This is a genomic window from Flavobacterium sp. ALJ2 (genome assembly GCF_015594725.1).
In the GTDB taxonomy this organism is placed as follows: domain Bacteria; phylum Bacteroidota; class Bacteroidia; order Flavobacteriales; family Flavobacteriaceae; genus Flavobacterium.
Genome location: NZ_JADNRC010000001.1, coordinates 173,014 through 403,699, shown reverse-complemented (window position 1 = coordinate 403,699; position 230,686 = coordinate 173,014). Strand labels below are relative to the sequence as shown.

Genomic DNA, 230,686 nt, shown 5'->3' with positions numbered 1-230,686 from the left:
TCCGTAAACTTCCTCCGTTAATCTCAACTACTTGCAATCCGAAATTTTCGAAAGCATCAAACAACAAACGGTTCATAATTTTATTGGCATTACCCAAACCTTTATGAATATCCATCCCCGAATGACCCCCTTTTAATCCTTTTACAGTAATAATATGTCCAACTGAACCTTCCGGAACATCTTCTTCATTATAGGTTCTTGTAGCCGTTACATCAATTCCTCCTGCGCAACCAATATCAATTTCATCATCTTCTTCAGTATCCAGATTCAATAAAATCTGTCCTTGAAGAATTCCTCCTTTTAAATTTAACGCTCCTGTCATTCCTGTTTCTTCGTCGATTGTAAACAACGCTTCTATCGCTGGATGCGGAATGTCTTTACTTTCTAAAATTGCCATTATTGTTGCAACTCCAAGTCCATTGTCTGCACCAAGTGTCGTTCCACGAGCACGAACCCAATCCCCATCAACATACATGTCTATTCCCTGTGTATCAAAATCAAAAACCGTGTCGGCATTTTTTTGATGTACCATATCCAAGTGTCCTTGTAAAACAATGGCTTTGCGATTTTCCATTCCTGGAGTGGCTGGTTTACGAATAATTACATTACGAATTTCATCCTCAAAAGTTTCTAATCCTAAACTAGTACCGAAGTTTTTCATAAACTCAATAACACGCTCTTCTTTTTTAGATGGACGCGGTACTGCATTTAAATCGGCAAACTTATTCCAAAGTGCTTTTGGTTCTAAATTTCTTATTTCTTGACTCATTTATGTTTTGTTTGAAGTTTAACATTTTACAACTTCAAAGTTACAAAGTTTAAATTCTTTTCCGATACAATTGATATTGTATTTATATTTACCTATCCAAAATTTACACTGTGAAACGAAAATACATTCTTCCCTTATTATTACTATTGCAAATCATCATCTTAAAGATTATTCCGTTTTTTCCTGAATTTATCGAAAAATACTATAGTAACGGATTATACTTAAGAATTGCTTCTTTTTCAAGAATTGTACTCGGATGGATTCCATTTTCTATAGGTGATTGTATATATTCCATTTTGATAGTATTATTTTTAAGATGGCTTTGGACAGAACGAAAATCATGGAAATTGTTATGGAAAGACAATCTCTTGACCTGCCTAAGTTATCTCTCGATATTCTATTTTCTATTTCATTTTCTATGGGCTTTTAATTATTACCGAGAGCCTTTATTTGAAAAAATGAAAATTAAAAAAGATTATTCTGATGCTGATTTAATAGCTTTCACTCAAAAGCTAATCACAAAAACCAACTCCATTCAATCACAAATAGCTAAAAATGATAGCCTCAAAGTTGTATTTCCTTATTCGCAGGAGCAGGTCTTTAAAATGAATTTAAACGGTTATGCTAATCTTGCAGCTGAACATCCTTATTTTACCTATTCACATTTAAGCGTAAAGAAATCTCTTTTTAGCTTACCACTTTCTTATATGGGATTTGGCGGTTATTTAAATCCATTTACTAATGAAGCCCAAGTAAATGGTCTTGGTCCGATGTATAGCTTTCCTATGACCACAAATCACGAAATGGCTCATCAAATGGGTTATGCAAGTGAAAATGAATGCAATTTTATAGGTTTTTTGGCTTCAGTAAAAAACAACAATTTATATATCCAATATTCTGGTTATAGTTTAGCTTTGCGCTATTGTTTAAGACTTTTACAAGTAAAAGATGAGAAATTATTCAATCAAATAATAAAAACTGTTCATCCAGGAATTCTAAAAAACTACAAAGAGAGTCAAGATTTCTGGAAGCAATACGAAACTTTTATTGAAAATGGTTTTCATATTTTTTATGACAACTTTTTAAAAATGAACCAACAAAAAGACGGCATGGAAAGCTATAGTAAATTTGTTGATTTAATGGTGAATTACTACAAGGAGAAAGAACTATAGATCATATATTTTCTTTTTGAAGCAAAAAAATGTAACAAAATCGACCTTATTAAGACTTATACAATTATGAGCGATAATTTAGAACATTCATTTGTTGTGCAATTACAGGCAAACCAGAATATAATCCACAAAATTTGTAGATTATATACTGCTAACCAAGATGCTCATAAGGATTTGTTTCAGGAAATTACCATTCAGTTATGGAAAGCATATCCGAAATTTAGAGGTGACAGCAAATTTTCTACTTGGACCTATCGAGTCGCACTAAACACTGCTATTACATTATATCGAAAAACAAAACGTTCGATAGCAACTGTAGAGTTTGAAAATCACCAACATTTTATAAAAGAAGTTGATTACAACTATGAAGAAGAAGAACAGATTAAGTTAATGTACAAAGCCGTTTACCAACTAAACGACATCGAGAAAGCATTAGTTTTTATGTATCTGGAAGATAAAGATTACCAAGAAATTGCCGAAACTTTGGGGATTAGTGAAGTTAATGCACGAGTGAAAATGAATAGAATTAAAGGGAAACTTAAAAAAATATTAAATCCTTAGAAAAACATGAAAGAGCTGGATTTACTCAAAAAAGATTGGAATAAAACTGCAGATACTTTTCAACAAGTATCCGAGATAGAGATTTATAATATGATTCATAAAAAATCGTCATCGATTGTAAAATGGATCTTAGTTATAAGTCTTCTAGAAATATTATTTTGGACTGCATCGAATTACATAATTAGTATTGATGATTTTTTAAAACAAATTAATCATCCTGAATACATACTATATCTTGAAGTAATAACATACTTTAATTATGTAGTAGTACTAATTTTTGTGTATTTTTTCTACAAAAATTATACTACTATATCGACTACAAAATCGACAAAATTATTAATGAGCAGTATATTAAGAACCCGAAAAACGGTTCAATACTATGTTTGGTATAATTTAGCAATGGTAGTTCTAAGCTCTATTATAAGCTTTTTCATTGCTTTCTCTAGCCCTGAAATGAACTACCTCAAAGAAAAAATTGCGACCAACGGTACAGTAATGCTAATGGTAATATGTATTTTACTTCTAGTTACTCTTATATCCTTAGGTTTAGTATGGTGCTTCTATAGACTTATATACGGCTCACTACTCCGAAGATTGTATGCCAATTATAAAGAACTTAAAAAGATTGATTTATAACCACAATGCCCTAAGCAACTGATATACAATAACTCAAAGACTAACAAATACTTTAAAACTAAAAAGGGAGCTGTAAATTATATTTTACAGCTCCCTTTTTTATGAAAATCATTATCTAGAAAATCAATAATCCCATCTACGCATTTTATTCAATTCTTCTTCTACTTTTAGTTCTTCTGACGGAATAACTTTTAAAAATGAAGGATGCTGTTCGATGGCATATTCTACTTTTTCAACAATTTCATCAATTGTATCATTATCATAATCAATAACAAGCGGTTCTTTGATAATAAATGATTGTAGAATTCCTTTCTTTTTCATTCGTAATCCTTTTTTATCAAAAGAACGTCGGAAACCATCAATTACAATTGGAACAACAATAGGTCTATGCTCCTTAATAATATGCGCTGTCCCTTTACGAACTGGCTTAAATGACTTAGTTGTTCCTTGCGGAAACGTAATCACCCACCCATCATTAAGAGCAATTTTAATGTTTTCGGTATCATTAGGATTTACATCTCTTTTTTCAGCAACATCAACACCTTTAGCTCTCCAAGTACGCTCCACACTTATTGCTCCAACATAAGATAAAATTCTTGGTAGCAGACCTGCTCTCATTGTCTCTTTGGCAGCAACATAGTAAATATTCATCTTAGGTTGCCATAAGTAACCTACATTTTTTATATTATCCTCTCTCCCACTTAAACTTGCATTAAAAACATGAAACATAGCCACAACATCAGCAAAGTATGTCTGGTGATTAGATATAAAAAGAACATTAGTATTTGGTAAACTTCTTATAATTTCTGAGCCATCAATTTGCAATTCGTTAAAACCTCGATAACGTCTATGTGTAATCACTCCAAAAACTCGAATTAACCATTTTTTTATAAATAGTATATGACCAAAAGGATTTCTCTTAAACAATCCCATAAATTTATGTGTTATTTTTAAAATTAGAATGACAAACTTACGAAATTTATTTTTGTAGTTCCTATTAGCTACTACTCTAACCTTACAAACAATAACATTCTGATTATCAGTTGCAATATCACTTTTATTTATTTTTCAAAAACTCTCTTGCTAAATAATCAACCCTAAAAAGGGTTGTAAATTTAACTGATTTAATCTAAAAAAAGGCTCCTTAAAAATTAAATAAAAAAACCTTGTTTAATTATTTGTCAAAACTGTGTAAACGATTCTTCTAAAAACAGTAATGTAAAATTAATAATATCTTTTCTTTAACTAATTAATTTACAAAACTCTCTTTAAGAACCTCTTTTAACTCACTCAAGATCATAGCTGTTGCTCCCCATACGATATGGTTTTCTATTTTAAAAGCCGGAACAGAAATGTTTTCTGCATACGAAGTTGATAAAATCGTTTCAACAACAATTTCATCATCCAAAAAAACGGAAAGTGGCAACTCTATAATATCAGCAACTTCTCTTGGATCTGGTCGGAAATTAATTTCTTCTTTACAAACCCCTAAAAAAGGATGTACTATAAAATTACTTGGCGGAATATAAGTTGGCGTAAATGCTTTTAGAATTTGAATTTTATCAGGTAAAACGCCTACTTCTTCATGTGTTTCACGCAAAGCTGTATAAGCATAACTCTCATCATCATGCTCATATTTACCTCCTGGAAATGCAATTTGCGAAGAATGCACTCCATTATAGGCATTGCGTACGATTAAAGCCAAATGGGTAATGTCGTTTTTTGGATATAACAACATCATAACCGCAGCAACTCTGGGAGAATTAACTTTAATATCTATATTTTTCATGACTTCCATTCGTTCTAATGGAACCATTTTAAAGTGTGCTGCTTCAGCGGGGAGCTTTGCCTCTATTAGATTAGGAACAAAATGCAAAAAATATTGAAAATCCATAATCAAAGTCTATTTTTGTATTCTCAAAATAATATATAAATATACTTTAGAAAATAGTATCTCACAAATTTTCTAGAGTTTAAGCTAATAAAAATGTATAGTAAAGAAGAATCACAGAAAATGAAGAGAGAATTTTGGGTGGCTTTTGCCGAGAAATATCCTCGAAAATGGATACTCTACGATACCAAAATTAAGGATTTCTCTTTTAAATTTTATGTCGATAATAAAAAAGTACAGGTTTTAATAGACATCGAACATCGTAGTGACGACAAACGAAATGCTTACTTTGAAAAACTGGAGGCTTTAAAAAATATTCTAGAAGAAGAATTTATCAAAGATCTCGTTTTTGAAAAAGAATATACTTTAGAAAGTGGCAAAACTATCAGCCGTATTTGGGTAGAAAAACTAGGTATTGGTTTTAGTAATCGTAAATATTGGGATGAAATATTCGACTTTTACTTTGAAAAAATGAATGCTTTGGAGCTATTTTATCTGGAATATGATGAGTTTATCAAAGATATTGAGTAGTTTTTTTTAGATCGTGAGGTTCTGTTACTAAGATTATAAACTTTCTACCTACCGATTCAAAGGTTTCACAAATTGTAGCAATATAATTCCATAAAAAACAACCCCGACAGATTTTAACTTGTCGGGGGTATTTATTTTATTCCTAATCTCTTTAAATAGTAAAAATATTATACACAATGATTCGGTCATTATAGTTTATGTATAATTGCTTTCTGTTATCCTGCTTTTTTCTTGTTATAATCGATAATTTAGTATCGTTTCCTTTTAAATCTTTACAAATAAAAGAATACACAATATCTGTGTCATTTTCTTCTCTGGCTATATAATCTGAAATTTGATATACTTGTATCTCTTGCGAATTAACTACAATTCGGTTTTTATCTGTATCTAAAACAACCAAAATATTAACTAATTCCAGATCCGACCACTTACCCCATTTCCCCCTTTCATTTTTCTCTAAAACGCTATAACCAGAAGCCCCAAACTTATAACTCTGACTATAAGCTTGCTGCAATCCAAGCCCTAAAAAAAACAATACTATATATATTTTTATTTGATTCATTTATTTAAAAATCTAAATTTAATGTTTTCTTACGAGCCCTTTCAAAATCCGAAATCATTTCATGAATAATTTCAGCAGCTGGTTTAATATCATGAATAAGTCCTGCTATTTGTCCGATTTCTAATTCTCCTTCTTCCAAATCTCCTTCAAACATACCGCGTTTTGCTCTTGCTCTTCCTAAAAGCTCGACAAGTTCCTCTTTTGTTGGACATTTTTCATACAATGCCTGAACATCTTGATAAAATTTATTCTTAATTAATCGTACTGGAGCCAATTCTTTCAATGTCAGCTGCGTATCCCCTTCTTTTACATTAACAATAGTTTGTTTAAAATTATCATGTGCAGAAGATTCTGTTGAGGCTGCAAAACGACTGCCCACCTGAACTCCATCTGCACCTAAAACCATTGCTGCAAGCATTCCTTTTCCTGTTGCAATTCCTCCTGCTGCAATAAGCGGAATGGTAATTTTTTCACGAACCATCGGAATCAGTGTGAAAGTGGTTGTTTCGTCACGACCATTATGCCCCCCTGCTTCAAAACCTTCAGCTACAATAGCATCTACACCCGCTTCTTGAGCTTTTAAAGCAAAAACAGTACTACTCACCACATGTACAACCGTAATCCCTTTTTCTTTCAAGAATAATGTCCACGTTTTAGGGTTTCCTGCCGATGTAAATACAATTCTCACTCCTTCATCAACAATGATCTTCATAATCTCTTCGATATTAGGATATAGCATTGGTACATTGACTCCAAAAGGCTTTGAAGTTGCTTTTTTACATTTCTGAATGTGTTCTCGTAATACTTCTGGGTACATCGAGCCTGCTCCTATTATTCCTAAACCTCCAGCATTACTTACTGCGCTTGCGAGTTTGTAGCCACTATTCCAAATCATTCCTGCTTGAATTATTGGATACTTTATATTAAAAAGGGTTGTTATTTTATTCATGTACTACTGCCAATTATTGTTTTATGATTTTCCCTGTTTTGTACAGGTTATTCGCCTCTAAAGTATAAAAATAAATCCCAGAATGTAACGATTGTAACGAAACTATCGAACTCTGATTGGTAATTTGTCTTTCAACTACCTTTTGTCCAAGCAAAGAATACACTGTTAGAAAGGCTTCATTACTATCTTTTGATAAAGTAAAATATATATCCGAATTTGTTGGATTAGGATATACTAAAAAATCTAATTTCTCAATCGAATCAACATTTAAAGCGGTATTCAATGCCAGACTGAAATTGGGAATCCCATAACCGTATTGAGGATTTGGGGATTCATATCTATCTGATGATTGTAAAACCAATTGTCGAATCTCCTGATTTGTTTTATTTGGGAAAGCCTGCCATAAACAAGCAATTGCTCCAGCCATTATTGGACATGAAAAAGACGTTCCATTTATAGTACTAATATTCCCCGAAACATCTGATATTACCGCTGCTGTTCCTTGCGCCATAACATCTGGTTTGATCCTTTGATCATAACTAGGTCCAATAGAACTAAAAGAAGATAACGATTTGGTAGCCGTAACTGATCCTACAGTAATTACAGACACCGCATCAGCAGGTCCCCCAATATGTTTTTCAGAAGTATTTCCTTCATTACCTGCAGATGCAACCACAATCATTCCTCTGCTAAAAGCTATTTCTGCTCCTCGCGAAATATAATTAGTTGTACCATTCATATCGTTATAACTGTGGCTATAATTTGGATTATCATAACCAAAATATCCCAAAGAAGTAGTAATAATATCCGCTCCTAGCCTATCTGCCTCTTCTGCAGCTTCAACCCAAAGCGATTCTTCAACAGGATTCTCTGAAGTATCATCTTCAGTAATAAACAAATAATAGGAAGCATCGGGAGCAGTACCAACTAAAGCATTTTCTTTATACCCTCCCATAGTCGATAAAACCTCGGTACCATGAGAAACGCCTGCGTAAAAATCCGAATTTCTTAAAACGTAATTATATCCACCTAAAATTTTATTATTATCCCTTAAACGCTGAAAAGTACTTGCTGTATTAACACCTGGGAAACCAGCATCGAGAACGGCAATTATTTTGTCTGAACCTGTATAATTTTGTTGGTGTAGAATTTGCCCATTAAGCATTTGGATCTGATTTGCCGAATTACCATAGGCATAATTCACGGCTGTTTGTAGTTTTTTATCTGTTGCTTTTACCTTATCCGAAGCTGTTTTTTTTCCCGTAAGGTTCAATGATTTATTTGCAAAATCAACTTTAGAAACGAATGAGAATAGTTTGAGAGCATTAATATCCGCTTGTGTTCCCCGAATATGAAGTGTATTTAACCATTTGGATTGTGCCATAACCGTTATTCCTGTACTTACTTTTATCTGGTTAACATAAGCCGTTTCAATCGGAATATCTTTAAAATCCAAAGCAATATTCTGATTGATTCTTCTATCCAAAGCTCTTTGCGAAAGCATCAATAGCGGATTGTCATAATAGGCTTGAGAATTGGGTTTGGCATTAAAATAAACCCATGCTTCTTCTTGCGAGAATGCCGCAGATGAAACCAATAAAAGAAGAAATAGGATATATCTTTTCATAGGCTACTTTTTGGGTTAAGGTAAAAACCTTCCGTAAAAAAGTACTAATCTAAGAAATTACTCCCGAACCAACTAATTCATTATCTAAATACCAAGCTGCAAATTGTCCTTCAGTTATAGCCGATTGTGGCTCATCGAAATGAATGTACATTCCGCCTTCAAATTGATGTAAGGTTGCTTTTTGCAATGGCTGACGGTAACGAATTCTTGCCATTACTTCCATTTGTTCTCCATTTTTTAAAGCCAAATCGGTACGAATCCAGTGTACTTCTGATTTTTCTATAAATAATGCTTTTTTAAACAAACCTGGATGCTGACTCGTTAAACCGGTATAAATTGTATTTGTTTCTACATCGGTTGCTATGATAAATAATGGATCTGTTGTTCCACCTACATTAAGTCCTTTCCGTTGTCCAATAGTAAAATAATGTGCCCCTTGATGTTTTCCAACTACTTTACCCATTATTGGAGTATAAGGTAGTCTTTGTGATTCAAATTCTAATTCTTTTTCAAGTGATAAATCCCCTAATTTTTCTGAATTGTATATTGGATCATTTTTGTCTATTTGTACAATTAAACCATCTTTTGGTTGCAATTTTTGTTGTAAAAACTCTGGCAAACGTACTTTTCCGATGAAACATAATCCTTGTGAATCTTTCTTTTCAGCAGTAACCAAATCCATTTCGGCTGCAATTTCGCGCACTTCTGGTTTTGTTAATCCTCCTATAGGAAACAATGATTTAGACAATTGCTCTTGCGACAATTGACATAAAAAGTAAGATTGATCTTTATTAGTATCGGCTCCGGCAATAAGTTGGTATACTTTTTCGCCATTTACCTCGATTTCTGCTTTTTGACAATAATGCCCCGTTGCTACATAATCAGCTCCAAGACTTAATGCAATTTTCATGAAAACATCAAACTTAATCTCACGATTACACAACACATCTGGGTTTGGTGTACGCCCTTTTTCATATTCATTGAACATATAGTCAACGATTTTTTCTTTATATTCTTCGCTTAAATCAACAGTTTGAAAAGGGATTCCAAGTTTTTCGGCTACCAATAATGCATCATTACTATCTTCTAACCAAGGGCATTCGTTAGAAATAGTAACTGAATCATCATGCCAGTTCTTCATAAAAAGACCAATAACCTCATATCCTTGTTGTTGCAACAAATAAGCGGCAACACTTGAATCAACACCTCCAGAAAGCCCTACTACAACACGTTTCATATATTCGGAATCTAAAAAAAATTATTTTGCAAAGTTAATCCTTAATTGCAGATAATAACCATTGTTTTCATTAGTTTATACAATCAAGGGGTAGATAAAAGTTATTATAGTTTTTGATGCTATTTATTCCTCCAAAATAACAACAACACAAATCTATTGAACATCTATTAGTTGAAGTTCACCTGAATATTTAATGTTGTTTTATTTTTTCTTCTTTTCAACCTTAGTAGCGGTTTCATTTGTGTTTTTTGGGTCACTCATATTGACTTCTTTTACTAGTTTTCCTTTTTCAAAAAACTGCCAATTACCCGATTTTTTGCCATTTACAAATATCCCTTTTGAAGCAACAACTCCATTCGAATTATTAAAAACAGCTTCTCCGTTTAACTCGTTATTTTTATAATTTAATTGCTCTAAAACAGTTCCGTTTTCGGCATATCGTTTATAATAACCTTCTTTTATATCGTTTTTATAATTCATTTCTTCAGCAATCTTCCCATTTGGATAAAAAACAGATCGCAAGCCATTTAGCTTTCCTTTACTATACTTCTCAATTGTCATTACAGTTGGTGAAGCCTGATGATAATATTTCCATTCCCCTTCAAAAAGCTTATTGATCACTTTTCCTTCACTTACTTTATTCTTCGCTTGATCATAAAAAATAGTATAAGCACTACCATCGTTGGCACTAAAATCTCTTGTTGCAATTATACTAGCAGCTCTGGTATCATCATAAAACTTAAAGATACCTGTTTCCTTACCATGACTAAAAGTTCCTTCGTAACGGGGTCTTTTTGATTCTTCATAAATCCCTTTCCAAAGTCCATCTTTTTTTCCATCCGCGTCGAGCTTATTCAAGTTTGCTTGAGCATTTATAAAAAAAGCATTCAACAAAAGCAATCCGAGTATTATTCTTTTACAAATCATTTTATCTTCTATTTAAAACCTTAACGAAATAGTGTATTATAAATTATACATATATAAAAAAATCCCGATAAATCGAGATTTTTTTATTTTCAATGTTTATGTTATTTTTTTCCTTTGGCAGCTTTAGCAGCTTCTTGTTGCTCCATAACTTCTTGTAAACGTCTTTGGAACTTACCTTGTTTTTTAGGCTCTTTTAATTTATTTTCTTGGATTTGAGCGTGGATTTTATCACTATCTACAATGTAGTTTTTAATTACAAACATAATTCCGATTGTAATTAAGTTAGAGATAAAGTTATATAAACTCAAACCTGCTCCGTAAGAGTTGAAGAATATCAACATCATAAGTGGAGAAACATAAATCATGATTTTCATCATCTTAGCCATATCCGGCATACCTTCTTGTTGTGGAGCTGCCATTTGTTGGTCACCAGATGTCATTTTCATATAAAAGAAAATCGCAATTGCTGCCAATATCGGGAACAAACTAATATGGTCTCCATATAAAGGAATGTGGAATGGTAATTTTGCTATAGCATCAAATGAAGATAAATCATCTGCCCAAAGGAAGCTTTTTTGTCTTAACTCAAAAGCTGATGGGAAAAACTGGAACGAAGCATACATAAACGGAAGTTGTATCAAGGCTGGTATACAACCCGCCATTGGGTTTACTCCAGCTTTATTATACAGCTTCATTGTTTCTTGCTGTTTCTTCATTGGGTCTTTCTTGAATTTTTCGCCCAACTCAGTAATTTCAGGTCGCAATACTTTCATTTTTGCCTGTGACAAGAATGATTTATAGGTTATTGGTGACATTGCTATTTTTATCAAAATTGTAAAAACAATAATAGCAATACCATAAGAAATATAAGAGCTTAAGAATCCAAATAATGGAATGAAGATAAATTTATTAATCCATCCGAAGATACCCCAACCCAAAGGAATGATTCTCTCTAAATTTGCATCATATGATTTTAAAGTTTTATAATCAGATGGCCCAAAATACCAACTCATTTTATAATCAATCTCTCCATTTGAAAATGCTAATGGTACATTTGCTTTAAAATCTTTTGTAAATGTTGTATCAACTTTCTCATCTTTAACTAAGTTATGAGAATGTAATCTTGATTTTTCAAAAGGAGTTTTTGTCAATAAAATTGTAGAGAAGAAATGTTGTTTAAAAGCAACAAAACTTACTTTTTCTGGCGTTTCTTCTTTGTTCTCTCCTTGACCTACGTAGCTAGTTTTTCCGTCATTATATTCATAATATATCTCTGCATAACGGTTTTCATATGAAACACTTTTTTCGTTTCTATACGTTTTTAAATCCCACTCTAAATCCAAAGGTTTAGATGTATTCAAAACTTTATTTAATCCTTGTGAACGAAGATCAAAACCAATCATATAATCATTTGGCTTTAATACATATTTATATTCCAAAAATTCATTTGGACCTGCTTTTAAACGCATAGACAATACTTGATCCTCACCATTTTTAGTCAATGTTGGCTCAAAAAATAAATCTTTTGTATTTAAAGTACGATTATCATTAGTAACCAATTGAATATTTAAATTAGCATTGTTGTTTTTTATCAACTCTACTAATTCACCTGATCCTTTTTTAAATTTTTCATATTTCTTTAAAATAGCTTCTACTATATACCCTCCTTTATTGGCGATTTTTAGTTTTACTACATCATTTTCGATAGTTGTATAAGCATCTTTAGCAGAAGGAAGTGTAGCTGAATAAGCAAATCCACCTAATGTTTTTTGCAACTTTGCTAATTGCAATGTATCTCCAGGAGTTGTTGCAACTGGCAAAACCGCAGTTTTAGCAGTAGCCTCTTTAGCTTGAGCTTCTTGTTTTGCAACTAATTCTTTCTTGGCTTTTTCTGCAGCTATAGTAGCTTCAGAAGGCTTGTTTTGATACATTATCCAAATCAAAATACCAAAAATCAATATAAAACCAATAACCGAATTGAGATCAAATTTTTTTTCTTCCATTGTAATTTTTATTCTAAATTTTATGTTTGCGTTTCTTCTCTTTTTAGAAACTTATACAAATACGTATTATTTTTTGTGAGCTGTTACTGCAGCAGCTACAAAATTCACAAAAATTGGGTGCGGATTCGCAACTGTACTTTTGTATTCTGGATGGTATTGTACTCCAATAAAAAATGGGTGATCTTTTAATTCTACAATTTCTACCAATCCTGTATCTGGATTTACTCCTGAGGCAATTAATCCTGCTTTTTGCAATTCATCTACGTACTGACTGTTATACTCATAACGATGTCTGTGACGCTCAGAAATAGTTGTTTTACCGTAAATTTTATGTGCCAATGAGTCTGGTGTAATATCACATTTCCATGCTCCAAGACGCATTGTTCCTCCTTTATCGGTTATTGTTTTTTGCTCTTCCATCAAATTCACAACTGGATGAGCGGTATTCTCATTCATTTCTGTTGAATTTGCATCTGCATATCCTAAAATATTACGAGAATATTCGATTACTGACATTTGCATTCCAAGACAAATTCCGAAAAATGGAACTTTATTTTCACGTGCATAACGCACAGCTTCAATTTTTCCTTCTATTCCTCTTTCTCCAAATCCTGGAGCAACAAGAATTCCGTCTAAACCTTTCAATTTGTCTTCTATATTATCAGCATCAATAAACTCTGAATGTATAGAAACTACATTTACTTTAGTTTCATTTGAAGCTCCTGCATGTATAAATGCTTCTAAAATTGATTTGTAGCAATCTTGCATTTCTACATATTTACCTATCAAACCAATATTAATTGTATGCTTTGGATTTTTTAATCTTTTTAAGAATGTATTCCAGTTTTTTAAATCTGGAGCTGCTTTCTTAGGCAAATCCAATTTCTTTAAAGCAACTACATCTAATCCTTCTTCTAGCATTAAATTAGGTACTTCGTATATTGTAGATGCATCGATTGACTGTATTACAGCTTCTCTCTTAACATTACAGAACAAAGCTAGTTTGTTACGTAATTCATCTGAAAGTTCGTGCTCTGTTCTACAAACTAAGATATCAGCTTTTATACCGCTTTCCATCAACGTTTTTACAGAGTGTTGTGTTGGTTTTGTTTTTAACTCTCCTGCAGCAGCCAAATAAGGCACTAATGTTAAGTGAATTACAATTCCGTTATTTTCACCCAATTCCCATACTAACTGACGAACTGACTCTATATAAGGTAATGATTCTATGTCTCCTACTGTTCCACCTATTTCAGTAATAACAATGTCGTAATCACCAGATTTACCTAGCAATTGCATTCTATCTTTGATTTCGTTGGTAATATGAGGTACTACCTGTACTGTTTTTCCAAGAAATTCTCCTCTTCTCTCTTTTTCAATAACCGAAAGATATACTCTACCTGTAGTTACATTATTAGCCTGAGATGTAGGAACGTTAAGAAAACGCTCATAATGTCCTAAATCCAAATCAGTTTCTGCACCATCATCAGTCACATAACATTCTCCGTGCTCATACGGGTTCAATGTCCCCGGATCTACATTTATATATGGGTCAAATTTCTGAATAGTTGTGCGATAACCTCTTGCTTGTAACAATTTTGCTAAAGATGCTGCGATAATCCCTTTTCCTAGTGAAGAAGTCACACCGCCAGTAACAAATATATATTTCGTTTGATTCATTCTGCTGTTGTTTGTATTTTAGTTGTGTAAAAAACTTGGCAAAAGTACAAATTTAATTGGACATTTTGTCAATTAGATAATTAGATAATTTTCATTTTTTTTAAACAGACCCTTTAGTTGTTTCCGTAATTCACAATTTTTCTTTTCAAAGCGACTCCTTTTTAATCAATCTACTTATTCTATCTTAAATTTTATATTACAACTAAGTTATAAAATGAAAAAACAAAAAATATAGAACTGCAAATGATATCAAAAGTCAATAACAACTTAAAATTAGAGAAATTAATTATTTTATTAATAACCAAACGAGCTACTAATTGAATTAGAAAAAATAAAAATATTTTTAAACTGTAGGTATTATAAATAATTGCCTGCTTGAAGTTAAAATTCAGAATTTGAAAAAAGGCTCTTGTTAAGCCACGGCTTTTACAATAGCTTATTGGCATGCCTTCACAAGAAGAGCGCACTCCAAAATTCAAAAAGGCTGACAAATAGGAATAAAAAAAGATAAACATAATTAATATAATAAAAATTAAGTTTATCTTTTTGTAAGAATCTATTCCGTAAGAAGTTTTTGTTTCCAAAGAATATATATTATTTCTCCCCTTCTATTTTAACTGTATCTGTTGTTATTTCTACACTGTTTTTTAAAGAATCTTGTAGTTTTTTTGTTTCAACATTTATAGAATCTAAAGTTTTACCGATCTCTTCTTTATGAGACACAGCTGCAGAACCAATACTTCCTACAAAAACTAACACCCATATAATAACAAAAGCCGTTGCAACTATTCCTAGTATCAAGCCTGCTTTTGGCATCGTAGTGGGAGCATTTTCATTTTTTGCTTGCGATAAGCCAATTGCTCCAAAAATAATAGCTAACACTCCAAAAAGTATTGCAATTAAACCGAAACAAGGTATAAACGCAGCTATAGTAGCTAGTATCCCTAATACAAAAGCTGCAATACCCATTCCTTGACCTGCATTCGATGTAGGTAGATTATTTTCCATATATTTTATATCTTAATTATTACAAAAATAAAGAAACACATACATAAACCTTATAAATTGATCATAAGTTATTAACAAATAAATAGCTATTAGACTTACTTAGATTTTTAGACTTGACTTTATCTCTTTAAACTTATTTAGATTATAAATCCCAAAGTGAAATACCAAAATCGCAGTTTTTACTAATCCCATATCATTAATAATCCGAGAATAAAACCATAAATTAAAGAAAAAACAACGGCAAGTAGTAATGCTATAACTCCTACAACAAAGCTGACTTTTGATAATGTAGTTGAAGCATTATTACTTTTTGCCTGAGACATTCCTATTGCTGCAAAAATTATTGCTAAAATTCCACCAATTATAGCTAGTACATCGATGCAGGGTATAAAAGCAACCATCATAGACACTATTCCCATTACCAACGCTGCAATACTCATGTTTTGCCCCGCCTTTGATTGTTGAAAATTATTCTCCATACCTTTTTTACTGATTTATTATTTTAAAGGCTTTGGATATTGTTTTTTGATATTTCTAATCAACTCTTCTAAACCGTTAAGTTTTAATTCGTAAACCAATTGTAATTGCAATCCTAATTCACCTTTTGGAAACCCCTTATTACTATACCAAACTACGTAATATTCTGGTAAATCAATAAGAAAACGCCCTTCGTACTTCCCGAAGGGCATTTTTGTATGTGCCAATTTTATAAGTTCTTTTTTATTTTGTTCCATATTTTAAATAAAAAGAAGCAAGAAAAAAGAGTACAGAATGAATCTTTTTTCTTGCTTTTAATTTAGTACAAAGCTATTTTATTTTTATGGATATTACAGCTTTTATGTATGATTTACAATATTTCGTCTCAGTTCACCACTACTGTAAACTGGCACTGAACACTGTAACCTAAAAGTGCCATCTTACGAAAGCTTCCATTGCAGCATAACGTGACAATCCCAATTCGTTGTATATTTGTGCTGTTTCAGCATTTCTGTCTTCGGCTCTTTGCCAGAATTCTCTAGCATCTGATCCTTGGAACACAACGCCATCTTTTTGAGATTGATGTTTGAAGATTCCGTGTCTTTTTGCTAATACTTGATCAGGGCTCATTGGTACTGCCATTTCTATTTCGTCAATTCCCCATTCTTGCCAAGCTCCTCTGTACAACCAAACCCAACAGTCTTTCATATACTCTTTTGTTTTTAGTTGTTTTACTGCTTCAAAAATTGCATCCAAACATACTTTGTGCGTTCCGTGTGGATCGGCTAAATCGCCTGCTGCATATATTTGATGTGGCTTGATTTTATCGATTAAATCCATTGTTAATTGAATATCTTCTTTTCCAATTGGTTTTTTCTCGATTGTTCCTGTTTCATAAAATGGAAGTTCCATAAAATGAATCTGCTCGTCTGGTAAACCTACAAAGTGGCTAGTTGAACGTGCTTCTCCTTTTCTGATTAATCCTTTTATGTAACGAACTTCTGGAATATCAATCTCGCTATTCTTTTTGTTTGTTAAGAATGTTACTGCTTTTTGATAAATATTTTCTGCTTCGGCACTTTTGATTCCAAATTTCTCGTTGTAATCTATTACGAATCTTGCAAAACGTAAGGCTTCATCATCAGCTACTGCAATATTTCCTGAGGTTTGATATGCTACGTGTACTTCATGCCCTTGTTCTTGCAAACGCATGAATGTTCCTCCCATACTAATGATATCATCATCTGGATGTGGGCTAAATATCAATACTCTTTTTCTTGCTGGCTCAGCTCTTTCTGGTCTTTTGGTATCATCCGCATTTGGTTTTCCTCCTGGCCATCCTGTAATTGTATTTTGTAGTTTATTGAATATCTTAATATTGATATCGTAAGCTAGTCCTAAATCGGCCAATAAATCGCTCATTCCGTTTTCGATATAATCAGCATCGGTTAGCATTAGGATTGGTTTTTTCAAATCTAAGGCTAATCCTAAAACAGCTTTTCGGGTTAGCTTATCTGTCCAAACTATTTTTTCTACTAACCATGGTCTATTTATCCTTGTTAGTTTTGACGATGCTTCTTTATCTAAAACAAAAACAACATTGTCATGCTCTTGTAAAAATGACGCAGGAATTCTATTCGTAACTTCTCCTTCTACAGATTTTTTTACAACCTCTGCTTTTCCTTCTCCCCAAGCTAATAATATAACTTGTTTGGCTTCCATTATCTTTTTTACTCCAAGTGTGATTGCTGTTCTTGGTGTATTGTTTAATCCAAAAAAATCTTTACTTGCTGCAACTCTTGTTATATGATCTAATGCTACTAATCTTGTTTTTGAGTTTTGCAATGAACCTGATTCATTAAACCCGATGTGTCCATTGGCTCCAATTCCAAGTACCTGCAAATCGATTCCTCCCAAAGCTTCGATTCTAGTTTCATAATCTGCACAATAATCTGCTATTTGTTCTTTTGATAATTGTCCGTCTGGAATATGATAATTTTCAGGCGAAATATCTACTTGATCCATTAACAATTCTTTCATGAATCGCACGTAGCTATTTACTGAATCTGGTTCCATTGGATAGTATTCGTCAAGATTAAAAGTAATTACGTTTTTAAAACTTAATCCTTCTTCTTTGTGTAAACGTACTAACTCAGCATACAATCCTTTTGGCGAAGACCCTGTTGCTAATCCTAATACACATGATTCATTTTTTTCTTGTTTTGACTTGATAAGTGCTGCTATTTGCTGTGCAACTGCTTTGGATGCTTCGGTTGAATTTTCAAAAACTACCGTGTCAATGTTTTCGAATCGTTTTTCGAAACCTGTCGCTTTATCTATAGAACTTTTTAACATTATTCGCTTCTTTTTATATTTACTTTATTTATTTATCCTATTTTTATTTGCTAGACCAACTTCTGTATTTATGTCCTTTAAATGCAAAAAATATAATCATTAAGTAGCATGGAACCAACATTAAATATGCTATTTGATTTCCGCTTTTTGCCGTTTTAGCAACTCCATTGGTAAGATTAGCAACATTAATACTCTCTGCCCAAGCTCCATAAATTAATGGAAAGATTGCTCCTCCTATTATACCCATAATTAATATTGCGCTTCCAATTTTAGTATATCCTTTTAAATCTGCAAGTGCCATTGGCCATATTGCAGGCCAGCAAAGCGCATTTGCAAGCCCCATTAAAGCTACTAAAATAACAACTAATGGTAAGGCTGGAATTCCCAAAAACTGAACCGTTATATCCGGAGATATAACAACTATTAAAATTACTAAAATTAATCCTAAAATTCCAGATGCTTTTAATGCAGTTACTTGAGAAAGATATTTTGGTATCAGTGTAATTCCTAAAACATATCCTACTACCATCGCTGACATAGTAAATGAGGTTAATTTTAAATAAAAATTACCATCTTTACCATACACTCCAAGTTCTTTTCCGAATCCTCCAATTGAATCTCCTGCTAAAACTTCGGCAGCCAAATATAACATTAAAGTTATTACTCCTAAAACTAATTGTGGGTGTTTGAAAGCATTTTTTATTTGTTTGAAAATACTTAAATTCGATACATCCCCTTCTTCATCCAAATCAATTTCTGGCAGTGGAGACAACTTAACTAAAAGTGCCAAAACCAAAATAACCAATCCCATATAAAGATATGGTGTTTGTAATTGTAATGTCAGCAAATTTAAAGCTTCTGTTTTAGAAACCTCGTCTAAAAGTGCAATTTTATCTGCTGTATATTCCTGCATATTTGACAACACCAAAGCCGTCAGAGCTAATGGCGCTATAAATCCTGCAAATTTATTTGCAATTCCTAAAACACTAATTCTTGCTGCAGCACTTTCTCTCGGACCAATAACGACTACATAAGGATTTGCAGCAGTTTGCAAAATTGCCAAACCTGTTCCCATGGTGAATAATGCCAATAAAAAGAATACGAAAGTTCTGGTTGCGGCTGCTGGATAAAACATAAAGGCTCCTAAAGCAATAACAATTAAGCCTAGTGAAATCCCGTTTTTATATCCTACTTTCTCAATAACCCAAGATGATGGAATTGCCATAACAAAATAAGCAATATAAAAAGCAAATGTTACAAAATAAGCCTGAGAAGCTGTTAGCTCACAGGCTAACTCAAAAAAAGGAATTAAAGGGCCGTTAAGCCAGGTGACAAATCCTAGAATAAAAAATAATGCGGTTAAAATAACCATTGGGATAATTGTACTCCTCTGGTCTATACGTATTGCACTTTCAATCTTTGACATAGTTGTTTTTTGGTTGATGATTAATTAATTAGTTGTTTTTTTCAATCTAAAATAGCACCAACACTTTCATAATTTTTGCAAATCAATCACAGGTTAATGCGATTTTTTTGCAATACTACGACAAAAGTAGTTCAATAAGTCCTTCTTATTCCTAAATTAGATATGAATTTTTTGTTAATTTTTATGATTCCCAGTTTAATTCTGGGTAATATCTTTTGAGATATTCCTTCACTTCTGCAATATCCTCTTTAGCAGTTAAATCTGGAACATGTTCTGAAAAAGGGATTCCTAAAGCGGTATTTAGATTGTCTTTTATTGTATTTAAAAGCACTGTAGGCAATTCTTTTTCATCTCTCTCTGGGTGAACTGGGCAATTTTTTAAATAAGGATACAACATTGCTCCATCAAATTTAAAAGCATTCATACTTACTCTTAATTTTCCTTCAGAATCTTTGTAATTTTCTAAATCATCAGCGGTTGGTTTTTCCAGAATATCTAGTAAATGGTTATTTTTATCTAGCTTGGCAATTGCAAAACGCGAAATTCTTTCGGATGGAAAATCCAATGCATCACGGTCGTAACCAATAAAAGCATTTGGACTATTGGTTTCTCTTAGCGCAAGTAGTGCTGCTGTAGAATATAAATTATCACTATTACAAACTGAATAACTTTGGGAATTCATCGCTGAATATTGTTCTACAGCTTGAAATAACGCATCGGCTGTACCAAATGGCTTCACTCTGTTTTCTGGAATATATTGAACTGCAAATGAAATGTTTAATCCATGAAAATTATTATTTTTATCTTGGTTTCCGTAGAATTCTTTAAACAATTCTCCCTGCTCTCCTATAATAATAATGATGTTTTTATATCCTGCTTTTTTTGCATTTAATAAAAGATAATCTAACAAAGGTCTTCCGTTTGGACCAACTCCTATTAAGCCTTTACTTCTTTCATTTGCCTGAGTAATTTCCTCTTGTGTTAAATTGTTCAATACAACTTCTTTTTTCATTCGAGATGATGCGCCGCCTGCTAAAATAATTAAATTGTCATGCATGATTTGTTCTTTAAATTTTAATATTATTCTATTATTCTCGCTCCTGGATCAACGGTTACTGCATAGGCTTCTTTTGCTCCAGCAGCCAATATCGCTGCCACAACTGCATCTTGTTTTTTAGGATCTGCAATTACAACAATACTTCCTCCTCCTCCCGAACCAACAATCTTGGCTCCATAAGCTCCTGCACGCAATGCTGCATTAATCATATCGTCGATTTTTGGCACTGTTATTTTTAATAAATCTCTTAAAACAGCATGATGCATGTTCATTAATTCACCTATTCTTACCAAATCAAGCGTTGGTTTACCAAATTCTTTTAAAGCTTCTTTTGTATATTGATAGTTCTTTATAGCTGCTTCAAAAAACGGAATCAATCTATCTGGCAAATAATTACGATATTTATCTACATCTTCTAATTCAGTTTTATGTAAATCAAAATCTTTAAAATTCTGTTTTATAATATCAATAGCTAATAATGCATTGCCTTTTAATTCGCCTATTAACCCTATTGTTTCCTTCGGAACTCCCGAAACTCCTGTAATTAATCCTTTCAATTCTGTGCCAATTATGTTGTATGAGAACGGAACGCTTGTATTAATATGAACAATATTTCCTACTCCTATACTAAAATGATCCATCATCCCTCCTGGTTCTCCATGCTCCAATACTTCCGAAGCATATCCCATTTGCGCTATAAATTCTGGAGTAACCTCACAATTAACACCATAAGCGGTTATTAAAAAGTTTATCCATGCCATTAATAATGCCGATGAACTTGAAGTTCCTGAATTAATAGGAATATCTCCTTTTATAGTAATATCATATCCAACAGTAGGGATACAACCGTATCTTCTTAAAACTCGTAATGAAGAAGCGAAGTAATCCCGTGGCTCTAATTCTACAAAAATTGCATTGATATCGATGATTCTAACTTCATTAATATCCTTCATATCTAGTTTAAAAACCGAAGTCTCATTTTGTACTGCTATTAATTGTATGTTTTTATTTATTGCACAAGCTATAACAGGTAATCCTAAATAATCTTGATGATCTCCAAAAAGGCAAGTTCGCCCTGGTGCCAATGATATAATTTTCTTCACTTTTAAAATATATTAAAACAATGTAATTCAATTCATTACATTGTAATTAGTTCATGAAATAAGTTTTTATTTTAGTTTTAACTTTACGAAACTAGATATTAAATTTTAATTAACCTAAGAAAAAACAAAAAATGTGCTCGAACACACTTTGTTTTTAAATTCGGAAATTAAAATACAGAAATCACTATTATTATTACATCAGCGATTTTAAAATAAATAAGGTGAATTAACAAAATCAGCTGACTCAAAAAAAAATAAAACCTGTTGTATATAGCCTCTATGATGAGTTAATTTATCCAATTTCTATTTCTATAATCAATTTTTTAATAATTATCCTATTTTAGATATACTCTTTGTTCTAAAAAAAATTGAATTGGCTCCTACTTTAGTTTAATACGATTAAGCTAAAAAAAATTTGACTGAAGATTAACGACTGTAGCTTTCAGATTTGCTATTAGCAAATAGCAAGATTATCTATTCTTTAGATTTTACACATATAAATCAGTAATCGTTTTATCGATTTTTCCACAATCTAATATCATTGAACTAAAGAATAGGAAGCAATGCAATTACCTAATATATCCTTTAACTATAATTCATGAAAATGATATTTAACGCATAGAATTTATAGGTTTAAAATCCAAAGTCAAGATGATTCTATAAAATTATATTTTTCGTATAGCCTATGCAATTTATGTTGAGTGAAACATTTTTTTTAGCCTTCGCTAGTTATGAATTCTATACATATAAGAAGAATTACATTCAACGGTTCTCTAATAATACATTAAAATAATTTTAACAAAAAATTACAACAGGAAATTTCAACAAATACAGCTTCGGAATTATACAATCAATTAGAGCAATTAAAAGGGAGTATTTACAGCTATTTTTTAACATAAAAACAATAGAAAAAACATTTCCAGTCCTCAGTTTTAAATTAAACCTACTCTATCATTTAACCCTAAATTATGCGAAGTCAGCATCTTTTAAACATTAATCACATACTTATCATAAAAATATTGTCAAAATAAATAATACTTTTTTTGATAAAAAATACAAATTTTATGATTAAAAAAACACTTTTGACAACAAAAAATGTGCTCGAGAACACAAATAACATGTGTTCGAGCACATTTTTTACGTTTTTACTTGTTTAATAAAAATAAAATGAATATTTTCGTTATGCTTTAAAGAATCAAACTCTTTTTTGTTAAAAATTTAAGGTTATTTAAATAAGATAAATCAATACGTTTTTAGACTAAAAAACTAAGTCCTTAGATATTTTTTATTAGTTAATGCATAAAATTATTATCCCCTTTTAAGGAATCCTCATCCTTAAATGACCACAATAAAATGAATACCTGTTTTGCATAAAAATTAAATTAATAACAAAAAAACATTTAAAGAGTATGAAACTATTAAACCAAAAAAAACCAAGGGATTTTCAGACAATCAAGCTGTCGTCTCATAAAGAAATTAAACTAATACTTCTTTCGTCATTAGCTTTTACATTTCAAGCTTCGGCAGCTTTATCCATAAATCATACATCAAACAAAGACAATATTGCATTGTTTTTTGAAAAAACTGTAAAAGGTAAAGTAACCGATCAAAACGGTCTTCCTTTAGCTGGTGTAAATATCATTGTAAAAGGCACCTCAACTGGTGTACAAACGGATACTGAGGGAAACTTTGCAATTACTGTGCCCGATAATGCTACTAAACTTATTGCAACTTACATTGGTATGGAGGATCAGGAAGTGACTATAAGTAATGCTCCTCTAAAAATCATCTTGAAAGAAGTAGGTCAAAAACTTGACGAAGTAGTTGTAGGATATGGAAAACAGAAAAAGAAAGATCTTACTGGCTCTGTAAGTTCTATAAGCAAGGACAACCTGAATTTAGGTGGTACTATTAGTAATGTTGGTCAAGCCCTTCAAGGACGCGCCTCTGGGGTTCAAGTGCAACAAAATAGTTATGCGCCCGGAAGTACCCCTTCAGTAGTAATTAGAGGTGGAAACTCACTAAATACTTCTAACGCACCTTTATATGTAGTGGATGGTTTTATTACAAACAGCGGTGCATCAATTAGTCCGAATGATATCGAAAATATTCAGATTCTAAAAGACGCTTCTTCAACAGCTATATACGGTGCACGAGGAGGAAATGGAGTAATTATTATTACTACCAAAAAAGGAAAATTGGGAAAAATGCAAGTTGAAGCTGAAATCTCTGATGGTTTTCAGAATATAATTAAGCAACCTTCCTTAATTACTGGTCAACAATATGCAGATGTTCAAAATGCTATTGCCATAGAAAACGGCAGACCTCCTGTTTTTCCTTCTAGTTTCCCTATCGCAAATACCAATTGGTTTAAGGCTGCAACCCGTCCAGGAGAGGTAATTAACAGAACAATTACCTTTAGCGGAAGCGATAAAACATCTAAATTTTTTCTTTCGGGTAATTATTTAAAACAAACGGGGGCTTTAAAAAATACCGATTTTGACAGATATACGGTAAGAATGGGGGGTGAGAAAAGATTTAATGAAAAACTAAATATAGGCACGAATGTTTATGGTGCTGTAAGTGAAGGAAGTAATAGTGATTTTAGTGATAATATTTTATCTCCTTTGTACTCTTTGCAAACGGCTCCTCCTACTATCCCTATTTATAATCCAGATGGATCTTATTATAAGTATCAAGGAAAAGATAATGCTTTGGCACTTTTATTAGAACCTACAAATCATACCATTAACAGATTGGTAAACGGAAGTATGTTCTTAGACTATGAAATCGTTAAAAACTTAACGTACCATTTTGGAGCTGGAGCCGAGTGGCAAGAAAATATACAAGGAAAATATACTCCTAGTACACTTGTTGCCGGAGCTGCTCTTAAAGGCACAGGATCCGAAGAAAACAAAACCTATTTTAGATGGAGTACAGAGCAATATTTGACGTATAAGTTTGCCATAAAAGAACATGCTATAACGGCAATGATTGGAACTTCTAATCAAAAAGATACTTACGAACGTATGAAAGCGTCTGGTTCTGGATTTTCTAATGACTTGCTAACGTATTACAATCTTCAAGGTGCTTCTGTTTATTTGAAGCCAGAAACTGAAAAAACAGAGACTAAACTTACTTCTTATTTTAGCAGATTAAACTATTCGTTTAACGATAAATATTTAGTTTCTTTTACCATAAGAAAAGATGGTTCTTCTCGTTTTGGTCCAAATAATAAATTTGGAATATTCCCATCTGGAGCTATTGCATGGAAACTTTCTAACGAATCTTTTATACAAAAATTAAATACTTTTTCGGAGCTTAAATTTAGAGCCAGTTACGGTATTACTGGAAATGATGGTATTGGAGATTATGCTTATATGAACCGATTGACTTCTTGGGGAGTAACTATTGCTCCCGGTGACTTTGTAGGGGGTACAGAGCCTAATAACTTAGCAAATCCTGACTTAAAGTGGGAACAAACTGCTCAAACCAATTTAGGTTTGGATATGGGATTTTTTAATGATAAACTTAGTGTTACTATCGATGTGTACAAGAAAAGAACAAGCGATGCGCTCTTGAATGTTCCAGTTGGTGGATGGTGGGGATTTAATGTCCAAAGAATTAATTCGGGTGTTATTGATAATAAAGGAGTTGAATTAGGCATAAGTAGTACAAATTATAGAACAAATAACTTTTCTTGGACAACTTCTTTAAATCTTGCTTACAATAAACAAGAGGTAGTATCCCTTGCTGATAATGTTACTATCATAAGCAACAATACATCTAATCCAAGCGGCACCGTTTCTGGTCAGGAATTTACACGATTGGAACCAGGAAAAGAGATGAGTGTGTTATATGGCTATAAATATGCGGGCGTTATAAAAACGGGAGAAGTATATGCTCCTCAACCTTTATCTAAGCCTGGAGATCCAAAATATGATGATATCGACGGAGATGGAGTTATTACTGCCAAGGACAGAACGTATTTAGGAAATTCTACACCACATTATGTTGCAGGATTTAACAACGATTTTAAATTTGGAAATTTTGATTTGAATATCTTCTTTCAAGGAGCTTTTGATTACTCTGTGTATAATATGACTGCCATGGTAGGAGAATCATCTACAGGTACAGATATTTTAAATCGCTGGGTAGCTGGCTCAAATGAAAATACAGATATCCCGAGAGATGGCTATTACAAAAGCAAATATGGTAGTTATGTAAACTCAAAATTTGTTGAAGAAGCTTCATACATCCGTTTAAAAAATATTTCTATTGGATATTCTATTCCTGAGAGTGTATTAAAACAAGTAAAATTTATAGATACTATTCGCTTGTATCTTATAGGTCAGAATTTAGCAACCATCACTAAATATTCTGGAAATGATCCTGAGGTAAATGGTCATTTTAATCCTGATAATGCCACACAACAAAACATGGGCGGAGGAATAGATTTTAATTCATTCCCAGCTTCCAGAACGATTATCATGGGTGTTAAAATCACAATTCACTAATCTACAAGCTTTTTTAGTAACATTAAATTTATTAAAATGAAAAAACATACACTATTATTACTTTTACTTACTGCGGGAGCACAATTTTCGTGCAATCAAGATCTTGACCCTACGGTATATAGTAATCTAACTAATACCAACGGATATCAAACTAAATCTGATGCTATAGCTGCCATTAATTCTATTTATGGCAGGCTAAAAGGCCCTAGCGTTGGTGATAACTATTCCTATTGGGCTACACGACATTTTGCACTAACAGATATCGCTACAGATATAGGTCATTGCCAGTTTGGTGGTGATCCAGGGCAGTTATCATTAGGAACTTGGAATTCAAGTAATGGATTACTTCTGGAAGATTGGAATGCAATGTATAAGTTAATTGCCAATGCCAACTTTGCTATCTTCAACATTACTCCAATGACAGGAATTACAGATTCTGAAAAAAGGCAATTCATAGCCGAAGCTAAGTTTCTAAGAGCTTCTGCCTATATGGATTTAACGGATGCTTGGGGACCTGTAGTGTTAATTACAGACGCTAACTTAAAAAATGCCAATTATCTCGACCAAACACCTCCATCATCTGTTGAAGAAATTGATGCTTTTATCATAAAAGAACTTACAGAAGTTGCCGCTGCGCTACCCATTAATTATAAATCGAATGGAATTTATGGTACCGATGATGTGGGGCGTGCTACCAAAGGTGCTGCATTTACTTTACTTGCAAAATTATATTTACGCAGTCATAATTGGCAAAAAGTTGTAGAGCTTACCGGACAGGTAATGGGTCTTAATGAATACAGCCTTTATCCATCTTACTTAGGATTATTTAAAGAAAGTAATAAATGGTGTAGTGAGAATATTTTCTCTTCTCTAAGTGATGCAAATACAAATGGGACTGAATTATTAAACCATTTTGGACCAATAGATCATCCTGTTATTCAAAACAGATGGCAGTATTATACCGTAAACTGGGATTTTTATAACACTTTTGGCGACGAAGATGATAGAAAAAAATGCTTCTTTCCAGAATATATGGGTGTCGATAAATTACTGCACAAGCAAGCTCCTTCATTGGGCGCTCAACCTCCAAAAGGAGAATTCTATATGCCTGATGTATCGACCAGAAAATACGCCGATGATGAAACGACAACCTATTACGATGGTCATAGTGTAAATATATTGCGTTATGCTGATGTGTTGCTAAGCAGAGCCGAAGCATTAAATGAAATTAATGGTCCTAATAGCGAAACGATAGATCTTATTAATCAAGTTAAAGGAAGATCCCATGCCAAATTATTGATTATGACCGATTACAATCAAGCAACCTTAAGAGACGCTATTTTGCAAGAAAGAGGATGGGAACTTTTTTATGAAGGAAAACGCCGTCAGGATTTAATACGAATGAACAAATATGATATTCTAGTAAATGCATACCATCTTAGAGTAGGTGAACCAGCACAAATCAAGATGCCTCAAAACAAATATTACACCTATCCGCAAAGTCAGGTTAATCTTAACCCTCACTTAAATAATGGTGATAGACAATAAGAAACACCAAATCAAGAATAGGTAACTTTAATGCTGCCTATTCTTGATTATTTATATAGCTGTTCAATAAAAGAAAATTTTTCAGATGGTTAAAAAAATAATATTAAAATGGAGCTTTATTTTAGTCCTTCTTGCAATGGCAAGCTGTGCTAAAAATCAGGGTGATGTGATTAAAAATATTACAATTGGGACTCATGGCAACAACGAATTGAAGATTCAAATCGATGTTACTACTAGTGACGATGTAAGGGTATTTGCTGAATATTGGTCTGATAAAAATGGAATAAAAAATAAAACAACCTCTCCAATTTCAAAAACTGGCCTCGCTCATACGTTGGTACTTTGCAATATTGCTTCTGAAACCAATTACAGTTATCAGTTAGTTACCATACAAGGTGAAACTAAAAACACGAGTAAAGTGTACAATTTTAAATCTCGGAAATTACCCGAATGGTTGCAAAACCAATTCAAAGCCAATTCTCCGAAACCAGAACTTTTACCCGAAAAGTTCAAAAAAGGGTTTATGCTTTTAGCAAAAAGAGAAACGCCAGGAGTCGCATACATTGTAGATTACAAAGGAAATTTAAGATGGTATCATACCGTTGATGGAACAGGGTTTAAGGTTACTCATTTTACCAAAGAGCAATCTATCATTGCTATTTTGGGTACCAATGATGAACCTACAAGTTACGGAAGTGAGATTCTGGAAATTAATTTACAAGGCGATACCTTAACACACATTAAAAAAGGACAAGGCGATTTTAAACAAGTCATCCACCATGAAATTATAAAAAAATCGACCAATGAAATAGTTACACTATTTGTTGATGAAAGAATAACCGATTTAACTGCTATAGGAGGAAAAAAGAAAGATACCATTAATGGAGATGGAATTCTTATTTTGGATAAAAAAGGAAAACAACTCTGGAAATGGAGTGTTTTTGACAACTTGGATCCAATGAAAGATAAAGCATTATTGAAAACCAAAAAAGATTGGATGCATGCCAATAGCCTTAATTATGACAAAGACGGCAACTTCCTTATCTCTTTTTATAACAACGGACAAATTTGGAAAGTTGATGCTAAAACGGGAAAAGTAATCTGGAAATTAGGAAAAGGCGGTACTTTCTCTATCTCCCAAGATAGTAAATTCTCGCAAGCACACGCAGCTCACATAAACCAAGACGGAAGTTTGATGTTTTTTGATAACGGTGTAGATAAAAAACAATCTTCAGTTTTTGCCTTAAAACTAAATGAAAAAAATAATACGGTAAAGCTGGATTTTCAGATAAAATTACCAATGGATATTTATAATGATCGAATGGGAAGCGCATATATGATTGATAAAGACGCTATATTATGTTGTTGTTCAAAAAGGCATATAACGGTTTTAACCAATAAAAAAGGAGTATTACTTTGGGCTTTAGAGTCTGAAATCCCTCCTTATCGTGTGGAGTTTATTCCAGAGGAAAATGCGAAACCATTTCTTTTAAATTAAAGAAATATTGATTTTCCTGCAAAGTTTTAAAAACCTTGCAGGTATATGATAGTCAAAAGGAAATACCTAACAGTTTTTTAAAAACCTGTCAGGATAAAATTTTTAAACATGAAAAAAATAATTCTTATTGGTATATTTTTAGCATTGCCGATTATTGTTCTCAATTCTTGCAATACATCTTCTGCTAAATCAATAGCTATGGAATCTCCTAATAAGGATTCCTATATTACTATTGACACCTCCAAAATTCCAAATGACAAATTTGGTGAATCGGTGCGTTATGGAAAGGAATTGATGTTAAGAACATCCTATTACATTGGTCCAAATGGGATTAATGGAAAATATTTGGGAAATAAAATGAATTGTACCAATTGCCATCAAGATGCTGGTACCAAACCATATTCCCTAAACCTGATGTCTTCTCATGATAACTATCCACAATACCGCGGACGAGAAAATAAAGTACTCACGTTGGCAGAACGTATTAATAATTGCATCATGCGACCTCATTCGGGGAAACCACTTCCGCTTGACGGGAAAGAAATGGTTGCTTTTTTATCTTATTTTAAATGGATTAGCACATTTGTACCTAAAGACAGTTTATTTAAAGGAGCCAAGAACATGGAAATATTTTTTCCAGATGTAGCTGCAAGCTCTGCAAGAGGCAAAGTTCTTTTTACCGAAAACTGTGTAAGATGCCACGGTGAAGATGGTCAAGGCCAATACAATGCAGATAAATCAGGCTACACCTATCCTCCTCTTTGGGGAAAATACGGATATCAACCTGGATCAAGCATGCACCGAATTATTAAACAAGCCCAATGGTTAAAAGGTAATATGCCTTATGATAAGGTCGCTATTGGAAAACCTCATCTTACCGATGCACAAGCACTAGATATTGCTGCTTATGTAAATGACGATGCCATTCATACGAGACCAAACCCTAAAACATTTGATTATCCCAACGAAATGAGTAAACCTATTGATTATGCACATGGCCCTTTTGGAGATACTTTTACGGAACAACAGCATAAATATGGTCCATATAAACCTATTATTGCTTACTGGAAAAAAAACAATTTAAAAGCCGTTTACTAAAATTATAAATACGCATACTTTTTTTAACTTGAACACACAAAATGAAACAACATCTAAAAAACAGACAAATTTTGAGTCGAATATTGATTATGTGTCTTTACATTTTCAGCATGCCAATGACTGCACAACAAATAAAATACACCGATGGAAAAGACAGCTGGAATCCTGATTTATTAGGAAATCATCGCGCTGTGGTTGAATTTACGGGAAGAGATAATATTGCTAAAACCACCATCGAATGGCGTAGAAGAGATGAAAAACCAGAACTAAAAAGAATCATCGTACAAGATGGTAAAACTGGTGCAACAATTCTCAATATAAAAACCGATGCTATCACTAGAGAAAGCGGTACTATTTTCTTTGAACCTATATCAGGTAAGGGAACATATTACATTTATTATATGCCTTATATTGATGAAGGCGACGCCAATTATCTTAAAGGTCTTTATGCAAAACCCGAAAATAAAGCAGATGCGCAATGGGTATCAAAAATCAAAACAAATTTGGCCGACAATTGCACATTAACAGAAATTCAAAGTATAAATGCTTTCAATAGTTTTTACCCAATGGATGTAATTGCAACTGCGGCAGAAACTACAGCTATCATTGCAAAAAATAGCGGTAGTTCATTTCTGGTTTTTCCAGAAGATAGAATTTATTCTATTCGAATGAAAAATGATTTACCACAAAGATGGATTCAAAAAGGAACTCAAAACACTTTTTCGGACACAGCTTTAAAAGGAGAATATTTAGCCTTTCAATTAGGTATTTATGCTATACAGGATTTAAAAAATGTGAAGGTTACATTCACGGATTTAAAAAACAGTAATGGAGACATCATTTCGGCAAAAAATATTGGTTGCATTAATACCGATGGAGTAAAATACGATGGGGCTGTTTTTACTAATACAGTTTCTGTTCCAAAAGGAAAAGTACAGGCAATGTGGTGCGGAATCGATATTCCTCAAACTGCTGCTGCAGGAACTTACACAGGAAAAGCTACTGTTACTGCCGATGGAAAACCAAAGGAAATTACACTTCAAATAAAAGTAACGAATGAAGTCACTAAAAATGGAGGAATTGATAATCTAGAGAAAATGACACGTTTAAAATGGTTAAATTCAACTCTGGCACAAGAAAACACTGTTATTGCACCTTATACTCCTCTAGCGGTAAAAGATTCGGAAATCTCTTTATTGGGCAGAAAATTAGTTTTAGCTACAAATGGTTTTCCTGCTCAGATTCAAACTTTTTTTACACCAGAAATGACCTCTATTGGTACAAAAGTTAATAACATTCTTTCTTCTCCAGTAGAATTTCATTTTGTAGATGCTGCTGGAAAAGAATCTTTAAAATGGAAAAACACAGGAATTAAATTCTTGAAAAAAGAAGTCGGAACTGTTTCTTGGGAAAGTACTTCGACATCGCAATCGCTACAAATGGATGTAAACGGAGCTTTAGAATTTGACGGATTTTTATCTTATACCGTAAAAATTACAGCTCTTGAAGAGGCTACTTTTAATGATATTAATATTCATTTACCATTCGAACCTTCATCGGCAAAATACATGATGGGATTAGGTCAAAAAGGGGGTGATCGTCCAGCAACTTTTGACTGGAAATGGGATGTAGCACATAAAAATCAAGATGGTGCATGGATTGGAAGTGTAAATTCTGGATTACAATTTTCTTTGAGAGATGAAAAATACAGCCGACCTTTAAATACCAATTTCTATTTACAAAAACCTTTATTATTACCCACTTCATGGGGTAACGATAACAAAGGAGGAATTACGATAACTCCAAATCAAAAATCAATTTTGGTAAATGCATATAGCGGAGCTCGAAGCATGAAAAAAGGAGATGTCTTGTATTACAACTTTAATTTATTGATTACGCCTTTCCACACAATTGATACCGATTTTCAATGGAACACTAAATTTTACCATAAATACAGTAGCATTGACACTATTGTTAAAACAAGTGCAACAGTAATTAATATACATCATGCAAATGAGATAAATCCTTATATCAATTACCCTTTTATCGAATTTAAAAAGATGAAAAGTTATATCGATGAAGCGCATGAAAAAGGATTGAAAGTAAAAATTTATAATACAGTAAGAGAAGTTTCGAATAAAGCCTATGAAACGTTTGCATTGAAAAGTCTGGGGCATGAAATTTATTCTCCAGGAAAAGGAGGCGGATTCTCTTGGTTACAAGAACATGTAGGCGACGATTATATTCCTGCATGGTTTGTTCCCGGAATTAAAGATGCTGCAATCGTAAACAGTGGCATGAACCGTTGGCATAATTATTACGTAGAAGGAATGAATTGGTTGACCCAAAATGTAGGTATTGATGGTGTTTATCTTGATGATGTAGCGTTTGACAGAATTACAATGAAACGTATTAAAAGAGTACTTACCAAAGATGGTCACCCTGGAATTATCGATTTACACAGTGCCAACCAGTACAATAAAAGTGATGGTTTTAACAATAGTGCCAATTTATACATGGAACACTTTCCTTATGTAAACAAACTATGGTTTGGAGAATATTTTGACTACGAAAAAAATCAACCTGACTTTTTCCTGACAGAAGTAAGCGGAATCCCTTTTGGCTTAATGGGTGAAATGTTGCAAGACGGAGGCAATGCATGGAGAGGAATGGTCTATGGAATGACAAACAGAATGCCTTGGAGCGGAAATGCCGACCCTAGAGCTATCTGGAAATTATGGGATACGTTTGGTATAAAAGGTTCTAAAATGATTGGATATTGGAGCGAAAACTGTCCGGTAAAAACATCCAACGATAAAGTTCTGGCTACAGTTTATAAAAAGAACGGTTCTGCATTAATTTCTATCGCAAGTTGGGCAGATACTGATGTGAAAGTGAAACTTATCATCGATTGGAAAAAACTAGGAATCAATCCTGCTAAAGCTACAATAGTGGCTCCTGAGATTCTTAATTTCCAACCTTCGAAAACTTTCTCTGCAACAGATGAAATAACTGTAGAAAAAGGAAAAGGATGGTTGCTTATTGTTAAGTAATTAAGTTCGCATTTATAAGCTCCAGCGGAACGATATATCTATTTCCATTTTGATAACCAAAAATATGTCACTCCAATAGGATTCATCTAAAAATGAATTTTAATTTCTGTAAATATAACGTCCTGCTGGGACTTCATACTATTTAAAAAATCAAAAATAGCTCCATTATGAAACTTAGACTATCAATATCAATTTTGCTCTTTGGAAGCCTGTTTGTCAATGCACAGAATAAACCAACCATTAAGGAATACAAAAAAGTTTTTACAACATATCCTTTTTCAGATCCGGATCCTATTCCTAAACCAGACACAAAAATTTATCCTTACTACCGTTTTGATGGTTTTACCAATAAACCGATACAAAAAGAATGGAAAGTAATTGAGCTTGAAAACGATTATATCAAATTAATGATTCTGCCAGAAGTGGGTGGAAAGGTTTGGTCTGCAATAGAAAAATCAACAGGAAAAGACTTTGTCTATAACAATCACGTCATCAAATTTAGAGATATTGCCATGCGTGGTCCATGGACAAGCGGTGGCGTCGAGGGCAATTATGGTATTATGGGTCATACTCCAAATTGTGCTACTCCTGTTGACTATACCACTATAACCCGAGCAGACGGAAGTGTTAGTTGTATCATTGGAGTTTTGGATTTACTCACGCGGACTTCTTGGAAATTAGACATCAATTTGCCTAAAGATAAAGCCTATTTTACGACTAGTTCTTTTTGGTTTAATTCAACCGAGTTTGAACAACCTTATTATACCTGGATGAATACGGGAATTAAGGCAGCTGGGGATTTACAGTTTATTTATCCTGGTAAAGATTATATTGGTCATAATGGCGAAAACTTTCCATGGCCTATTGACAAAGAAAAGGGTAAAGATTTATCGTTTTACAAAAACAACAATTTTGGTGGTTACAAATCCTATCATGTCTTTGGTAAATACAATGACTTCTTTGGTGGATATTGGCATGACGAAGATTTTGGAATGGGAAGATATGGCAATTATGATGATAAACCCGGTAAAAAAATATGGATTTGGGGATTATCACAACAAGGCATGATTTGGGAAAAATTATTAACCGATACCGATGGTCAATACGTAGAGGTGCAAAGTGGGAGATTGTTTAATCAAGCAAGTGAAAACAGTATATATACGCCTTTTAAACAACGTTCATTCGCACCTTACCAAACTGATTCCTGGACAGAATATTGGTTTCCTGTAAAACAAACAAAGGGTTTTGTAAAAGCCAATAATTACGGCGCTGTAAATGTAAAAAACGAGAATGGCTGGTTGAAAATCTATTTTTCTCCACTACAAAAATTAAATGAAAAACTGGAAATTTTTGATAATGATAAAAAAATATATTCAAAAAATATCTCCGTTAATACATTGGAAGTATTCAAAGATTCGATTCAAGTTGCTGTTAATGAAAATAAATTAAGACTAACTATTGGAGACAATAAACTAGTTTGGAATTCGGCACCCGAAGATGGAAACCTAAAACGTCCGATGGAAATGCCTAAAGATTTTGATAACAATTCAGTTTACGGATTATACCTGCAAGGAAAAAACTATATCGCTTTTAAAGATTATATAAAAGCAACCGAATACCTAACTGCTTGTTTGAAAAAAGACCCTAACTATGCTCCTGCTCTATCCGACTTAGCATCATTGCAAATTAGAGGATTACAATATAAAGAAGCAGTTGAATCAGCTAGCAAAGCTTTGGCAATAAACACTTATGATCCTGCGGCAAACTATTATTATGGACTTGCCAACTTACATTTAGGAAATACTATCGATGCCAAAGATGGATTTGATATTGCAGCTTCAAGCGTTGAATATCGCAGCTCTGCTTATACAGCATTGAGTACCATTTATTTTTCTGAAAATGAACAAACAAAAGCGATCGAATATGCCGAAAAAAGTTTGCTAAATAATCAATACAATTTAGAAGGGCTACAAGTGCTGGCAGTACTATATCGCTTGCAAAACAATACAGATAAAGCAACCGAAATATTAAATAAGATAAATACCATTGATCCTTTAAATCATTTTCTTGGTTTTGAGAAATTCCTTTGGGAGAATTCAGATTCATCAAAAGGGCTTTTCACATCACTTATACGAAACGAAATGCCGGAACAAACCTATTTAGAATTAGGAATATGGTACCAACAATTGGGACGTAAAGACGAAGCTTTAAAAGTTTTTTCTCTTGCGGTTCCAAATCCTGAAATTCTGTATTGGATAGCATTTTTAAAAAACAAACCCGTTGATTTAAGTAAGATTCAACCAGGAATTAGTTTTCCTTTCCGTGGAGAAACTGCCATTATTCTAGAGAAATTAATAACAACAAATGAGCAATGGCAATTAAAATATCATCTGGCTTTAATCGAATGGAATCGTAATAATATTTCGAAAGCAAAAACATTATTCACAGAATGTGGTTCTAAACCTGCGGACCCTGCCTTTTATGCTGCCAAAGCTTCATTGTTCAAAGATGATTCTAAACTAGTGATTTCAAGTCTTCAACAAGCTATTAAATTAGATAACCAAGGATGGAGATACCATAAACTATTGGCCGAACATTATATCATGCAAAAACAATATGAAAAAGCATTATCCATTACGGAGCCATTTTATAAAAAACATAAAGAAAATTATTTAATGGGCATGTTGTACGCAAAAACACTATTACTTAATAAGAAATATGTAGTAGCAGATGCTTTTTTAACCAAACTAGAAATTCTTCCTTTTGAAGGAGCTACTGCAGGAAGACAATTGTATCATGAAGCTAAACTGATGCAAGCTGTAACAGAAATGAAAAATAAGCAATATAAAAAAGCATTACAATTTATTACCGAGGCAAAGCTGTGGCCAGAAAATCTAGGTGTAGGAAAACCGTATGATGAGGATATAGATGAGAGACTTGAAAATTGGTTGAATTATCAATGCTATACAAGTCTCGGAGATAATGAAACAGCGATGAAATCTTTACTAAAAATCACTGCTTTTAATCCTAAAATTGATAATACGGTTATGAATTTCTTACCGGCAAACCAACTCGTTTCGGCTTGGGCTATTGAGAAAACTTCTTCTGCAAAAAAAGCCGAAGAATGGTTGCAAAATCAAGCTAGTTTATATCCAGCGAATAAAATTGTTCAGTGGTGTTTGCTAGTTTATACTAAAAAACAAACTACTAATTTAACCGAAGATGAAAAAGACGGCGAAGTTCGAATTATAGAAAAACTTTAAAGACAAAAACAACTGAACGACAGCACAATTAACTGTAATTCTAAACCAAATAATTATGAAGATATTTTTTTTAAAATGCACCCTTATTAGCATTGTCTTATTGACATTCCAAAAAACTGTTGCACAAAACATTGACCAAAATAAAGATGAATTATCCATTTATAGAGTTACGCCACTAAAAGTCAATGATTTAGTACACACAAAACTAGAAGTCTCTTTTGATTATGGGAAGCGCTATTTATACGGAAAAGAATGGCTTACTTTAAAGCCTCACTTTTACGAAACCGATTCACTTACGCTAGATGCTAAAGGAATGGATTTTAAAGAAATTGCTATAATTAATGGTAAAATAAAAACTCCTCTAAAATACAACTATGACAATGAGCAGCTTTTTATTACGTTAAATAGGAAGTATAAAAGCACCGAAAATTATACTGTTTTCATTGATTATACAGCAAAGCCTGATCAACTAAAAACAAAAGGAAGTAATGCTATTAAAGATGCTAAAGGATTGTATTTTATAAATCCTGATGGCAAAGATGATAAACCAATCCAAATATGGACACAAGGCGAAACAGAAGCATCATCGGCTTGGTTTCCTACTATCGATAAACCAAATCAGAAAACAACTTCTGAAATTGCAATGACTGTTGAAACAAAATATACTTCTCTATCCAATGGGAAATTAACTTCGCAAAAAGCCAATAAAAACGGCACTCGTACAGATACCTGGAAAATGGACTTACCGCATTCTCCTTATTTGTTTATGATCGCTGTAGGAGATTTTAAAATATACAAAGACTCTTATAACGGAAAAGAAGTTAGCTATTATCTGGAACCAAAGTACGCACCATATGCTAAACAAATTTTTGGAAAAACACCAGATATGATGAACTTTTATAGCAAGATGTTAGATGTAGAATATCCTTGGGTTAAATATGCACAAGTTGTAGCCAGAGATTATGTTTCAGGTGCAATGGAAAACACATCTGCTACTTTACATGGCGAATATGTACAGAAAACTGAAAGAGAATTACTGGATGACAATCAGGAAAGTACAATTGCTCATGAACTTTTTCACCAGTGGTTTGGAGATTATGTAACGGCCGAATCCTGGTCGAACTTAACAATGAATGAATCATTTGCTACTTTGGGAGAAGTTCTTTGGCACGGACATGATGCTGGACAAGAAGGAGAAGACAGATCTCGTTATGAAAAATTGCAAAACACTTTACGTTCTTCCAAAAATGGAATAAGTCCGCCTCTAGCCCGTTTTTATTACAAGAACAAAGAAGATGTGTTTGATAATGTTACCTACTCAAAAGGTTCTATAATATTATATGCGATAAAAAATAAAATGGGCGATGCAGCATTTTATAAATCGTTAAACCGTTATCTAACAACCAACGCTTTTAAATCTGGAGAAAGTCATCAGTTACGTTTGGCAATGGAAGAAGTAACCGGTAAAGACTGGAGTCCCTATTTTAACCAATGGTATTACCAAGGAGGAAATCCTATTTTAAATATTGAATATGGGTACTCCAACGGAAAAGCTACAATTGCAGTAAAGCAAACTCAGGATGCTTCAATACAAACCTTTAGCCTACCGCTAAAAGTAGATTTTTATGTAAACGGAACTAAAATAAGAAAGGATATTTTAATTGATAAAAGAGAACAAAATTTTAGTTTTGATATTCCATCTCAACCCACTTTTATAGATTTTGACCCCGATAAAATTTTAGTTGGTCAAGTTATCGACAACAAAAAAATAGCTGATTATCTATATCAATATAAAAATGTCCCAACGTATTATAACAGAATTGAAGCTATAAAATTTGCTGCAAAAGATAAAAGTCATGAGGGCCAACTTATACTATTGGCAGGTTTAGAGGATCAACAAGATGATTTAAGAACCATTAGTATTAAAGCAATTGATTTAAGCGACAAGCAAATAAAAGACGCAGCATTAAAAAACTTGCTTAACATCGCTAAAAATGATAGAAAAACAACTAGTAGAGCTGCTGCAATTATAAAACTAGCATCTACAGGAGATCCTGTTTATAAAGAGCTAATGAGCGAAAGCATTAAAAATCAATCTTATAATGTAATTGCTGCTGGTATAATCGGATTAACGAAGTTTTCTCCTGATGAAGCAGATAAAGCTCTAGCATCATTAGACGAAGACACAACCAACCATATTAAACCGTTAATAAAAAAATTGAATAACCAAAAATAGGAAATCATAACTATATCCCATAAACTAGAGTAACGAGTTGGATGTAATTCATGCAATATGTATTCAAAATTTAAATATAACATTTGTGCTCAAGCAGCAGCTCCTACTAAGTTTTTAAAAGAAAACGAACTCGAAAAATTATTAAGATAATTTGGCGAATTGGAATAAGAATAACTATTTTTATAAACCTTTGAAATATTAGAAACATTAACCATAACTATCGTTAATTTAAAACTAAAATACTTCATTGCTATTAAAAATTGCCCGCTGTTTTATAACTTGCTCACCATTAACATAAATACTTGATTAGCTATATTTAGTAACAAAAAATGCCGCTAGTAATACTACATGATTTGATATTAATCTTGTAGCTATAAAAAATAAAATTATACGTACAAGATTTACAAAACCCTGTACGAATGGAATCTCTGTTACAATCAATATTTTATTTGTTGCCTTCAGGCTGCAAAAGATTACTCTAAAAATAAATACAAAGTTTTTATATATTTGCCCTCTATGAATAAAAAACATACAATTAAAGATATTGCCAAATTAGCAGGAGTTTCGAAAGGTACTGTTGACAGAGTATTGCACAAAAGAGGAAAAGTTTCTCCCTTGGCGCTTGAGAAAGTAAATGAAGTTTTAAATGTAATTAATTACGAACCTAATCTTATTGCCAGAAACCTAAAAAACAATAAGATTTATCATATTTGCATACTCCTACCTGATCCTAAAATTGACCCATATTGGCTTCCTTGTATTAAAGGAATAAATGATGCCATAAAAGAATTTAAAGCATACAACATACTTGTTGAAACATTTTATTTTAATCCCGAAAAAACAAAATCGTTTACAACTATTAATGAAACTATTATAGAAAAAGCACCAGATGCTATTTTATTGGCTCCATTATTCCATAAAGAAACATTAGAAGCAATAAAAAAATATGATTCTTTAAACATTATAGTTAACACTTTTAACAATCAAGTAGAATCTACACTAATCAAGAATTTTGTTGGACAAGATTTATTTAGAAGTGGTCGCGTAGCTGCCAAATTATTAAATACTATTCTTGACAAAGGACACATTGCCATTATACATATTGACGAGACTTATAAGAATGCAATTCACATGCAGGAAAAAGAAAGAGGTTTCAGAAATTACTTTAATGAGAAAGAAAGCCCTGACTATAGGATTACAACATTAAAATTAAAAAGTCCGAATGTTGAAATTAATCTAAAAAACTTCATTATTGAGAATCCTGATTTATCTGGAGTTTTCATTACCACATCTAAAGCCTATCAAATAGCCAAAACGATTAGTGAAGTTAAGGATAAAAAAATTCGAATAATTGGTTACGATTTAATTGATGAAAATGTGAATAATCTAAATCTAGGTGTAATTGATTTCTTAATTCATCAAAACCAAAAAAGACAAGCTTATCTTGGGATAACATATCTTGTAGAGCATTTCCTTTTTCACAAAGAAACCCCAGCAGTTACACTCCTGCCTATCGATATTATTAACTCAGAAAATGCTGATTTTTATCTAGAATAATCTAGTCTTTCAAAGTTAAGATTCCAAACGCTGATGAGACATGAAAATTAGGTGTTTCGGTAACGGGATTCACCCAAGTGATCCAAGTGGGTTCATAATTAGAACCATCAGTTTTAGAATACTTAGCTCTGAAAATTCCAGTTTCGATTTGGTTGTTATTAATTAAATTAAACTGCTTCAAGGATCCAATACTTATTGCCCCTTCTACTACAAAAGAGTTACTGTTTACAGATGATTTAACAAATAAATCATCTTTTGGCCATGACCAATCAAAATTAAAATTCTTATCTGGATACGCTATAAAATCCATTACTCTGGCTTTAGTATCAATCTCCATACAATAATACGGATTAAGTGAACTGTCTGGTCTAAAAAACAACTCTACTCTATCTGAATTATTGATGCTATCAATACTATCATCTTTCTCTTCTATATGAATTTCAGCATCATATACGGTAAAACAAAAAAATAATTGCACTGAATCCCATAAGGCTTTGAACTCGGTTCGTGAAATCATTTTAGGATCCCAAGGCGAACAAAAATCATCTAAGACAACTGCCGTTTTCCATAAATCAGAATCTCCCTTTCCTGAAATAATCAACTGGTTTGTAGCTATTGAATTTACGTCGTAATTCTTTATTTCCTGATTCATATTATTCTTCAATTATAATTTTGATACAATTATTACAGAAATACAAATATAATGTGTTCGAACACATTTTACAATACTTTTCTTTGTTTAATAAAATATAATCGATAGTTTCGTTTTCTATTTATCTCTAAATAACAACCATTTAAACTATAAATAACCAAAATTTTATCTTTTATGAAAGAAGAAAAAAACTCCCGCCGTTCCTTCTTAACAAAAACTATAGTAGGTATTTCGGGATCTGTTATAGCAACTGGCTTACCTTTATCGGCTTTAGCATCAAATACAAATATCGAAGCATTAGACTCTAATCATGATTTTTTAACAAAGCCTTATCTTCAAGCTCCTACCAATGATGGTATCACCATAATGTGGCTCACTAACCAACTTTGTTTAAATTGGGTCGAATATGGAGAAACCGAAAATTTAGGAACCAAAGCCCAACAATGTGCTCACGGTATGATGAATACTAATTCTAAGATTAATACTGTAACACTCACAAATCTTAAACCTAATACCAAATATTATTATAAAGTTTTCTCCAAACAAATTCTAGATTTTCAACCTTATAAAATCACTTTTGGAGACATTATTAACAGCAAAACATATCACTTTAACACACTCGACCCAAAAACAAAAGAAGTAAGCTGGCTGGTTCTAAATGATATTCATGACCATCCAGAATCTTTTAGCGAACTCATACAACTCAACCAAAACAAGCCATATGATTTTGTTTTCCTTAACGGAGACATGTTTGACTATCAAACGGATGAAAACCAAATTATCAATCACTTACTCAATCCTTGCAACATATTTTCGACAGAAAAACCCTTTATGTTTGTGAGAGGAAATCATGAAACCAGAGGGAAATACTCTAGAAATCTATTAGATTATTATTGCAATTACAACAAGAAGGAATATTACACTTTCCAGATGGGTCCCGTTTTTACAATTGTCTTAGATACTGGCGAAGACAAGAAAGACTCTCACCCTGTATATGGTGGAACTGTTAACTATGATTCTTATCGCGAAGAACAAGCCGTTTGGTTAGAGAAACAAATGAAATCTAAAGCCTTTAAGAACGCTCCTTTTCGCGTAGTGATGATGCATATTCCACATTATCACTCTGATGAAGAACATGGAACAACTGAATGCCGAAGATTATTTGGTCCTTTATTCGAAAAATATAAAATCGACTTGTTTGTTGCAGGACATACTCACGAATACGGAATGTTTGAACCTAACAAAGATCACTCCTATCATTTTGTTATTGGTGGCGGTCCAAAAACAGGAACTAGAACTTTAATACGAATTGATGCCAATCCTAAAGTTTTAAACTTACTAATGCTTAATGATTCTGGAACAGAAATAGGTTTGTTTACACTTAATACTAAAAGGTAAAATTCTCTATTTTAAAATCGCTTTTTATTTCTAATATCCCCATTTGATTTTATAAAATTAGCACAAATTTAAGTAATCACCCCCTTCAAATAACTTCCAATATTTGAAGGGATTCATGAGCCTCAATTCAACCCAAAAAAACATTAAAACTTCAATTTAAAAGGCCGTTATTGGTACTATATTATTGTTTTATTAACAGTCCTATTTTAAATACATCTACTATTCAATTGAAATGTTTTATATAAAATTCATAACTTTTTTAGTAATATTTTTATTTATTTCCTCATCTAATAATAATTACCTGCAAAATTCCTGTTTTTCCATGAACGCTAGACTTCCTTTTTTTTAATAATAAACTAGAATTTTATTACTAAAAAAACATTTTCAATAAAAAAAATGTGCTCGAGAACACAAATATTGTGTGTTCGAGCACATTTTTTGTGTTTTTCCTTGTTTAATAAAAATTTAATATATAGTTTCGTCATATCTAAAAAAAATAAAGCACAATTTATGTTAAAAAAACGCGACTGAATAAATAAGAAAAAACATATGTTTTCAGATTTTAAAATTGAGTTTTTCAGCTAATTAATATTAGAAAAGCATAGCATAAATATTTCATTTAAGGAGCTTCCTTAAATCAATTATAATAAAAATGAATACCAGTTAACACAACAAAAAAATTATTAACCAAACCCATTTTTAAGAGTATGAATTTATTAATTAAACAAAAACCTAGAAGTTTTCGGTTAAGCACCCCTTCTAGAAAGAAAATTAAATTGACAATTCTTTCATTGTTTGCTTTGACTTTTCAAATTTCAACAGCTACTTCATCAAAAGAAGTAAATACAAATAGAGTTGATTTATCATTAGTGCAAAAAATTGTTAAGGGCAAAGTAACTGATGCCTCTGGACTACCTCTTCCTGGAGTAAATGTCTTAATTAAAGGAACTAGCATTGGAGTACAAACAGATTACAATGGTGAATTTGCCATTGAGGTAGCAGATACCCAGACTATATTGGTTATTTCTTATATGGGAATGCAAGAACAAGAAGTAACGATTGGAAAAGGGCCTATCGTTGTTGCTTTAAAAGAAGCTGGAGAAGTAATGGACGAAGTAGTTATCGTTGGTTACAGCAAAATTAAAAAAGAGAGCCTTACTGGAGCTTTACAAACCTTAGACAATAAAAAACTTACTGATATTACCACTCCATCTGTAGAGAATTTATTAGCTGGTAAAGCAACTGGAGTTTATGTAAGTTCAGGAAACGGACAGCCTGGAGATGCTGGTAAAATCGTTATTCGTGGAAAAACTACAGTTAACGGAAGCACTGACCCTTTATGGGTTATCGATGGTGTGATTGTAGGAAGTAGCTCTGGAAATATGAATCCAGCCGATATCGAAACCTTGACAGTACTTAAAGATGCTGCATCTACCGCTGTGTATGGATCTCAAGGGGCAAACGGGGTTATCATTGTTACTACAAAGAGTGGAAAATCTGGTAAGGCAACCATTAATGCCTCTATAAAAACTGCTGCAACAACTGTAAACACAGGAAATTTTGATATTATGAATGGTCAGGAATTATATGATTTGTATGATTCTTTTCCTAACAAACAAGATTTTAGTAATGCTTGGTGGTGGACTCCTGAATTAAGAAATAAAAATTACGACTGGTGGAAAAATGCTACAAAAACTGGTATTGCAAGAGATTTTAACTTATCAATTAACGGTGGTAGTGATGTATTCAAAAGCTATGTCTCTCTTGGTATATATGACGAAACTGGTGCTATAAAAGGATATGATTATACCCGTTATAACTTACTTCTTAAATTTAGCTATAAAGTAAACAATTGGCTAACAATACGCCCTCAAGCAAATATCACACGTACAGAAACTGAAGACAAACAGCATTCTGTAGGTGCTATGTATGGTAATATGCCTTGGGATAACCCATATCTTCCTGATGGAACTTTGGTAGGTAACCAACCAAATCCTACTTGGGTAAATACAACTGGTTCTAACTATTTGTATGACTTACAATGGAATTATGGAGAATCTGAACGATACAGTGTTAGAACTAATTTAGACTTTGATGCTAAAATTAATAGTTGGTTATCATTCACTTCTACAAATAACTATACATTCTCAAATTACAACTCAATGACCTACATAGATCCAAGATCTTCTGAGGGGTTATCAGTAAAAGGAAGAATTACAGATGAAACTACTAGTAATAATCGTTTTTATACCAGTCAATTATTCAAATTCAACAAATCATTTGGAGCACATGCTGTAAACGCAATTGCAGGATACGAATGGAATGAATATAATGGCAAAAGCACTGAAGGAGTTTCAACAGGAATACCTCCTGGGTTTATTGTTGCAGATGCAGCTACTGTTCCCGAAAAAGTTAAAGGAAACAGATCGCAATGGGCTGTTCAATCTTTGTTTACCAACATTAATTACACTTATGATGAGCGATACATGGCACAATTTTCTATACGCCGTGATGGGGCTTCTAATTTTGGAGAAAATGCAAGATATGGTAATTTCTTTTCTATTAGTGGTGGTTGGAACATTCATAAAGAAAAGTTCTTTAAGGCTGATTTCATCAATAACTTAAAACTTAGAGCAAGTTATGGTTCAGTAGGAAACAGACCAAATGGTTTATACCTGCACTTACCTTTATACTCTGTATCTTCTGGTTATAATGAGAACCCAGGTGCTCTTATTTCTCAAATAGGAAACCCTGATTTAAGCTGGGAAAAAACATTTACAACTGGTGTTGGTTTAGACATTAGCCTTTTAAACAGAATTAATATAACATTAGACTATTACGACAAAGATACTTCTGGTTTATTATACGAGGTACCTTTACCTGGAGTAATCGGAGTAACCAGTATCTGGAGAAATGTTGGTTCTGTAAACAACAAAGGTTTTGAGGCATCTGTAAATGTAGATATTATTAAAAATGAAAACTGGAGATGGAATGTAGATGCCAATATTGGTTTAAACAAAAACAAAGTAACCAGTCTTTACGGAACAAAACAACAGATTATTGTAGGTGACGGAACTGGTATTTCTGGTTCAGCAAACAAACTATTAACACCTGGTAAAGATGTTGATACTTGGTATCTTACAGAGTGGGCTGGTGTAAATCCTGATAATGGAAAACCAGAATGGTTTACAACCAATGCAGCTGGGGAACGTGTTAAAACGTCTGACTATGGTGAAGCTTCAAAAAATCAAATTGCTATCGATGCCTATACTCCATCTTATTACGGAGGATTTTCTACTAGTTTAAATTATAAAAATTTCGATTTTGGAGCAACATTCAGTTATTCTGTAGGTGGTAAAATTTATAACTATGCTCGTGCAGAATTTGATTCGGATGGAGCTTATACCGATCGTAACCAAATGAATCTTCAAAAAGGATGGAGCCGTTGGGAAAAACCAGGCGATATTGCTACACACCCACAAGCTTCTTACAATAATAATAGTAACTCAAATAAAGCATCATCTCGTTTCTTAGAAGATGGATCATACTTAAAAATGAGAAGTGTATCATTTGGATATAATTTATCTATTGAACGTTTGAATATTTCTAACCTAAGAATATTTGTATCAGGGGAAAACTTGTTTACAATAACAAATTTCTCAGGTGTTGATCCTGAGATACCTCCATTTGAAAGAGGTGGTGTAAGAACAATAACAGGAGTTTCAACCTCTGTATATCCTCAAACACGCAGATTTGTATTAGGTTTTAATCTTACTCTTTAAAAAACAAAACCATGAAAAAAATATTCATATTATTTATTACTCTTAGTTTTCTATCTTCATGTGAACTGGAGCGAGAACCATTTGGCTCATATACAAAAGATAAAATCATGCAGGATAAAGAAGCTGCTGTCGAAGTACTTCTTAACGGGTGTTATGCTCAGCTTAAAGGCTGGTCGGATGTAATGCATCGTGTAGGTGAATATCCAGGAGATAACATCATGATTAGAGGAACCTCTACAGATGCATTCTACACCTTTATTTCTTATCAGCATAGCCCAGTTAATGATAGATTATCTACTTTCTGGAATAATAGTTATAAAGTGATTTCACAATCAAGTGACTTGATGAAAATGATTTCTGAAGGAGAAAGTCCAAAAATGGATCAACAATTAGGAGAAGCTTATTACTTAAGAGGAATGGTTTATTTTTATTTAGTTAAAACGTATGGTAGACCTTATGCACAATCTCCAGAAACTAATTTGGGTGTGCCAATTGTTAACGGATTACCTGAAGATATTGCCAACATCAACCTACCAGATAGAGCTACTGTAAAAGCAACTTATGAGCAAGCAATTAGCGATCTTAAAAAAGGGGAAGCCTTAATGAATGAAAGCAGAACTGCAGCTTATGCAACCAAAGAAGCTGCGCAAGCAATGCTTTCCAGAGTATATTTATACATGAGTGGAACTTATGAATCACCTAATCAACAATACGCTGATTTATCTATTGAGTATGCAAATAAAGTAATTAATAGCGGTCGTTATAATTTACTTAGCAGAGCCGATTTTATGAAATATAACACTTTTGCACCTGATGCAAGCGGACAAACAGAAACTATTTTTGCTGTTAAACGTGTCGCTTCAGAGTACTCAGGTTTTGATCATTATTATGGTATTGGTGGTATGTACGCTAATATACAAGGACAAGGTTGGGGAGAAATGTATGCAAGTGCAAAATACTTAGATCTTTTACGTAAATCTGGTCTAAAGAAAGATGCAAGATGGGCTTTTATCGATCCTCAATATGCATTGGATGCTGCTAACAATAAAACAGAAGCTTTCCGCTTCATTGTAGATGCTTTTAATGCTGCAGGAGCACAAACTGGCTATAACTATATACAACAACCTCTTAAGACAAATTCTAACGGTTCATATTATATAACAATCGCAAATACAGATTACAATCTTACCGTAGTAAATGCTGCCGAAAATAACTATTCGATAAATTATGCTGGAAAAACGTATGTAGGAGAAAAAGATTATATGATGTTGTTAAATCGTGTATATCCTATGTACTACGTTACAAAATGTTCTTTACAAGACAATAGCTCTCACCTACACTCGCCTATTATTTCAAGATTAGCCGAAATGTATTTGAATATGGCTGAAGCGTATGCTAAAAAAGGAGATTATCAAAATGCGCTTAAAAATTTAAATATCGTTAGAGAAAGATCAATTATAGGAGGCGGATATACTTCTTTAACTAGTACAAATGCAGTACAACTTATTGATGAAGAACGTCAGCTGGAACTTGCTTTTGAAGCACAACGTGGATATGATGTATACAGAAACGGACAAACAATGACGCGCCGTTACCCTGGACCTCATACACCAATGGTAGATTATCCAGCAACAAGTCCAAGAGTAGTGCAATATATTCCTCAATCGGAAATAAATGCATATCCTGGAACTTTAACTCAAAATCCATAAGTAGGATTTTGAAAAAACTAATTTTGAGTTTTATGGTTAGTTAGTAAATAAGGCTCTCTTTAGAATTCCTCCTTAGATAATTAAGGAGGATTCTGGAGAAGTTAAACGCAAAAACAATAATAGCTAAAATCAGGCTAAATGAAATATTATAAAATTATTTTTTCTTTCCTTACATTGTTATTTATAGGTACAAATGTATTGGCACAAGATTCTAAAAACGAAATTCATTTGCCTCTTGGCGGAAATGCTTTTAGTTCTTACAATCTTGAAAGTAATAACACTATAACCGATAACGGAATAGAAAACTGGACCAATCCTAAAGAATACTTCACTGTTTATTTTAGGGTTTCAACTCCAGGATTGATTAAAATATCAACAGATGAATTTGTAGATGTTCAAGGGAAATCTACAGTAGAATTTGGCATTAACAAAGAATTTAAAAAAATCGAATTTGACGAAGACAACAAAAGACCAATTGTAATAAACGAATGGAAAATTATTGACACAGGATATGTTGCTTTAAAAATAAAAGGGATTAGTAAAACACAAAGTAACTTCCCTTCTATTTCTAAATTAATCATTAGCGGGTCAGCACTCCAAGGAAAAACTGCTTTTGTACCTAATAATGATGACAACTTTTTTCATTGGGGACGAAGAGGTCCTTCAGTTCATTTAAATTATGAAGTACCCGAAAAAGTAAACGTTCAATGGTATTATAACGAAATTACCGTTCCTGTAAACGAAGACAAAATAGGTTCTTATTATATGGCAAACGGCTTTGGCGAAGGTTATTTTGGAATTCAAGTAAATTCCGAAACTGAGCGTCGCGTATTGTTTTCTGTCTGGAGCCCTTTTGTTACAGATGATCCAAAAAGCATTCCTGAATCACATAAAATTAAAATGCTTAAAAAAGGAGAAAATGTACAAACTGGTGAATTTGGAAACGAAGGATCTGGTGGGCAAAGTTATTTAAGATACAACTGGAAAGCTGGAAGCACCTATAAATTCCTGCTTAACGGAGTTCCTCAAAATGATAACTCAACCACATACACCGCATACTTTTATGCACCAGAATTAAACAAATGGATGCTAATTGCAAGTTTTAACCGTCCGAAAACCAATACTTACTTAAAAAGATTTCATTCTTTCCTAGAGAATTTCGTACCACAACAAGGAAATAAATCTCGTAAAGTTTTATTTAATAATCAATGGTATTGCGATGATAAAGGCATTTGGACCGAAATAGATTCAGCTATTTTTACAGTAGATAATACAGGAAGAAAAGGATATCGAATGGATTATTCTGGTGGCGTCGAAAAAGGACACTTCTTTTTAAAAGATGGTGGTTTCTTTAACAAATACACTAAAGCCAAAACTAAATTTACAAAACCATTAAAGCATAATAAGCCAAGTATAAATTTTAGTACTTTGCCATAAAAAAACACTAAGACAATCCCAAAATAGATTGCCCACAATTTTAAATTAAAATTAATTCAACATGAAAACTAGTATCTTTAAATTTATTCTGATATCCTGCCTCTTCTTAGGATATGCGACTTCTTCAGCCCAAATGATTAAGACACCTACCCCTGCTCGTGCCAAAGGACAAAAAGATGTTTTACGTTTAGCCACAGCACCAATTCCAAACGTTCGTGTTGCTTTTATCGGACTCGGAATGCGCGGTCCGGGAGCAGTAGAACGTATGACACATATTCCTGGAGTAGAGATTGTTGCATTATGCGACATGACACAAGAGAACACTGCAAAAGCAAATGAAATACTAACAAAACAAGGGCTTCCTAAAGCACAGGAGTTTTATGGAGATGAAAATGCTTGGAAAAAAGTTACAGCGTTACCAAATGTAGACCTAGTATATATTGCAACCGATTGGAAACATCATGCTAATATTGGTGCTCAAGCTATGAAAGATGGTAAACACGTAGCAATAGAAGTTCCGGGTGCAATGACTATGAAAGAAATTTGGGATCTTATAGATACTTCCGAAAAAACGCGTAAACACTGTATGATGCTAGAAAACTGTGTGTATGATTTCTTCGAACTTACTACATTAAACATGGCTCAACAAGGTTTATTTGGAGAGATACTTCATGCTGAAGGCTCTTATATTCACGGTCTTCAACCATTTTGGGGAGAATACTGGAATAACTGGCGTATGGATTACAATAAAAAACACCGTGGAGATATTTATGCAACGCATGGTATGGGGCCAGCTTGTCAAGCATTAAACATTCACCGTGGTGACAAGATGAACTACCTAGTTTCTATGGATACAAAAGCAGTAGGAAACCCAGCTTACATTAAAGAAAAATCAGGTGTCGACGTTAAAGATTTCAGAAACGGAGACCATACCATGACTATGATTCGTACAGAAAATGGCAAAACAATCCAAATTCAACATGATGTAACATCTCCACGTCCGTACAGCCGTATGTATCAACTTAGTGGAACTAAAGGATTTGCTAATAAATATCCAGTAGAAGGGTATGCATTAGATGCTAAATCAATTAGCTCAGATATTAAACCAGATCATGAAAACCTAAGTGCACACAAATTCATGCCAGAAGATGTCAAAAAAGCATTAATGGAAAAATACAAGCACCCAATTGTAGTAGGAATCGAAGAAAAAGCAAAACAAGTAGGTGGGCACGGTGGAATGGATTTCATCATGGATTACCGTTTGATTCACTGTTTACAAAACGGATTACCTCTTGATATGGATGTATACGATCTTGCTGAATGGTCTTGCTTAGGTCCATTAACAGAAATTTCATTGGATAACAATTCAAGTCCAGTAGAAATTCCAGATTTCACACGTGGTGGTTGGAACAAATTAAAAGGTTTAGAATTTTCTAAATAAAATAAAATTTTGAAGTTAGTTAAATTGCATCAAGAGGGCACCATCATAAAGTGCCCTCTTTTTGTTATACACAATAAATTATAATCTTTAATTAAATTAAAAATGAAAAAAGTTTATTTAGCCTTCCTCTTTTCTTTCATTACACTCTCTCCTTTATTAGCACAGCAAAAACAAACTTTTGCTATAAGCGATGGAAACTTTTTACTAAATAACAAACCAGTACAAATACATTCGGGAGAGATGCATTATTCTCGGATTCCACAACCTTATTGGCGCCATCGTCTAAAAATGATGAAAGCAATGGGATTAAATGCAGTTGCTACTTATGTATTCTGGAACTATCATGAAACATCTCCCGGAGTTTGGGACTTTAAAACAGGAAATAAAAACTTAGCCGAGTATATAAAAATAGCGCAAGAAGAAGGCTTGTTTGTAATCTTACGCCCAGGACCTTATGTATGTGCCGAATGGGAATTTGGCGGTTATCCGTGGTTCTTACAAAATGTTCCTAATATGGTAATTCGTGGTTACAACAACGAATATTTGGCTGCGACCAAAGCCTATTTTACCGAATTGTACAATCAGGTTAAGGATTTGCAAATTACCAAAGGCGGACCAATAATCATGGTACAAGGCGAGAACGAATTTGGTTCTTATGTTGCTCAACGCAAAGATATTCCTTTAGAAGAGCATAAAAAATATAGTGCAGCCGTATTTCAACAATTAAAAGATATTGGTTTTGAAGTTCCTTTCTTTACATCTGATGGGAGTTGGTTATTTGAAGGTGGTGCATTACCTGGTGCATTACCAACTGCAAATGGCGAAAGTGATATCACAAAATTAAAGGCAGTAGTTAATCAATTTAATAATAACCAAGGTCCTTATATGGTCGCTGAATTTTATCCTGGCTGGTTGGATCATTGGGCAGAACCATTCCCTACTCAAAAGCCAGAACAAACCGTACGTCAGACCAAAAAATATCTAGATAATCAAGTTTCTTTTAATTATTATATGGTACACGGAGGAACAAATTTCGGTTTTACTTCGGGGGCTAATTATGATAAAGAACACGACATTCAGCCCGATATGACTTCGTATGATTACGATGCACCAATTAGCGAAGCAGGTTGGGCAACACCAAAATACAATGCTTTAAGAGAATTATTAAAAACAAATGAAACTCCTGCTATTCCTGCTCAAATAACAGTAATTACCATTCCTAATATAAAACTAACAAAAGCAGTAGATTTAGCTGATTTAAAGTCTAAAATCGCTCCTGTAATAGAAGATAATCCACAAACATTTGAACAATTAAATCAAGGTGATGGTTATGTTTGGTACAGTAAGAAATTTACTCAGCCTATTAGCGGAAAATTACAACTGAATGGATTACGCGATTATGCAATAATATATGTAAATGGAAAAAAAGTAGCCGAATTAAATCGTTATTATAAAAAATACGATTGCGAAATCGAAATCCCATTTAATGCAACATTAGATATTGTTGTAGAAAATATGGGACGCATTAATTATGGTTCACAAATCAATGCTAATAATAAAGGAATTATAAGTCCTGTTATTATAAATGGCGAAACTATTACAGGTGATTGGGAAATGTATAAATTGCCAATGACTATAGAACCTGATTTAACGCTTTATAAAAATTCAGCAAAAGCCAACCGACCTACTTTATACCAAGGTACTTTTAACCTTAGCAAAACCGGAGATACATTTCTAGATATGCGTGATTGGGGAAAAGGAATTGTATTTATAAACGGAATCAATATTGGTCGTTATTGGAGTGTTGGCCCACAACAAACATTGTACTTACCGGGATGTTGGCTTAAAAAAGGCAAAAATAATATTGTGATTTTTGAGCAAAAAAATGAAGTAATACAAAAAGAAGTAAAAACCATCCTCACTCCTATTCTTGAAGATTTAAGACCGGAGAAGGGACAATAAAACAAAAAAGCCATCGAAGAATATTCTTCGATGGCTTTTTAAATTATAAAATTAAATCATAACCTCAATATAATATACTATTTTGAATTTAGACAAAACAGTAATATATTGATTTTATTCATTTTAATTAAAAGCTTACCCCTTTTAACTTTATGACTTTTAAATATGCAACTTATTTACTTCCAGTTAAAAGTAATTCTCTTTTCGATTTCAGGATGTAAACTGAGGAAAACCGGACAAGTCATTGCAGCTCTTTCTAAGATCGTTTTACTTTTTTCATCGTCTGTTCCTTTCATCTCAAAAACAATCTCGATTGCTCCTATTCTTCTCGGCTCAGCACTCATGACTTTAGTAACATCAGCAGTAGAGTTAGTAATATTAAGATTCATATCACGGGCTTTAATTCCCATAATAGTCATCATGCAACTTGCTAAAGCATTTGCAACAGTATCAGTTGGAGAAAAAGCTTCCCCTTTTCCGTTGTTATCTAATGGTGCATCAGATATGATTTCATTTCCTGATTGCACATGTATTGATTTAGTTCTTAAATCCCCTAAATAGGTTACTTTTGATGTCATTAGTTCGCTTCTTTTATTGTTAAATCACTATCGTAATACAAGATATAAACACCTCTATTGGCATATCCTCCATCTTCTTTTTTATAAAATTGAAATTTATTATCTATTTGTTCCGTTGCGATTTCATTTGCAGTTTCCTCATAAGTTTTCCCTTGAGACAATCGCATCATAGTATCAAAAGTAACATCAAAACCTCTGGTAGCATATGTATTTGGATTAATTTTGTTTTTGATTCTATACTCTTTTTCAAAAATAAGTGCTTCTGGAGATTCATTCTCACGAGATACTGATGGATACATTAATTTCAACTTAGTTAGACTTTCAAACCTAACTTCGTCTGTGTCCAATGTACTATTTGGTTCTAGAATTACCAACTGTACCTGATATGTAGACATAGAACTTAATAACACTTTAATTGTAGCATTAACCATGGCAGTATTTGCAGTTTCCATTACTACATAATTCATTCTATTAGGTACAAACTGAATCTTTAAACCTGCTGGATTAAAATCTCCTGCTTCAGTAACTGGTGCAAAAATTACTCCTTTTTGATTTTGCTGAATATATTGTCTTATAGATTCTTTTTTCTTATCAACTACTGCAATTATGTTACCTCCTTTAGAACGCATATAATCAAACATTACATTTTTTAAAAGATCATTAGATGGAATTGTCTGATATAAATTATCAAAAGGATTCCCTTGATCTTTAGACAAAGGAGAAATTACTGGTACGTTATTTTCTTTTAATAAGCTCGCTGTTGTCTCGGCATTACTTTGATAAAATGGTCCGATAACTGCATTAGTTTCTTGCAATCTGTTATTTTGAATAATAGCAGCTACATTTGATCCGTTTTTGGTTTCCTGCGAATCAAAAATCGAAACATCTATTGGTAACCCAAGAACTTTAGCTGAATCTATTGCCATTAGTGCTCCTGAATAGAAATCCAAAGTCATACTTAAAAACTTATCTTTCTTCAAACGATTAGCAGTGCCTGTTGTGTCATTTTGAATTTTAGATAAATTAAAAGGCAATAATAATGCTATTTTTTTACGATCATTAGATCCTCTTTTTTTAGATAAAGTAACAATCTCTTTTACTTCTTCTTTAATTTCTGGTCTCGTTTCCGTTTTAATTTCTGCTGTAGACATAATCCCGGCTGGAACTTTTAAAATCATCCCTTCCTGAACTCCTCCTGATAAAATAGGGTTCAATTTTATTAATTCATCTTGTGACAAACCAAATGTTCTAGACAAACTATATAATGTTTCTTTTGGTTTTACCTGATAATCCACATATGATACTTTCTTAGAAGTTTCTATTACTGGAGTTTTTACTTCATTTTTAGCAGCAGTAGTTGTAGTCGCTATAGTTTTTGGAGCGGTACCTTTTATAGTTAAACGGTATCCTTCTGGTAAATTAGAAATAACTTCTGGATTACGTTTTTCTAGTTCCTCAATTGTGATTCTGTATTGTTTTGCAATCGAATATTTAGTTTCTTTTGCCAAAACATCATGGTAAACATATTGATCTTGTTTAGCAGGAATTAATTTTGTAGCTAGTATTGTTTTTGAATCTTTTGTTGTTCCTTTAGCACTATTATTACCTGAAGGAATAACAAGAGTTTGCCCTATTTGCAAACCATCTTTCTCAAGAAATGGATTGGCTTTCTTTAGAGCTTCATCTGAAATATTATACTTTTTTTCAATACCAAAAAGCGTTTCTTTGGCTACTACATCATGTGTAATTGTACCATTTGATTTTTTAGGAGTAACTGTAGTTGCTGTAGATTTTTCTGAACTAGTTGCTTTTCCTGAGTTGTTTGGAATTAACAAAACGCTATCCAACTTCAAACCTCTTTGAGCGTCTGGGTTAAGTTTATAAATATCATAAGGAGTCACCTTATATTTTTGAGCAATCTGGTTAATTGTCTCTCCCTTGGTAACAGTATGTTTACTAATTTTATCCTGCGAAAAAACAGAATAAGACATCAAAAAAACAGTTGTAATTAGTATTGAAATGTATTTCATAATAAGATAAAAAATTTTAAACAAGATAGTATTTCTATATAAAATAAGATTCCACAAGCTTGTTAATTATTTGCTAATGTATAATTCTAATTTATCAATACTCCAATTTTTACAAAGTGGTGTATTTTCTTTTTGTTTGTATTTATATCAAGCTTTTTCTATATTTTCAAAACTCTCAACATAAACATAATACGACTGACTTTTTACGTTATAGAAAAAACTGGCATTAAAATCACCTGAGCCAATTAGTTTCATAATAAACAGATCTCTAAGCACAGCGTGTAAAGATACCTAAAATCAAATAATATACATTAGGAACTACTTTTAGGTTATCAAAAATTCAACCTTACCTTCTTCATTATTATAAAGAGGATCTTCTTTTATTTTTTGTTTAATTTTATAATACTAAATTTTCCCTAAAGAAAGACTTTCTGTTTTCGGCTAATTAATTTTTAAGCTGAGAAGATAGTTCCTTTGTTTTGGCAATACTTTCGTAAGATTGTTTTTCTAATCGTTTGGATTCTTTCTCCTTTATTAGAGAATGTACGGAAATCTAAATAGTCTGACTATCCTCTAATCTGCTTTACTATTCGGGGTTTAACTTGTAAATCTCTTCTAAGAAAACATTATATTTCTGGGCAATAAAATAAGTCGTTTTACCTTTTTGAATTTTGTGTTCAATAATTGATTCTTGTGCAGCTATTTTTTTAAACGACAAAATGAAGACAATAGAAATCATCAAAAGTTCTCTCATAAATAGTAGGTTCAAAAAATTAAGGCATTACAAATGTAATGCCTTAATTTTTAAATAATACTTATTCCCACTCAATTGTTGCAGGTGGTTTTGAGCTGATATCGTAAACTACACGATTCACCCCTTTTACTTTATTTATAATATCATTAGAAACTTTCATTAAGAAATCATAAGGTAAATGTACCCAGTCAGCAGTCATACCATCAGTAGATTCTACAGCTCTAAGCGCTACTACTTTTTCGTAAGTACGCTCATCACCCATTACTCCAACGCTATTTACAGGAAGCAAAATTGCCCCTGCTTGCCATACTTTGTCGTACAATCCCCAAGATTTTAATCCGTCAATAAATACGGCATCAACATCTTGTAAAATTTGTACTTTCTCAGGAGTAATATCTCCAAGAATTCTAATTGATAATCCTGGTCCCGGAAAAGGATGTCTTCCTAATAACTCTGGATCTATTCCTAAAGAGGCACCTACTCTACGTACTTCATCTTTAAAAAGCATACGAAGTGGCTCTACAATTTTCAATTTCATATAATCTGGTAATCCACCTACATTATGGTGTGACTTAATAGTTGCAGAAGGTCCTTTTACAGAAACCGACTCAATAACATCAGGATAAATAGTTCCTTGCGCCAACCATTTTACATCTTCAATAAGATGTGATTCATCATCAAAAACTTCTATAAATACACGCCCAATAGTTTTACGTTTGGTTTCTGGATCACTAATTCCTGCCAATTGAGACAAAAAACGATCTCCAGCATCTACTCCTTTTACGTTCAATCCCATTCCTTTGTATTGATCCAATACGTTTTGGAATTCGTTTTTACGAAGTAAACCGTTATTTACAAATATACAGTATAGGTTTTTACCAATTGCTTGGTGTAATAATACAGCTGCTACAGTCGAATCTACTCCACCAGACAATCCCAAAACTACTTTATCATTACCTAATTTATCCTTTAATTCTCCCACCATTTCTTCTACAAAAGCATTTGGTGTAAAAGTTTGAGGAACTTCAGCAATTTTCACTAAAAAGTTCTCCAACATTTTTGAACCATCTGTAGAATGGAAAACCTCAGGGTGATATTGGATACCATAAGTAGTTTCCCCTTCTATTTTGTAAGCAGCAAATTCTACGTCGTGCGTACTTGCTAGTTTTACTCCATTTGTAGGCAAAGCTTTGATACTATCACTATGACTCATCCAAACTTGACTATTTTCAGAAACTCCTTCTAAGAAAACTTCGTCCTCTTTAATATAAGTTAAATTGGCTCTACCATATTCTCTAGTGTTTGAAGCAGCTACTTCTCCTCCGCTAAAATGGGCTAGGTATTGTGCTCCGTAACAAACTGCCAACATTGGTAGTTTACCACGAATTTGAGATAAATCAGGATGTGGAGCATCTTCTGCACGAACAGAAAAGGGGCTTCCTCCTAAAATTACTGCTTTATAACTTGATAAATCACTCGGAAAATGATTATAAGGGAAGATTTCGCAGAATATATTTAATTCGCGAACTCTACGCGCAATAAGCTGAGTATATTGCGATCCGAAATCTAAAATAAGTACGTTGTGTTGCATGCGCAAAAATACTTTTTATATTCCGAATTGAAAAATTGAATTTTAATTTTTTTTTAAGCTCAAATCCTCTAGTCTTCTAATGCACTGATTATCTATCTTTTTTTGAGTAAAAAAAGATAGATACCTATATAATACTGAGTCTTTGCAACTTTGAACCTCTGTTGCTCTGAACCTTAAAGAAACCTAATCTTCCTTAGTAACAACTACTGACGCTTTAAAACCTGCTGCAAGATTATTCCAATAATCGTGAACAATCACATTTTTACGATCATCCAATATTTGTATTTCGGCAGTATTACCTCCAAGAGTACCTATATTCAGCGCTTCAAATTCCATTTTATTAAAGCCCTTATCCAAAATAATTTTAATATCTCTATAATTACTATCTAAAAATATTTCAGATTGAATAACCTTATCATTTGATGTTACTTTTACCAAATCCCCATCAATGGCTCCAAAATCTCTAAGTCTAATAATAAAGTACTCCGCTTTAGTTTTAAAATCACCAAATGAAATATTTTGTTTAAGCAAAGCCCCTCTCCCTTCTTTTAATCCTTGATCTTTTAGTGTTTTATCTAAATCTTTTTCCATTCCCGGTATGAATCTGTCTCCTGGATTTGCAAATTCATTCGAAGGAATCATTGAAAAACTATCTTTTTTACCTATTTGATACGAAGAATTTAATTGCGATTGTACAGGAGCGATACTTGTACTATTAAAAACATTTGGTGCCTTTATACCAGGTATTTCCATTGGTGGAATAATTGTTCCGGGTGGCGGAGTCTTCTTAGGTTTAATACCAAAATTCGTTGGAGGAATTGGTTTAAACTTAGGTGCAAATTCTACTTGAGCTGATGCAGAAAGAGTGGTAATTAATAGTATAAAAAATAAAAGCTGTTTCATTCGGATATAATATTATGGAATCAATTTTTAGATTTTTTTAAAATCATAGAGATATAGCAAAAATAGCATAATTAAATTGTGCGCTACAACTTTAAGAGATTTATAACAATATATTAGGCTAATTTTTGGAAACAAAAAACCTGCAAAAATCTAAATAAAAAAAATCCAAACAGCTTTTACACTAATTTGGATTTTAAAATTCCATCTGTTAAATTTTCAATAAAAAAATCTATTGCTTTTCAATTACTGCAGTAAGAGTTGTAAGATCAATTGTTTTTGTCTTATTAAATTCCAAATAGGTAAAATCAGCCTTTGTAATACCTGCATCAATGTAATCAAGACCCCCAACATCTTGAAATATTGTACCATCCGTAGCTTTTACAGTAAACCTAATATTAAAATTTCCCTGATTATAATTATTGTATGAAGTATTTGTAATGTTTTTTATATCGTAAGATATCCTCACACTGTCATCGTTTAATTTTGTTTCAGTAATTGTTAAAGCAAAATCAGCTGGATTAAAGGTATTGCTAGTTGGTCCTACATGATCATCATCACTGCTACTTGAGCTACAATTTACCAATAAGATTGACATACTCAACAAAAGGACTAGACTAAAGGTTGATTTTAAAAAAGATAATTTTCTCATAATTATAAAATATTATTGTTATTATTTTCTTCATCATATTTTAACAGCCCTAAAGAATAGGCAGTATTACATGTTATTCTACTTACAAATATAGAGTATATTCTATAATTCAAAAAACCATTTGTAAGATTTACTTTAAAAATAAATAATTATAAATATATCTTACAATATTTAATAAAAAATAATAATTTTTTTATGATTATAAAACATCATTGTTATTTTTATCATCTTAATGAATAAATTATACATTACCTCACTTACAACTATAGAACATATACTATATTAAAAAAAAACTGTAAGATTAACCTTAAAACAGATACTAATTAGGATTATATTTTACTATCATTATTTTAAAATAAATATGACTGTCCTTAATACGCACCAAAAAAAACAGAATTCACAGATTAACAAAGATTTTATCCCGTCCCGATCCCGAAGTTTCGGGATCGGGACTATTAAAGAAATCTGCGAAAATCTTTCGAATCTGTAGCAAATTTTATTGCTCAGGTATTAGCAACGGAGAATCATATAAAAAACATACTATTTTGATAATTAATAACTTATTCATAACTTCAATGTTTTAATTTACCTTTATTAAAAGCTCAAAAAAATGGATTATATCGACTATTATAAAACATTAGGAATTACGAAATCTGCCACTGAAGCCGAAATCAAAAAAGCATATCGAAAATTAGCTCGTAAATACCATCCCGATTTAAATCCGAATGATAAAGAAGCTGAAACAAAATTCAAAGAAATAAACGAAGCAAATGAAGTTTTAAGCAATCCCGAAAATCGAAAAAAATACGATAAATACGGTAAAGACTGGAAACATGCTGAGGAATTTGAAAAAGCAGGATATAATCCTAACCAGCAACAATCTTCCAGACAACAACAAAGTGGTCAGGATTATTCTGGTTTTGGCGGAGGTGATTTTTCAGGAAGTGATTTTTCTGAATTTTTCAATTCTATGTACGGCTCTGGTGGAAGAAGTTCCAAAAGTCAGGCTAAATACAGGGGACAAGATTTTAATGCCGAATTGCAATTAGATCTGGCTTCGGCTTATACTACTCACAAACAAAATCTAACCGTTAATGGCAAGAATATCCGAATTACAATTCCTGCTGGTGTAGAAAACGGACAAATTATAAAGATTCCCGAACATGGTGGACCAGGAGCCAATGGTGGACCTAACGGCGATTTATATATTACGTTTGTAATTGCAAACGATTCTGATTTTAAAAGAGAAGGGAACAATCTGTATGCCGATGTTGACCTTGATTTATATACAGCAATTTTAGGAGGTGAAGTTCTTGTAAATACGTTTGACGGAAAAGTTAAAGTTAAAGTTCCTGCTGAAACTCAACCCGGAACCAAAGTTAAATTAAAAGGAAAAGGATTTCCTATATATAAAAAAGACAATCAGTTTGGGGATTTATACATTACTTATACTATAAAAACACCAACCAAATTATCTCAAAAAGAAAAAGAATTATTCAAAGAATTATCTAAAATAAGAAATCATGAATAGCAAAAACCTAATCCAAATAAAACAATTTTGTCTATATCACGAAATTGAGGATACCTTTATATCTAATCTAAATAATTATGGCTTAATAGAAATTATCATTCTTGAAGAAGAAAAATATCTACAGCCAGAACAATTACCTTCTATTGAAAAAATGATACGATTGCATTATGATCTCAAAATTAACTTAGAGGGAATTGATGCTATTAGCCATTTATTAAATAAAATCGAAGTCCTACAAAAAAACCTAACTGCTACACAAAATAAACTTCGCCTTTTTGAACAACATCAAATTGAGTAATTATATTATAACGTCTTTAAAAAAACCAGATTGTAGCAGATATTTTAAAACATTACTCAATACCAAAAAACTGTAATACAAACAAATAAAATATTTTATAATACAAAAACACACATAATCAAAATAGGTATTTATACGTAACAGCTATATTTTTAAATCAGTTATTTTTGGGTTATGTCTTTTTTAAAAATTTTAGCCAAAACCTTCCTAAAAAAATGTTGCATGAAAATAAATATTATTCCAGCAATTGATGTTAAATTAAATAATAATGTTTTAAAAAACAATCCTCTTATCACAATTCCTACTGGATTAAAACCTGCATATGATTTTACAAAAGGAGATACAGTATCTGCAATTTCTGTAAAATTAAATAATGGTAAAATTAAATTGTCATCATCAATTGCCAAAGTATCTTTTAGTATTGATCTTAAAACTCAAAGTCAATCTAAGAAAGTAATTTATATTCTTGTTCCCAGCAATGATATTCCTTATTTTGTTTGTGATATGAACCTTCCTTTTTTACTTCCAAATGGAAAATACACAAGAGCTGATAAACTACTTCCAGGGCAAAAGATTGTTGACAAAAACGGAAAGCCCCTACTAATAGAAGACCTTTCGATAAAGAATCATAAAGGTGGTCTACATCATATTTCAACAAATTCTAAATGGGACAACTCTCCTAATGGCCACTTATTACTTGCAAATGGCATTGTAGTAGGTGATTTTACATTACAAGTCTATTTTGATCAGATACCACTTGAAATGATACAATAAAACACCTATAAACTAACTCTCCTTTTATTTTTCAAAACTACATCTACATTTAAAACTATGCCTTGGAATATTCTTGAAAACCTATGGAACCGCACCTTAAATCCAAATAAGGTTGTTAATACTGATGGAAATTTAACTTGGAACAAAGAAATTGAAATACTATACCGATTAGGTATTAGCATAGAAGATACATTACAATATTTATATTTTGAAAAGCCCGATTTTGAAACTTTTAAAATTTGGGTAAATAAAAACAAAAAGGATACTCCTCTAGGAACCGAAGAGCTTACACAAAATGTGCTATCTAATGATGATCTCGAATTTTGGAATACAAATGGATATGTTATTATAAAAAATGCTATCCCAAAAGAAGATTGTGAGGATACACAACATGCTATTTGGAATTTCTTACAAATGGATCCAGAGATAAAAGAATCTTGGTATAAAAGCCATCAGGAACAAAAAGGACTAATGGTTAATTTTTCGGACCACGAAACATTAAATAGAAATAGGTTTTCTCCAAGAATAAAAAAGGCTTACGAACAACTATACAATACTACCGAGATACATAAAACAATCGACAAAGTAAGTTTTAATCCACCAGAAACTAACGACTCTTATTTTTTAGGTGGCTCGCTACATTGGGATGTTAGCCTAGACCAGCCAATTAGTTTTGGATTGCAAGGACTACTCTATCTAACTGATTGTGGTGCTCAAGACGGTGCTTTTCATTGTGTTCCTGGGTTTCATAAAAAAATAGATGCTTGGTTAAATAGCCTTAAATCAGATATAAACCCTAGAGAAGAAATACTCAAAATAACGCAACCTATACCTATAACCGCAAATGCTGGCGACTTTATAATATGGCAAAACACATTACCTCATTGTGCAAGTCCAAATAAAGGGACAACTCCAAGAATGGTACAGTACCTGACTTATTTTCCTAATGATTATAATTCTAACGAAAAATGGATATAAATTATAACCCTACCCTATAAAAACACTTTCATATTTGTGTTTAAAAATAGTTAATTAATTAGTCTGTAAATCTTATTTTACACGTATCTCGCATGAGGGATGGCAACAAAAAGCCCACAGCCTGACGAAGGAAGTGCGAGGACTTGTAGTGAACAGCCCGACCCGTAGGGGCATGCCCTACTATTTAAATTTTATCACAAAAACTGATTATTTACAAAGAATTATTTAGCACTATTTTACATTCTTTCTTGTCCATTTTTCATAAATTGCAACATATTAATCTAACTATGAATTACTTCTAAAAACCACTAAAAGCAATTCAAAAACACACAAAACAACCTTAGAATGAAAAGAGAAAATATCCTGACAGGATCACCTTGGGAAGACAAAATGGGCTATTGTCGTGCTGTTCGCATTGGTAATATAGTAGAAGTTTCGGGAACTGTTGCTATTGTTGATGGCGAAAAAGTTAAAGCCGATGATGCATATGCACAAACGTTGAATATCCTGGAAAGAGTAGAAAAAGTATTAGAGGACTTAGGAATTGGAATGAAAGACGTAATTAGAACACGTATTTTTACCACCGATATTTCGACTTTTGAATCTGTAGCAGGAGCACATGCTGCTTTTTTTAAAGACATAAAACCTACAACTGGTTTTTACGAGATTAGTAAACTTATAGCTCCGGAATACTTAGTAGAAATAGAGTTTACTGCTGTAATTGTAGAATAAAAATCAGCATTTTAATTATAACCATCAAACAAGAATTACACAAACCACCACTAATTCTGTTCCTTAAATTAATTTCACAAACTAAGTTAGATTTTAAAATTTGTGTGAATTCGTGCAATTTGTGTTCAAAACTGATTTATTATATTTGTACTCAAACAAATATTGTTACCCCTTTTTAATGAATTTAAAAACAAAAATACTTCTCGCTCTCAAATGGCTTTTCATTTGTATTTTGATAGGTGTTTTATCGGGCTCAGCTTCCGCATTTTTTTTAATTACTTTAGAGTTTGTTACCCAATACAGGATCCATCATGACTGGATTATTTGGCTCTTACCTATTGGTGGATTACTTGTAGGCTTTAGTTATTACTACTTAGGCAAAGATGTCGTAAAGGGTAATAATCTATTACTTGAAGAATACGAAAATCCTAAACAAGTTATTCCGTTAAAAATGGCTCCTTTAGTCTATTTTGGAACTATAATCACGCATTTATTTGGAGGTTCGGCTGGTCGCGAAGGCACTGCTGTACAAATGGGCGGCGCAATCGCTGACCAATTTACCCGAATCTTTAAACTCGATGATTCCGAAAGAAAAACCTTGATTATTTTAGGAATCAGTGCCGGTTTTGCTTCTGTTTTTGGAACACCATTAGCAGGGGCTATTTTTGCTCTTGAGGTCGTATATTTTAGTAAAATTAACTTAAAAAGCATTTTATTGTCTTTTATCGTGGCTTATGCAGCCTATTTTACTGTCGCTATTTGGCAGGTAAAACACACTCATTATAGTATTCCGCTTATTCCAGATATCACTTCAATAAACTTGTTTTATACTCTAATTTGTGGCGTATTATTTGGGTTTGCTGCTTTATTGTTCTCTAGAAGCACTCATTTTTGGAGCTCTTTATTTTCTAGAACTATTAAATATCCTCCTTTTCGTCCTTTTGTTGGCGGAATCATTCTATCAACTGCTATTGCTGGTTTTGGATTTTCAAAATTCTCAGGATTAGGCGTTCCAGTAATTATTGATTCATTTACAATTACTAATGCTTGGTATGATTTCTTGCTCAAAATTCTTTTTACTGGATTTACTTTAGGTGCAGGTTTTAAAGGCGGAGAAGTTACTCCATTATTTTTTGTAGGTGCTACTTTTGGTAGTGCTCTCTCGCTCATAATCCCTATGCCAATTGCTCTTCTTGCCGGAATGGGTTTTGTAGCCGTATTTTCTGGAGCAACCCATACTCCTATTGCTTGTACCGTTATGGGAATAGAACTCTTTGGTATTGAAAGCGGAGTTTTTATTGCCATTGCATGTATTATTGCCTACTTATCCTCAGGTTCTGTGGGGATTTACAAATCTCAAATTGTAAAAGGCCCTAAGTATGCTTTGTATCAAAAGTGGTTTTAGTTTAGTTTTTAGTTCCAGTACTCTTTTTTAGTATAAGTGAAGTATCAATTTTTAGCAAAAAGTAAATGAGAGTAAAAAACTGACACCTGCACTAAAAATCTAGAAGATATAAAAGCATGTTAATGTCTAAAATGTTTTCAAGTTTACAGTAAAAAAATGTAAATTCGCACACATGAAAATACAAGACATTCAAGCCATAAAGTTGTTATTAGCAACTCCAAAAAAAATTGCCATAATTCCACACCGAGGTCCCGATGGAGATGCCATGGGTTCAACCTTAGCTTTATACCACTTTTTATTAAAAAATAATCATGAGCCAATTGTAATTGCTCCAAATGATTTTCCTGATTTTCTTGCTTGGTTACCAGGTTCAGAAACTGTAAAAGTATTCGAAAAAGATATTGATAACTGCACTAAAATTCTCGAAGAAGCAGAACTAATTTTTACGCTAGATTTTAATGCTTTACATCGCACAGGCGAAATGGAACATACTTTAGCAAAGCTAAAAGGAACATTCATTATGATTGATCATCACCAAAAACCCGATGATTACTCTGCTTACACCTATTCTGATACTTCGTTTGGATCTACTTGTGAAATGGTTTATAATTTTATTTCATTCTTAGACAAAAAAGAAGATTTAGATAAAACTATTGCGACTTGCATTTATACAGGAATATTAACCGATTCAGGTTCTTTTCGTTTTCCTGGAACAACAGGAAACACACACCGTATTATTGCAGAACTTATTGATTTAGGTGTCGAAAACACTCAGATTCCAATTTTGCTTTTTGATAATAGTTCATACAGCCGTTTGCAATTACTTGGAAGAGCATTACAAAATATGAAAATTTTAGCTGAACATAAAACGTCATATACCTCATTAACTCAAGCCGAATTAGATGAATTTAATTATATAAAAGGAGATACTGAAGGAATCGTAAATTACGGTCTAAGTATGAAAGGCATTGTTTTTACAGCTATATTTATTGAAAACAAAGAGGAGAAAATTATTAAAATCTCTTTCCGTTCACAAGGAGGTTTCGATGTAAATGAATTTGCTAGAGCTCATTTTAATGGTGGAGGCCACAGCAATGCTGCAGGAGGAAAATCACTAGATTCGATGGAAGAAACTTTGAAAAAATTTGAAGATTTAGTAACTAAACTAAAAATATAACAACCATGAACTATCCCAAAATATTTGCTTCAGCTATTGTTCTAGCAGTTTTAGTTTCAAGCTGTAAACAACATGAAGATACCAGAAGACCCGTTTCTATTTCTTCAGGCACATTCATGAAAAAATCTATAGAACGAAATAAAAAACTTGTAGCTACAGAAGAACAACAGATTAAGGCTGTTATCAAAAACAATCCTAAAATAAAATATATTGCTTCTGCAAAAGGATACTGGTATGCTTACGAAAACCAAAACATTACAGATACAATAACTCCAAAAAAAGGAGATGTTGCTTTTTTCGACTATGAAATAAAAGACCTAAAAGGAAATATCATTTATAGCGAAATGGAGTTAAGACCTCAAACTTATTTTGTAGATAAACAAGAAATCATGATGGGATTACGTGATGGCATCAAATTAATGCACAAAAATGAAACTGTAACTTTCTTATTCCCATCCCATATGGCTTATGGTTATCATGGTGATGAAAAACGAATTGGAACTAATCAGTCATTAATATGTACTGTTACTTTACACAATTTTGTTCCAGAAACTGCCTATAGAAAACAAATGGAAGCAAGAGCATCAAAAACCGAAGTACCTAAACCTACAACACCTGCAATAAAGAAAGACTCATTAAATTAATAAAAAACAATTAATCTTTTAAAAATGAAAAAAAGCCTCATATTATTATTACTTGCAATTACAACACTTTATTCTTGTAAAGACGAGCATAGCAATTTACCTGATGGTTTATATGCCGAAATTGAAACCAACAAAGGAAACATCATTGTTGAATTAAATTATCAAAAAGCACCTATAACTGTAGCCAATTTTGTAACGCTTGCAGAAGGTAAAAATGAATTTATTGCCAATCCAGAATTAAAAAAGAAACCTTTTTTTGACGGATTAAAATTTCATAGAGTTATTGAAGATTTTATGATTCAAACTGGAGATCCATTAGGAACTGGCTCTGGAGATACTGGATATAAATTTAAAGATGAAATTAATGATTTAAAATTTGACAAAGGAGGCGTTTTGGCAATGGCTAATAATGGACCAGCTACAAATAGCAGTCAGTTTTTTATTACTCATGTTGAAACTCCTTGGTTAGAGGGTAAACACACTATTTTTGGTCACGTTGTAAACAAAGGAATAGAAATTGTAAACCAAATTAAACAAGATGATTACATCAAAAAAGTAACTATTATCAGAAACGGTGCAGCAGCTAAGAAATTTGATGCTATAAAAGTATTTCATGATTATTTTTCTGCAGAAGCAAAACAAAAAAGTGAATTTGAATCTAAATTCAAAGCTGTTCGTGATGAAAAAATAGCTTACTACGCTGATTTAAAATCAAAAGCAACAAAAACAAGTTCTGGATTAGAATTTGTAATTACTGAAAAAAATAAAGGCAAAAAACCCACTGCTGGAGCACAAGTATTTATAAATTATGCCGGTTTCCTAGAAGACGGAACGTTATTTGATACTTGTATCGAAAGTGTGGCGAAAACTTTTGGAAAATTTGATGCTGCTAGAGCCGAAGCAAGACAATACAATCCAATCCCTTTTCAAGCAGGTAGCAAAGAAGGTATGATTCCTGGTTTTATCGAAGGTATCGAACAACTTTCTATTGGAGATAAAGCAGTACTTTTCATTCCTTCGCACTTAGCTTATGGACAAGCTGGTGCCGGAGGTGTAATACCTCCAAATGCAAATATTATATTTGAAGTACAGTTGTTAGACAAAATGCCACAACAATAAATTTATATTAAAAATTAACCGATTTTAAATTAGAATCAGATGAAATTAAAAATTCTATTTTTATTTTGCTTAGGTGTACTTAACCTACAAGCACAGACAAAAAAGCCTGCTTCAGGCAAGAAAACAGCAATTACAAAAGTTGAAACAAAACCTTCAATTAATGAAGGAATTTTTGCTACGATTACAACAAAAAAAGGAAACATTGTATTGCAACTTGAATACATAAAAACGCCTATTACTGTAGCAAATTTTATATCATTGGCAGAAGGAACAAATCCTTATGTAACTGTTGACAAATTAAAAGGAAAACCATTTTTTGATGGATTAAAATTTCACAGAGTTATCAATGACTTTATGATTCAGGGTGGAGATCCTGACGGAAATGGTTCTGGAGGCCCTGGGTATGCATTTAAAGATGAGTTTGTATCTAGCCTTAGATTTGATAAAGGCGGTATCCTTGCAATGGCAAATTCTGGCCCAACTACCAACGGAAGCCAATTCTTTATTACTCATAAAGATACTCCTTGGTTAAATGATAAGCACACTATATTTGGTCACGTTGTAGAAGGAATGAATGTTGTTAATCTTATTCTTCAGGATGATGTAATGCTTACTGTAAAGATTACTCGTAAGGGAGCTATGGCAAAGAAATTTGATGCACCTAAAGTATTTGCTTCTTATTACGAAAATAAAGCCGAAGAAGCTAAAAAGCAAGCTTTACTCGATGCTGAAAAAGCAAAACAAGCACAAGCTGAAGCTCTTGAACAAGATCGTCTATACAAAGAAAAATATGCTACTGTAATTACAGCTAAAAAAGCCTATTTTGATACTGCAAAAGCTACTGCAACAACTACTCCTTCTGGTCTAGCTTATAAAATAGTTCAAAAAGGAACTGGAGTAAAGCCAGCAGATGGTTCAACTTTCTATTTTCATTATGCGGGTTATTTTGAAGACGGAACGCTTTTTGACAGTAGTTTTGAAGAAGTTGCTAAAACTTACGGAAAACATGATGTAAATCGTGCTGCACAAGGAGGATATCAAGCATTTCCTTTTCAGGCAGGTAAAAAAGATGGTATGATTCCTGGATTTATCGAAGGATTGGATCTTATGTCTTATGGAGAGAAAGCAATATTCTTTCTTCCATCAAAACTAGCATATGGAGAAAGAGGTGCAGGTGGAGTAATTCCTCCAAATGCAACCCTTATTTTTGAATTGGAAATCTATAAAGATCAACCAACTCCAAAACAATAATTTTCTTAAATTATATATCATAAAAAAACCGATAGTTTGTAACTATCGGTTTTTTTTATGCGCTGTATTCCTTGGCTGGCGCGAGCGTCTCGCTCGTGATTACTTTTTTTAGCAAGTTTCAAATAAATAAAAAATTGTCTATTTCGCTTTACTGGTTAGGTAAACAACACAAAATTTCATTTGGCACTTAGCCCGAACGGCAAGTCAACGAAGAGAGGAGGTAAAAACATTAGTCGCTCTATACATAGACCCTTCGTCAGGAAAATAAACATAAAACAACCTACGGTATGATTAGCCCGTCAAATTACATTACCTTTGTTGAAATTTCCGATCACTGGAAGAATTTAAACTCAAAAAACTTGGGTAGCCGATTCCACACGCAGACAAAGCACCCGAATTCAAATAGAACGCTACTTATATAAAGACCTTATCCCATTCTTAGGCGCATTGCCCTCAGCTTAATCCAACAATCTTGTTTGGTTACGCCAGCAGTCATTATTTCTATAATTTTCCATTTTGAACAGGTATTTCACCATAAGTTAACGTAATATTAATATTATCTTGTGCCGTTACTATATAGGGATCATCTGGAAAAATAGTACAAACGTTTTCAATACTCTGTGGCCATTGAGGAACTTTACATGTTTTCATGGCAATAATTCGTCCATAAACTAACATTTTTATAAACGGGTAATACATATAGTATTGAAAACTTGCACCAACAAAATTCAACTTGATCCTTTTGTTACTAAAGGCAACACTTTCCTTTTTACCATCGATATCATTACAAAATAATAACGTTGCGGTGGTAGCATCTCCTGGTTTATATTTTTTCTGTTTATCAAAAAAACACTCTTGTGGCCCATTTTCCATATAACGACGAATAAATTCCCAGTGTGATAGAGCATAGTTCTGAAATCCAGCAGTAACAGCTAAAGGAAATGTTTCTTTTACTGTTTCACCATCTTCGGCTAAAACATATCCATGAATTTCCCAGTCTCCAGTCCCCTTATCTTTAGCTAAACAAAAAAATAATTGATCCCATGAAGCCTCCAGAACCGTTCCATTTGAACGAAAGACATAAACCATTCTATTGTGACGGTTAAATCGTATAGGATAATGAGTCCATTTAAAACACTCACAGAATACGAGCCATGTGCTGATTATGGGAATAACGGAAGACATTGATGTAACAATGATGAACGTCATTTTTATATTTGCCTCTCTAATTGTTCCAATAGCTGCTATTATTTTATAAAATAGAAGTAACATTAAGATTATATAGGTTAAATAACCCATAAATATTGCTATACTCGTTAATTTTCCTTTCCATATATAATATTTATTTACTGTTTCTAAATAAGTAGAATTCATTTTAATAACCCCTAAGGCATGATTAGGAGTTATGTCTAAAGGCAATTTTATATTTAACTGTTGTTGTATTTCATTTTTTGTCAAAATACGATTAACCTTATATTTACTAACTAAGTCCAACCATGACATCTTTACTTCATCTATTATCCGAAAATAATTTATAAAATTCTTTTTCATTTTTATGTGTAATTTCAATTATAAATTACAAACATAAAGATTATTACAATGTATTGAGTACTTAATATTAATATTTTTTCTTATTTAGTACTACTGCTCTTATAAAACGTAATCCTTCCTCCATTAATGATGTCACTGTGTTTTATAACAGGGCTTGTAAGTAGTTTTCTGTTTAAAAACACTTTACGAACAAACACATTTTTATCAGATTGGTTTACTGTAGCTACTTCAAATGTTTTCCCGTTTTCAAGATTAAAAACAGCATTTGCTACCAATGGACTTCCTAAGCTATAATCTTCTGATCCTGGTGCAACTGGGTAGAATCCTAAACTGCTAAAAATATACCAAGCACTCATTTGTCCAAAATCATCATTTCCTCCTAATCCGTCAGGCCTATTTTTATACATTCTTTTTAAGATAATTCTTATTTTATCTTGTGCTTTCCATGGTGATTTTGTCCAATTGTATAAATAAACCACATGATGTGAAGGTTCGTTTCCGTTCGCATAATTACCGATTATCCCTTCTTTGGTGATATCTTCAGTGTTTTCAAAATATTTATCTGGTAAATGTATCGAAAAGAGTGAATATAATCTTCTCGTAAAAACAGCTTTCTCAAGCATCATTTTTATCATTCCGGCAGGATCTTGTGGCACATATAAACTGTAGTTCCAAGAATTTCCTTCGATAAATCCTTGTCCGTGCGTATCTAACGGATCAAACTCTTTCTTGAATGTTCTATCATCGAGTTTAGGTCACATAAAACCTGTCTGGGCATCATATACATTTTTATAGTTTGTAGCTCTTTTAGAAAACTCATTATAGACAGCTTCTTTTCCTAGTTTTTTTGCAGCTATTCTTTTATTTTTTAGTTGGAAACTTCCAATCAAATTCATCTTTATTATTAATGATTGCTCCAATTTCAAATTTTACTACTTCTTCAAATTCTGTTTGAAAGATTATCCAGTTTTCTTCGTTGAAATAATTCTCGAAAGTATCAAACTCCTCTTGCGTAAATTTTGTAATTTCTTTGGTTGCCAAATCTTTTTTTACATCGGCAATTTTTCTTCCTATAATTTTAAAACCAAAAATTTCTAAATCTGGACTTGATGCCACAACATAACCCAATTTTAAAGCTTCCTCCTGATAGAATGTCAATCTCATTTTATGCTTATTGTAAGCAAAAATAACATTATCATCTTCGTCTTTATAATTTCTATCTGGTTTACCATAGATAGCTGTAACATCATTCTGTTTCATACCGAACAACAACTTATCTATTCCGTTTTTAGGATTTATTTTCATATGTCTCTTTTTATTTATTTAAAAGGCAAATTTCGCAAAGTTTTTTCACAACTATCCTTTTATTATTTATTAATTTTATTTTAAATAAATAATCTTCCATCTGATAAGTCGAAATATTAAATTCTAAACTTTCTCTTTTATCATTCTTTTCTTTTGGGTCTGCTCCAAAACTCATCAATTCTTTAAAAACACTTCTTAATTGTTTAATTAAAATTTTATTTTCGAAATCATCTGTTCCGTATAAAACTTGTCGGACATCCATTAATGCTCTGTTCAGACAATTGTTTCCATAACTATCAATTGCGTTTGGATTTGCATTCCTCCTTAACATTTCTTGTAATAATTCGAATGCCTTATCAAATCTATCGGTATCTTTTTCAAGTTTTATTGAATTAAAAATTGTTGCCCTAATACAATCATGTAATACCGGTGATTTCCATTCATTAATTTCTGATTTTTCAATAAAGTTGACATCAATACCCTTCTCAATTAAGTATTTAGCAATATCAAAGTTACCCGTTTTAAACGAAACCTGTAACCCAGATTGCCCATCATCTTTTTTGGGAGGTGAAAAATTACAAACGTTTAAATATTCTTTATCAGCTGAAACAAGCTCTACTACTTTTGCTAAATCATTCTGTCGAATTGCCTAAAAATAAATTTTCATATCTTCCTTTTTCATTTTTATGCATTATAAAATGAAAATCAAAAAGTTATTTCATCTAAAGACACACTAAAGACTAAAATTGAGGCTATTTGCTATTTAAATAATCATGAAGGCTATCTAGTAAAATGGTTAGCCACGAATTTCTCTAATTTCTTTTGCGTGCTTTGCGGTTAATTTTCTCGCTACAGATTTAAAACCTTTGCGGTTAACCTTCTTAACGAATTATACCAACAACTTATTTATAGCTTTTTCCTTAGATCTTCTTTTACCTCATCGAACCATTCTTCACGTAGAATACTTAAAATGATTGAGTCTCGACGTACATCACTCCCAAAAGTTGGCATATGATTACGTAAAACTCCTTCGACTTTACAACCTATACTTTTCATGGCTGCAATGCTTCGCTGGTTATTATTATCCGCACGGAATTCTACGCGCTCCATTCCCATGGTTTCAAAAACAAATTGCAACAATAAGTATTTACAATGCTTATTTAATCCTGTTCCTCTAAATGCTGAACCGTACCAAGTATATCCTAATTGCAATGTTTTGAACGAAAGTTGCATATCGTAAAAACGCGTGCTTCCTGCGTATTTTCCTGATTTTTTATCGAAGACTATAAAAGGAAATTCGGTTTTATTATCTCTTGCTTTTAATGCAATAGCTATATAATTCTCTAGATTTTCTTTCCCGTTGGCACGAATTAACGAATACTCCCAAGTATTGGGCTCGTTGATAGAAATTTCTAATAAGTTTTCGACATCTGTTTTTTGCAAAGGGCGCAACAAAACTAAATCGTCTTCAAGTACTATATTTTCAGAGAAATTGAAATCCATTTTATTAAAAACCTGCTTTATTTTTTATTTAAAAAAGTTTTACTCATTCATATCATCATAACGTTCTGGAACTTGTGGATCATAGAGTGGACATTTAAATTCTTCTAATACATTTACCAGAATGTCCATTGCTTTTCCTTCGGTTCCATAACAATCGATTCTGACACTTTGTGCTGTAGTTATTACCTGAAAAGCTCCTTTTCCTTCATTATTTTTCCAGCTGTTGTCATCTACTTTCTCCCATTTAGAAAACAATGAACTAATCCTGTTTAGGATTACGCCAACAGGAAGCGGCTCTAAACCTTCAACTTCTTGCTCTTCGATAAGTGCTTCGTATACTTCGTGGTGGTTTAAATAAAACCCCTCTGAATATTTCCAAAAAATTAATTCGTACATGATAAAATGATTTTTAGCCCCGATAATAGCGACATTCTTTTGTGTCGGGGTTCGCCACAAAAGATATAGCAGATAGCGAGCCCCGATAGCTATCGGGATAGCTCCTGAAAAGCTAATTATTAATAACTAAGTTCTGTCGTAATCTTCGGTATAAAAAACCTTTGTTCCGATAGCTATCGGAACTTTGAGCCTTTGAACCTTAAAAAAAATTAATATTCGAATGTACCGTACTCGCTAGTAATTGTCAGTTTCTTATTGTCTGCAGCTTCTACTCTACCTACGATTTGCGCATCGACATTGAATGATTTTGAAATAGCGATTATGTCTTCTGCAAGTTCTTCTGGAACGTATAGTTCCATACGGTGACCGCAATTAAATACTTGATACATTTCTTTCCAATCGGTTTTAGATTGCTCTTGAATAAGCTGGAACAATGGTGGAACTGGAAATAAATTGTCTTTTATGATGTGTAAATTCTGTACGAAATGAAGGATTTTTGTTTGTGCTCCTCCACTACAATGCACCATTCCGTGAATTTCGTCTGGCGTATATTTATCTAATATTTTTTTGATAATTGGTGCGTAAGTTCTCGTTGGCGAAAGCACCAATTGTCCTGCATCTATTGGGCTATTTTCGACCGCATCGGTCAATTTCACTTGTCCTGAATAAATTAATTCTTCGGGAACTGCGGCGTCAAAACTTTCTGGATATTTGGTTGCTAAATATTTACCGAATACATCATGACGTGCTGATGTTAATCCGTTGCTTCCCATTCCTCCATTATAGCTCTTCTCGTATGTTGACTGACCAAATGAAGCCAATCCTACAATTACATCGTCTGCTTTAATATTTGCATTATCTACTACTTTTGAACGTTTCATACGTGCTGTCACTGTAGAATCTACAATTATTGTACGTACGATATCACCAACATCGGCAGTTTCTCCTCCTGTTGAATGGATAGTCACCCCAAAAGTATCTAGTTCTTTTATCAATTCTTCGGTTCCATTGATGATTGCTGAAATGACTTCAGCTGGAATTAGATTTTTATTTCTTCCGATTGTTGATGAAAGCAAGATATTATCTGTTGCTCCTACACATAGTAAATCATCTATGTTCATGATTAATGCATCTTGTGCAATTCCTTTCCATACTGATATATCGCCTGTTTCTTTCCAATACATATAGGCCAAAGACGATTTTGTACCTGCACCATCGGCATGCATAATAAGACAGTACTCTTGGTCTTGGGTTAAGTAGTCTGGAACAATTTTACAAAATGCTTGTGGAAACAGCCCTTTATCAATATTTTTTATGGCGTTGTGTACGTCTTCTTTAGATGCCGAAACCCCTCTTTGTGCGTACCTTTTGCTAGAATCTGAACTCATGAAATTAGTTTGTGTTGTTGATGTGGTACAAAGATAACCAGTTTTTTTAATTGTTTCGTTTTATGGCTATATGAAACATAAAAAAATCCGATAAGTTTGAGAGTCTCATCGGATTTTTAGAAAAAAAGTGATTGGAAATCTAGATTCATACCACGATTACTTCCATTCGGGCATTGATGCGTTTTGAAATAATGTGGTTCTTGATGATGTAGAACCACTTGTATTATTGACACTTACTTTTTGTACATTTTGAGCCGATATCCCGTCATTGGATGTATTTACAAATATAACTTCGGCCTCATTTGGTGAAAATTTCACATCTAAATCGTTAAAACCATTTTGCTTTTGAGTTGTTAACTCTGCTGCTGTGTTTGTTGAACGGGTATACATGAAAATTCGAGAGTCTAATCTTCGGTATGTGGTATTTTCAAACCCTGAAACGTCTCTTGTGAAAATTACTTTCTGATTATCTACCGATATATTTAACCCACTTGTTGCTCCGCTTAAACCTGTTTGTACTGTATATAAAACTGTTCCTGACATATCTATTACATAAATTTCTACATTATATCCTGATCTGTCATTTACTTTTAATGCAATTTGGCTGCCATCTTGGCTCCAATCGCACTCCGATATAAATTTTCCGTTTGGCGTTTGAAACAATTGAACAAGCCCTCCTCCATCTGAATCTATACGATATAACTTATCAAAATTTGGATATATTATCTGACTTCCGTTTGTATTCCAGCAATAATTCACAAACTCCATATTAAATCCTGCAACAGGTACATAATTCGTAACTTTAACTACTCCCGACCCGTCTGGGTTCATAGTATATATCTGATTTTGAGACCCGTCAGAGCTAATGTACGCAATTTTATTTACACTTAAATTTTTTCTTGGCCTAAAACTATTAACATTTGCTGATGTTAATTGTAGCTGGTTTCCAGCTTCGTCAGCAGTGTAAATGACGTTGTTATTATTTACTTTTTTAACATACAAAAATCTTGGATTTGGGAATGCCAAAGTTGTAAATGAATTGGTTATACTATTAGTCGGTTTATTAATTCCATCCGAAGCAGCTACTTGCCAATAGTATTTTGTACTATAACTCAAATCTTTTATCGCCAAGCTTGTTGTTTTAATATCTGGATATATTTTAACCTCATCGGTCGTTCCGTTTTTTATAGTAACGGTATAGGTTAGAGTGTCTGATTCTTTATCGGCTGCTGTCCATGTTAAATTTAAACTTAGAGCCTGATCTTTTGCATTATCAACTGGAGCTGTTAGTACCGGAATATCTGGCGGTTTATTATTTGCTGTAGAAATTTCTAATTCAAATATAACTTGTACTGTAGCATCGGCTGTGACTTTTGCTGGCTCAAATCTGGCAATGTAGCCGTCTTTTTGAGCCTGAAAAGAATAATCTCCAACCAAAACCCCTTCTAGAGTAAAATAACCGTCTTTATCTGTAAATACTGTACTTGTCGCAGGGCTAGAGGATACACGCACGTTTTCTATAGGCGTAAATGTTCCCGATGCTACGACTCTACCTTTTACAGTTCCACTTGCTCCATCCTTCAATTGTTCTTCACTACAAGAAATCAAAAGAATAAAACACACTAAAATTCTTAATCCTATTTTCATTTGTAGATTTTATTTATTAGACTTTTATCACGTTTATTCGATATGATTTTCGAATGAGATATTTTTATTATCGTTAAGAAAACTTACATTCTCTTTTTTTTATGATAGTTCTTTGGGAAATAATAAGTCACCCCTAAACCAAAACGCCAATAAAAATCGTCCCTAACTCCGCTATCGACGTAATCTATCATATCTGTAAAATTCACATTGTATTCTCCATACACCTTTACACCAAAATTGCTTGTTACTAAATACTCTAACCCTCCTCCAAACTGAACTTTGCTATGAAAATTTTTATATTTGGAATTGAATCCTAAACCTGCTCCTCCAAAAACAAAAGGCGTAAAAACATCGTGAGGCAATATTGACAATTCTAAATTTAAATCCAGCGTTGCATAACCTACATCTAACTTGTCTTTATTGCCGAGTTTAAAAACATTTGTAGAAGCACTAATATCAAAAGCTGGGGTAATAAAAACTTTTGCTGCACCTCTGGCCATTGGTTTTGCAACCGGATTAGGGTAATCGCCTTGCATATAAGTTGCTCCACCTCCTAATTCTATCCCAAAACGTCCTCTTCTCTCGGTGAGGTTTCTTCCATAAAGTTGTGCTAAATCGGCTTCGCTTTTTTCATTATCGTAGCCAGCAACAAAATTATCTACTTGAACTTGTGGCGCATCTACTTCCCAAAGTTTGTCTTTAATCCCATCTACAATAAGACCTTCAACTGCTTTTTCTATAGCCTCGGTAACTGCCAATTGTATCGGCTCATTTCGAGTAAAACCTGTTTCAACTTCCAGAAGTCTGTTTAGATTTACATATCGAAATAAATTAGCATCGACACTTTGTGATAAAATGGTTTTGGAAACATAAACGGTATTTAAAATTTTACCATTTGATGTTGAAACTAGTCGTAGATAGACTGTAACTCTATCTTGTCTATATCTTACCGAAGCTCCTGCACCAAAATATCGAGCACCAAAACCTCCTGTAATTATATTTGTGTCATAGGATATAATACCTCCTTCTAGCAAAACACCTGCAAATAAGAGAGGTGTTAATGGAGCTTCTTTTTCATTAGGTTTAGTAGAATACTCCTGTCTTGTAGATCTAATGATGTTTCTTTCATTAAGTAAATTTCCCAAGTTTTCACGTTCAATTGGAATAAACCATTTTGAGTCTTCAAGTGCTTTTATTAAAATAGAAGTAGCGCCTTGTGTAACTGCTGTGCTAAATGTGCTTCCTTGTTCGATGGCTTTGTACTGTCCTGTTTGATCCTTAAATTTATAAACCCCCACAACAATTTGTTCTTTAGGTTTAGGAATTTTGGTTAATGCCGAGGTAGCTGGTGTATTCTCTCCATAAATAGCTTTTTGCACTCCGACTGGTTGATTAAAATAAGCACCACAACCTGAGAATAAAAGAACTATTAGAACTCCAAAAAGTGATTTTTGATTCATAAGTGAGTCTTTATTAACTTATTACCGATAAAAAAGCAAAAAATAGTATTAGGCAATAAAAAACATAAGTCTAATTGTTTCCTGGAACAATTACTTGTGTTTGTTCTCCTGTTTCTATATCCAAGATATCTACAACTAGTCCCAAATTAGATGGGTAAACATCTACAGAGAGTGTTCCAAAGACATACGATCCAGGTTTAATTCCTCCTCCTGTACCTGTGCCTGTGCCTGTGCCAAATTGGTCTTCAAATAAAGAATTAGAAATCTTATTCAACAATTGGTTGTTAAGATTTTCTTTGAAACGTTGTAAATCAGATTTTTGTTCGAATCCAGTAGTTTTATCTTCTTTGTAGTCATTTTGCGCTTGCGCCGAACTAAGCAGCCAATTGTAGTTAAAAGTATCTCCCCCAAAAGCTGGATTGATAGGCTTGTATGCTAGATCTTGCGCAACTGAAGTAAAACATATTCCTAGTAAACAAAATAGTAAAGTTATTGTCTTCATTTTTGGTATTTTTAGGGTTAAAAATAATGGCCAAAAAACATTCAATTAATCTATTCGAAAGTCAACTAATTAAATGTAAAACTTAATATTGAGTGATCAACTTATTTTGTCGTTCGATATTTTTAAAATACTTAAAAATTTTGGCCGACGATGATTCTGCCATGTATTTTAAAAACTCTTCGTCTGGTCTTGAAATAAATTCATCAATTATTTCTCCATCAACATCTATCATTATCTTAGTAGTTCTTCCGAAGGTTAATTCTTCTCGAACTGTAACGATCTTATGTGATTTGATTTTTAATTTCGAATATTCTGAATAGAAATAATCATAAAAATCATTGCCCAACTTTGTCTTGGTATCGTTTGAAACGATACCATTCATTTCTAATCCATCTGTAGGTGCTGGAATGGCTATTCTTGCTTCATCCTTTCCTCCAAAAACTACTTTATCTTTTCCTATTACTGCATTATTATCGTCATAAATCAATAAAAAGATTATTATTTCATCGTCTTGGGTAAAATTTACCTGTGTTTTTGAAAGATTCACTTTTTGAATAGGTTCTAATGTAGCCCTGCCGTCCTGCGCATTATTTGATTGATTCGAATTTGATTTATTTACTTTTAAAACTGATAATTTATAAGAGATGTTTTTAAACTCCGATTTTAAATTTTCGACAGTTCCAGTAATGACTAGCAAATTTTCTATTTTTTCAATTTCAATTTTTGCTTTCACTTCTGTATAAACTACTTGCGCATATGTATTTTGTATTACGAACAGCATCATATTTAAAATAATATTTATAGTATATCTCTTCATAGCCTCAATGATTAAAAATATAAATTGTGCCTGAGTTTCCTGTTTGAGTAATTCTCATTCCCTCGGATATAGAATTTGATCCATTATTAAAAACATTCAGATTGCTTCCGTTTTGAATAATCGACATATTTATAGCCCCACTCGAGTATAAAGAAAAATCGCTAACCATATTATTATTTCCAGTTTGAACAACTGATTGATTAATTTCTGGTGCTTTCTTATACATATTTATATAATTGTCATTTCCTATTTGATTAAGAACTACGTTGGCATTATTGCTAATGATACTTACATCCGAAGTATTATAATTCCCTATTTGCATAATATTTACAATATTATTATTTTGAACAAATAGATTGGCATTTTGATTTCTATAAGCATTATTCCCTTCAAATACCTTTATAGCATACAAATCGGGTATCGGATTTAACCCCTGCGAGAAAGCAATACTTGCAAATAAAAACAACATTAAGTACATTATTGGTTTCATGATACCTCTTTAAAATAAATCTTCTTTAAAAATTTATACCAGTTCTATATATAAAACTGGTATAAACTGAATTACTAGTAAAATTTAAAATTCTACTTCTTCAAGTAAAGCTTAGTTAGATTGGAAAACTATAGCTCCGTTTGCAATACCTGTTTGAGTAATTGTACTCATATGGTCGTTACCTAATTGTAATGTAAGCGCATAGTTAGCTGTACCATCTTGGTATACACTAGACATATTGTCATATCCAAATTGTGCTGTAATTGCTGTATTACCATCTCCTAATTGATAAATATCAGAGCTGTTAAACCAGTAAGACTGTACTACAAATGCATTGTTTCCATCTCCATCTTGGTCAATAGTTGATGAGTTACCTACAAAAAATTGTAATGTTGTTGCATTATTGTTATCCCCAGATTGAGTTGTTGAAGAGGAGTTAAAAGCTCCTGCTTGTGCTGTTAATGCACTGTTATTATTACCCATTTGATCAATTACTGCAATGTTTCCAAGACCTAATTGTCCAATAGTTGCACTATTACTATCACCATCCTGACTTACAGCTGCTATGTTAAGAATACCAACTTGAGCAACATCTGATTCATTTGAATCTCCTGTTTGTCCAACAAACGCTAAATTTGCTAAACCAAACTGTGTTACTTCTGAGTCATTAGAAGAACCTACCTGAGCTACTAAAGCTCCATTTATCCAACCTGTTTGATTTACATCACTCACATTGGCTTGCGCAATTGCTGCAGCACCTACAAATAGCATCGCGGAGATGCTTAAAACTACTTTTTTCATAATAAATATATTTAATTGGTTATTAATACAAATTATTATGTAGGTTTTGTGATGGGGAATCACTCTAAAAAATGTAATTATAAATAAGTTAAATAAAATTAAAAATAAGTATTTTTATTTCTTAATTACGATTCAAATTTAAACAACTTTCTTTTAACAGAATAAATACAAACGCTTATTTTTCAATAAGTTAATTGTATTTTCGATAAAACGCAAAACAATAACGATGAAATGCTAATTTTATCTTAAAGTACTATCAGAAAAAAATTACTAAATTCATTAAATTAATATTCGGCTTTAATCTCATTCTAAAAAATATATTTAAAAGTCACTTTTGGATTTATTATACAAAAAAGGTCTGGCAAATACCAGACCTCTTTTTATAATACCCTTTAAGCTTTTATTTTGTAAACAATAGTTCTCTATATTTAGTCAATGTCCAAATTTCATTATCTACAAGTAATTCTAGTTTATCACAATGATTTCTTATATCCTCAAAATAAGGTTTTACATTATTGCAATATGCTTCAGCCATTTCTTGTGCATCTGTAAGATGATTTGCTTTCTTTCTTTCGTTAGTCATCGCTTCTACTTTAGAATTGATTCCTTCGATATGTCCTGAAATTTGTTTAATCAATACAATTTGCTCTTTGGCTATCGCATGAAAATCATCTCCAAAAATTTCTTTTAGTCCTTTTACATTCTCTATCAATGTATTTTGGTAACGAATCGCAGTAGGAATAACATGGTTTTTTGAAATATCTCCTAAAACTCTTCCTTCTATTTGAATTTTCTTCGTGTACTCTTCCAATTCAATTTCGTAACGTGCTTCTACCTCAATGTGATTCATAATTCCCAATTCTGAGAACAAGTCCAATGCTTTCTTAGATGCTCTTGCTTTTAATGCTTCAGGAGTTGTTTTATGATTACTCAAACCTCTTTTGGCAGCTTCTATTTCCCACGCTTCACTATATCCGTCTCCTTCAAAAAGGATTTTTTTAGAAACCTTAATATACTCTCTTAAAACATTAAAGATCGCATCGTCTTTCTTCATGTCTTTTAGGTCAATCAGAGCATCAACCTCAACTTTAAAAGCTTTTAATTGTTTTGCAACAATAGCATTAAGCGTTGTCATTGAATTGGCACAGTTTGCTGTTGAACCAACTGCTCTAAACTCAAATTTATTTCCTGTAAAAGCAAATGGCGACGTTCTGTTTCTATCAGTATTATCTAATAATACATCTGGAATTTTACCTACTACATTCAGTTTTAAATCTGTTTTTTCTTCTGGTGATAATTTTCCAGTTGTAACCCCTTCTAATTCTGCCAAAACCTTGGTTAATTGTTCTCCAATAAATACTGAGATAATTGCAGGTGGTGCTTCATTAGCTCCTAATCGGTGGTCATTACTTGCTGTTGCAATTGCTGCTCTTAATAATTCTTCATAATCATTAACTGCTTTAATCGTATTGATAAAGAACGTTAAAAACTGTAAATTACTCATTGGTGTTTTGCTCGGACTTAATAAGTTTACTCCAGTATCTGTTGCTAACGACCAGTTGTTGTGTTTACCTGAACCATTAACTCCTTTAAATGGTTTTTCATGAAATAATACTTTAAAGTGATGGCGCTCGGCAACTTTTTGCATTACATCCATTAATAAACAGTTATGATCTACTGCTAGATTTGTCTCTTCAAAAATTGGAGCCAACTCAAACTGATTTGGTGCTACCTCATTATGACGTGTTTTAACTGGTATTCCTAACAACATACATTCTTGTTCCAAATCTCTCATATAAACTAATGCACGAGTAGGAATTGAACCAAAATAATGATCATCTAATTGTTGTCCTTTAGCAGATGTATGTCCTAACAATGTTCTTCCTGTCATCATAAGATCAGGACGAGATTCTGCAAGAGATTTATCTATAAGGAAATATTCCTGCTCCCATCCCAGGGTTGCAGTAACTTTCTTTACGTTTTTGTCAAAATATTTACAAACATCAGTAGCCGCATCATCAATTGCAGATAGCGCTCTTAATAAAGGAATTTTATTATCTAATGCTTCTCCTGTATAAGAAATGAAAACGGTAGGTATACATAAAGTAGTTCCAAAAATAAATGCTGGTGATGTTGGATCCCAAGCTGTATATCCTCTTGCTTCAAATGTATTTCTGATTCCTCCATTAGGGAAACTTGAAGCATCTGGCTCTTGTTGTACCAATTGTGCTCCTCCAAATTTTTCAAATGAATCAGTACCATCATATGATGTCTCAAAAAAAGCATCGTGCTTTTCAGCAGTAGTACCTGTTAATGGCTGAAACCAGTGTGTATAATGGGTAACTCCTTTTGCAAGAGCCCACTCTTTCATACCCATTGCGATATAATCCGCCAATTTTCTGTCTATCTTAGTTCCATGCTGAACCGCTCCCTGTACTCCTTTAAATGCATCCGAAGTCAAATATTGCTTCATTGCTTTATCGTTAAATACATTAGAACCAAAAATGGTTGATTTTCTGTCGGTTTCTTCAAACTGAACAGGCTTTCTTGTTGAAGCTTCTTTTAAAGCTTGGAAACGTAATGTTGACATGCTGACAAATTTTAAGTTATTATTAATTTAGATTCTATAACAAAGCGCAAATATAATAATAAATCCCCTCTTTTACACCCCTATCGATACCTTTTATGTAACTATTTCAAAGCACACCCCCATATTTTCAAAGTAATTTAACAAAACTTATCCATTTTCAACATTATTGAAACAATTTAATAACCACTAGATAACGCTCATTTTAAAAAAAAATCGTTCATAATTGCGAAATTATTTTTTATACCCCCATAAAATTGACTATTTAAAAATTTAGGTATCAAAAATTGAGCTTATGTGAAAAATAACAATACCATAAATAAAAAATACCCCTGTTTTTCTAGCAATAAAAAAATAAATATATATTTGACCAAACAAAAAAATCCAAAAAAAAATTAATTTATATTATTATGGCTAAAATAAAGTTAGAGTACATTTGGTTAGATGGATACGAACCAACTCAAAATCTTAGAAGCAAAACTAAAGTTGAAGAACACGAAAGTTTTAAAGGGACATTAGAAGAATTGGGGAATTGGTCATTTGACGGATCATCAACCAAACAAGCCGAAGGAGGTTCCTCTGACTGTTTATTAGTTCCTGTCGCAATTTACCCAGATCCTACTCGTATTAATGGATACTTAGTAATGTCTGAGGTTATGTATGCTGATGGAACTCCACATCCTTCTAACGGTAGAGCTACTATTGATGATGATAATGATGATTTCTGGTTTGGTTTTGAACAAGAGTATTTCATCATGGACACTAAAACTTTATTGCCATTAGGTTTCCCTGTTGGAGGTTATCCTGCTCCACAAGGTATGTACTACTGTTCTGTAGGTGGAAAAAATACTCATGGAAGAAAATTAGTCGAAGAACATGCTGATTTATGTATCGCAGCCGGAATTAACTTTGAAGGTATCAACCAAGAGGTTGCTTGCGGACAATGGGAATTTCAATTATTCGCTAAAGGTGCAAAAAAAGCAGGTGACGAAATTTGGATTGCCAGATACTTATTAGATAGATTAACTGAAAAATATGGTTATTATATCGAATACCACCCTAAACCTCTTGGTGATACCGATTGGAATGGTTCTGGTATGCATGCTAATTTCTCTAACGAAGTTTTAAGAACTTGTGGAGACCAAGCTACTTACGAAAGAATCTGTGAGGCTTTCCGTCCTGTAACTGCTGAGCATATAGCTGTTTACGGTGCTTACAACGATTTACGTTTAACTGGTAAACATGAAACGGCTTCTATCCATGATTTCTCTTACGGTATTTCTGACAGAGGTGCATCGATAAGAATCCCATTAATTACAGTACAAAAAGGTTGGAAAGGTTGGTTAGAAGACAGAAGACCAGCATCTAATGGTGACCCATATAAAATTGCTGCCAGAATTATCAAAACTGTAAAATCAGCATTGTAATCTCATAGCTATATAAAATCCAAAAGTGCCTCATATATATGTAGGCACTTTTTTTATACAGTTTATTTTTGTGAAATGTGAAAGGGTATTTGTAAAAGGGTTAATAGTATCTAAACTTAAATTGTCTATATAAATGAACACGGATGATGCAGATTTACAAAAGTAAAGACGCGGATAAAAACGGATCTTAAAAAATAATCTCGATTCCGAAATGTCGAGACAGGAGAAAATCCGTTTAATCAGTGTTTTCGCTTTAGCGAATCCGCCTCACCCGCGTTCCTTTCGCAAAGAGTTGGACAGAATTTAAAACGTTGCTCCCTTTGCAGTAAAATAAGCCACAGATTAAAAAATTAAAAAAAATTAAAATCTGCTTAATCTGCGAGCAAACTAACACAAACTTGTCATCCTGACAAAGATTGAACTTTCGTTACGGAGTTTCTTGCGAAGATTTACTTCGTCTGTTCGCTATCGCTCGAGTCTCCTTACGTCGAAATGACAATACTGGGGAGTTTCTTTACCTCCTTTGCGCTCTTTGCAAATCCCTTTGCGCTCCTTGCGCTTAATTTTCCTTCCAACAATTTAAAACTTAATTTTTCTTAATTTCTTAATGGTAATTTTTTTTACTTTTTACCTAATTCATTTCACCAAAAGTTATCTTTGTACTTCATTAAAAAAATAGTCTATGATAGTCTGGATTCTATTTCTACTAATGGTAATGCTTATTCTGGCACTTGACCTTGGTGTATTCAATAAAAAACCACATATTATAAGTACTAAGGAAGCCAGCAAGTGGACGCTTATTTGGGTGAGTGCTTCCTTTTTATTCTCTGGTGTAATATATTGGTTGTATACTACCAATTATATCGAAAATCCCGATGGACTAAAACCTACCGCAGCTGCAATAAAATTCATCACCGGATATTTAATCGAGTTATCATTAAGCGTCGATAATATTTTTGTTATTGCTATTATTTTTGCTTCTTTCAAGATTCCGCAAAAATACCAACATCGTGTTTTATTCTGGGGAATTCTGGGTGCTATCGTTTTTAGAGGGTTAATGATATTCTTTGGTGTAATGCTTATTAATAAATTTACCTGGACAACTTACCTATTTGGAGGTTTTTTACTTTTTACTGCTATGAAAATGTTGTTCTCTGGTAAAGAGGAAGATTTTCATCCAAAGGATTCTTTTATATATAAAGTTTTAGGAAAAGTAATTCCGATTACTTCTCACATGGAGCATGAGAAATTTTTCATATTAACCGAAAAAGGAAAGAAGGCAGCCACTCCACTATTTGTCGCTTTAATAGTAATTGAGTTTATGGATGTATTATTTGCAATCGACAGCGTTCCCGCTATTCTTGCCATAACCAAAGATCCTTTCTTGGTATTCAGCTCTAATATTTTTGCTATTCTAGGATTGCGTTCGATGTATTTTTTCCTTGCTAATATGTTGGCGAAATTTAGTTATTTAGAATATAGTCTAATTGCTATTTTAAGTTTTGTAGGTCTAAAAATGTTACTCCACGATTATATCGAAATACCCGAATGGGGCTCTCTTGCATTTATTGCCCTTTCGCTTATTGTGGGAATCATAGTCTCATTGCAATCAAGTAAAAACAAAGAGCAAATTTCTAAAACAGAAGAGTAATTACAATCGAAAATATTTTCTTTGAACTATTAAATTATTAGGATTCATTTCTAATTTACTAATAGAAGCATATTTTATCATAATCGATTATGGTCGCTACTTGGTTCAAAAAACTTTTATAAAAAACTAAACTAATCCTAACAAAAAAAGGGAATCATTACGATTCCCTTTTTGTTTTCTAGAAGTTCTAAAACCTATAGATTAATAAGTTGAACTTGATTTTCATTCAATTTTAAAGCAGACATAACTTCTGAATAATTATTTTTATTTACAGATGAAAGGAAATTAGCAGGAACTATAACAAAACGAAATGTTTGATTATCAATAAAACTACGGGCATTTAATAAATTAAAAGAACCTCTTGCAGTAATTACGAAATCTAATTTACTAAAATCAAAATAATAATCTATAATATCACCATTATTAAAATAAATTGTTCTTGGTATTAATTGCCAAACTGGAGTAGTTGAATTAATAACTTCTGTTAGCCTATAAACCAAAACAGATTCATCATCATATAAATTATCTCCTATTTCAAATATAAAAGTACTTTTCAAATTATATTCATTATCGGCAACTCTGCCTAAATTCACATTTTTAATTTCGAAAATTTGAGGCATAAGAGCTGGCCCAGGAGGTCCTTCTGGTCCTTCACAACTAGAAAATGCGACTAATCCTATAATCGCAAAAAGTGTAATTATCTTTTTCATGTTTTTTTTATTTTTAAATTTTATATATAAAGGTATTCCAAAAATCAAACCAAAAAAAATAATTGGTAGCGATTTATTCAAAAAACATTCTAAAGCACTTTATACTACAGTGATTTTCAATACAAAATACTTTTTTTCTGTAATTTACTTTTTTTAAAAAATAGCTCTTTCTAATTTACAGTAACACCATTTTTAGCCAGAACTTTACTAAAATATAATACATGATAGGGTAATGCATTTTCCCAATATTCCCATGTATGTGCTCCTGGTCTTTCGGTATAATCGTGGGCTACTTTATTATATACCAATCTTCGGTGTAATTCACGATTAGGCTCTATCAGGAAATCATCTACTCCACAATCTATAATTAAAGCTAGTTTATTGGCTTTTATTTTATCTACCATTCCTAAAACGGCATTTTGCTTGTACAATTCGATGTCATCGCTTTTATCTCCAAAAATGGGCTGCATTAGCTTGACAACCTCAGCAGCTGAATCCCGATTTAACATAACACCCATATCTACTGCCCCACTCATACTTCCTGCTGCACAAAACAAATCAGGATGTTTAGCCGATAATGACAATGCGCCATGTCCTCCCATAGAAAGTCCCGAGATTACTCTTCCCTTTCTATCGGCAATAGTTCGATACGTTTCGTCTATTTTCTGAATTACTTCTTTGGTAATATATGTTTCAAACTGACTTTCTTTATTTACTGGGCTATCCAAGTAAAAACTAAACGTTTCTCCTTCTGGCATTACGATAATCAAATTGTATTGATCGGATAAATTTTGTACTAGTTTTTTATCTGGCGTGCTTTTTAACCAATCTCCAAAATGTCCATATGCTCCATGCAATAAATACAATACCGGAAACGATACTTTGCTTTTGGCATACGAATTGGGCAAAACAACTGCCGCTTTATAGCTTTTCCCCATCGTCGCACTTGATATATGCAGCGTATCTACTTTGGCACCATAAGACAAAAGAGAACTGTATAAAAAAACAGTTATTAATACAATTTTAAAGTTTTTCATTTTTTTAAGGTTCTAAGTCTATGAGATATAAAAAAAGGGGCAAAGTCGCTAAGTTCTGATAGCTATCGGAACTTAGCGACTAAGAACCTCAAAAAGTTACCAAATAACTACACGTAAACTATCTGGTTGATACATTTTATCTCCTTTTTTCACATTAAATGCTTTATAAAATTCTGGCATATTGCTTAATGGTCCGTTTACTCTAAATTGTTCTGGAGCATGTACATCAGTCATAATTTGATTAATCTTCGACTCATCTCTCCTATTTATCATCCAAGAATAAGCATAAGAAAGGAAATAGCGCTGATCAGGAGTTAATCCGCTAATTTTTTCATTGTTTTTATACTGTGCCGTTTTCTTAAATGCCTCATAACCCAATACAACACCACCTAAATCGGCAATATTTTCTCCTTGAGTTGCTTCGCCGTTAACGTGTTTACCCAATACAGTAAACTTATTATATTGATTTACAATTAATTTGGTTTTGCTTTTAAATTTTTTCAAATCTTCGGCAGTCCACCAATTGTTTAGATTTCCTTTTTCATCATATTGACTTCCTTGATCATCAAAACCATGTGTGATTTCATGTCCAAAGAAAGAACCTCCAAGAATCCCGTATAATATAGCATCATCTGGCATTCTTCCTTCATAACCCGGAACGATGCTATTACATGCCGGAATCACAATTTCGTTATTACTCGGATTATAATACGCATTGTATGTTTGTGGCTGCATATTCCATTCGTTTCTATCTACAGGTTTACCATATTTGTTTACCATATAATTGTAATGCCAAGAATTGGCTCGCATCACATTTCCACAATAAGAATTCTTATCGACAGCAAGTTTACTCATATCCTTCCATTTATCCGGATAGCCCACTTTCATAACGATTTTATTCAATTTTTGTAACGCTTTCTCTTTTGTTGTATCGCTCATCCAATCTAATTTCTTGATATGTAAAGCAAATACGTCACGTATATTATTACCAATTTCCAGTAATTTTTCTTTAACGCCTTTTGGCATATATTCAGCTACATATACTTGCCCTATTAATTCGCCTAAGTAGCTGTTTGTTTGACCAACAACTCTTTTCCAACGTGGTTTTTGAGAGCTTACTCCGTTCATTACAGTCGAAAAGAATTTGAAGTTTTGCTTCTCTACATCTGCATTTAGGTATTCTGCATACGAATTAACCAAATTCCATTTAAGGTATGTTTTCCATTCCTCCAGAGGATGTGTTTTTAGCAATCCGTTTAATGCTGTAAAAAACTCTGGCTGACCTACAATTACCGAATCGGCTTTGGCAATTCCTAAAACTGGTAAGACCGTTTTCCAATCAATATTTGGAGTCGTTTTGCTGAATTGTTCAATGGTAAGTTTATTGTAGTTTTTTATAGGATCTCTAAGCGCTTCTAGTTTACGTGAAGATTTTGCCAGATCAGTTTCTAGCTTCATGATAGTTGCTGCGCTTTTGGTAGCCGTAGCTTCGTCTTCGCCAGTAAATTTCATCATCGTTTTAAGATGTGTTAAATACTCCTTACGAATAGATGAATTTCGCTTATCAGTATCAAGATAAAAACCTCTTTCGCCCATACCCAATCCGCCCTGACCAAAAAACAACGCATATTTTGTACTTATCTTGTCATCCTGACTTACATAAAATGAAAAGGCCGGACTTGCTCCAATAGTTTGTAAATGTGCTATAGAATTTACCAAAGAAGAAACATCTTTTATAGCTACAATTTTTTTCATTTCGCTATTAAGCGGAGACAATCCTGCTTTTTCGATGGCAATCGTGTCCATACCCGAAGCATAAAAACCGCCGATTTTTTGTTTGTTACTTCCTTTTTCAGCAGATTCATCTGTTGCCGATTTTTCACAAATAGTTTTTATTTGCTCATTAATTGTATCCATAACAATCCTCCCAATACCGTTACTACTATCCGTGCTTGGAATTGGATGTTTCTTAAACCAACCATTATTGGCATAATTAAAAAAATCATCCGCAGGGTTTACAGTTGTATCTCGATTGGTTAGTAAAGGATCTGGAAATACTGCTTGCTCTTTCTTGCCACAGCTCGAAACTACAATCCCTGTTAGAGCAAATACGATAAGTGTTCTAAATAAATTCATTCGGTTATAATTTTGGTTATTTTTATCAATCTAACTAATTACTGCTTATTTGTTACAATACTCAAAAACAAGTATGTAAATATAATTTTTTCTCACATACAAAATAACGTAAAATTATTTTTTTAGCCACAGATTAAGAAGCATTTCCGACTGAAACTTATTTCTTAAAAAGCTATTCTTTTTATTTACAAAGAGTGATAATTCTTCAAAAACAAGATATTTATTTAGTCCCTTTTTGCGCTAAAATAATTTTTCATACGTCAAGTACTACAAAATCGCAAAATACTGATTAAAAAAAATTTGCAAAATAAAATCCAAAGGCGCTATAAATCCGTATATAACAACAGGTTCACAGAAAAGAGTTTAAATCAGCAACTTGGACTAATAATTTAACATGAAAAATATTTTGCCGTTAGCGAACTATTTGTAGTTCTACGTACAGCGATTTAAAAATTAAAACAAAAAACAAAGACATGAAGAAGGTTTTAGGATTAAGCTTAGTATTGGTTATTTTTTTGACAACGATGAGTACTTATGCAATTGATGGAAAAGGAGATTATATTTTGAATATAAAAACTGGAAATGGCAAAATAGTTAGTTTTACATTGAATGAGGAACAAAAGTCGGACTTCTCCATTTTTGATAACGAGAGTCATTTAATATACAAAGGAATAGCTACTAATGAGTTGGAGATTTCAAAAACATTAAGCTTAGAAGCATACCCTGCAGGAACCTATTATTTAGAATTACAAGACAATGCTAGGAAAGTGAAACACGAAATTGTTATAAAATCTTCTAAAGAAAACAAAACAACTGACGAAACAGTTAATCAAAACCCAGCTTTTCGTCGTTAATTTTTTTAAATTATAATTGAAAAAGCAGCTCTTTTGGAGCTGCTTTTTTTATGAAATTATTTCTATTTCCCTGCTAATAATTTTTCTAAATATTCAATTTTATCCTTTTCGGCTTGAAGCAAACGCTCGTAAAGTTTTTTGTTTTCTTCTACAGTTTCCATTAATTTATCTAATGGATTGAAAGTACAATTGTGTCCGTTTCCATTTCCAAAATTCATTTGACTGTCTTTTGTATCAGTAAAAGTATTAAAATAATTAATCGCAGCTTCTTCCGAAAAATTCTTAATAGCTTCAACCGTTACACCAAGTGCTTTTGCTACTTCAATCAGTTTTTCTTCATCTATTGTTTCACTGTTTTCTATAGCAGATACAGCCTGTTGGTTAGTTCCTAAAGCTTGTGCCAAAGCTTCCTGTTTCATATCACGAAGTTCACGAATACGGCTAATTTTTCGCCCTATATGATTTGGTTTTGTAAGTGTGCTCATAATTCAAAGATAATAATTAAGTATAATAAATGGCAATATGTAAAAAACATATTTAGCGCCGTACAATACAGCAAAAAATGATTTGATACCGTACAATCTATTTCTTTCTTGCAGCGAATTAAACAAAAGTACAATTTTTCTTATAACAAATTTATAAAAGTCAAATTATAAAACGATTAACAATTCTAACTAAAACACATACAATCATGGAAACCAATGAAATTAAAACCTTAGAGAATCTCAAAAGATTAATCGCCCTACATTTTCAGACATTAAAACCTGCCAATGATAAATCTAAAGCTTATATCGCTCAAATTAAGTTCGCAAATTATTATGATTTGGGTTGCGTTATTACCAATATGCTAAAATTATGCATTCTGGCTCTCGATGAGGAAACTCATAAATTTTCTGAGAAAAACAAAAATGAAGTCATTAATGTAAGTCTTATTTTAGAAACCGTGCTGCATCTTTTCCCTATGGATGAATTTGAGTTTTTGAGTGATGTTAGTGAGATGGTTGGTGAAGATTGTGATATTGTTAATGACTAAAACGTAAGTCATCTGTTATTCATTTATTAGTAAGAGTTTAGTTAAAACAAAAAGTTTCACTATTTTTAGAAGTGAAACTTTTTGCGATTTTGATTTAAATCTTAATGTGAATAAAAGAAGTTTAAGTTTACCAAACAATCAAAAAAAACTAAAATCGATTTTTATATATTTGCTAAATAACAAAAATACAAAATGGCTAAATCTTTAAAAGATTATTTATTAGAATTTGACATAAAATATAAAGACGTTGAATACTTTGATAGTACTTTTCATAAAAACACCTTAGGTGTTGTTTCTTACGCTTCAAGAGCGAAAGCTATTGATGTAAAAGGTAGTTATAGTGAAGAATATATAAGAACAAGATTTGTTTATGCTTTGGTAAACAGTGGTTTTTTTCCGAAAGAACATTTATGTATTGAATTTAATATTCCAAAAGGTAATAACGGAAAAGCATTAAAGCCTGATATTGTCGCTTTTAAGAACAAAGATTGGTTGCAAACATATGAACATGCAAAGGCTAATAAAGACTTCAAAGTATTAAGGCAAAATTATCTTGTGATATTTGAAACAAAAAACAATAATAAATCATTAGAAAGCGCAATTGAAAACCAATTGCGACCAGCATTAGCTGAAAACGAATCTAAAGAAAGAGTTTTTGGTGTTTATTTTGATGATAAAACAGACATTCTAGTATTCAAAAAAATTGGGAATTCACCTTTAAGAAGATTTGACGAATCAATTGAATTGTCAGGTTCAGGATTAATTAACTTAAACTATGACAAGAGAGATGGTTTGTTCGATTTTCCAACTTTTAAGGATTTTGAAAACAATAATGCAAGTATTTCAGATGTAACTAAATTAACGACAGATGCCCTTGATGCAATTGATGAGGTTGCTTTTGAAGATTTTTTAGCTGAACTTAAAAGAATTGCAGATAAAGAAAAGCCTAAACATTCTGAAAGGGATTTAATTGTTGAGTTTTTAACTCTAAAGGTATTTGATGAAAAACGAAGTAAAAGAGACAAGTCAAACTTGAACTTTTATATTGAGGCAAAAGAAAAAAAAACAGATGGTTTAGCGGAAAAATCTTTTAGAGAAAGAATTGACAAACTATATAAAGATGCAAAACGTGAATATGTAAATGTATTAGCTACACCTTATTTTTCATACGATACGCAATTAAGACCTACAAATTCAAATGAAGAAAGATTTTTAATTGCATTAGTTGAATCGTTACAAAAAAGAGCAATTCTTAAAGCTAAAAACGAAAGTTTCAACCAAATTATTTTCAATAATTTTGGTAACGAAAAACAAAAAGCAGATAATGGGCAATTCTTTACACCTATTCCAGTTGTAAAATCAATTATCCAAATGTTAAACCCAATAAAAGATGAAGAGCTTTGTGACCCTTGTTGTGGGATTTGTGATTTTCCAGCAATGGCATTTAGGCACGCACATAGGAAAGATGAAGAATATCCGCCAAATGCAAGTCATTATTATGGTTTTGATATAGAAAATAACAATTTAAAACTCGCTGAATTAAATTTAGTTTTAAATGGTGACGGTGGTGCCGTGTTAAAAAACATGAATTCAATTTCACAAAAGCTATTAGAAAATGGAAGTATTTTAAAGTTAGGTGAATTTACGAAACAAAATTTTGAAATAGAAACTTGGAGACACAAAGACGATACAGATAAAGAGCTTAAAAAGTTCAAAATAATTGCAACAAATCCACCATTTGGAAAAGGTAGAGATTTAAAAACTGGTGCAGATGGAAAATGGGATGTTGCAAAGGAAACGATAGAACTTTACGAAACATATAAAGCAAAGCCAACTCCAAACTCAAATGGACAAATCACTCTTCCAAACTCAATGGATATGGGTGTGATATTTTTAGAGAACGCATTTAAACTATTAGAGGATGGCGGTAGAATGGGTATTGTTCTATCTAATTCTATTGCATCTATTTCAGAATGGGAAAATGTTAGGACATGGTTTATTGAAAGAATGAGAATTGTAGGTTTGTTTGATTTACCAGCAAATACTTTTGGAGAAACAGGGGTTGCGACAACTGTAATTATTGCATATAAACCAAAAGCAGATGAAAAACACTTATTAGACAACGATTACGAAATATTTATTAAAGAAGTTGAAAATATCGGTTATGAAGTGAAAACAGTTAAAAGAACCATTACGTTTAAACCTCAATTTGTAATTAATGAAGAAACATTTGAACACACTAGTCAGTTGGATGAAGATTTTTCGATAATGCAAAAAGAGTTTAAAGAGTTTCTGAAACGTCAAGAATTAGAAATTAAAAATGGCTTTAACTTTGATAAGTGTTAAAATGAATAATTACATAGTTAAAAACAAAAGCATAAAAAAAACAGAAATAGTTGTAAAAAACTCATTCTCTGCATTTTCATTTAGAAAAATCTTATGCCCTAATCCGAACACAAGGACTCTCAAGTCATTAATTGAAAGTAGCGTAAAAGGATTTGAACCAGGAAGTAATTCTTATATTAAATTTACCGATAACTTTTTTGTTAGAATTGGAGAATTAAGCGATAGAGAATACACTTTTAATATTAACGAATCTACTTTAAAAATAATTCCTCCAGAAAAGCAAAAAAATATTATTAAAAAAAATGATATCTGCTATCAGACTGCTAGTAACGTTGGTAATGTATGCATTTTTAGAGGAGAAAAAGCTTACTACAATAGCCATATTAGGAAATTAGAGTTAAAAGAAAAAAAAGAATACATATTTAGTTTTTTGAAATCTAATTTTGGAAAAAATCAAGTTGAAGTTGGTGGTTCCATAAAAGGAGTAGATAACTTTAATAAGGACTTACTGTTAAATGTTATTATTCCATTTCCTACTTCAAAAAATCATAAAAACCCTCGATTAATCGAAGAATACGTTTCTTTATTGACTCTAAATATAATTGACAAAGAAGAACAGATTGCAAAAAAAAGTAAATTGATTGATGAAATGTTCATTGCAGAATTATCTAAAGTAAAAAAATCAAGTACAATTTATAAACTGCCTACAATATCAATATTGAAATCTGGAAATAGATTAGATACTATGATTTATAGTAAAAAATATTTTGAATACGATACACTCATAAAATCATATCAAAATGGATTTTATTTTCTAAATAACACGGAAGTTTCACCTGGTAAAACTCCGAAAGACTATTACTATTCCGCTATAAAAAAGTCTGATAAATTTTATGAATGGGTAACACCAAAAAATGTAAATGGTAGAAAGTTGGATTATAAAACATTTGTTTATACAAAATCTGAAACAAAAATTTCTAAAAATTCCATTGTACTTAATGGCATAAGATATGTTGGGAATGGTATTTATGTAGATTCCAATGACAAGATTTTTTCGAACCAAAATACTTTAATAATTAATAAGTTTAAAAATAAAGAAGAGCAAATTTTTCTATATACTTTTTTAACTTCTGAGATTGGTAAGTATATGCAAATGGCTCAAAGAAATTTCGGAATTGTTCCCATTTTATATGTGGAAAATTTATGTAAAATTCCTATTCCACAATTTGAAAAAGACATAAAGAAGGAAATAATTCAGGTTTATTTTAATCCAATCAATAGAAATAACACAGCTGGAATTGATAATTATCTAAACAGTGAAAAAGAAAGAAATAGTATGATTGGTATTCATCAGCTAAATGAAGAGATTTTTGTTTTGAGAGGTGAATTAGATAAAATAATAAATAAAATAATTAAAGAAGAACCTATAGAAATATCTTTGTAAATTAACTCCTTCTGTAATGGTTTCGGTTTGGAAAATTAAAATTGTTGAAATAAAATGATTTCAACATTGTAAGGTTTTTTATTTAAATATTTTTATGAACGTCATTTAAGGAATTCATTTTAAAAAAGTATAGAGACAATTCTTCGAGTAAATATAGAAGGACTTCGCTTAACACAGTTTTTGTTTACCTAAAAATAGTTACCTAAAGAGGCGGATAACTAGAACAATTGAATTTTAGAACGGAGGGAGGAAGGAGAGGGAGGACTAACCTAACTGCTCTATTTTTTTTCTAATAACAACAATTTCTTTTTGAAATTGGAGTTTCATCATTTGGGTGTGTAGTTCCGCTTTTCTTTCTGGATTTTCTTCAATACTAATTTCCATCTGCTTAAGTCTGATTTTATTCTCTTAGTAGATTATTGAAGCGGGTACGAAGTCGGGAGACTTCGCACAGCAATCATTATTTTCGGTTTCAAACCGTGACAATTGGTCACGGCTTCATTTTATATAATATTTCTTTATACAGTTACTTGAGTTCACTACAATTAAAACGTCCGCTTTTTTCGGACATTTCAATTTTTTTACAAACAAAAAAACCTCCCATTTCTGAGAGGTTTTCCTAAATCTATAAAATCGTAATAATTACATATTCCTTCTATACTGTCCTCCTACTTCAAACAATGCCGAAGTAATTTGACCAAGCGAACATACTTTGGTAGCTTCCATTAAATGGGCGAATAAGTTTTCGTTTTTAATTGCTGCTTCTTGCAAAGTATTTAGATGGTCTTTAACCGATTCTTTATGATACTCATGTAAGTTGTTCAACATATCTATCTGATATTGTTTTTCTTCTTCGGTAGCACGAATAACCTCCGCTGGGATAACTGTTGGAGATCCTTTTGAACTCAAGAAAGTATTTACACCTACAATTGGGAAATCTCCATTATGTTTTAAGGTTTCGTAATACAAACTTTCCTCCTGAATTTTAGAACGTTGGTACATGGTTTCCATTGCACCAAGAACTCCTCCACGCTCCGTAATACGGTCGAATTCTTGTAAAACAGCCGCTTCTACCAAGTCGGTTAATTCTTCGATTATAAACGATCCTTGTATTGGGTTTTCGTTTTTAGCCAAACCTAATTCTTTATTAATAATCAATTGTATTGCCATAGCACGACGAACAGATTCTTCGGTAGGCGTTGTAATTGCTTCATCATACGCATTGGTATGCAATGAATTACAGTTATCATAAATAGCATATAATGCTTGCAATGTCGTACGAATGTCATTAAAATCAATCTCTTGTGCGTGCAATGAACGCCCTGAAGTCTGAATATGATATTTAAGCATTTGTGCTCTTTCGTTGGCACCATATTTAATCTTCATGGCTTTTGCCCAAATTTTACGTGCTACACGACCAATAACTGCATATTCTGGATCTACTCCATTCGAGAAAAAGAACGATAAGTTTGGTCCAAAATCATTGATGCTCATTCCGCGGCTCAAATAGTATTCTACGTAAGTGAATCCGTTAGAAAGCGTAAATGCCAATTGCGTAATTGGGTTGGCTCCTGCCTCGGCAATATGATATCCTGAGATAGAAACCGAATAAAAATTACGTACGTTTTGCGTAATAAAATATTCCTGAACGTCTCCCATTAATCGTAAAGCAAATTCGGTAGAAAAAATACAAGTATTTTGTGCCTGATCTTCTTTAAGAATGTCGGCTTGAACCGTTCCACGTACTTGCGAAAGCGTTTTGGCTTTTATATCATTATATACATCCAAAGGTAAAACCTCATCACCAGTAACTCCCAAAAGCATTAATCCTAATCCATTATTTCCCGCTGGCAAATCGCCTTGGTATTTAGGTCTTGTGATTCCTTTTGCTGCGTATAATTTGGTGATTTTTTGTTCTACTTCTTTCTCTAAATCATTGGCTTTAATGTAATACTCACATTGCTGATCGATTGCTGCATTCATAAAGAATCCAAGCAACATTGGCGCTGGGCCATTAATAGTCATACTCACTGATGTTAAAGCATGAACTAAATCAAAACCTGAGTATAGTTTTTTGGCATCATCCAGACAACAAATAGAAACTCCTGCATTTCCGATTTTACCATAAATATCTGGTCGTACATCGGGATCATTACCATATAATGTTACACTATCAAAAGCAGTCGAAAGACGTTTTGCAGGTAATCCCGCGCTCACATAATGAAAACGTTTGTTGGTTCTTTCTGGCCCACCTTCTCCCGCAAACATACGAGATGGATCTTCTCCTTCTCGCTTAAAAGGATATAATCCTGATGCAAACGGAAATTCTCCTGGAACATTTTCCTGCAAACACCAACGCAAGATATCTCCCCAAGCTTCATATTTAGGCAAAGCTATTTTCGGTATTTGTTGGTGCGATAAACTTTCGGTATGTGTGGCTATTTTTATTTCCTTATCACGAACTTTAAAGCTGTAAACAGGATTTTTGTATTTATTTACTTTCTCATCCCAAGTTAGAATCATCTCCCAATTGTATGGATCTAAATCCATTTTTACTTTATCAAATTGATTTAGTAAAAGATTTAAAAAGACTCTATTTTCGTCAAGTCCTTCGACTCCGCTCAGGATGACACTATTGTCGTCGATTCCTGCCTTTGTGATTACTGGGATTTTGCCCGTAACACTTTCGATGGTTTTAAAAATACCGTATAATTTTTGAGCTACTTGTTGTTGCGACAAAGCAGTTTGATCATATTTACGGTTGTTCTCTGCAATTTCAGATAAATATCGTGTCCTGTGTGGTGGAATTACGAATATTTTCTCACTCATTTCGCGAGTAATTTCGAAAGTCGATTTTAAATCTGATTCGGTTTTTTCGACAATTTTATCCATGATAGATTTATACAATGTATTCATCCCCGGATCATTAAACTGCGAAGCAATTGTTCCAAAAACAGGCATATCGTCAGGATTTTTATCCCAAAGATTATGATTGCGCTGGTATTGTTTTTTTACATCACGTATGGCATCTAGCGCTCCACGCTTGTCAAATTTGTTTAATGCAACTAAATCAGCAAAATCAAGCATGTCGATTTTCTCCAATTGCGTTGCTGCTCCAAATTCTGGTGTCATTACATATAAGGATACATCAGAATGATCCATAATCTCAGTATCTGACTGTCCGATTCCTGAAGTTTCTAAAATGATGATATCGTATTTAGCTGCTTTAAGTACCTGAATCGCTTCGGCAACATATTTAGACAAAGCCAAATTTGATTGTCTAGTTGCCAACGAACGCATATAAACTCTGGAATTATTAATTGCGTTCATTCGGATTCTGTCTCCTAAAAGTGCTCCACCCGTTTTACGTTTCGATGGATCTACAGATACGATTCCGATAGTTTTTGTTGGAAAATCGATTAAAAAACGACGAACCAATTCATCTACCAATGAAGATTTACCCGCTCCACCAGTTCCTGTAATTCCTAGTACAGGAATTTTAGATGTAGCATTATTTTGATGTATTTTATCAAAAACTGGCTTTGCAATTTCAGGAAAATTCTCTGCTGCAGAAATCAAACGGGCAATTGCCGTTGGATTTTTATCTTCGATATGATTTATTTCATCTGTAAGTTTATCTCCAATAGGATAATCAGAACGTTCTACCAAATCATTAATCATTCCTTGTAATCCCAAAGAACGTCCGTCATCTGGAGAATAAATTCTTGTGATTCCGTATTCGTGCAATTCTGCAATTTCACTTGGCAAAATTACTCCACCTCCACCACCGAAAATTTTGATATGTCCAGCTCCTTTTTCATGAAGCAAGTCATACATATATTTAAAATATTCGTTGTGACCACCCTGATACGAAGTTAGCGCAATTGAATTTGCATCTTCCTGAATGGCTGTATTTACAACTTCTTCAACACTTCGATCATGACCTAAATGAATTACCTCAACTCCAGTGGATTGAATAATACGGCGCATTATATTTATTGCCGCATCATGTCCATCAAAAAGTGATGCAGCAGTAACAATTCTTACTTTATTTTTAGGAATATAAGGTATTTGTGGTTCCATTTTGAGAATATGATAATTTTAGGAGAGCAATTTACAAAAAAATTTAATGATTCTTGAATCTAGTTTTAAACCTTATTAAAAAAATAATTATTTAAAATAATCCTAAAGTTTATTTATACAGTATAAATTTCATATTATAGCTTTTTTCGCATATATTTGCATAAAATTTAAAGTTAATTACTTCTTTAAATCATAATAATGTCACAAAAAACAGCATTTATTATAGTAAAACGTATCAGTCTACTTTCAAAATAAATGTATAAATCCTATAACTATCTTAAATGATAGTTTTTTATTAAAATATGATAATGGAGAATTTTATGATTTTAAAAGTCTTAATCAATAAAAAGTAGCTTTTTATAACAAAACATTTTAGCTTAAAAATAATTTTCGCATTAAATACAACTCCCCCCTGTTGTGCTATTCTAGGTTGCTGATTTTATTTTTAGTACCCAAAACTAAAAATAATAGTCCTATCGTGTTTATTTTAAAAACATATAGTAATCATCAATAACAATCATTAAAAATACATTTGCTGTTCAAATTTTAAAATTCACCTAATACATTATAAAACTGATATTGTTTTATATGCAAGTCATAATTTATAAAATAAAAAAAATGTCCCTTCCTGTTACTAAAGTAATTACAAAAACACCACAAATGAGAAAATTCGATTTAAAAGCATTTAGTAAACACAAAAAAAAAAATAACTATTGCCGATATATTAAAACAGATGACAATGGAGTTACAATCGAAACTTATCTTATCGAGAACAAAGATTCTTATCAAGAAACTATTACTTATTTAAACACTCCTATAAAAAAAAGGTATATGTATAATAAGAATACATTAAATACAACAAAAGAGATCGTAAGCTTTTATGATTGTATTATAGGTTTCCGAAGAGAATATAATGAAGATGGAGTGCTTATAGCAGAGATAGATTGCGATGCTCCTTATAAACTTAGCTGGCAGAAACTAATAAAAAAAATGAAAACAGAGTACGATATAGACCTAATGGACAAGTTAGACCAAATTAAAAACAATAATTCTGTATCATCTGTATCTAGAAACCCTCAAAGAATGCAATATGTTATTCGTATTCCATGCGAATTTATTCCTCATGGAATATCAGAAGAGAGATTCGAAATCGATGCTACAACAGGAGAAATTATCTCACACATTAAGAATAAGGAAAAAATATATCCAAATGCAAACTGTGATCAATAACCCCCCATGCGTTACATCTTACATTTTACAAAACGATATTCTATTACGTAGCAAAATGGTTACGAAAACATGGTAACTTTGCCTGAACTTTTGTTATGAATCCCTGTTCTAACTCTTCAACTAATTGCAGCTTAAAAGGGAACGAGTAATCTTTTGGGGTACGTTTTACAATCCCAAGGTTGTCTGATGTTTTCATTACACTTGTGTTTTAGTGTATCGCTATTTCAGGACGGGACATTTTACTGAAATTAGAATACTTACAATCAATGATACTATCAAAATTCTTTACAGTGCAGTGGGTGAAGATCTGGACAAACAAAAGACATGGAGCTGGCAGGAAGAATCGACTTATTCCTTTACTAAAACTGGAATCAAACAAATAAACCATAAAAACATCAACAGTGAATACAATTAATCGCATCAACACAAACCGAAAACTAATACAATTATTCTTTTTATGTCTTAGTTGCCTGCAATACATTCCCGTAACTGCACAATCTTATAATTACCATGTACTCACTAATAGGGTAAAACAGTTTTCGAAACCTGTGAGAATTTTAGATAAACACATTGACGCAACGGGAAATGGTACAGTAGAATTTACCAATGCAAAAAAGCAGGTACTGCGTTTTCGTTTAAACAATCACAAACTACAAATACTGCACGGCAGAATTACTTATCAGCTTTTCTATTACAAAAAGGATTATTTAGAAAAAATTCAAACCTTTGATATTAATGGAAACTTGGCAGGAGAAAGAGAATCTAAAAATGAATCTGGGGTAGTATTTATCATCGAAAAACCCAATTTGTACTTAACAAAAAAGAAACTCATTGACGATGCAGAAGGTAACATTGACCTAAAAGATGATACCAACGAGAAAATTATTAGGTTGCAATTGTACGACGAAAATAATATGCCGATACCGGAATTTCAACCTACTTACATCTCAAGCAAAACCTATTGGGAATATAATGTCAGGATGTATTGGCCGTGAAAAAAGCTACTAAGAAGCTAAGGTTCTGAGATATTTAAATTGAAATTTTATTAAGATTTTAATTCTAACTAAATTATACTCCTTTTATGTCATTTTCGACGAAGGAGAAATCACATCCAACAGGAAACGAGCTACCGTGTGATTTCTCCTTCGTCGGAATAACAACTAGTTCTAAAAACACTAAAAAATACTTCTGTTTTTTTAATACAAATTTATCTTTAAAACATAAAGCCATTACTTCTTAAAAAGTCAAAATTCTCTAATTTAGCCCCGATGGAAGGGGAAATCCTTTTGCTTTTTCTTAAAAAAAGCAAAAGATTGTAACGTACAGCGGGACGAATGTTAATTATAAAACAAATTGTTTCTGCTCCTAAAGAAAATTGTGGCTTTATTTTTGAATAAGTAGTATTTTTGAAACTTATAAAACTACTATTTAATGAAAAAGATTTTACTTTTAACACTTGCATTTTCTATTACATCTTATGCTCAAGTGCAACAAACGCTAAACAAATTACCTCAACTGTCTTCAAAATTATCGAGCCTCGGCGGTGTTGATATTGCTTCGGGTTTAAAGGAAGCCTTAGATAAAGGAATAGCAAAACAAGTAACAAAATTAACTGCTACTGATGGGTTTTATAAAAATGAAGCTGTAAAAATCCTAATGCCTGCCGAATTACAGAAAGTAGATGCTACTTTACGAAGAATCGGTCTTTCTTCTCTTGCTGATGAAGGAGTTAAAGTATTGAATCGCGCAGCCGAAGATGCTGTAAAAGAAGCTACCCCAATATTTGTTTCGGCTGTAAAAAACATGTCGATTAATGATGCTAAATCTATTTTATTAGGTAATGAAAGTGCTGCTACAACCTATTTACAATCTAGCACCACTACTTCATTATACAGTAAATTTAATCCTGTCATTAAAAAATCTTTTAGCAAGGTTGGTGCCGATGAAATCTGGGCAAACATCATTTCTAAATACAATAGTATTCCGCTTGTAAAAAAAGTTAATCCAGACTTAACAGATTATACTACTAACCAAGCTCTTGCTGGTGTTTTTAAAATGATTGCTGTAGAAGAAAAAATGATTAGAACTGATATAAGTTCAAGAACTTCTCCTTTATTAAAAAAAGTTTTTGCTATACAAGATAAAAAATAGATATATGTTTAATCCCTTTTATTATTCAACTGCTGATTACTATAAAACCGATTAAACAAATAAACAGTTCAACGATTAACCAAAAAACTAAAATGCAAAAAATAACTTTTCTTATTCACTGCAAAGACCAAAAAGGTATTATTGCTGCTGTGACTAATTTCATCCTTAAAATAGAAGGAAATATTACCTATATTGATCAGCATGTTGATGTAGAGCAAAATGTATTTTTTATGCGACTGGAATGTGAATTAACCAATCAAAGTATTGCCTTTGAGGATATAAAAACAGATTTTAAAGATTCTATTGCATCTAGCTTTCAGATGTCATGGGAATTATATAATCAGGAGCAAAAACCTAAAATGGCATTGTTTGTTTCTAAATATGACCATTGTTTATTTGATATCCTTGGACGTTATAGCGCCGATGAATTAGGTGTTGAAATTCCTGTAATAATAAGTAATCATAACGATTTAAGATCGATTGCTGAACGTTTCGATATTCCATTTCACTGTGTTCCATTTACCAAAGACTCTAAAGAAGAAGGTGAAAAACAACAAATTGCATTGCTAAAAAAATATGATATTAACTTTATTGTATTAGCGCGCTATATGCAAATCATCACCCCTAAATTAATTGCTCTTTACGAAAACAAAATCATCAATATTCACCACTCCTTTTTACCAGCATTTCCTGGTGCAAAGCCGTATCATTCTGCTTTTAAAAGAGGTGTAAAGATTATCGGAGCTACAAGTCATTATGTTACTGAAGAACTAGATGAAGGCCCGATAATTGAACAAGATATCGCTCGTGTTTCGCACATCCATTCCGTAGATGATTTTATTATGAAAGGGCGTGATCTGGAACGTATAGTACTGGCCAGAGCAATAAAACTACATGCCGAACGCAAAACAATGGTTTATAGCAATAAAACAGTAGTCTTTTCTTAAGGACTACTCTAAATCGGTAATATTATAAGTTTTTTTAATCTTTTGAACTTATTTTTTAGCACGCAGATTCAGCGAATTTTAAAATAGTTATAGGTTTCTGTTACTTAGAGAACCTTCAAAAATAAAAAACCCGACGAATTTCAAAAATTCTGTCGGGTTTTGTTTTATGTGGCTTAGGTCTTTGAGCTTTTTCAAAAAAAACTAGAACCACAGGAACTTAGTAACTCAGATCCTTTTTAGCTTTGAATCTTAACTTATCTAACCTCTATCAATAATCTTGGATCGCTAAAATTATTCACTTCATCCATTGTCATTCCCAATGCGTTTGCTACGCCTTCTCCATAAGCTGGATCGGCTTTAAAGCAATTACGAATGTGTCTTACTTGAATAAATTTTTGCGCACCTCCTACTTGTGCTGCTGTGTTTTTAAACAAAAACTGTTTTTTATCATCAGTCATTAAGCGGAATAATCTTCCTGGTTGAGAAAAATAATCATTATCATCTTCTCTAAAATTATGAGCATATGCATCTCCATGAATTGACAATGGCGGTTCTTTGTATTCTGGTTGTTCTTGCCATTTTCCAAAACTATTAGGCTCATAATGTTTTTTACTTCCGTAATTCCCATCTACGCGCATAGCTCCATCTCTATGAAAACTATTTACAGGACATTTGGCCGCATTTACAGGGATTTGTGCATTGTTTACTCCTAAACGATAACGTTGTGCATCTCCATAAGAAAACAAACGGGCTTGTAACATTTTATCTGGTGAATATCCGATTCCGGGAACAATATTAGCTGGATTAAATGCTGCTTGCTCTACTTCGGCAAAATAGTTATCTGGGTTTCTGTTTAATTCAAATTCCCCTACTGGAATAAGTGGAAAATCTCCTTTTAACCAAACTTTTGTTAAATCGAATGGGTGGTATTTATACGTTTTAGCTTGCTCCTCTGTCATGATTTGCACTGACAATTTCCATTTCGGAAAATCTTTTCTTTCGATAGCATCAAATAAATCTCTTTGGTGGCTTTCTCTGTCGTTTCCAACTAGTTTTGCCGCTTCTTCATCGGATAGGTTTTCAATTCCTTGTTGAGTTACAAAATGAAATTTAACCCAATGTCTTTCATTTTTATCATTGATAAAACTAAAAGTATGACTTCCAAATCCGTGCATCTGACGGTATGATTTAGGAATACCTCTATCACTCATTACAATTGTTACTTGATGTAATGCTTCAGGAAGCAATGTCCAGAAATCCCAATTATTATCGGCACTTCTTAAATTTGTTTGCGGATCACGTTTTACTGCGTGATTCAAGTCTGGAAATTTCATCGGATCACGAAAAAAGAATACTGGAGTATTGTTTCCTACTAAATCCCAATTTCCTTCATTAGTATAAAACTTCATGGCAAACCCACGAATATCTCTTTCTGCATCTGCAGCGCCTCTTTCTCCTGCAACTGTTGAAAAACGAACAAACATATCTGTTTTTTTTCCTATTTCAGAAAAGATATCAGCTTTGGTGTATTGAGTAATATCATGAGTTACGGTAAATGTTCCGTATGCGGCTGATCCTTTAGCATGCATTCTTCTCTCTGGAATTACCTCTCGGTCAAAATGCGCCATTTTCTCTAAAAACCAAAAATCTTGCAATAATACTGGACCACGCGGTCCTGCAGTCATTATGTTTTGATTGTCTGGAACAGGAGTTCCTGTTGCCGTGGTAAGTTTATCTTTCGATTCCATAAGTAACAAATTTTAATGATTATATTCAAAGGTAATGCACTTGTACGTATAAACAAAATTGATTGTTTTTATATTTGGATAGTGAAATCCTATTGTAAAATATTAAATTAATACATTTTAAGCTTACTGAAAAGTAATCAAAAAAAGTTAACTTATGTACAACAAAGTAATAACAAAACCTTAACAGGGTAACATTGGCTTATGTATGATCTTTGCAATGTAATAAACTGGTTATTTATTATTTTGGTTTTGGTTAGTTAAATGATTGCCGACATCTGTTAGATGTCGGCTTTTTTTGTCTTATACTTTCTTAGATTTTAAAGCATGAAATAACCTCTTCTCTAACGGTTTTGTTAGGAAATATTGTTAACTAAAAATAAATTATTGCAAGCGCTCGTGCATTTGCTTAAAGTAGGAAAATGCTTTTAACAATCGGGTACCATACCAGGAAAACATTTCGCCATCTACAAAAACGGTTTTGGCATGATGTGTAAATCTTCCAATCTCAAATGCATCTTCTTCTTTAAACGGATAAGGTTCTGAAGATAATAAAACTACATCTGGATCACCCTCTAAACGCATTTTCTTAAGTTCTATTTCGGGGTAACGCCCTTTATCCAAGTATATATTTGTAAAATGATTCAGTTTTAGCAACTCGTTTATATAATTATCTGAACCTGCAACCATAAAAGGATTCTTCCAGATAAAATAAGCTGCTTTTTGTAATGGCTTGTCTTTTATAAAGGTTTTAAAATCCTGCAATCCAAAAGCCAATTTATCGTTCCATTTTTGTGCCTCGGTTCTGCAATTAAACAATTGCCCAAAATCGGTAATCATCTGGAAATTATCTTCGATAGTTAAAATGTTGGTTACCCAAACTGGACATATCTCTGATAGTTGATCTACAATTTCCTTAGTATTTTCTTCTTTATTACAAATGATAATATCTGGATTCAGTAATCGAATTTTCTCGTAATGCACTTTTTTTGTTCCACCAACCATTTTCTTAGTTGATTTTAAGTGATACGGATGTACACAAAACTTGGTTATTCCAACAATTTTATCTTCAAGACCTAAATCATAAAGTAATTCGGTTTGCGAAGGAACAAGCGAAATAATCCGTTTTGGTGCAATTTCAAAAGAATGCAAAGTACCTATTTGATCCGTAAAAGTTTTCATTTGTTTAAAGTTTAAAGTGTTGCTTTAGTTTTATAATTTTACCGCAAAAATTAAAAAGGGTTACGCAAAGAACACAAAGTTTTACAGACTTTGAGAAAAACCTTGCGATCTATGCTGTAAAAAACTAAGCTTTAAGCTTCATAATTACTTCCATTTCTTGTTGCATTTTAAGAGCTTCTTCTCTAGCTTTCTCAGCAAAATCAGTTCCTTTAGATGCATAAATAATAGCGCGAGATGAATTAATAAGTAATCCTACATTATCATTCATTCCGTACTTACATACTTCTGATAAACTTCCTCCTTGAGCGCCTACTCCTGGAACTAGCAAAAAACTATCTGGAACAATCTTACGAATTTCTGTAAAATATTCGGCTTTGGTAGCTCCTACTACGTACATTAAGTTCTCGCTATTTTTCCATGTTTTAGAAGTTTCCAAAACTTGTTTATATAATTCAGTACCGTTGGTAATTAAGGTCTGAAAATCGAATGCGCCTTCATTTGATGTTAGGGCTAACATTATAGTATGTTTATTTTCGAAAGCCAAAAATGGTTCAATTGAATCTTTCCCCATGTATGGCGCAACTGTTACGCTATCAAATTTTAAATCTTCAAAAAAAGCTTTGGCATACATGCTTGATGTATTTCCGATATCACCACGTTTGGCATCTGCAATTGTAAAAATATCAGGATGTTTTTCGTTTATATAGTTAATCGTTTTTTGCAGCGACAACCATCCTTTTATTCCGTATGCTTCATAAAAAGCTGTATTGGGTTTATAAGCAATAGCTAGATCGTGTGTTGCATCAATTATCTCTTTATTAAATTCAAAGATTGGATCTTCTGTCTCTAAAAGATGTTCTGGAATTTTAGTTAAATCAACATCTAAACCGATGCATAAAAATGATTTTTTTAAAAGAATTTGTTCGTGTAGTTGTTGTGTAGTCATGCTTGTTTTTTTAGCCTTCTAAATTCATAATAAATAATTCTTTTTAGAAAGTATGCAAAAATAAAAAAAGCCACTCAATTAAGAATGGCTTTTTACTATTATATTCACTTCGTTTACAAATTGCCTAGATAAACAATTTCTGTCCTTCTATTTTCTGCTCTTCCTGCCGCAGTTTTATTTGTTTTAACTGGTTTTGAAGCTCCAAATCCTTTTGAAGTTAAATTAGCTGGATTTACTCCTTTAGTAATTAAATAATCCATAACCGTTTTTGCTCTAGCTTCAGATAGTTTTTGGTTGAATTTAGGATTACCTACATTATCAGTATGTCCATTAATTGCAAACTTAGCATTTGGATAATTTTTCAAAATTTCTTTGATAGCATCTAATCTTTTTGATGTTTCTTCTTTTTTAGCATTGCTTAAAGTAGCTTTACCTGTTTCAAAGAAAATTGACTTTGCTTCTACCTTTAATTGTGCTAATATCGCTTTAGACACTTTAGGGCATCCTTTATTTTCGATTGGACCTGCAAGTAAAGGACAATCATCTTCGCTATCTGGAATACCATCTTTGTCTGCATCTAGAATCGGACAACCTTTATTTTCTACTGGACCTGCAACATCTGGGCAAGCATCATCTTTATCTAAAACTCCATCATTATCTGTATCTGGCCAAGGGCATCCTTTATTTTCTACTGGACCTGCAACATCTGGGCAATCGTCAACATTATCTAATAATGTATCTCCATCTGTATCTTTCCAAGGGCATCCTTTGTTTTCTGCTGGACCTGCAACATTTGGACAAGCATCATCTTTATCAAAAACTCCGTCTTTATCTGTATCTGGCCATGGACAACCATTATTTTCTGCTGATCCTGCTACTTTTCGGCAAGCATCTTCTTTATCTATAACTCCATCTCCATCAGTATCTTTAAATTTCTTTTGGTAAACTGGAATTTTCATCCCAAGATAAAAATCAGCTCCTTTTGATTCTTTTGAAACCAAATTAGTAAGTACTGAACCTGATCCAACAAAGAAAGCTCCCAATCGAATTCCTGAACCTACTTGCATTCCGCTATATTCCATCCAAGTCATTGGTACGTAAAAACTAAACCATTTGCTTTCATAACGAGGAGTTAAGCTCACTCTATTAGCAACAGTAATTCCGTTAAGCTTGTCAGAATTAGCCATGTTAATATCACCATTAAGATTAAGATAGAATTTGTTATACATATTCCAATCTACATCGGCATGAAGCGCTGTCGGTAAATTTGTTTTTCTTCCTTTTGAGCTTGAAATTTTTCTATAATTGTCATTCAAAAAATCATATAAATTACCAACATCATCAATCATTTGCTGCGTAACTACTCCTGTAACATCATAAGTGTCTTGTTTTGCGTTTCTATAATCAATAGATCCAATGTCTGTAACAGACAATCCAAAACGTACTTTATACTTATTTAGATCTCTAAAGTTATTATCTGTAGGCTTTGCTTTGCTTAGATCATATTTATCATAATCTGGCCTCCACTCATAAACAAGTCCTAGATCAAGTCCTAGTCCTCTTGAGTTAGAATCAAAATCATATTTTTCATTGGCTTCAAAATCCTGACTTGCTCCAATTGTAATTTCTCCTGTAGATGCAAGAATACCTGCCTTAGAATCTGCTACGTTTTCAACATACGCAACCTGAACATTTTTTCCCTGAACATATCCATTTACACCACCTTGTAAGTACTTAGCAGTTAAACCTCCTTTTAAGAAATGTTGATTCTTTTGATACAAAACTGCAGCATAAGAAACGCCTAATTCTGCCCACGTATTTGAAGCTCCATTTACATTACCTGCATTAAAGTTAAAATTACCTGATTGGTCTAAACCATCTTTAACCTGATCTACAAGGTATCCGTTAATGTTTCTGACATTACTAATTGATCTCGCTCTTGTAAACACTGCCAATGTATGTTTTGGTGCAATATTAAACATAAAAGAAGGTCCCATAATATCAAAATTTACTAGACCATTATTTCCGTTTGACGGAGTTATTTTAGACTGAGTATTAAAGTCATATCCATCTTTGTAAACATCAAAAAGGCGAACTCCATACAAATCATTTTGTACCGAACTACTAATAGAAAATAAATTAATATCTGTTTTAAAACGTGAGTCTGCTATAGAAGCAGGATTAAAAAGTACACTTTGTACACCTGCGTAATTATCATGAAAATACCCCGTATATGATTGTGCATTGGCTGCGAAGGAAGTAATTAAAAATAATAAAATAAGTAGTTGTTTTTTCATTCAAATTAGGTTTAAAATTAAATTGCGTGCAAAACTACAATAATAGATCCATTAAAGTATTACTTCAATATTAAATTCATGCAACTTTTATTACAAATAATGCAAGTTACAAGATAATCAATGTTTTAATTTTGAAGAATAACACTAAAAATAAGAATCACATGAAACCGTAACATTAGGAATATCTCTAAAAAACTTAAAGAAAAGTACTGATATCTTAACTTCTATTCTATCATAAGGAAATGATACTTGATGTAAAAACAAGAAAAATTAATTGGACATATCTAGATATAATTTCTGTGCAATTACATAAAATACTTAAAAATCAATATGGCATTTTAGAAACAATCATTGATGAAGTAGGTGAAAGAATTATTCAGCTTGGCGAGAAAACAATTGGAACCATAACCAAGCTTATTGGTAATTTCGATAGTAAAGAAATTCCTTAATAGGTACCCTTCATAAAAAGAAATACTAAGTAAATTATTAGAAATTTACGAATAGCTTATTACAAAATTCAGAAAGTACATTCCTGTATTTGGAAATAAAAATTATAATGAAAGCGCTGCCTATTTTACAACTGGAGCTATATAGAAAAATCGAAAAAATACTGAATATCAATACATTATCAAAAACAAACTTCATTAAAGTGGGAATTATACAATTTATTCAATATAGTTCCATAACATAGTAGCCAACAATATTTTATACTTTTACTAAAGTATTAACAACTAAAACATAGCATTATGAATAGTACAGAAATCAAAGGCAACTGGAATGAGTTAAAAGGAAAACTGAAACAAAAATATGCTACATTAACAGATGATGACTTGATGTTTGCTGAAGGAAAAGAGGATGAAGTAATCGGAAGGCTTCAGCAAAAATTAGGTAAATCAAAAGAAGAAGTGCATAAAATCATTTCCGATTTGTAAACCTTTTAAACTTAGTTAAGATACCGCCTAATTAAAAAATTAGGCGGTATTTTTTGTTATAATAAAAAACCAATATTGAATAACATATCCTCACACCTACACTAATTTCATCCCTTTATTTGCCAATATTTTTTTATCTATCTTTAGCAATATTTTTTAAACAATGAAGTTATTTATTAAGTTTGATATTAATACGGTTTGCTCCCAATTTCTAAAAGAGAAATTGGAAGAGCGCCAAATAAACTATACCCCTTTAGGTTTTGGAGAAATTGAGCTACATAAAAACCTAACGTCGGAAGAATTGGATTGTATGAAGAATGATTTAGAACCTTTTGGACTGGAAATTGTAGAAAACCAAAAGAGTGTTCTCGTACAAAAAATAAAAGACGCCATCATTGAGATGATTTTTATGGATGAAAATGGAAATAATTTAAAAAGCTCTGTTTATTTGGCAGAGAAATTAAATCATAGTTATGGGTATTTATCGAATATATTTTCGGAAGTAACGTATTCATCTATTGAAAATTTCATCATTTTACAAAAAATAGAACGAGCCAAACATCTCATTATCATAAATGAAATGAGCTTGACAGAAATTGCGTTTTTACTCAATTATTCTAGTGTTGCCCACTTAAGCACTCAATTTAAAAATACAACAGGAATCACTCCTTCGGCATTTCAGAGGATTATAAAAAAAAGACGCGAAAATTTAAAATAACTATATAATAAATGCAAAAAAACGCATTACATATTTTACTGGCAGATGATGATGAAGATGATCGCCTTTTTTTCAAAGATGCTTTTGAAGAAGTAAAAATACAGACCAAAGTACAATTTGCACATGATGGCGTAGAGTTAATGGAGCATTTAATGCATCCAGAAACAATATTGCCCGACATTTTATTTCTGGACTTAAATATGCCTAAAAAAACAGGTAAAGAATGTTTGATTGAAATTAAAAAAATAGACCATTTAAAACATTTAATCATTGCCATTTACTCTACCTCTTCATCAGAAGAAGATATAGAGGATACGTTTATACAAGGGGCAAATATTTACATAAAAAAACCCAGTAGTTTTGATGCTTTAAAAAAAATAATTAATGAAGTTGTAACTATAAACTGGCATTATCATACTTCAGGCTTGAATCGTGATACCTTTTTGTTACGCTTAAAATAATTAAAACAGGATGAAATTGATACCCAATTTTAATTCCCCGCTTGCGTTGAGGATTATTTTTGCAATATCGATATTTATTTTATTATTTATTACATCGGTATCTTATAAACACAATCGTGACTTGCAGAATTCTAGCAAGTTGATGATGCATACCTATGAAATAAACATTCAATTAGAACGATTACTATCGTTTGTAAAAGATGCCGAAACAGGCCAAAGAGGCTATATAATAACCAAAAATAACCGCTTTCTCGCACCTTATCTGTTTTCTCGTGATAAAGTTAATCGATCCTTTATTAAGCTTAGAAAATTAGTAGATGATAATCCTAAACAGCAACAAAATCTTAAAAATCTTTTCGATTTAATCATCCAGCGGTATACCTATCTTGAAGGGTCCTTAAAATACAGCAACGAAAAAACTTACGACAAAAGAAAACTCGACAACTGTATGTTTGGCGGGCGGATTGTAATGGAAAACATTCGTTTTCAGATAGACGAAATGAACGATGTTGAAAAAGAAATTTTACAAAAAAGACAAAAAATTTACCAGAGCGAAATCTCATTAACTCCAATCTTTTCTATCATCTTGTTTTTGGTAGCACTTTCGTTTATTTTACTCTCTTATAGACAAATAAGCAATGATATTGACCGCTTGAGAGTATTTAATAAAAAGCTTTTAATTTCTAGCAAGCTTATGGCCGAATCTGAAATTATTGGTGCTTTTAGTACTTGGCAATGGGATATGGACACCGATAAAATTGTTTACTCAGATAATCAATATCGCTTATTAGGGCATCCTCCAAACTCGTTTGTACCAGAAAAAGAAACGTTTTTAAAATACGTGCATCCCGAAGACAAACAAGCTTTCTCAACCCTAATGCAGGGTATTATCGAGAATAAGCAACTCCCGCTTGTATATTATAAAATTATTCGTAATAATGATGAAATTAGATACTTCAAATCTATTGGTAAACTTTTGATTGACGAACAAGGAAGCAAAATAATGCTAGGAATAACATTTGACATTACTGAGGAGCATTTTCAGAATATTGCAATATATGAACGTAATAAAGAACTTGAAAAAAGCAATAAAGAGTTAGCTTCGTTCAATCATGTTGCGAGCCATGACTTACAAGAACCCCTTAGAAAGATACAAACATTCATTTCTAGAATTTCTGATGATGATATGAATTCTTTATCGGAGAGTGGGAAAAGTTATATTCTAAAAATAGGAACTTCTACCAAGAGAATGCGAATTTTAATTGATGATCTATTACTCTTTTCAAGAACAAACACGACCAAAAAAGAATTCCTAAAAACGAATTTAACCGATTTACTCGAAAAAGTAAAATTAGAATTGTCTGAAATAATTCAAGAAAAAAATGCAATTATCCTAGCTGACAAACTACCAAAGCTAAAAGTCATTCCTTATCAAATTGAACAGCTATTCATTAATCTGATTAGTAATTCTTTAAAATACAAACAGCCAAATATTTCTCCTGAAATCAATATCTCGTGTAAAAAAATAACGGCTAAAGAATTCCCTGATTTACTAGAACAGTCTATAAAGAAATACTATAAAATTACTTTTACCGATAACGGAATGGGATTTGATCCTCAGTTTAAGGAAACCATCTTTGTATTATTCCAGCGCCTGCACAGCAAGACGGATGAATATCCTGGAACCGGAATTGGGTTGGCTATTTGCAAAAAAATTGTCGAAAACCACAAAGGACATATTATTGCTGACAGTGCACCAAACGAAGGATCGATTTTTACTATTTTCCTTCCCGAATAACACCTTCTAAATCTATTATTTATCGTTATGTGATTCATTTTATGGGAATTATATAACGATTCTTTTTTATGCTGTAAGACATAAACTGTATATCGGTTGCATCTTTGTGATATAAACTTTTATAAAGTGAAAATTCACACTGTGTTACCCACTAAATCTTTGCTTATTAAAGCAATTTTTGTCTTTGCAATTCTGACGATGATGCTGTCATGCAAAAAAAATGAAGCTTTTGAAAAAACTCCTGATAATGAAATTTTTTCAAAAAACAATTCAGAAGAAATTGATGCTTATTTTTTAATAGCTACAGCAAATATTAGTAAAGCTATAATATCAAAAAGTCAAATTGCACAACAAAAATGCCAAGATGAAAGGATAAAAAGGTTAAGCAGTAAAATAGAAACTAATCAAAATGAATTCCTTCATGAAATAAGTGAAATGGCCAATCAGAAGCTTATTATTATTTTAAATACAGATGAAAAGGGAGCTAAAAATGATTTATACTCATTAATAGACGCTACTAAAGCCAATTTCGACAAGGCTTATATTGATTTAATAATAGAATCTATTAGTGACCAGATTGAGTTACTAAAATCGATAACAAGAGAGACAAACGATACTGATATAATTAAACTATCAATTAAATATTTACCAACACAATACCGCTTTCTAGACGAATCGAAAGCATTAAGGAAACAATAATATATATTTTTTAAATAGTACCCCATAATTAATGCCTAAGCCATAAAATTAAAAACTATGAAAAACAAAGCCCAATTATTATACGCCCTAACGGTATTTATCTCTGCTTCTTTTGGAATTTTAAATGCTCAAAGTTCTCCCGTTGAACCTGAATTCGGAATTAAAGGTGGAGTCAATATGTCTAACCTATATTCTGGTGATGTCGATGACAAAAATGCTATATATGGCTTTAATGCTGGATTTTACGCCGCATTTCCTATCTCGGACAACATATTTATACAACCCGAAATATTATATACAACAAAAGGTGCTGAACTTGAATACAATAGTGATTTTGTAAGCGGAGTAGGTCGTTTTAGACTTAATTATATCGAAGTTCCATTATTGGTGAAATTTAAATTAACACAGAACTTTAATATCCACGTAGGAGGTTATGCCTCTTATTTGGTAGATGGTAAAGTTACCAATGAATCTAATGCCGGTGGAGCTTTTGATTTTGAAGAGAATATAAATGCGGATGATTTTAACCGATTCGACGCTGGATTATCTGCTGGTGTTGGAGTTGATTTTGATCCCTTAAGTATTGGATTACGTTACAATTACGGACTAACAACCGTAGGGAAAGAGCGTAGCTTCTTAGGAACTAACTATACTTTTCCTGATGCGAAAAATAGTAATTTAAGCTTGTATGTTGCCTATAAATTGAATTAACCCACTGGGTATAATTTGTAGAAAAGTCATTTAAAACATAGACTCAGATTTTAAATCCAAGATGTTTAAAAATTCATACAGCAAGATAAATTACGCCTTCCACATTATTAACCCTTAAATATAAATGCCATGTCAAATTTATTATACACCATTGCTATTGTTTTCGTTATTCTGTGGGCCTTAGGTTTCTTTGTTTATAGCTTGGGAAGTATTATCCACATCTTATTGATTATTGCAATTATTGCTGTGCTTTTAAGATTAATTAAAGGCAAAGAAATTTAGAAACAAATTATATTATTAAACATTAAATACAAATATTATGAAAACTAGTAACACCATTTTAGGAATTATTGGAGCAGCTGCTGCAGGAGCATTATTAGGAGTATTGTTTGCACCAGACAAAGGATCAAAAACCAGACAAAAAATAGCTGATAAAAGCAACGATTACAAAGACGAAATCAAAGGTAAATTAGAGAATATAGCAAGTACTATTTCTGCAAATGGTAAAGATCTGATGAATCAGGGAAAAACCAAATACAATAATGCCAAAGCCGAAGTAAGCGACGGAATTGAACACGTAACTAATTAAGAAGAAATGTAATTCTTTTTAACAATCAAATACCACCACATGGAAACTAAAGCAACAACAGCCGATACTCTTTTTGATAAAGCCGAGAATTATACCAAAACTAGTTTTGAATTATTAAAACTTAAATCGGTATCAGTATCCGCAGATGTACTTTCATCGTTAACATCTCAAATTATTGTAGCGATTGTTGTTGCTTTTTTTAGTTTGTTTTTCAACATTGGACTTAGTTTATTTATAGGTAAACTTATGGGCGAATATTATTATGGCTTTTTCATATTAGCATTAGCCTATTTAATACTTGCTATTGTATTGTTCAAAAAACAGGACAAATGGATTAAGGGCCCTATCGGAAACATCATAATTTCGCTTTTATTAAAAAAAAGGAATTAAAATGTCTTGAAATTAATCTTAAAACCAATTTGTTATGAGAGCCAATAACGCTACCGATGATTTAAATAAAATGATTTTGCAATTAAAAAATCAGCAAGAAGCAGAATGGATTGATTTAAAAGAAAAATTTCATGATTTTAAGGAAGATTTAAAACCTCTGAATATTATAAAAAATATGCTGGAGGAAATTAATGAAGGCATCGATATAAAAAGTAATTTACTGAAATCTATCTTTAGCATTGGAGCTGGATATTTATCAAAAAAAATACTAATAGGAAGCACTCGGAACAAAATAACTAGCTTTATTGGCTCGATGTTTCAACTGGCTGTTACCAATTTTATTTCGAGAAAAACGGCTGGCTAGATTAATGATAAAACGTTTAACCACAAAGGATGTAAAACTATATATAAAATCATTATTCCCTAATCTAAAAACAACTGAAAAGTTCGCAAAGCTTTGTCCCTTTGCAACCCTGAACCTTATTTAAAAATCTTAAAAAAAAGAGTATTCTCATAGCATATTACTTCTTTATACGTTTTACTTTATAAACGGTTAATTGAGTAAATGCTCTCACTATATATTAATACCACAATTAGTAATGTTACCCTAAAAGCTAAGTATGAGCATACTTAGCTTTTTTTGTTTAAAAATTAAAGGCATAAAAAAATGCCTGACTAAATTTAGTCAGGCATTTTATATTATTTAAAAACCTAGCTTTTCAGCTTCTTATATTAAAAAGCTTCGCTGGCTTCTTTTAATTTCTCTGTATTGTTTACCAATTGCAACTCATCTACAATCTTCTGAATATCACCATTCATGATATTACCCAAATCATATAAAGTAAGCCCAACACGGTGATCTGTTACACGCCCTTGTGCGTAGTTATACGTACGGATCTTAGCCGAACGGTCACCAGAACTTACCTGCGATGTACGCTTAGTTGCATCTTCAGCTTCTTTTTTGGCTAATTCCTGCTCGTATAAACGGGAACGTAAAACACCTAATGCTTTGTCTTTATTTTTGTGCTGTGATTTTTGATCCTGACACTGCGCCACCAAACCTGTTGGAATATGCGTTAAACGCACTGCCGACTTAGTTGTATTTACCGATTGTCCTCCTGGTCCTGACGAACAGAAAAAATCAACACGTACTTCGTTCATATCTATCTGTACATCAAACTCTTCAGCTTCTGGAAGCACCATAACCGTAGCTGCCGATGTATGCACACGCCCTTGAGTTTCTGTTTGAGGAACACGTTGTACACGGTGTACTCCTGCTTCAAACTTCAACGTTCCGTAAACATCCTCTCCAGTAACTTCAAAAATCACCTCTTTAAATCCTCCCGAAGTTCCCTCGTTCATATCTACAACCGAAGTTCTCCAACCACGATTCTCACAGTATTTTGTATACATTCGGAAAAGATCCCCTGCAAATATACTTGCCTCATCTCCACCCGTACCTGCACGAATCTCAACCATTACGTTTTTGGCATCTTCTGGATCTTTAGGAATCAACATAAACTTGATTTCTTCCTCTAGTTCAGGTAATCTCTGCTTAGCTTCTTCCAATTGCATTTTGGCCATATCGGTCATATCGGCATCGCTACCATCTGCAATTATCTCATTAGCCTCGTCTATATTTGCCAACAAAAGCACGTACTCGTCGCGCTTTTCTGCCAATCCTTTTAAGTTCTTATACTCTTGATTCAATTGCACATAACGTTTCTGATCCGCAATAACATCCGGTTGGATGATTAAATCCGAAATCTCGTCGAAACGCTGTTTTACTATTTGGAGTCTATCTAACATTTTATGTATCCTTTTATGGAGTGCAAAATTACAAAATTTTTGTTTAAAATTCTATCATTCAACTTTCAAGTTTTTCAAGAACACTCCCACCCCTAATTTTATTGGATTTATAGCCTATTTGGGGAGTTGTTTGCCTCATTTGTTCGTTCAGTTCGTGTACTGATTTCTGATAGCAATCGGGACAGGATTAAGAATTTTGCCTTTTTGTAGCTTTAGATTTTACGTAGTTAACTTAAATTAAAGACAATGTTTATTTTAGATTAAAATTATTTAGGAACCGCTCCAAGTATCCCTATGGTAAGACTTATTTTGTATTAGATTCCAAATGAAGTTTATGCAAATTATCCAATAGTATTCGCTCTACAGAATATTTCTTATCAAAAGTCACAGTCGCAAAGCAAAACCTCCTGATTCCTATTCTTAAGTCTAAAAAATTAATTTAAAAAAATCGGAACGGGTATAAAGTCTAAAAACTTCAAACAGCATCATATCCCTACTATTCATTTACACAAATCCTACGGTCTGATAGCTACTAAAACATTTTATTAAAGTTTTATCCTTCAAAAAAAATATTTAACTATATATACTATAGCTTTTTACTTATATTTCTAGACAATAAAATAATAAAAAGAAATAGATTTATGACCACAGCCAAATTATTTATTTTAGGAGAAGAGCGAGAATTACTATGGATAAACACCAATTATCTCAGATACACAGCAGCAAATGGCTCACCAACTAGTGATGTCGAGGGAGGCTTTCTTACCTTAAGTTTTGTAGCGCAAGAAAACGACGACGTATTTTGGCATAATATGACAAAAGAAGTGAAGAGAGAAACGGACAGAATGGAAAAAGGAGAAGTACATTTTTATAACAAAGGCGATGAAGATATTCCGGTAAGAAAGTATAAGTTTAGTGATGCCTATTTAATAGAATATTCAGAAGTATTTGATGCTTATGAAACAGAAAACATGCACATTGTTTTAACCCTCTCACCTGCAATTCAGAATTATGGGGCAGAATTGGTTAAATACTGGAATAAATCTTGGATTCCGCCAAGTGAACCCGTTTATTACATCCCAAAAAAGGAAGAAGAAGATCGTATTGTATATATAAATGGACATTTTTATAATAAAGATGGTATTTTTGAAGGTAAGATAAATGAGCCTGATTTTGAAGGAAGTGTAAATGATGTTTATGTCTGTGATGGAAAATCTACTCAAAAAGATAAAAACGGAAATGAAAGCTTAACCTATAACAATACCAAATTATTGAAAATAGAAAACATTGTGTTTTTGCGAATAGCTGGTTTAGCCTATTCAGAATCAGGATATTCAATAGATGTAATAAAGAGGATACCTTTTATTGTTATGAATCATCATAAACAATTGATTAGTTCTAAAATTAAAAAGTATCATTATAATTGGCCATTAAACAATACTTTAATAAAAATGAGAAATAAATGGAATGATCAAACATATGCTCATACATTTCATTATGGTGCTCAAGGAAATCCTGGATTTAGAGATTTTTTAAATATTGAGCTGAATGAAAATATAGATTATGATAAAAATGCAGAAGGGAGGAATAATAACATTAAAATGAAAACCGCAATAGAATATACTATTAAGGCAGTTCAATATCTAAATAATGGCTATATTGATGTAGACCACTCTGAGGGAGGAATAGGCTGGCAAGGGGCCGATATTTGTACAAATGAAAATTGGAAAAAATGGTTGTTCATACATTCTGAACATAAAAAAAATGCATTTAAAAATTGGTCGAACTTTTATACATTAGAAGAGTCATTTTTTGAATCCGTTTCAGTATTTAAAGGGGATTTCGGTACAACTATAATTTATAAGTCAACTTCATTTAGTTATGAAAATAATCCAACTGGTAATTTATGAAAATAGCAACATTTTTTTTCTGTTTTTTATTTGGTATAGCATATTCACATTCTCAGAATAAAACTCAAAATTTTATTCAGAAAAACATCGAATCATGTAGAATACTTATCAATGATTCTTTAAGCGTATATCACATTCATGAAAATCTATATAATAACGATATCAAATTAGTTCTAAAAACTGAGAACGTACTTACAAAAGAATGTCTTAACTATGATATTGCAGACGAACATATCAAAAAGGCTGACATTTTTATAAATCCGATAATTAAAATAAATAAAAATGCTGTTAGAGATATTAATTTAACTGATTTTACAAATCTAATTCCTAAAAAAATAAGCGCTTTAAAAAAATTAAATTATACAGTTGTATTAATTGAATTATATAGTTTTTCATATTCAACTATTGGGAGTGGATATATCTACCTGTGCTTTAAAGTAGGCACAAAAGGAAATGTAATTGAGACTAAAATATTAGAATTAAAAGAGGAAATGAAAACAAATCGGTATAATAAAATTTTCTAAAGGCAATTTAACCAAATGAAGAAGAGCAAATTAATTATTGGTTTTTTATTTATTATTATCTCTTCTTGCAAAGTTGTCAATAGCGATTATTTGATTATTCATTCTAACGATAAAGATGTATATATCCGTCATTATTTTCATAAAAACAATAACGAGTTGTTTTGCCCCCTATAAAACAACGCCAAACGAATCATTATCATTATTATCTGGTTTCAATTTTGAGAAATACTTTACTCTATTCATTAATTCTAAAAGTTCTGCGACTGATTCTTTATGTTGTACTTCCATGATTGAATTTTGGTTGATTATTAGATTTCTAGTTCTTTGTTCATCGAAACTAAATTATAAGTAATAAATTACTTTTAAGTGATTGTATACAATCGGTTGTATTCAACTGAAAGCATTGAAAAAAAATAATCACATTTCAAATTATTAACTTTATATTAGTCACAATTAAATATTAAAAAAAACAAATGGAAATATTAATAATAACTGGACCACCATATTCAGGAAAAGGAACACAATGCGAAATCTTAAAAGAGCAACTTAAATTTGAACATATTTCAACAGGAGATAGATGCCGCTTAGAAAAACAGAATGAAACTGAAATCGGGAAAATAATGTCTGAATATGAAGAAAAAGGAGATTTAGTTCCTGACTCGATAATGAAAGACCTATTTAGCAAAATATTGGATGAAAACAAATCAAAGAACGGAATAATTTTAGATGGTTATCCTAGAACAGAACCACAAGTAAACGATTTAATACAGCTCATTGAATCTAAAAATATGAAAATTGGAAAAGTATTGAATATTGATGTTCCAAAATCAGAACTGTTAGAAAGAGCAAAAAAAAGAGCAGAAACTTCTGATCGAAAAGATGATAAAAATCCCGAAATTCATATAAAAAGAATTGAAGTTTTTGAAAATGCAACAAGGCCTGCAATTGAGTATATGAAATCTAAAATCAATGTTTTGACTTTTGACGGATTGGGAACGATTGACGAAATTACAAAAAGAATAAAAGCCAGCTTGTAACAACCCAAAATTACTGCTAATACAAACATCCCGCTCGTGGTGAGGTCAATCAAAATATTCTAGCTAAAAAATAAAAATAGTCACGAGCGGGTTTTTTATGATATTCCAATTCGAAAATACCTAACCGATAAGGAGGAAAAAGAGATAGTTTGTAGAAATATAAAATTGCTAGATAACTTCATTAGCATTGTCTCAAATTGAAAAACTTATTTGTAGAGCAACTGATGGAGATTGCTTCGCTATTTTACTATTTCCATGCACTATTTTTTTGTTCTGAATTTCTTCAATAAAAACATCATCTGAGATACTAGCAGAACTATATCCGTCAATATTTCTCTTCTGATTGATAAAATGTTACCCCCCGATAGGCTTCTTATTAAAAACATTTAAAAAAAAACTTCGAGAACTCACAGCTTAAGTAAACCCTTAACCAAATAAATTTCAATTCATTAAGAGAACACAGATACCATTGTAGACGTTTTGTAGACACCTATAATCATCGAATTATGAGTTTACAGAATACATTTGTCTCTTATTAATTTTTAAAAATAAAAAATATGAAAACTATTTTTAATAAAGGGATTTTGTTCTTAGCTCTTACAATTTCACCCCCCTTTATGTTTACTTCTTGCAGCAGTAGTAGCAATGATGATGGGGATACTACCGTACAAACGCCAAAACCTGATAGTACGATTAAGGAATTATTAGGTACGTATAAAGGAACCCTTAAGGTTTTTGACGGTGGAGTAAAAACGTACTACGATGCGGAAATAATATTCTCTAGTGCAGGAGAAAAAACTGTTAGAATAGCACCTAAAAAAGATCAGCCATATTCAATAGTTACCGTCAAAGACTTGCCCTTAACAACCCAGTCAGGTACATATTATATATCCCAAAATGCACAAGGAATATTTAACTATGAAAGTAAATCTAAATTCTTAATTCTTCTTACAGAAAAAACAGCCGAAACTGACATTGCATATAGCTTTGAAGGCAATAAAATATAAAATCATTCTTACTTGTTATTTCAAAACAACTTATATTTGTAAGGTATAAGTTGTTTTTTTTTAATAAACGATATAATATGCAAAATAAACTGTTATTTCTTATTCTTATTATTCCCAATTTTTTTTTAGGGCAACAAAAAATTATTGATTCTTTAGAAAAAATAACACACAATAAATCAATACCTAGCAAAGAAAAAATAATACCTCTTTCTCTGTTAGTCACTTATTACAATACAGATGTTATTAAAGCATTAAAAATTGGTCAAAAAGCAGTATCTCAGGCGAGAAAACAAAAAGAAGCACAATACGGAATTTATGCTTATTCTAGTTTAGGTCAGATATATGCCATAAAAGGAGACATTCAACAAGCCTATTCTAAAATAGATAGTTGCATGTGGTATATTAACCATTCATCAAATCAGGAAGCAAGAGCCACAGGCTTCAATAATATAGGAATAATAAAATTAACATTGGATGATAAAGAAGATGGATTAAAAGATATATTTATTTCCTTAAAAATAATAAAAGCGGTAAAAGAAAGCAGATCTAAAAAAAATATTGAAGCACTCAGTTATAGTATACTCAGTAATTATTATCTTTTTGACACCAAAAATTCAGAAAAATATTCAAAACTAGCCTTATTTACAGCACTTAAAAGTAAAAATCCTCATTTAATAGGTTATGCCCAATCTCTGCGAGGAATTAGATATTTAGCGGAATTTGAAAAAACAAAAAAATATTATTTGTTAGATTCTACTATAAACAACTTGAAAAAAGCAATTACCGTTTATGAAAGCAACTCTGGATATACCCGTAAACATTCTCTTTTTAATGCAATATCTAATATTTCGTATGCTTATCGATTTAAAAATGAATTAAAGCCTAATAAAGCAAATATAGATTCGATTAATTACTATTTAAAAAAAGCGATGGCTATACCTAAGGAAAATAGTATAGAATTTAAGATGAGTTACTATTTAACATTGATTCAGGCAGAAATAAGCAAGAAAACACCTAAAATAGAAGAACATTTTTTTCTAGAAGCGATAGAAATGATTTCTAATTATGATAAACAATATAAAAATAAATATGACCTATACCACCAAATCGCTTTATTATATGAACAGACAGGGCAGTCTGATAAATCAAAAGAATGTTTTAAAAAAGCATTAGAATACTATCAAAAATACTATGATGAGAAATACACAAGAATAGGCCAGCAACAGCATGTAAAATACGAATTATCAAAAAAGGAACAAGAAATAAATTTTCAGAAAAAACAAAACCTAATGTATCTGGGAATTGCAGTTGCTTTATTTATTGCCCTAGTATTTCTATTCCTTATATTTAATTTCAGAGTAAAATATTTAAGACAAAAAAAAGAGGAAGTTATTTTGCTTGCAAAGCTCAAAGATGAAGAAACAAAAAAATTAAAAATAGAAAAAATTAATGCAGAACTTTTCGCAAAACTAAAAGAAAAAGAAACCAATAAATTGCAAAAAAAAGTTTTAGCAAAAAACATGCAGGTATCTTATAAAAATGAAATGTTAGAGAATTTAAAACATAATTTAAAAAACAATTCTAATTTTAATCCTGGAAACTTAGATAAGATTATAAAAAACGAAAAACATCTTGATAAAAATTTTGATGATTTTGAAAAGGTTTTAAATGAAATCCATCCTGATTTTTATACCAAATTACAAGAAAAAGCCAAACAAAAATTGACGATTTTGGATTTAAAATATTGTACATACATTTTTATGAAAATGCCTTCTAAAGAAATGGCAGACCTACTATATGTAGAGCTTAAAACCATAAGAATGAACAAATACAGACTAAAACTGAAACTAGAATTGGATAAGGAAGAAAGTTTAGAGGATTTTATCCAAAAAATAATTTGAGTACTAATATGTATCTAATATTTTCTTCTCCTTCACTCTGTTAATTATTTGTATTTTTGAGAAAAATTTGAACGAAAGAAAAATAAAGCCATCTAAAAAAGCATCTCTTCATCATACTTTCTCTATAAAACTGCTACTCGTTTCATAACTCCTGATGATTTTCTTTAATACCAACTTCTAAATCCTTAATTTTGCGATTCAAATTAGAAGGAAATAATGAAGGTCTGTATTGCCGAAAAACCAAGTGTAGCACGAGAAATTGCATCCGTTTTAGGAGCCAATACCAAACATGATGGGTATTATGAAGGCAATGGCTATGCTGTAACTTACACCTTTGGACATTTATGTACTTTAAAAGAACCTAACGACTACAAACCACATTGGAAAAGTTGGGATTTGAACAACCTTCCGATGCTTCCAGAAAAATTTGAGACCAAAGTGGTACAGAATTCTGGTATTCAGAAGCAATTTAAAATCATCAAAACTTTATTCGATAAAGCCAAATTGGTTATAAACTGTGGGGATGCTGGACAAGAAGGAGAACTCATTCAGCGATGGGTTATGAATGAGGCCAATTATAAAGGCGAAGTACAGCGTTTATGGATTTCATCATTAACTACCGAAGCTATAAAAGAAGGTTTTGAAAATCTAAAACCTTCTGCGAACTACGATAATTTATACTATGCAGGATTTTCCAGAGCTATTGGCGACTGGCTACTTGGTATGAATGCTACCCGCTTGTACACTGTAAAACATGGTGGTTATAAACAAGTACTATCTATTGGACGGGTACAAACCCCAACATTGGCTATGGTAGTTGACCGATTTAAAGAAATTGAAAATTTTAAACCTCAACCCTACTGGGAGTTACAAACCTTATACAGAGAAACGCTTTTTGGTTATGAAGAAGGACGCTTCCTAAAAAAAGAAGACGGTGAACTTTTGGCTAATAAAGTCAAAGAAAGTGATTTTGAAATTGTCTCTATCGATAAAAAGAATGGTAATGAGTATGCGCCTAAGCTGTTTGATTTAACAGGGTTACAAGTATACTGTAATACGAAATTTGGATTTTCGGCAGACGAAACTCTTAAAATTGTTCAAACGCTGTATGAACAAAAAGTTGTTACCTACCCTAGAGTTGACACTACGTTTTTACCAAACGACATCTATCCAAAAGTACCTGGTATTTTGCAAAACCTAACCAATTATGCTACATTAACCCAGCCCCTTTTAGAGAAAAAGATAAAAAAATCACCTAAGGTTTTTAATGATAAAAAAGTAACAGATCACCACGCAATTATTCCAACAGGCATACAATCTAATTTGCAGTATAATCAGCAGCAAGTATATGATATTATTACAAAACGCTTTATTGCTGTGTTTTACGACGATTGTTTAGTAGCCAATACTACCGTTATAGGAAAAGCAGCAGATGTAAGCTTTAAAACTACTGGAAAAGTAATCTTAAAAAAAGGATTCCGTGTTGTTTTTGAAGATCCAAATGCTAAAGAAAAAGAAGCAGATCTATTACCGAATTTTGTTGTGGGAGAAAAAGGTCCACACGAACCTTCGTTTTTAGAAAAAGAAACTAAACCACCCAATCAGTTTACAGAAGCAACATTACTGCGTGCTATGGAAACTGCAGGTAAACAGGTTGATGATGAGGATTTACGCGAACTGATGAAGGAAAACGGTATCGGACGCCCGTCTACACGAGCCAACATTATTGAAACACTTTTTAAGCGTCAATATATTGTTCGAAATAAAAAACAAGTTTTACCTACTCCAACCGGAATTCAGCTTATTGAGACTATTCAAAATGAATTAATAAAGTCAGCAGAACTTACTGGTTCTTGGGAAAAGCAATTAAAAGATATTGAGAAAGGAACTTTTACTGCTGGTGCATTTATCATCAATATGAAACGTATGGTTGAAGCTTTAGTATATGAAGTACGAAGTGAAACCAGACACGCTAATATTTCGCATGTAGGAAGCGTTCAAAAACAAGTCGCTACTGTCGAGAAAAAGAAAGATGCAGGGATTTTGGCAGAAACCTGCCCAAAATGCCAAAAAGCAACACTCATAAAAGGAAAATCAGCTTATGGATGCGGCAATTATAAAGCAGGTTGTGATTTTCTATTGCCTTATATTTTTGCTGATAAAAAAATATCTGAAAACCAATACCTACGATTACTTCAAAAAGGATCTACCGTAAATTTAAAAGATTTTAAAACAGATGCTGGCACAGTAGAAGGTTTAATTCGCTTTGAAGAAAATTACAAACTCAAACTAGAACCTAAAAAAGCAACACCTAAAGCCACAAAAGCAATATCAGATTCATTGGTATGCCCTAAATGCAAAAAAGGAACAATCATGAAAGGAAATACCGCTTACGGCTGTGGTAATTATAAATTAGGTTGTGACTTTAAAGTTACATTTGATACGGTTAGAGAAAAACTAAAAAATCAAAAGCCTACCAAAGAACTCGTTTACGCTATCCTTTGCAGTTAGCTCTAGGTATGAAAAAGTAAGAGCTTAGATATTTACCATTCACATTTTTACACTCCATTATCCTTTTTTTTATATTTTAGCATTCCAAAATAACCCCCCTAATATTCACATTAATGTTTAAAAAAATTACCCTTATACTGCTTTTGTTGGCAATTATTTCCTGCAAAAAAACTGAAACTCCCAAAAAAGAGAAAATAAAAGCTGCCGATTGGCTTATTGGAAAATGGGAAAATGTTACTCCACAAGGAACTTTAACCGAAACATGGAATAAAGTAAATGACAGTACTTTTCAAGGAAGTTCTTTTTTTATAAAAGGAAAAGACACTATTCATTTTGAAACCATCACACTGCAACAAAAAGGAGAAATTTTAACTTACAATGCAACTGTAAAAGGACAAAATAACGATGAGGCAGTTGCTTTTAAATTAACTAATTTAACAGAAAAAGGATTAGTTTTCGATAATCCTAAACACGATTATCCACAAAAAATTAGCTACACTAAAGAGGCTAATAATAGTTTAAAAGCTGAGATATCAGGAATTCAATTAGGGAAACCGAGTTCAGAGAAATATCTTATGACGAAGAAATAGAATTTTATTTAATATTCTATTTTTAATAGCAAAGCTTTATTCCTAACAGAATAAAGCTTTTTTTATAGTTATGTTTCCTCTAGTTAAGTTTATAGTATAATACATCCAAACCAAGAAAAAGAAAAAAACCTCAGATTATCAGCACCTTAAAAAGAAACTATCCCTCTACTCTTATTTTATCCTCTGTTAAATCATCATTGCACCTAAAAAAGCCACGATTAAGAAAGCCCATTTCATGCTTAAAAATTCGAAGATAAAACCAATCATTGATAGAACAATTAAAAAACCAAGATAGCCAATAGTTGAAATAGAAGTCAAAGCAGAACCGCTATATATTTTTTGTTAAAAGTATAAAAGGAATTTATTAAAGCTATATTAATAATTAGTCTAAATAAAAATTGCGAAATAAATATTAAATTATAATTTTGTTAACGATTTCAAGATTGATGAAATCGCTATAATTTTTTATTAAAAAACTTAAATACTTTCATTATGAAATTAACCCCCTTAAAGACTCTAGTCGTCTTACTAACAGTATTACTTAGTCCTCAATTGTTTGCTCATGCACTATGGATAGAAACTAAAGCAACAGGTACAAAAGGAAAACCACAAGAAATTTCGGTATACTTTGGAGAATTTTCAGATAATGATATTACTCCTGCAGCTAAATGGTTTTCTGATTTAAAAGATTTTTCATTGACTTTGATAAGTCCTTCTAAAAAAGAAATAAAATTAGCTCCTGTTGCTCTGGACAAAAAATACCAAGCATTTTTTACTCCTGATGAAGATGGAGTATATACTGTAGTAATGCAGCATACTGTAAAGGATGTGTATGGTACAATGAAATTAGATTATAATTCAAGTGCAACAGTAGTTGTTGGTAACAAAACAGCAGGTAATACTGCTGAAGCAAACAAAAATACAATTGGATTGTTTTCTGAAAATGCTGATGTAGCAAAGAAAAACACAAAAATAACTGGTATTGCTTCGTATGAAGGTGTTGCTGCCAAAAAACAAAAAATTAAAGTAATTGCTCCTAATGGCTGGGAAAAAGAACTATATACAGACGAAAAAGGACAATTTGAATTTACACCAATTTGGTCTGGACAATATATGGTAGAATTTGCTCACACAGAGAAAAGCGCTGGTGAACATAATGGGAAAAAATATGATGAAATCTGGAAAATGGCAACATATGCTATACAAGTAAAATAAGCCCAATTCTAATAAAAAAGGAAGCGTTGTTTTTTATAAACAGCGCTTCCTTTTTGTATGTCATTGCAAACTATAAAAATTTGTTAAAAATTAAGTATAATTAATCTAAATAAGTTTTGATAATCCAAACATAGATATTACTTTTGCATCGTTATTTTTCTTTATTCCAAATAAACAAACATGAAATATATAATATTACCTACACTAAGTTTATTGTTCAGTCTGTCAGGTTTTGCACAAGGCAGAGCAAAAAATATTGATAATCAAGATACTGCTACAGTAATTACTGATACTGTAAAAAACAAAAAAGGCGAAATCCTTAATGAAGTCATTATTACTGCCAATAAGCAAAACAAACCTGTGTCTGCAATTCGTTCAGGCTTAAAACCAATGGACATACCCCAAAGTATTCAAATAATTGGAAATGACGTAATCGAACAACAACAATCGATACGGTTGAGTGATGTCATAAAAAATGTGAATGGTGTTTATGTAGGATCTGCTCGTGGAGGCTCTCAAGAGTCTTTTTGGTCTAGAGGATATGATATGTCAGCGAACAATATGTTTAAAAATGGTTTTCGCTTAAACAGCGGAGTTATGCCTGAGGTTTCTTCTCTAGAAAAAGTTGAAGTATTAAAAGGAAGCTCGGCTTTATTATTCGGAAATGTAACTCCAGGAGGAATCTTAAACATGGTTACTAAAACTCCTTCTTTTAAGAGTGGTGGTGAAGTATCTATGCAAATGGGAAGCTATTCATTTTACAAACCAACTGTAGATTTTTACGGGCCATTAAGCGATGTAGTTGCTTACAGATTTACAGGTTCATACGAAAACTCTGAGAGCTTTAGAGACATCGTAAAACGAGAACGTTATTATATTAATCCATCATTCTTATTCAAAGTAAGTAATAAAACAAATATTACATTACAAGGAGATTATTTACATGATGACTGGACTCCTGACTTCGGAACTGGAGCAATTGGAAAAGAAATTTCCGATGTGCCTCGTAGTAAATACTTAGGAGCATTATGGTCTAATGGAACTACACAACAAACTACAATTTCAGCATTGGTAAATCACAATTTTAATGACAATTGGAAATTTAATTTCAATACTTCATTCCAAAATTTTGATAGAGTTTCTAAAGGAACTGAACGAATCTCAATCGATACTAAAATTAAAGATTATGTTCATGGAGACTGGAACAGACCATTAGGACAAAATAAATCTCAAGAGCAAATTATTGCTGAACAATTTAGCTTACAAGGAACATTCTATACCGGAAGAGTAAAACATGAATTATTTACTGGTGTTGATTTAGAAAACTCATTTGCACAAGCATATACATATGCATTTAGTCCTGCAACTTATGACAAAGTCAACATCTTTAATTTTACCTATGATCAACAAAGAATGGATATTCCAGTTGGTGATGTAACAAAAATAGTAAAAACTGATACAAACCGTTTTGGTATTTATTTCCAAGATTTAATTTCTATTACAGAACAATTTAAAGTTTTAGCAGGATTACGTTGGTCGTGGCAAGAAGCAAAAGCTGAAACACAGCAATTGAATACTAAAACTAAACAACTTGAACTTTTACCAGAAGTAGCTCCTTTAACTGATCAAGCATTTTCTCCAAAGATTGGTTTAGTATATCAACCTACTAAAGACATGTCGTTATTTGCAAGCTATTCGACTTCATTTACTCCAAATACAGGAGTTACATACAACAATACTCCTCTTGACCCATCAATTATTGATCAATATGAAATTGGTATTAAAAAAGATTTCTGGAGAGGCGCGTTAAGCACTAATGTTACTTTATATCAAATTGACAATGACAACTTAGTTCAAACTGCTGAATTCAATCTTGATGGATCAATAAATACCAACACAAATTTAAAAGTGTTAAGTGGTGGAACAAGAAGTAAAGGTGTAGAAATTGATATCACAGCTAGACCAATTGAAGGACTAAGCATTATTGCAGGATATAGCTATAATGATATGCGTTATACTAAAACATCAGGAAAAGCCGGAAGTTTTATTGAAGGAGATCGTTTAGCAAGAACTCCTGCAAATACAGCTAATTTAAGTTTCTTTTATAAATTACCTACAGGAGCACTAAAAGGGGTAACTTTTGGAGCTATAGCAAATTATATTGGTAAAAGAACTGGTGGATGGAACAGTCAGTATGTTGAAGTTGCTGATCCAAACAATCCAAACGCTAAAATCCTAGCGATTAATGATAGAGAAATTCCATTAACTGGATACACTACAATTGATGTTTCAGCTGGTTACGAATGGAATAAATTCGCCATCTTATGTAAATTATCAAACATTACAAATGAGTTAAATTATACTGTACATGAAAATTATAGTGTGAATCCAATTGCACCTCGTCAAGTAATGACAAGCTTAAGATATAAATTCTAAGAAACAATTTCAGTTTTCTAAAATCAAAAACCTCGTTTAATTGTAAACGAGGTTTTTTGTCTAAAAAAACTACTCTAATTTATACTACTTTTACGGACTTAATAATTCAAAAAACAAAATCTAAATATGTCAGATTCCAAAAAGAACCAATTAAAGAAAAGTCTGGGACTAAGCTTTAATATTGCGGTATTAATTGGAGGAACAATAGGTGTTGGAATTTTACGAACACCCGGCACTATTGCAGGAATGTTAGATAATTATTGGCTTATTATTGCTTCTTGGCTTTTTGGTGGTCTTTTTATCTTAATAGGTGCTAATTCGTATGCTGAACTAGCTACTATGCTCCCTAAGGCCGGAGGGTCATATAATTATATCAAAAGAGCTTTTGGCGAATATGCCGGTTTTCTTTCAGGTTGGTTTGATTATATTACCAACGTAATTCCGCCCGCATTTTACTGTATCGTTATTAGCGAATATCTTATTATACTTTTTCCAAGTTTAGGAAACTATTCAACCGAAATAGCAATCGCATTACTAGTTACATTTGTATTATTACATTTAAGCGGTGTGAAAAATGGTAGTGTGGTTCAACAAATTACTAGTTTCATTAAAGTCGTTTGCTTTGTAGCCTTGGTTATTGCTTGTTTTATGTACTCTGGTATAAAATTACCTCCAATTCAAAAAGACAGTTCTTTTTATCATATCGGACTTTTATTTGGAGTTTTTAAATCTCTTCAGCTTATTATCGGAACCTATAATGGGTGGAATAGCGTTTGCTTTTTTGCAGAAGAAAATGACAATCCAAACAAAAACATTCCACGTTCTTTATACAGCGGAGCACTACTTGTAATTGCTATTTATGTTTTATTAAACATTGCTTTCTTTCATGTTTTACCAATCGAAACTTTAGCTAAATCTAATCTGGCTGCTGCCGATGTAGCAAACATTATTTTTGGAAAGAATGGCGCTATTATAGTCACTGTGATTGCAATTTTTTCTTTAATCAGTATTCTGAATGCCTTTATGATGATACCGCCGAGAATTTTATACGGATTAAGTCGTGATGGCTTTTTTATTGAGAAAGGGACAATTGTGAATAAAGGCGGTACTCCAATTGTCGCTCTTTTGGTTTCCTCAATATTTAGCTTGTTCCTGATTTGTATCGGCTCGTTTGAAGTACTGTTTTCCTTTGCTGCCTTCACCTCCATTATTGTTTGGGGATTGGCTTATTTTTCGCTTATAAAACTACGAATCACAGAACCTGATTTACCTAGGCCTTATCGCTCATTTTGGCATCCTTGGACTACTATTTTGGCAATTTTAGTTTCATTAGCATTATTAATTGGATTCATATATAGTGACCCAGAAAGCTTTATAATCATAGTTGGTATCACAGTTGTTTCTTATCCATTATTTAAATTATTAACTCGGAAGAAATAAGGGTGTAAAATGTAAAAAAATACTAATGTCTAAAATAAGAAACCCGACAGATTTTTAAAATCTCTCGGGTTTCTATATTTAAAAGAGAATCTAGTTCTTATTTCAAACCTGCTAAACTTTGCTCTATAGTAGCAATTTTTGCTAAAGCATCGGCTTCTTTTTGTTTTTCGTTAGCCAAAACTTTTTCTGGCGCTCCTGCAACAAATTTTTCATTTGCCAATTTAGACTGAACCGATTTCAAGAAACCTTGTGTATAAACTAACTCTGCATTCAATTTTGTAATTTCGGCTTCAACATCAATATTCCCTCCTGTTATCGGGATAAAATATTCATTCGATTTTACTCGAAATGACAAAGCTCCGTCTACTTTATCCGAAACGTATTCGAAAGCAGCTATATTTCCTAGTTTAATTATTACAGAATCAAAATAAGTAGAAAATTTCTCGCTGTTAATCGCTTTTAATTCAATACTATCTTTCATTGCAATATTCTTTTCTTTACGAATCGTTCTGATACCAGAAATCACTTCAACCGAATTTTCAAAATCAGTAATTAATTTTGCATCAAATGGTTTTAATTCTGGCCAAGTCGAAATAATTAATGCTTCTTCTGGAGTTCTTTCAGCAAGTATATGCCATATTTCTTCTGTTAGGAAAGGCATAAACGGATGAAGCAATTTCAAGTTATTTTCTAAAATTTCGATTGCTTTATCAAATGTCTTTTTATCAATTGGCTGTTGATAAGCTGGTTTAATCATTTCAAGAAATAAAGAGCAGAAATCATCCCATACCAATTTATAAATTGCCATTAATGAATCTGAAATTCTGTATTTTTCAAAATTATCTTCAATATCAACTAATGCGTGCTGAAACTTTGCCTCAAACCATTCGATTGCTACTTTTGATGATTCTGGTTGTGGAATCGTTTCCGAAACCTCCCATCCTTTTATCAATTTAAGAGCATTCCAAATCTTGTTTGAAAATGCTTTTCCTTGATTACATAACTCTTCGTCAAACATGATATCATTTCCTGCAGAAGCACTTAAAAGCAATCCTACACGTACTCCATCGGCACCAAATGTATCGATTAAATCTAAAGGATCTGGTGAATTACCTAATGACTTAGACATCTTACGACGTTGTTTATCACGTACTAATCCTGTTAGGTATACATTTGTAAATGGTTTTTCACCTGCATATTCGTAACCTGCAATAATCATTCTGGCAACCCAGAAAAATAAAATATCCGGACCTGTTACCAAATCATTTGTTGGATAATAATATTTAAAATCTTCGCTTTCAGGATCCATTATTCCTCCAAAAACCGACATTGGCCATAGCCATGATGAAAACCAAGTATCTAGTGCATCAACATCCTGTTTAAGGTTGTTAGTTGTTAGTTCTTGGTTGTTGGTTCTTGCTTTCGCTAAAACCAAAGCGTCTTCAATATTTTCAGCAACTACAAAATCTTCTTTCCCATCTCCGTAGTAATAAGCTGGAATTTGTTGTCCCCACCATAACTGACGTGAGATATTCCAATCCCGAATATTATTTAACCAATGTGCATACGTATTTTCAAAACGTTTTGGATGTAATTTAATATCTCCATCAACCAATACTGATTTGATGGCTGGTTTTACTAAATCTTCCATTTTAAGAAACCATTGATCTGATAATCTTGGTTCGATAACCGCTTTAGTTCTTTCTGAAGTTCCTACTTTATTAAGGTGTATTTCGGTTTTAGCTAAAGCTCCAATTTCTTCTAGTTCTTTTGCAATCTCGGTACGAACCACAAAACGGTCTTTTCCTTGATAATGCAATCCGAAACTATTAAGTGTAGCATCTTCATTAAAAATATCTACAATTTCCAGATTATGCTTCTCTCCTAATGTTTTATCATTCATATCGTGTGCAGGAGTCACTTTAAGACATCCTGTTCCGAATTCTACATCAACATATTCATCTTCGATAATAGGAATAATTCTTCCTGAGATAGGAACAATTGCTTTTTTACCTTTTAAATGTGCAAAACGCTCATCATTTGGATTGATACAAATAGCTGTATCTCCAAAAATAGTTTCTGGACGTGTTGTAGCAATAGTTAAAAACTCTTCCGTTCCTTCAATTTTATAGTTAAGGAAAAATAATTTTCCTTGTTGTTCTTCATAAATAACTTCTTCGTCAGACAAAGTCGTTTTTGCTTCAGGATCCCAGTTCACCATTCGGTATCCTCTATAAATTAACCCTTTATTATACAAATCAACAAACGAACGAATTACTGAAGCCGACATATCTGGATCCATTGTAAATTTAGTACGTTCCCAATCGCAAGAAGCTCCTAGTTTTTTTAACTGATCTAAGATTACACCACCATACTTATCTGTCCATTCCCAAGCATGCGCTAAAAACTCTTCACGTGTTAAATCATTTTTATTGATTCCTTCAGCTTTTAATTTAGCAACAACTTTGGCCTCTGTAGCAATCGATGCGTGATCTGTTCCTGGAACCCAACAAGCATTGAATCCTTTAAGACGCGCTCTTCTTATCAATACATCCTGAATGGTATTGTTAAGCATATGCCCCATGTGCAAGACTCCAGTAACATTAGGAGGAGGAATTACAATTGTATAAGGCGTTCTATGATCTGGCTCCGAATGAAAATAATTATTTTTCATCCAGTAGTCATACCATTTATTTTCGATTGTTTTAGCGTCAAATTGTGCTGGAATTGTCATTTTATCTTGGATATATTTAATCGTTAATTTGTTTAATCATTAATTTCTCTTACCTATTTTTTAATCGTCTTTTTATCAATTAAATAAACGCTTAAATAGTTAAGCAAATCAACTTTTATACTTTGGTTTGATTTTTGTATTTATTATAGATGACAAAAGTAAATAATTAAGTACACTATAAAAAGCGAATTAATAATTTGTGTATTAATTAAAAGAAAGTATATTTACTTAATAACTTAAAACAATTTCAAATGAAGAAAGTAGCCTCATTTATAGCAATCTTAATGGTTACGACTATTGGTCTTGCTCAAAACGGCCCAAAAATTGATTTTGCTGCCAAGGATAATACTATTGATTATGGTACAGTCAGTAAAGGTGATAACGGGGCTAAAGCCTTTGAATTTACCAACACTGGAGATGCTCCCCTCATAATTACATCTGTACAATCTACAGCAGGTATTAGTATTGTATCTAAGCCAACTGCGTCAATTATGCCTGGGAAATCAGGAAAAATTGAAGTAAATTTTAATATGCCTCCAGGGCCAATAAGAAAAACAATTACCGTTGAAACTAATGCAGTAAACTACCCAGAGGGTCGTGTCGCTTTAAAAGTTAGAGGAGAAGTGTCTAATTAACATTCCAATTAAATTCCCATAAACTCAAATCGCTTCCTAAATTTCAGGAAGCGATTTTTTTATTAATTTACTTTCGCAGGTTTTATTTATCTACGCAGTCAGTAGTTTCAAGTTTATATTTTACACGATCAAAATCTATAGGTTTACCTTTAGCAAAATAAGTTCTCCCTAAATACATTTCCATAGATCCATTACCTATAATAAGTTGCTTTTCTCGTTTTAAAAATGCCATCGGATTTTTGAATTTTTTATCCTTGTTTGTTCCTTCGATAAAAGCATAATCTACAAATAAAGTATCTCCTTTAAATTCTCCTGTGATTTCACCGTCTTTATGTGGTGCACCCGCAATTTTCATCACCATATCTCCACTTATTTTTCCGTTTTTTAAAGTATTTAATTTTAAATTAATAGTATCATTTTCATAAACTCCTTCATAACATTGAACATTTATAATACTTTCTGCATCCGTTTTAGTAGTTTCGGCTTCTTTCTGAGTTTCATTTTTTTTACAGCTTTGAAGTCCAATACAAGACACAAGCAAAAAAGACAGAATTAGATTCTTCATAATTAAATATTTTAAGTTCATATATCTTATAAAATTAGATAAAAAAGAAACCAAAAGAAAGGCTTCTAAATAAAATCTTAATTTATTTAGAAGCCTGCTGATTTTCTACTAGGAAAAAGTATTTATAAATTCTTAATTACAAATTCACTACGTCTATTTAATTCGTGTTGCTCCTCATTACAAGCATCATCTGTTTTACATTTTATAATTGGCACAGACTCTCCGTATCCTTTAGCTATAATTCTCTTCTTATCAATTCCAAAATCTATCAGATACTCTTTAGTTGATTCTGCTCTCTTTTGAGATAAATTAGCATTGTACCTATCATTCCCTCTAGAATCAGTATGTGAACCTATTTCAACTACCATATCTGGGTATTTATTCATTAATTCAACAACCCTGTTTAGGATAATTTTAGATTCTTTTCTTATATACCATAAATTGTAATCAAAATAAATAGGATCCGTCTTTATAATTAATCGGTCTCTATCTCTTACTACATCTTTTTCTTGTGCAATAATCTTCTCTATCTTTTCTTTTTGGTCAGCAACTGCCTTCTCTGCTTTTTCTTTTTTCCTGATTTCAACCAAAGCAATTTCATTTGCTTTAGCTTTAGCTTCATTCGCTTTTAAAGTAACCAACTCTAATGCTTCTTTTTGTTTTTTCTCTTCAGCTAATTTTTTCTCTTCTTGTTTTACAACTTCAAGAGATTTAAGTGCCATCGAAGCATCATTACTTTTTCCTCTAGTTTTATCAAGAATTAAAGTTCTGGAATTATTGGTATGATTTTCTTTAGATGCCGAAATTGTATAGGATAACTCACAAGCCACTTTAAAATTAAATCTACCATCTGCCGAAGTTACTATCGTACGCAATTGCTTGCTTTCTTCCTGCTGAAGTATAACTACAGCGTTTTCTAATGGTGATTTTGTATCAATATCAGTAATTATTCCCGTAATAAGTTGTTTACAATCTTCGATTAGTAATGGCTTAATTTCGTTTAATTGATAGATATCGTCACTCCCTTTTCCTCCTGCTCTATTCGATGCAAAATACCCTTCTTTGGTATCTGAATCTATCATAAACGAGAAATCATCTAAATTTGAATTTAATGGCAGACCAACATTTAGAGGTTTTGTATAGGTCGCTTCCTTTATTTCCGAAACAAATACATCGAGTGAGCCATATCCCAAATGTCCATCAGACGAGAAATAAAGTCTGTTGTCTTTTGAAACAAACGGAAACTGCTCTCTTTTATCTGTATTTATCAGCGCTCCTAAATTCTGAGGTGTTCCATAGGCTCCTTCATTTATAGCTACCGAAAAGATATCAAATGACCCTAATGTTCCTGGCATATCTGAAGCAAAATACAATGTTTTTTCATCTGAACTCAATGCTGGATGTTCTACTGAATAATTATCACTATTGAACGGAAGCGATATTACATTTTTCCATTTCCCTTTTATGAGTTCAGCCCTAAAAATTTGAAGATTAGAAATTTTATCATCGTTTTTTCCTCTCCTTCCATTTTTATAATTATTTCGTGTAAAATAAATCGTTTTGCCATCTTTTGTAAAAACAGCATTAGACTCATGCATTCCTGTTTTTAATTCTTTTGCAAAATAATAAGCAATCGAATCTCCTGCGTTTATCTTATTTATAGATGCCGAAACTAAATTAAGATACGTTTCATTATCCCATTTGTACATTTTATCAAATAATCCTGGCTTCTTTTTTACTGCTGCAAAAATCAAACTATCCTTATATTTTACTGCTCCAAACTCTGAATTTTTAGTATTTATAGCTAGATTTTTAATACTATATCTATCTCCAATTGCCGAAATATTCTCTAGTTCTTTGGTAGCATTTTCAAAATCTAAATAATCCTGACTGTTTTTAGAATAGTACTGTTTTAAAATTTCACTTGCTTCTTTGTAACTGTTTGTTGCTTTAAGTGTATGGGCATATTTAAAATAGTAGTTTCTATCTAAATCTTTATCATAACTTTTAATCAGAAGTCTATAATACTGTTGTGCTTTCTTTAAGTCATTAGTATAATAATAGGAGTCGGCTAAGTTTTTTATGGCTTCTGCCGAAGGCTTATCTGAGACTATTTTTTCATATAATGGAATGGCTTCACTGTAATATGTTTTATCAAAGAAACGCTTTGCCCGAGCCATATTTTGGTTCTGAGCGCTTATAAACTGTATTGAAAATACGAATATAATAACTAGTAATTTTTTCATATTTTTCATTTTAAAAGAATCTCGGTGATTTATCATATCCTTTTCCTAATAAATCCAAATCAAAAAGAAGCATAATTTCATGCGTTCCAGAATTAAATTGACCAAAATTAGTTGTTGTATAATCGTACGCATAACCTACTCGAATTGCTTTGGTTACATTTACATTCATTAAAACACTAACGGCGTCATTTACTCTGTAAGCCGCTCCCAATTCAAATCTCTCATTATACAAAACATTCGCAGTTATATCTACAGAAACTGGTGCTCCAACAACAAATCTCGACATAAAAGCAGGCTTTAGTTTAAACACATCATTAAGTTGAAAAACATATCCAGCGGTTAAAAAAGTATGAATATCTTCAGAGCCATAAGCATTTATCCCGGATTTCTCTTCGATATGTTTGGACTTTAATAAATTTGGTGCAGATAATCCAACATAAAATTTATCTGTAAAATAATAAGCCCCTACGCCAATATTAGGCTTAGTAACATTGATATTTTCGGCGAAAGCCAAATCGGTAGTTACATCTCCACTCTGAAATTGGAATCCATTAAAATTTGTTTGCAGAGAAGTAAGTCCTGCTTTTAATCCTAACGAAAGTTTATTGTTCCCTCCTAATTCTAGTATGTATGCAAAATCAGCATAAAAATTATTCTCTTTTTTAGCACCATCCCCTATATCATCAGAAATTAATGAGACTCCCACTTCTACTTTATTACTTATGGAAGTATGTCCGAAAAAGTTAAATGTTTTTGGTGCACCAACTGCTCCAACCCATTGCGTTCTGTATAAAGTCCCTAAATTCAACATTAACGGAGTTCCTGTTGCATACGCTGGATTTACCATACTCATATTATACATATAATGTGTGTATTCTGGATCTTGCTGAGCAGATACATCAATGATATAGAAAAGGAAACTTATAATTAGTATTACTTTTTTCATTTGAAAATTATATTAAATAGGAGTTATCGATTTAAATAAAGACGACCTTGTAAAGGCGGCCTGCTATCTTTATTAAAATGGACAACATAAAAATAAACACCGTTTGGAGCTACTCCATCAATTATTTTAGAATCAGAATTTTTACCATCCCAATCTGGTTTATTTTTATTGCCTTTAAACATTAAGTTCCCATATCTATTATAAATTTCGAGTGTATAATCGGGATATAAAAAGTCTATATCGGGAATTGCATAAGTATCGTTTGTACCATCTCCATTTGGAGAAAATCCGTCTGGAATAAAGAAATCCGCATATTCTGAAGTAGAACAATTTGTAAGCGACACTTTTGCTATCAAAACATCATTCGAAAAACAATTTGTAGTGGTTGAAAAATCAAACCCATAATATATTGCATTGTCCTGAAGTAAAGTTTCATTGGTTAACTGATTTCCGTTATCTTGAGCATCGTACCAAACTATCGAAGCCGAAGCATTGGTATTATTAGATAAATCAGCAATTGTAGGATTATTTATTCCGCAAAAGTCCTGACCTTTTAGTTTTAATACTGGTGCAGGTATATCATTTATAGTAACAATACTTAAACTTCCCGATGATGCGCATCCGCCAGAAAGCGCTATTTCTTTAACGTAATAATTTCCAGACAACAATAGGGTTGAAACAGACAAAGGTGTACTAGCTATAGCTGAATCATACCATTTATATTGTGTCCCGTTAGGTACCAAATTAGCAACTGTAGCTCCATCTGATTTACAAAATATTTGAGGACTGGTCGTTGGCGCAATCGGAATTAAATTTATTAAAAAATCATCGAATAAACCTGTAGGTACAATATCACAAGTTGTTTCATTATTTGTAACTTTAGTAATTGTAACTCTAGTTGCCCCCGTATTAATGAGTAAATTTTGCGGAATAATAAAACTCCCTTTCCCATTTGATACAGCTAAAGCTACTGTTTGTACTGTAGCCAAATTACTTCCCGAAATTGTGTATGAAATTGTAATATCTTTTAAAGTTCCAAGTCCTGAAATCAAAACTGGTACTGATTCATTTAAACAATAATCTTTTATTTCTATCTTAATATCAACTGAATTAGGCAAAGGATTAACCACCATATTTCCTGATACATTAACAGCATTGGTACAGCCTACAAGAGTATTTGTAATATTTGTTATTGCAACTAATGTATTTCCATCATTAGCGGTTAAGGCTGATGGTATTGTAAAGCTTGCTGCTCCGTTTACAACAGCAATCAAAACTGCTTGTTCGCTGGTATTATTTGCACCCGTTAATTTATAAATAATGCTATACATCCCATTTGGAAGACTTGAAGCGCCCGTAATTTGCACCACCGTACTTTTATTTTGACAAACTGGATTGATTTTTATTTTTGCAGAATCAAGCTTAGGAATTGGATGAATAGTTAAAACATCTGATAAATCATCTATTATAGTATTACACGCCCCCTCAGTTGTGAAAGAAGTAAATTCAGTAATTTCAATTTTAAACTCGCCTACCTTTTGAAAAAATATTGATGGTAATGAGAATGTTACAGAACCGTTATTAATCGTTAACAATTCAGTATTTGTTGCCGATGTTGGGCCTGATATTTTATAAGTAATATTGTATTGTCCGTCAGGGATCACTTGCGCTCCACTAGTAAGCTTTGCCGAATAAGTAGCCCTAAGCATATCTAGTTCACATATATCTGAACTAACAACCAATGTTGCTCCTCTAAGATCAATTCTTTTTTCTATCCGTATCCTTACTGTTGCTAAATCAATTTTACATATAGGATGTGGAGTATTACTAACTGTATAAGTAAAACTATAAGTTCCTTCTCCAAGAGTATTATAAATTTTTTGCACATCTATAAAATGATCTTTTATCGATGTAATCTCTCCGGTATTTTCATTATCTGTCCATTCACCATTAGCATCTTCACCAGAAAGTCGACTATTTAAATCCAGATTAGAATAAATCGATAAATCATCACTATCACATAATTGCATATTATCTGGAAGACCTGCTTCTGGTGCTCTATAAACAGTAACAAATACTGTTGAAGAAACGGGACCTGCACAGTCTCCTATAGCTGGAAATGAGTATGTAAACTGATAAGTACCTACTCCTAAGTCTTTAGGATTAATAACACTACCTTCAACAGGACTTGCTTTTGTATTATTATACCATTTCCCATTAGATTGTGGACTTAAAAAAGCGCCATTAAAAACGTGAAATAAATCATATGCACTAGCATCTGTACATGCTGCCCCAGTAGGACCTGAAACACCTGGATATCCTCCTATGGCAACTGTAATTGTTGCCGAGTTATCCGTACAGCCTGCTACTCCTGAAACTGTATAAGTAAACCTATAAAACCCGCTTTTTCTTATTAGCTGGGCATTTAAAATCCCCGTAGCATTATCAAGTCCTTGCGAAAGATCATCATCTGTCCAAGTACCTCCAGTTATAGGATTCCCATCTAACAATCCAAATAAATCAACCGTTTTACTCGCTAGATTAGGAATATCACACACACTAGTGTTGGTATCCAAACCCGCACATTGCCCGAAATTTTTTATAGGTAATAAAAATAAAGCTAGAAAAAGCAAAAGCAACTTTAGTGCAACAAAGTATTTTTTGGACATATATTATTATTAATTTTTTGTTAAAAATAGTAAATCAATTCATTAACACCAAAAACGCAGCTTTTTAATAATTAACAGACAAAACGAAAACAAAACAAAGTATTATATTTCAGCAATTTAAAACATTTACATTAACAAAATCATTAGACAATCTTACAACTCATCCGTTAATCGAAACCTGAATTTTAGAATTTGACTATCTCTTTCAACTTCCAAACTTATCCATATATCATCTTCAGATTTTAGTAATGTACTTATTTGCTGTAGTGAATATCTGTACGCCTTATTTTTATTAATACTAATAATCACATCCCCGATTCTTAACCCTGAACGTTCTGCTGCAGATTTTTTTCGAATATTAGCAATTTCGAAAACTGGTTTTAACTGAAATTTATATCTAAAATCATTACTGATTTTTGTTCCATTCTTATCAAAAGTCTCACCTCCCATAGGAACAGTTTCCAGATGTACCGTTTCTTGTACCCATTGCAATCCGTTGTGCTGGATAATAATTCCACTTTTATTATATGTAAAAGGATGTGAGAACTCTCTATTTTTCTTGAGGTACATTTTTTGATTTTCGTAGTCAAAAACTACTGTAAATCGCCTTAATATCTCTCCTCCTACAGAGCCTATTCTATCAGGAACCATTTTTACATTCCGAATGGAAGTTGAATCTGGAAAGGCAACAATAGGGTTTGTAAAATCGAAATCACCAATAGAAAATTCAGGAATCCTGGCTCTTCTTCCTTCAATATCACCACTGAATCCTTTTCCTAAATAATCTTCAAAATTTTTCTTTGGTAATTTAATTTTTAGATTTTGAAAAATCCAAAAAGAGTCACTATTCCCGGTATCAATCAGCAACTTTGCAGGGATCCTCAAACTATCAATAACCACATTTGAATAAAGATAAGGCTTTGCTCTCTCGATTGTGATTGAAATATTTTTGAATTTTTTCTCTAATTTTTTTCTATACTTAGCAGTATCTCGATAGACCGTTACTTTTTTATTTTGATAATTTATCTCAACCAGATTATTTTGAAAAAAACGATAGCCAATGATTCCATTTACAGGAATACCTATATGTGATGATAAATTAAACTCCTGATCTAATATAATATACAATAAATTATTGATAGATTTTAAACCATTTATTTCTAATGTATTATTAGTAGACTTTAAACCCTCAATAGATTCTTCAATCCCTAAGCCTCTTAGTTTTATTTTTTCAATATTAAAAAAACGTACCTCTTTTTTATCTTCTAGACTAAAAAGCACGGTATCATCAACTCCCGAGTCTAATAAAAAATTCAACTCCACACCATTGACATTTATAGGTATAAAAATCAAATTATTTATTAACTTAAAAGGAATAGTAACTCTATCTGTATGACCATCAATAACAAATCCCTGCTGCGAAAATGCAGTAAAGCTGATTATTTGCAAGAAAAACAAAGTAAATTTTCTTTTCATTAAGAGTATTTCTTATAAAAATACTAAAATTTTAGTTAATTAATACAAATTCACAACTACATATATTGTTTACGTTAAATTCGAAAAAAAAATGCAAATTTGCACTTCAATAATTTAGATCATGCCAAAAATTTCAAGCAAAGGCAAAAACATGCCCGAATCTCCGATACGAAAACTTGCCCCTTATGCTGATATAGCTAAGAAAAAAGGACATAAAGTGTATCACTTAAACATTGGTCAACCTGATATAAAAACACCCGAAGTCGCCATCGCGGCCATAAAAAATATTGATTTAAGTATTATTGAATATAGCCCATCAGCAGGCTATGAAAGTTATAGAAAAAAACTAGCTCAATTCTACCAACATCAAAACGTAAGCGTAAACAAGGAAGATATAATCATTACAACTGGAGGTTCTGAAGCTTTGCTTTTTGCATTAGCAACAATTACCGATCCTGGAGATGAAATTATTATTCCGGAACCTTTTTATGCTAATTATAATGCTTTCTCAACATCGACTGGCGCAACTGTAGTTCCTGTTATTTCAAGTATTGAAACAGCATTTGCTTTACCTAGCATTTCTTCTTTCGAAAAACTGATTACGCCAAAAACCAAAGCGATACTAATATGTAATCCTGGAAATCCAACTGGATACTTATACTCTGAGTCTGAAATTTTACAATTGGCAGATTTAGTTAAGAAATATGATTTATATTTAATTGCTGACGAAGTCTATCGTGAGTTTACTTATGATGGAGATATACATTATTCTGTAATGAACCTAAAAGATATCGAGCAAAACGTAATTATGGTTGATTCAGTTTCTAAACGTTACAGTATGTGTGGCGCTAGAATTGGATGCTTAGTTTCGAAAAATAAAGATGTCATCGCCACAGTAATGAAATTTGCTCAAGCGCGTTTAAGCCCTCCTACTATTGAACAAATTGCTTGTGAAGCTGCTATTGACACTCCACAAAATTATTTTGATGAAGTAATTTCTGAATACAGAGAACGAAGAGATACTTTAATCACTGAACTTAACAAAATAGAAGGAATTATAGTTACTAAACCTAAAGGAGCATTTTATTGTATCGTTCAATTACCTATTGATAATGCTGATGATTTTGCACAATGGCTATTAGAAAGTTATGATCATAACGGTAAGACCGTAATGATTGCTCCTGCAGCAGGATTTTATTCTACCCCAGGAATGGGATTAAACCAAGTGCGTATTGCATATGTCTTAAACAAAGAAGATTTAATTCAAGCTGTTTCTGTTTTAAAAGAGGCACTTTTAGTATATAAAACTAAAAATTAGGTCGTAATAAAAAAACAATTAGTTAATAAAATGCAAATGGCAACAACGATTAAAAGTTGTTGTCATTTCTGTTTTAGACACATACGGGTCACAGAATTAATTTATATCTAAAAACTAAACATTAAATAGTAGGAACGATAGAAACTGTTTCCCTTTTATTAATTATCTTTACGCACTCAAAAAGATATACCCATTATAATATTAATTTTTAATGATAAATAACGAAGATTTTTTAGACGAAATAGGTGACAATCATATCGGATCAAGTGCGCAAAACCCAATTAGAGAAGATGCTTTTGCAATTACTGACGATGAAAAAATTGAAAGAATAAAGAAAGATGTTGAAAACATTCTGATTACACTTGGAATGGACTTAACAGATGACAGTTTGAAAGGCACCCCAAACAGAGTAGCCAAAATGTTTGTTAAAGAAATTTTTGGAGGACTTAATCCTGTAAGAAAACCTAAAGCATCTACTTTTGATAATAATTATAAATATGGTGAAATGTTAGTTGAAAAAAACATTACGCTTTATTCTACCTGCGAACACCATTTATTACCAATTATAGGAAGAGCTCATGTTGCTTATGTCTCTAATGGTAGAGTAATTGGTCTATCAAAAATGAACCGAATTGTTGAGTACTACTCTAAAAGACCTCAGGTACAAGAGCGATTAACTATGCAAATCGTTCAGGAATTGCAAAGAGCCCTAGGCACTGAAGATGTAGCCTGCGTTATAGATGCAAAGCACCTTTGTGTAAACTCAAGAGGAATTAAGGATATTGAAAGCAGTACTGTAACATCTGAATTTGGCGGTAAATTTAAAGATCCCCAAACAAGAAGAGAGTTTTTGGATTACATTAAATTGGAAACACAGTTCTAAATTCAGATTAATCGTTTACTTGTTCAATCGTTTAATCGAAAACAGCTAAACAAATAAACGATTAAACAAATCAGAAATTAAACAGTAAAACATTAAAACAAACATGCCTCTATATACAAGTCAACATCTAAAAATATACAATTCGCTTTCGGGTGAAAAAGAGAATTTCAATCCTATTCATGAAGGAAATGTTGGAATGTATGTTTGTGGACCTACAGTTTACAGCAATGTACACCTAGGAAATGTAAGAACCTTTATGTCATTTGATGTGATTTTTAGGTATTTTTTGCATTTAGATTACAAAGTGCGCTATGTTCGAAATATTACTGATGTAGGACACATTGTTGATGACGTAGATGAAGGTGAGGATAAAATTGCCAAAAAAGCACGTTTAGAACAATTGGAACCAATGGAAATTGTACAGCGTTATACTGTAGATTTTCATGATATTCTTAAAGCTTTCAATTTTTTACCCCCTAGTATTGAACCTACAGCAACTGGTCATATTATTGAGCAAATTGAGATTATTAAAAAAATAATTGACACAGGAATTGGTTACGAAGCAAACGGATCAGTATATTTTGATGTTGTAAAATATAACGAAACGAACAATTACGGTATCTTAAGTGGAAGAAATATCGAAGATATGCTAGCTAATACACGTGATCTTGACGGCCAATCAGACAAAAGAAATCCGCAGGATTTTGCTCTTTGGAAAAAAGCTGAACCACAACATATAATGAGATGGCCTTCACCTTGGAGCGATGGTTTCCCTGGCTGGCATCTTGAATGTACTGCAATGAGTACTAAATATCTGGGCAATCATTTTGATATTCACGGAGGCGGAATGGATTTAAAATTCCCTCATCATGAATGTGAAATTGCACAAAATGAAGCTTGTACAGGTCAGAGCCCAGTAAATTACTGGATGCATACCAATATGCTTACTCTAAATGGAAAGAAAATGGCAAAATCTACTGGCAATAATATTCTGCCTGGTGAGATTTTGAGTGGAGAGAATACCATCCTTAGCAAACCATTCTCAGCTTCTGTAGCTCGCTTTTTTATGTTGCAAGCACATTACCGAAGCATTTTAGATTTTTCGGATGATGCTATTGTTGCTGCCGAAAAAGGATACAAACGATTAGTGGAAGCACTAGATTCATTAGATTCGATTACTCCAAGTGCTACTTCATCAATTAACATTACTAGCTGGAAACAATTATGCTACGATGCTATGAATGATGATTTTAATACTCCTATTTTAATTGCACAATTATTCGAAGCTGTTCGTTATGTTAATTTATTAAAAGAGAAAAAGGAAACTATTACCTCCGAAGATTTAAACAACCTAACAACTTCATTAAAAGCATTTGTGTTTGATGTCTTGGGATTAAAAGATGAAAAAGTTTCAGATACTAATAATGATAAATTAGAAGGTGTTGTAACCATGCTAATAGGAATGAGAAATCAAGCAAGAGCTGATAAAAATTTTGCACTTTCTGATCAAATTAGAGATCAATTGATTGCATTAGGCATTCAATTAAAAGATGGTAAGGACGGAACTTCATTTAGTGTTTAGTGAACAGTTTTTTAACTCAGCTTACAAACATTAAAATAACAATTTTAAAAAAAGACTATTTTAATATTATTACTGATTACTAACAAATATGTTATCAAAAATATTAATATATCCATTTGTTTTACTTGTACGGTTCTATCAAAATGCGATTTCCCCCTTTACACCTGCTGCTTGCCGTTTTGAACCAACGTGCTCAAGTTATATGATCGAGGCATTACAAACTCACGGTTTATTTTATGGCAGTTATTTAGGGATAAAACGAATACTCAGTTGCCATCCATGGGGAAGAAGTGGTTATGATCCTGTTCCTGAGAAGAAATGTAACCACAAACATTAACTTTTTATAAAGTATAACTTTATTTTAAATTTTTATTTTTACAACATAAAAATATAATACTACATGATACACGCTTTAAACATTGTTTGGAATCCTTCGGAAGGAATAGATTTAGGTTTTTTTATGATTCGATACTACAGCCTAATGTTTGTAATCGCCTTTGGACTAGGATGGTACATAATGAAACAAATTTTCGAACGTGAAAATGAACCTATCGATAAATTAGACTCCCTTTTTATCTGGACGGTTTTAGCTACTCTAGTTGGAGCTCGCTTAGGTCACGTATTATTTTATGATTGGGAATATTACAGAAATCATATTTTAGAAATCTTCTTGCCATTTCGTTTCAGTCCAAATTTTGAATTTACAGGTTACCAAGGTTTAGCTAGTCATGGTGCTGCAATAGCAATTATAATTGCAATGTATTATTACAGCAAAAAAATATTAAAACGTCCTTTATTATGGATATTAGACAGAGTTGTAATTCCTGTTGCCAGCGGGGCAATATTTGTACGTTTAGGTAATTTCTTTAATTCAGAAATCACAGGAAACCAAACAGATTCTGTTTTTGGAATTCGTTTCTTACATGAATACTTCAGTAAAAATGATGTGGTAAACAAAACCCAAATTGCCAATCCAAAAGACGCATATACTGCTATTGCAACAGATCCTAAATTTGCTGATTTATTAGCACAGGTTCCCGTAAAACATCCAGCGCAACTATATGAAGGCTTTTGCTACATTTTTGTATTTGCAATCCTTTACTATTTATACTGGAAAACAAATGCAAGTCAAAAACCTGGATTTTTATTCGGTTTATTTTTAGTTCTTTTATTTGTCGTTCGTTTCATAGTTGAATTTGTAAAAGAAAGCCAAGGCGGTATTGAAAGTGAATTAGGGCTGTTTTCAACAGGACAGTGGCTAAGTATACCGTTCATCTTAGTTGGAGCTTACTTTATGATTAGAGCCAATAAAAAAGCATCTTTATAAGCTAAATAAGCACATGCAAAAAAAGACCCGATCTCTTCATTAGAGTATCGGGTCTTTTTTTGTTTCTGTATTTGCTAGCCTCTTTTTAAGCATTTAATCTTTCATCTTATACTTCAAAGATTTGAGCTTTTTTAGTCTTTATCCTCCATAATCTTATCACATAATCTCACACCTATCATCAAATAAAAGGACTTTATTTCAACTAAATAATACGATAAAACTGCATAGAGAAGATTACAATAATGATTCTGTTAAGTTAATTATTTTACTTTTTGTTATACCAACAATCTTGTAACATTAAAAAACTGCCTTTCATGTGCAAGTAGGCATTACAAGACGAACCAATGAAGTAATTACATCAAGAACTTCTTAGAACTTATGAAACTATATACATTACTCAGAATGGCTAGACTAAAGTTGCCTCACAAATTAGTTAGTACCAAGCTTCATTTTACATTTTGCCCTATTAAGCACTCACGTAGTTATTTTAAATCACTCTACACTTCAAAACTTTTCATTCAAAAAAAAAGGATCCAATTTTCATTGGACCCTTTCATTAAATAATACGAATATTATTCAGCATTTTTATGTCTTTCTTCTATAGCAATCTTATCAGCAGAAGAGATAGAATCTACTAACACTGGAGTTGCAATAAATAATGAAGAATATGTTCCTACAATAATACCTACCAACATGGCAAAGATAAATCCTCTAATAGACTCTCCTCCAAAAATAAACATGATTAATAATACCACGATCATCGTTAATGAAGTATTAATTGTTCTCGACATCGTTGTATTAATAGAGTCATTTACAATCTGCTCAAAAGAACCTTTTGTTTTTCCTGCTAAAAATTCACGAACTCTGTCAAATACAATAACTGTATCATTCATTGAGTAACCAATAACAGTAAGGATTGCTGCAATAAAGTGCTGATCTACCTCCATACCAAACGGCATGAATTTATAACATAATGAATAAATTCCTAATACGAATATAACATCATGAGCAATAGCTGCGATTGCACCTAAGCTAAATTGCCATTTTCTAAAACTAATCATTAAATACAAGAATACAATTGCCATTGCTCCAAGTACAGCCCAATAAGCATTTGTTTTAATATCTTCTGCAACTGCCGGTCCAACTTTTGAAGCTTGAACTATACCTAGTTTTTTACCTTCATAGGCATTAACAAATTTATCATAAGTTAAACCATCAGAATAATATTTTTTCAAATTATCAAACAACAATTTATTTACTTCTTCATCTGCTTTAACACCATGGTCTGCAACTTTATATTTAGTTGTAATTTTTAATTGGTTATCCTTACCAAAAACTTTTGCTTCTGCACTACCAAAAACTACAGCTAATTCATCCTTAACAGCCTCTGCCTGAACAGGTTTTTCAAAACGAATTTGGAATGTTCTTCCTCCAACAAAATCTACACCTTGATCAAGTCCGTTAACACACAGTGACGCGACACTTACAACAACAACAACACTAGAGAATAAATATGTCCATTTTTTAACTCCTAAGAAATCAAAATGGAAGTTATTAAACATATTTTTAGAGAAATTAGTTACGAATGTTAAATCATTCTTTCTACCAATGTTTCTGTCAATAAATATTCTAGCTATAAAAATAGAAGTAAATAAAGAGGTAATAATACCGATTAACAAAGTAGTAGCAAAGCCTTTAATTGGCCCTGAACCAAATATAAATAATACAGCTCCAGTTAAAATATGCGTTACGTTTGCATCTGTAATAGATGACATCGCACCTCTCCAGCTATATGAAGTTTTAATTGCTTCATCAAGTGTTTTACCTGATCGCAATTCTTCTTTTGCTCTTTCGTATATAATAATATTCGCATCTACAGCAGTTCCCATCGTCAATACGATACCTGCAATACCTGGCAAAGTAAGAACCGCTCCTAAACTTGCTAAAATACCAAATAAGAAAAGTAAGTTAACCGCTAATGCTAAATTTGCATACCAACCTGCTTTACCATAATAAATCATCATCCAAAGAGATACTAAAAGTAAACCTACAATAGCTGAAGTTGTTCCGTTATCAATAGCTTCTTGTCCTAAAGATGGCCCTACTACCTCTGACTGAACAATATCTGCAGCAGCAGGTAATTTACCAGCTCTTAATACGTTTGCTAAATCTTTAGTTTCTGTAACATCAAATACACCTGAGATCTCTGATCTTCCTCCTGAGATTGGACCACTAGAAACTCCTGGAGCAGAATATACAATATCATCAAGAACAATAGCTATATTACTTTTTTGAGTATATGCTCTTCCTGTTAATTCTTCCCAAGCTTTTGCACCATGACTGTTCATTTGCATAGATACAGCTGGCTTACCCATCTGATCAAAAGTATCTTTAGCATCAGTTACAACACCACCACTCATTGCAGCAACATTATCTCTATTTCCTTTTAAAGCATATAATTCAATCGCTTCAATTTCTTTTCCTTTTGCATCTTTAATATCTGTTGGTTTACCCCAAACAAATTTTGCATAATGTTGATCTGGAGCTAATAATACTCTGATATCTGATCTTTTTAAATAACTGTTTACTATAGCAGTATCTTTTGGTGAAAAAAGACCTAAAATTGGCCCACCACCTTGACCTATAATTTTATCAAATAAAGGATTATTTCCTTTTTTTGCAGCAAGTGAATCTTTACCACCTGTAAGTAAGTCATTTAATGAATCTTTTACTACAGCTTTAGTTTCAACTTTATTAATTTCGGTTTTCTTCAAGGCTTCGTTAGCAGCCATTAAGAAATTCCCCATTTCTTCAATTTTGTACGTCTCCCAAAACTCTAATTGAGCAGTACTTTGTAATAACTTCTTGATTCTATCAACATCTTTCGCACCTGGAAGTTCAACAAGAATTCTTCCTGTTTCTCCAATTTTTTGAATATTTGGTTGTGTTACACCAAATTTATCGATACGTTTCCTTAGTACTCCAAAAGCACTATCTACAGACTCATCAACTTTTCTTTTGATTACTTTTTTTACCTGAGCATCGCTCATTTGGAAATCAATTCCACCTTCTCCTTGCAAACTTCTGTTAGCAAAGATATCTGGAGAAGCTAATTTTACTGTTCCATTTGAATTTGCTTCAAATGCTTCAAAAAAGGCATCTAAGTACGTTTGATTTCCTTTTTGATTTGCAGTTGCGTCAGCTAATGACTTATTAAAAACTGGATTTTTAGAATTATTAGCCAATCCTTTCAAAACGTCTTTTACAGAAATTTGAAGAATAACATTAATTCCTCCTTCTAAGTCAAGACCTTTATTGATTTGCTTATCTTTTACTTCGTTAAAAGTAAAACTAGTAAATCCTAGATTGAAAACTTTTTCTTTACCAATAGAATCCAAATATTTTAATTCTTTATCAGGATTGTTTCCTGCAAAAGATTTCGCATCACTTTTTACCTTATCAGCGACAAAAGTGAAGGAAAGTTGGTAAATACTTACCAATGCAAATAGAATTGCGAAAAATTTAATAAGTCCTTTATTCTGCATTATTACTAAAAATTAATTATGTTTTATAGTTTGTTTTGTTTTAAATCATACAAAATCAAGCATTTAAGCAAGTTTTTATATTTAAATAATGAAATTATGCATTGCACCATTTTTTTTAAACCGAGCAAATATATAATTAACGAAAAGATTAACCAATTTATTTATTGATTAATCTCAAAAAAAAGACTGCAAAAGTGCAGTCTTCTCCTATTTACTCGTAAATCTTATACTAAAATCGTCTTTAAAGCGTCATTCATTCCTCTAACTGCATCCGCGCTTTTAGCAAATAATGCTTTTTCTTGGTCATTCAATTTGATGTCTAAGATTTCTTCAACACCATTTTTACCAATAATACATGGTACACCAATACAAATATCTTTTTGCCCGTATTCGCCTTCAACAAAAACAGAACACGCTATCATTTTCTTTTGATCATTTAAAATACTGTCAACTAAATACGCTACTGAAGCTCCTGGCGCATACCAAGCAGACGTCCCTAAAAGCCCAGTAAGTGTAGCACCTCCTACCATAGTATCAGCAGCTACTTTTTGTAAAACTTCTTCTGAGAGGAATTCTGTTACCGGAATACCATTATACGAAGCTAAACGTGTCAACGGAATCATAGTTGTATCACCATGACCTCCTATTACCATAGCCGAAATATCATTAGCAGGTTTATCTAACGCCAAAGATAAATAGGTTCTAAAACGAGAACTATCAAGTGCGCCTCCCATACCAATTATTCTATTTTTTGGCAATCCTGTTGATTTCAATGCTAAGTAGGTCATTGTATCCATAGGATTAGAAACAACTACAATTATTGTATTTGGCGAATGCTTCAACACATTTTCGGCAACCGTTTTCACAATTCCAGCATTGATTCCAATTAATTCTTCTCGAGTCATTCCTGGTTTTCTAGGAATTCCTGATGTAATTACCACTACATCACTACCAGCAGTTTTAGAATAATCATTCGTTACCCCAGTTACTTTGGTGTTAAAACCAGTATTTGTAGCACATTGCATAATATCTAAAGCCTTACCTTCAGCAAAACCTTCTTTAATATCCAATAATACTACTTCGCTTGCAATTCCTCTATAAGAAATAACGTCTGCACAAGTGGCCCCAACGTTTCCTGCTCCTACAATGGTAACTTTCATATTTTAAATTTTATTCGGTTATTAGTTATTTTTTGTAAATCGATTTTTTGTTTTTTTATTAATTTGCTTAGTAATCAATAAAAAGCAAAAGACATTTAAACAAATATAAATAATTAAACTTTTTTAAGCATCAATTTTAGCATAAACCGCATTCTTCTCGATAAATTCTCTACGAGGTGGAACTTCATCCCCCATTAACATAGAAAAAACTCTATCTGCTTCTGCTAAACTATCAATATTTATCTGACGTAAGGTTCTGAAATTTGGATCCATAGTAGTCTCCCATAATTGCTCCGCATTCATCTCTCCAAGACCTTTGTAACGCTGAATTGATGCGCTCCCCCCCATTCTTTCATTAGCCTGATCACGTTGAACATCATTCCAAGCATATTCTTTTTTATTTCCTTTTTTAACCTGATATAAAGGCGGTGCAGCAATATATACGTGCCCTTCTTCTATTAGTTCTTTCATAAAACGGAAAAAGAATGTTAATATCAAAGTAGAAATGTGACTACCATCGACATCGGCATCACACATAATAATTACTTTATGGTAACGTAGCTTTTCTAAATTTAATGCTTTACTATCTTCAGCAGTACCAACCGTTACTCCTAAAGCTGTAAAAATATTACGAATCTCTTCGTTTTCAAACACTTTATGATGCATTGCTTTTTCAACATTCAAAATCTTACCACGTAATGGTAAAATCGCTTGAAATGCACGGTCACGACCTTGCTTCGCAGTTCCACCTGCCGAATCTCCCTCGACAAGATATACCTCACAACGTGCTGGATCTTGCTCAGAACAATCTGAAAGCTTTCCTGGCAATCCGCCTCCACCCATAACAGTTTTACGCTGTACCATTTCACGCGCTTTCTTAGCAGCATGACGTGCTTGAGCAGCAAGAATAACTTTTTGAACAATTATTCTAGCATCATTTGGATTTTCTTCCAAATAATTTTCAATCATTTCACTAACAGCTTGACTTACTGGCGAAACAACTTCTCTATTTCCTAGTTTAGTTTTTGTTTGCCCTTCAAATTGTGGTTCTGCTACTTTTACCGAAATAATTGCTGTAAGTCCTTCACGGAAGTCGTCTCCTGAAATATCAAATTTTAATTTATCCAACATTCCTGAAGCATCCGCATATTTCTTTAACGATCTGGTTAATCCAGTTCTAAAACCTTGCAAGTGCGTACCTCCTTCGTGCGTATTGATATTATTCACATAAGAAAAAATATTCTCTGTATAGCTTGTGTTGTAAATCAAGGCTACTTCTACAGGGATTTCTCCTTTTTCGTTATCCATAGAAATCACGTGCGAAATAATAGGCTCACGATTTCCATCTAGATAACGGATATATTCTTTTAGTCCTTCTTCTGAATGAAATACTTCGCTTTTAAATTCTCCTTTCTCATTAACCTCTCTTTTATCTGTAAATGTGATTGTTATTCCTCTATTCAAATAGGATAACTCACGCATACGTGCCGACAAAGTATCATAAGAAAACTCTATTGTTTGAGTAAAAATAGTACTATCTGGGTAAAATGTCTGGCGTGTACCTCTTTTATCCGTTTCACCAATTTGCTTAACAGGATGTATTGCCTTACCTCTTTCGTATTCTTGTTCGTAAATTTTACCATCTTTAAAAACTGTTGACCTCATGTGAATTGATAGCGCATTTACTACCGAAACCCCCACTCCGTGCAAACCTCCGGAAACTTTATACGAATCTTTATCAAATTTACCTCCAGCACCGATTTTTGTCATTACAACCTCTAATGCCGAAACTCCTTCTTTTTTATGTAAATCTACCGGGATACCACGACCATTATCTTCTACACTTACCGATCCATCTTCGTTTATTGCTACACTAATAGTATCACAATATCCTCCCATGGCCTCATCGATTGAGTTATCCACAACTTCATAAACCAAATGATGCAGTCCTCGAAGCCCCACATCCCCAATATACATCGATGGACGCATTCTTACGTGCTCCATTCCCTCTAATGCCTGAATACTATCTGCTGAATAATTGTTCTTCTTGATTTCTTCGCTCATATAATTTATTCTAAAAAATGTAATATTTGTCTAACACGCAAATATATAAAATCATAAATTATATATCCGTTAAAATACCATCTAAAGCACTTAAGTTATCAACATATTATTAAAAAATCTTGTTTTTTGTAGCATAAAAAACAAAATCTATAACTATTATAAATAATAAAATTCCAAAACAAACATTTAAAAATGCCGTTTTGAAATTTCACTAATTGACTTACTTATTATTTCTAACTCAAAATGTGTCTCGTTATATTAAGCCACAACTCCTGATTTAGCAATTTCTATATCTGCTTTTACGTGAGCTGCATTTGCTCTACCACTTGGGTCTTGGTTTTCTTGCCATTTTGGAATCCATTTCCTAACAGTTTGCGCTGCACTGACCTGTGGATAATATTTATGAAATACCGATCTGTAAAAATAAGCTTCTTTTGTAGTTGGCGAATTATAAGGGAACTCTGCCACTGCTCCAGCTAATTGTTCTTCTGTAACTTTAGAAGAACAATATTCAATTAATTCATCGATCCAATTGTACCCTACCCCATCTGAGAACTGCTCTTTTTGCCTCCACAATACTTCTGCTGGCAAATAAGGATCTTCTGGTGTATCAAAAGCTTTTCTTAATATGTATTTTTCTTTTCCTTCGTACGTTTTAGGCTGTTTTTCTTCTGGCTTAACACGAACTGCCACATCTAAGAAAGCTTTGTCTAAAAACGGAACTCTTGCTTCTAATCCATGAGCCATTGTTGACTTATCTGCTCTTAATAAATCGGCAGTGAATAATTTCTGAACTCTTTCAATCGTTTCTTTTTGAAATTCCTCAGCTGAAGGAGCATTTCTAAAATACAAATATCCTCCGAAAATCTCATCTGCTCCTTCTCCCGAAAGCACTACTTTTATTCCCATATCTGTAATTGCTTTAGACAAGAAATACATTGGCGTACTTGCACGAATTGATGTTACATCATAAGTTTCTAGATGCCAAATCAATTTATCAAGAATCTCAATCCCCTGCTCTATCGTAAAATGTACTTCATGATGTTCTGTTCCTAAAAATGCTGCTACTTTTTTAGCCGCCTTTGCATCTGGTGCATTTTCATCTAATCCAATAGAAAAGGAATGTAACTTTTCTCCTCTTTCAGCCAATAATCTTGATGCTATTGCTGATGTTAAAGATGAATCTAATCCTCCCGAAAGCAATACCCCAATTGGCACATCACTCATTAAACGTTTGCGAGTTGCTTCTGTCAAAGTCTCTCTGATTAAATCTAAATCTAAATTCTGATCTGCTTTTAAGTAGTCTTCATATTCTGGTTGATAATATTTTACAAAACCAGTTTTGGGTGTATAATAGTGCCCTGGAGGAAATGTAGAAAACGATTTACACTGATCTGCAATAGGTTTCATTTCTGACGAAAAATAGATTCTTCCTCTTTCATCCAAGCCATAATACAAAGGCTTCACTCCTAAGGGATCTCTTCCTGCAATAAAATCATCTCCATCGATCACTACAAAAGCCCAATCTCCATCGAGCATATTACAGAAATCATAACCAAACTCTTCGTATAAATGAACAATTACCTCTGAATCTGATTTTGTTCTAAAAGTATGTGCTTTCAAAACACCATTTCGCAATTCCTGATGATTGTATATTTCACCATTATGAATCATCCAAGCAGAAGATGTTCCTTGAATAGGTTGTTTTCCTGAATGCAAATCTATAATCGACAGACGTTCATGACTCATGATATGCCCTTTTTCCATTATATGCAAATCACTTTCATCTGGACCGCGATGTGACATTCTTTCTGAAAGTTCTTTTACAAGTTGCGGGTCTTTTCCTTTTCCAATAATGGCTAATATTCCACACATAACTATATATTTTTAATACTTTTAAAATTTTGCGATAACAAATATGGTTAAAATTTTCTTTCAACCCACTGAATCAATAGTTTTTATATTCACAAAAAAAACGTCCTCAAAATTGAGGGCGCTTTCTTTTGTATTATTCCAAACAGAAACAATTATTGTTTTTATGCTTTAGCGTAAGCGTCATCATGAACGCTTGCAACTGCTCTACCTGAAGGGTCATTCATGTTTTTAAATGCCTCATCCCATTCTAATGCAATTTTTGTACTACAAGCCACACTTGCCTCCTGAGGCACACATAAAGCCGCAGCATCACTCGGGAAATGTTCTGCAAAAATAGAACGGTAGTAATATTCTTCTTTAGAAGTTGGCGTCTGTAAAGGGAATTTATATTTTGCATTCGCTAATTGCTCATCCGAAACTTCTTTTGCTACCACTTCTTTCAAAGTATCAATCCAGCTGTATCCTACTCCGTCAGAGAACTGCTCTTTTTGTCTCCAAGCAACACTTTCTGGCAACATATCTTCAAAAGCTTTACGAACTACCCATTTTTCCATAGGATGTTCTTTATTGATCATTTTGTCTTGTGGGTTAATACGCATAGCAACATCCATAAATTCTTTATCCAAGAACGGCACTCTTCCTTCAATTCCCCAAGCCGCTAAACTTTTGTTTGCACGCAAACAGTCATACATATGTAATTTACTTAACTTACGAACGTTTTCTTCGTGGAATTCTTTTGCATTTGGTGCTTTGTGAAAATATAAATATCCTCCAAATAACTCATCTGCTCCTTCACCAGACAACACCATTTTAATTCCCATTGACTTAATAACTCTTGCCATTAACCACATTGGAGTTGATGCTCTAACTGTAGTTACATCATACGTTTCTAAGTTATAAATCACATCTCGAACTGCATCTAAACCCTCTTGAATGGTGAATTTAATTTCGTGGTGAATTGTCCCGATATGTTTTGCTACGATTTGAGCTGCTGCCAAATCAGGAGAACCATCTAATCCTACTGAGAAAGAATGTAATTGCGGGTACCAAGCATCTGTAGTATCGTCAGACTCTATACGTTTTTGCGCAAATTTTTTGGCTACAGCCGATGTTATAGAAGAATCCAAACCTCCTGAAAGTAAAACTCCGTAAGGAACATCGCTCATTAATTGTCTGTGAACCGCAGCTTCTAACGCTTCTTTAATCGCAGGAATACTAGTCTCGTTGTCTTTTACTGCATCATACTCCATCCAGTCTCTTTTGTACCATTGTACAAATTCGCCGTCTTTGCTTGTCATATAATGCCCCGGAGGAAACAACTGTATTTTTGTACAATATCCTTCTAAAGCTTTCAATTCTGAAGCTACATAAAAAGTTCCATCCTGATCCCATCCAATATATAACGGAATAATTCCCATATGATCACGAGCGATAAAATACTCATCTTTTTCCACATCATATATTGCAAATCCGAAAATACCATTCATTTCATCTAAAAAATGAGGTCCTTTTTCTTTATAAAGTGCTAAGATAACTTCGCAATCACTTTCTGTTTGAAAGTTATATTTTCCTTCAAATTGTTTACGTAACTCTCTGTGGTTATATATTTCACCATTTGCGGCCAGAACTAATTTCTTATCTTCTGTAAACAAAGGCTGTTTTCCTGAAGCCGGATCTACAATTGCCAAACGCTCATGTGATAAGATTGCTTTATCATTGCTATAAATACCGCTCCAATCTGGTCCGCGGTGGCGAATAATTTTAGACATTTCTAATACTTGAGGTCTTAAGGTTTCGGCTTTTTGTTTTAGATCAAAGGCACATACTATTCCACACATAACTATATATTTTTATATTTTTATTTATTTTGATAAGGCAAATATGCGATAACAGTTACAGATACAAAACACATATAGCTATTTTAGTTTCATTTTGTAACCATATAATTGTTTTTACATCTAAAATGTAAAATTTTAACACTGAAGAAAGCCTCAAACTTGAAGATTTCAATTTTTAGGCTAATCAAAGTGCTGAAATGCAAGTTTTAAAAGAAATCTCGAAATTAAAATCTATAATAACTAGACAAACATTATTAGATTCTAAAGAGTAAATACTATAAAGAGCTAAGAATATATTTTTAACATAAAAAAATCGAAACATAAATAAACACCACTATTTCAAACACTTAAACACTTTCAAAAAAATATCACTATTTTAATATCAAAATTATTTGCATTATAATAAGCGCACTTACTATATTTGCGCTTACAAAATATAACAAGGAAATTTATGTGGACAAAATCTTATTCTGTAATTACAACAGAAATAACTAAAGAACAAATATGGAAATTAACAACAGACATTAATAATTGGAAAAAATGGGATGATACTGTTGAACATTCCGAACTTATAGGAGAGTTTAAAGTTGGAAACTATTTTATTCTTAAACCAAAAGGAGGCCCAAGAATAAAAATTAAACTGATTGAGATTTTAGAAAATAAAAAATTCACAGATTTAACCACTTTCCCGTTTGCTAAAATGTATGGAGAACATACTTATGAAGAGACTAAAGAAGGTCTGAAAATTTGTGTTACAATGACTGTTAAAGGGATTTTGTCTTTTTTATGGGTAAAATTAGTTGCCAAAGAAATTGTTAATCATTTACCGACTGATATTGAAAATCAAATTAAAAATGCAAAAAAAATTAACAATGAGTAAATACTGGATTGCTGCTATTTCAAAAGAGCACACAGAATTGGCTATAAAAGGCAATTTTGTTCAGGTTTGTCATGGAAAAAAAGCACCTCTAAAAAGAATGACAAAAGATGATTACATTATAATATACTCTTCTAAAATAACAATGAAAGAAAATAAAAAGTGTCAAATGTTTACCGCATTAGGAAGAGTAATTGATGATCATACGTATTCCTTTGAAATGACAGAAGAGTTTAAGCCTTTCAGAAGAAATATTGAATTCATGAAATGCAATCAAATTTCGATAATTCCAATGATTGAAAATCTTGAATTTATCTCAGACAAAAAATACTGGGGTTATCCATTCCGATACGGTTTCTTTGAAATCAATGAAAATGATTTTAACTTTATAACTTCAAAAATGATTTGTGATAAAAATAATACAACAAATTCAAAATAAAAAAACTTAAAAATGAGTAAATCAACAGACAATACTTTTAGTGTAGAAAAACCAGAAGAAAGTTCTGGTTTTTTGTTGTGGCAAGTAACTAATCTTTGGCAACGCGAGATCAAAAAGGCTTTAGAACAATACAATATTACGCATTCTCAATTTGTGCTTATGGCAAGTATACATTGGCTTACACTTCATAAACAAGAAGTAACTCAAATTATATTGTCATCTCATACTAAAATAGATCCAATGACGACTTCTACTGTATTAAGAACATTACAACAAAAAAATCTTATTACCAGACAAGAACACGTTACAGATACCAGAGCTAAAATTGTTGTACTAACTGAAATAGGAAGAGAAATTACAAAAAAAGCAATTGTGACTGTAGAAGCTTTTGACAAAAAATTCTTTTCTATTTTAGGCATAAATACTAAAAGCTTAAATCAGAATCTAATCACATTATTAAAACAAAAATAGTCTAAATATTATTAGGAGTAATAGGCCTTTTTATTACAAAACACTCTCAATCGTATAATGCGTTTTGTTAATCTCAAATTTAAAACCAACTTTATTTCCCATCAAATGACCTCCTAGTGGAGATTGAGGCGACAATGCAATAACATTAACTCCATCAATTGTTATTTTTGGTAAAGCTACACTCAAGTACAAATAAATACCGTTTGCCTGAACTAAACTTCCAATAATAATAGTTGAAGAAACAAAATCAGCATCTATTCTATCCAGAATTGCTTTTTGAGCTATCGCTTCTTTTAGTTTATTCGTTAGCTTCTCCTGTTCAATATGCATCATTGACAAAGCTGTTTCGTGCTTATCGCCGGCTGAACCTTTGGCATCATTCTTAGAGTCTTCAGTCAATGCAGAAATCATGTCTTTAAAAACATCTATTCGATCCTGAACCATTTGTAAATAATAGCTATGTATTTTTTGCTTGAAAGTCATAATGTAGTTTAATCGTAAAGTATGCTGGGTTTAACGCAAAGGTCGCAAAAAAGATTTTATTTATTCAATATGAATATACTAACTTGAAAACAGATTAACTGCACAGTGTACAAAGATTTATGTTAAAATCGTAAAAGGAGGCTTTACGTACTCTATACGACTTTTACCAATCGCTAAAAAAAGTTCGCTAAATCTTTTTAAACAGACTTAGCGAACTTTGCGTAAAAACTTGGCATCCTTTGTGGTTAAAAACCCTAAAAGTCAAATTTATAATTTGCACCAGCCATAATCTGAAAACCTTGAACTGGGTAATTCAACCATTTTTGATATGCCTGATTTGTAATATTATTTGCTTTTAAATAAAAAGTTAATCTATCGCTATATTTATATCCTACATGTGCATTTAAATCGAAATAGCTTTTTAATGTAATTGGAGTAGAATTTGTTACTAAACTGGCATTTAATTGTTCGTCTTTTCTTTCTCCTACATAAAACAAATTAAACCCTGCATACCATTGCTTAGTAACATTAAAATCTAAACTTGTACTTAATTTCATTGTTGGTAAATTCCAAGCTTCACTTTGGTGATCATTACTATAACTATTAAAAGTTCCGTTGATTCCGAAAGAAACATTCTCTGAGAAATCAGCTTTTAACTCTCCATAAAAACGCATTGTTGTCATATCATCATACACAACTTGAAATGAATTTCCGAAAGCGTAATTTTCGTTAGTTATGTCTTCCGTATAGTTATTACTCTTAAATAAAGCTTTGTTTCTTTCGTTTACATATGACCCTTGAACTTTATAACTTACATTATTAGCTAATTTTCCTTTTAGACCTGCAAAAATATCAAATTGTTTATCAGTCGGATTAATATTTAGTGTTGGAGATAAAAATGGGTTTTGATCTACAAAATCCATATAAGTGTTTTGCTCTAAATTTCCTTCTGCTCCTGCGTAAAAAATCATTAAATCTCCAACCACCTTGTACGAAGCAGTCACATTTGGATACACTAAAATTTTACTATTACTATTTTCATTATCTAAGCTATAGAATAATTTAGCGCCTAAATTCAGTGTCCAATCATCTTGCTGCATTACAAAACTTGGCGATAATCCAAAATTTGTAAAGCCATATTTTATAGGTTCCAAATTTGTTTTCTCGTAATTGTTTTCAAAACTTCCTCCTACATAATCCACAATTACATCTGTATTTATAGATTGATCCATTATCTCTACTTTAAAAGAGGGTTTTATGTAGAATCTGTTTTCAGAAGATTTTAAACCATCCGAAAAGTGACTGTATTTCATGCTTGCTTTAGTAAAAATCCCATCATTAAAGTCAATATTCCCACCAAGATTAATTCCGTTATATGAATGCTTTGGACTTATACTACTAATTAACATTCCGCGATCCTGTGGTGTCAAAGTTGAACCAAAATCAACTGGCAAACCATACCAATTATAAATCTGATTTTGATATCCTAAATCAATACTCCAGGACATATCTCTGTTTTTTACTCCATAGATTGCATCTAATGAAGTATCATAAAACTTATCATTAAGATCTATTCCTTTTATTCCTCCTTGCGATGATTGATGCTTAAACATTCCTGCGATATAGTCATTGTTTCCTAATTCCTGCGCTACAAATAATTCTGCATTTAAATTACCATAATTACCAATTCCTGCTGTTGCATAATTAGTAAACAAATGCTCTTTTTTGGCTTTATCTACCCCTTGGGCATTTCCTTTTGAAGGCGTAAAAGTCGATGCTACTGGAAAAGAAAAAATGGTGTATTTGATTGTTTCTTTAGGAGCATTTCCTTCATCATTTAATAAAGGAATTTCTTTTACCTTAAAAGCATCTGAGATTGTAGGTAAATATGCTTTTACAACATTTACTTCTTCGGTACCAATTGTTTCTTCTTTCTTTTTTGTTTCCTCTTTTTTTTGTGCCAAAGTCAACTGGGAAGTTAGCAGTAAAAGAAAAGCGATATGTTTATTTTGGAAATTGATTTTCATATTTTATTTTTTTGAGAGCAAAGAATAAAGAAAATAGACTTATCTGTGATGTCTTGACTCTATCATCTATACTCTTTTTACTGTGTTTTCTACTTTGTAATCGATGAATTGGTTTTAGACTCTTCTGCTTTAATAGCGCTTAATTCTTTTTCTGCTTCAGAAACGACATCTGGATAAGCTGTAAAATTCTGAATTACATTCTCTAAAATATAAGTCGCCTGATAACTATCTTTTAGACCATAGAAATTTTTTGCCATTAACACCAATCCTTTTGCTCCAAAATATTTAAATGATGAATAGTTTTTGGCTAGTTTTTGCACTGCTGCATTTGAAGCATCGTACTTGTTTTCTTTATTTTTAAAATAAGCATCATAATACAATGATTCTGCAGCCAACTCCCCTTTAGATGTTGTAACTAACTTTGCATAAGCTATTTTAGCTTTATCTTCATCACCAGATTTAATTGCTGCTCTTGCCACAATAATTTGCGCATCACTTTTTACATTTTCATCAGTTTTAGGGTTTTGCAATACTTTTTCTGCATACACAACTGAGTTACTATAATCGTTTTTATCATAATAACATTTCATTAGATTCGCCTGCGCAAATGTTTTATTCTGAGAAGAATCTCCTTCATTTTCTATACGGGATAAAACAGAAATTGCTTTATCACAATCTTTAGCTTTTAAGAATATCTGAGCCAATCGCATCAAAGATTGCTCTGTATATTCACTACGAGGCTGCTCGATTACATATTGATAATTTGGAATCGATTTAGTTTCTGAGCCTTCTGTTGTATACGCTTGTGCTAATTTAAAATTCGCTTCGAGCGCATGTATTCCTTTTGGGAATTTGCTCACATAATTGCTCAAACCTACAATCGCTTGCTTGTTATTATTTTGCTCATATTGTTTTATAGCTCCTTCAAAAGTATCATTATCCAAATCGGCATCTGTAACTGCTACAAAATCCAACGTACGTACCCAAGTTGCATATTCATCTACTTTTCCGTTATCTACATAAATTAATCTTGCTGTAGAAACCGCTTCAAGAGCCTCTGGAGTTCTAGGAAAATCAGCGGCAACTTTTTTAAATTTTGTCAAAGCCAATTGATCTCTATCGGAGTTATAATAAATTAACCCTTCACGTAAAATAGACTTTGCCGTGAAAGCTCCATTTTTAAACTCGGCAACCAATTGATCGTATGTTTTAATCGCTTGTTCTGTTTTTTTCTCAGCAGCATATGTATTTGCTAGCTCAAACATAGCGTCATCACGATATTCCGACTTTTTATACATTCGAAGAAATCCATTAAGCTCTTCTATTTTTTGGTCATTCTTATTCATAAAACCATAACAAATGGCTTTTTGAAAATAAGCATAATCTGCATCAACGCCTTTAAAGCTCATAACTTTTGTATAAGCTTCCATAGCCAATGCATACTTAGATGTTACAAATCGACAATCTGCTAATCTTAAATAAGAATCATGTAATCTTGAAATGTCCTCTTTAGAATTATCAATTTGAGCCTGAAATGAATTGGCTGCATTATCATATTCTTTTAATTTAAAATAAGTGTAAGCAATATTATAATTAATATTTTTAAACTCCGGGGTCGCTTTAGCTGCAGTCAAACCTGCAAATTGTTTGTAACTGATTAAAGCATTTTTAAAATCTTCATTAAGATACTCTGTTTCCCCTTTCCAAAAAGTAGCACGAGCAGTAAACTCAGGACTCTTTTGTTCGTTAAGAGATTTCACAAACATCTTAGAGGCTTCTTGATAATTACTATCATTATACAACTCTAAACCTCTATAAAAAAGCACCTTTTGATATGCTAATCTATTCTCTGGAGATCTGTTTTTTTCTAATAAAATCAAAGCTTCGCTGTAGTTTTTAGACGATATATAAGAATCTATTAATAACTTCTCTACTTCAGATTTACTAGAATTATTTGGATATTTCTTTAAGAAATCAAGTAACACTAGTGGTACATTTTGATATGAATTCCCAATTTCATAACTCAGCTTAGCATAATTTAAACTTGCATCTTCCTGGATTGCCTTATCATAATCCATTTCAGCAGCGTTCTTAAATGCATTTAAAGCTTGTTGCTTTTTATCGGTATTTAAATAACTCTGTCCTAAATGGTAATAGGCATTTTGTGCTACAAAATCTTTTCCTTCAATAATCTTATTGAATTGCGAAATGGCATTTTCATACTCTTTTTGCTGATAATATGCATATCCTAATTGATAGAAATCTGTGTTATTCCATTTCCCTTTTTTACCTTTATATTGTACTAAAAATGGAATTGCCTTGTCATATGCTTTTAAATTAAAATAGCTCTCTCCGATAATCTTATTCAATTCTGACTTTTCAATTTCATTTGATTTCGGCATTGCTTTTTGTCCTAAATCAATTGCTTTTTGAAAATTTCCTAATTTGAAATTCATATCAGCCTGATAATACGAAAGCTTCTCTTTGTATTTTTCTTCGCCTGAAACCTCATCAAAATATTTAGTTGCTTCTTTATAATCATCACCTTCATATGCCATAAATCCTAAATAATACTTGGCTTGAGAACCATATTCAGGAGAATTAACCACCTTATTAAAATAAGTTGTCGCTTCTTTTTTCTTTTTAGAATTAAAATAACTGTATCCTTTCTGGAAATTAAATTTATCTAAATCACTTTTGCTCATATAGTTTTCATCTACTCGATCAAACCACTGTAATGCTTTTGGATAATTTGCCTGATCGAAAAAATAATGAGCTACTTCTATGTACGCTTGATTTTGTTTGGTGCTTATTGGGTAATCCTCAACAAAACGCTCCATAAGCTCATCAGCATTTGGCTGGTTGGTTCTTATTGCACAATTAGCGATATAATAAGCGCAATCGGCCTTTACTTCTTCTCTTGTATCTTTTTCCTTTACTTTTTCGAAAACAATCTGAGCCGATACATATTGTTTGTCGCTATATAAAGAGACTGCTTTGTCAAAATCCTTTAAATCATAAGTGTAAATAGCCGACTTTTGCGCCGAGACCTTAATCGATAAAAGAAAAACTAGTATAAAAATTAACCGTGAAAGTTTGTGCATTGTTATTTTAATTTAATTTTCAAATGTATCATTTTCTACTGGGTATAACGAAATGCTTTTGGTATTTATTATAAACAAAAATATAACTATCATGATTTAACACACTTAAAAAACTCAACAACCACTCACTTATGGTCTTAAATAATGACATATAAGAGTCTATTTCTTTAAATGAGAGAAATTTATTTTGAATACAGCTGTTAACTTATTACTTTTACCATTCAAATCAATTTTATCATGTCACAAACCGTACTGTCTCTTAAAGATGTAGCTATTTATCAAGAAGGAAAAAATATTTTATCTCATATAAATTTAGAAGTAAAACATGGAGAGTTTATTTATATCATCGGAAAAACAGGTTCTGGAAAAAGTAGTTTCATGAAAACATTATATGGTGACTTACCATTAACAGAAGGTGAAGGCCATATTGTTGATTTTGATTTGGCTACTCTAAAAGAAAATGATATTCCTTATTTGAGACGTAAAATCGGAATTGTATTTCAAGATTTTAAATTACTTCCGGACAGAACTGTACAAGACAACATGCTTTTTGTACTTAAAGCAACGGGATGGGTTGATAAAGAAGGAATGGAGCGTAAAATTGATGAAGTTCTTGATAAAGTTGGCATGAAAGAATTTACTCAAAAAATGCCTCATCAACTTTCTGGTGGTGAACAACAACGTGTTGCAATTGCAAGAGCTTTGCTAAATGATCCTGAATTTATCCTTGCCGATGAACCTACAGGAAACTTAGACCCACAAACAAGCTCTGAAGTTCTTGAAGTTTTAAGAAATATCAACGCACTTGGAAAAACTGTTATTATGGCAACTCACGATTATGCATTGTTAATGAAATTCCCATCAAAAACATTAAAATGTGAAGATGCCAGAATTTTTGAGGTGGTTCAGAGAACGGTGTAATTATTTTTATTTCTGAAAAACTAATATATCTTGAAAATCTAACAGGGGCTTATCTCCTCTTTTGGACCAAGTTCCGTATATTTTATTTTCAATTTTTAATTTACTGAACTCTGTCATTTTATATAAATACTCTTCATTAAAAGAGATATTCGCTGATGGCACTTTTTCATTCATCAATCTATATCCTTCCTTTTTATATGGAAAGATATAAGTTCCGTTATTTTTTGAAATCATACCCTCATTAACTTCATCATAAACAAAAAATGTAGCTAAACATCTTCCACAGGGCTTTAATACTCTATAAATTTCATTAAGATAATTTTGAACCTCTAATGGCTGCATATGTGTGAAAACTGAAAATAAAAATACAGTATCAAAAGAGTTATCCGGATAAGGAAACGTAAAATTTTCAGCTTTTTGATTTGTTAAGCTATACAAATCGTTATTTAAAGGAATGTGCTGAAAACGAAAATTAGGAAAGTTAATCGTGATGTTTTTTTTACACCAATTAATACCTTTCTTAACCAAATCAAATCCTTCATATCTACTTTCAGCTAATAAATAGTTTGTTAGTGGAACGGCTACTCTACCAATACCACATCCAACATCAAGAACCGAATGATTTGGTTTTAGCTTTGCATATTCCGTTAAAAGCTTAAGATGATGTTTCCCTTGCTCTACAAAGTCTCCTGAACCTATAAAAATGTCTCCTTTATTTGGAACCATTTTATTTTTACGCCCACTTAATGAATTAAACAGATCAAAAGGCGAGTAATATATTTTTCGTGCAACAAGTCTTGATTTTGGTGAAATAAAATAATAAACAGATCTTAAATTCATTTTCAGTGTTTTACTTTTATACAAACTTGATATCATTTTTATTAACAAAGAGATTTTTTTAATAAAAAGTATTTTCTTTACAAATATATTTTAAAAAACGACAATTAATGCTTTCTATTCTTATTCCAGTATATAATTACAATATTTGTCCTCTTGTCAAGGAGTTACATAGGCAATGTTTAGAATCTGAAATTGAATTTGAGATTATTTGTCAGGATGATGGTTCTAACTCTTTATTGAATAAAGACAATGAAAAAATAAATTTACTAGAGAATTGTTTTTTTATTTCTTTAAATAAAAACGTTGGATTAAGTTCAAACAGAAACCTGCTTGCCTCAAAAGCTAAACATCCTATTTTACTTTATATAGATGGTGACTCAGTAATAATTAACAAAAACTACATCCAAAATTACTTAGATAGTATCAAAAATACTGAGATTATTTATGGAGGTCGAATTCATCCAGAAACTGTTAATTCTCCTAAACAGAAATTACGCTGGAAATATGGAAGACTAATCGAAGATAAAACAGCATCCGAAAGAATTATAAACCCATACAAAACAGTATTATTCAATAATACTCTAATTAAAAAAGAATACTTCAATCAAATAAAATTCGATTCGGACCTAACAAAATATGGTCATGAAGATACCTTATTTGCTTATGAAGTTAGTAAATTAAATTTTAGAGTAAAACATATAGATAATGCTATCGAACATGGAGATATTGATGAAAGCTCCGTTTTTATTTCAAAAGTAAAAAACAGCCTAAACAATCTTATACTTCTAGATCAACAAAATAAGTTAAACCCTGATTTTGTAAAAATATTAGGTTTTTACTATTCTTTAAAAAAATATAAATTAATCTCTTCTGGGAATTTATTTTTCAAAATTTTCAACAAAGTACTTTTTAATCAATTGTGTTCTCAAAACCCTTCTTTATTTTTATTTAACCTTTACAGAATCAGTTATATTTGTTCAATAAAAAATAAGTAATATGGCATTTTTCTCTATTGTTATTCCATTATACAACAAAGCTGATTATATTGAAAACACCATAAATAGTGTTATTAATCAAACCTTTACAGATTACGAAATCATCATAATAAACGATGGATCTACTGATAATAGTGTGTCTAACGTTTTAAGATTTAATGATAGCCGAATACAACTTTACAACCAAAAAAATCAAGGGGCATCTCTAGCAAGAAATCTAGGGATTGAGAAAGCAAAATATAATTATATTGCTTTTTTGGATGCCGATGATTTATGGATGCCTAATCATTTGGAAACATTAAAAAATCTAATCCAAAATTTCCCAAATGTTGGTGTTTTTGCTTCTCGCTATGAATTAGTGTTTAGCAATGGTAAAAATTACATTCCGAAATTTAAAGGAATATCATCCGATTTTGAAGGTATTATTTCTGATTATTTTGAGACAAGTTTAACTTACCCTATTGCTACATCATCTTCAATTGTAATTCCTAAATCTGTATTTAAAAAAATAGGATATTTTAAACCAGGGATATCTAGCGGACAAGATGTGGATATGTGGATACGAATTGCAACAAAGTATCCTGTTGCTTTAAGTAATAAGGTTACAGCATCTTACTTACACTACATAGAAAACAGCCTTTCAAAGACTCCAATTCTTGAAAAGACCTTAAAAGATTTCAATGATTATAAACAAGAGGAAGAAAACAATCCAAGTCTAAAAAAATATCTTGACATTTACAGAATAGAATATGCCTTGCAATATAAAATTGCTGGGGAGGACAAAAAAGCGAAAGAATTATATAATAACATTTTAAAAGAAAACATTCCTTTAAAAACCAAATCTATATATCTATTACCTAGACATCTCCTAATTTTTTTATTAAAAATAAAAAAACATTTGAGAAAAAAAGGTTTTAACTTTTCTATTTATCAATAATCTTTTTTGAACGTATAAATTCATCTAAATCCCTAATATAATCGTCTTCTATATAAACATCTGAAGCGACTACCAAGCACACTGAACCTGAAGAAAAATTCTTTAATTCTCTCCAAACACCAGTTGGTATCAACAATCCAATGTTCGGCTTGTTTAATGTCACTATTCTTTCTGAAACACCATCATTTAAGATAACATCAAAGCTTCCACTTAAAGCTACTAAAAACTCCTGCAAATCTTTATGCGCATGACCTCCTCGCTCAGATCCGCTTGGCACATCGTATAAATAATATACTCTTTTAATTTCAAAAGGAATCGTATCGTTTTCTATTACCGAAAGGTTTCCCCTTTGATCCTCTATTTTAGGAAGTGAAATCAAATTTATTTTACTTATGTTATTTTTCATAATTCATGACTTTAATTTTTTTCCGCCCTTTGTTAAAACTATCAATTGCTTTAGAAAAAAAGTTGATTTTTAGCTTTTTTTGTTTTATATCAAAAAACATCTTTATCATCAACCAAAATAGATAATTCGATATTAAAATGCGCTTTACTATCGCACCATAAATATAATATTTATGTAAAATATCGATTTTATTAGAAGTTGTCAAACCATAATGCTTTACAATCACCTGATTTTCAAAAGACACAAGATGGTTTTTATGTTTTAAATCAAACAAAAAAACAGCCTCTTCTCCCGTTTCAAGACTACTTCCTAAACCAAAATTTTCATCAAATCTAATTCCTGTTAAATCTAATTTTTCTTTATTTATCGTCATTTCAATAGAACTGATATTCAAAATTTCCAAAGAATTTAATTGTAGTTTAGAAAGAGTAGGATACTTTTTCAGGCAGGCTCCATTTTCTTTAATTGCACAGAAATTAACTATTGTCGATTTATTGAATTTATTATGTGCTCCAACAATTTTTTCGATAAAATTATTTTGATAAATTATATCATCATCTGCAATTACTAAAATTTTACCTATTGAATTATCAATTGCTAAATTTCGGCTCTTTGATAAACCAACATCAAAGCTATTAATTACTCTAACCGAAGGGAATTTAGATGATACAGTTTGGGTTTTAGACTGGTTAACTATAAGGATGTTATAATTGGAAAAATGCTTTAAAGGAAACATTTGAAACAAAAAATCGAGATTTGTCTGATTCATTGTAGAAATCAAAATCTCGATATCATTTTCTGTAAAAACCTTGACCATTTTTTATTTTATACCTACAAATATAAGTGTTTTTTGAAATAAAATTCTAAGATAAAATATTAGGAAATAAGTATAATTTCCATCAACTATAACAAAGTATATTTATTATAATAATAAGTATTTCAATTTATTTTTTTATAAGTAATTTCTACTTACTATTCCAAAAATCAACATATTCCTGAGCTACTTGGATATAATTATGATGTTGTTCTACAAATATTCTACTATCGCTTGAAATTTCCGGAATTCTCTTTCTATTTTCTATCAGCATTTCTAATTTAGTGTAAATATCTTCTTTTGAAGGAAATACATTAACTATCGGACGATTATTATTTCCCTTTAACAACTCATACATTTCTGGTTCTCCTCCACCTACTAAAACCAAACCTTGAGCCATACCAATCAAACCATTCATTGCAGGGGTATAGGAATAGAGTTGATCTAATATTACATCAGATTCTGACATTGTTTTCACATATTCCATCCAAGGTAGAGAGGTAACTGTATTTACCTGAACTTCTTTGGGGTAAGCTTCCTTAATTTTAATTACTTCCTCAAGGAATAAATCAGTTCCTTTTAATTTTGATTTAAGCTTTTGAATACCAATAAAAAATTTGATTTTATCATCTTGAATCCCTTTCTGCTTATACTGAAGTAAATCAGTATTAATAGGCAAGGGAATATATCCTAATTTATCTTTATAGTAAGGTTCGTATGCTTTATAATACTCATACAAACAAGAAATTACACCATTACATGTTTCCGCAATTTCAATGTTTGCATCTTGAAATTGATTTCCTAACCATTCACATTTATATATATCAAGAGGTTTCTCTCCAATAAACAAATCAGAATATTTAAGTGTTTTATTTTCAAGGCATAATTTTTCCCAAAAATAATCACTCCCAAATGCACCTAAAAAAACTTTTGCGTTGTTTTTTAATAAAAATCTATAAAAATGAAGATTCCTTTTAATGTTTAAATCTAAAAATGAAGGGTTTTTAATTTGTACAATATCATAGCCTTTAAATTTTTTAAAAGTATTATGTATTCTTCCTAGGTATTTAATTGAGTTATAAAAATCATATCCAGAACGGAACAAATCAATATCTCTATCATTCCCCATCCATTTACATCCATCAGAAGCTACAGTAACATCATGTCCTAATATTCTTAACCCTGTAGCTAATGTAGAATGAAGAGCACTGTATTCACCTAATAAAAGAATTTTCATGTTTATCTACTTATTTAAAATATAAAAAACGTTAAGTGAAACATCGTAAATCATCGTTGAGTTATCCAACAAAAAAGACTTGCCACTAGGACAAATATAATGTTGTTCCTTAAATTAATTCGTTCAATATTCAAAAAAACAATACACTAATAAACTAACTAGTAAAAGAGTATAATAGAATATTGACAAAAAAACAATCTATAACACAATATTTTTTTAACAAATTCTAATAATACAACTAATATATTTCATTAAAATAATTATATTTTTGTCTACAAAATAAGATTGTTTTTTTATTCCTGTTAATCTTGATTTTTTTCATAAGCAAATTCAAAAAATGGAAACTAGTATTATATCAAACAAATCTAAAATTGGCAATAATGTTAAAATTGGCAATTTTTGTATAATTGAAGACAATGTTGTAATAGGAGACAATACAATTATTAAAAATTATGTAGAATTAAGAGAAGGTACTATTATTGGTAAAAATTGCTATATTGATTCCCGAGTATCTTCATCTGGAGATTGCAAAATTGGCAATAATGTAATAATCCGCTATGATAGCATTATAGCAAGAGGAGTTACAATAGGAGACGATACTTATATTTCTCCAAAAATGATGTCAAACAATTTGAATACCAATATGAATCAAATTGGAGGAGCAAAAATTGGAGCAAATGTATTTATAGGGACAAATTGCGTCCTTCAACATGGAATAAAAATTGGAGACAATACCGTTCTAGGCTCTTTATCCTTCGTAAACAAAAATGTTCCTGAAAATGAAATCTGGTTTGGTAATCCTGCCAAATTTTATAAAATAAACGAGAAAAAAAATTGTCTAAACGAAATCTATTTACCACAATAATTTAAAGATTAACAACCTTGTGTTTAATTAAAAACTCTCTTTCGATTTCCCAATCTCTACTGTAATTATTTTTCAATAGTTTTGCAGGTATACCCCCAATTAATATATTGCTACCTAAACTAGTATAATCTTTATTACACACGGTATTTGATGCTATTACGCAATAATTTGGAGTTTTGGTATTAGGCATTATTGAAACTCTATTTGAAAAAGCATTATACGAACCAATACAAATAGGTCCTGTCATAGGATAATGCTCCCCTGTAATCGTATTTTTCATTGGATGTGAATTTGTATCTATTATTTGAGATTCGTAACCTATTCCAGACCAATCTCCAATAACAATTTTATTAGTGCAAACAAGTTTTACATCAGACCCCAAGCAAGACATATTTCCAAATTCACAATAAGCATTTTTACCTACAAACAAAAATACATCTTTACCAATGTGTGCATACCCATTAAACACAAGCTTGCCATGTAATAAAAGCTCTGCTGTTCCTTTTGATTTAACTGCTGATTCAAAATGCTGACCATATCCGATCATAGCAGTTTTTATAGGTCCCTTTATTATAATTTCACCTTTAATACTTTGAAAATAAACTTTCCCATAAAAAAAAACAGGCAGTTTTCTCGCTGTACTGAAAGGAAATTTTTTAAAATTAAAATAAATTGTTTTAGTCCAATTAACAGAACGATAAAGCTTAAATTTATGATAGATCTTTCTCAGTTTCCTGTATTTATCTCTTGCAAAATCAATCATTTTTCTTCTTAATTATTGAATTATATAAAAATTTAAAACCTATTTTTTTATTTAGATTATACAAAACAAATCCTAGAGAAAGAATTATCATTAGTATCATCAAACTGTATTTCAAAAGCGAATTTGATAAGTAACTTATAAAAAAAGTTACAAAGCATAACATTATACAAATCGCATAAGTGCGATAAAACTCAAGATCAAAACAAAAATCGTATCGCTTATTTGTTATTCTTTTTAGCACTATCAAATGTATTAAATAGTAAATCAAAAAACTAAATCCTAACCCTTCTAAACCATAAAGATAATACCCTAACATATTTAAAACCACTGATAACAAATTAAATCCAAAAGCTGTTTTTATAAATACCTTAGAATCTCCTTTTGCTATCAAAACATATCCCATTGACCAGGAAACTGCACGAAATAACATCGCTAACATCCCAAAACGAACCATAGGAATAATCGAAATAAATTTTGAAGTATATAAAATTTTAATAATAAGCGGAACAAATGCAAAAAATAGAATTATTATTGGAGTGATAATTAAAATAGACATATAGGATTGTTCCAGTACACTTTCTCTAATTTTAATATTATTATTGCTGATAGAAGATAATTTCGGAAAATAGTCGGTACTCATTACAGTAAAAACAATTCCGACATAAGAATTCAGTAATGTAAAACCTGCATTATAAAAACCAACCTCTGTTAATCCACCATTTTTCCCAACATAAATCTGAACAATATAAGAAGCTACCAATGTAAGCAATCCACTTAATGTGAGCATTACTCCAAGCTTGATTATACTTTTAGCTTCAATTAAAACCTGAGAATTAGTAACATTACATTTTCTAATTTTAATACTCCTAGAATAATAAAAAGATACTAATAAAGAAGAAACAGAAGCTACTACAATAGAGGGCACGATGGCATCTATTCTATAAAAATAATATAAGGGAATAGAAAACAACAATCCTATAAAATTTCCATAAAAACTAGCTTTTGCTAATATTTTCAGTTGTCGCAATCCTTGAAAAACAATCATTTTTCCAACAGATAACTGCTTAAACAACAATGTTACTGAAAGATAAATAAAAAGATAGGTGTAGTTAGGATTTCCAAAAGTAAGCTGACTCAACCAACTTGAAAATATCATAACGATTAACATCCCAAAAATCCCTGTCAGAAATGCAATTTTTTTTACAACAGTAATTATTGACGAGACACTATTTAAATCATTTTCTTTATACTGTTGTGAGATATGTTTTATGGCACTCGTTTCAATTCCTAAAGCTGTAATTCCACTAACCATATTCAAAGCCGAGTTCAACAATGAAATAATTCCCATTCCAGAAGGACCAATAAATATCGCTATTAGTTTTGTTCTAACAATTGAAATTAAAATATTAAGAAATTGTACACCTCCAAAAATAGATGTAGCTTTTACAATTCGAAGATATGAAGATTTGCTATCCGTCACTATTTCAATAATTATTAATATTTTCAATGACGAAACTCACTTCCTCACACGTCAAAACAGGACTTATTGGCAAACTCAAAACTTCATCATGAATCTTCTCCGTTATAGGAAAGGACAAAATATTCCATTCTGGGAAAGCCTTTTGTTTGTGCGGAGGAACAGGATAATGAATCATTGTTTGAATCCCCTTCTCTAACAAATAAGCTTGTAAATTAGCTCTATTTCCCGTTCGAATAACAAACAGATGAAAAACATGATTTGAATGCTTAGTCCCTTGCGATAAAACAGTCGGTAATATTATTTTCTCATTTTTTATTTCAGTCAAATATCTATTGGCAATACTTCTTCGTTGTTCATTCTCAGAATCCAAGTTTTGTAATTTCACATTCAGAAATGCGGCTTGCAATTCGTCTAATCTAGAATTCACACCAACAAAATCATTATAATACTTTGTTTCTGATCCATAATTACGAAGAGAAAATAAAACTTCAGCCAAATCTGAGTCATTGGTTACAATTGCTCCACCATCACCTAAAGCGCCTAAATTTTTTCCTGGATAAAAACTATATGCTTGCACATTATCATTCTCAACTTTAGGCTTACTGTTTTCTGCAAAAAAAGCACCATGAGATTGTGCTGCGTCTTCAACAACTAAAAGATTATTTTGTTTTGCTATCTCATTTATAACATCCATTTCAGCTAATTGTCCGTATAAGTGAACTGCTAGAATTGCTTTCGTCTTTATCGTAGTGTTTTTTTGAATTAGATCTGGATTGATATTATAAGTTTCTAATCTTGGCTCAACCAAAACTGGAACCAAATCAGCTTGTATAATAGCAAGAATACTGGCTATATAAGTATTTGTAGGAACAATAACCTCATCCCCTTTTTGAAGTTTTCCTAACTGAATATACCCCTTAAAAATCAACGTTAAAGCATCTAGACCATTTCCTACTCCTATACAATATTTTGCACCACAATAAGCTGCAAAAGAGGTTTCAAATGCTTTGACTTCTTTTCCCAAAATATACCAACCACCATATAAAACTGATTTCAATTTTTCCTGAAAAGCAGTTTCATAAGGAGCATTTATTTTCTTTAAATCTAAAAAAGAAATCATAGCGATATTTTATAAAAATCCTGATTATAAACTGAACATCCTAACTCTTCTTTTTGTTTTAAAAGTCCAACGTTATATCCTTTTTCATTTACATCTCCAACAATTCCCATGTCAAAAAAAAGCTTCCCTTCTTCTTTATATTTCTGTATCAAGTTTATAAATAAAAAGTCTAATGCTCTTAACTCTTCTCCTTTTTTTGTTGTCGCACCGTATTGTGATTTTACAACAGTATCAGTTTCAAAAACAGTTATTCCAGCAATAATTTCATCTTCATAATATGCTGAAAATTGTTTTATATTTTTTAAAAAACTTTGCTTTAGTAAAATAATCTCTTGAAAATTATGTACCGGTTTGGTATTATGTTTATTTAGTAACCTAGGTTCAAGAACCAACTTCCAAAACGATGTAAAATCATTCTCTTCTATTACATCTAAATTCATTTCTTGAATTCTTCTGAAATGCTTTAATTTACTTTTGGAAATATGTAATGGAGCTGACAAATTTATTACCAAATTCATTTCTTTTCTTTCTAATAAAGCACCTCTTTTAAAAAGAAAAAATTCTACTTCACTATTCCCTTCTGGAAAATAAAAAACTGGAGCTGGCTTATAATGAAAGGTTTTTATTCCTTCATCTTTAAAAAAACAAAAAAGACTTTCTAAGATTAATTCAACTTCAGTTCCTTTTAATTTATTTGTATAAACCAAGCCTCCGTAAGTCAGTCCCTGATGTGAATACACTACATTATTAACTCTATTTGCAGGTAAAACCGAAACTAATTTTTCGTTTTCGTAAATCAATAAGGAGAAATCTTCAAATCGGTCTTTATGATATTCCATAAAATCACGATGAAACAGGAAAGTAGCATTTTTGGCATGATCAATAAAGTCATTCCATTTTTCGTAATCTGCTTCCTGATATAATTTTACGGTGTAGTTTTTCACTATTTACTATTAGAAATCATTTATCGTTTGTGTTCTAGTGCTGGTAAATACCATTTATATTTTACTGCCATTAATCGGACTAAAATTATAACAATACAAGTTACGAGATACAAAACATCATCATTTAAATTCCATTTTTTCAATACAAAAAAGATAATACCGCCTAGAATACAAATCGTAGCGTAAATTTCTCTTCTAAAAATCACAGGAATTTCATTGCACAAAATATCACGAGTGACACCTCCAAAACAAGCTGTCATAGTTCCCAATGCAATACAAATTATAGGATGCAAACCAGCAAGTATCCCTCTTTCTAACCCAATTAACGTAAAAACTCCTAAACCTATTGTATCAAATAAAAACAAGGAAGTTCTTAATTTATCAAACTTTTTTCTAAATATAATAGCCAGAATAAATCCTAAAATAATAACGTAAACATACTTTAAATCAAGCATCCATCCCACAGGCGTCCTGCCAATTAAAACATCACGTACTGTACCTCCACCGACTGCAGTAACAAAGGCAATTATAAAAACTCCAAATGGATCCAATCTTTTATTCATTGCTGTCAACGCGCCAGACATAGCAAATGCCATTGTCCCAATGATATCTAATAAGCTAAACATTTATATGTTTTTAAAATGAAAATAAAATCTATAATTCTGACAAAAATAAAGAAATACTCTTTATAAACAGATGCTAACTGCAATTAATAAATTTAATGCTTTTCTAAAAAAAGTATTGAATTTAAAATTTAAAAAATCTTATTACCTTAGCCACTTACAAACTCAGCACCTTTTCCCTTGAAACAAATTACTTCGATACAAAATCCATTTATAAAATCATTAGTGTTATTGCAAGAAAAAGCAAAAGCACGTAAACAAACCGGAACGTTTTTAATTGAAGGAAAACGTGAAATTTCATTAGCTACAAAAGGAGGTTATGAAATAGAAACAGTGTTGTTTTTACCAGAATTAATCTCCGAAAACGAGATCAATAAATTAACTAGCAAACAAGTTAATTTAATCGAAATTAACAAAGACGTATATCAAAAGTTAGCTTATCGTGATACAACCGAAGGTATTTTGGCTATAGCCAAAACCAAATCATTACAATTATCGGATTTAAAATTAACAGACAACCCATTGATTCTTGTTGCCGAAGCTCCAGAAAAACCTGGAAATATTGGTGCGTTATTACGTACTGCTGATGCAGCCAATTTAAATGCGGTAATCATTGCAAATTCTAAAAGCGATTTGTACAATCCAAATATAGTTCGCTCAAGTGTAGGCTGTTTGTTTACCAACCAAATTGCAACAGGCACAACTACCGAAATTATTGATTTTTTAAAAGAAAATAAAATTAATTTTTATTGTGCTACACTTCAAAACTCGACTTCTTACCACACTCAGGACTTTACTACTCCAACAGCCTTGGTTGTAGGTACTGAAGCTACGGGGTTAACCCAAGAATGGAGAGATGCAGCAACTCAAAATATAATCATCCCAATGGAAGGTGAAATAGACAGTATGAATGTTTCGGTAGCGGCTGCCATATTAATTTTTGAAGCAAAAAGACAACGCGGTTTTAATCAATTATAAAATTTAAAGCATGAAATCGCCATGATTCAAATTACCAAATAATTATAAAGAATGGCGATACCATATTCCTTTAAAAAACAAATATTATCTAGATATGAATTATAAATTATCGCTTTTAGCTCTATTATTCGGTTTCTCAGTTTCTGCACAAATCACTAATAAAGAGGTTGATGCATTGGTAGAAAACACCTTAAAAACATTTAATGTTCCTGGAATTGCGGTTGCTATTATTAAAGATGGGAAAATCGTTCAAGCACAAGGTTACGGAGTAAAATCTATCTTGACAAAAGAAAAAGTAGATGCTAATACGCTATTCGGAATTGCATCTAACAGTAAAGCTTTTACAAGTGCTGCCTTAGCAATGTTAGTCGATGAAGGCAAAATAAAATGGGATGATAAAGTTGTAAAATACCTTCCCAATTTTAAAATGTATAATGAATATGTATCACAAGAATTTACAATTCGTGATTTATTAACTCACCGCAGCGGCTTAGGTCTTGGAGCAGGAGACTTAATGATATGGCCTGATGGAAGTGATTTTACAGTACAGGATATTACCCAAAACTTACAATTTTTAAAACCTGTTTCGGCTTTTAGAACCAAATACGATTACGATAATTTATTGTATATAGTTGCTGGTGAAATCGTTCATGTTGTTAGTGGGAAAAGTTGGGGCGACTTTATCGAAGAACGCATCATGAAACCATTAGAAATGAATCATAGTGCTGCATCATTTTTACGTTTAAAAGACTCAACAAATATCATTGTTCCACATGTACCAATAAATGGAAACTTAAAAGTAATCAGTAGATATAAAAACCAACTTTTTGATGCTGCCGCTGGTATTTATTCTAGTGCAAATGACTTGAGTAAATGGGCAATCATGCAAATGAATAACGGTAAATATGGCTCCGAAAACAAGCAGTTATTTTCCGAAAAAGAACATGATGAAATGTGGCAATTGCAAACTATAATTCCCGTAAAACCTAGAGCTCCATATAATACTCATTTTAGCGGTTATGGTTTAGGTTGGTTTTTGAGCGATGTAAAAGGATACAAACAAGTCACACATACAGGAGGCTTAGAAGGCATTGTTACTCAGGTAACTTTAATTCCTGAACTACAATTAGGAATTATAGTCTTAACAAATCAGCAATCTGGTGCAGCATTTACAGCTATTACCAATACTATAAAAGACAGTTATTTAGGAATTAAATCTGAAGATTACGTTACGCTATACAGTAATCGCATGAAAGCCAATGTAGAAACTGCCGATAAAATAACTGATGCCGTTTGGGCTGTTGTTGCCAAAAACAAAAAAGACAAAATAAAAACTGATTTTACCAAAATTACTGGAACTTACAAAGACAATTGGTTTGGAGACGTAACGATAACTGAGAAAAAGGGGAAAACATATTTTGCATCAAAACGTTCTCCTCAATTAGTGGGTGAAGTTTTCTTTTACAAGGATGGAAATTATGTGGTAAAATGGGATAATGCTTATTTTCATGCCGATTCCCATTTGTTTTTTAAATATGATTCTGATGGAAAAGCTGTAACTTTAAAAATGAAGCCAATATCTGAATTAACCGATTTTAGCTACGATTTTCAAGACTTAGATTTCAGTAAAGTTCAGTGAATTTAATAAGTACAAAGAAACAAAAGGTTAGAAAATAAAATATATTTAGAGGATTTAATCGCTCTTTATTTTAATTCTTAAATTAGACAAACCTACTAAATCTGTAATATTTATACATCTAAAAACATAATCATATAAAAATCAAAACACTATTTTAGGATAGTGTTTTTTTATGTTTGGAAAACATTCATTTTTTCAAACATTTTATTCTATTTTCAATATTTAAAACACTCTTATTCCCTTGTGTATATTGAAACTTATTCTTATTTTTAGGGAATTGAACCAGGCGCACTTATGACAGAGATAGATATTGAAAAAGAAAATAAAGCAATCGCACAGGAATACAAAGAATTGCTTCGAATTAGTTATCAGACTTTAAGTCCTACAGACAAAAAATTAATTCGAAAAGCTTTTGATGTTGCTGTTGATGCTCATAAAGAACAACGACGAAAATCAGGTGAAGCTTATATCTTCCACCCTATTGCTGTTGCAAAAATTGTTGCTTCCGAAATTGGATTGGGAGCCACTTCAATTGCTGCTGCCTTATTGCATGATGTTGTCGAAGATACTCCTCTGACAGTTCAGGACATCGAACGCTTATTTAACCCAAAAGTAGCACAACTTGTCGAAGGGTTAACTAAAATTTCGATGGTGCAAAGAGATCTAAATGCATCAATGCAAGCGGAAAATTTCCGCAAAATGATTCTTACTTTAAATGATGATGTTCGTGTAATTTTGATAAAATTAGCCGACCGTTTGCATAATATGCAAACGATGGATTCAATGGCTGAGTACAAACAAACCAAAATCGCATCAGAAACTTTATATATTTACGCACCGCTTGCTCACCGCTTGGGATTATACAATATCAAAACTAAACTCGAAGATTTAGGATTAAAATATACTGAACCAGAAGTTTATAATGATATCGTAAGTAAAATTAGAGAAACTAAAGAGCAACAAGATGCTTATATCAAAGATATATCGGATGTACTGAAGAAATCTTTGGATGAAGAAGGAGTTGAATACATGATAAAAGGGCGTCCGAAATCTATTTATTCCATTAGAAGAAAAATGCGCGCACAAAACGTAAGCTTCGATGAAGTTTATGATAAATTTGCGATTCGAATAGTGTACAAATCCAATCCCCATGACGAAAAGTTTCTAGCTTGGAAAATATATTCTATCGTTACCGACCATTACCGCCCAAGCCCAAGTCGCTTACGTGATTGGATTTCATCGCCAAAATCTACTGGTTATGAAGCTTTACACATAACCGTTATGGGGCCAAAAGGCCGCTGGATCGAAGTACAAGTTCGAAGCGAACGCATGGATGAAATTGCAGAGAAAGGATATGCGGCACATTACAAATATAAAAATGGAGCTACAGAAGAGAGTGGCCTTGATGTTTGGCTAAACCTACTTCGTGAAGCTTTAGAAAACTCAGAAACAAATGCAGTAGATTTTGTTGAAGATTTTAAAATGAATTTATATTCAAAAGAAATCTTTGTATTTACCCCAAAAGGTGAAATAAAATCACTTCCAAAAGGAGCAACTTCATTAGATTTTGCTTTTAGCATTCACTCCGAAATAGGAATAAAAACTCGTGGCACACGTGTTAACGGACGATTAGTACCGCTTAACTACGAATTAAAAAGTGGTGATCAAGTTGAAGTTATTACTTCTCAAAACCAAAAACCAACCATAAACTGGCTGGATTACGTTACCACATCCCGAGCAAAAACCAAAATTAAAAACGTTTTAAACGAAAATACCAAGAAGATTGCTGAGGAAGGGAAAGAATTACTTACCCGAAAACTAAAACACTTAAAAATAACTATTAACGAACAAGTTATAAACGAGTTAGTTAATTTCTTCAAACTCAAAACAAGTTTAGATTTATTTTACAGAGTGGGAGTTGGTGCAATCGAGAATCAGCAATTAAAAGACTATGCTGCCCAAAAAAGCAACTCGTTTATTAATTTCTTTAAAAACAAGATAAAGCGTAACAACACTACTACAGCCGACGCAGATATTCATAAACCAGTAATTAGCAGTAATTATGACATGTTAGTTTTTGGAACAGAACATGATAAACTTGATTACAAATTATCACCATGCTGCAATCCAATTCCAGGTGATGATGTTTTTGGTTTTGTAACAATAAATGAAGGAATAAAAGTGCACAAAAAAGACTGTCCAAATGCCATAGGTATGCAATCAAACTATGCTTACCGAATTATGACAGCCAAATGGATCGATTCATCGCAGGAGGAATTCAAAGCTATTATAAATATTACAGGAATGGACGTTTTAGGACTAACCAATCAACTGACAAAAGTAATTTCTAATAACATGAACGTAAATATTCAAAGCATCTCTTTGAGTACCGATGCAGGAATTTTTCATGGCCAGATTGCAGTAATCGTACGAAACAACTCTATACTAAAGAAAATGATTAACAATATCAAAAAAATAGAAGGCGTTGAGAAAGTTACTAGAGAATACCGAACCTAAGCCCCTGAATTTTTAAGATTAAACATTTGAACGTGAAACTTTAAACAGGAAACTTTTATTCATTTAAAATAATAAATTATCTTTGCAGGATATGACACTCATTTCAACTGACAACAACAAAAATCAAGAAATTGTAAAAAATGTTTTTACATTATATCTTGAGCAAAAAGGCCATCGTAAAACCCCTGAACGTTATGCTATACTTCAGGAAATATATGATAGCGAAGAACATTTTGATATTGAAAACTTATATATCAAAATGAAAAATAAAAATTATCGTGTAAGTAGAGCTACTTTATACAATACGATAGAGTTATTATTAGATTGTGCTTTGGTTCGTAAACATCAATTTGGACAAAATCAAGCCTATTACGAGAAATCGTATTTTGACAAACAACACGATCATATTATTATGACTGATTCTGGCGAAGTAATCGAATTTTGCGATCCTAGAATTCAGACCATAAAAAAAACAATCGAAGAAATATTTGATATCGAAATCACGAATCATTCTTTATATTTTTACGGAAACAAAAAACAAAAATAGACAATCAACAAAAAGATTGCTCTCAAAAATATTTAAATAAAATAGACAACTAATTAATCTGAGCAGGTGGCAAAAAACCATCTCTACAATTAAAATTAAAAACAGAATGACCGTAGATTTATTACTAGGATTACAATGGGGAGATGAAGGTAAAGGAAAAATTGTAGACGTTCTTACCTCGAATTACGACATTATTGCTCGTTTTCAAGGTGGACCAAATGCAGGACACACTTTAGAATTTGACGGAATAAAACATGTTTTAAGAACAATTCCTTCAGGGATTTTTCACGAGAAATCTATTAACATTATTGGTAATGGTGTTGTAATAGATCCTGTAGTTTTTCAAAAAGAAATTGAAGGTTTAGAAAAATTTAATTTAGACATAAAAAGCAAATTAATTATATCTAGAAAAGCACATTTAATTTTACCAACACACCGCCTACTGGATGCCGCTTCGGAAGCATCAAAAGGAAAAGCTAAAATTGGTTCTACATTAAAAGGTATTGGCCCAACTTATATGGACAAAACAGGTAGAAACGGTTTACGTGTTGGCGATATTGAATTAGAAGACTTCAAAGAACGCTATAGAGCACTAGCAGACAAACACGAAGCTATGATTGCTTTTTATGATGTTGACATTCAATACAACTTAGTAGAACTTGAAAAAGAATTTTTTGAAGCTATCGAAGAATTAAAAAAATTAGATTTTATTGATAGTGAAGAATATATGCACCAAGCTCAAAAAGCAGGCAAGTCTATTCTATGTGAAGGCGCTCAGGGATCTTTATTAGATGTAGATTTCGGAACATATCCTTTTGTAACATCATCTAACACTACTGCTGCTGGAGCATGTACTGGTTTAGGAATTGCACCAAACAAAATAAAAGAAGTTTACGGAATTTTCAAAGCATACGTAACTCGTGTAGGAAGTGGTCCTTTCCCAACTGAACTTTTTGACGAAGTTGGAGCCACAATGGCAAAAATAGGAAACGAATTTGGTTCAGTTACAGGAAGACAAAGACGTTGCGGATGGTTAGACTTAGTAGCATTAAAATACGCTATTCAAGTAAATGGTGTTACACAATTAATGATGATGAAAGGCGATGTACTTTCTGGATTTGAAACTTTAAAAGTGTGCACTGAATACAATTACAAAGGAAAAAACATTTCTCACTTCCCTTACAATATCGAACCAGAAAATGTAACTCCAATTTATAAAGAGTTCAAAGGATGGCAAGCTGATTTAACTGGAATGACAACTTACGAAGAGCTACCAGCTGAATTAAAAGAATATATCGAGTTTATCGAGGCAGCAGTCGAAGTACCTATCAAAATTGTTTCTGTAGGTCCAGACAGAAAACAAACGATACTTAAATAAAAAAAACTAAACGCTCTGGATTCCAGAGCGTTTTTTTTGCCAAAAAAAATTATATATGAGTAATCCTAAAATAAAAATAACAGAAACTAAACTGCTATCTGATAATTGGTACATATTAAACAAAGTAACTTTTAACTATCAAAAGAAAAATGAAGCACTAGAAACTCACAGCCGAGAAGTATACGACAGAGGAAATGGAGCAGCAATTTTACTTTATAATTCCAAAAAGAAAACAGTAGTCCTTACCAGACAATTTCGTATGCCTACTTATCTTAACGGAAATGATTCTGGAATGATGATTGAAGTTTGCGCTGGACTATTAGACAAAGACAATCCCAAAGAATGCATTATCAGAGAAACTGAAGAAGAAACAGGATATCGTTTAAAAAATGTAAACAAAGTAATTGAAACTTATATGTCGCCCGGATCTGTAACAGAAATTTTATATTTATTTACAGGAGAATATGACCAAAGCATGAAAGTTAGCGAAGGCGGAGGACTCGATAGTGAAAATGAAAATATCGAAGTACTAGAAATGACTTTTGATGAAGCTTACAATATGATTACAACTGGCGAAATAAAAGATGCTAAAACCATTTTATTATTACAACATGCTAAGATAAAAGGACTAGTTTAAAACATAAAAAAGACATAAGAAACTAAATCTTATGTCTTTTGTTTTATATAGAATTCTCAAGATTATCTTGAATAATTTGGAGCTTCTTTTGTAATAGTTACATTATGCGGATGACTTTCTGTAATTCCACTTGACGTGATTCTAACAAAACGTCCTGACTCTTGTAAAGTAGGAATATCTTTTGAACCACAATATCCCATTCCTGCACGAAGTCCCCCAATGAACTGAAGCATACTTTCGTTTAATTCCCCTTTGTAAGGAACACGACCTACAATTCCTTCTGGAACTAGTTTTTTAACATCATCCTCAACATCTTGGAAATAACGGTCTTTTGAACCACCTTGCATCGCCTCTACCGAACCCATTCCGCGATAAGATTTGAATTTTCTTCCTTCAAAAATAATAGTTTCACCTGGAGATTCTTTTGTACCTGCTAATAATGATCCTAACATTACACAATCGGCTCCAGCAGCAATTGCTTTAGGAATATCTCCTGTATAACGTATTCCTCCATCGGCAATTACTGGTACACCAGTTCCTTTTATAGCTGCAGCAACTTCTAAAACTGCAGAGAATTGAGGGAAACCAACTCCTGCAACGATACGCGTTGTACAGATTGAACCTGGTCCAATACCTACTTTTACACCATCGGCACCATTATCAACTAAATATTTAGCAGCTTCCGGAGTCGCTATATTACCCACAATAACATCAATTTCTGGGAATTTGCTTTTTACTTCTTTTAATACATTCACAACACCTTCTGTATGTCCGTGTGCTGTATCAATAATAATAGCATCTACACCTGCAGCAACTAATGCAGCAGCTCTTTCAACAGCATCACCTGTTACTCCAATTGCAGCTGCAACACGCAAACGCCCGTAAACATCTTTATTTGCAATTGGTTTTTGTGTAAGTTTTGTAATATCTCTAAAAGTAATTAACCCAACTAATTCATAGTTTGCATTAACAACTGGTAATTTTTCTATTTTATGTCCTTGTAAAACTACTTCGGCTTGTTCTAATGAAGTTCCTTCGGCTACAGTTACCAAGTTCTGACTTGTCATAACCTCAACGATTGGTCTTGTTCCATTTTTTTCGAAACGTAAGTCACGATTGGTAACAATTCCTTTTAAAATTCTATTTTCATCAACAATTGGGATTCCACCAATTCCGAATTCTTTCATCGCCATTTGAGCATCGGCTACTGTAGAAGTTAATGGCAAAGTAACTGGATCGATTATCATTCCAGACTCCGCACGCTTTACTCTACGCACTTTAGCAGCTTGCTGCTCGATAGTCATATTTTTATGCAAAACACCTATTCCTCCTTCTTGCGCCATAGCAATTGCCATTGCACTTTCGGTAACTGTATCCATAGCTGCTGATACGATTGGAACGTTTAATGTTATATTTCGAGAAAATTTTGATTTGATACTCACTTCGCGAGGAAGCACATTCGAGTAGTTAGGTACTAATAATACATCGTCGTAAGTTAAACCTTCGCCGATAATCTTGGAGTTGTGTGCTATCATGGTGCAATTTCTAGTTGAATTGCGTGCAAATATAGTAAATAAATTGAAAACTTTTACGTTACACTATTCATAAATTTAAGTATTTATAAATTTCGATAGCTAGTTTCTATTGAAAAAGCTTTCTATAAGTTACTATATCCCTAGCCCTGATGGGAGCGACATCCTTTTATGGTGGGGTTCACCATAAAAGATATAGCGGACAGCGGGATTAGCTTCTTATAGAAAATAACTTAATAGTATTTAGAATTTTCCTTGAAAATAAAATTAAGTCCAAATTGAAACGTAGCACTATTGGCTTTTGTAATATCCTTGTATTCCAGAATATTATCGACCATGGCGTATAAATTAAACTTACCTAAATTTGTTGAAAGCCCAAATCCTATGTTTTTTGAAGAAAAAGAATCTATTGTGTAAGTTGCTTTTACTTGAAGATTTTCGAAAAGGGTACGTCTATAAAAAGCTGTTAAAGCAACTAATGGCGTTCTTGGCGTAGACATTACGAATAACTGTGCCCCAACTCCATTAAGATATTCTGTTTCACCATGTGATTGACAATTACAATCTTCGTCGGATCTGGATTCACCGAAAGAATACTGGATTGATGAATTAAATTTCACAGGTCGCCAAGTGGTATATTTACTATAAAGTGAGTCACGTGGTATTGCCGCTTCGAACTCATCGAATACATTTTCTGGTTTTTCAGGATTAGTAAAATTAGGATTTACTCCTTCATATTGATAATAGCCTTTATAGGTAAGTGTTTCGACATCTTTACTGTGACGAATAAAACCTACATCGATAACACTTGCTGTAATCTGAATATTTTTTTTAGGGTAATAAGTTATTCCAGCATCGAAACCAAGCCCAAAATTCCCACCTAAAAAAGTATTTTGTGCAATATCCGAAGCTATACTTCCATTATAATCGTCTTTACGAAATTCGGCAATTCCAGAAGTTTTCACTTCTAAATTAGAGGATATGATTTGGTTATACATTGTTGTGTTTGAGTTCCCTGTATAAATATATCCCGAATTTTTTGTAGAAGTTGCATTTAATCCGCTAGAATACAATTTTGCCCGACCTCCTAAGACCAGTTTATCACTCACTTTTTTATGATAACCTATATGAAAAACAGAAATCACTTCGGCTTTGGCAGTTAACTGACTTAAATCGAATGATTTTCCGATATAATTTTTATTCCCGTCTAATGCCAATAATGCCAGATCTTTGGGAACGTACATAAAAAAATCGGCTTCTTGATATACTCCAAACGAAACATAGGCTTTACTCTCACGACCACCAACTTTGAATCCTCCTGAAAATAATTCGATTTGCTCATTAACAGAAACCTTATCATTTTTGGAAGCTTTATTTACTGCATTTCTCAATTTGGTATTAAAATCGACTCCATTATTTGCAAACAAATCATAAGCTGAAAAGCTACTCGAGCCAATATTTGCCGAAATACCAGAAAGTAATGGCACTCCAAAATAATATTTATAGGAAACGTCTGCTCCGGGATTTACAAGCGACGATTGTGGAATAGAAGTAAAATTATATAACACTTGTTTATTTTGAGCCATTCCAGAAATGCTCATCACTAACAACAAAACTAAATATTTTTTTTTCATTTTATCTCGAAGTAAAGGGTTGCTCCTGAACGTAACTTTAAATTCCCTGAACTATCTGCTGTTAATGGTGTTCCCGCAAGCATAGTGATTCTTATTTCTAGCTTGACCGACTTTTTTAATAAATCTAGTGTTTGATTTTCGAAAACATCAGTATGCTTTACACTATTTGGCGTGTTTACATAAGCCGGAACATTTATCTCTGTATCATGCATGACTTGATTATTTTCATCTAAAAAAACCATGCTAACAATATAAGCCCGAGATATTGTATTTTCAATTTCAAAATTGAACTCCGCTTTCTTTAAGTTATCTCTAAAAAAACTATCTCTAAATACATCAAAATCCTTTGCATCAAAAAAAACATTTTGCTCCGTTCCATTATCAACAAATGCACTTGCTTTAACATCAAAATAAGTTAAATTGGCAACAATAACAGGTTCTAATGTAAGATCTTTAGTCTGATCAAAATCTAAATCACTCGCGCACGAACAAAACAATACCGTAACGATTATTAACCTAAGAAACATATTATGGAGATATGGTTTCATTGTAAAATTATTTTAGTTTAATACTATGCTAACAACGGATTTTAATTCTCACTTATTACTTCTTTACAAAAAAAATTAATGATTGTTTAATGATAAGCACCAAACAGCTTTGAAGCTTCATTATATGCACTTTCAAAACTCATTGCTCTTATATTGGTATTTTGTTTTTGTGCTGTAAAATATGATACCATTTTTTCTGTTGGCATATTCCCTGTTAACTTATCCGTTGCCATAGGGCACCCTCCAAAACCTTGAATTGCCCCATCAAAACGGTAGCAACCTGCGCGAAAAGCAGCATCAATTTTCTCAAACCAAGTACTAGGTGTTGTATGTAGGTGCGCACCAAACTCAATTTTAGGATATTGTGCGATTAAATTCGAAAACAGATAAGTAATAATATCTGGTGTTGAACTTCCCACTGTATCTGAAAGCGAAAGTGTTTTCACGCCCATCTTAGACAATTTCTCTGTCCATTCGCCAACAATTTCAACGTTCCAAGGATCTCCATACGGATTCCCGAATCCCATCGAAAGATATGTTATTACCTCTTTATTCTTTTTATCGGCTATTTCTAATATTTCCTGAAGCGTAATTATAGATTCAGCTATAGTTTTATGTGTATTCCGCATTTGGAAATTCTCTGAAATAGAAAATGGAAATCCCAAATATTGAATCTCTTTATGTTCTGAAGCTATTTCTGCTCCTTGTGTGTTTGCTATAATCGCTAATAATTTACTTACTGTTTGCGATAAATCTAATTGTGCCAAAACCGCAGCAGTATCCTGCATTTGAGGAATTGCTTTTGGAGAAACAAAACTCCCAAAATCAATAGTATCAAAACCTACTCGTAACAAAGACTGGATATAAGAAACCTTATTCTTAGTAGGAATAAATGTTTTAATACCTTGCATGGCATCTCTTGGACATTCGATAATCTTAATTTCTTTACTCAAAGTGGCTCTGTTTCTAAATGCTAAGTTACTGTCTTTTTTATATAAATAAGAAATATCGCTTTGTTTATTTTATTACAGAAAAACGTAATAATACACACTATTACATAAAATTGTAATAAATAATAAAATTCCTTATATTTGTAATACTATTATCTTCCTTAGGGGAGTAGGAGAATCATTATATAAACAACCTATACTGAATGTAAGAGGCTTCTACTCCTCAGCCTGACACAACAGAAAGTATAACAAAAACACTCAAGATACATCTTCTCAAGTGAAGTCGAAAGACGCATTTTACAATAGGCAAACTAAAGAAGTGGAACAAATTGAAATTAAAATGCTATTTAATTTTTAATTATATTTGGATATGATAAGTATAATCACAGGAGATATTATAGGTTCTAGACAGCTAAAACCCAAAGATTGGATTGATGGTTTGAAAAAACTTCTTAACCTGTTTGGCAAGAATCCAAATGAATGGGAAATTTATCGTGGTGATGAATTTCAGATAGAAATTAAGAATCCCGAGGATGCTTTATTGTCAACTTTATTGATAAAAGCATATCTAAGGACTCTAAAACTTGATGCCAGAATGAGTATTGGTTTTGGAGACAAAGTACATACGTCCAAGAAAATATCCGAAAGTAACGGAACAGCCTTCATACGTTCTGGAGAGCTTTTTGAAACATTAAAAAAACAAAAAACAACTTTGGCATTAAAATCCGGAAATGCAGATTTTGATACAAAACTTAATTTAATGTTACGCTTAAGCTTAACTTTTATGGATAATTGGCTAGTTCCTGCTGCAGAATTTATAGTAATTGCAATACAGAATCCTACATTAACACAGGAAGAAATTGGATTAAAATTAGGAATTAACCAAGCTGCTGTAAGTCGAAGACAAAAACGTGCACAATTTGATTTAATGATGGATTTGGACCTTTATTTTAGGGCGCAAATAAAAGAACTTACTTTATGATACTATTTGTAAAATTATTTTTGGCACACATCCTTGGAGACTTTATTTTTCAGCCTAATTCGTGGGTTGCTGACAAAGAAATTAAAAAACAAAAAAGTATTTTTTTATATATACACGCAGCTTTACATGGCATTTTAACCTGGATTTTGATTGGCGAATTATCCTTTGGATGGTATGCTCTTTTATTAGCCGTTACCCATGGATTTATTGACTTTTTAAAACTTCATTTTCAGAAAACCTCTACCAAAATAACTTGGTTTATTGGTGACCAAATTGCTCATTTTATAGTCTTGATAGCCATTGCTTTTTTATACAATCATCAAAAAATAGACTTGCTTTGGTTTAATAGTCAGTTCTGGATTGTAGTAACTGGTTTTTTGTTTTTAACCAAACCTACTTCTATTTGTATTAAGAACCTCATCTCAGTTTGGACTCCCGAAAATAATAATAGAACTGATAATTCTCTTGCCAATGCAGGAAATTACATTGGCACACTAGAACGTTTATTTGTTTTTTGTTTTATAATCACTGGCCATTTTGAAGCCATTGGTTTTCTATTGGCTGCAAAATCTATCTTTAGATTTGGTGATTTAAAAGAAGCCAAAGACCGTAAACTAACTGAATATGTTCTTATAGGAACTCTTTTAAGTTTTGGAGTTGCATTACTTACCGGTCTAATTGTTCAAGTTATGTTATTACAAACCTTTTAAAATGGCTTTATTGATAGCTTTTATCAAAGCTGGTCCTTCATAAATAAAACCAGTATATAGTTGAACTAAACTTGCTCCCGCATTTAGTTTTTCAATAGCATCTTGAGCAGTATGAATTCCACCTACACCTATAATAGGGAATGCTTTGTTGCTTTTTTCAGAAAGAAAACGAATTACTTCGGTTGATCTTCGAGTTAAAGGCTTACCTGACAAACCTCCCATTTCTTCTTTATTTACCGATTGCAATCCTTCTCTAGAAATAGTAGTATTGGTCGCAATTACACCCGCAATTTGGGTCGTTTTAATAATATCAATAATATCCAATAATTGCTCGTCAGTTAAATCTGGAGCAATTTTTAATAAAATCGGTTTTGGCTTTTCGTGCGTTAGATTTTTATTTTGTAACGTTTGCAATAATTGCGTCAATGGCTCTTTATCTTGTAACGCTCTTAAATTTGGTGTGTTAGGAGAACTTACATTCACCACAAAATAATCAACATGATTAAATAATGCATCAAAACAAATGATGTAATCATCGACTGCATTTTCATTTGGAGTAATTTTATTTTTACCAATATTCCCTCCAATTAAAATCCCTTTATTTTGTTTTAATCGCTCTACTGCTTCAATAACACCACCGTTATTAAATCCCATTCGGTTAATAATAGCCTGATCTTCTTTTAATCGAAATAACCTCTTTTTAGGATTTCCTTCTTGTCCTACTGGTGTTACAGTCCCTATTTCTATAAATCCGAAACCAAAATCTGAAAGTTCTTTATATAATTTAGCATCCTTGTCAAATCCTGCTGCAAGTCCAACTGGATTGCTAAATTTTATTCCAAAAACTTCTCGCTCTAAACGAGGATCATTTACTTTATAAACTGTCTTTATAATCGAAGAAACTCCTGGTATTTTTGAGATAAATCTAACAAATGAAAAAGTAAAATAATGAACTTCCTCTGGATCAAACATAAAAAGTATCGGACGAATAAGCAATTTATACATAAGTGGGTTGTTATTTTTGTGGTTGCAAATTTAATTATAATATGCTAAAATGTACCGTATTTATGTAAAAAAACAGCTTATTAATTTAATTCATTTTAAGTTTTTTATTGTACTTTTATTATCCAAAAATACAAACCATACAAATTCTATAGAATTAATGAAAAAAGAAAGAAAGTTTTGGTTACTCGGAATGATAGCCACTGGTCTCTTATTTATAAGTTTTGGCTATGCAAATTTTATAAAAACGGCTAAAAAAAATTTAACACTCGATTGCAATGAAATTCAAATGGTTTCATCTGAACCCAAATTTGAACCTACAATCATTAATAAAAAAACAGCTCCTTCTAAAGCTCCAAAAGGCATGGTTTGGATTCCTGGAGGAGAATTCTCAATGGGTAGTAATATTGCTGATGAAAGTTTATGCAGCATAAAAGGTGTTACCAAAGATGCTGCTCCTATCCATCGCGTATATGTAGATGGTTATTGGATGGATGAAACCGAAGTTACTAATGAACAATTTGAACAGTTTGTAAAAGCAACTAAATACCTTACTGTTGCTGAACAAAAACCTACCAAAGAAGAGTTTCCTACAATTACCGAAGATAATTTAATAGCTGGTTCCGCAGTATTTACACCTACTTCTACATCAGTAAATCTAGATAACTTTTCACAATGGTGGGCTTACATTGGCGCGGCTAATTGGAGACATCCCGAAGGTCCTAATAGCACTATAAGAGGTAAAGAAAAACACCCCGTAGTACAAGTAGCTTATGAAGATGCAGTTGCTTATGCAAAATGGGCTGGCAAAAGGCTTCCTAGTGAAGCTGAATGGGAATTTGCAGCAAGAGGTGGCAAAACTGGAGAATTATATGCATGGGGAAACACTTTAAAACCCAAAGGAAAATTTCAGGCTAACATATATCAAGGTCATTTTCCTATTAAGGATGGTGACACTGGAGAAGACGGTTTTAAAGGAATTGCTCCAACAGCACAATTCGCACCAAATGCCTATGGGTTATATGATATGGCAGGAAATGTTTGGGAATGGGTGAATGATTGGTATGACGTAGACTATTACAAATCATTAGCCAAAAGTGGAAAAGTTACCAAAAATCCGCAGGGACCAGATACTAGCAATGACCCGGCAGAACCAGGACAGCTTAAAAAAGTACATCGTGGTGGCTCTTTTTTATGTACAGATCAATATTGTACTCGTTATATGGTAGGCACTAGAGGAAAAGGAGAAGTACGCTCTCCTGCAAACCACCTAGGCTTTAGATGTGTAAAAAGCATTTAAAAAAATAAAAACAACACGAAAAGGATTCTATCATAGCATAGAATCCTTTTTTGTATATATCAGGATGTTTTTAATCTAAAATAAGACAGCTAAAAAAAATGCCTATATTTGCTTAAAAATAAAAAAATGCAACATATTATAGATCGATTTATTAGTTATGTAAAAATTGATACAGAGTCTGATCCAAATTCGCAAAACACACCAAGTACTGCAAAGCAATGGGATCTTGCCAATAAACTAGCAGAAGAACTAAAAAGTATCGGTATGCAGGATGTTACTATAGATGACAAAGCTTACATCATGGCTACTTTACCAAGTAATGTAGAACACGCTGTTCCAACTATTGGCTTTATTTCTCATTTTGATACTTCACCAGATTTTTCAGGAGCCAATGTAAAACCACAAATCATTCCTAATTATGATGGTAAGGATATTGTATTGAATGCTGAACAAAATATTATTTTATCTCCAAGTTACTTCAAAGATTTATTACAATACAAAGGACAAACTTTAATTACAACCGACGGAACTACATTATTAGGTGCCGATGATAAAGCGGGAATTACAGAAATTGTATCTGCAATGGAATTCTTAATTAAAAACCCTGACATTAAACACGGTAAAATTAGAGTTGGTTTTACTCCTGATGAAGAAATAGGTCGAGGTGCACATCATTTTGATGTAGAGAAGTTTGGCGCTGAATGGGCTTATACCATGGACGGAAGTCAGATTGGAGAACTTGAATATGAAAACTTTAATGCTGCTGGTGCCAAAATCACCTTTAAAGGTAAAAGTGTACATCCTGGTTATGCCAAAGGAAAAATGATTAATTCACTACTTATTGCTAATGAGTTTATTAACGAATTACCTAAAGGCGAAACTCCTCAAGAAACGAAAGGATACCAAGGCTTTTTTCACGTACACCATATAAGTGGAACTATCGAAGAAACTGTTCTTGAACTTATCATTAGAGATCATAGCGCAAAAAAATTCGAAAGACGTAAAAAATTGATTGAGAGAATTACTAAAAAAATCAATCATAAGTTTGCTAAGAAATTCGGGGAACCAATCGTAATTACCGAAATAAATGATCAATACTACAATATGAAAGAAAAGGTTCTACCTGTAAAGTATATTGTTGATATTGCAGAGAAAGCTATGAAAGAATTAAACATAAAACCATTAATAAAACCTATTAGAGGCGGAACTGATGGTTGTCAATTATCATACAAAGGATTGCCTTGCCCAAATATTTTTGCTGGTGGTCATAACTTTCATGGTAAATACGAGTATATTCCTGCAGAAAGTATGCAAAAAGCAACTGATGTTATTGTAAAGATTGCTGAGTTAACAGCTATTCCTGGAATTTTTGACGTATCTGAAAAACCTACAAAAAAGAAATAATTTTTTTTTGACTTAAGTCAAAAAGCAATAAAAAATCCCAATCTAATTTTTTAGATTGGGATTTTTGCTTTTTAATTTCTCTTATAAAAAACCATCTTTTTTAGGAATAAATAACAATGCATTTCTACATTACCTCTATCCCAAAATAGCTTCAATCGCTTTTAATTCCTCTTGCGAAAAATCAAGATTTTGCAAACTATCTATATTATTATTTAACTGTCCTACCGAACTTGCTCCAATTAGAACCGATGTAATTCGATTATCCTTTAATAACCAAGCCAATGCCATTTGCGCCAAAGATTGATTTCTGTTTTGCGCAATTTCATTTAGAGTAATTATCTTTTGCACTTTTTGTTCAGACACTTCTTCTAGCTGTAAATGCCCGTTTGGATTTGAAGCTCTTGAGTTCTCAGGAATCCCTTTTAAATATTTATCAGTTAAAAGTCCTTGTGCAAGAGGTGAAAACGCAATACACCCTACTCCTTTTTCTTCGAGAACATCTAACAAACCTGCTTCGGCTTCGCGAACAAACATCGAATATTTAACCTGATGTATTAAACATGGTGTTCCTAATTTTTTTAAAATTGCTGTAGCTTCTCGAGTTTGTTCTGCATTATAATTAGATATTCCTGCATATAGGGCTTTACCGCTTCGTACAGCATAATCCAAAGCCATCATGGTTTCTTCCAGAGGAGTCTCGGGATCAAACCGATGGGAATAAAAAATATCTACGTAATCTAGCTTCATTCGCTTTAAGCTCTGATCTAAACTTGACAGCAGATATTTACGAGAACCCCAATCGCCATAAGGTCCATCCCACATAGTGTATCCAGCCTTAGTAGAAACTACGATTTGATCTCGTAGATTTCCTTGAAAATTGTGCCACAGTATTTTTCCGAAATTTTCTTCGGCAGAACCCGGAACTGGACCATAATTATTAGCTAAATCAAAATGCGTAATTCCTTTATCAAAAGCTTCTTTAATGATGCTTTCTCCATTTTCAAAATTATCTACTGAACCGAAATTATGCCATAATCCCAAAGAAATTTGCGGTAATAACAACCCGCTTTTTCCACATCTGTTATATTTCATTTTATTGATTTAAAGACTGAAATTTAAATATTTTAAAGATAATCAACACATAAATTTTCATTTTATATGTTGATTATCAAAAAAAGCAATCTTTATGAATTCATTTTATCTTCTATATTGTGGAACTTTTCAGGAATATCATGTATTTTTTTCAGTTTGAAAGAAAAATAAATATAAAAAGCTCCAATTGCAATAAAAGCAAAAGCAGTCCAATATACCAACGAAAGCCCTGCGAAAATAGGGTTCCATAATAATATGAATGAAAATATAATTCCAAGAATACCTAAAACCAAAAGATTCGCCCAATCTGGCACTGCATAACTCTTTAAATCAAAAGCAATAACTATGGCCATGATAGAACGAAACAAAATCACAAATCCTATATATAGCGGAAGTATTGTAATCGAAATTAATGGATTAGAGATTAACAATATCCCTACAACTAATCCTAAAATTCCTGAAGCTAATGTCCACCCCCAATTATCAATTTTTTTTCTGTTTGAAAGTGCAAAAATGACTTCAAAAATTCCACTTCCTAAAAATGAAATACTAAAAACAAACGCAAGAGTTAAATATGCTGCCAATGGTGTTATAAATGACCAAATTCCGATTCCAACAAAAAGTATTCCCACTAGTAACGGGATATACCAATAATCAATAGCTTTTTTTACTTTTTTAAATAAAGAATTTTCCATAAGTATATTTTAAAATCATGCTTACTCTATAAAGTTTTCAGCTTACCTTTAATTATTACCCCCTCATAAAGCTGCTATATTCAGTCTATTTTATTACGAAGTCTCCCAAAGATAAGGAATAAATATAGCTATTTGTAAAAATTAACTCATAAATTCCCTTGTAATACTTCACTTAAAAGATTTTATCAATCCTATCTAAAATGCTTTCTAATCCTTTCATCTTATATTCCTTTGATATTAAAGAATATCCACATATCTTTATAAATTAAATCATTTCTCTACTTAAAAATGAAATTTACCATTTATATATTTACAGTCGTAATTTTATTTTCATCATTTACCACAAAAAAAGATGAGAAAATTATAAGAAATCAAATACAACAAATACAGTCTATAATAGACAGGGATGCTATTATTTCCTATTCTAAACAATATCTAGGGACACCTTATATATATGCTGGGAATAATCCAAAAAAAGGTTTCGACTGTTCTGGTTTCGTAAATTATGTTTTTAAATATTTCGATATTAGTTTGCCACGAAGTTCTGGTGCTTATAAAAATATTGGCAAAGCAAAATCACCCGAAGATTTTAAAGTGGGAGATATTTTAGTTTTTTATGGTTATAAAGACAGAAAAAACATAGGACATCTTGGAATTATTTGTGAAGCCAACGGCATGAAGTCAAAATTTATACATGCCTCATCTGGAAAAATAAAAAGCGTAACAATTAGTGCATTAGACTCTAATCATTATAGTAATCGTTTTTATAAATGCATCAATGTATTGTCTAAATAATTAATTTTCACATTAGTTAATTTCTAAAACAAGCACAAAAAAACTCCAAACGATTTAACTTGTTTGGAGTCTAGAAATTATAACTAACTACTTTTATAAAACTATTCCTTTTAATGTAAGCACTTTTGGAGTTGATTCTGCACTTGTTACTACTGTAACAGTTTTAGAAAAAGCACCTTTACTCGCTGCATTATATGTTGCCGTAATCTTTGCAGATTTTCCAGGAAGAATAGGTTCTTTTGTATAATTTGTTGCTGTACAACCACAAGACCCCTGAACGCTTGTAATTACTACAGCTGTTTTTCCTGTGTTTTTAAACTCAAAATCAATTTCCTTTGGAACATTTAGTGGTATTTGTCCCACATCAATAGTTTCTGCTTTCCATGTAATTGATCCAGCAAATACTGTAGTGTTTGCTAGTATTGATTCTACTGGAGCAACTGCTGAGAAAGACATTAACCCTAAAGTTAATACTAATAATAATGGTCTGATATTTTTCATAAGTCTAAAATTTAAATGATTATTTGGTTTGTCCTTTTTAACATTACAAATGTAAATCAGATAAAAATGAAATGCTGTTAAGCGATTTCAAATGTTTGTTAACGACTTGTTAATCGCTATTTTTAAAGATATTTTTGATTAATATTACACCTTGTAATTTGTATTTAAGTGAAAATAAACAGGCTCAACAGTATTATTATTCTGGGTTTTATAGCAATTATCGGCATTTTAGTCGTGCAATTACTATGGACCAAAGAAGCTTTTACTCTTGAACAGAAGAAGCTAAACCAGAAAATGCATATTGCATTACTTGAAGTTGCAAAAAAACTACATGAAAGCAGTAGTAATGAGTTGCCTGCGCAAAGCCCTATTCAAAAAATATCCAATGACTATTATGTTGTAAACATCGAAAATGATTTTGAGCCTGATATCTTGGAATTTTATCTGAAATCGGAATTCAAAAAAATGAATATTACAACTGATTTCGAATACGCCATGTACAATTGCCAGAGCAATGAAATGATATATGGAGATTATATTTCTTTATCAAAAAAATCAAAAGGAAAGCAATCTGTTCATTTTCCAAAACACAAAGATCTAGTTTATTATTTCGCTGTACGTTTCCCCAATGAAACTACTTATATATTCAGCTCAATGCGATTTTGGTTTGTGCTTTCGATTATGCTTATTATCATTTTACTAATTTATATCTACTCGATTTTCATGCTTTTACAGCAAAAAAAATACTCCGAGTTACAGCGTGATTTTATTAATAACATGACACACGAGTTCAAAACTCCTTTGGCATCTATTTTAATTGCATCCAATTATTTAATCAAACAAAATCCGATCAAAGAAGATAAGAAACTTGAAAAATATACTGAAATCATTATCAACCAAAGTGGTAAGTTAAATAACCATATTGAGAAGATCTTAAGTATTGCTAAATCAGATTACACCCCATTAAAACTAGAGCTAAAAAACATCTTAACTATCCCCCCTATTGAGGAAACAATAGAAAACATTAAACTAAAATATCCCGATACTGATATAAAAATTGAATCTAACGATATAAACTATACTATTGTTGCTGATGTTTTTCATTTTACAAACATCATTTATAACCTTCTTGATAATGCAATAAAATATTGCGATACCAAACCTGAAATTATAATTCGGTTAACTACTGAAAATCAATTATTAAAAATTGCTTTTATAGATAACGGAATAGGGATTATAAACAAAAATATTTCTTATATTTTCGATAAATTTTACAGAATTCCAAATGAAAAAAGTACCCCATCAAATGGCTTTGGATTAGGCTTGTATTATGTAAAAAAGATTTGCAACTTGCATCAATGGAAAATCAATGCTACTAACAATCCCAAAAAGGGGATTACCATAACCATATCAATTCCATATAAAAAATGAGTATTTTCAAAATTCTTTACACCGAAGATGATGAAACCTTAGGGTTTCTTACCAAAGATAATCTGGAACAAAATAATTACGAAGTAACACATTGTTGTGACGGAGAATTAGGTTTGGAAGCTTTTAACAACGGTAATTTCGATATTTGTATTTTGGATATTATGATGCCAAAAATAGATGGCTTTGAACTCGCTACAGAAATAAGAAAAAACAATTCTGATATTCCTATTATTTTCCTTTCGGCTAAAACACTTAAGGAAGACAGAATAAAAGGATTGCGACTTGGTGCAGATGATTATCTCGTAAAACCTTTTAGCATTGAAGAATTACTTCTAAAAATTGAAATCTTTTTAAAGCGCTCGCAAAAAAATGACTCTATAGATAAATCTATTTATAAAATTGGGAAATACCATTTTGATACTAAAAACTTTATTCTTTTTAATGAAAATGAAAAGATAGGCCTTACACAACGTGAAGCTGAATTATTAAAATTATTTCTTGATAATAAAAATTCCGTTTTAAAAAGAGAGCAGATTCTAACATCACTTTGGGGAGATGATGATTACTTTATGGGTCGTAGCCTAGATGTTTTTATTTCGCGTCTGCGTAAAATTTTAGTAAACGAACAAGGCATTTCTATAGAAAACCTACACGGAATTGGTTTCCGATTTACAATCTAATTCTTATCTAAATTTATAGAATTTTGTGTTTTAATATTCGAGTATTCTAGATATAAGATTGCATCATTACTCATTTACACCAAGATCATCTGGACAAAACTGGTGAGATTATTTTAAGATGAAAATGCACTTACAAAAAGAGGAATTACTGTTATTCAAACTCTAGATTATTGGAAATCCAACATTTATTTAGTTGAAAAAATAATAAGTATTTCTGCTGTTCATGATCCTAGTTTCATTACAAAACTTATGAAAAATATAATGGGGGTTTTATATTGACATTCTTACCGAAGATGTAGAAAAAGTATTAACCGAACTCAAACCTGATATCGCAACTATTGCCTGCGGTACTGCAAGATTAGATTTTGGACAGCCATTATTGATGAAAATAAATGATATTATAAAATTTATTGCACTTGCACCTGGCAAGGTATTCGCAAATCATTTAGAGGCTTTAAATCATTATCCAACAACCAGAACAGAATTAAAAGCTGCATTAACCGCAAATAATCTTTTATCAAAAACTTCAATCCCAAATGATGGTGAATATGTTGAGTATTTATAGAACCAATAATCCAAACTCTCTTAATGTATTCACAGGTTTAGAATACCAAAATAATTCGAAGTCTTCAAAACTAGTTTCAAAATCAGCTTTGATTTCCTGAAATGTATAAGTTTTAGTTTTTGCAACCGAAATTTTCTGTAGCATTTCTACTAACCATTCTCCTTCGTTTTTATTTGTCTGAATACTAAAGCTTTCTTTTTTATCATGAAAAGTAAGCGTTAGCATTTCCCAAGAATTCCCTTTTTTTGATTTTGTAAAAGATTCTACAAAAGGCTTCCCTCCTAACCAAACAATTTTGGCAGTAGGTTTTATATTAAAATCTTCTGATTCCTGTAATGCATCATAAATAAAATCAGATCCAATTTTAGTTTTTGGGATTTTAAAATCAAACCAGTCTTGAAGTTCATAATCAAAACAAATTCCATGCATGAAATTGAATAATGATTTCTTTAGTCCAAAACTAAATTTATCATGATTGATTCCAGTAGAATCAGTATAATCGATGTCATTATTTGCGAAACTACCAATGGCTTCAGTTGCTTTTTTTACACCAAATTTCTCTGGATACATTCCTACTGGGCTATGGGCTGTCATAGCAAACTGATGCCAAAACCCTGATTGTAAAACTCCCGCTTCAAACAACTGACGTACCATTTCAAGACTATCAACGGTTTCCTGAACCGTTTGTGTTGGATATCCGTACATTAAATAGGCATGAACCATAATTCCTGCTTCTGTAAAATTACGTGTCACTTTTGCAACTTGTTCTACAGTTACCCCTTTATCTATTAACTTCAACAATCTATCCGAAGCAACTTCTAAACCTCCTGAAACGGCAATACAGCCTGAAGCTTTTAATAACAAACATAAATCGGCTGAAAAGCTTTTTTCAAAACGAATATTCGTCCACCAAGTAACGGCTAACTTTCTTCGAAGAATTTCGAGTGCCAAAGCACGCATAAGTGCTGGCGGAGCAGCTTCATCTACATAATGAAAACCATTTTGTCCCGTTTGCTCCATCATGTCTTCCATTCGATCACATAACAAACTTGCCGCAACAGGTTCATAAACCTTTATGTAATCTAATGAAATATCACAAAACGTACATTTTCCCCAATAACAACCATGCGCCATGGTAAGTTTATTCCAGCGTCCATCACTCCACATTCTATGCATCGGATTTACAATTTCTATAACCGAAATGTATTTATTCAATGGCAAATCAGAATAATCTGGCGTTCCTACTTGAGACTGCTTATAATCTTGTTTAAGCGAATTATTTTTATAAACTACTTCTCCATCCTCAAGTAAAAAAGTACGCTTATACTTTTTAGTCTCCTCTCCTTCGGAGGGGTTGAGGGAAGATATTAATTCTTCAATTGGTACTTCTCCATCATCCAAAGTAATAAAATCGAAAAACTCAAAAACACGTTTATCTGAAAGCGAGCGTAATTCGGTATTTGGAAAACCTCCTCCCATTGAAATTTTAATTTCAGGATAATTCTGTTTTACCCATTGTGCCGATCTAAATGCACTATATAAATTCCCAGGAAATGGAACTGATATTAAGAACAATGTTGGCTTTACCAATTCTATTCGCTCTTTTAAAATCGAAATTAAAACCTCATCAATATAAGTTGGTTCTTGCTGTAAAGCTTGGTACAATTCATCAAAAGAATTGGCACTTCGACCTAAACGCTCAGCATAGCGACTGAAGCCAAAATTCTCATCGATACATTCCACTATAAAATCTGAGATGTCTTCAAGATATAATGTAGCCAAATGTTTTGCTTTGTCCTGCGTTCCCATTGTTCCAAATGCCCAATCAAGTTCTTCTAATTGTGCAAACCGAGAAGCTTCTGGCAAGAAATCTTCTTGACAAATTTGTAATGCTAATGTTGGATTCTTTCCTTGTAAAAAGGCAATTACAGCATCGATAGTTTTAAGATATTCTTCTTGTAATGCAAAAATACGTTTAGAATTATCTGAAATTGTATTCCCTGAAACTTCGAATTTTGAATTTGGTTCTAGGCTGGAAGCCGAACTGGCGGAGCAAAACTCAAACAAATCATGTAATCCTTTCTTTGAAAACAATTCTAAAATTACTTCGATACCCAAATCTGCCTGAACAGATTCAATATTTTTAGTATTCAGAAACCCCTTGATATAAGCAGTTGCTGGATACGGAGTATTCAGTTGGGTAAATGGAGGCGTAATTATAAAAAGCTTAGTTTTCAAGGCAGTATTATTTTCTGCAAAAATACGGGATATTTATAATGTTTCTGTAAAAAGATTTAGTTGCCGTTTTTTAAACAAAAACTCTTCAGAGATAATTCACGAAGGGCTACTACTTTTGTTTTTAACTCTTCTTAAAACTTATGTTCTTTTTTACTTATTACTAATAATGACAACATCGAAATAAAAGCTGCAATACTAAGATAAAAACCTACGTAGGTTAAATTATAGGTACTTGCTAGCCAAATCGCAATCATTGGGGCAAATGCTGCACCGATGATTCCTGCCATATTAAAGGTTAATGAAGCTCCTGAATAACGAACGGCAGTGGGAAATAATTCAGAAAGAAAAGTTCCTAAAGGACCGTAAGTAAAGCCCATCAAGCCCATTCCGAGGCATAAAAAGAAAGTAACCATAGCTGTATTTCCTGAATTTAGAAAATAGGAAAAGAAAAAACCAAAAACAGCAATGGCTGCAGTAGTTAAAATTAATATTTTACGACGCCCGATTTTATCTGCTACTACAGCGGAAATAGGGATAAATAAAGCAAAAAACAATACTGAAAACAACTGAATCAATAAGAAATCTCTTTTTGCATAGCCCAAATCAGAAGTTGCCCAACTCAAGGTAAATACAGTCATTAAATAAAATACTAAGAAGGTCGTAACTGCTGCAAGTGTTCCAAAAATTAATTGATTTTTATACGACTTAACCAAAGTGAAAAAGGGAATTTTCACTTCTTCTTGTTCCTTTTTAGAATTTTCAAAAGAAGGTGTTTCAGTAATTTTAGTACGGATATAAAACCCAACTACTACCAAAAGTGAACTGGCGATAAAAGGAATTCTCCAGCCATAATTCATAAAATCCTCATTACTCATTGAATCTGTAAGTAATAAAAAAGTACCTCCTGAAAGCAGCAACCCAATTGGCGCTCCTAATTGCGGAAACATCCCGTACCAAGCCCGTTTATTTGGTGGTGCATTTTCAATTGCTAGCAAAACTGCTCCTCCCCATTCTCCTCCCAATCCAACTCCTTGTCCAAATCGGCATAACATTAATAATAAAGGAGCTGCAACACCAATGCTAGCATAACTTGGTAAAAAACCTATGGCTACTGTCGAAATCCCCATAGTTAACAGTGCTGCTACTAGAGTAAATTTACGTCCAATTTTATCTCCATAATGTCCAAAAAATGCCGAACCCAAAGGACGTGACAAAAAAGCAATCGAAAAAGTAGCTAATGACTCTAAAGTTGCCATAGTCGAATCTGAGCTTGGAAAAAATAGCTGTGGAAAAACCAAGACTGCAGCATTGGCATAAATATAAAAGTCGAAAAATTCAATTGTAGTACCTATTAAACTCCCAAACAGAACGTGTTTTGTAGAATTTACTTTTTTGGAATTATTTTTCATATGATTCTATGTGTATTTTAAGAAAATAGAATGTAAAAATGAGGCTAATTCCTAAAAGTAACAAATATTTATCTTTAAAATTAAAGTATGTTTGTGAAAAAATTAATACAAAAAACGTAGCGCTCTAATTATAGCCTGTTTAAAATATATATTTTTAATAAATATAAATTTATGGAAATAAAAAAGGATATCTATTACGACATCCTTTTCTAACATTATTTCTTTTTATTTTTATTTTTAATAGATACCTCTTTTTTAGAACCTTTTTTTATTTTTTTATTTAATCTTTTTTCAGTCTCTTCAATATCATAATCATACGCTGAATTTATAGTTACAAGTCTTGCTTTTTTCAGAGCTTTCAACGCTTTTTTAAATTCTTGCTGACTCTCCAAAAACATTACTTTCTTAAGGAAAATCTCTACTTTGTTAATTCCTTTAATAGTCAATGCAAAGTCAATCAACTTCGTTGCTTCTTTGTAATCTTCATTCAAAATCAAAGTATGAATATAAAAAGGATATACTTCGACTGTATTAATATTAATCGAAATGGCCTGCTGAAAATATTCTTTGGCTTCCTCATATTTAAATAACTGATCGCTTAAAACTTGTCCATATAAGCATAAAGCCATCGTGTTTTTATCGTCATAAGACAATGCATAATCCAATGATTCGATGGTTTCTTCCAACGAATATGGATAACTATCTAATGCCTGAAAAAGATATTTATCTACTGTTTTCATAATCTATTCTATTTTATAAATTCAAGATTTTAGAGATTAATTATTTTCTAAGTAATCTTCTCTTTTTAATCTTTGCCTTTCCTGTTTGTAATTTTTTGTTTGTTTTTGTTTTTTAAAATCTGAACCCTGAAAAACCCGAATCGGATTACCTCGCTGAATTTGCAATTGATTCATCCATTGCGTCTGAAATTCGGCTTTAAATTGTTTGACCGTTTCATCCTTAAATTTCTGTAATAATCGCTCTGTTGCCAGTTTTTTATTCTGATGTTGCGAACGTGAATCCATGGATACAACGCTTATTCCCGTAGGGATATGAGTTGCTCTAACTGCCGAACTTACCTTATTTACATGCTGTCCTCCAGCACCCGAACTCCGCATTGCCTGATACTGAATGTCATTCTCAGAAATCTGAGTTGTTGTTGCTTTATCAACTTCAAAAATTCCGATAAACCAGTTTTTACGTTTATGAAATTTTCTAAACTGACTCTGCCCTATCCATTGGATTGTTCCAATCCAAGAATTCACAAATTCATCAAGATTATTACTTTCTAATAAAATTGTAGCTGTTTCTACTGTACCATTTTCTATTCCTGTTTCTCTTTGAAGCAAAGTACTCTTTATTTTATTGTCATTTGCTTCTTCCAAGAATATTTTTAAAACCTGAGCCACAACCCAGCTACATTCTGCTGGGCCACGACCTGATGTTATTTGAATTATTTTTTCCATTTCTCTATAATCTTCAATAGTTTTTCTCTATTTTTTGCCTCTTTTACAAATTTTGGCAAACGAGATACTAAGCTTGAACTGTAATTTATTTTTGAATTCCGTTCTCGCAAATCTGCTCCAATATACCTTTCTAAATAATCAATATGCTCTTGATTGTAAGCCCAAAATAGCTCTCCATCTACTTCTTTTTGAAACCAAAGTGGTAAATTATACCATGTATCGGTTACTAAGCCATCATTTACTTTTGAGTTTTGTAAAACCTCTTTAGTTTTAGGTTTCCATTCTTCTTGAAAGTTACAATGTGGGCATTTAGCTTTATATTTTTCAGGCTTTTCTTTTAAAAGTTGCGATTCATATTCATATTTTTCAAAACAATGATTGCAATGTGCTTTCCCATAAGCAATGTATCGATAAACGGGCTCTTTGAGTTTATAAAAACAATGTTTGCACTCAAAAACTGCAGAATAGCAACGACCGCATTCACAACCAATTTTATTTTCTCTTTTAACAGCCGATTTAGAATCACATTTCGGACATTTTACCAAAATCTCATTGGTAAAATTTCCTAAAAATCTATTTTCATCTTGAAATCGTTTCATCTTTTTAAATTTTAAATTATCTGTCCATTCGAACGATTTTTGGTGTAAACGTGCCTAACACATCCACCAATTCCGCTTGATTAGCCATTACTTTATTAATGTCCTTATACGCCATTGGTGCTTCATCAATATTTCCACCAATTAAACTCACATCGTTAGCTTTCAAGACTTTATTAATCTCACTTTGTGTAAACGATTCCTTGCATTTTCTACGAGAAAATAGTCGTCCTGCTCCATGTGATGCGGAGTTTAAACTCTCCGAATTTCCTTTTCCTTGAACAATGAATCCAGGTGCAGTCATCGAACCCGGAATAATACCAAGTTCACCTACATTTGCAGGAGTTGCGCCTTTACGGTGTACAATAGCTTCTTTACCATTTACAGTTTCTTTCCATGCAAAATTGTGGTGATTTTCGATTGTTACAACCACACGTTTACCAATTGCTTTGGCAATTCGGCGGTGGATATCATCATGGCAAGCTTTGGCATAATCTCCAGCTAAGTTCATAGCCAGCCAATACTCTTGTCCATCATGTGTATTTAAATCCAACCAAGCCAAATGCTGTACATTTTTAGGTAACGGACATTGTTTAGTTGCCAGATACGTATAATGTTTGGCAATATTAGCTCCCAAACCTCTTGATCCACTATGCGAAAGCACTGCAAAATACTCGCCTACTCCAATTTTCCACTCATTAAGTGGATTTGTAATTTTAGCAATTCCGAACTCTACAAAATGATTTCCTCCACCAGATGTACCAAGTTGTTTATATGCTTTACTTAATAAACTTTTAATAAGTGGAATATCCTGAAACTCACTTCGGCTAAACACTTCGTGATCTGCTCGTATGGTATGCGTTTCATACATTCCAAACTTCGTATTGTCTTTTAAAATTGCTTGTAATTGATGGTCTTTTCCTTTAAAAAAAGATGCAGGTATATCAAAAATCGACAAACTCATTCGGCAGCCAATATCCACTCCTACTCCATACGGAATAACAGCATTATCTGTTGCTAAAACACCGCCTATTGGCAATCCGTAACCAGAATGTGCATCAGGCATTAATGCTCCTGCAACCGAAATTGGTAATTTTAAAGCATCATACAACTGATACTTAGCCTGCTCATCTATTTCATTTTCTCCAAATATGGAAAATGGCGCACGAGTATTATTTAACTGATGCATTCGTACCTGTACCGGATTTACCAATCCTTCTGCGACCTTACCCCAAGTACCATGTCCTGTAAATTTTTCAGGCGATAGTAAAACTTCTTTGGCTTCGTTTAATATACTCTCTTTTTTTTCTCGTTTGCGGTATCTATTTATTTGCCCCAAGGCTATATTGATACTATTATTTTTTGGAAAGCCTATTTTAATCAGGTCCTTTCCGGATAATTTATTTCCCATTGTATTATTTATCTTTGGGGTCTCTTTCCCCACTATTTAGATATTCTTTTTCTTTATAATATTCATCCATTACGGTATGAATTTGTTTGTAGTCTAATGGATTTTGATATTTCAATTGTTTATTCTCTCTCCATCTCCAATTGTTCACACTTCCATGTTTCATTTTCATTATCGTATTTCGAAGAAAATTTCTTATTAGATAATTTTCTATCCTATCTATTTCACTTTCTAAAACTGCATCGACCATTTTAGTATGTGTTATCATATTTGGCCTGACACGTAATACATAGCGCCAAGGTTCATTAAATACATAATGTACTTTATAGCGTTTACAATTAGGACACCAACGTTCCCTTTTATAAAAATGTGTTTTTTCTTTCTCAGTCAAAGCTAATTTTGGGCTTCTCCATTCCGATTCTGAAAACTCTTTTAGAGTCTGAAGTTTTTCAACATATACATGTTTTCTTTTTCTCTTTTTCTTTTTCTTAAAAGATTTATCAGAAGAATATTGTACTGTATTTATCTTTTCCAATACCGTTTTATAGAACAATGCCTCTTTAGATCTTGCTATATCTTCCCTTAATACAAAATAGCGCTGCCATCCTTTTTGGTAAGGCGTTGCTAAAGGAACTAAAGGCAAACATCTTTTCTTTTTCCAAAGTTCACCTTCAAGCTTATCTAGCTGAATTAATTGTTTTTCAAAATCCTCTTTAACTAATCTCTTTTTTTGCCTTTTTTTCTTTAAACGACTACATTGGATGTAATCATCTAAAAGATAATTATCCATTTTAAAAAATTTAAATTATAGTTTTCCTGTCAAGTATTAAAAAATACAAGACAAAAGCATTTTATCTCCAATAGATAAATTGAGTTCGGGGTATCGGGAATTTTTTGAAGTGTCTAGAATAAAAAAAGCCCGAAAGTTAATTTCCTTCGGGCTTATTCATATATCTAAAATTGATTTGCTATGATTGCGAAAAGCCACGAAGACACATGACAACAGAATCTAATTCTGATGTGATGTTTTGAGAGGTAAGGTTTAATACAAACATTGTCTTCGTTATTAATTGGTTAATGATTTATTTTCTGATGCAAATTTTGCAAATTATTTTTCAAATAAACAAATTCAAAAACAAGTATTTTCTTATGCGGATTTTAACTTATTGATTTTTAGATAATTATATGTTTTTATAAAAATCAAATCATAAGCAATAGTTAAATCCATTTTTAAGTATAAATTTTGATTAAATTTACAGCTATTAAATATAAACCAATACTTATGCCAACCGACTGTATCAGCTACCAAACCTCAGGATATTTTTCAACATTGATACATGATTATTTAGAGCAAAAATCGGATTTAAAACCGCTATATAATAATTTTCCAATACTGGAAAACTTTGAGAAACAAATCATCGAAAAACAACAAAATTTCGATGATAACAATAGAGTGCCTTTGGTTTCTGTCTTAAAAGAGCAGTATGCTACGATTGAACTTTCGGATTCAACCAAACAAAATATTGAAGCATTAGCGCTTCCAAATACATTTACAGTAACAACTGGGCATCAATTAAACTTATTTAGTGGCCCTCTATATTTTTTGTATAAAATCATTTCTACAATAAACCTTACCACCGAATTAAAGTTAAAATATCCTTCTTATAACTTTGTTCCCATTTATTGGATGGCAACCGAAGATCATGATTTTGAAGAGATTAATTACTTCAATTTTAAAGGTAAAAAATTCCGATGGAATGCTGAAAGTAGTGGACCTGTAGGCAGATTATCAACAAAAGGGCTTGACGGTTTTTTCGAAATATATGCTTTAGAATTAGGTTCTAGCACTAATGCCAACGTCTTAAAAAAAATATTCAAGGAAGCTTATTTAAAGCATGATAACCTTGCAGATGCAACTCGTTATTTAGCAAATAGTTTATTTGCTTCACAAGGTTTAGTAATTCTAGATGCCGACAATACCGATTTAAAACGTGCCTTTATTCCTTATATAAAAGAAGAACTAGAATCCCAATCTTCTTATAAAGCCGTTCAGGAAACTATTGAAAAACTAAAAGATTATACAATTCAGGTAAATCCTCGTGAGATTAATTTATTTTATATCGAAGATGAATTACGCGAACGTATTATTCTTGAAAATGGAAAATATAAAATAAACAATACCCGAATTGAATTTACCAAACAAGAAATCTTCGATTTAACAGAAAGTAATCCCGAAAAATTCAGTCCAAATGTGATTATGCGTCCGCTATATCAGGAAATTATTCTACCAAATTTATGCTATATTGGCGGAGGTGGAGAAATCGCCTATTGGTTAGAATTAAAGTCCTTTTTTGAGACCGTAAAGATTACTTTTCCAATGCTTTTAATTAGAAATTCGGTACTTTTAGCAACTGAAAAACAAGTCAAAAAAGCGGATCAATTAAATCTATCATGGAGCGATTTATTCTCAAAGCAAGAAAATTTAATCAATAAAAGCACAAGAGAATTATCTCCATTTTCTATTGATTTAACACCTCAAAAAGAGATTTTACAGAAGCAATTCGAATATCTTTATGAATTGGCAAATCAAACTGACAAATCGTTTACAGGAGCTGTAAAAGCACAAGAAATTAAACAAATAAAAGGATTAGAAAACCTTGAAAAAAGATTATTAAAAGCTCAAAAAAGAAAGTTAAATGATATTTTGCAACGTATTACCAACTTGCAAAATGAATTATTCCCTAACAGAAGCTTACAGGAACGCCAAGCCAATTTTTCGGAATTTTATCTGGAAAATGGTGAAGAATTAATTCCGCTTTTAATTAAAGAATTAAAACCATTAGAATCTAATTTTAATGTTATAACAATATAAGAATCCGTTCAAAATTTAGACAGGCTCTTAAGAACAAAACAATAAAGTAATAATCATAAGAAAATAAATAACCGCTTACTTCTGAAATTATTACCCTCTAAACCAAATTAACAACTTTTAAAACAAAAACTAACCTATTACCAAAACATTATGACCAGAGAGCGTTTGATTTCACTAGATGTCTTCAGAGGATTAACTATTTTATTAATGACAATCGTCAATAATCCAGGAAGCTGGAGCGCTATTTACCCTCCTCTATTACATTCTGAGTGGCATGGTTGCACACCAACGGATTTGGTTTTTCCATTTTTCATCTTCATTATGGGAGTTGCCGTTTCTTTTGCAATGCCTACAAAAACCTTTGACAGCAAAACTTTTAATAAAATAGTAGTACGTTCGTTACGAATGTTTTGTCTTGGAATTTTCTTTAATTTCTTTGCCAAAATACAACTTTTTGGGCTCGAAGGTATTCCGTTGCTTATTGGTCGATTAATCATAACTATTGCAGTAGGATATGCATTAATGGGTAATTTTAGCTCTAAAATAAAAAATATTCTAGCCTTTTCAATCCTATTTATTTACCTCTTTTTGGCTTACAGCGGTATTGAAGCGTATCAAGACGTGAGGCTTCCAGGGGTGCTACAACGTATCGCAATTGTATATTTTGTAGTCTCTCTTTTATATTTAAAATCTAACCAAAGAACACAAATACTAGTTACTTCACTCTTATTATTAGGATATTGGGCAGTAATGGCATTAATTCCTGTTCCGGGAATTGGAGAAGCTAATTTTGATAAAGGCACCAATCTGGCTTCTTGGATAGATAGTATCTTATTAAAAGGGCATATGTACCGCGGAACCATAACATGGGATCCTGAAGGTGTTTTAAGTACAATTCCATCAATTGCGACTGGAATTATTGGTTTACTTATTGGTCAGTTATTACACCTTTCTATACCCAAAATAGAGATTGCTAAAAAAATGGCAATCATTGGTATAATTCTAATCATTGTTGCTCAAATTTGGAGTATTGTTTTTCCAATAAACAAATCCTTATGGACAAGTACATACGTATTATATACTGCGGGGCTAGCAACTACTTGTCTAGCATTGTTATATTATCTTATTGATATTTTAAACTTAAAAAAAGGAATTAAATTATTCTTGATTTGGGGAGTAAATCCAATGATTGTATTTTTCTTTTCTCAAATTATCCCGCAAGGATTGGTAATGGTTCAATTTAAAAACCCACATAATCCGGATCAACAAATCAATCTTTTAGATTATTTATATCGTTTTGGAATTGCACCATTTTTCAGTAATCCAATGACAGCTTCATTAGCTGGTGCCCTCACATATGTTGCTATTTGGACATTCATTTTATGGATTTTCTACAAGAACAAACTTATTTTTAAGGTTTAATTTCCTTAACCATATATGCAAAACACAGACACACTGCAGTGTGTCTGTACTAGTACATTGCAATCGATTCGCTATTTCTAAACATTAATTATCATAAAGACAGCCTGTGTAGTTTTAATTATGAATTTATTAAATTGAATTCATAAAAAAAGTCTATTTTTGCACAAAATTTAATAAAAACAAAAATGGCAACAAATAGAACTTTTACAATGATTAAGCCAGATGCAGTTCAAAACGGACACATCGGAAATATCTTAGCAATGATTACTAATGGAGGATTTAAAATCGTTTCATTAAAATTAACTCAATTAACTGTAGCTGATGCTCAAGCATTTTATGCTGTTCATGCTGCAAGACCTTTCTACGGAGAATTAGTAGAATTTATGTCTCGCGGACCAATTGTTGCTGCAATTTTAGAAAAAGACAACGCTGTTGAAGATTTCAGAACTTTAATCGGAGCTACAAACCCTGCTGAAGCTGCTGAAGGAACAATTCGTAAAGCATATGCAACTTCTATCGGAGAAAATGCAGTTCACGGTTCTGATAGCGACGAAAATGCTGCTATCGAAGGTGCATTCCATTTTGCAGGAAGAGAGCAATTCTAGTATTCAGTAAATCAGTCACAGTTTTACTATGACAGTTTACATCATAAAAAAAGTCCCATTTCAAATGAAATGGGACTTTTTTATATAACTCTGTTTGTACTGAGACTGAAAACTATCTATCTCAAAACTACATCACGAACTACATCTCTACGCAATTCTTCATTTATCATTGTAATGATTTTTGATTTTCCATGAGTCAGTTCCTCTCTTAAAACTGATGATGTAAGTTCTACATATAATGTAGTTCCTTTTAAAACTACATTTCGGGTATAACTATTTACACCATTCCCCATCAGTTGTCGCCATGCCTCTTTTACATCAATCTGATCCATACCAGGCTGGAGCTTATTTACCTGGATAATTTTTTGCAAAATATCACCAACGCTACTCTGATTATTTAGTCTTTTTGCCATTGTCTGTAATATTAATTGGTCCTGCTTTTTTATAATGATACTCTTTCTTCTCCGCATTTAACAGCACTAATTCACTATCTGTTAAAGCAATTAATTCTTCACTCCATTTCATATAAGGTGTTGAATAGTCTAAAAAGGCTTTACCTTCTTTAAATCTAACTTTTACATCCTCATGCACATCATTTGTTACAAAAGTTCCATCCAATTGTGGCATTACTTTTTGGCGAGTTCCTGCATTATCAGATCCGATCATAAAATAATCATAGCTCTCATTCATTCCATAATCTTTATCCTCACCCTTGTCAAAAACTACTTTTTCAATCTCCCAATATCCATTTAATTTAGCAATATCGGCAGGCTCTATTTTCTGTTGACAAGCAACAAACAAAAATGATACTAAGAGAATTTTAAATACATTTTTCATTATAATTTATTTATTTTTGAGAAGCTACTTCCTGCTATTCGCTATATCTTTATTATGAAAAAGAAATCACAATAAAGGATACCGCTCCTATCAGGGCTAAAACTTCACGGTAATTATGGATGCTTTTTATTAAACACAAAGTTAACTTTATAAAATTGATAAAGAAGAAAAAAATGCCAAAACCCAATAAACTATTCCATTTATTCAGACTTATCTATAAAGCAAAAAAACCAACGAATACGATAAGTTTTCCTTGGTTTTTTATACATTAAACAAAGCTTATCCTAATAACGAAAAGCTTTATATTATAAAACGACATTAAAAATATCTCCTTATTAAATCATCTTTTTGTTTGTATCCTTCTAAGAAGACCAAGAAGAAACAAAATAACACCTATTATCAATAAAATGTAATATACTGTTAGATTTTGTTCTCTAAAAATATTAGACAAAACAAAAGAAAGGATGCTGCCAAAATAAAAATATATTGGAGGAATAGTATTAAAACTCATCTTGAAATTATTTAAAGAAACTATCTATAAACTCGTACTTATTAAAAACCTGTAAGTCTTCAATTCCTTCACCAACACCAATGTATTTTACAGGAATTTTAAACTGATCCGAAATACCAATTACAACACCACCTTTGGCAGTGCCATCTAATTTGGTTACAGCTAGGGCTGTTACTTCGGTTGCTGCTGTAAACTGCTTAGCTTGTTCAAAAGCATTTTGACCAGTTGAACCATCCAAAACCAAAAGTACATCGTGCGGTGCATCGGCTACAACTTTTTGCATTACGCGTTTTACTTTTGTAAGTTCGTTCATCAAATTAATTTTGTTGTGTAAACGCCCTGCAGTATCAATTATTACTACATCTGCATTTTGTGCTACTGCAGATTGTAAGGTATCAAATGCTACTGATGCTGGATCACTACCCATATTTTGTCTTACAATCGGCACATCTACACGATCAGCCCAAATTTGCAATTGGTCAATTGCTGCTGCACGAAAAGTATCTGCTGCACCTAACACTACTTTATAACCCGCTTTTTTAAACTGATAAGCTAATTTCCCTATAGTTGTAGTCTTTCCTACTCCATTTACCCCTACCACCATTAAAACATATGGCTTTGTCTGAATAGGAATAAGAAATTCGGTAGCCTCTCCTGTGTTAGTTTCTGACAATAAACCTGCAATTTCTTCTCGCAAGATTTGATTTAACTCATCAATACCAAGATATTTATCGGCTGCTACTCGGCTTTCTATTCGGGTAATAATTTTTAGAGTTGTCTCTACTCCAACATCCGACGAAACTAGGATTTCTTCCAAATTATCTAAGACGTCGTCATCGACTTTAGATTTACCAGCTACTGCTTTACTTAATTTAGAAAAGAAAGATGTTTTTGATTTCTCAAGACTCTTGTCTAATGTCTCTTTTTTGTCGGATGAAAATATTTTTTTAAAAAAACTCATTTTATATAGGTTGTTAGTTTTTAGAATTATTTAGATTTTTCTCACAATCTACAACAATTCTAGAGTTTAAAGAAGACCAAATGACTTTAATTAGCTCCAATTACTTCATATGATTTCCAATTTCATAAGAATTAAGCAAACTATGCTTGCTAAAAACCCTTTCCGTTCTGGGGCTCAGAACAAACAATTGTAATAAAAGTGAAACATTGATTAAAAAGAGCTTTTGTATGGTTTCTCTAAATCTTGAGACAAATATAAAAAATAAAAAAGCTACTTCCGAATGAAAGTAGCTTTTCTATATATTGTAATTGTTAATTATTTCTTTTTCAAGAAAGTATCAATTTCTTCAGGAGCCATAATAGATTCTACGAATGTATATGCACCAGTTTTTGGAGATTTCACCATTTTGATGGCTTTTGATAATCTCTTAGAAGCTGTTTGTAACGATGCTACGGTTTTCTTTGCCATGATTCAAATGTTATTTGAAGTTTTTATAAAGCTCTAATGGAAAACCATTGAGATTTATAAAATCTCTAATTATTACTTAATTTCTTTGTGAACAGTTACACGTTTCAAGATTGGATTAAATTTCTTAATCTCTAATCTGTCTGGAGTATTTTTTTTGTTCTTTGTTGTAATGTATCTTGAAGTTCCTGCTACACCAGAAGTCTTGTGTTCAGTGCATTCTAAAATTACTTGGATTCTATTACCTTTCTTTGCCATCTTGCTATATATTTATTTTGGAAAAGATTATTTGATAAATCCTTCTGACTGCGCTTTTTTCAAAACTGCAGAAATTCCATTTTTATTAATTGTTTTTATCGTAGATGCTGCTACTCTAAGAGTAATCCATCTATCTTCTTCTGGAAGATAAAAACGCTTTTTAACTAAGTTCACAGAAAATTTTCTCTTAGTTTTGTTCATAGCGTGAGAAACGTTATTTCCTACCATCGCTCTTTTACCTGTAAGGTCACAAACTCTTGACATTATACTTATGTTTTATCGTTATTCAAAATCAGGGTGCAAAGAAAAGAAAAATAAACGATTGAAACAAAAAATTAGTGCACATTTTTTAAAATTTCTTTCTGTAACATTTCTAAACTTTTAATCACAGCCCTATCTATCACTTTTTCACGTGGTTGACCAAAATTAAATTCTTCCACAATTACATCGTTTGGAGTTGCAATTGCGATAAAAACTGTACCAATCTCTGCATTTGAGTCTCCTTTTGTCGGTCCGGCGTTCCCAGTTGTCGCTATACCATAATCCGTTTTCATTAGGCGTTTTACATTCAAAGCCATCGACGAAGCCACCGCTGCACTTACGACAGAATTTTCTTCTATTAAATTAGCTGAGACACCCAAAACAGTCGTTTTTAACTCGGTTGAGTAAGGAACAATACCACCTCTAAAATAACCTGACGCTCCAGAAACTGCAGACAAAAGCGATGCTATTTTTCCTCCTGTACAACTTTCAGCAGTTGCTATTGTTTTTCCTTTCTTAATTAGTAACTGCCCTACCACTAGCTCAATAGTTTCATTATCATCGAAACCGACTATAATATCATTAATAATCGCATCTAGTGATTGTACATTGGACTCAATAGCCGCTTCTAGCATATCTTTATCTGTGCCTCGTGCCGAAAGTCGCAATCGCACTCTTCCGGGATTGGGCAAATAAGCTAACTTTATAAAATCTGGCAAATTATTCTCCCATTCCTCGATACGCTCTGCCACTAAACTTTCACCCTGTCCATAGGTAAGTATCGTTTTATGAATAATATATGGTCGTTCATATTCTTTTACAACCTTTGGAACTATAACACTTTCTACCAAATATTTCATTTCATAAGGAACTCCCGGAAGAGAAACAAAAACAGTGTTTTCTTTTTTCATCCACATTCCTGGTGCTGTCCCCATCTTATTATGAAGCACTGTGCATTTTGAAGGAACCAACGCTTGATCTTTATTCATTTGAGTAATCGGTCGCTTATAAAAACCTTCTATCAACTCTGTGACATGCGCTAAAACTTCTGGATTCACTACTAATTCATCTTCAAAATAATCACAAAATGTTTTTTTAGTCACATCATCTTTAGTTGGCCCTAAACCTCCTGTAATAATGACCAAATCAACTTTGTTTTGCAATTGAGAAAATGTATTTAAAATATGCTCTTTATCATCACTTATCGAAATCATCTCATGGATTTCGACTCCAATTCTATCCAAAGATTTGGCTATAAAACCAGAATTTGTGTCTACAATTTGTCCTATTAGGATTTCATCACCAATTGTTATTATTGTTGCTTTCATGTATCTGAAGTTCAAATTACTATATTTAGATTATTTCTCGCAAGGAATTATATAGAGGACAGTAATAGATATCCTTTTTATCGCGAAGTAATACGAAGAAAGAAAATTAATTCACTAACCTTTGTATTCAATTATGCGGTTAGTGAATTTTATATATGGATAATTTACCTGACACTTCAGGAAGATCATCTTTAATTTTTAGAGATCAAAGTCTTTCTTAATTTCTTTAATCGCTTCTTTTACTTGATTTTTTATACTCTTAAAAGTTTCTTCAATAGCTTTTTTCTTGCCTTCTGCCTTTGTCCAAGCTTCAACTTGAAGAATCTCTTCAAAAGCAACATTAAGCCCCAACAAATCAAGTGTTGGCTTTATCTTATGCGCATAGGCATATGCGTGCTTATGATCTTTCTTTTTTATTCCTTCTTTAATTTGTTTTAAATCTTCGGGAACTTCGGTTACAAACAAATTAAGAATTTCATTTACAAATTCCGGATCGTTATCTGAAAGTGCGTACACTTTTGAAAGGTTGTATTTTAAAGCCATTATTTTACTTGTATTCTGAATAATTTTTTTCCTTCTAAAAATCCTTCTAAAACATCATCTGGTTTTACGGCCGCAACTCCTTCTGGAGTTCCTGTAAAAATAATATCTCCAATTTTCAACGTAAAATATTGAGAAACATATGAAATAAGCTCATCAATTTTCCACAACATCATATTGGAATTTCCTTTTTGAACGCTCTTAGAATTATTTGTTAATTCAAATGTAATATTTTCCAATGAACTAAATTGACTCTTAGGCAAAAAATCGCCTATTACTGCCGAACCATCAAAAGCTTTTGCTTTTTCCCAAGGTAATCCTTTCTCCTTCAATTTAGCCTGTAAATCTCTAGCAGTAAAATCAATACCTACACTAATTTCGTCGTAATATTTATGCGCAAACTTTGGTTCTATGTACTTCCCCACCTTGTTAATTTTAACAATTAACTCTATTTCGTGATGAATATCCTCAGAAAATTCAGGTATCACGAATGGGTGCTGCTTTAACAAAACTGCCGAATCGGGCTTCATAAATACAACTGGTTCCGTTGGTCGTTCGTTTTGTAACTCTTCGATATGATTGGTATAATTTCTACCGATACAGATTATCTTCATTCTATTTAAGTTGCTAAGTCACTAAGTTACTAAGCCACTAAGAAACCCAAGCACAAAAACTCAGAACCTTAGAACCTTATTTTCTTAGAATCTTATTTTGTGTTTAACTTTCTTAATTTAATAGCTGTCAGTACCTTTTTAGTATACAAAGGAAAGTCTGCATTTTGGATCCAACTAAAATACCCTGGCTCTGTTTCAAGGATCTTTTCTACTTTTGCTCCTTTATGTTTTCCGAAAGTAAAAACTTCTTCATCATCTTTATCAAAAGCAATCATTCCTGCAAAATCAGCTATTTTCTTTCTGGTTGTAAACTCCGATAATGACTTCATGTCATTTTCCAATTCTGGATAACGATCTAATTGCGCTTTAAGAATTTCATATGTCGCCATGGTATCTGCTTCTGCAGAATGCGCATTCTCTAAGCTTTTCCCGCAATAAAACTTCAAGGCAGCACTTAATGTTCTTTCTTCCATTTTATGAAAAATTGTCTGCACATCAACTGAGCATTTATTTTTCATATCAAAATCCACACCCGCACGCAACAGCTCTTCTGCCAACAACGGAATATCAAAACGATCTGAATTAAATCCAGCCAAATCGCTATCTTTTATCATATTATAAACCTGTGGTGCTAATACCGTAAACGTAGGTTCATTTGCCACTTTTTCATCGGTAATCCCATGAACAGCGGTAGTTTGTGGCGGAATTGGAATTGTAGGATTCACCAACCAAGTTTTACTTTCTTTATTTCCGTTTGGAAAAACTTTAAATATTGAAATTTCTACTATTCTGTCTTTTCCGATGTCAATCCCTGTAGTTTCAAGGTCAAAAAAGCAAATTGGTTTATTGAGTTTCAGTTCCATTTTTTAATTTTATAAGTTTACAAATATAATTTTTAAAGCCGAATTTCACTTGTTTTTTTCAGAAAGTTGCCGATTACCTTCTGTAATGCAAAAATGTTGCAAAAAGAAAACCCTTTCAACATTTAAAACGTTAAAAGGGTTAATTATTTATAAGATTGAATTTTCTAGAAGTCTCTATTTACATCAAAAGCCTCTAAATATTCAGCTACTCTCTTCACAAAACTTCCCCCTAATGCTCCATCTACAACTCGATGGTCATAACTGTGTGAAAGGAACATTTTTTGACGAATCCCGATAAAATCTCCTTCTGGAGTTTCTATAACTGCTGGTACTTTACGGATTGCTCCTAACGCTAAAATACCTACTTGTGGCTGATTAATAATTGGTGTTCCAAAAACACTTCCAAAGGTCCCTACATTCGTTACCGTATAAGTTCCTCCTTGAGTATCGTCTGGTTTTAGTTTTCCTGCTTTTGCACGATTACCCAAATCATTAACCGCTTTTGCCATTCCAACAAGGTTTAGCTGATCTGCATTTTTAATTACTGGAACAATTAAATTTCCATTTGGTAAAGCAGCTGCCATTCCTAAGTTAATATTTTTCTTTTTGATGATATAATCACCATCAACTGAGATATTCATTCCAGGGAAGTCTTTTAATGCTTTCGCAACGGCTTCCATCATAATTGGTGTAAAAGTTAACTTCTCTCCTTCTCTTTTCTCAAAAGCAGTTTTAACTTTTTCTCTCCATTTTACAATATTTGTTACATCCACCTCAATAAACGATTGTACGTGTGCTGATGTTTGAACTGAAGCCACCATATAACCAGAAATAAGCTTACGCATTCTGTCCATTTCTATGATTTCGTCACCTCCATTTACTGAAACTGGCGCCGCTTTTGAAACTACTTGCTCTTGCACTTTAACTGGTGCAGCAACAGCAACTTTCACTTCTACCTTTGGAGTTTCTACTTTATTTTTTCTACCAGCCACATAAGCCAATATATCTTCTTTGGTCACACGACCGTCTTTTCCTGAACCATTTATACTTTCTAACTCCGCGATAGAAACATTTTCTTCTTTAGCAATATTTTTCACCAAAGGAGAAAAGAATTTATCTGAAGTAGTATAATCTGCTGGAGCTGCAACTTCTTTAGCCGCTTCGATTGTTTTTTCGATAGTAGCAACTTCTGCAGGGGCATTTGTTTCTTCTGCTACTGTATCAACTAAAAATGACGATCCTCCTTCTGTTTCAATAATGGCAATAGTCTGCCCTACTTGTACCAAATCGTCTTTGCCAAACAATTGCTCAATCAAAATTCCCGAAACCTCACTCGGCACTTCGCTATCTACTTTATCAGTGGCGATTTCCAGTACTGCTTCATCCATTTCAATTTTGTCTCCAACTTGTTTCAACCAATTTGTGATTGTTGCTTCAGCGACACTTTCTCCCATTTTCGGAAGTTTTAATTCAAATCTTGCCATATTGTTAACCTAAAAGGTGATTTTGATTTTCAGATTACGAAATTACTGAAAAATTTAAATATAATTTACATTAAATATAATTTTTATGCGATTTTAACGACTTTACCTCTATCATTACTTGAATCACTTCCGATTAAAAAAGCAGTAGTTTTGGGTAAAATTTTAAAAGTAATCTTCTTATGTCTTTCCGTTTTTAAGATATCGATACATTTCTTGAATGATATGTATTGATTATCCAAAATTACCTCTGCTCCTTTTGCTATGTAAATCAGGGACGAATTTACCATTTTTTCTTTTTTTAAATCACAAAATGTAACTTTATTTCGCAAAATTGAACTCAAATTTTCGGCTAATTTATCATTTGAACTATATAAAAAAAACTCTTTTGGTGTTGTTTCTATCATTACTTTTCCCTGAATCATTTTGAGAATAGAAAAAAAAACAATTCCTATTTTCATAAAAAGTGAGAACAAAAAAGAAACTTTAAAATGTTTCTTATAAAAGAAATTCATTGCCTCCTGAAAACGCTTCATGTATTTCCCATCCTTTATAGTACTTTCTCCTTTATAGTGAATTACAGTAGTTTCTGAAAAATAATAATTCGCTTTTCCTTTTTTTAAAACCATATATGATAAATCAATATCATCAGAATACATAAAACAATCTTCATCGAAACCTCCAACTTCATTATACAAATCTCGTTTCATTATCATAAAAGCACCAACGAGTATTTCTACTTTTCCCGTTTGGTTTTCTTGTAAATGTTGCGCATAATATTTATTGCAGTATTTTGATTTGGGGAAAATCTTATACAATCCTGCAATTTTGGTAAAAGCTACCCAAGGAGTTGGAATACCACGCTTGCTCTCTGGAAGAAAATTACCTGTTCCATCAATAAGATTTACGCCTATTATTCCTAAATCATGTTGCTTTTTAGCAAAGGCCAATACTTTTGTAAATGTATCTTCGGCAACTACAGTATCTGGGTTTAAAATACACAAATACTCTCCATTCGCCTGAGAAACCCCTATATTATTTCCTTTTGGGAAGCCTAAATTTTCTTTATTCTCAATCAATTTTATAGCAGGAAATCGACTGCGAATCATCTCACAGCTATTATCTGAAGAATTATTATCTATTACAATAATTTCACTATCAATATTCTCAAGCGCCTGTTGCACACTTAAAACACATTGTTCTAAAAAATAACGTACATTGTAATTGAGGATAATAACCGATAATTGCATGTAATAATTGAGCTATGTTTTTTTGGGAAAGTTAAAAATTTTATACTAATCCTAGCTGTGAAGACGAATCTTTTTTAGTAACTCTAAAATGACATGAAATACGAAATATAAAGATATTAAATACAAACTGTCACTAAAACTAAACACAGCTTATCATTATAATACAATCTCTTATTTTGAACCTCTTTTAAAATGCATCTAATTACTCTTTTAAAACCTACCTTTATCTATCGCCAAATAACCTCGTTAAAAATTTTAAACAGGTTCTTACTTTATTATTTATTTTAGCGAAAAAACAAGATTAATCTTTTATGAAATATAGAACAATCACTAATCGAATTATATCTCTGAGTTTTATTATAATTTCATGCTTGTTTTCGAGCTGCAAAACTACTACTCTTCAAAACACTACTAACAATTTTGATTTGGTCATTTCAAATACTTGGTTTATTGCAGGACCTACCAAAGAAAATCAGGAAATAATTAATTCCACTCGGAAGAAAGAAAGACTTATTCGTGTAACAGCGAAAGACTCTCCTCTTGGTGAAATTGAACTAAATGTAATGATTACTTCATCTGGAACTAATGACGGAAAACCAACCAACTTACCTAGCAATTCCAGTTTTGTTAGCATTACTTATAAATCATCACAAGCCATCAAATTACAGGCTCGTGAAGGAAATGATTCAGGAACTGGCTGCGTACATGGAGGAACTCATGCAATGGCAGATTTACCTGCTTCACCCTATACATTTACTACAATAAAAATACCTTGGTCTGATTTTAAACTTAAAGACAAACCGTTGAACATTCATAATCTTTGCAAATTTAATTTTGTAAATTACAATCCTATTTCTGGTGCAATTTTAGAAATCAAATCTGTACAGATTCAGAACTTAAGACCACAATTTTGTGAAATGCTTTTTGTAAAATGTAAAAAACGGGTTTAATAGTATTAAACCCGTTTTTACTGCTATTTTATGTACTCATTTCTACATTATCCCAATCATCTGCTCGGTTGTAAATCCATTCTAACGATTTTCGTCTTTCATATACCAATCCCTCATTTAGTTTTGCTTCTCGCCCATTTAATCTTTCATCTACACAATACCAATGAAGTCGGTAATAATAATCAAGCATAGTACAAATCTCAACTTCTGATTTTAAGCGCTCCAAACTTTCTAATTTCTGATTGCTATCTCCATTTTCCAGATTTGGCAAGAGTGAAGCCATATTATCTCCAATATATTCTTCCGCTTCTAGCTCCGGAATCATTTCTGTTACCCACATAAAAGCCCACAGAGATTCTGAATACCAACTTAACGAATAGACTTCAAATTCAGTTAAATTATCATTTTCTTTTTCTACTATTTCTTTTTCTGAATCTGATAAGTATTTGGTTAAATCATGATTCTCAATCCATTCTTTAATAATATAGGTTGGGGCTTCAAACGCAATGTTTATCAAAGCATTCATAACCGACATTCTCCCTTTAATCTCTTGCAGAGTTCTTAATTTTGGTGTATCCAAAAATGGCAGCCAATCATTTACACGATATTCTTTTTGCCTAATAATTGTATCATTATCAATTTTAACCTGTTGGCGTTGTTCTTCGGTCATAATTTAATTTTAAAATATATAATCGAAAATATAAATATTTTCTTTCAATACAAATAAGTTCTAATCAATATTTTACAAATGCAACTGAATCTTATATTTGTTAAAAATTCGCATTACATACAGCATAATTATTGAGAACACTAACGACCAAATAATTCCGGGAACACCTACACGGAAATATCCTGGAATAATATGAATCTCAAAAGCTTTACAGAAATAATAAATCACACCTGGCAAAATATAAATCAATAATGGATTTGCGGCAGCTGGCATAAAAAATTTACTCCATTTTGTTTGTTTTTTAACTTCCATTAACCAATACAAGAAATAAAAGACTACTGTACAAATACCCGCTGAATATAGTACCCAAGAAGGTGTTCCTCTTATTTTTGAAACTTCATAATAAGGTCTTAATACATATCCTAACACAAAAAACAACACTCCAAAACCTATTACTCTCCAATTGATTTTCTCGGATATTTTCCCTTCAAAAAACAAAAGAGATATCACTACTCCTGCTGAAACCAATGTAGCATGTGTCATATGCCCTGCAATAAAACCTATCCACTTTATTTCATGAACAAAAGATCCTTTTATTTGATTTAAAATAGTAGCGATAAGACAAACAAAAAGAAATACAATCATTGCAGTCAATTTTCCTTTAACCAGCCAATAATAAACTACTGAAATTAAATACGCCCATCCTATAAGTCCTAGAATTCCCCACCATTTTGGCGTGATTCCTATATTTCCGTTTTCCTGAACATATAAAAAATACAACAATACTAAAGCCAACATTCCGCCATATTGCAATATGTTTTTAGCAACTTTAGGAAATGATTTATCGTATTTATTCCAAATAGGAATTGGCATAGTGTATGCCAAAAGCCCCCAAAAGGCAGCCGAAATCACCATCTTGGATGCATCATATCCATATTCGGCATTGACCATATAAACTCCGATAATGATTAGTGCCAATGCTCTTTTTAAGGTATGTGTCCAGATTGTTTTAGGCGTATCCCCTTTTATTAATCTTGCATTAAATGCAAACGGAATAGACATCCCAACAATAAATAAAAAAGCAGGAAATACCAAATCAACAAATGTCATTGCATCAGCATCAGCTGGCATATGTTTCATCCATTGTGGTACATTTTTTATGCTTGCCAGCTCATTGACAAAAATCATAACAAAAATGGTAATCCCACGAAAAGCATCTATAGAAATAATTCTTTTATTGAATAATTCGTCTTTTATTTTCATAATTCATTATAGTATTAATACTAACAAATATAAAATATTCATGGAGAAATCAAAGAAGATTTTAAAAGACTGATAAACTTGTTTATTTATGTTAAATATCGGTAGAAGTAGAATTTTTTGTTTGGATCAAAGAAGTGTATTTACAGTAAATTCCTTATGAAATTAACGAAACATAAAGTTTACCAACTCGCAAGACCGTCTTACAGCATACCCTAATGCAGAAGGCATAGAAGAAATCCAAGCCTATGAAGAAGATGGGCGTATCAAATCGAATACAGTAGGAGTGTATAATTATGCCAACGCTGGAAAAAAACATCAAAATACTTCGATAACACTAACCCCTGAAGCGCTATCCGATTACCAAGCTAAACCTATACAAACCGCTAGCTACAATACATTTAAGAGTCCAGTAGAAATAGCAGAAGAAGGTAAAGACAAGATTAGTTTTGTATATAATGATAATAACAACCGTAGTGTTATGTTTTACGGAGGATTAGGCCTCAAACAAACCCGAACCTATCGCAAACACTATAGTGCCGATGGTACTATGGAAATTAAGGAAAATACCCAAACAGGAGCCGTAGAGTTTGTAACCTATATAGGTGGAGATGGGTACTCAGCCCCAGTAGTTTATAAAAAAACAGATGATAACTCAGGTACTGCTCAGGAACAAACCTTATATTTGCACAGAGATTACCAAGGAAGTATCTTGGCAATAACCAAAGAAACAGGAGTTGTTTTAGAAAAAAGACATTTTGATGCCTGGGGCGCTATTACAAAAGTACAAGATGGTGCTGGCAACACAGTAAACGGTCTTACTATTCTTGATAGAGGGTACACAGGGCACGAGCATTTACAAAGCGTAGGTCTCATCCACATGAATGGGCGTTTGTATGATGCCAAGTTGTACCGTTTCTTACAGCCTGATAATTATGTGCAGGATCCGAGTAATACCCAAAATTATAACAGGTATAGCTATGTGTTAAATAACCCATTAAAGTACACAGATCCTAGTGGGGAATTGTCATTAAAATCTATTGGAAAATGGATTTCAAAAAATGCGAATGATGTAATTGCGGGTGCAGCTATAGCTGTTGGAATTGTTTTGGTTGCTACGGGGGTTGTTACATTTGGAACAACTGGTTATCTTGGAGGGGCGTTAATTGGTCTTGGTGTTAGCCATTTTGCAGCTACTTATCAAGAATATAAAGAAACCGGAGATTGGAATGCAGCTTCAAAAAATGCAGGAATAATTTTTGGTATTTCTTTTAGTACTGATTTTGGTTATAATAATTCTAAAGATGCGGCAAATGGTGTTGTTCAAAATAAGCCAGTTGTTAAGCCTGATACTATGAATAATGGCGGAGAAGGTCAAGGTAGTGTGAGAGATAATTTTAACAATATTTCTAATTATACAGGACTTATTGGTGATATAGGAGCTACGACTAATTTTAATGGTAGATATTATTTTTCTGATATGGATAATACATATTTTGATTTTAAAAACTTTTCTAAATGGGGAGGCTATCTAGGTACTGCTGCAAATACCTATAATATAAGTACAGGAATATATGATATTTATAATGCTAAAAATCAACAAGAAATGAATTTTGCGACAGCCTCTTTAACCTTTAATGCATCGGTAATTGCTGTCTCTAGATACTATCCAATTGTCGGTATTGGAGTAGGCACACTAAATATAATAGGTGATTCAGAAGTGTACCATAATGCTCTATACGAAGCAAAACGAGAGGCTTGCTTCAAAAAATATGGAAGTTATCCAAATGGAGTTAATCACACAGCCACCTTAAACCAAAATTCAGGAATGTATAGAGAATGTCCAACATGCCCCCTAAAATTTCGTTAATTATGAATATTTATAATTATATTTTTTATAAAATGTTTAAATCTATTCATAATACAAATAAGATTTATCCTGAAATATTCACTTGTATGTATTTCTCAATATTATTGAGTGTTAACATATATACTTTTTTAATATTTTTAGGTTTTAAGATTACAAAATTAACCGTTATTTCGGTATTCATTCTTACTTTGATTATATTATACTTTAATTATCTACATTTTTTAAAAAGAGATAAATACAAAATAATTGTTGATAAATTTGAAGAAACTGATAAAATATGGATTATTGAAAAATTAGTTTTTTTATACCCTCAAATAACTTTTTGTTTGTTATTTGTTTCTTTAAATATCGATTTTTGGCGTATAATTTTATTATTATTAGCAGTATCAATTACTGAAATTATATCTTTTTTAAAAAAAAACAAAAGTTAATATTTTCTAAAAATAGTAAACGGGTAGATTCCTTGGTGCCCAGACTACCGCACGAATCCTTTCGTGTAGCGGTATGTTGGTTGAGATTTAGTTTTTCTATGTTATAATATATATGCTTAATGTTTAAAAAAAATGAGTGAAAATTATAAATTCCACAATCCTTAAAGTTTATATTTTATCAGTTTTGCCGTTGTAGATTGATTAGATGTATTTACTAGTAATGAATACAAGGATTTGTTTTTGGAAAGTTTAGAATTTTGCAAAAAAATAAAGGATTAGAAATTCATGCTTGGTGCATTATGACAAATCATGTGCATCTAGTCTTTAGAAGTATCAATGGTCAAAATCCTGAGCTGTTGATGGGTGATTTAAAAAGAAATACTAGTAGGTCAATTGTAAAAAGCATACAAAAAAATCCAAAAGAAAGCAGGAGAATTTTTGTTGGATTTTTTTAAGAAAGAAGCTAAGAAAAGTTCTAATATGAAGCATTACCAATTTTGGCGACATGACAACA

General features: G+C 32.1%; 193 protein-coding genes and 1 pseudogene (2 of these 194 running past the window's edge). 93 read left to right on the top strand and 101 right to left on the bottom strand.

The features are described 5' to 3' along the window. Positions 1-769, bottom strand: the 5' portion of a protein-coding gene (locus tag IUY40_RS01785) for an aminoacyl-histidine dipeptidase (RefSeq protein WP_195735171.1). The gene continues 692 nt to the left of window position 1, outside the view; only the first 769 of its 1,461 coding nucleotides appear in the window; the start codon lies at positions 767-769; the stop codon falls past the left edge of the window. Positions 770-879: 110 nt separating this feature from the next. On the opposite strand from IUY40_RS01785, the gene IUY40_RS01780 reads away from it, so the two are divergent. The 3 genes from IUY40_RS01780 to IUY40_RS01770 all read left to right on the top strand — a co-directional run bounded on the left by IUY40_RS01780 (position 880) and on the right by IUY40_RS01770 (position 3,138). Beyond that, positions 880-1,941, top strand: coding sequence for a DUF3810 domain-containing protein (locus tag IUY40_RS01780; RefSeq protein ID WP_195735170.1), 1,062 nt, complete (start codon positions 880-882; stop codon positions 1,939-1,941). A 66-nt stretch (positions 1,942-2,007) separates the two neighbouring features. Continuing rightward, positions 2,008-2,502, top strand: a complete 495-nt coding sequence (locus IUY40_RS01775; RefSeq protein ID WP_035623144.1) for a sigma-70 family RNA polymerase sigma factor — start codon at positions 2,008-2,010, stop codon at positions 2,500-2,502. Positions 2,503-2,508: 6 nt separating this feature from the next. Continuing rightward, positions 2,509-3,138 carry a hypothetical protein gene (locus IUY40_RS01770; protein ID WP_195735169.1) on the top strand — a complete coding sequence of 210 codons (630 nt, stop codon included), beginning with the start codon at positions 2,509-2,511 and terminating at the stop codon, positions 3,136-3,138. 123 nt (positions 3,139-3,261) lie between these two features. On the opposite strand, the gene IUY40_RS01765 is transcribed toward IUY40_RS01770, so the two are convergent. Beyond that, positions 3,262-4,071, bottom strand: a complete 810-nt coding sequence (locus IUY40_RS01765) for a lysophospholipid acyltransferase family protein (RefSeq protein ID WP_195735168.1) — start codon at positions 4,069-4,071, stop codon at positions 3,262-3,264. A 316-nt stretch (positions 4,072-4,387) separates the two neighbouring features. Further along, positions 4,388-5,032, bottom strand: a complete 645-nt coding sequence (locus tag IUY40_RS01760) for a CoA pyrophosphatase (protein WP_195735167.1) — start codon at positions 5,030-5,032, stop codon at positions 4,388-4,390. Between the two features lie 93 nt (positions 5,033-5,125). On the opposite strand from IUY40_RS01760, the gene IUY40_RS01755 reads away from it, so the two are divergent. Further along, the gene (locus IUY40_RS01755) at positions 5,126-5,560 is read left to right on the top strand and encodes a DUF4268 domain-containing protein (protein ID WP_195735166.1); all 435 of its coding nucleotides are present in this window, start codon (positions 5,126-5,128) and stop codon (positions 5,558-5,560) included. Positions 5,561-5,711: 151 nt separating this feature from the next. On the opposite strand, the gene IUY40_RS01750 is transcribed toward IUY40_RS01755, so the two are convergent. The 14 genes from IUY40_RS01750 to IUY40_RS01680 form a co-directional block, all read right to left on the bottom strand. Next, positions 5,712-6,122, bottom strand: a complete 411-nt coding sequence (locus IUY40_RS01750; protein WP_195735165.1) for a hypothetical protein — start codon at positions 6,120-6,122, stop codon at positions 5,712-5,714. A gap of 4 nt (positions 6,123-6,126) precedes the next feature. Beyond that, positions 6,127-7,071 carry a nitronate monooxygenase gene (locus tag IUY40_RS01745; RefSeq protein ID WP_195735164.1) on the bottom strand — a complete coding sequence of 315 codons (945 nt, stop codon included), beginning with the start codon at positions 7,069-7,071 and terminating at the stop codon, positions 6,127-6,129. 13 nt (positions 7,072-7,084) lie between these two features. Next, positions 7,085-8,698 (bottom strand): S8 family serine peptidase, encoded by a 1,614-nt coding sequence (locus tag IUY40_RS01740; protein ID WP_195735163.1) that lies wholly within the window; start codon positions 8,696-8,698, stop codon positions 7,085-7,087. Positions 8,699-8,747: 49 nt separating this feature from the next. Next, positions 8,748-9,935 carry a tRNA 2-thiouridine(34) synthase MnmA gene (mnmA, locus tag IUY40_RS01735; protein ID WP_195735162.1) on the bottom strand — a complete coding sequence of 396 codons (1,188 nt, stop codon included), beginning with the start codon at positions 9,933-9,935 and terminating at the stop codon, positions 8,748-8,750. 201 nt (positions 9,936-10,136) lie between these two features. Further along, positions 10,137-10,862, bottom strand: coding sequence for a toxin-antitoxin system YwqK family antitoxin (locus tag IUY40_RS01730; RefSeq protein ID WP_195735161.1), 726 nt, complete (start codon positions 10,860-10,862; stop codon positions 10,137-10,139). Between the two features lie 101 nt (positions 10,863-10,963). Continuing rightward, positions 10,964-12,865, bottom strand: a complete 1,902-nt coding sequence (gene yidC, locus IUY40_RS01725) for a membrane protein insertase YidC (RefSeq protein WP_195735160.1) — start codon at positions 12,863-12,865, stop codon at positions 10,964-10,966. A gap of 66 nt (positions 12,866-12,931) precedes the next feature. Then, positions 12,932-14,545, bottom strand: a complete 1,614-nt coding sequence (locus IUY40_RS01720) for a CTP synthase (protein WP_195735159.1) — start codon at positions 14,543-14,545, stop codon at positions 12,932-12,934. Positions 14,546-15,139: 594 nt separating this feature from the next. Beyond that, on the bottom strand, positions 15,140-15,553 hold the full coding sequence (locus IUY40_RS01710; protein ID WP_195735157.1) for a DUF4190 domain-containing protein: 414 nt from the start codon (positions 15,551-15,553) through the stop codon (positions 15,140-15,142). 182 nt (positions 15,554-15,735) lie between these two features. Continuing rightward, a complete protein-coding gene (locus tag IUY40_RS01705) occupies positions 15,736-16,032 on the bottom strand; it encodes a hypothetical protein (protein WP_195735156.1) in 297 nt (98 codons plus the stop codon). Between the two features lie 18 nt (positions 16,033-16,050). Beyond that, on the bottom strand, positions 16,051-16,287 hold the full coding sequence (locus IUY40_RS01700; protein ID WP_195735155.1) for a DUF3820 family protein: 237 nt from the start codon (positions 16,285-16,287) through the stop codon (positions 16,051-16,053). A 169-nt stretch (positions 16,288-16,456) separates the two neighbouring features. Continuing rightward, a complete protein-coding gene (gene nagB, locus IUY40_RS01695; protein WP_195735154.1) occupies positions 16,457-18,385 on the bottom strand; it encodes a glucosamine-6-phosphate deaminase in 1,929 nt (642 codons plus the stop codon). Positions 18,386-18,428: 43 nt separating this feature from the next. Then, positions 18,429-19,811, bottom strand: coding sequence for a glucose/galactose MFS transporter (gene gluP / locus IUY40_RS01690; RefSeq protein ID WP_195735153.1), 1,383 nt, complete (start codon positions 19,809-19,811; stop codon positions 18,429-18,431). A gap of 181 nt (positions 19,812-19,992) precedes the next feature. Beyond that, entirely contained in the window at positions 19,993-20,868 is an 876-nt protein-coding gene (locus IUY40_RS01685) for a sugar phosphate nucleotidyltransferase (RefSeq protein ID WP_195735152.1), read from the bottom strand. Between the two features lie 23 nt (positions 20,869-20,891). Then, positions 20,892-21,971 carry a galactokinase family protein gene (locus tag IUY40_RS01680; protein ID WP_195735151.1) on the bottom strand — a complete coding sequence of 360 codons (1,080 nt, stop codon included), beginning with the start codon at positions 21,969-21,971 and terminating at the stop codon, positions 20,892-20,894. A gap of 1,409 nt (positions 21,972-23,380) precedes the next feature. Between IUY40_RS01680 and IUY40_RS01675 the strand changes: the two genes are divergently transcribed. From IUY40_RS01675 to IUY40_RS01640, 8 genes are all read left to right on the top strand, one after another. After that, positions 23,381-26,488 carry a TonB-dependent receptor gene (locus IUY40_RS01675; protein ID WP_195735150.1) on the top strand — a complete coding sequence of 1,036 codons (3,108 nt, stop codon included), beginning with the start codon at positions 23,381-23,383 and terminating at the stop codon, positions 26,486-26,488. A gap of 36 nt (positions 26,489-26,524) precedes the next feature. After that, the gene (locus tag IUY40_RS01670) at positions 26,525-28,036 is read left to right on the top strand and encodes a RagB/SusD family nutrient uptake outer membrane protein (protein WP_195735149.1); all 1,512 of its coding nucleotides are present in this window, start codon (positions 26,525-26,527) and stop codon (positions 28,034-28,036) included. Between the two features lie 85 nt (positions 28,037-28,121). Next, on the top strand, positions 28,122-29,534 hold the full coding sequence (locus IUY40_RS01665) for an aryl-sulfate sulfotransferase (RefSeq protein WP_195735148.1): 1,413 nt from the start codon (positions 28,122-28,124) through the stop codon (positions 29,532-29,534). Positions 29,535-29,642: 108 nt separating this feature from the next. Beyond that, positions 29,643-30,632 carry a c-type cytochrome gene (locus IUY40_RS01660; protein WP_195735147.1) on the top strand — a complete coding sequence of 330 codons (990 nt, stop codon included), beginning with the start codon at positions 29,643-29,645 and terminating at the stop codon, positions 30,630-30,632. Positions 30,633-30,673: 41 nt separating this feature from the next. Then, entirely contained in the window at positions 30,674-33,685 is a 3,012-nt protein-coding gene (locus IUY40_RS01655; RefSeq protein WP_229335264.1) for a glycoside hydrolase domain-containing protein, read from the top strand. Positions 33,686-33,852: 167 nt separating this feature from the next. Continuing rightward, a complete protein-coding gene (locus tag IUY40_RS01650) occupies positions 33,853-36,948 on the top strand; it encodes a DUF5107 domain-containing protein (RefSeq protein WP_195735146.1) in 3,096 nt (1,031 codons plus the stop codon). A 55-nt stretch (positions 36,949-37,003) separates the two neighbouring features. Next, on the top strand, positions 37,004-39,184 hold the full coding sequence (locus IUY40_RS01645) for a M1 family metallopeptidase (protein ID WP_195735145.1): 2,181 nt from the start codon (positions 37,004-37,006) through the stop codon (positions 39,182-39,184). A 516-nt stretch (positions 39,185-39,700) separates the two neighbouring features. Continuing rightward, the gene (locus tag IUY40_RS01640) at positions 39,701-40,741 is read left to right on the top strand and encodes a LacI family DNA-binding transcriptional regulator (RefSeq protein ID WP_195735144.1); all 1,041 of its coding nucleotides are present in this window, start codon (positions 39,701-39,703) and stop codon (positions 40,739-40,741) included. Position 40,742: 1 nt separating this feature from the next. Here the strand turns inward: IUY40_RS01640 and IUY40_RS01635 are convergent, their stop codons facing one another. Next, positions 40,743-41,393, bottom strand: coding sequence for a sugar-binding protein (locus IUY40_RS01635; protein WP_195735143.1), 651 nt, complete (start codon positions 41,391-41,393; stop codon positions 40,743-40,745). Positions 41,394-41,567: 174 nt separating this feature from the next. Here IUY40_RS01635 and IUY40_RS01630 point away from each other — a divergent pair, with 174 nt between their 5' ends. The 6 genes from IUY40_RS01630 to IUY40_RS01605 all read left to right on the top strand — a co-directional run bounded on the left by IUY40_RS01630 (position 41,568) and on the right by IUY40_RS01605 (position 53,122). Further along, entirely contained in the window at positions 41,568-42,791 is a 1,224-nt protein-coding gene (locus tag IUY40_RS01630; RefSeq protein WP_195735142.1) for an FN3 domain-containing metallophosphoesterase family protein, read from the top strand. Positions 42,792-43,498: 707 nt separating this feature from the next. Continuing rightward, complete coding sequence (locus IUY40_RS01625; protein WP_195735141.1) at positions 43,499-46,573, top strand: TonB-dependent receptor; 3,075 nt, start codon at positions 43,499-43,501, stop codon at positions 46,571-46,573. Between the two features lie 11 nt (positions 46,574-46,584). Beyond that, a complete protein-coding gene (locus IUY40_RS01620) occupies positions 46,585-48,282 on the top strand; it encodes a RagB/SusD family nutrient uptake outer membrane protein (protein ID WP_195735140.1) in 1,698 nt (565 codons plus the stop codon). 138 nt (positions 48,283-48,420) lie between these two features. Beyond that, positions 48,421-49,719, top strand: coding sequence for a DUF3472 domain-containing protein (locus IUY40_RS01615; protein WP_195735139.1), 1,299 nt, complete (start codon positions 48,421-48,423; stop codon positions 49,717-49,719). A 61-nt stretch (positions 49,720-49,780) separates the two neighbouring features. Beyond that, entirely contained in the window at positions 49,781-51,160 is a 1,380-nt protein-coding gene (locus IUY40_RS01610) for a Gfo/Idh/MocA family oxidoreductase (protein ID WP_195735138.1), read from the top strand. 102 nt (positions 51,161-51,262) lie between these two features. Continuing rightward, positions 51,263-53,122 (top strand): beta-galactosidase family protein, encoded by a 1,860-nt coding sequence (locus IUY40_RS01605; RefSeq protein ID WP_195735137.1) that lies wholly within the window; start codon positions 51,263-51,265, stop codon positions 53,120-53,122. Between the two features lie 176 nt (positions 53,123-53,298). On the opposite strand, the gene IUY40_RS01600 is transcribed toward IUY40_RS01605, so the two are convergent. From IUY40_RS01600 to IUY40_RS01575, 6 genes are all read right to left on the bottom strand, one after another. Then, entirely contained in the window at positions 53,299-53,700 is a 402-nt protein-coding gene (locus IUY40_RS01600; RefSeq protein ID WP_195735136.1) for an OsmC family protein, read from the bottom strand. Next, positions 53,700-55,730, bottom strand: a complete 2,031-nt coding sequence (locus IUY40_RS01595; RefSeq protein ID WP_195735135.1) for a LysM peptidoglycan-binding domain-containing protein — start codon at positions 55,728-55,730, stop codon at positions 53,700-53,702. Before IUY40_RS01595 ends, IUY40_RS01600 begins: the two co-directional genes overlap by 1 nt. Before the next feature lie 586 nt (positions 55,731-56,316). Then, positions 56,317-56,484, bottom strand: coding sequence for a LysM domain-containing protein (locus IUY40_RS01590; protein ID WP_195735134.1), 168 nt, complete (start codon positions 56,482-56,484; stop codon positions 56,317-56,319). A 61-nt stretch (positions 56,485-56,545) separates the two neighbouring features. Next, the gene (guaA, locus tag IUY40_RS01585; RefSeq protein WP_195735133.1) at positions 56,546-58,075 is read right to left on the bottom strand and encodes a glutamine-hydrolyzing GMP synthase; all 1,530 of its coding nucleotides are present in this window, start codon (positions 58,073-58,075) and stop codon (positions 56,546-56,548) included. Positions 58,076-58,258: 183 nt separating this feature from the next. Further along, positions 58,259-58,978 (bottom strand): hypothetical protein, encoded by a 720-nt coding sequence (locus IUY40_RS01580; protein ID WP_195735132.1) that lies wholly within the window; start codon positions 58,976-58,978, stop codon positions 58,259-58,261. Between the two features lie 229 nt (positions 58,979-59,207). Further along, positions 59,208-59,627, bottom strand: a complete 420-nt coding sequence (locus IUY40_RS01575; protein ID WP_195735131.1) for a hypothetical protein — start codon at positions 59,625-59,627, stop codon at positions 59,208-59,210. Between the two features lie 610 nt (positions 59,628-60,237). On the opposite strand from IUY40_RS01575, the gene IUY40_RS01570 reads away from it, so the two are divergent. From IUY40_RS01570 to IUY40_RS01525, 10 genes are all read left to right on the top strand, one after another. Continuing rightward, positions 60,238-61,158 (top strand): J domain-containing protein, encoded by a 921-nt coding sequence (locus IUY40_RS01570; protein WP_195735130.1) that lies wholly within the window; start codon positions 60,238-60,240, stop codon positions 61,156-61,158. After that, positions 61,151-61,456, top strand: a complete 306-nt coding sequence (locus tag IUY40_RS01565) for a chaperone modulator CbpM (RefSeq protein WP_195735129.1) — start codon at positions 61,151-61,153, stop codon at positions 61,454-61,456. The genes IUY40_RS01570 and IUY40_RS01565 overlap by 8 nt, the downstream gene beginning before the upstream one ends. 222 nt (positions 61,457-61,678) lie before the next feature. Beyond that, entirely contained in the window at positions 61,679-62,230 is a 552-nt protein-coding gene (locus IUY40_RS01560; protein ID WP_195735128.1) for a hypothetical protein, read from the top strand. A gap of 57 nt (positions 62,231-62,287) precedes the next feature. After that, positions 62,288-63,208 (top strand): phytanoyl-CoA dioxygenase family protein, encoded by a 921-nt coding sequence (locus tag IUY40_RS01555; protein ID WP_195735127.1) that lies wholly within the window; start codon positions 62,288-62,290, stop codon positions 63,206-63,208. A gap of 345 nt (positions 63,209-63,553) precedes the next feature. Beyond that, positions 63,554-63,940, top strand: coding sequence for a RidA family protein (locus IUY40_RS01550; RefSeq protein ID WP_195735126.1), 387 nt, complete (start codon positions 63,554-63,556; stop codon positions 63,938-63,940). A gap of 178 nt (positions 63,941-64,118) precedes the next feature. Continuing rightward, positions 64,119-65,345, top strand: coding sequence for a voltage-gated chloride channel family protein (locus IUY40_RS01545; protein WP_195735125.1), 1,227 nt, complete (start codon positions 64,119-64,121; stop codon positions 65,343-65,345). Positions 65,346-65,517: 172 nt separating this feature from the next. After that, the gene (locus IUY40_RS01540) at positions 65,518-66,522 is read left to right on the top strand and encodes a bifunctional oligoribonuclease/PAP phosphatase NrnA (protein ID WP_195735124.1); all 1,005 of its coding nucleotides are present in this window, start codon (positions 65,518-65,520) and stop codon (positions 66,520-66,522) included. 5 nt (positions 66,523-66,527) lie between these two features. Further along, the gene (gene gldI, locus IUY40_RS01535; protein WP_195735123.1) at positions 66,528-67,166 is read left to right on the top strand and encodes a gliding motility-associated peptidyl-prolyl isomerase GldI; all 639 of its coding nucleotides are present in this window, start codon (positions 66,528-66,530) and stop codon (positions 67,164-67,166) included. A 24-nt stretch (positions 67,167-67,190) separates the two neighbouring features. After that, positions 67,191-68,285 (top strand): peptidylprolyl isomerase, encoded by a 1,095-nt coding sequence (locus tag IUY40_RS01530; RefSeq protein WP_195735122.1) that lies wholly within the window; start codon positions 67,191-67,193, stop codon positions 68,283-68,285. Positions 68,286-68,324: 39 nt separating this feature from the next. Further along, positions 68,325-69,536 (top strand): peptidylprolyl isomerase, encoded by a 1,212-nt coding sequence (locus IUY40_RS01525; protein WP_195735121.1) that lies wholly within the window; start codon positions 68,325-68,327, stop codon positions 69,534-69,536. 501 nt (positions 69,537-70,037) lie between these two features. Here the strand turns inward: IUY40_RS01525 and IUY40_RS01520 are convergent. The 14 genes and pseudogenes from IUY40_RS01520 to IUY40_RS01455 all read right to left on the bottom strand — a co-directional run bounded on the left by IUY40_RS01520 (position 70,038) and on the right by IUY40_RS01455 (position 83,986). Continuing rightward, positions 70,038-71,087, bottom strand: a complete 1,050-nt coding sequence (locus IUY40_RS01520; protein WP_195735120.1) for a DUF6708 domain-containing protein — start codon at positions 71,085-71,087, stop codon at positions 70,038-70,040. An 80-nt stretch (positions 71,088-71,167) separates the two neighbouring features. Continuing rightward, positions 71,168-71,941 (bottom strand): annotated as a pseudogene (locus IUY40_RS01515) (glycoside hydrolase domain-containing protein); the annotation flags it as partial. A 7-nt stretch (positions 71,942-71,948) separates the two neighbouring features. Beyond that, entirely contained in the window at positions 71,949-72,392 is a 444-nt protein-coding gene (locus tag IUY40_RS01510) for a hypothetical protein (protein ID WP_195735119.1), read from the bottom strand. A gap of 10 nt (positions 72,393-72,402) precedes the next feature. Beyond that, positions 72,403-72,723: a hypothetical protein gene (locus IUY40_RS01505; RefSeq protein WP_195735118.1), complete on the bottom strand. Its 321-nt coding sequence runs from the start codon at positions 72,721-72,723 to the stop codon at positions 72,403-72,405. 575 nt (positions 72,724-73,298) lie between these two features. Further along, on the bottom strand, positions 73,299-73,895 hold the full coding sequence (locus IUY40_RS01500; protein WP_195735117.1) for a GNAT family protein: 597 nt from the start codon (positions 73,893-73,895) through the stop codon (positions 73,299-73,301). A 39-nt stretch (positions 73,896-73,934) separates the two neighbouring features. Continuing rightward, positions 73,935-74,291, bottom strand: a complete 357-nt coding sequence (locus IUY40_RS01495) for a hypothetical protein (protein WP_195735116.1) — start codon at positions 74,289-74,291, stop codon at positions 73,935-73,937. Positions 74,292-74,500: 209 nt separating this feature from the next. After that, on the bottom strand, positions 74,501-75,679 hold the full coding sequence (locus IUY40_RS01490) for an AIR synthase related protein (protein ID WP_195735115.1): 1,179 nt from the start codon (positions 75,677-75,679) through the stop codon (positions 74,501-74,503). A 156-nt stretch (positions 75,680-75,835) separates the two neighbouring features. Then, positions 75,836-77,326 (bottom strand): carboxypeptidase regulatory-like domain-containing protein, encoded by a 1,491-nt coding sequence (locus tag IUY40_RS01485; RefSeq protein ID WP_229335257.1) that lies wholly within the window; start codon positions 77,324-77,326, stop codon positions 75,836-75,838. Between the two features lie 83 nt (positions 77,327-77,409). Continuing rightward, positions 77,410-78,786 carry a CsgG/HfaB family protein gene (locus IUY40_RS01480; protein ID WP_195735114.1) on the bottom strand — a complete coding sequence of 459 codons (1,377 nt, stop codon included), beginning with the start codon at positions 78,784-78,786 and terminating at the stop codon, positions 77,410-77,412. Positions 78,787-78,856: 70 nt separating this feature from the next. Further along, positions 78,857-79,288, bottom strand: coding sequence for a curli production assembly/transport component CsgF (locus IUY40_RS01475; protein ID WP_195735113.1), 432 nt, complete (start codon positions 79,286-79,288; stop codon positions 78,857-78,859). Between the two features lie 82 nt (positions 79,289-79,370). Further along, the gene (locus tag IUY40_RS19400; RefSeq protein WP_229335247.1) at positions 79,371-80,105 is read right to left on the bottom strand and encodes a curli production assembly/transport protein CsgE; all 735 of its coding nucleotides are present in this window, start codon (positions 80,103-80,105) and stop codon (positions 79,371-79,373) included. Positions 80,106-80,109: 4 nt separating this feature from the next. After that, on the bottom strand, positions 80,110-80,595 hold the full coding sequence (locus tag IUY40_RS01465) for a hypothetical protein (RefSeq protein ID WP_195735112.1): 486 nt from the start codon (positions 80,593-80,595) through the stop codon (positions 80,110-80,112). A gap of 111 nt (positions 80,596-80,706) precedes the next feature. Further along, on the bottom strand, positions 80,707-81,396 hold the full coding sequence (locus IUY40_RS01460) for a hypothetical protein (protein ID WP_195735111.1): 690 nt from the start codon (positions 81,394-81,396) through the stop codon (positions 80,707-80,709). A 400-nt stretch (positions 81,397-81,796) separates the two neighbouring features. After that, complete coding sequence (locus IUY40_RS01455) at positions 81,797-83,986, bottom strand: glutamine synthetase III (protein WP_195735110.1); 2,190 nt, start codon at positions 83,984-83,986, stop codon at positions 81,797-81,799. A 407-nt stretch (positions 83,987-84,393) separates the two neighbouring features. On the opposite strand from IUY40_RS01455, the gene IUY40_RS01450 reads away from it, so the two are divergent. Further along, the gene (locus IUY40_RS01450) at positions 84,394-85,410 is read left to right on the top strand and encodes a glutamine synthetase beta-grasp domain-containing protein (protein ID WP_195735109.1); all 1,017 of its coding nucleotides are present in this window, start codon (positions 84,394-84,396) and stop codon (positions 85,408-85,410) included. Positions 85,411-86,092: 682 nt separating this feature from the next. Then, a complete protein-coding gene (locus IUY40_RS01445; protein WP_195735108.1) occupies positions 86,093-87,061 on the top strand; it encodes a TerC family protein in 969 nt (322 codons plus the stop codon). Between the two features lie 194 nt (positions 87,062-87,255). Here IUY40_RS01445 and IUY40_RS01440 read toward each other — a convergent pair whose 3' ends face one another. The 3 genes from IUY40_RS01440 to IUY40_RS01430 all read right to left on the bottom strand — a co-directional run bounded on the left by IUY40_RS01440 (position 87,256) and on the right by IUY40_RS01430 (position 90,944). Further along, positions 87,256-87,771 (bottom strand): hypothetical protein, encoded by a 516-nt coding sequence (locus tag IUY40_RS01440; protein ID WP_195735107.1) that lies wholly within the window; start codon positions 87,769-87,771, stop codon positions 87,256-87,258. A gap of 170 nt (positions 87,772-87,941) precedes the next feature. Then, a complete protein-coding gene (locus tag IUY40_RS01435; RefSeq protein WP_195735106.1) occupies positions 87,942-88,808 on the bottom strand; it encodes an alpha/beta hydrolase family protein in 867 nt (288 codons plus the stop codon). A gap of 96 nt (positions 88,809-88,904) precedes the next feature. Then, complete coding sequence (locus IUY40_RS01430) at positions 88,905-90,944, bottom strand: M13 family metallopeptidase (protein WP_195735105.1); 2,040 nt, start codon at positions 90,942-90,944, stop codon at positions 88,905-88,907. A 473-nt stretch (positions 90,945-91,417) separates the two neighbouring features. On the opposite strand from IUY40_RS01430, the gene IUY40_RS01425 reads away from it, so the two are divergent. Next, entirely contained in the window at positions 91,418-91,798 is a 381-nt protein-coding gene (locus tag IUY40_RS01425) for a secretion protein (protein ID WP_195735104.1), read from the top strand. Positions 91,799-91,860: 62 nt separating this feature from the next. On the opposite strand, the gene IUY40_RS01420 is transcribed toward IUY40_RS01425, so the two are convergent. Then, positions 91,861-92,283 (bottom strand): helix-turn-helix transcriptional regulator, encoded by a 423-nt coding sequence (locus IUY40_RS01420; protein ID WP_195735103.1) that lies wholly within the window; start codon positions 92,281-92,283, stop codon positions 91,861-91,863. A gap of 206 nt (positions 92,284-92,489) precedes the next feature. Between IUY40_RS01420 and IUY40_RS01415 the strand changes: the two genes are divergently transcribed. The 3 genes from IUY40_RS01415 (at position 92,490) to IUY40_RS01405 (ending at position 96,621) form a co-directional block, all read left to right on the top strand. Continuing rightward, positions 92,490-92,831, top strand: coding sequence for a hypothetical protein (locus tag IUY40_RS01415; RefSeq protein ID WP_195735102.1), 342 nt, complete (start codon positions 92,490-92,492; stop codon positions 92,829-92,831). A gap of 192 nt (positions 92,832-93,023) precedes the next feature. Then, on the top strand, positions 93,024-95,177 hold the full coding sequence (locus IUY40_RS01410; RefSeq protein WP_195735101.1) for an N-6 DNA methylase: 2,154 nt from the start codon (positions 93,024-93,026) through the stop codon (positions 95,175-95,177). Between the two features lies 1 nt (position 95,178). After that, positions 95,179-96,621 (top strand): restriction endonuclease subunit S, encoded by a 1,443-nt coding sequence (locus tag IUY40_RS01405; RefSeq protein ID WP_195735100.1) that lies wholly within the window; start codon positions 95,179-95,181, stop codon positions 96,619-96,621. A 642-nt stretch (positions 96,622-97,263) separates the two neighbouring features. Here IUY40_RS01405 and IUY40_RS01400 read toward each other — a convergent pair. Then, on the bottom strand, positions 97,264-100,704 hold the full coding sequence (locus IUY40_RS01400; protein WP_195735099.1) for a methylmalonyl-CoA mutase family protein: 3,441 nt from the start codon (positions 100,702-100,704) through the stop codon (positions 97,264-97,266). A 588-nt stretch (positions 100,705-101,292) separates the two neighbouring features. Here IUY40_RS01400 and IUY40_RS01395 point away from each other — a divergent pair. Beyond that, complete coding sequence (locus tag IUY40_RS01395) at positions 101,293-101,934, top strand: hypothetical protein (protein ID WP_195735098.1); 642 nt, start codon at positions 101,293-101,295, stop codon at positions 101,932-101,934. A 43-nt stretch (positions 101,935-101,977) separates the two neighbouring features. Here the strand turns inward: IUY40_RS01395 and IUY40_RS01390 are convergent, their stop codons facing one another. Beyond that, positions 101,978-102,130 carry a hypothetical protein gene (locus IUY40_RS01390; RefSeq protein ID WP_195735097.1) on the bottom strand — a complete coding sequence of 51 codons (153 nt, stop codon included), beginning with the start codon at positions 102,128-102,130 and terminating at the stop codon, positions 101,978-101,980. Between the two features lie 205 nt (positions 102,131-102,335). Between IUY40_RS01390 and IUY40_RS01385 the strand changes: the two genes are divergently transcribed. The 3 genes from IUY40_RS01385 (at position 102,336) to purU (ending at position 105,032) form a co-directional block, all read left to right on the top strand. Beyond that, positions 102,336-102,929 (top strand): hypothetical protein, encoded by a 594-nt coding sequence (locus IUY40_RS01385; protein WP_317190892.1) that lies wholly within the window; start codon positions 102,336-102,338, stop codon positions 102,927-102,929. A 436-nt stretch (positions 102,930-103,365) separates the two neighbouring features. Next, positions 103,366-104,085, top strand: a complete 720-nt coding sequence (locus tag IUY40_RS01380) for a DUF4197 domain-containing protein (protein ID WP_195735096.1) — start codon at positions 103,366-103,368, stop codon at positions 104,083-104,085. 92 nt (positions 104,086-104,177) lie between these two features. Beyond that, a complete protein-coding gene (gene purU / locus IUY40_RS01375) occupies positions 104,178-105,032 on the top strand; it encodes a formyltetrahydrofolate deformylase (RefSeq protein WP_195735095.1) in 855 nt (284 codons plus the stop codon). Between the two features lie 254 nt (positions 105,033-105,286). On the opposite strand, the gene IUY40_RS01370 is transcribed toward purU, so the two are convergent. From IUY40_RS01370 to IUY40_RS01355, 4 genes are all read right to left on the bottom strand, one after another. After that, positions 105,287-106,780 carry a catalase gene (locus tag IUY40_RS01370; RefSeq protein WP_195735094.1) on the bottom strand — a complete coding sequence of 498 codons (1,494 nt, stop codon included), beginning with the start codon at positions 106,778-106,780 and terminating at the stop codon, positions 105,287-105,289. Between the two features lie 381 nt (positions 106,781-107,161). Continuing rightward, positions 107,162-107,959, bottom strand: a complete 798-nt coding sequence (locus IUY40_RS01365) for a helical backbone metal receptor (protein ID WP_195735093.1) — start codon at positions 107,957-107,959, stop codon at positions 107,162-107,164. 124 nt (positions 107,960-108,083) lie between these two features. Next, positions 108,084-108,905, bottom strand: coding sequence for an orotidine-5'-phosphate decarboxylase (gene pyrF, locus IUY40_RS01360; protein ID WP_195735092.1), 822 nt, complete (start codon positions 108,903-108,905; stop codon positions 108,084-108,086). Between the two features lie 113 nt (positions 108,906-109,018). Beyond that, positions 109,019-111,202: a DUF5723 family protein gene (locus tag IUY40_RS01355; RefSeq protein ID WP_195735091.1), complete on the bottom strand. Its 2,184-nt coding sequence runs from the start codon at positions 111,200-111,202 to the stop codon at positions 109,019-109,021. Positions 111,203-111,444: 242 nt separating this feature from the next. Here IUY40_RS01355 and IUY40_RS19395 point away from each other — a divergent pair, with 242 nt between their 5' ends. The 11 genes from IUY40_RS19395 to IUY40_RS01300 all read left to right on the top strand — a co-directional run bounded on the left by IUY40_RS19395 (position 111,445) and on the right by IUY40_RS01300 (position 117,864). Then, positions 111,445-111,651 carry a hypothetical protein gene (locus IUY40_RS19395; protein ID WP_229335245.1) on the top strand — a complete coding sequence of 69 codons (207 nt, stop codon included), beginning with the start codon at positions 111,445-111,447 and terminating at the stop codon, positions 111,649-111,651. A 297-nt stretch (positions 111,652-111,948) separates the two neighbouring features. Then, on the top strand, positions 111,949-112,134 hold the full coding sequence (locus IUY40_RS01345) for a CsbD family protein (RefSeq protein WP_195735090.1): 186 nt from the start codon (positions 111,949-111,951) through the stop codon (positions 112,132-112,134). A gap of 163 nt (positions 112,135-112,297) precedes the next feature. Next, positions 112,298-112,852 (top strand): AraC family transcriptional regulator, encoded by a 555-nt coding sequence (locus IUY40_RS01340; RefSeq protein ID WP_195735089.1) that lies wholly within the window; start codon positions 112,298-112,300, stop codon positions 112,850-112,852. An 11-nt stretch (positions 112,853-112,863) separates the two neighbouring features. Then, positions 112,864-113,313, top strand: a complete 450-nt coding sequence (locus IUY40_RS01335) for a response regulator (RefSeq protein WP_195735088.1) — start codon at positions 112,864-112,866, stop codon at positions 113,311-113,313. A 121-nt stretch (positions 113,314-113,434) separates the two neighbouring features. Beyond that, positions 113,435-115,111, top strand: a complete 1,677-nt coding sequence (locus IUY40_RS01330; protein WP_229335243.1) for a CHASE3 domain-containing protein — start codon at positions 113,435-113,437, stop codon at positions 115,109-115,111. A 126-nt stretch (positions 115,112-115,237) separates the two neighbouring features. Then, positions 115,238-115,810 (top strand): DUF4142 domain-containing protein, encoded by a 573-nt coding sequence (locus tag IUY40_RS01325; protein ID WP_195735086.1) that lies wholly within the window; start codon positions 115,238-115,240, stop codon positions 115,808-115,810. Positions 115,811-115,867: 57 nt separating this feature from the next. Continuing rightward, on the top strand, positions 115,868-116,521 hold the full coding sequence (locus IUY40_RS01320; RefSeq protein WP_195735085.1) for a porin family protein: 654 nt from the start codon (positions 115,868-115,870) through the stop codon (positions 116,519-116,521). A 129-nt stretch (positions 116,522-116,650) separates the two neighbouring features. Beyond that, entirely contained in the window at positions 116,651-116,803 is a 153-nt protein-coding gene (locus tag IUY40_RS01315; protein ID WP_195735084.1) for a lmo0937 family membrane protein, read from the top strand. Between the two features lie 37 nt (positions 116,804-116,840). After that, on the top strand, positions 116,841-117,110 hold the full coding sequence (locus IUY40_RS01310; protein ID WP_195735083.1) for a YtxH domain-containing protein: 270 nt from the start codon (positions 116,841-116,843) through the stop codon (positions 117,108-117,110). 39 nt (positions 117,111-117,149) lie between these two features. Then, positions 117,150-117,500 (top strand): hypothetical protein, encoded by a 351-nt coding sequence (locus IUY40_RS01305; RefSeq protein WP_195735082.1) that lies wholly within the window; start codon positions 117,150-117,152, stop codon positions 117,498-117,500. A 34-nt stretch (positions 117,501-117,534) separates the two neighbouring features. After that, complete coding sequence (locus tag IUY40_RS01300; RefSeq protein WP_195735081.1) at positions 117,535-117,864, top strand: hypothetical protein; 330 nt, start codon at positions 117,535-117,537, stop codon at positions 117,862-117,864. A 368-nt stretch (positions 117,865-118,232) separates the two neighbouring features. Here IUY40_RS01300 and prfA read toward each other — a convergent pair whose 3' ends face one another. Beyond that, on the bottom strand, positions 118,233-119,309 hold the full coding sequence (gene prfA, locus IUY40_RS01295; RefSeq protein WP_195735080.1) for a peptide chain release factor 1: 1,077 nt from the start codon (positions 119,307-119,309) through the stop codon (positions 118,233-118,235). A 641-nt stretch (positions 119,310-119,950) separates the two neighbouring features. Here prfA and tssD point away from each other — a divergent pair. The 10 genes from tssD (at position 119,951) to IUY40_RS01245 (ending at position 133,880) form a co-directional block, all read left to right on the top strand. After that, a complete protein-coding gene (gene tssD, locus IUY40_RS01290) occupies positions 119,951-121,219 on the top strand; it encodes a type VI secretion system tube protein TssD (protein WP_195735079.1) in 1,269 nt (422 codons plus the stop codon). Beyond that, a complete protein-coding gene (locus IUY40_RS01285) occupies positions 121,216-121,743 on the top strand; it encodes a hypothetical protein (RefSeq protein ID WP_195735078.1) in 528 nt (175 codons plus the stop codon). Before tssD ends, IUY40_RS01285 begins: the two co-directional genes overlap by 4 nt. 473 nt (positions 121,744-122,216) lie before the next feature. Next, positions 122,217-122,780 carry a nucleoside monophosphate kinase gene (locus IUY40_RS01280; protein WP_195735077.1) on the top strand — a complete coding sequence of 188 codons (564 nt, stop codon included), beginning with the start codon at positions 122,217-122,219 and terminating at the stop codon, positions 122,778-122,780. A gap of 617 nt (positions 122,781-123,397) precedes the next feature. After that, positions 123,398-123,787: a hypothetical protein gene (locus tag IUY40_RS01275; protein ID WP_195735076.1), complete on the top strand. Its 390-nt coding sequence runs from the start codon at positions 123,398-123,400 to the stop codon at positions 123,785-123,787. Positions 123,788-123,864: 77 nt separating this feature from the next. After that, complete coding sequence (locus IUY40_RS01270) at positions 123,865-125,688, top strand: tetratricopeptide repeat protein (RefSeq protein ID WP_195735075.1); 1,824 nt, start codon at positions 123,865-123,867, stop codon at positions 125,686-125,688. A 216-nt stretch (positions 125,689-125,904) separates the two neighbouring features. Next, positions 125,905-128,199, top strand: a complete 2,295-nt coding sequence (locus tag IUY40_RS01265; RefSeq protein WP_195735074.1) for a DNA topoisomerase 3 — start codon at positions 125,905-125,907, stop codon at positions 128,197-128,199. 113 nt (positions 128,200-128,312) lie between these two features. After that, entirely contained in the window at positions 128,313-128,789 is a 477-nt protein-coding gene (locus IUY40_RS01260) for a DUF6265 family protein (RefSeq protein ID WP_195735073.1), read from the top strand. A 492-nt stretch (positions 128,790-129,281) separates the two neighbouring features. Next, on the top strand, positions 129,282-130,004 hold the full coding sequence (locus IUY40_RS01255; RefSeq protein ID WP_195735072.1) for a DUF4198 domain-containing protein: 723 nt from the start codon (positions 129,282-129,284) through the stop codon (positions 130,002-130,004). Between the two features lie 180 nt (positions 130,005-130,184). Then, positions 130,185-132,440 (top strand): TonB-dependent siderophore receptor, encoded by a 2,256-nt coding sequence (locus IUY40_RS01250; RefSeq protein ID WP_195735071.1) that lies wholly within the window; start codon positions 130,185-130,187, stop codon positions 132,438-132,440. 126 nt (positions 132,441-132,566) lie between these two features. Continuing rightward, positions 132,567-133,880 carry an APC family permease gene (locus tag IUY40_RS01245; protein WP_195735070.1) on the top strand — a complete coding sequence of 438 codons (1,314 nt, stop codon included), beginning with the start codon at positions 132,567-132,569 and terminating at the stop codon, positions 133,878-133,880. A 97-nt stretch (positions 133,881-133,977) separates the two neighbouring features. Here IUY40_RS01245 and IUY40_RS01240 read toward each other — a convergent pair whose 3' ends face one another. Next, positions 133,978-136,614, bottom strand: a complete 2,637-nt coding sequence (locus tag IUY40_RS01240; RefSeq protein WP_195735069.1) for a valine--tRNA ligase — start codon at positions 136,612-136,614, stop codon at positions 133,978-133,980. Positions 136,615-136,865: 251 nt separating this feature from the next. On the opposite strand from IUY40_RS01240, the gene IUY40_RS01235 reads away from it, so the two are divergent. Continuing rightward, positions 136,866-137,249 carry a DUF1573 domain-containing protein gene (locus IUY40_RS01235; RefSeq protein ID WP_195735068.1) on the top strand — a complete coding sequence of 128 codons (384 nt, stop codon included), beginning with the start codon at positions 136,866-136,868 and terminating at the stop codon, positions 137,247-137,249. A gap of 82 nt (positions 137,250-137,331) precedes the next feature. Here the strand turns inward: IUY40_RS01235 and IUY40_RS01230 are convergent, their stop codons facing one another. The 5 genes from IUY40_RS01230 to IUY40_RS01210 form a co-directional block, all read right to left on the bottom strand. Then, a complete protein-coding gene (locus IUY40_RS01230) occupies positions 137,332-137,814 on the bottom strand; it encodes a hypothetical protein (protein ID WP_195735067.1) in 483 nt (160 codons plus the stop codon). A 122-nt stretch (positions 137,815-137,936) separates the two neighbouring features. Beyond that, positions 137,937-140,060, bottom strand: coding sequence for an OmpA family protein (locus IUY40_RS01225; protein ID WP_195735066.1), 2,124 nt, complete (start codon positions 140,058-140,060; stop codon positions 137,937-137,939). 10 nt (positions 140,061-140,070) lie between these two features. Continuing rightward, positions 140,071-141,006 (bottom strand): type IX secretion system membrane protein PorP/SprF, encoded by a 936-nt coding sequence (locus IUY40_RS01220; RefSeq protein WP_195735065.1) that lies wholly within the window; start codon positions 141,004-141,006, stop codon positions 140,071-140,073. A 23-nt stretch (positions 141,007-141,029) separates the two neighbouring features. After that, complete coding sequence (locus IUY40_RS01215; protein WP_195735064.1) at positions 141,030-143,675, bottom strand: gliding motility-associated C-terminal domain-containing protein; 2,646 nt, start codon at positions 143,673-143,675, stop codon at positions 141,030-141,032. Between the two features lie 153 nt (positions 143,676-143,828). Next, positions 143,829-145,151, bottom strand: a complete 1,323-nt coding sequence (locus IUY40_RS01210; RefSeq protein WP_195735063.1) for an aspartyl protease family protein — start codon at positions 145,149-145,151, stop codon at positions 143,829-143,831. Between the two features lie 121 nt (positions 145,152-145,272). On the opposite strand from IUY40_RS01210, the gene IUY40_RS01205 reads away from it, so the two are divergent. From IUY40_RS01205 to lgt, 5 genes are all read left to right on the top strand, one after another. After that, entirely contained in the window at positions 145,273-146,469 is a 1,197-nt protein-coding gene (locus IUY40_RS01205) for a pyridoxal phosphate-dependent aminotransferase (protein ID WP_195735062.1), read from the top strand. A gap of 211 nt (positions 146,470-146,680) precedes the next feature. After that, positions 146,681-147,352, top strand: a complete 672-nt coding sequence (gene folE, locus IUY40_RS01200; protein WP_195735061.1) for a GTP cyclohydrolase I FolE — start codon at positions 146,681-146,683, stop codon at positions 147,350-147,352. Between the two features lie 103 nt (positions 147,353-147,455). Further along, positions 147,456-148,934, top strand: a complete 1,479-nt coding sequence (cysS, locus tag IUY40_RS01195) for a cysteine--tRNA ligase (protein ID WP_195735060.1) — start codon at positions 147,456-147,458, stop codon at positions 148,932-148,934. 88 nt (positions 148,935-149,022) lie between these two features. Continuing rightward, entirely contained in the window at positions 149,023-149,271 is a 249-nt protein-coding gene (yidD, locus tag IUY40_RS01190; protein ID WP_195735059.1) for a membrane protein insertion efficiency factor YidD, read from the top strand. Between the two features lie 63 nt (positions 149,272-149,334). Continuing rightward, the gene (gene lgt, locus IUY40_RS01185; RefSeq protein WP_195735058.1) at positions 149,335-150,261 is read left to right on the top strand and encodes a prolipoprotein diacylglyceryl transferase; all 927 of its coding nucleotides are present in this window, start codon (positions 149,335-149,337) and stop codon (positions 150,259-150,261) included. Positions 150,262-150,833: 572 nt separating this feature from the next. Here the strand turns inward: lgt and secDF are convergent. From secDF to asnB (IUY40_RS01160), 5 genes are all read right to left on the bottom strand, one after another. After that, positions 150,834-153,806 carry a protein translocase subunit SecDF gene (gene secDF, locus IUY40_RS01180; protein ID WP_195735057.1) on the bottom strand — a complete coding sequence of 991 codons (2,973 nt, stop codon included), beginning with the start codon at positions 153,804-153,806 and terminating at the stop codon, positions 150,834-150,836. Between the two features lie 224 nt (positions 153,807-154,030). Beyond that, positions 154,031-154,966, bottom strand: coding sequence for a malate dehydrogenase (gene mdh / locus IUY40_RS01175; protein WP_195735056.1), 936 nt, complete (start codon positions 154,964-154,966; stop codon positions 154,031-154,033). Between the two features lie 123 nt (positions 154,967-155,089). Then, positions 155,090-157,030 carry a DNA topoisomerase (ATP-hydrolyzing) subunit B gene (gyrB, locus tag IUY40_RS01170; protein ID WP_195735055.1) on the bottom strand — a complete coding sequence of 647 codons (1,941 nt, stop codon included), beginning with the start codon at positions 157,028-157,030 and terminating at the stop codon, positions 155,090-155,092. Positions 157,031-157,288: 258 nt separating this feature from the next. Then, positions 157,289-158,905, bottom strand: a complete 1,617-nt coding sequence (gene asnB / locus IUY40_RS01165; protein ID WP_195735054.1) for an asparagine synthase B — start codon at positions 158,903-158,905, stop codon at positions 157,289-157,291. Between the two features lie 161 nt (positions 158,906-159,066). After that, complete coding sequence (gene asnB / locus IUY40_RS01160) at positions 159,067-160,743, bottom strand: asparagine synthase B (protein ID WP_195735053.1); 1,677 nt, start codon at positions 160,741-160,743, stop codon at positions 159,067-159,069. A 451-nt stretch (positions 160,744-161,194) separates the two neighbouring features. On the opposite strand from asnB (IUY40_RS01160), the gene IUY40_RS01155 reads away from it, so the two are divergent. The 3 genes from IUY40_RS01155 to IUY40_RS01145 are packed head-to-tail and all read left to right on the top strand — an operon-like array spanning position 161,195 to position 162,530. After that, complete coding sequence (locus tag IUY40_RS01155) at positions 161,195-161,623, top strand: SRPBCC family protein (RefSeq protein ID WP_195735052.1); 429 nt, start codon at positions 161,195-161,197, stop codon at positions 161,621-161,623. Beyond that, positions 161,616-162,059, top strand: a complete 444-nt coding sequence (locus IUY40_RS01150; protein ID WP_229335232.1) for an EVE domain-containing protein — start codon at positions 161,616-161,618, stop codon at positions 162,057-162,059. The genes IUY40_RS01155 and IUY40_RS01150 overlap by 8 nt, the downstream gene beginning before the upstream one ends. Before the next feature lie 12 nt (positions 162,060-162,071). Continuing rightward, positions 162,072-162,530, top strand: a complete 459-nt coding sequence (locus IUY40_RS01145; RefSeq protein WP_195735050.1) for a MarR family transcriptional regulator — start codon at positions 162,072-162,074, stop codon at positions 162,528-162,530. Between the two features lie 33 nt (positions 162,531-162,563). On the opposite strand, the gene IUY40_RS01140 is transcribed toward IUY40_RS01145, so the two are convergent. From IUY40_RS01140 to IUY40_RS01130, 3 genes are all read right to left on the bottom strand, one after another. After that, a complete protein-coding gene (locus IUY40_RS01140) occupies positions 162,564-163,013 on the bottom strand; it encodes a hypothetical protein (RefSeq protein ID WP_195735049.1) in 450 nt (149 codons plus the stop codon). Positions 163,014-163,267: 254 nt separating this feature from the next. After that, the gene (locus tag IUY40_RS01135) at positions 163,268-165,040 is read right to left on the bottom strand and encodes a TonB-dependent receptor (RefSeq protein WP_195735048.1); all 1,773 of its coding nucleotides are present in this window, start codon (positions 165,038-165,040) and stop codon (positions 163,268-163,270) included. Positions 165,041-165,129: 89 nt separating this feature from the next. After that, the gene (locus tag IUY40_RS01130; RefSeq protein ID WP_195735047.1) at positions 165,130-168,144 is read right to left on the bottom strand and encodes a tetratricopeptide repeat protein; all 3,015 of its coding nucleotides are present in this window, start codon (positions 168,142-168,144) and stop codon (positions 165,130-165,132) included. A 237-nt stretch (positions 168,145-168,381) separates the two neighbouring features. On the opposite strand from IUY40_RS01130, the gene IUY40_RS01125 reads away from it, so the two are divergent. After that, on the top strand, positions 168,382-169,065 hold the full coding sequence (locus IUY40_RS01125; protein ID WP_195735046.1) for an ATP-binding cassette domain-containing protein: 684 nt from the start codon (positions 168,382-168,384) through the stop codon (positions 169,063-169,065). 6 nt (positions 169,066-169,071) lie between these two features. On the opposite strand, the gene IUY40_RS01120 is transcribed toward IUY40_RS01125, so the two are convergent. Next, on the bottom strand, positions 169,072-169,905 hold the full coding sequence (locus IUY40_RS01120; protein ID WP_195735045.1) for a class I SAM-dependent methyltransferase: 834 nt from the start codon (positions 169,903-169,905) through the stop codon (positions 169,072-169,074). 107 nt (positions 169,906-170,012) lie between these two features. Here IUY40_RS01120 and IUY40_RS01115 point away from each other — a divergent pair, with 107 nt between their 5' ends. After that, positions 170,013-170,900 (top strand): glycosyltransferase, encoded by an 888-nt coding sequence (locus tag IUY40_RS01115; protein WP_195735044.1) that lies wholly within the window; start codon positions 170,013-170,015, stop codon positions 170,898-170,900. A 1-nt stretch (position 170,901) separates the two neighbouring features. Continuing rightward, the gene (locus IUY40_RS01110) at positions 170,902-171,837 is read left to right on the top strand and encodes a glycosyltransferase family A protein (RefSeq protein ID WP_195735043.1); all 936 of its coding nucleotides are present in this window, start codon (positions 170,902-170,904) and stop codon (positions 171,835-171,837) included. Here IUY40_RS01110 and IUY40_RS01105 read toward each other — a convergent pair. The 3 genes from IUY40_RS01105 to IUY40_RS01095 form a co-directional block, all read right to left on the bottom strand. Further along, positions 171,824-172,243, bottom strand: a complete 420-nt coding sequence (locus IUY40_RS01105; protein WP_195735042.1) for an FdtA/QdtA family cupin domain-containing protein — start codon at positions 172,241-172,243, stop codon at positions 171,824-171,826. The genes IUY40_RS01110 and IUY40_RS01105 overlap by 14 nt on opposite strands. Next, positions 172,233-173,060, bottom strand: a complete 828-nt coding sequence (locus IUY40_RS01100; protein WP_195735041.1) for a glycosyltransferase — start codon at positions 173,058-173,060, stop codon at positions 172,233-172,235. Before IUY40_RS01100 ends, IUY40_RS01105 begins: the two co-directional genes overlap by 11 nt. A gap of 148 nt (positions 173,061-173,208) precedes the next feature. Further along, a complete protein-coding gene (locus IUY40_RS01095; RefSeq protein WP_195735040.1) occupies positions 173,209-174,294 on the bottom strand; it encodes a glycosyltransferase in 1,086 nt (361 codons plus the stop codon). A gap of 337 nt (positions 174,295-174,631) precedes the next feature. Between IUY40_RS01095 and IUY40_RS01090 the strand changes: the two genes are divergently transcribed. Next, positions 174,632-175,159: a DapH/DapD/GlmU-related protein gene (locus tag IUY40_RS01090; RefSeq protein WP_195735039.1), complete on the top strand. Its 528-nt coding sequence runs from the start codon at positions 174,632-174,634 to the stop codon at positions 175,157-175,159. Position 175,160: 1 nt separating this feature from the next. Here IUY40_RS01090 and IUY40_RS01085 read toward each other — a convergent pair whose 3' ends face one another. The 5 genes from IUY40_RS01085 to IUY40_RS01065 all read right to left on the bottom strand — a co-directional run bounded on the left by IUY40_RS01085 (position 175,161) and on the right by IUY40_RS01065 (position 180,092). Next, complete coding sequence (locus IUY40_RS01085; protein ID WP_229335230.1) at positions 175,161-175,706, bottom strand: transferase; 546 nt, start codon at positions 175,704-175,706, stop codon at positions 175,161-175,163. A gap of 208 nt (positions 175,707-175,914) precedes the next feature. Continuing rightward, positions 175,915-177,429: an O-antigen translocase gene (locus IUY40_RS01080; RefSeq protein WP_195735038.1), complete on the bottom strand. Its 1,515-nt coding sequence runs from the start codon at positions 177,427-177,429 to the stop codon at positions 175,915-175,917. After that, the gene (locus tag IUY40_RS01075; RefSeq protein WP_195735037.1) at positions 177,407-178,522 is read right to left on the bottom strand and encodes a DegT/DnrJ/EryC1/StrS family aminotransferase; all 1,116 of its coding nucleotides are present in this window, start codon (positions 178,520-178,522) and stop codon (positions 177,407-177,409) included. The genes IUY40_RS01080 and IUY40_RS01075 overlap by 23 nt, the downstream gene beginning before the upstream one ends. Further along, a complete protein-coding gene (locus tag IUY40_RS01070; RefSeq protein WP_195735036.1) occupies positions 178,519-179,466 on the bottom strand; it encodes a FemAB family protein in 948 nt (315 codons plus the stop codon). Before IUY40_RS01070 ends, IUY40_RS01075 begins: the two co-directional genes overlap by 4 nt. A gap of 20 nt (positions 179,467-179,486) precedes the next feature. Further along, on the bottom strand, positions 179,487-180,092 hold the full coding sequence (locus IUY40_RS01065; RefSeq protein ID WP_195735035.1) for a trimeric intracellular cation channel family protein: 606 nt from the start codon (positions 180,090-180,092) through the stop codon (positions 179,487-179,489). Positions 180,093-180,269: 177 nt separating this feature from the next. On the opposite strand from IUY40_RS01065, the gene IUY40_RS01060 reads away from it, so the two are divergent. From IUY40_RS01060 to nudK, 6 genes are all read left to right on the top strand, one after another. Next, positions 180,270-181,067, top strand: a complete 798-nt coding sequence (locus IUY40_RS01060; protein ID WP_195735034.1) for an RNA methyltransferase — start codon at positions 180,270-180,272, stop codon at positions 181,065-181,067. A gap of 94 nt (positions 181,068-181,161) precedes the next feature. Further along, the gene (locus IUY40_RS01055) at positions 181,162-182,706 is read left to right on the top strand and encodes a serine hydrolase (protein ID WP_195735033.1); all 1,545 of its coding nucleotides are present in this window, start codon (positions 181,162-181,164) and stop codon (positions 182,704-182,706) included. 294 nt (positions 182,707-183,000) lie between these two features. Next, positions 183,001-185,223, top strand: a complete 2,223-nt coding sequence (locus tag IUY40_RS01050; RefSeq protein ID WP_195735032.1) for a RelA/SpoT family protein — start codon at positions 183,001-183,003, stop codon at positions 185,221-185,223. Positions 185,224-185,314: 91 nt separating this feature from the next. Next, on the top strand, positions 185,315-185,770 hold the full coding sequence (locus IUY40_RS01045; protein ID WP_035618963.1) for a transcriptional repressor: 456 nt from the start codon (positions 185,315-185,317) through the stop codon (positions 185,768-185,770). A 106-nt stretch (positions 185,771-185,876) separates the two neighbouring features. After that, positions 185,877-187,148, top strand: coding sequence for an adenylosuccinate synthase (locus IUY40_RS01040; protein ID WP_195735031.1), 1,272 nt, complete (start codon positions 185,877-185,879; stop codon positions 187,146-187,148). 55 nt (positions 187,149-187,203) lie between these two features. Then, entirely contained in the window at positions 187,204-187,785 is a 582-nt protein-coding gene (gene nudK / locus IUY40_RS01035; RefSeq protein ID WP_195735030.1) for a GDP-mannose pyrophosphatase NudK, read from the top strand. Between the two features lie 62 nt (positions 187,786-187,847). Here the strand turns inward: nudK and guaB are convergent, their stop codons facing one another. The 4 genes from guaB to IUY40_RS01015 all read right to left on the bottom strand — a co-directional run bounded on the left by guaB (position 187,848) and on the right by IUY40_RS01015 (position 192,452). Further along, entirely contained in the window at positions 187,848-189,320 is a 1,473-nt protein-coding gene (gene guaB, locus IUY40_RS01030) for an IMP dehydrogenase (RefSeq protein ID WP_195735029.1), read from the bottom strand. A gap of 230 nt (positions 189,321-189,550) precedes the next feature. After that, entirely contained in the window at positions 189,551-190,951 is a 1,401-nt protein-coding gene (locus IUY40_RS01025) for a DUF5723 family protein (protein WP_195735028.1), read from the bottom strand. Next, complete coding sequence (locus IUY40_RS01020) at positions 190,948-191,499, bottom strand: hypothetical protein (protein ID WP_195735027.1); 552 nt, start codon at positions 191,497-191,499, stop codon at positions 190,948-190,950. Before IUY40_RS01020 ends, IUY40_RS01025 begins: the two co-directional genes overlap by 4 nt. Positions 191,500-191,585: 86 nt before the next feature. Continuing rightward, entirely contained in the window at positions 191,586-192,452 is an 867-nt protein-coding gene (locus tag IUY40_RS01015) for a hydroxymethylglutaryl-CoA lyase (RefSeq protein ID WP_195735026.1), read from the bottom strand. 367 nt (positions 192,453-192,819) lie between these two features. Here IUY40_RS01015 and IUY40_RS01010 point away from each other — a divergent pair, with 367 nt between their 5' ends. After that, positions 192,820-193,431, top strand: a complete 612-nt coding sequence (locus tag IUY40_RS01010; RefSeq protein WP_195735025.1) for a hypothetical protein — start codon at positions 192,820-192,822, stop codon at positions 193,429-193,431. Next, positions 193,428-194,141 (top strand): DUF3307 domain-containing protein, encoded by a 714-nt coding sequence (locus IUY40_RS01005; protein WP_195735024.1) that lies wholly within the window; start codon positions 193,428-193,430, stop codon positions 194,139-194,141. The genes IUY40_RS01010 and IUY40_RS01005 overlap by 4 nt, the downstream gene beginning before the upstream one ends. On the opposite strand, the gene IUY40_RS01000 is transcribed toward IUY40_RS01005, so the two are convergent. After that, positions 194,127-195,146 carry a quinone-dependent dihydroorotate dehydrogenase gene (locus IUY40_RS01000; protein ID WP_195735023.1) on the bottom strand — a complete coding sequence of 340 codons (1,020 nt, stop codon included), beginning with the start codon at positions 195,144-195,146 and terminating at the stop codon, positions 194,127-194,129. The two genes, IUY40_RS01005 and IUY40_RS01000, sit on opposite strands and share 15 nt — an antisense overlap. Positions 195,147-195,303: 157 nt before the next feature. On the opposite strand from IUY40_RS01000, the gene IUY40_RS00995 reads away from it, so the two are divergent. Both IUY40_RS00995 and pepT read left to right on the top strand, forming a co-directional pair. Further along, the gene (locus IUY40_RS00995; protein WP_229335228.1) at positions 195,304-196,443 is read left to right on the top strand and encodes a formylglycine-generating enzyme family protein; all 1,140 of its coding nucleotides are present in this window, start codon (positions 195,304-195,306) and stop codon (positions 196,441-196,443) included. 126 nt (positions 196,444-196,569) lie between these two features. Then, complete coding sequence (pepT, locus tag IUY40_RS00990; protein WP_195735022.1) at positions 196,570-197,847, top strand: peptidase T; 1,278 nt, start codon at positions 196,570-196,572, stop codon at positions 197,845-197,847. Positions 197,848-197,982: 135 nt separating this feature from the next. Here the strand turns inward: pepT and IUY40_RS00985 are convergent, their stop codons facing one another. Beyond that, on the bottom strand, positions 197,983-198,939 hold the full coding sequence (locus IUY40_RS00985; protein ID WP_195735021.1) for an aldo/keto reductase: 957 nt from the start codon (positions 198,937-198,939) through the stop codon (positions 197,983-197,985). A 92-nt stretch (positions 198,940-199,031) separates the two neighbouring features. Continuing rightward, positions 199,032-199,634 (bottom strand): HdeD family acid-resistance protein, encoded by a 603-nt coding sequence (locus IUY40_RS00980; RefSeq protein WP_195735020.1) that lies wholly within the window; start codon positions 199,632-199,634, stop codon positions 199,032-199,034. Between the two features lie 288 nt (positions 199,635-199,922). Here IUY40_RS00980 and IUY40_RS00975 point away from each other — a divergent pair, with 288 nt between their 5' ends. Further along, positions 199,923-200,429 (top strand): C40 family peptidase, encoded by a 507-nt coding sequence (locus IUY40_RS00975; protein WP_195735019.1) that lies wholly within the window; start codon positions 199,923-199,925, stop codon positions 200,427-200,429. A 93-nt stretch (positions 200,430-200,522) separates the two neighbouring features. Here IUY40_RS00975 and IUY40_RS00970 read toward each other — a convergent pair whose 3' ends face one another. Beyond that, positions 200,523-200,930: a DUF1573 domain-containing protein gene (locus IUY40_RS00970; RefSeq protein WP_195735018.1), complete on the bottom strand. Its 408-nt coding sequence runs from the start codon at positions 200,928-200,930 to the stop codon at positions 200,523-200,525. Positions 200,931-201,098: 168 nt separating this feature from the next. Between IUY40_RS00970 and IUY40_RS00965 the strand changes: the two genes are divergently transcribed. The 3 genes from IUY40_RS00965 (at position 201,099) to IUY40_RS00955 (ending at position 203,606) form a co-directional block, all read left to right on the top strand. After that, on the top strand, positions 201,099-202,361 hold the full coding sequence (locus IUY40_RS00965) for a HAMP domain-containing sensor histidine kinase (RefSeq protein WP_195735017.1): 1,263 nt from the start codon (positions 201,099-201,101) through the stop codon (positions 202,359-202,361). Beyond that, entirely contained in the window at positions 202,358-203,041 is a 684-nt protein-coding gene (locus tag IUY40_RS00960; RefSeq protein WP_195735016.1) for a response regulator transcription factor, read from the top strand. The genes IUY40_RS00965 and IUY40_RS00960 overlap by 4 nt, the downstream gene beginning before the upstream one ends. A gap of 379 nt (positions 203,042-203,420) precedes the next feature. Beyond that, complete coding sequence (locus tag IUY40_RS00955; RefSeq protein WP_195735015.1) at positions 203,421-203,606, top strand: hypothetical protein; 186 nt, start codon at positions 203,421-203,423, stop codon at positions 203,604-203,606. Here the strand turns inward: IUY40_RS00955 and IUY40_RS00950 are convergent. The 7 genes from IUY40_RS00950 to IUY40_RS00920 form a co-directional block, all read right to left on the bottom strand. Then, positions 203,601-205,844: a radical SAM protein gene (locus tag IUY40_RS00950; protein ID WP_195735014.1), complete on the bottom strand. Its 2,244-nt coding sequence runs from the start codon at positions 205,842-205,844 to the stop codon at positions 203,601-203,603. The two genes, IUY40_RS00955 and IUY40_RS00950, sit on opposite strands and share 6 nt — an antisense overlap. 131 nt (positions 205,845-205,975) lie before the next feature. After that, the gene (locus tag IUY40_RS00945; RefSeq protein ID WP_195735013.1) at positions 205,976-207,253 is read right to left on the bottom strand and encodes an MFS transporter; all 1,278 of its coding nucleotides are present in this window, start codon (positions 207,251-207,253) and stop codon (positions 205,976-205,978) included. 215 nt (positions 207,254-207,468) lie between these two features. After that, positions 207,469-207,993 carry a hypothetical protein gene (locus tag IUY40_RS00940; protein WP_195735012.1) on the bottom strand — a complete coding sequence of 175 codons (525 nt, stop codon included), beginning with the start codon at positions 207,991-207,993 and terminating at the stop codon, positions 207,469-207,471. A gap of 36 nt (positions 207,994-208,029) precedes the next feature. Beyond that, positions 208,030-208,719: a peptide chain release factor H gene (gene prfH / locus IUY40_RS00935; protein ID WP_195735011.1), complete on the bottom strand. Its 690-nt coding sequence runs from the start codon at positions 208,717-208,719 to the stop codon at positions 208,030-208,032. After that, complete coding sequence (locus tag IUY40_RS00930) at positions 208,707-209,318, bottom strand: hypothetical protein (protein ID WP_195735010.1); 612 nt, start codon at positions 209,316-209,318, stop codon at positions 208,707-208,709. Before IUY40_RS00930 ends, prfH begins: the two co-directional genes overlap by 13 nt. Positions 209,319-209,334: 16 nt before the next feature. Continuing rightward, a complete protein-coding gene (locus IUY40_RS00925; protein WP_195735009.1) occupies positions 209,335-210,726 on the bottom strand; it encodes an RtcB family protein in 1,392 nt (463 codons plus the stop codon). Positions 210,727-210,730: 4 nt separating this feature from the next. Beyond that, positions 210,731-211,513: a hypothetical protein gene (locus IUY40_RS00920; protein WP_195735008.1), complete on the bottom strand. Its 783-nt coding sequence runs from the start codon at positions 211,511-211,513 to the stop codon at positions 210,731-210,733. Positions 211,514-212,005: 492 nt separating this feature from the next. On the opposite strand from IUY40_RS00920, the gene bshC reads away from it, so the two are divergent. The 3 genes from bshC to IUY40_RS00905 all read left to right on the top strand — a co-directional run bounded on the left by bshC (position 212,006) and on the right by IUY40_RS00905 (position 215,622). Beyond that, positions 212,006-213,595: a bacillithiol biosynthesis cysteine-adding enzyme BshC gene (gene bshC / locus IUY40_RS00915; RefSeq protein WP_195735007.1), complete on the top strand. Its 1,590-nt coding sequence runs from the start codon at positions 212,006-212,008 to the stop codon at positions 213,593-213,595. 150 nt (positions 213,596-213,745) lie between these two features. Continuing rightward, entirely contained in the window at positions 213,746-215,017 is a 1,272-nt protein-coding gene (locus tag IUY40_RS00910) for a DUF5009 domain-containing protein (RefSeq protein ID WP_195735006.1), read from the top strand. A gap of 185 nt (positions 215,018-215,202) precedes the next feature. Further along, positions 215,203-215,622, top strand: a complete 420-nt coding sequence (locus IUY40_RS00905; RefSeq protein ID WP_035625955.1) for a nucleoside-diphosphate kinase — start codon at positions 215,203-215,205, stop codon at positions 215,620-215,622. Positions 215,623-215,738: 116 nt separating this feature from the next. Here the strand turns inward: IUY40_RS00905 and IUY40_RS00900 are convergent, their stop codons facing one another. From IUY40_RS00900 to IUY40_RS00845, 12 genes are all read right to left on the bottom strand, one after another. After that, complete coding sequence (locus IUY40_RS00900; RefSeq protein WP_195735005.1) at positions 215,739-216,035, bottom strand: DUF721 domain-containing protein; 297 nt, start codon at positions 216,033-216,035, stop codon at positions 215,739-215,741. Then, positions 216,016-216,459: a lipocalin family protein gene (locus tag IUY40_RS00895; RefSeq protein WP_195735004.1), complete on the bottom strand. Its 444-nt coding sequence runs from the start codon at positions 216,457-216,459 to the stop codon at positions 216,016-216,018. The genes IUY40_RS00900 and IUY40_RS00895 overlap by 20 nt, the downstream gene beginning before the upstream one ends. A gap of 518 nt (positions 216,460-216,977) precedes the next feature. After that, positions 216,978-217,931, bottom strand: a complete 954-nt coding sequence (gene ftsY, locus IUY40_RS00890; protein WP_195735003.1) for a signal recognition particle-docking protein FtsY — start codon at positions 217,929-217,931, stop codon at positions 216,978-216,980. A gap of 315 nt (positions 217,932-218,246) precedes the next feature. Further along, positions 218,247-218,399: a DUF4295 domain-containing protein gene (locus IUY40_RS00885; RefSeq protein ID WP_195735002.1), complete on the bottom strand. Its 153-nt coding sequence runs from the start codon at positions 218,397-218,399 to the stop codon at positions 218,247-218,249. Positions 218,400-218,471: 72 nt separating this feature from the next. Then, a complete protein-coding gene (rpmG, locus tag IUY40_RS00880; protein ID WP_017495179.1) occupies positions 218,472-218,654 on the bottom strand; it encodes a 50S ribosomal protein L33 in 183 nt (60 codons plus the stop codon). 27 nt (positions 218,655-218,681) lie between these two features. Beyond that, positions 218,682-218,918, bottom strand: a complete 237-nt coding sequence (gene rpmB, locus IUY40_RS00875) for a 50S ribosomal protein L28 (protein ID WP_007805815.1) — start codon at positions 218,916-218,918, stop codon at positions 218,682-218,684. 71 nt (positions 218,919-218,989) lie between these two features. Next, positions 218,990-220,243 (bottom strand): CinA family nicotinamide mononucleotide deamidase-related protein, encoded by a 1,254-nt coding sequence (locus tag IUY40_RS00870; protein ID WP_195735001.1) that lies wholly within the window; start codon positions 220,241-220,243, stop codon positions 218,990-218,992. A 198-nt stretch (positions 220,244-220,441) separates the two neighbouring features. Then, positions 220,442-220,786, bottom strand: coding sequence for an Hpt domain-containing protein (locus IUY40_RS00865; protein WP_035625977.1), 345 nt, complete (start codon positions 220,784-220,786; stop codon positions 220,442-220,444). Continuing rightward, entirely contained in the window at positions 220,786-221,397 is a 612-nt protein-coding gene (locus IUY40_RS00860) for a fumarylacetoacetate hydrolase family protein (RefSeq protein WP_195735000.1), read from the bottom strand. The genes IUY40_RS00865 and IUY40_RS00860 overlap by 1 nt, the downstream gene beginning before the upstream one ends. 92 nt (positions 221,398-221,489) lie before the next feature. Next, a complete protein-coding gene (locus tag IUY40_RS00855; protein ID WP_195734999.1) occupies positions 221,490-222,260 on the bottom strand; it encodes a 3'-5' exonuclease in 771 nt (256 codons plus the stop codon). Positions 222,261-222,424: 164 nt separating this feature from the next. Further along, positions 222,425-223,744, bottom strand: coding sequence for a dihydrolipoamide acetyltransferase family protein (locus IUY40_RS00850; protein ID WP_195734998.1), 1,320 nt, complete (start codon positions 223,742-223,744; stop codon positions 222,425-222,427). 83 nt (positions 223,745-223,827) lie between these two features. Further along, a complete protein-coding gene (locus tag IUY40_RS00845; RefSeq protein WP_195734997.1) occupies positions 223,828-224,991 on the bottom strand; it encodes a glycosyltransferase family 2 protein in 1,164 nt (387 codons plus the stop codon). 311 nt (positions 224,992-225,302) lie between these two features. Here IUY40_RS00845 and IUY40_RS00840 point away from each other — a divergent pair, with 311 nt between their 5' ends. Next, on the top strand, positions 225,303-225,941 hold the full coding sequence (locus IUY40_RS00840) for a hypothetical protein (RefSeq protein ID WP_195734996.1): 639 nt from the start codon (positions 225,303-225,305) through the stop codon (positions 225,939-225,941). 28 nt (positions 225,942-225,969) lie between these two features. On the opposite strand, the gene IUY40_RS00835 is transcribed toward IUY40_RS00840, so the two are convergent. Together IUY40_RS00835 and IUY40_RS00830 are read right to left on the bottom strand one after the other, a co-directional pair. Beyond that, positions 225,970-226,611 carry a DUF4272 domain-containing protein gene (locus IUY40_RS00835; protein ID WP_195734995.1) on the bottom strand — a complete coding sequence of 214 codons (642 nt, stop codon included), beginning with the start codon at positions 226,609-226,611 and terminating at the stop codon, positions 225,970-225,972. Positions 226,612-226,683: 72 nt separating this feature from the next. Continuing rightward, positions 226,684-227,874, bottom strand: a complete 1,191-nt coding sequence (locus IUY40_RS00830) for a DUF5009 domain-containing protein (RefSeq protein WP_195734994.1) — start codon at positions 227,872-227,874, stop codon at positions 226,684-226,686. A 283-nt stretch (positions 227,875-228,157) separates the two neighbouring features. Between IUY40_RS00830 and IUY40_RS00825 the strand changes: the two genes are divergently transcribed. The 3 genes from IUY40_RS00825 to IUY40_RS19650 form a co-directional block, all read left to right on the top strand. Next, a complete protein-coding gene (locus IUY40_RS00825) occupies positions 228,158-229,741 on the top strand; it encodes an RHS repeat-associated core domain-containing protein (RefSeq protein ID WP_195734993.1) in 1,584 nt (527 codons plus the stop codon). 730 nt (positions 229,742-230,471) lie between these two features. After that, positions 230,472-230,627: a transposase gene (locus tag IUY40_RS19655; protein ID WP_317190895.1), complete on the top strand. Its 156-nt coding sequence runs from the start codon at positions 230,472-230,474 to the stop codon at positions 230,625-230,627. A 25-nt stretch (positions 230,628-230,652) separates the two neighbouring features. After that, on the top strand, positions 230,653-230,686 hold the beginning of the coding sequence (locus IUY40_RS19650) for a hypothetical protein (protein ID WP_317190891.1). It continues 398 nt past the right edge of the window; the window shows 34 of its 432 coding nt (coding positions 1-34); it begins with the start codon at positions 230,653-230,655; the stop codon falls past the right edge of the window.

Excerpts from the sequence above, each read along its gene's own strand:
- IUY40_RS01520 (WP_195735120.1), bottom strand. The coding sequence starts at position 71,087 with ATGAAAAAGAATTTTATAAATTATTTTCGGATAATAGATGAAGTAAAG.
- rpmB (WP_007805815.1), bottom strand. The coding sequence starts at position 218,918 with ATGTCAAGAGTTTGTGACCTTACAGGTAAAAGAGCGATGGTAGGAAAT.
- IUY40_RS01560 (WP_195735128.1), top strand. The coding sequence starts at position 61,679 with ATGAAAATAAATATTATTCCAGCAATTGATGTTAAATTAAATAATAAT.
- IUY40_RS01640 (WP_195735144.1), top strand. The coding sequence starts at position 39,701 with ATGAATAAAAAACATACAATTAAAGATATTGCCAAATTAGCAGGAGTT.
- IUY40_RS00895 (WP_195735004.1), bottom strand. The coding sequence starts at position 216,459 with ATGAAAAATGTATTTAAAATTCTCTTAGTATCATTTTTGTTTGTTGCT.
- IUY40_RS01235 (WP_195735068.1), top strand. The coding sequence starts at position 136,866 with ATGAAGAAAGTAGCCTCATTTATAGCAATCTTAATGGTTACGACTATT.
- IUY40_RS01775 (WP_035623144.1), top strand. The coding sequence starts at position 2,008 with ATGAGCGATAATTTAGAACATTCATTTGTTGTGCAATTACAGGCAAAC.
- IUY40_RS01630 (WP_195735142.1), top strand. The coding sequence starts at position 41,568 with ATGAAAGAAGAAAAAAACTCCCGCCGTTCCTTCTTAACAAAAACTATA.
- IUY40_RS01250 (WP_195735071.1), top strand. The coding sequence starts at position 130,185 with ATGAAATATATAATATTACCTACACTAAGTTTATTGTTCAGTCTGTCA.
- IUY40_RS01010 (WP_195735025.1), top strand. The coding sequence starts at position 192,820 with ATGATAAGTATAATCACAGGAGATATTATAGGTTCTAGACAGCTAAAA.
- guaA (WP_195735133.1), bottom strand. The coding sequence starts at position 58,075 with ATGCAACACAACGTACTTATTTTAGATTTCGGATCGCAATATACTCAG.
- folE (WP_195735061.1), top strand. The coding sequence starts at position 146,681 with ATGATAAATAACGAAGATTTTTTAGACGAAATAGGTGACAATCATATC.
- IUY40_RS01345 (WP_195735090.1), top strand. The coding sequence starts at position 111,949 with ATGAATAGTACAGAAATCAAAGGCAACTGGAATGAGTTAAAAGGAAAA.
- IUY40_RS01400 (WP_195735099.1), bottom strand. The coding sequence starts at position 100,704 with ATGGAACCACAAATACCTTATATTCCTAAAAATAAAGTAAGAATTGTT.
- IUY40_RS01050 (WP_195735032.1), top strand. The coding sequence starts at position 183,001 with ATGACAGAGATAGATATTGAAAAAGAAAATAAAGCAATCGCACAGGAA.
- IUY40_RS01000 (WP_195735023.1), bottom strand. The coding sequence starts at position 195,146 with ATGTATAAATTGCTTATTCGTCCGATACTTTTTATGTTTGATCCAGAG.
- IUY40_RS01710 (WP_195735157.1), bottom strand. The coding sequence starts at position 15,553 with ATGGAAAATAATCTACCTACATCGAATGCAGGTCAAGGAATGGGTATT.
- tssD (WP_195735079.1), top strand. The coding sequence starts at position 119,951 with ATGACCACAGCCAAATTATTTATTTTAGGAGAAGAGCGAGAATTACTA.
- gldI (WP_195735123.1), top strand. The coding sequence starts at position 66,528 with ATGAACTATCCCAAAATATTTGCTTCAGCTATTGTTCTAGCAGTTTTA.
- IUY40_RS01225 (WP_195735066.1), bottom strand. The coding sequence starts at position 140,060 with ATGAAAAAATTACTAGTTATTATATTCGTATTTTCAATACAGTTTATA.
- IUY40_RS01530 (WP_195735122.1), top strand. The coding sequence starts at position 67,191 with ATGAAAAAAAGCCTCATATTATTATTACTTGCAATTACAACACTTTAT.
- mnmA (WP_195735162.1), bottom strand. The coding sequence starts at position 9,935 with ATGAAACGTGTTGTAGTAGGGCTTTCTGGAGGTGTTGATTCAAGTGTT.
- IUY40_RS01445 (WP_195735108.1), top strand. The coding sequence starts at position 86,093 with ATGATAGTCTGGATTCTATTTCTACTAATGGTAATGCTTATTCTGGCA.
- IUY40_RS01420 (WP_195735103.1), bottom strand. The coding sequence starts at position 92,283 with ATGAGCACACTTACAAAACCAAATCATATAGGGCGAAAAATTAGCCGT.
- IUY40_RS01155 (WP_195735052.1), top strand. The coding sequence starts at position 161,195 with ATGTGGACAAAATCTTATTCTGTAATTACAACAGAAATAACTAAAGAA.
- IUY40_RS01505 (WP_195735118.1), bottom strand. The coding sequence starts at position 72,723 with ATGTTAAGGAGGAATGCAAATCCAAACGCAATTGATAGTTATGGAAAC.
- IUY40_RS01720 (WP_195735159.1), bottom strand. The coding sequence starts at position 14,545 with ATGAATCAAACGAAATATATATTTGTTACTGGCGGTGTGACTTCTTCA.
- IUY40_RS00920 (WP_195735008.1), bottom strand. The coding sequence starts at position 211,513 with ATGGATAATTATCTTTTAGATGATTACATCCAATGTAGTCGTTTAAAG.
- IUY40_RS00975 (WP_195735019.1), top strand. The coding sequence starts at position 199,923 with ATGAAATTTACCATTTATATATTTACAGTCGTAATTTTATTTTCATCA.
- IUY40_RS00925 (WP_195735009.1), bottom strand. The coding sequence starts at position 210,726 with ATGGGAAATAAATTATCCGGAAAGGACCTGATTAAAATAGGCTTTCCA.
- IUY40_RS00905 (WP_035625955.1), top strand. The coding sequence starts at position 215,203 with ATGGCAACAAATAGAACTTTTACAATGATTAAGCCAGATGCAGTTCAA.
- IUY40_RS01635 (WP_195735143.1), bottom strand. The coding sequence starts at position 41,393 with ATGAATCAGGAAATAAAGAATTACGACGTAAATTCAATAGCTACAAAC.
- IUY40_RS01065 (WP_195735035.1), bottom strand. The coding sequence starts at position 180,092 with ATGTTTAGCTTATTAGATATCATTGGGACAATGGCATTTGCTATGTCT.
- lgt (WP_195735058.1), top strand. The coding sequence starts at position 149,335 with ATGATACACGCTTTAAACATTGTTTGGAATCCTTCGGAAGGAATAGAT.
- IUY40_RS01205 (WP_195735062.1), top strand. The coding sequence starts at position 145,273 with ATGCCAAAAATTTCAAGCAAAGGCAAAAACATGCCCGAATCTCCGATA.
- IUY40_RS01135 (WP_195735048.1), bottom strand. The coding sequence starts at position 165,040 with ATGAAAATCAATTTCCAAAATAAACATATCGCTTTTCTTTTACTGCTA.
- IUY40_RS19400 (WP_229335247.1), bottom strand. The coding sequence starts at position 80,105 with ATGAAGAGATATACTATAAATATTATTTTAAATATGATGCTGTTCGTA.
- IUY40_RS01390 (WP_195735097.1), bottom strand. The coding sequence starts at position 102,130 with ATGAAAACATCAGACAACCTTGGGATTGTAAAACGTACCCCAAAAGAT.
- IUY40_RS01370 (WP_195735094.1), bottom strand. The coding sequence starts at position 106,780 with ATGGAATCGAAAGATAAACTTACCACGGCAACAGGAACTCCTGTTCCA.
- IUY40_RS00840 (WP_195734996.1), top strand. The coding sequence starts at position 225,303 with ATGAAATATAGAACAATCACTAATCGAATTATATCTCTGAGTTTTATT.
- IUY40_RS01540 (WP_195735124.1), top strand. The coding sequence starts at position 65,518 with ATGAAAATACAAGACATTCAAGCCATAAAGTTGTTATTAGCAACTCCA.
- secDF (WP_195735057.1), bottom strand. The coding sequence starts at position 153,806 with ATGCAGAATAAAGGACTTATTAAATTTTTCGCAATTCTATTTGCATTG.
- IUY40_RS19395 (WP_229335245.1), top strand. The coding sequence starts at position 111,445 with ATGATACTTGATGTAAAAACAAGAAAAATTAATTGGACATATCTAGAT.
- IUY40_RS01625 (WP_195735141.1), top strand. The coding sequence starts at position 43,499 with ATGAATTTATTAATTAAACAAAAACCTAGAAGTTTTCGGTTAAGCACC.
- IUY40_RS19655 (WP_317190895.1), top strand. The coding sequence starts at position 230,472 with ATGACAAATCATGTGCATCTAGTCTTTAGAAGTATCAATGGTCAAAAT.
- IUY40_RS01265 (WP_195735074.1), top strand. The coding sequence starts at position 125,905 with ATGAAGGTCTGTATTGCCGAAAAACCAAGTGTAGCACGAGAAATTGCA.
- IUY40_RS01315 (WP_195735084.1), top strand. The coding sequence starts at position 116,651 with ATGTCAAATTTATTATACACCATTGCTATTGTTTTCGTTATTCTGTGG.
- IUY40_RS00960 (WP_195735016.1), top strand. The coding sequence starts at position 202,358 with ATGAGTATTTTCAAAATTCTTTACACCGAAGATGATGAAACCTTAGGG.
- IUY40_RS01055 (WP_195735033.1), top strand. The coding sequence starts at position 181,162 with ATGAATTATAAATTATCGCTTTTAGCTCTATTATTCGGTTTCTCAGTT.
- IUY40_RS01685 (WP_195735152.1), bottom strand. The coding sequence starts at position 20,868 with ATGCATGACAATTTAATTATTTTAGCAGGCGGCGCATCATCTCGAATG.
- IUY40_RS01105 (WP_195735042.1), bottom strand. The coding sequence starts at position 172,243 with ATGAAAAATAACATAAGTAAAATAAATTTGATTTCACTTCCTAAAATA.
- IUY40_RS01245 (WP_195735070.1), top strand. The coding sequence starts at position 132,567 with ATGTCAGATTCCAAAAAGAACCAATTAAAGAAAAGTCTGGGACTAAGC.
- IUY40_RS01285 (WP_195735078.1), top strand. The coding sequence starts at position 121,216 with ATGAAAATAGCAACATTTTTTTTCTGTTTTTTATTTGGTATAGCATAT.
- IUY40_RS01255 (WP_195735072.1), top strand. The coding sequence starts at position 129,282 with ATGAAATTAACCCCCTTAAAGACTCTAGTCGTCTTACTAACAGTATTA.
- IUY40_RS01485 (WP_229335257.1), bottom strand. The coding sequence starts at position 77,326 with ATGAAAATAGGATTAAGAATTTTAGTGTGTTTTATTCTTTTGATTTCT.
- IUY40_RS01260 (WP_195735073.1), top strand. The coding sequence starts at position 128,313 with ATGTTTAAAAAAATTACCCTTATACTGCTTTTGTTGGCAATTATTTCC.
- IUY40_RS01305 (WP_195735082.1), top strand. The coding sequence starts at position 117,150 with ATGGAAACTAAAGCAACAACAGCCGATACTCTTTTTGATAAAGCCGAG.
- IUY40_RS01575 (WP_195735131.1), bottom strand. The coding sequence starts at position 59,627 with ATGAGAAAATTATCTTTTTTAAAATCAACCTTTAGTCTAGTCCTTTTG.
- cysS (WP_195735060.1), top strand. The coding sequence starts at position 147,456 with ATGCCTCTATATACAAGTCAACATCTAAAAATATACAATTCGCTTTCG.
- IUY40_RS00910 (WP_195735006.1), top strand. The coding sequence starts at position 213,746 with ATGACCAGAGAGCGTTTGATTTCACTAGATGTCTTCAGAGGATTAACT.
- ftsY (WP_195735003.1), bottom strand. The coding sequence starts at position 217,931 with ATGAGTTTTTTTAAAAAAATATTTTCATCCGACAAAAAAGAGACATTA.
- guaB (WP_195735029.1), bottom strand. The coding sequence starts at position 189,320 with ATGATAGCACACAACTCCAAGATTATCGGCGAAGGTTTAACTTACGAC.
- nudK (WP_195735030.1), top strand. The coding sequence starts at position 187,204 with ATGAGTAATCCTAAAATAAAAATAACAGAAACTAAACTGCTATCTGAT.
- IUY40_RS01040 (WP_195735031.1), top strand. The coding sequence starts at position 185,877 with ATGACCGTAGATTTATTACTAGGATTACAATGGGGAGATGAAGGTAAA.
- pepT (WP_195735022.1), top strand. The coding sequence starts at position 196,570 with ATGCAACATATTATAGATCGATTTATTAGTTATGTAAAAATTGATACA.
- IUY40_RS01655 (WP_229335264.1), top strand. The coding sequence starts at position 30,674 with ATGAAACAACATCTAAAAAACAGACAAATTTTGAGTCGAATATTGATT.
- IUY40_RS01020 (WP_195735027.1), bottom strand. The coding sequence starts at position 191,499 with ATGAAACCATATCTCCATAATATGTTTCTTAGGTTAATAATCGTTACG.
- IUY40_RS01730 (WP_195735161.1), bottom strand. The coding sequence starts at position 10,862 with ATGATTTGTAAAAGAATAATACTCGGATTGCTTTTGTTGAATGCTTTT.
- IUY40_RS01755 (WP_195735166.1), top strand. The coding sequence starts at position 5,126 with ATGTATAGTAAAGAAGAATCACAGAAAATGAAGAGAGAATTTTGGGTG.
- gyrB (WP_195735055.1), bottom strand. The coding sequence starts at position 157,030 with ATGAGCGAAGAAATCAAGAAGAACAATTATTCAGCAGATAGTATTCAG.
- IUY40_RS01550 (WP_195735126.1), top strand. The coding sequence starts at position 63,554 with ATGAAAAGAGAAAATATCCTGACAGGATCACCTTGGGAAGACAAAATG.
- IUY40_RS01230 (WP_195735067.1), bottom strand. The coding sequence starts at position 137,814 with ATGAAGAATCTAATTCTGTCTTTTTTGCTTGTGTCTTGTATTGGACTT.
- IUY40_RS01430 (WP_195735105.1), bottom strand. The coding sequence starts at position 90,944 with ATGAATTTATTTAGAACACTTATCGTATTTGCTCTAACAGGGATTGTA.
- IUY40_RS01510 (WP_195735119.1), bottom strand. The coding sequence starts at position 72,392 with ATGAAAATAAATCCTAAAAACGGAATAGATAAGTTGTTGTTCGGTATG.
- prfH (WP_195735011.1), bottom strand. The coding sequence starts at position 208,719 with ATGGAAAAAATAATTCAAATAACATCAGGTCGTGGCCCAGCAGAATGT.
- IUY40_RS01590 (WP_195735134.1), bottom strand. The coding sequence starts at position 56,484 with ATGAGAGAACTTTTGATGATTTCTATTGTCTTCATTTTGTCGTTTAAA.
- IUY40_RS01310 (WP_195735083.1), top strand. The coding sequence starts at position 116,841 with ATGAAAACTAGTAACACCATTTTAGGAATTATTGGAGCAGCTGCTGCA.
- mdh (WP_195735056.1), bottom strand. The coding sequence starts at position 154,966 with ATGAAAGTTACCATTGTAGGAGCAGGAAACGTTGGGGCCACTTGTGCA.
- IUY40_RS01610 (WP_195735138.1), top strand. The coding sequence starts at position 49,781 with ATGAAAACTAGTATCTTTAAATTTATTCTGATATCCTGCCTCTTCTTA.
- IUY40_RS01025 (WP_195735028.1), bottom strand. The coding sequence starts at position 190,951 with ATGAAAAAAAAATATTTAGTTTTGTTGTTAGTGATGAGCATTTCTGGA.
- IUY40_RS00970 (WP_195735018.1), bottom strand. The coding sequence starts at position 200,930 with ATGAAAAATATCAGACCATTATTATTAGTATTAACTTTAGGGTTAATG.
- IUY40_RS01380 (WP_195735096.1), top strand. The coding sequence starts at position 103,366 with ATGAAAAAGATTTTACTTTTAACACTTGCATTTTCTATTACATCTTAT.
- IUY40_RS01320 (WP_195735085.1), top strand. The coding sequence starts at position 115,868 with ATGAAAAACAAAGCCCAATTATTATACGCCCTAACGGTATTTATCTCT.
- IUY40_RS01005 (WP_195735024.1), top strand. The coding sequence starts at position 193,428 with ATGATACTATTTGTAAAATTATTTTTGGCACACATCCTTGGAGACTTT.
- IUY40_RS01455 (WP_195735110.1), bottom strand. The coding sequence starts at position 83,986 with ATGTCAACATTACGTTTCCAAGCTTTAAAAGAAGCTTCAACAAGAAAG.
- IUY40_RS01660 (WP_195735147.1), top strand. The coding sequence starts at position 29,643 with ATGAAAAAAATAATTCTTATTGGTATATTTTTAGCATTGCCGATTATT.
- IUY40_RS00885 (WP_195735002.1), bottom strand. The coding sequence starts at position 218,399 with ATGGCAAAGAAAACCGTAGCATCGTTACAAACAGCTTCTAAGAGATTA.
- rpmG (WP_017495179.1), bottom strand. The coding sequence starts at position 218,654 with ATGGCAAAGAAAGGTAATAGAATCCAAGTAATTTTAGAATGCACTGAA.
- IUY40_RS01525 (WP_195735121.1), top strand. The coding sequence starts at position 68,325 with ATGAAATTAAAAATTCTATTTTTATTTTGCTTAGGTGTACTTAACCTA.
- IUY40_RS01745 (WP_195735164.1), bottom strand. The coding sequence starts at position 7,071 with ATGAATAAAATAACAACCCTTTTTAATATAAAGTATCCAATAATTCAA.
- IUY40_RS01500 (WP_195735117.1), bottom strand. The coding sequence starts at position 73,895 with ATGGATTTCAATTTCTCTGAAAATATAGTACTTGAAGACGATTTAGTT.
- IUY40_RS01495 (WP_195735116.1), bottom strand. The coding sequence starts at position 74,291 with ATGTACGAATTAATTTTTTGGAAATATTCAGAGGGGTTTTATTTAAAC.
- IUY40_RS01425 (WP_195735104.1), top strand. The coding sequence starts at position 91,418 with ATGAAGAAGGTTTTAGGATTAAGCTTAGTATTGGTTATTTTTTTGACA.
- IUY40_RS00855 (WP_195734999.1), bottom strand. The coding sequence starts at position 222,260 with ATGGAACTGAAACTCAATAAACCAATTTGCTTTTTTGACCTTGAAACT.
- IUY40_RS00835 (WP_195734995.1), bottom strand. The coding sequence starts at position 226,611 with ATGACCGAAGAACAACGCCAACAGGTTAAAATTGATAATGATACAATT.
- IUY40_RS01095 (WP_195735040.1), bottom strand. The coding sequence starts at position 174,294 with ATGAAAATTCTTTTATTAGGTGAATACAGTGCTCTTCATTCTACATTA.
- IUY40_RS01700 (WP_195735155.1), bottom strand. The coding sequence starts at position 16,287 with ATGGAACAAAATAAAAAAGAACTTATAAAATTGGCACATACAAAAATG.
- IUY40_RS01615 (WP_195735139.1), top strand. The coding sequence starts at position 48,421 with ATGAAATATTATAAAATTATTTTTTCTTTCCTTACATTGTTATTTATA.
- IUY40_RS01215 (WP_195735064.1), bottom strand. The coding sequence starts at position 143,675 with ATGTCCAAAAAATACTTTGTTGCACTAAAGTTGCTTTTGCTTTTTCTA.
- IUY40_RS01670 (WP_195735149.1), top strand. The coding sequence starts at position 26,525 with ATGAAAAAACATACACTATTATTACTTTTACTTACTGCGGGAGCACAA.
- IUY40_RS01415 (WP_195735102.1), top strand. The coding sequence starts at position 92,490 with ATGGAAACCAATGAAATTAAAACCTTAGAGAATCTCAAAAGATTAATC.
- IUY40_RS00995 (WP_229335228.1), top strand. The coding sequence starts at position 195,304 with ATGAAAAAAGAAAGAAAGTTTTGGTTACTCGGAATGATAGCCACTGGT.
- IUY40_RS01240 (WP_195735069.1), bottom strand. The coding sequence starts at position 136,614 with ATGACAATTCCAGCACAATTTGACGCTAAAACAATCGAAAATAAATGG.
- IUY40_RS01765 (WP_195735168.1), bottom strand. The coding sequence starts at position 4,071 with ATGGGATTGTTTAAGAGAAATCCTTTTGGTCATATACTATTTATAAAA.
- IUY40_RS01115 (WP_195735044.1), top strand. The coding sequence starts at position 170,013 with ATGCTTTCTATTCTTATTCCAGTATATAATTACAATATTTGTCCTCTT.
- IUY40_RS01075 (WP_195735037.1), bottom strand. The coding sequence starts at position 178,522 with ATGATTTCTTTTTTAGATTTAAAGAAAATAAATGCTCCTTATGAAACT.
- IUY40_RS00940 (WP_195735012.1), bottom strand. The coding sequence starts at position 207,993 with ATGAAAACAGTAGATAAATATCTTTTTCAGGCATTAGATAGTTATCCA.
- IUY40_RS01110 (WP_195735043.1), top strand. The coding sequence starts at position 170,902 with ATGGCATTTTTCTCTATTGTTATTCCATTATACAACAAAGCTGATTAT.
- IUY40_RS01210 (WP_195735063.1), bottom strand. The coding sequence starts at position 145,151 with ATGAAAAGAAAATTTACTTTGTTTTTCTTGCAAATAATCAGCTTTACT.
- IUY40_RS01465 (WP_195735112.1), bottom strand. The coding sequence starts at position 80,595 with ATGAAACCAATAATGTACTTAATGTTGTTTTTATTTGCAAGTATTGCT.
- IUY40_RS01435 (WP_195735106.1), bottom strand. The coding sequence starts at position 88,808 with ATGAAAAACTTTAAAATTGTATTAATAACTGTTTTTTTATACAGTTCT.
- IUY40_RS01565 (WP_195735129.1), top strand. The coding sequence starts at position 61,151 with ATGAATAGCAAAAACCTAATCCAAATAAAACAATTTTGTCTATATCAC.
- IUY40_RS01275 (WP_195735076.1), top strand. The coding sequence starts at position 123,398 with ATGTTTACTTCTTGCAGCAGTAGTAGCAATGATGATGGGGATACTACC.
- asnB (WP_195735054.1), bottom strand. The coding sequence starts at position 158,905 with ATGTGTGGAATATTAGCCATTATTGGAAAAGGAAAAGACCCGCAACTT.
- IUY40_RS01545 (WP_195735125.1), top strand. The coding sequence starts at position 64,119 with ATGAATTTAAAAACAAAAATACTTCTCGCTCTCAAATGGCTTTTCATT.
- IUY40_RS01440 (WP_195735107.1), bottom strand. The coding sequence starts at position 87,771 with ATGAAAAAGATAATTACACTTTTTGCGATTATAGGATTAGTCGCATTT.
- IUY40_RS01600 (WP_195735136.1), bottom strand. The coding sequence starts at position 53,700 with ATGACATCAAAAGTAACCTATTTAGGGGATTTAAGAACTAAATCAATA.
- IUY40_RS01450 (WP_195735109.1), top strand. The coding sequence starts at position 84,394 with ATGGCTAAAATAAAGTTAGAGTACATTTGGTTAGATGGATACGAACCA.
- IUY40_RS01335 (WP_195735088.1), top strand. The coding sequence starts at position 112,864 with ATGCAAAAAAACGCATTACATATTTTACTGGCAGATGATGATGAAGAT.
- IUY40_RS01580 (WP_195735132.1), bottom strand. The coding sequence starts at position 58,978 with ATGAAACAGCTTTTATTTTTTATACTATTAATTACCACTCTTTCTGCA.
- IUY40_RS01605 (WP_195735137.1), top strand. The coding sequence starts at position 51,263 with ATGAAAAAAGTTTATTTAGCCTTCCTCTTTTCTTTCATTACACTCTCT.
- nagB (WP_195735154.1), bottom strand. The coding sequence starts at position 18,385 with ATGTTAAAAAGTTCTATAGATAAAGCGACAGGTTTCGAAAAACGATTC.
- IUY40_RS00860 (WP_195735000.1), bottom strand. The coding sequence starts at position 221,397 with ATGAAGATAATCTGTATCGGTAGAAATTATACCAATCATATCGAAGAG.
- IUY40_RS00870 (WP_195735001.1), bottom strand. The coding sequence starts at position 220,243 with ATGAAAGCAACAATAATAACAATTGGTGATGAAATCCTAATAGGACAA.
- IUY40_RS01475 (WP_195735113.1), bottom strand. The coding sequence starts at position 79,288 with ATGAAGACAATAACTTTACTATTTTGTTTACTAGGAATATGTTTTACT.
- IUY40_RS01760 (WP_195735167.1), bottom strand. The coding sequence starts at position 5,032 with ATGGATTTTCAATATTTTTTGCATTTTGTTCCTAATCTAATAGAGGCA.
- IUY40_RS01665 (WP_195735148.1), top strand. The coding sequence starts at position 28,122 with ATGGTTAAAAAAATAATATTAAAATGGAGCTTTATTTTAGTCCTTCTT.
- IUY40_RS01705 (WP_195735156.1), bottom strand. The coding sequence starts at position 16,032 with ATGGAGAATAATTTTCAACAATCAAAGGCGGGGCAAAACATGAGTATT.
- yidD (WP_195735059.1), top strand. The coding sequence starts at position 149,023 with ATGTTATCAAAAATATTAATATATCCATTTGTTTTACTTGTACGGTTC.
- IUY40_RS01410 (WP_195735101.1), top strand. The coding sequence starts at position 93,024 with ATGGCTAAATCTTTAAAAGATTATTTATTAGAATTTGACATAAAATAT.
- IUY40_RS01125 (WP_195735046.1), top strand. The coding sequence starts at position 168,382 with ATGTCACAAACCGTACTGTCTCTTAAAGATGTAGCTATTTATCAAGAA.
- IUY40_RS01675 (WP_195735150.1), top strand. The coding sequence starts at position 23,381 with ATGAAACTATTAAACCAAAAAAAACCAAGGGATTTTCAGACAATCAAG.
- IUY40_RS01570 (WP_195735130.1), top strand. The coding sequence starts at position 60,238 with ATGGATTATATCGACTATTATAAAACATTAGGAATTACGAAATCTGCC.
- IUY40_RS01650 (WP_195735146.1), top strand. The coding sequence starts at position 33,853 with ATGAAACTTAGACTATCAATATCAATTTTGCTCTTTGGAAGCCTGTTT.
- IUY40_RS01595 (WP_195735135.1), bottom strand. The coding sequence starts at position 55,730 with ATGAAATACATTTCAATACTAATTACAACTGTTTTTTTGATGTCTTAT.
- IUY40_RS01645 (WP_195735145.1), top strand. The coding sequence starts at position 37,004 with ATGAAGATATTTTTTTTAAAATGCACCCTTATTAGCATTGTCTTATTG.
- IUY40_RS00980 (WP_195735020.1), bottom strand. The coding sequence starts at position 199,634 with ATGGAAAATTCTTTATTTAAAAAAGTAAAAAAAGCTATTGATTATTGG.
- asnB (WP_195735053.1), bottom strand. The coding sequence starts at position 160,743 with ATGTGTGGAATAGTATGTGCCTTTGATCTAAAACAAAAAGCCGAAACC.
- IUY40_RS01220 (WP_195735065.1), bottom strand. The coding sequence starts at position 141,006 with ATGAAAAAAGTAATACTAATTATAAGTTTCCTTTTCTATATCATTGAT.
- IUY40_RS01045 (WP_035618963.1), top strand. The coding sequence starts at position 185,315 with ATGACACTCATTTCAACTGACAACAACAAAAATCAAGAAATTGTAAAA.
- IUY40_RS01140 (WP_195735049.1), bottom strand. The coding sequence starts at position 163,013 with ATGACTTTCAAGCAAAAAATACATAGCTATTATTTACAAATGGTTCAG.
- IUY40_RS00900 (WP_195735005.1), bottom strand. The coding sequence starts at position 216,035 with ATGGCAAAAAGACTAAATAATCAGAGTAGCGTTGGTGATATTTTGCAA.
- IUY40_RS01405 (WP_195735100.1), top strand. The coding sequence starts at position 95,179 with ATGAATAATTACATAGTTAAAAACAAAAGCATAAAAAAAACAGAAATA.
- IUY40_RS00930 (WP_195735010.1), bottom strand. The coding sequence starts at position 209,318 with ATGAAACGATTTCAAGATGAAAATAGATTTTTAGGAAATTTTACCAAT.
- IUY40_RS01770 (WP_195735169.1), top strand. The coding sequence starts at position 2,509 with ATGAAAGAGCTGGATTTACTCAAAAAAGATTGGAATAAAACTGCAGAT.
- purU (WP_195735095.1), top strand. The coding sequence starts at position 104,178 with ATGCAAAAAATAACTTTTCTTATTCACTGCAAAGACCAAAAAGGTATT.
- bshC (WP_195735007.1), top strand. The coding sequence starts at position 212,006 with ATGCCAACCGACTGTATCAGCTACCAAACCTCAGGATATTTTTCAACA.
- IUY40_RS01090 (WP_195735039.1), top strand. The coding sequence starts at position 174,632 with ATGGAAACTAGTATTATATCAAACAAATCTAAAATTGGCAATAATGTT.
- IUY40_RS01555 (WP_195735127.1), top strand. The coding sequence starts at position 62,288 with ATGCCTTGGAATATTCTTGAAAACCTATGGAACCGCACCTTAAATCCA.
- IUY40_RS01750 (WP_195735165.1), bottom strand. The coding sequence starts at position 6,122 with ATGAATCAAATAAAAATATATATAGTATTGTTTTTTTTAGGGCTTGGA.
- IUY40_RS01300 (WP_195735081.1), top strand. The coding sequence starts at position 117,535 with ATGAGAGCCAATAACGCTACCGATGATTTAAATAAAATGATTTTGCAA.
- gluP (WP_195735153.1), bottom strand. The coding sequence starts at position 19,811 with ATGTCAAAGATTGAAAGTGCAATACGTATAGACCAGAGGAGTACAATT.
- IUY40_RS01340 (WP_195735089.1), top strand. The coding sequence starts at position 112,298 with ATGAAGTTATTTATTAAGTTTGATATTAATACGGTTTGCTCCCAATTT.
- IUY40_RS00865 (WP_035625977.1), bottom strand. The coding sequence starts at position 220,786 with ATGGCTTTAAAATACAACCTTTCAAAAGTGTACGCACTTTCAGATAAC.
- IUY40_RS01100 (WP_195735041.1), bottom strand. The coding sequence starts at position 173,060 with ATGGTCAAGGTTTTTACAGAAAATGATATCGAGATTTTGATTTCTACA.
- IUY40_RS01365 (WP_195735093.1), bottom strand. The coding sequence starts at position 107,959 with ATGAAAACTTTTACGGATCAAATAGGTACTTTGCATTCTTTTGAAATT.
- IUY40_RS01280 (WP_195735077.1), top strand. The coding sequence starts at position 122,217 with ATGGAAATATTAATAATAACTGGACCACCATATTCAGGAAAAGGAACA.
- IUY40_RS01490 (WP_195735115.1), bottom strand. The coding sequence starts at position 75,679 with ATGAGTTCAGATTCTAGCAAAAGGTACGCACAAAGAGGGGTTTCGGCA.
- IUY40_RS01130 (WP_195735047.1), bottom strand. The coding sequence starts at position 168,144 with ATGCACAAACTTTCACGGTTAATTTTTATACTAGTTTTTCTTTTATCG.
- IUY40_RS01270 (WP_195735075.1), top strand. The coding sequence starts at position 123,865 with ATGCAAAATAAACTGTTATTTCTTATTCTTATTATTCCCAATTTTTTT.
- IUY40_RS00945 (WP_195735013.1), bottom strand. The coding sequence starts at position 207,253 with ATGAAAAATAATTCCAAAAAAGTAAATTCTACAAAACACGTTCTGTTT.
- IUY40_RS00850 (WP_195734998.1), bottom strand. The coding sequence starts at position 223,744 with ATGGCAAGATTTGAATTAAAACTTCCGAAAATGGGAGAAAGTGTCGCT.
- yidC (WP_195735160.1), bottom strand. The coding sequence starts at position 12,865 with ATGGAAGAAAAAAAATTTGATCTCAATTCGGTTATTGGTTTTATATTG.
- IUY40_RS01145 (WP_195735050.1), top strand. The coding sequence starts at position 162,072 with ATGAGTAAATCAACAGACAATACTTTTAGTGTAGAAAAACCAGAAGAA.
- IUY40_RS01460 (WP_195735111.1), bottom strand. The coding sequence starts at position 81,396 with ATGAAAAAAGTAGTTTTAAGCATCTCCGCGATGCTATTTGTAGGTGCT.
- IUY40_RS00845 (WP_195734997.1), bottom strand. The coding sequence starts at position 224,991 with ATGCAATTATCGGTTATTATCCTCAATTACAATGTACGTTATTTTTTA.
- IUY40_RS00830 (WP_195734994.1), bottom strand. The coding sequence starts at position 227,874 with ATGAAAATAAAAGACGAATTATTCAATAAAAGAATTATTTCTATAGAT.
- IUY40_RS01395 (WP_195735098.1), top strand. The coding sequence starts at position 101,293 with ATGCAAGTCATAATTTATAAAATAAAAAAAATGTCCCTTCCTGTTACT.
- IUY40_RS01120 (WP_195735045.1), bottom strand. The coding sequence starts at position 169,905 with ATGAATTTAAGATCTGTTTATTATTTTATTTCACCAAAATCAAGACTT.
- IUY40_RS01150 (WP_229335232.1), top strand. The coding sequence starts at position 161,616 with ATGAGTAAATACTGGATTGCTGCTATTTCAAAAGAGCACACAGAATTG.
- pyrF (WP_195735092.1), bottom strand. The coding sequence starts at position 108,905 with ATGACTACACAACAACTACACGAACAAATTCTTTTAAAAAAATCATTT.
- prfA (WP_195735080.1), bottom strand. The coding sequence starts at position 119,309 with ATGTTAGATAGACTCCAAATAGTAAAACAGCGTTTCGACGAGATTTCG.
- IUY40_RS01620 (WP_195735140.1), top strand. The coding sequence starts at position 46,585 with ATGAAAAAAATATTCATATTATTTATTACTCTTAGTTTTCTATCTTCA.
- IUY40_RS01740 (WP_195735163.1), bottom strand. The coding sequence starts at position 8,698 with ATGAAAAGATATATCCTATTTCTTCTTTTATTGGTTTCATCTGCGGCA.
- IUY40_RS01085 (WP_229335230.1), bottom strand. The coding sequence starts at position 175,706 with ATGATCGGATATGGTCAGCATTTTGAATCAGCAGTTAAATCAAAAGGA.
- IUY40_RS00985 (WP_195735021.1), bottom strand. The coding sequence starts at position 198,939 with ATGAAATATAACAGATGTGGAAAAAGCGGGTTGTTATTACCGCAAATT.
- IUY40_RS01355 (WP_195735091.1), bottom strand. The coding sequence starts at position 111,202 with ATGAAAAAACAACTACTTATTTTATTATTTTTAATTACTTCCTTCGCA.
- IUY40_RS01480 (WP_195735114.1), bottom strand. The coding sequence starts at position 78,786 with ATGAATCAAAAATCACTTTTTGGAGTTCTAATAGTTCTTTTATTCTCA.